Genomic DNA, 230,686 nt, shown 5'->3' on the forward strand with positions numbered 1-230,686 from the left:
TTATATGGACTTCCGAGAACTGTAAATAAGTGTATCTTGTCGAATTCTCTAAAGAATGAATCAATGGATCTCCCTGTTTTCAGGCAAGAAAAAAAGCCGTTCTCACGGCTTTCACGCTATTGCACCGGTCCCGACGAACCCGATGAGGACTGGCTTTTTCCCACAAATTCACTGGTCCAGTCGATCATGCCGTTCATCAGATACAAGATCAGATTAACGACATCTTTCTCCGTCAAAGACTGGTTCGTCTGCTCGGATACGTATTGGGACGTCTTTCTTTCGAGCTGCTCGACCATGTTTTTAATGACATAAAGATCGTCCGCCATTTCCGATACGGCGGCAGAGCTTCCGCTGCTGCCGGAATTCCCGTTTTGCTGTTGGGAAAAGCCTTGGGCTTGCTGATTTCCGCTGCCTGACGAAGAATCCTGCTGGCTTTGGCCGTCTTGGGACTGGTGCCTTTTACCGGAAGAAGCGCTGCGTCTGGAGGACTGGCTGCCTCCGGCTCCCCCCTGATCTTGATTCTGGTTTTGATTCTGGTCTTGCTGCTGACTTTGTTGCTGCCCGTCGTCCGTACTTTGGCCCGATTCCTGCTGGTCGCCGCCCGAACCGCCCGAGCTATCGCCGGAGTTTTGAGATCCGCCGTTCATAATCATTTTTTTTAATTGTTCAAATTCCACAAGAAGCATATCGTTCTGCTTGGACAGATCGTCCATCTGCTGCTTGAGTTCCTGGGTCTTGATCATGCTTGCTTGCCTCCATCCAGCTTAATCGCCTATTTGCCTTCGGATATCGTGCCGCATGCGATGCGGTTACCCGAATTTCCGGCCGGATCGGACTTCATATCATCCTGCTTTTCATGGATGACCAGCGATGTTCCTCCCTGCTTCAACAACGAATTCGGCTTGTCCTTCTCCAGAGTAAAAGCTTCCGATACCGTATCCAGCTTGGCTTCTCCGTTTGCCTCTGCTTTCAGATTCGGCAGGTCTCCCACGTGAGGACCCTGGGGATTTTCCGTCCCGTGCATTTTGGAGTTGGGGTTGAAATGTCCCCCTGCCGTCTTGAAATCCGGTCCGGCGCATACGCCGCTTTCATGAACATGGATGCCGTGTTCTCCCGGAGCAAGTTTCGTAGCCTGAACCTGGACGCGGACCCCTTTGTTTTCTTGGGTAAACTTTGCCGTTCCGACCACGCTCCCTTGCCCGTCCTTAAGCTCAATCTCGACTCCGGACGAGGACGACGGCGAAGTGGACGGTGCTGCGCCTGGCGAAGCGGAAGGCGCCGTTGCGGCGGTAGGTAATGCCTCCGGAGTAATGGTGGAGTTCGGGCCCGCGCTTTTGTTGTTGCCGCTGCCGCAGCCCGTGATCGCCACTACGGCGGCCGCAGAAAGCAGCAGGGACAGAATTGGTTTTCGCATTATGAAACCTCCTGGTCCGATAATTTAGGATATGCCAACATGTCGCTGCCTAAACGCGGCAGTTTCCTTTTTTCTTACCCGGATTGTCTCCCGGATCAAACTTTTCTGGTAAAAAATAGGAAATTCGTCCTTGCTGCGGAAGCCCGCCCGCTGTTTAGAGGCAGCACAAATAGGTCTCTCCGGTGCCGGCTGCTCAGGCGCAACCTCCGGAGGACCTATTGTAAGAAATAAAATAACGAAAGACGTGGAGTTATTTAAAAGCCATGGCGGCACGCACCGCTTTCTGCCACCCGCTGTACAGCTGTCCGCTGCGTTCCGTCGGCATGCCCGGTTCAAATGTGCCGCCGACCGACCACTGCGCGGCGATTTCGGCGCAATCTTTCCAGTACCCGACGGCCAGGCCCGCCAGATAAGCGGCTCCGAGCGCGGTCGTTTCATTGATAAGCGGCCTCTCGACCGGCACGCCCAGCATGTCGCTCTGAAACTGAAGCAGGAAGTCGTTGGACACGGCCCCGCCGTCCACGCGCAGCTTCTTCAGCTTCGTATGGGCGTCCGCCTCCATCGCCGCGAGCACATCCTTCGTCTGGTAGGCGAGCGCTTCCAGAGTCGCCCGGATAAAATGCTCCTTGGTCGTGCCGCGCGTCAGCCCGAAAACGGCTCCCTTCACGTCGCTGTCCCAGTAGGGAGTTCCCAGCCCCACAAAAGCAGGGACCACGTAAACGCCGTCCGTCGATTCTACGCGGGCCGCATACGTTTCGGTGTCTTTGGCTGACTTGATCATCCGCAGCCCGTCACGGAGCCACTGGATGGCCGAGCCGGCAACGAAGATGCTCCCTTCGAGGGCATATTGGACCTTGCCGTCCAATCCCCAGGCAATTGTTGTCAGCAGCCCGTGGCTGGATGTCACGGCTTGCTCTCCGGTATTCATCAGCATAAAGCAGCCCGTGCCGTATGTATTTTTAGCCATGCCTTTGTCAAAACAAGCCTGCCCGAACAAAGCCGCCTGCTGGTCTCCCGCGACGCCAGACACCGGCACTTTCGCGCCGAAGAAATGAGATTCGCTCGTATAGGCGTATACTTCGGATGAGGAGCGGACTTCGGGCAGCATGCCAGCCGGAATCGTCAGCAGCTCCAGCAATTCTTCGTCCCAGCGCAGCTCGTGGATGTTGAACATCAGAGTCCGCGATGCGTTGGTATAATCCGTTACGTGGGCTTCCCCGACCGTCAGCCGCCAGATGAGCCACGTATCGACGGTACCGAAAAGAAGCTCCCCGCGCTCCGCCTTCTCCCTGGCACCTTCCACATGATCGAGAATCCATTTTACCTTGGTTCCGGAAAAATAAGCGTCCAGCAGGAGTCCCGTTTTATCGCGGAACTTCTCCTCCAGTCCCAGCTGCTTAAGCTCGTCGCAAATTTGCTGGGTTTGTCTGGACTGCCAGACGATGGCATTATACACGGGCTCGCCCGTTCTTTTATCCCAGACGACGGCGGTTTCGCGTTGGTTGGTGATGCCGATGCCCGCCACCTGCTCCGGCTTTATTCCGGATTCAATTAAACAGGTGGCGACGACGGCCAGAACCGAAGCCCAAATTTCGTTGGCGTTATGCTCAACCCATCCCGGCTGCGGGAAATACTGGGGAAACTCCTGCTGGGCGGTATGGACGATTTGACCTTCGTGATTAAACAGAATCGCCCGGGAACTGGTGGTCCCCTGATCGATGGACATAATATAAGACGACATAAGTCCGCTCCTCCCTACCTGCTGTCTGAACAGCCTTTGTCGGCCCTGGGCCGTATCATTTCGCAAATCTGCAGAGACCTCTGGCCGAAGGCCGCAAAAAAAGAGATCCACGACAAACCAACCGGATTGCAAAATCCGATGCTTCGTATGAATCTCCATAGTCTCCGTCACAGTTATTAACTTTCTTGTAGCATAACGCGGAATAAAAACGCTGTCAACATCCGGTCAACGCCCGGATTTTTTTAAACGACCGTAACGAATCAGAAAAATCCGGGAAGGCTAAGCTCTCGTGCTCTGAAAAAATTCCACCCATTCGCCGTCCGGCCCGTGAAAAAAGAAATAACGCGATCCGTTCGGCAGCGTTGTAATTTCCGTATCGATCATCACGACAGCCGTCTTCCGGATCCGCTCCAATTCCGCTTCGATGTCGTCAACCGTAAAAGCCAGATGATGGACCCGGCCCTCTTCCGTTAAGGTTCCGCCGTATCCTTCGATCAACTCGACTTCCGTTTCGCCTTTGGCATCGAACCCAAGAAACGCCAGCTTCATCGCCCCATTGGTCACGGTATCTTTCAGTTTCAATCCTACGACGGATTCGTAAAACGAAATCGACTTTTCCATATCGGTAACCATTACACCTACATGCTCCAATTTTGTAACCGCCATCTTTTCTGCTCCTCTCGGTATGACAACCTTCTTTCTGTCCTTATTTTGGGACAAAACAAAGGCCGAAGCAAGTTTTCCTCCTGATTTTCTTTGTTATTTTTCCGCAACGCAAAAAAGCCGCTTCGTCTTCGAGCGGGATTCCTTCATGAGCTATTTAATTTTCCGGTTAAACGTCCGTGAACATTAAAAAAAGCGTTCGGTGCGCTTCAATCGCCACCGCCGCCTCCCCCGTCTCCGCCTCCGGAACAATCGCTGCCTCCTCCGCTTCCGCTGTCACAATCGGAACCGCCCCCCCAGAAGCTCCAGCCGGAATCCGTGTAACCGCTGCTTCCGGAATCGGAAGAATGATGCTTGTTTTTGCGCTTCTTCGGCGGATCATAAACGCTAGTGACCAATCTAAGGACAATAAAGACGATTACGGCGAACCAGACTACCATTATCATAATTTTTCACCCTTTCTCTTGTTCTTCCTTCTGTTTTCATTATAAAACAGCCTTCCGCTTATTGCAACAAAATTATCTGAATATTTAGACAATTAATTCAAAGCGGTTTAAATTAGCTCCGGAACGGTTAACTTAAAGAGACGAAACCGGTTCCCCGGTTTGTCACATCGAAGCGTACATTCACTTTATTTCGAAGGGAGTTTTCCTACATGGAAAAGCGATCGAACGAGGATGTCGGCATCTATAATGAAACTTCCAATACAGCGGGCGGCATCAATACCCCTCCGGACCGTGAGGACAAAGCCGCAACCGATCCCGTGAGCGATGTTGTCGAGGAGATTATGGACAACCTTTCCGGCGACCATCCGGCCGATCCTTCCTCTGAGAAACCCGCAGATAAGCGTTAATTGACCGAGCAGTCGAATGCCTTCCCATTTTGTTAAAAAGCCCTCCAAAACCGTTTCTCAAGCGGCTGGAGGGCTTTTTAGGATACGCCTATGAGGTTCAAATTAAAATAGCTTTCTTTTAAATACACAGATCACTTCTTTGGAAGATCCTTGATGCTGGCTTGTGTCAAAGCAGGAAATCAGTTCCCAGCCTTGGGCCCCCATTTCGTTCAAATCTTGATCAAACTCGTCAAGGTCCAATTTCCCGCCCACAAAAAAACCTTTTGTAAAAAATTTCAGCGTCTGATATTCCCAGCGTTCCATCCTCTGTCTTCCCTTCTCTTTATAAATCAGACCGCTTCTTGGCCGCCTATTTCTCTACCGCCAGTCTAAGCGATAAAAGAGCAAGCACGACGGTCAGCGGCGTCATAAACAGCTTTTCCGGACCCGAGATCGAGGCCAGATTGCCGGTCGGTTCAGAACCATGAACCAAGAGCATACCTGCATGTATGACCAGCAGGAGATTGCCTGCCAGCCGTGAAAACATTATCCTCCCCATTCCGGTGCCCCGCTTTCAAACTCTCGATTCTTGCAGGTCTTACAAGCTGTTTATCCTACGTTTAAAGGCGAAACCCCCTTATAAAGTAAGGATTTTTTCTTAAATGGCCTGAGCAGGGCTCAAACCTGCCCCATCCACCCTGGCAAGATGACAATTTAAACTTTCGCGGTCTTTCCCGAATGCTAAATAACCAGTCGTATCGCTGTTTTCAGCTTAAACCAGCTTGTCACAATAATCTATCCCTAACAATTGCTTCTTTTTGTATGTCAAAAGTATCGCAAAACTCTATGAAACGATAGTGGCTAGCGATTTACATTTCATATTGCCTGCTTTACATAATTTCAAGCCCTCGTTTATTCGTTGTTATACCTTGATGGCTGATCAACAATGACTACGACATAAAAAATGTTGGGAACTGTTGCACAATCCCTCTGCTCCTTACGTCAGCCATCTCAAGCGCCTGCGATTCGATTACATCGTTAAGCGCGACATTTTCCTCCTAGTTTTTCATTAGCCGTGGAGAAACTTCTTTGCCGAGAAGTCTTATTGGTCCCCGCCTTTTCAAACGGACCTTTCTATATACATATCTGATTTCAAGAAATGATGACTTTGCCTTCATACTCGCCCGCACTTATCCTCGCAAACAATCATAGGATATATCATCTCAAAAGAAAGGGTGATAGAATTGGCAAATCAAGATGTAAGACTCCAGCTTTTCTCCGGCAATAATTTTACAAATCGGCGGATTGTTCTTAGACGTGGAGGTGTAGCGATTCGGGATTTGGGAGCCTTTCGTTTTGATAACGTTCTTTCCAGTTTCCGTCTAAGAAATGTTTCAACCACGGATTCTGTGACATTGGTTTTGTTTTCACGCATTAATTTCCAAGGATCTTTTCGCGTGTTTCGAGGAAGTCAAAGTGTAGCAAATCTAGGAAACTTCAACTTCAATAATATAACGTCTTCCTTGATTTTAGTAGGGCGCAACCTTACTAATTCGCAAATTCAACAGATTCAAAGTACCGGTAACCCTCCTCGTGATATTTTGGTAATCAGACAATAACAGATCGATTTGAACTTTACTTTTAAAAACAAACCCAACATGTATTCCTAAATGCCGCCTAGACATTTTGGGTTTGATCTTGTTCTCTTTTCAAAATCCCTATAAACGGCGAAAAACCCTTACTGAGTAAGGGTTTTTCCTGTATAACCTGCGCCGGGCTCGAACCGACGACCCCCTTCACCAATTACATCTGCATTCGTTCCCCCAAACCAATTTCTAAACACTAGCTTGTTTATATAAATTTCTTTCACTGCCTTAGCTGCATGAAATGACCCTCCCATATATTTCTGGCCTGTCCAAAATTCCTTAAATTAGCTATACATGCCAAATTCTGTTTTATATAATAAAACCGGAGGTGATAATCATGTATAGTAATATGACTAATAATTTTTTGACCTATGATCGCCCGCAACATCGTACTGACAATGATCCGGATATTTATAATCGGTACAAAAACTTTTTAATGTTTGTTGGTTTTGATGCTGCTGAGGCAGATCTAGAGGTCGCATATTTTATGAATGCCGTCTTTGATACGTTGGACTGAGGAAACTCAGTCTGTCATCCCATGTTCCTCAATATTCAGAATGTCCGTCATTTAAAAAATCAGTCGATCCTCTTCCTGAACAGTTATCAAGGACAAGGTCCTGTTCCTCGATAGAGGTCCTAATGAGGAATTGAAGAAGCTCAACCGGTTTTTGGTTAGGATGTATCCTACGCGTTAATAGGTAAAATACACACATCAAACTTCGGGATCAGGATCTTTTATCCACAAATTGCTCTTTTCAAACTCCCCATAAAAGGCGAAAAACCCTTACAGAGTAAGGGTTTTTCTTGTATGACCTGAGCCGGGCTCGAACCGACGACCCCCACCCTGTCAAGATGGTGCTCTCCCAGCTGAGCTATCAAGTCGTGTTTGTAAAATCTTCAGTTGTCTTAGTGACAAGTAGTATAATACCAAGGATTATCGGCACTGTCAACACTTTTTTATAAAACATTTACAAAGTTGCTCCACCCTATCGCCGAATTAAAAAGGCCCCTGCCGGGGCCCGTATTTCTTACTCCGTCGGTACCACTCTGCTTTTCAAAAATTGCAGCGTATGTTCGATGGCCTGCTCCAGCTCCCCGGAAGTACCCGCAAACGGATGAACCGTATTGAACGAATGATTGGCGCCGGGAATTTGAATCCACTGGACTTTCGGCTGGTTCTCTACAAGTTTCTCGGAGCCTGCCCTCAGATTGGCATGGTCTTCCTCGCCCTGTATGAGCACAACCGGGAACACGGCTCCCCGCATCCGTTCCAGGATATTGAATTCCTCCTTGCGGGCCTCCAGATCGTCCAGGATGACCTTATCGAGCGGCATCTGCTGCTTAGTTCTCGCGTTAGCGATATAAGTGCGTCCTTCGCTGCGCAGCTGCTCCTTGCCGGCCTCGTCGAAAATATCCACCTGCGTGATTCCGTTCCAGCTGATAACTCCCGCAATCTCCGTAGGATGATCCAGCGCGTAGATCAGACTTACGCCCGCCCCGCGGCTGTGACCGAGCAAAAAGACCGGAAGTTTATTAACCGGGTTAGCGGAGCCCCTATGCTGATGTTCCTCGTTCGAAAGATTGATCCCCCTGCTGTGATGAGGATAAAATACAACGGGCTTCTGACGATCCGATTTCAGCAGCTTGTTTTTAAAGTCCCACTCGTCCGTGAGGACGGAGATCAGGGTCGACAAGTCGTCCAATTCACGGCTGTACGTGTTCTTCGCAAACTTCTCCAGTTCACTGAATGACTGTCCGTCTTCTCCCACTCCGTTATGTGTAAAATCAAACGTAATGACATCCACGTCCTGGGCCAGTTTCGCAGCCGCGTAAGGGAACATTCCCCAGTTCTTAAATCCCTTAAAGCCGTGCGAGACAATGAGAATGCCCCTCGCTATAGAAGACGCCGGATAAAAATCTCCGCGAATGACATTGCTCTGATCCATTACGATCTCAAACGGTATCGCCATAGTAACGCCTCCCCGTTTATTGGTTTTACTATACCCTTACCCGTTATACAGGCATTTCTTAACAGGAAAAAAATAACTACAAAAAACTCCCTAGTCTCATTCTGCGGTGTGCATAAGTGAAAGAAGGGAGTTTTCTGTTCATTTCGTCGTTGTTGCCAAGATGCCGAAGACCGGACTCGAACCGGTACGATAGTCACCTACCGCAGGATTTTAAGTCCTGTGCGTCTGCCAATTCCGCCACTCCGGCTTATAATGGGCCCTGAGGGACTCGAACCCCCGACCAATCGGTTATGAGCCGACCGCTCTAACCAACTGAGCTAAGGGCCCGGATATGTTATGTATGGCTAAAAACAGGCAAAAAAAATTTGATTAATTGCGGGGGCAGGATTTGAACCTGCGGCCTTCGGGTTATGAGCCCGACGAGCTACCGGGCTGCTCCACCCCGCGTCAGTAACAAGCAATGCCGTATAGCGACAAAAATAAATATACAATACAAAGTACGTTTAAGTCAACCCTTTTTTAATAAACCGAGTAACGGACACCGAAACGTCCTTTTCTGGATTTGAAAACTTCGACTTCGGACGGACATTCATAGCCGTAAATCCACCAGTCTTCCTCCATCCGCTTGGCAAGGACACCTGCTTGAAACTTACTATCGTACAGCTTTACCCAATATACCCACTGCATGGTCCTCACTCCGTTGATGATGTTATTGGCCTAGAAATAGCATATCCAAAAAGGCATTCGCTTATTTGTAGGCCAACCCCGTCAGCGAAATTTTTCATAAAAAAGCAGCGAAGTGCGCAATTTACACGTATTCGTTATCTTCATCGGAAACATTCCGTTCTATTTCGTCCCTGCTTTTATGGGCGATTCTCCCTGACGCGGCCGAGGCTATGGCGGCTACAAGATCGTCCAGAAAGGTATGCACGGCGCCCCCGGTCTTTGTATCCAGCCGTTTGATCAATCCGGTCTTTTCCTTGTCCAGGTAGCCGAATGTCGTGATGGCAATGCTGCCGTAGCCGAAAACGGAACCGATCGCAAGTGTTTCGTCACACCCGAATAAACTCTCATCCGTTTCCAGAATGGATTGAAGCGGTTCTGTGAGCTTTTTCTGCTCAGCCAGCATATCCAGCTCGGTTCCCACCAGAATCGCGTGCTGAAGCTCTCTTTTGCCCAATACGGCCTGAATGGACTGCATGCACGTATCCATCGATAAACCGGGATGATAGGGCGCCTGCATGGCGTACACGATCTCTGCGATGTCTTCGAGACTCGCTCCCCGGTCTGCCAGCCTTTGCATAACGACCTTTTTAATTTCCCGGCTGTGAACCTGTCGTTTCACGGTCTTCTCCCCTTAAACTTTCACGATATGTTCAGTATATGACTTCACATATTTTCGGGTGTAGGCGCCCGCGGACATGATTCGTCTTAAAATGAAATTGTGAGCGGGATACAAACACGGTATAATAAGAACTAGTCGACCATAATTTAGGGAGGGATTCCATTATGATGTACGGTATCGCCATTCTTCCATCCGCAGAGATTAAGGAATTTGCCAACAGCTATAGAAAAAGGTTCGATCCTTATTATAGGGTGATTTCGCCCCACCTTACGGTTCGTGAAAAAGAAGAATGGACCGAAGAGCAGCTTCAGGCTGCCGTCAGTCATTTGGAAGATCTGAGCGGGACCGTGTCTCCGTTCCAGCTTACGTTCAACCGATTCAGTTCTTATTTTCCGGTTAACAACGTCATCTATCTGGCACTGGAACAAGTGGAACCGGTCATCGATCTTCACGACAAGCTTTGTACGGGTCCTCTCGTGGATACAGAAAAGGCTTACAGCTATCATCCCCATCTGACCATCGGACAGAAACTGGGAGCCGATGAGCTGCATGACGTACTGGCCAGTGTAAAAAACACGCCGGTGGATTTTTCCTTCCAGGTGGACAGCATTCACCTGCTCGGAAAACAGGAAAACGGCGAATGGTCCGTAATCCGGTCATTCCCGCTCCAGGGGTAACGAACGCTTCATTAGAAAAGGCCTTCCGGGTTAACCGGAAGGCCTTTTTTAGGTTATGTGCGGCGGAAAGAGCCGCCATGACTCAAACGGCTCTGTCGAAGCAGTTGCCGAGCTTTCGACTACTGTTTAAACGTAGTCAGAAGACGCTTCGCCGTCTCGCCTTTATCATTGACGAAGGATTCATAGACTTTGACGGTGACAGGGAAATCCAACTGCATGGAATCCGCATTAAAATTAATGACATTCGAGCCTTTTTGCAGTCTATTTTCCCCTACAAACGGGCTTTTGACCGAATTGATAAGAGTACCGCCGTTATCATACATATCAAATTGCAGCTGGGAGAACGTACGGTCAAGAATTACGTCTTTCTCCTGTTCGATATCCAATAAAAGTTTTAGGCGGTAATTGTAGTTCTGCTGTTGGTTAAACATCGCCGAAATTTCCCAATTGTTCACTTTCACGGTCAAAGGATACAGCTTGAGCTCATCCTTCGACTCCGGCTGCGGTTGAAGTTTCACGCTGTAGGCGGTCAGAAGAGATTTATACGAAGCTCCGGCTTCCGCCGCACTTACCTTCGTCTCTTGCGCCTTCTTGTCTTCCGACTTATCGCCGGAAGCCTGTGCTCCTGCAGCAGCGGATGCTCCGTGAGTTTCATACAAGGCAAGCTTCAGTCCTTCTCCCGTCTCGGAAGCCGGAACAACGTAAGAATAAGTTACGACGTAGGACGCGTTAGGAAGCACGCGCAGAGTTGTCGTCCCCTGTCTGTTGCCGTTATAAGTGTAACCGTCACTGCTGACGAGATCAGTCGCAAAAGCGGGAACGTTAAGCGGCCCGCCGGATTTGTTCGTCAGCTTAAACTTGGCAATAGCGGTATTAAAACCGTCCTCGTCATTTTGCTGCATATGAAGCTCCACGAGGGAAACATCCATATTCGGGTGAACCAGCTCGTTGAGCGGATCCATCTTCATGGCGGTACCGAAAGCATAAACTCCCTGAACCGGCAGGGCATCGGCCTGCTTAGCCGGCAGCATGATATGAACGCGGCCTACATTGTACGTAACCGGCTTTTCCTGCGCGTCAATATATTTCTCCGCGGTGACCACATTCAGAGCTTCCAGCTCGGTATTCAGTTCCGTAGGAATGACAAAGTGAATATATTTCTTCTCGCCTGGCTCAAGAGCAAGCGAGGATTCAGCTCGGTTGCTGTCATACGTCTGCAGGCCGCTTTTGCCTTCCAGGGCGATATTCGGAAGGGTCTGGCGCTTGGAAGACGGATTCGTCACAAGCACCTGAACGACCGAGTTCGTTTTCGTGCCGACCGTATCGCGGCTGATATTCGTTGTTTTGAATTCCAGCGGCGTTTGCAAGGTAGGAATGGTGAAGGCTTCTCCCCATTTCTTCACGGAAGCGGAAGGAATTTCGGACGTTTCCGTTCCGTTCCATACAAGATCGCCCACAGGGACGCTGAGCTGGAGCGTTTCTTTTTTCGGATACACGTAAACATCGATGTCAACCCAGCGAAGCTCGCTGAGTTCTACGCCTTCTCCGCTGTCAACCGTCGCCAGGTAGCTGAGCTCAACCTGGGATTTGGGCTGAATGGAGCGGGGGCTTCCCAGACTTGCCTGCAAGCGGAATTCCACGCCGTCTTTCGTTTTCATGCGCACTTCGTACTCGGGTACGCGTACAACTTTCGAACTGGTGTTTTTCATGCGGACAACGGCCCCCAGACGAGTTCCGTCCGCAGTTTTTTCGTTTAAGACACTTTTCATCTCCACTTGCAGATCGTTCGTTAATTTATAAGCCATCGGCGCTGAAGCCGATGCTTGTGCGGGTGCTGGTTTTCCCGCTTCTGCCGCAAGTGCCGGAACGGCGCTTGCGAGCAGAGCGGCAGAAAGAAAGACGGACGATACGGTAGTTTTCCATTGGCTCTTCACGATATTCTCCTCCATGTGTACCTTTGTTAGTTAGCTGCGGCTGCTGTCGTAACTTTTTCTTTATCTTTCAACTGATGCTGACCGGAAATGACGATCTGCTCGTTTTCGCTTACGCCGGAAATCACTTCCTGCATCGTTTCCTTCAAACGGCCGAGCTGGATTTTACGTTTCTCGACGGTATCCCCGTTCAGGACGAAGACAAAAGATTCGCTGCCTTCCCGCACGATACTAAGCGTCGGAATAGCCGCCACCGTCTGCTCCGCCTCATCGGTCAGCTGAAGCTGAACTTTCTGTCCGGGCTTCAGCTTTTGGTCGGCGTTGGGAACTTCCAGCTCCAGTGTGTAAGCTTTCGTCTCTGAATCCAGCACATCCGAAATATACTTAATCGGCGCTTTGGTCAATTCCGTCGTGCCCGGCACATAGAAATTCAGCTCTTTCTTGTCGCGCACCAGACTAACGGCTTCTTCCGTCAAATCGGCTTTGATCAGAATCGGATTCAGCTGCTGGATGACTCCGGCTTTAAATCCTTGCCCGACCGTCATCCCCGCTTCAACCGGGAAGTCCGTTAGAACCCCGCTCACGGGTGCTTTTACTTCCGTATTTTCCAGATCGCGATCCGCTTTCTTGACAGACAAACCTGACGTTTCGATTGCTACTTGAGCAGCGGCTAGCGAATCTGTGTTGTCCAGCGTTTTGCGCTTCTGCTTCAGGGTGCTCAGATCAAGCTTGAGGCTGTTGAGCTTTGTTTCCTCCTGCTCCAGCTGAATCTTCGTTACGGTGCCTTCATCGTAATCGTTACGTATTTTATTAAAGTTCTTCTCGGCATCCCGGATTCCCTGCTCGGCCTTTACAATATTGTTATCGAGATCGGTCTTCGCGTTGGCCAGCTCTTCCTTAGCCTGCTTCAATTGGGCCTGGGCGCTCTTGATGCCGAGCTGTCCCTGTTCCTTCTGCAGCTGCAGATCGGAACGGTCAATCCGGAAAAGAAGCTCTCCTTTTTTGACCATGTCGCCTCTCTTTTTGTAGACCTGCTGGACGTCTCCTCCGGTTTTCGAAATAACTTCCAATTGAACGGAAGAGATGACATTGGCAACCTGCTCAAGCGGATCCGATATTTTTTCTTTCGTCACCTTGACGGTTTTTACGTTCTTAATCTGAGATTCCTGGCCCTGTGTAGTGTCCTGCGGACCAGCCAGCGGTTTGTTCGAACAGCCGACGGCCAAAGCCGTAGTAAGGGCGACAATGCCTACCAGTTTCGTGCTCTGCTTTACGATCGTAGCTAAAGGACGTTTCATCAGTTGTACTCTCCTCTTCTCTTTGCTTGACTCAGGATTTTGCCGCAGGGACCGTATCCACCTTATTTTTCTTTGATTTACGGTGGAACGCGTTCGAACTTCTGCGTTTAAAGGATTCAATCAATTCATAAATGATAGGTACGACAACTAGCGTAAGTACTGTAGAAGTGACAAGCCCGCCGATAACGACGACCGCCAATCCTTTGGAAATAATGGTCCCCTTGGACATACCGAGCGCAAGCGGCATAAGCGCAAACACAGTCGCTCCCGCGGTCATAATGATGGGACGAAGACGAGTCAACCCCGCGCTAATAAGGGATTCCCTGACCCCGACTCCCTGATCCCGCAGCTGCTGTACCCGGTCGATCAGAACGATCGCGTTCGTCACGACGATTCCGATCAGCATCAGGAATCCGATGAGAGAAGTAATATTGAGCGATTCTCCCGTAACCAGGAGGCCGAACAATCCGCCGATAACCGCCAGCGGCAGCGAGAACAGAATGGCAAAAGGAGCGCTGGCGTTCCCGAATGCGAGAACCATGACCAGATAGACGATAAAGATGGACGCGCCCATGGCAGCGAACATTTCCGAGAACCCGGAAGCGATATCGTCGGATACCCCTTTGACCTCACGGCTTACGCCGGAAGGAAGCTCCACCGCATTCAATGCTGCAGCCACCTTGCCGCTGACTCCGCCTTTATCCGCACTTTTGATCTTGGCCGTTACTTTCAGCGTTTGCGTCTGATTTTCACGGGTGATGGCTGTAGGTGCATCAATCTGCGTGATCTTGGCGATTTCATTCAGTTGAACCGTCTGACCCGTCGGTGTTTTCAGCAGGAACGTGCCGATTTTATTCACCGAATTTTTATACTGGGGATCAAGCTCCACTTTGGTCTCATAAGTAACGTTATCAAACTTCAAGTCACCGAGTTTGCTGACTCCGATCCAAGAGTTAACCATTTCAAGCACCTGGGCGGAGCTTAGTCCGTACAAACGCGCTTTGTTCTGGTCGACCGTGACTTCGACTTCCGTCTTGGAATCGCTAAGGCTGTCCTTGACTTCGTACAGATCGGGGAATTCTTTCATTTTCTCTTTAACCTGGGCGGCCGCCTGCTTCAGATACATCATGTCGTCGCCTTTCAGGGAATAAGAGAAATCCGTGCTGCTTCCGCCGGCGCCCGCGGCAATCAGTGAACCGTCGACCTCGGAGCCTTTGGGAAGTTCATATAAGATTTTCTCTTTGTAAGCTTTGAAGACCTGCTCGGCGTTGCTGTTTTCGTTCGCTTCGGTAAACATCATCGTCCGGTACGGCGATACATCGCTGCTGAATGCGTAGCCCACCATTGACTCATTGTATGTAAACTGCGGATTTCCCGAAGCGTCTTTCGCTTCCCTCATCATCTGCTCGAGCTGCTTGGACTTTTCATCCATCGTCTCGATCGATGTGTCGTTCGGCATCTTAATCTGGAAAATCATCTGCCGGGCCGACTGATCCTCCGGCATGTACGATACGGCAAGCTGCGGTATGATCAACACCAGCGAGGCAATGAAGAGAATTCCGGAGAACAAAAGTGTCTTGATCCGGTTGTTCAGGGACCACTCCAATGCTCTTTTGTAAACAAGCGCAAATTTGCCGACGTGATTCTCGTCGTGATTGCCGAGTTTTTTGCTTTTCAGCACCAGTAGTTTCGCCAGCATCGGAATGACGGTTAGCGCCACGAGAAGCGAGGATAGAAGCGCAACGACCAGCGTAAGGGCGAATGGACGGAACACTTCGCCGATAACTCCGCTTACGAATGCAATCGGACCGAATACGCCGACGGTTGTAATCGTCGAAGAGGTAATCGCCGAGGCTACTTGAGCGGTCGCCAGCTTGATGACGGATTCTCCGCGTTCCTGGGCTTTCTGAAGCTGGCTGTAAATATTTTCGATGACAACGATACTATCATCCACGACGCGTCCGACCGCAATAGCCATACCGCCGAGTGTCATGATATTGAGTGAAATATTAAGCGGCACCATCATCAAGAGCGTAATTAGAATGGATAATGGAATGGAGACCAAAACGATGAGGGTCATCCGAATATTTCTGAGGAAGAGCAAAATCATAACCGAGGCAAGCAGGGCGCCCATACCGCCTTCCTGCACCATGCCGTGGATCGACTTTTTGATTTCCACCGCCGAATTGTAAACCGATTTGAATTTCACGCCCGGCAGGGTTTTCTCCCAGTTTGCCATCAAAGCGTCGGCTTCGTCCGCGAAGTTTACCGCGTTGGCCGACTTCGTTTTGTACAGCTGCACGCCGATAGCCGGTTTGCCGTCCAGACGGGTGATAAACTGGGATTCGCTGATGGCTTCGATTTTGCCGAGATCCTTAAGCTGGAGCACACTGCCTTTCGGCGTTGTCAGCGTCAGGTTGTCAAGGCTGTAAATCGTGTCGATCTGGCCCGTCACCCGCACCATCTGGGTCGTGCCGTTGAATTCAACCGTTCCTGCAGGACTTGCCGACAAGGCGGCCCGGATGCTGTTCGAGACATCCGTCGGCGTCAATCCATAGCTGTTGATCGTGTTCTCATTAAGCTTAATGGAAAGAGTCGCTTCCTGGTTGCCGACGGAGTCGACATGGTCAATGCCTTTGATCGTGTTAAAGCCCGGTAGAATCGTGTCTTTGTAAATTTTATCGAGCTCCGCCTGGTTCATCCCGTCGTTGCCGTATACCGCCAAGTAATAAACCGGCTGGGATGAGAATCCTTCCGTCAGCACCTTAGGCTTCTCAGCCTGCTGCGGCAGCTTAACGTTCGAAACCAGCGCCTCCAGATCCTGCTTGGCATCCTTAGGCTTGATGTTCTGTTCGAGTTCGATCGTAATTTGCGAATAATTATCGCTCGACGTAGACGATATGTTTTTGATGCCGTCAAATCCCGCGACCGCTTTCTCCAGCGGCTTTGTAATCTGATCGAGCACATCTTTCGGCGGTGCCGTGTACTGGGTGGAAACGACCACGATCGGAAACGAAATATCCGGCATGCTTTCCACCTTCAGTTTAGTCGTGGCGAAAATGCCGCCCGCAAATACCAGCAGCATAATAATAAAAAGCGCCGCCACGTTTTTCATTGAAAAACTAGTCATTTTGTTCATCCACTCTACTCCTCCGCACCGATTGAACAATCTCTCTTGAAATTGGCAGCTATACCCATTCTTTCCCCATCATAAACGGTAAAGGTTAAAAAAATATAAACTGGCTTTATTTTTTTGCCATGATTTATTTCTCTCCTCTTTCTTCCCTTCACGCTGCCTCCTACCGTTTTGACGACAAAAAAGAGGTGTCCACTTCAACAATTACGGATAAATGTGAAAAAAGTTCCATCCGGAGATAGAACTTTTGCTGTAAAACCCTCTATTATCGATATACTTAGTCCGAATAAGTAAACCAGTCGATACTTTGCTTGGCCAGCAGCTTACGCTGTCCCTGGAATTCATGATACACGCTGAGATGGTACTTATCGAGGAACCGCTGTTTAAAAATCAGGTCTGCGTCCTGAAGCTGAATCGTGAAGTTTTCTTTCTTGCCGATTCTCAGTTCATTGTCGGTCACCTGCTCGGCCGATTTGCCGTCGTGCGGCTCCCAATTTTTCAGTTCATACGCTTTCTCGAACGATTTGTTCCCTTTATAATCTTCAAACACGAGAACAAGCTTATGGCCTTCCGGCGCCGTTTCGGTTAAGAGCTGCTTGCGGATGTCGTAATCGAATTTCAGCGTCAGCGTATCGTTGTTGATAGATGTATTGATCCGGCTCATGGAAACCGTGTACGGGAACAGTGCGATATCCTTCAGCTTGTCTTTGATATCCTTGTTCTCTTTGGGCAGCGCGAACGTTACGGGCCTTACGTAAGCATCGGTTTTTACGGTCTGCTGACCGTCTCCTTGCTTGCCTTCTCCGGTCTCCAGAACTACGGAATCACCGATCAGCAGACGGACATTCTCCATATCCGTGCCCTTCGGAAGAGCTGCCCACACATTCAGTCTCGCTTTGCCGCCAGGCGCAACCGTTTTCTTGATATCCGATACGGAAGCCGGGAATACGGTGCCGTCCTTCAACTGAAAATGGGCGACTAGACCGGTGACGGGCGCAAACCGTTTCTCCGCATTTTCTATCTCCAGTTCGGCCGAAACGATGCTTCCGCTCAAACCCTCGTAGGAATTGATCCCCGCAACCGTATACTGCGCTTTGCGGCCGATTTCTTCCCGGGCGTACTTCTCGCCTAGTCCCACAAACGGCAGCTGCTGCAGATCGGGCTTCGCGGTCAGCTCCAGCAGATCGTTCATCTGCGTGTCGCTTTCTTTTTCCTGGATAACCAGCTTGACTTCCTTAAACGCATACGTATACGGGATTTTACCGAGCGCTTCGACGGAAAGAGAGGCGCCCGGATCGATTCCGATCACTTTACCCGTGCGGACCAGCTTGGCCTCCACTTTCACGGCATTATCCAGCAGGAAGTAGGCCGTCATATCCGGTATCGGAAGCGACTGTTCCCCTTTGTTCGACAGCGTGACGTTGGCGGTCAAAATATCCTGGTCTTCCCACGGAAGACGGTAAATGCCTCCCAGCTTGGCCGTATAGAGACCCGACTTGTTCATAAACTGCGTTTCCTTGCCGGCCTCGCCGCCCGCAGGTTTACTGACGGCCGGAAGCTGGTAAGCGGCCAACAGCGTGTTGAACTTCAGCTCGGGATGAATCCGGGTGATGACAAGCTCCCAGCCCTTCTCTCCGGCTTTAAGCGGAATTGCCCCCGACAGCTGAACGGTTTTCGTTTCCTTCGGGCTGATTTTCAAATCCTTGGCGTTCTTCGCTTCCAGCGGATACAACAGCCCCTCCGGGGTACGAACCGAGAATTGGACTTCCGGCAGGGTTACCGCCGCGCCTCCGATGTTCTCCAATTGCAGGCTTATCGCGGGCAAGTAATATTTCTCGTTTTTTCCGTTTGTAAACTTCTCCGTCGAGGCGCGCAGTTCACTGCTTCCCACTTGGAAGTCGGCATTTTGTCCCGTCGGTGTCACACCCGTGTAAGTAGCCGGCACGGATACTTGTCCGAGAATGCGCTCGGAGTTCGGCTGGCTGAAATCCCACTTGATAAACTGCACTTGCAGATCCTGAAGTTTCTCGCCGCTGCCGACTTTGGCGTAGTAAGACACCTGACCCGAAGAGTGGGCTCCGATCTTGTTCACTTCTTTGTCCTGCGGCATCAAACGCACCGTGTATGTATGACCCGTTTTGCTTTTGAGCCGGACCCAGTAGTCCACAAGCGGTAAATCCGCAGCGCTTTTGTTATGGACGCCGACCGTGAATGTGACGATATTGCCGTTCTGATCCGGCAGAAGCTGGATGTTCTGAAGCTCGAACGAACCGGAACCGCCAGCCGCAACCGAGCCCAGAGCCGGTTGTCCGGAAGCTGCCGCTGCGGGGGTTGCCATAAGCACTCCCCCTGTGCTTAATGTTAGAATCAGCGCCAATGCGGTCGCACGGGCTGCCATTTTGTTACGCATATTTTTCCACCTCAACCATGATTTAAATACGGACGACAAGCCTGCTGCCAGAACCCGGATGAAAAGATTACCATCCTGTTTCCACTTAGTAAGACGATTGAATCCCCGGGAAGTTTCTTTTTAGACCAAAAAAATATTTTTCTTGCCTCCGTTCCGGCGGTTCCTTTCCTTATTGAAAGAGTTTGCAGGATTTTAAATGAAAATGGGGAAGTTATGAGGATAAGCTTTTTTAACCCATTGTCAAAAAAGGAGTCCTGTCACCATGAAAGCCAAAACCGAATCTTATGCATCCCAGCATAGAGAACGCCATCTTGAAGAACTGAAAGAGCTGCTCCGAATTCCCAGCATCAGTACATTGTCCGAGCACAGGGAAGACGTTCATCGCTGCGCGGAATGGCTGTCCGGTGCTTTGGCCCGTGCCGGTCTGGAAAATGTGGAGGTCATGCCGACCGCGGGACTTCCCATTGTGTACGGAGACTGGCTGCATGCGCCCGGCAAACCGACCATCCTGGTATACGGCCATTACGATGTCCAGCCTGCAGATCCCTTGAACGAATGGCATTCGGAACCGTTCGAACCCGTCATCCGGGACGGCAAAATCTATGCACGCGGAGCGACGGACGATAAAGCTCAGCTCTGGATCCACGTCAAAGCGGTTGAAACGTTCCTTGAGGCGGTCGGGAGCCTGCCGCTCAACATCAAGTTTATTCTCGAAGGCGAAGAAGAAATTACGAGCCCTTCCCTCGCCCCGTTCGTTAAAGAGCATGCGGAGAAGCTTAAAGCGGACGCTATCGTTATCTCCGATACGCCGATGCTGGAAAGAGGCAAACCCGCTCTGCTTTATGGACTTCGCGGAGTTGCCGGCGTCGAGATTGAAATGCTCGCGGCCAGAAACGATCTCCACTCCGGCTTGTACGGCGGCGGCGTGCCGAATGCCGTTCATGCGCTTGCAGGCCTGCTCGATTCCTTCCACGACGAAGAAGGCCGCGTCACGGTAGAGGGCTTTTACGACCGCGTTATCCATCTGACGGAGCAGGAGCGCAGCGAGCTGGCCCGGGTCTCGCAGGATGAGAGGAAGATCCGGGAGGATCTGGGGCTCTCCGAGCTCTACGGCGAGAAAGGCTATACGTTCACCGAACGTACGACGGCGCGGCCGACTTTGGAAGTAACGGGAATAAGCGGCGGTTTTGCCGGCGAAGGCATCAAACCGATCGTTCCGGCGCGCGCGTCCGCTAAAATTGCCTGCCGGCTCGTTGCGGATCAGCGCCCGGATGAAATATTCGAGCTGATCGAGCGTCATGTGGCGGCCCACACACCGGCCGGCTTGAAGGCTTCGGTCAAAAGAGTGCTGCAGGGCAACCCCTTCCTGACACCGGCCGATCATCCGGTTATGGTGGCCGCCTCGGCGGCGCTGGAAGAGGCCTACGGAGAGAAAACAGCCCTCACCCGGGGCGGCGGCTCTATTCCGATTGTGGACGTTTTCGAGCGCCTGCTTCATGCTCCCGTCGTCATGATGGGCTTCGGGCTTCCGGACGAAAATCTCCATGCTCCCAACGAGCATTTCGATCTGGACAACTTCGATAAGGGCCTGCAGGCCGTTTGCGGCTTCTGGGGGAAATTGGCAGACCAATAAAAAATGCAGCCTAACCCAGTTAACATGGATAAAATTAAGTCATCGCACCCGAAAACGGAGGAACAGGTATGCAGCAGGATACTTACAAGCTTAGAGATGCTCTACCGGCGGATCTTCCCGCTATTGTACACATTTACAATTCAACCATTCCGGGGAGAATGGTCACGGCAGACCTTGAACCGGTAACCGTCCAGAGCCGGGAAAACTGGTTCGCCGAGCACAATCCCGAAACCCGCCCGATCTGGGTGCTTGAAAAAGACGGCAAGGTTTGGGGATGGCTGAGCTTCCAGTCTTTTTACGGCCGTCCTGCCTATAACGGCACCGCCGAGGTAAGCATTTATCTCGATGATGAATGCCGCGGTCGCGGTCTGGGACGCTATCTTTTGGAGAAAGCCATCGCCGCCTGTCCGGAGCTGGGCATTAAAACCGTGCTCGGCTTTATTTTCGGGCACAACGCGCACAGCCTTGCTCTCTTCGACCGTTACGGCTTTGCCAAATGGGCGGAGCTTCCGCGGATCGCGGAGCTGGACGGAATCGAGCGGGATCTGATCATTATGGGCAAGCGCGTAGGCTGAGGTAGACAGCCGAGACCGGCGCGGTGCGGCATCGCATGACGCTGTTCAACCACGAACGGGCTAGCGCTTCCAGGTGGAATAGGCCGCAATCGTGCGGACCTGGTCGACCAAAACAAATAGACCTCCAACGCCGTGATAGGGCGGATGGAGGTCTATTTGTTTTGCGGCATACGGCGGGGCAGTCCCGGGTGCTGCTGGGTATTCTATCCCCTATCTCGTCAGCCCCGTGTTTGCGGGCCTCATTCGGGACTTGTCCCGCGGTTGCTCACTAACCGGGATTCAGCCGTTTCGGCCTCGTTTCGGGCCGCCTAACCGTTTTTAAACGCCGTAGGAAGCCGGGTCTTGACGCCAGGAACGGAGCAGCTCCAGATCGTCTTGGGCGATGGCCCCTTGTTCCACGGCTACTTCAAGCAGCTTGGAATAGTTGGTCAGCGTATCCAGCGGAATGCCGGCTTCGGCAAACGCCTGAATGCCTTTGTCCAGCTGATAGGAGAAAATGGCCAATACCCCCAGCGCCTGACCGCCGGCTTCGTTTACGGCCAATGCCGCTTTAAGGGAGCTTCCGCCCGTCGAAATCAGGTCTTCGATCACGATGACCTTCTGCCCGGCCGCCAGAGCGCCTTCAATCTGATTTTGCTTGCCGTGGCCCTTGGCTTTGTCCCTGACGTAAATCATCGGAAGCCCGAGCTTCTGCGCTACCCATGCCGCGTGCGGGATACCGGCCGTAGCCGTGCCTGCGACTACCTCGGCCTGCGGGTATTCCGAGCGGATTTTGGCCGCAAACGCTTCTGCGATAGCATCGCGGATTTCCGGGTGCGACATCGTCAGACGGTTATCGCAGTAGATCGGCGATTTGATCCCGGATGTCCAGGTAAAAGGCTCGTGCGGACGCAAAGCTACCGCTCCGATCTTAAGCAGGGAAGCCGCTATTTCACGTTCTGTCGATTGCGCTGTGTTCATATCCAATCACTCCGTTCCTGTAGTTAAGGTTTTGCGTTTATATCAATGAGAGACTAGCTTCGCTCCAGCGAATCCAAAATTTGTTCCAGCGCCTGGCGCGGATCCGGTGCGGCCGTTATCGGACGGCCGATTACCACATAATCGGTTCCGGCCGCGAAAGCTTCGGCAGGCGTCATGACGCGGCTCTGGTCGCCCAATGCCGCCCCGGCGGGCCGGATTCCCGGAGTCACCGTGATAAAATCGGCGCCGCACGCTTCCTTGACGGCGGACACTTCCAGCGGTGACGCGACGACACCCTGGAGTCCCGCCTGACGAGCCAGACGTGCGTAACGGACGACCGCATCCTCCACTCGGCCGGCAATACCGATTTCCTCGTTCAGCATCATTTGGCTGGTGCTCGTCAGCTGAGTAACCGCAATGACCTGCGGACGCTTCGCTGCGCCTCCGCCAAGGGCTTTGTCCACACCCTCCAGTGCACCTTCCATCATCTTGATGCCTCCGGCAGCATGGACGTTGAACATATCCACTCCAAGGCGCGTCACGCTTTCGGAGCCGCCTTTGACCGTGTTCGGAATATCGTGCATTTTCACATCCAGAAATACGTTGTAGCCTTCGTCCTTCAAGCGCGCTACAAAACGGGGCCCGGCCGCGTAAAACAGCTGCATCCCCACTTTTATGTAACACGGAATTCCCCGAAGTTCCTGAATGAGCGTGTCAGCTTTATCCGCCGACGCAAAGTCCAACGCAACCATGATCCGTCCGGCGGATTGTGCTCTTGCGGTTTCCATCCAGCATTCTCCTTTCAAATGGCCTGTTTCCATACATGCGTTCATAAGGAGGGGATGTTACGCTCCCGGCCTTTGCGGGCCGGTTATGCGCACATCCCCTGATTTGGTTTGAATCCGTCCGTTTACGCGTATACCGGCATAGAACGGGACGAGAAGTTGATCGCTTCGAGCATATGAAGCAGAGCACGGACGGTGTCGAGCGAGGTCATGCAGACGACGCCGTTTTCGACCGCTTCGCGGCGGATACGGAATCCGTCACGCTGAGGCGTTTTGCCCTTCGTCAATGTGTTGACGACAAAGTGCGCTTCCCCGCTGCGGATCAGATCCAGAATATTCGGCGAGCCTTCGCTCAGCTTGTTCACCGTGGTGACCGGAACGCCAGCGGCTTCGAGCACCTTAGCCGTGCCGCCTGTCGCGATGATTTTATAACCGAGCCGCTGGAATCCGCCGAAAATTTCCACGGCTTCTTCCTTGTCTTTGTCCGCTACGGTAGCGATGATAGCTCCAGCGGCCGGAATTTTCATTCCTGCGCCGATAAGACCCTTGTAAAGAGCTTTCGCAAAGTTGACGTCGCGTCCCATAACCTCGCCCGTCGATTTCATCTCCGGTCCGAGTGTCGTATCTACGCGGCGCAGTTTGGCGAAGGAGAACACCGGTACTTTGACCGATACGAAGCTATCTTCCGGCCAAAGGCCGCTCTGATAACCCATTTCGGTAAGTTTCTGGCCCATGATCACCCGTGTAGCCACATTGGCCATCGGAATGTTCGTCACTTTGCTCAGGAACGGAACCGTGCGCGAGGAGCGCGGATTTACTTCGATAACGTATACCTGCTCTTTGTGGATAACGAACTGGATGTTGACGAGGCCCACTACCTGCAGTTCCAAGCCGATTTTAGTCGTAATATCGATGATCTGTTTTTTGATGTCGTCCGAAAGCGACTGCGGCGGATAGACCGCGATAGAGTCGCCGGAGTGGACCCCTGCGCGCTCGACGTGCTCCATAATACCCGGAATGACTACCGTCTCTTTATCGCAGATCGCGTCGACTTCCACTTCTTTGCCGAGCATGTAGCGGTCGATCAGGACCGGGTGTTCCGGGTTGATTTTCACCGCGTACTCCATGTAGCTGAGAAGTTCTTCATCGGAGTAGACGATTTCCATAGCGCGCCCGCCGAGCACGTAGGAAGGACGGACAAGCACCGGGTAACCGAACTGCGCTGCCGTTCCGACCGCTTGGTCCACGGAAGTAACCGTGCCGCCCGGCGGCTGTGCGATATCGAGCTTGCGGAGCAGAGCTTCGAATTTTTTGCGGTCCTCGGCTTTGTCGATGCTTTCCAGGTCGCTGCCCAGAATGCGCACGCCCGCTTTGGAGAGCGGAGCAGCCAGATTGATTGCCGTCTGGCCTCCGAATTGGACGATGACACCGATCGGCTTCTCGCGTTCGATAACGTTCATAACATCTTCGAAGAAGAGCGGCTCGAAGTACAGACGATCCGACGTGTTAAAGTCGGTGGAAACCGTCTCCGGGTTATTGTTAATAATTACCGCTTCGTATCCGGCAGCCTGGATGGCCCATACCGCATGGACGGTGGAGTAATCGAATTCGATTCCCTGACCGATCCGGATAGGTCCGGAGCCAAGAACGACAACCTTTTGTTTCTCGGTTTCCAGTACTTCGTCTTCCATCTCATAGGTGGAGTAGTAGTACGGTGTAGTCGCTTCGAACTCTGCGGCGCAGGTGTCGACCATTTTATAGACAGGTTTAATGTTCTGGTTAAGACGGTACTCGCGGATTTCCGCTTCATGGACGAATGTGCTGCGGCCGGCGAGACTGCGGATTTCGGCAATGGCACGATCCGTAAAGCCCATCCGTTTGGCATCATGGAGCACTTCGTTATCAAACTCTTCCGAAGCGATTTCCTCTTCATACCGGATCATGCCGTCCAGCTTGTGGAGGAACCACCAGTCGATTTGGGTCAATTCCTGAAGCTGCTCGATGGTGTAGCCGCGGCGGAAAGCTTCGGCCAGCAGGAAGAGACGCTCGTCGTCAGGCTTCTGCAGGCGGAGTTCCAGAGTTTCTTGATCCAGCAGGTCGGTTTCCTTCAGGAACAGGCGGTGTACGCCGATTTCCAGGGAGCGGATCGCTTTGTGAATCGATTCTTCGAATGTACGGCCGATCGCCATCACTTCGCCCGTCGCTTTCATCTGCGTACCCAGCTTACGGTTGGCGTTGATGAATTTATCGAACGGCCACCGTGGGATTTTGGAGACGATGTAATCGAGCGTCGGCTCGAAGCAGGCGTACGTTTGGCCGGTAACCGGGTTAACGAGCTCATCCAGCGTGTAGCCGATTGCGATTTTGGCCGCCATCTTGGCGATCGGGTAACCGGTCGCTTTGGATGCAAGCGCCGAAGAGCGGCTTACGCGCGGATTTACTTCGATGACGTAATATTGGAAGCTGAACGGATCCAGAGCGAACTGGACGTTACAGCCGCCTTCGATATTCAGCGCGCGGATGATTTTCAGCGACGCCGAGCGAAGCATCTGGTACTCGCGGTCCGAAAGCGTCTGGCTCGGAGCTACGACGATGCTGTCGCCTGTGTGAACGCCGACCGGGTCGAAGTTTTCCATGTTGCAGACGACGATGCAGTTATCGTTGGCGTCGCGCATGACTTCGTACTCGACTTCTTTCATGCCCGCGATGCTTTTCTCGACGAGACACTGGGAAATCGGGCTGTAGCGGATACCCGATGCTACGGTTTCCACGAGTTCTTCCTCGCTGTGGCAGATCCCGCCTCCCGTACCGCCGAGCGTGTAAGCCGGACGCACGATAATCGGGTAGCCGATTTCGTTAGCGAAGTCAACGGCTTCCGGCACGGTCGTTACGATGGTGCTGTCCGGTACCGGCTGTTCCAGCTCGCGCATCAAATCGCGGAACAAGTCACGATCCTCGGCCTTCTCGATAGCCGTAAGCTGTGTGCCGAGCAGTTTCACGTTCTCCTGTTCCAGGACACCTGCACGTGCAAGCTCTACCGCCATGTTCAGTCCAGTCTGTCCCCCAAGTGTCGGAAGAAGTCCGTCCGGACGCTCCTGGCGGATGATCTGGGTAACGAAATCAAGCGTGATCGGCTCGATGTATACTTTGTCGGCCATGTTTGTATCGGTCATAATTGTTGCCGGATTGCTGTTGATCAGGACAACTTCAAAGCCTTCTTCTTTAAGAGCCTGGCACGCTTGTGTGCCGGCATAGTCAAACTCCGCAGCCTGGCCGATGACAATCGGTCCGGATCCAATCACCAGAATTTTTTTGAGCTTCTCATTTTTTGGCATAGTGAAGTTCTCCTTTCGACTTGTTGTCAGACTGCTCGGCTTTCCAGGCGGCAAGCATTTGCGCTTGACGCGGAGCCTGCGGGTTGTCGGTATGATGCGAGCGGATCATTGTCAGGAAATCGTCGAACAAGTAGCTCGAATCGAAAGGTCCCGGAGCCGCTTCGGGGTGATACTGGACCGAGAATGCCGGATACTGGTTATGTTTAAGTCCTTCGATCGTACGGTCGTTGTTGTTGATGTGAGTAACGATCAAGTCCGTACCGGCGATGGATTCTTCTTTAACGGTATAGCCGTGATTCTGGGAAGTAATGTAGCAGCGTCCGGAAATGAGATCTTTCACCGGATGGTTTCCGCCGCGATGGCCGAACTTCAGCTTCTCGGTGTCCGCCCCGCAAGCCAGGGCAAACAGTTGATGACCCAGGCAGATTCCGAAGACAGGCACTTGGCCCAAAAGCTGGCGGACGGTTTCAACCGCATGAGGAACATCTTTAGGGTCCCCAGGGCCGTTGGACAGCAGGACACCGTCCGGCGCAAGACGCATAATTTTCTCCGCTGTCGTGTCCTGAGGCACGACAACCACGTCACAGCCGCGCTTCGTCAGATCGCGGACGATTCCGCTTTTCGCTCCAAAGTCCACAAGGACAACACGCTCGCGGTTACCCGGCGCGCTGAATACATGCGGCGTCGATACCGTCGATACTTGCGTGGTCATAAGAGGAGTCGTCTGCAGCATTTCCTTCAATTCTTCAACCGAGCGGTCCGAAGTAGTCAGCAGACCTTTCATGACGCCGTGATGGCGAATTTTACGGGTCAGCATGCGCGTGTCGATATCGCTGATGCCGATAATGCCGTATTCTTTGAGCAGATTGCCCAAGGTGTACTGCGCGCGCCAGTTGCTTGGCGATTCTTCGTGCCGGCGTACGACGAACCCGTGGACAAACGGTCTCACGGACTCGAAATCATCCCGCGAAATACCGTAGTTGCCGATCAGCGGATAGGTCATCGTTACGATTTGTCCGCAGTAGGACGGGTCGGAAAGTACCTCCTGGTATCCCGTAATTCCCGTATTGAATACAACTTCGCCGACCGAATCCCCTTCGGCCCCGAACGATTTACCCGTAAAAAGCGTTCCATCTTCCAGCAGCAGTCTTGCCTTTGCCTTCATGCCCCTCAGCTCCTTCTCTATATGTTTCGTGTTGTCTATTCGTTTGTTTCCGTCCAGGCGATTGTGCCTCCGACCATCGTCAGCACCGGCCAGCCTTTCAGCTTCCAGCCCGTAAACGGTGTGTTGCGGCTCTTGGACAAAAATGCCGCGGGATCCACTTCTTTTTCGGTTTCCAGATCGACCAGTGTAAGATCCGCATCGCTTCCAACCTTCAGCCGTCCGGATTCCAGCCCGAACACTTCAGCCGGTTTGGAAGTCATCCGTTCGATCAGGAAGCCCAGCGACCATTTGCCCGTCGCGACAAACTTTGTATACAGGAGCGGGAAGGCCGTTTCAAAGCCTACGATTCCGAAAGGCGCAAGCTGCATGCCTTTGGCTTTCTCTTCCTCGCTGTGCGGTGCGTGATCGGTCACAATGATATCGATTGTGCCGTCCTCCAGCGCTTCGATTACCGCTTCCACGTCCCGCTTCGAACGCAGGGGCGGATTCATTTTCCAATTGGCATCCATGCCCGGAATATCTTCTTCGGAAAGGAGCAGGTGATGCGGGCAAACTTCGGACGTCACCTTCACGCCGATTTGCTTGCCCAGCCGGATCAATCGTACGGATTGCTCCGTGCTCACATGGCAGACGTGATAGTGCACGCCCGTCGCTTCCGCCAGCAGGATATCACGGCCTACATGGATCGCCTCCGACTCGTTCGGAATTCCTTTAAGCCCGTTCTTATCGGCGAACGTCCCTTCGGAAACCGGAGCCCCGGCTACCAGCGTCTCGTCTTCGCAGTGGGCGACGATCGGCATGCCGAGCTCGGCCGCCCGCTTCATCGCGTCTTTCATCATCTGGGCGCTTTGTACCCCGACTCCGTCATCCGTAAACGCCACGACTCCGGCGTCTTTCAAAGCTTCAAAATCGGTAAGTTCGCGGCCGAGCTGGTTGCGGCTGATGCATCCGTAAGGAAGGACTTTCACTCCGTTCCCTTCGTTTTCCGCTTTCCCCTGGATGAGCTTAACCGTTTCGACGGTATCGATAACCGGCTTCGTATTCGGCATGCAGGCGATCGTGGTGTAACCGCCCCGCGCTGCTGATCGCGTTCCGCTTGCTATCGTTTCTTTGTGCTCGAAACCCGGTTCGCGCAAATGCACGTGCATATCGATAAAGCCCGGAGAAACCAGCTTGCCTGCCGCTTCTATAACCTCATGTCCGGTTGTGTCCGGCTGCTCCTCCCCGTTTGTGATCGCCGCGATTTTGCCGTTTTCCACAAGCACATGCCCGGTCGTTTCCTTACCGGAGGCGTCCAGCATTTTTCCGTTTAAGATCCACATTCCCATGCCGTTTTCCTCTCCTCTATAGAAAAGCGGGTATTTGCTCTCGCAGTTTGCCGCTTCTGATTATATGTTCAACTTGTCCAAGCCGTTTTCGTTTGCCGGCTGATCTTACCGTTTCTTCATGGCCTGCTTTAGCTGAGTGTCCGTTCGATTACAGCCATGCGGATAGGTACGCCGTTATGAATCTGAGTGAAAATCTTGGAGCGGGCGTGTTCCACCAGCTCATCGTCAAGTTCCACGTTCCGGTTGACCGGAGCCGGATGCATGATGATCGCGTGTGCCGGCATCTGCTGCAGCCGGTTCATCGTAAGCCCGTACTGGCAGCGGTATTCTTCCGCCGAAGAAATCATGCCCTTCTCGTGCCGTTCCAGCTGGACCCGAAGCATCATGACCACGTCCGCCTGGAGCGCTTCTTCCATCGTTACGTATGGAGCGTAAGCGGACAGCTCGGGCGCCTGCATGTTCACCGGTGCGCAGAACTTGACGTTCGCTCCCATTTCACGGAGCGCCCACAGATTGGAGCGGGCCACGCGGCTGTGCAGAATGTCTCCGACGATGGAGACGGTAAGCCCCCGCAATTCGCCGAAGTGCCGGCGCATCGTGTACAGGTCGAGCAACGCCTGCGTCGGATGCTCGTTATTTCCGTCCCCGGCGTTGATCAGGGGGACGCTGATCTTCTCCGCGAGCTCGGCCAGCAGACCGACCGGCTTCAGCCGGATCACTCCCGCGTCGATTCCCATCGATTCGAGGGTCCGGACCGTGTCGTAAATCGACTCGCCTTTCTGTACGCTCGATTCCGCCGCGGAGAAATTCAGCACCTGAGCTCCCAGTCTTTTCTCCGCCATTTCAAAGGAAAAGCGGGTCCGCGTGCTGTTTTCAAAAAAAAGATTCGAAACAAAGGTCCCCTTCAACCGGTTCGTCACTTTATCCGGATGATTTTCCCAGAAATCGGCCCGGTCCAGAATCGCTTTAATTTCAGAAGCGCTGACTCCTTTCAGACCGATGAAATGGTTCGCTGTACGTGATTGGACGGCTCCCATCATTCGTTCCCCCTCTGCTGCTGTATAATGACCACTCGGTCGTGTTCGTCTACTTCTGTCAGGTGAACTTCGATTTTCTCCAGCTTCGATGTCGGCACGTTCTTGCCTACGTAATCGGGCCGGATGGGCAGTTCCCGGTGTCCCCGGTCTACGAGTACGGCCAGCTGGATCATCTCGGGCCTTCCCAGGTCAATCAGGGCGTCCAGCGCAGCCCGCACCGTGCGTCCCGTGAAGAGCACATCGTCGAAAAGGATGACTTTCTTGCTCTGAATATACAGGTTGTCTCCACCCGGCACCGTATCTACGGACCGTACTTTCACCCGGTCATCACGGTAGGAAGTAATATCGATCTCCCCGACCGGAACCGGAACACCTTCGATTTCCCGAATCCTCTCCGCCACCCTCTGTGCGAGGTAAATGCCCCGGGTACGGATTCCGATCAGCATACAGTTGCCGACCCCTTTGTTTTTCTCCAGTATTTCGTGGGCAATCCGGGTCAAAGCCCTTCTAACTGCCATTTCATCCAGCAGCACATGCATGTGTTCGCTCATGTCGACTGCCTCCTTCTGTCGGGTACGTGTTTCTCGAATTTCGGCCATAAAAAAACCTCCTTGCTCAGAAGGCAAGAAGGTTAGCGCATGTGCAGAAACAGACGGGTGCTTGGAACCGATGGAAGTTGCAGCTAATCGCCGCAATTCGCTCTCCCCCGGAGTCTGCTCCTGCTTAAACGTTGACCTTGCCAGCCTCTCTGGACTGATTTTAAAGGTACCCTATTCACTTGAAGCCCATTATCCCACTTTCGACAAAAGAAGTCAACCGTAAAAAAGCATGTTTTTATGCGTTTCTCCGCGTGTTTACCCCTGTTATTTTCGTGTTATCCTGCGTATCCTGTCGTTTTTTCGGACAATCTATCGCGTAAGCGCTTTTCATCTGCTATGATGATAAAGATAACGTACCCCAGGAGGAGTGGAAGTATGACACAGATGAATACTGAAGAAATTATCCAGTTTATTAAAACGAGCCAAAAGAAGACACCCGTGAAAGTATATGTAAAAGGAAACCTGGAAGCCGTTGATTTCGGAACCGACATCCAGTCCTTCATTTCCGGCAAAAGCGGTGTCCTGTTCGGCGAATGGACGGACATCCAGGCCATTATCGAATCCAATCAGCAGAACATAGAAGATTATGTGGTCGAGTCCGACCGTCGCAACTCCGCCATTCCTCTTCTTGACCTGAAAGGCATTAACGCGCGTATCGAGCCTGGCTCCATCATCCGCGACAAAGTCTCCATCGGCAACAACGCCGTCATTATGATGGGCGCGGTTATCAACATCGGCGCTTCCATCGGCGAAGGCACGATGATCGACATGAACGCCATCCTCGGCGGACGCGCTCAAATCGGCAACATGTGCCACATCGGTGCCGGAGCGGTTGTAGCCGGAGTGATCGAGCCTCCTTCCGCACAGCCTTGCGTAGTCGAAGACGATGTTCTTATCGGCGCAAATGCCGTTATTCTCGAAGGCGTGCGCATAGGTCAAGGTTCCGTTGTAGCCGCGGGTGCCGTCGTAGTGGAGGACGTTCCTGAATTTACGGTTGTGGCCGGTACGCCTGCCCGTGTCATCAAGAAGGTCGACGACAAAACGAAATCCAAAACGGAAATTCTGAAAGAGCTTCGCGAGCTGTAAGACCCCACAGGTATTACGTTCACGTTCCGCTTGTACATAAAAAGAACAACACCGGCACGCGCGCATCCTTCCTGAAGGCAGGCGGACTGCCGCTGCTGTTTGGGCCCAGCGCCTCCGGCGCCGGGCCCTTTTTCAATCCTGCGGACTTACATTTAAACGAAAGAAGGAGAGAACTATTGTGACCAGCCCGTTTATTGAACTGCGGCGCCAGCTTCACCGGATACCCGAGCCGGGATTCCAAGAATTTAAAACCCAGCGCATGCTCCTCGATTATTTGGAAACTCTTCCACAGGAACGGATGGAAATCCGTACGTGGCGTACCGGTATCCTGGTGTATCTCAAGGGCACAAATTCATCCAAACGATTCGGGTACCGGGCCGATATGGACGGCCTGCCGATCCCCGAAGAAACCGGCTATCCGTTTCAATCCGAACACCCCGGATATATGCATGCCTGCGGACATGATGTGCATATGTCCATCGGAGCCGGCCTTGTGACGCAGTTTGCTCACCGCCCCATGAAAGACGATCTCGTCGTCGTGTTCCAGCCCGCGGAAGAAGGTCCCGGAGGAGCGCTTCCCATGCTGGCATCCGCCGAGCTAAGCGACTGGATGCCGGAGCAGATGGTCGGCCTTCATATCGCGCCGGAATATCCGGTCGGTACCATCGCGGTCAAACCCGGCATCTTGTTCGCCAACACGTCCGAGCTGTTTATCGACCTTAAGGGCAAGGGAGGCCACGCGGCGTATCCGCACCTCTCCAACGACATGGTGGTCGCCGCTTCCCAGCTTGTCGGACAGCTTCACACAATTGTGTCTCGTAACATCAACCCTCTCGACTCGGCCGTTGTCACGATCGGCAAAATGAGTGCGGGCACCAAGCAGAACATCATCGCCGAGAACGCCCGGCTCGAAGGCACGATCCGCACTCTCTCCGCCGAATCCATGCAGCTTATTAAATCGAGAATCGAAGGAATCGTTCGCGGTATCGAATCTTCATTCGACTGTACCGCCTCCATTGATTGGGGCTCCAATTACCTTCAAGTGTATAACAACGAAGCGCTGACGCTGGAATTTATGGACTGGCTGCAAAAAACGGATACAGCCGCCGGGGTTGGCGTCTCTCACGGCTCCGTACCTGACAAAGCCGCAACCGGTACCGTCAGTGGGTTGGAGAATACTTCTGCAGTCGATGAGCAGGCACAAGCAGGCAGCCCTCCCTCCTGGTCGGAGCCGCAGGTCCCCGTCCGTTTGTATGAATGTACCGAGGCGATGACGGGAGAGGATTTCGGTTATTTTCTGGAGAAAATCCCGGGCTTTATGTTCTGGCTCGGTGCCGAAACGCCTTACGGCCTGCATCACGCCCGCATTGAACCCGATGAAAGAGCCATCGGTATAGCTATCCGAACGGTGGACAGCTACCTCCGCTGGAAATCCGGACAGTCTGTATAAAAAAAACCCCTTTATCTCCCCTCTGCCAGGCAGCGGGTCGGATAAAGGGGATTTTTTATAGGCAGCCGGTCGGGCATCAGCTCCGGTCGAGTTTGCGGATGAAGGCTTCCAGCCGGTCCAGTGCTCCGTCGAGCACCTCCTGCGAATACGCGTACGACAGCCGGATGTAACCTTCGCCCAGCGGTGAAAACGCATCGCCCGGAACGACGGCGACCCGCTGCTCCTCCAGCAGCCTGTAGGCGAACTCTTCCGAGCCGAGCCCGAACCGGGCGATCGACGGGAACAGGTAGAACGCGCCCTGCGGTTTGACGGCTTCCAGTCCCATCGCTTGGAGCCGGCCATACACATGCGCCAGCCTTTTCTCGTAAGCCTGGCGCATCGGAATAGCATCATCGCGGCCCGCGGTGAGCGCCGCGACAGCCGCATACTGCGAGATGGAGCTCGCGCAGGTGACATTGTACTGGTGCACCTTGACCATATGCCGCGTCAAGGCTTCTGGGGCAAACGTAAAGCCGATCCGCCAGCCGGTCATGGAATGGGATTTCGACAAGCCGTTGATCACGATCGTCTTCTCTCTCATGCCCGGCAGGGTGGCAATCGAAGCGTGTTCGGCTCCGTACACCAGCTCGCTGTAAATCTCGTCGGAAATGACATAGAGGTTCCGGCTTTCCAGAAGAGCTGCCAGCTCGGTCAGTTCCGCCTTGGTCATAATCTGACCCGTCGGGTTGCTCGGGTAGCCGAGAACGACGCAGCGGGTTTGTTCCGTCAAATGAGGCTCCAGAGCGGCTGCGGTCATCTTAAACTGATAAGGCCGCGTATCCACGTAAACGGGCACTCCGCCGCACAGCCGGATCAGCGGTTCGTAACCCGGATAAATCGGTCCCGGCAAAATAACCTCCGCCCCCGGCGTCAAAATGGTCCGTAGCGTAATATCGAGCGCCTCGCTCGCCCCCGTCGTCACGATGACTTCGCTGGCTCCGTCGTAGGACAGCCCGTATTTGGAGCCGACAAAGTCGGCCGCGGCCTTTCTAAGCTCCGGAAGTCCGGCATTGGGCGTATACACCGTCCTGCCTGCCTGGAGCGCTTTCTGTGCGGCCTCCACAATATGGGCGGGCGTCGGAAAATCCGGCTGTCCCATCGTTAAAGCCAGTGCATCCGGCATTGCCGCGACTTTATTCGCAATTTTACGGATACCGGAAATTTGAATCTCTTTTACCTGCGGATTAATGATTGGTTCCATACGGAATGCTTCCCCTCTCCAAAGGTTCGCTGAGTTTTAAAAAAGAGGGACCGGCTTCCGCCTGTCCCTGATTGTCCTTACAGATTGCGCAGACGGTGAAGAAGATCCGCCATATCTTCCGGAATCGGCGCCTCGAATTCGAGCCGTTCCCCTGTCCGCGGATGGGTAAAACCGAGAATCTGCGCGTGAAGCGCCTGACCGTCCATGGTCATCCCCTTGTTGCGGCCGTAGGACGGGTCTCCGACGAGCGGATGCCCGATGAACTTGAGATGAACCCGAATCTGATGAGTCCGGCCCGTTTCAAGCTTGAGCTCCACCAGCGTATACCCGTCAAAGCGCTCCAGTACGGCAAAATGCGTAACCGCGTGTTTGGAGTTTTTGTCCGTCACAGTGTACAGTTTGCGGTCGTAGCTGTCCCGGCCGATCGGAGCGTCGATCGTTCCGTGCTCGTGCTGCAAATTCCCGTGCACAAGCGCCACATATTTGCGTGTCACGCTATGCTCCTTGAGCTGCTCGGCCAGACTGGCATGAGCCTGATCGTTTTTGGCGATCATCAGCAGTCCGGAAGTGTCTTTGTCGATGCGGTGAACAATCCCGGGTCTCATAACCCCGTTGATCCCGGACAAGTCTTTGCAGTGATGCATCAGGGCATTCACCAGCGTGCCGCTGTAGTGACCGGGAGCCGGATGCACCACCAGTCCGCGCGGCTTGTTGATCACGATAACGTCCCCGTCTTCGTAAACGACATCCAGGGGGATGTTTTCCGCGGCGATATCCAGCGGTTCGGGATCCGGAATCGCAAGATCGATGACCTGCCCCTCGCCCAGCTTATAGTTGGGCTTTACGTTCCGGCCGTCCACCCGGGCATGGCCGTCTTTAATCCACTGCTGAATTTGCGTACGCGACACGCCGTCCAAAGCATCGGACAAAAGCTTGTCGATTCTCTCGCCGTTCTGCTCGGCCTCGACCTGCCAGCGCGTCGGTTCGCTTTCCGTTTCGTCCATTCCGTTTTGTTCCACCTCATAGTTGTTTTGTTCGCTCATGATGCCGTCCCTCTTTTTTCATTTTTCCAGCTGATAATCGAATCGATAAAAATCAAAATGACGCCGATGACGATAGCGGAGTCCGCCACATTAAAGATCGGATAAATGTAGTCGACCGCTTTGCCGAAAAAGGAAAACTGAAAATGCAGTTGAAGGAAATCGACAACCTCGCCGAAAAGCAGTCGGTCCAAAAAATTTCCTACCGCGCCTCCCAAAAGCAGAGCGAGCGCCAGCGACATCAGCTTCTGCCCGGCTTTACGGGTCCTGTTGAGATACAAAACGACTCCAACGACGATTATCAAGGTAGCCAGGATGAAAAACCAGCGCTGGTCCTGCAAAATTCCGAAAGCGGCGCCGCGGTTGCGGTGCGAAGTCAGCTGGAAAAACTCGCCGATCACCGGAATGGAGTCATGAAGCGGAATGTTTTTAACCACGAGCCATTTGGTCCCCTGATCAATCAAAAACACGATAAGTGCAAGTAAATAATAATACAAAACGGGATTCCTCCTCTGACGACGGCTTGTCGCGTGTCGCCCGTTAAACGTTTGGCTGCGGTGCTTTCATTTTCCACACTAAAAAAGGGAGTCTTCGTAAACCCTATTGCTGCAGGCCACCTTCCGAAGGGAGATGTACCCCCATGCATATACTGACTTCCAATCAAACGGATCAGCTCAGGCAGCAGCTTCTTATTGAAAAAAAAGAACTTAAAGAGCAGTTGGAGCTCGACGAACACTTCGGAATGTCCCAGGCCATGGGCGAAAACACCGGAGAGTTGTCCACGTACGACAATCATCCCGCCGATATAGGAACGGAAATGTTCGAGCGGGAAAAAGACATCGCTCTGCTGGAAAACGCCGAGCGTCATCTCGATCAGGTCAATCTCGCTCTGGAAAGGTTAGCTGCCGGCACCTACGGGATTTGCATCGAGTGCGGCAGAACGATTCCCTACGAGCGGTTAAGCGCCATTCCGACAACTCAGTACTGCCTGGAACATGTGCCGAACCGGCACGCATCCGACAGAAGACCGGTGGAAGAGGAATTTCTCGCCCCGCCTTTCGGACGGACCAGTCTGGACGAACGCTCGGATCAGAACCAGTTTGACGGCGAAGACGCCTGGCAGATCGTGGAAAGCTGGGGCAATTCCGACTCTCCCGCCATGGCGGAAGATCCGAACGTAGGCGATTATAATTCCATGTATGTCGAGGCAGACGAGCTTGACGGGTATGTGGAGCCCTTCGAAAGCTTTCTTGCCACCGATATTTACGGCAATCATGTATCCGTTGTTCGCAACAAAGCCTATCGCTCCTATATGGATAATCAAGAAGGAGATCCTCTTCTCGAGCCCGATTATACATCGGAAGAAACGCAGAGCTGATCAAGCGGCTCTGCGTTTTCCTTTGTAACGGAACGCCCGGTTAATAAAACCGGCGCCCTTCCAGCTGAAACTGGACATACTCCACGAGGTCCGCAATGTACGCGCCGATAATGGGCAGGTTCAAAGCGCCCAGAGCTTTCAGTGCATAGAGAATGGTACCCGCGAATACGGTAATGCCAAGACCGAGACCAACCCCTCTGGAAATTCCCGCTATGAGGTTCCCGAAAATCAGTTTGCGCGGCTTATTCATCAGCGCCACGTAATCGGCAATTTGCGTCCGTTCGATATTGGCCGCTATTTCGGTTACTTTCTCATGGATATGATGAATGAGCCGTTTTTCCTCATCGCTTGAAAGGGCGGCATTGGTTGGCAAATCCGGATGCTCAAGCTCCGCATGTTCCTCCGCAAGCCGGGCCTTAGAGGGTCTGTTCCGTTCGTTCCGTTCTTCTTCGTTCAGGTCATCCATGAAAATCGCTCCTGCAGATTTGGTATCCCCTATCTCCACACGGCGGCGAATTTCATTACCTGGGCTGCGTTATTCGAGGTGGGAAACAACTTCCGCACATCTGGCGCACAGAGTCGGGTGTTCTTTGTTCTGCCCAACTTCCGGTGTGACTATCCAGCAGCGTTCGCATTTCTCTCCTTCGGCAACGGATACCTGCACGCCAAGATCCTGAGCCCCGTAACTTCCTTCCGGTGCTTTCTCGGACGGATTATGCAGAGTCGCGGCGGAGACGATGAAGAGCGTATCGAGCTTGTCAAAACCGCTAAGCAGCTTGAAGCCCGCATCGCCCGGGTACAAATCAACCGCGGCGCTCAGGGAGTTGCCGATTGTTTTGTTCTTGCGCGCTTCTTCCAGCGCTTTAAGCACTTCGTCCCGGATATTCAGGAAGCCGTCCCACTTCTGCTCCAGCTCCTGGTTATACACATCCGTACGGACCTCCGGCAGTTCGGTGATCTGTACGCTGTCCAGCTCCACGCCCGGAATGTATTTCCACACTTCGTCGGCCGTATGCGGCAGAAGCGGTGCAATGAGCTTCGTGATAGCGAGCAGCGAATCATAAAGAACGGTTTGCGAAGCTTTGCGGGCGGAATCGTCCGCCGCGTCCGCGTACAGGCGGTCTTTGATGATATCCAGGTAGAATGAACTCATCTCCACGGCGCAGAAGTGATGAACCGCCTGATAGACCACGTGAAACTCATACGCGTCATAGGCTTTGATCACTTTTTCCGTCATCCGGTTGAGGCGGATAACCGCATACTGGTCCAGCTCGCTCATTTGGGCGAAATCCACACGATCCTTCACCGGATCGAAGTGGCTTAAATTGCCCAGCAGGAAGCGGAGCGTGTTGCGGATTTTGCGGTATACTTCCGTGATCTGGCTCAGAATGTTATCCGAAATCCGGACATCGGACTGATAATCCACCGAAGATACCCACAAACGTAATATGTCGGCGCCGAGCTTGTTGCACACTTGACTCGGATCGACGGTGTTGCCGAGCGACTTGGACATTTTGCGGCCTTCTCCGTCCAGAGTGAAGCCGTGGCTGAGAATTCCCTTGTACGGAGACTGGCCTTTTACCGCCACGCCCGTAATTAGGGAGGAGTTGTACCAGCCGCGGTACTGGTCGGAACCTTCCAGATACAAATCGGCCGGCCACTGAAGCTCGGGGCGCTTGGCCAGCACTCCCGCATGGGAGGAACCCGAATCGAACCACACGTCCATGATGTCCGTTTCTTTGCGGAACTCCCCATGGCCGCATTCCGGGCAGGAAAGGCCATCCGGCAGAAGCTCCTTCTCCGTCAGCGTGAACCACGCGTTAGAGCCTTCTTTTTCGAACAGCTTAGCCACATGCTCGATGGTCTCATCGTTTACGATCGGATGATTGCAGCTGCGGCAGTAGAAAATCGGAATCGGCACGCCCCATACGCGCTGACGGGAAATACACCAGTCTCCGCGGTCCGCGATCATGTTGTGAAGACGGATCTCCCCCCAATTAGGCGTCCATTTGATTTTTTTGATTTCTTCCAGCATTTCATCGCGGAATTTATCGATAGACGCAAACCACTGCTCCGTCGCCCGGTAAATAACCGGCTTTTTCGTACGCCAGTCATGCGCGTATTGGTGATTGATGGAGGAAGCGTGTAGTAGGTGTCCGCTGTTTTCCAGCCATTCCAGAATCGTTTTGTTTCCTTTTTCGTAGAAAACACCTTCCAGCCCCGGCGCTTCCGCCGTGAAATGTCCTTGATCGTCCACCGGACAAAGAACGCCGATCTTGTATTTTTGCCCGACGATAAAGTCGTCCTCTCCGTGGCCCGGAGCGGTATGAACACACCCCGTACCGGCCTCCAGCGTAACGTGCTCGCCCAGCATGACAAGCGACTCCCGGTCGTAGAACGGATGCTTGCAGGTCACGTTCTCCAGCTCGCTGCCTTTAACCGTGGACACGATGCTGTAGTCCGTCCAGCCGATTGCCTTCGCAGCCGATTCGAGAAGTCCTTCGGCCAGCACGTATTTCTTGCCGCTTACTTCTACGACAGCGTACGTAAAGTCCGGGTGAACGGAGATGCCCAGATTCGCCGGAAGCGTCCATGGGGTGGTCGTCCAAATGACGAAAGCCGCATCCTGCGGGAGCTTGCCTTTGCCGTCCGCTACATCGAAAGCGACATAAATGGACGGTGACGTTTTTTCTTTGTACTCGATCTCGGCTTCAGCCAGAGCGCTCTCCGATGAAGGAGACCAGTACACCGGCTTCAGACCTTTGTAGATGTACCCTTTTTTCACCATTTCACCGAAAAGACGGATTTGCTCGGCCTCATATTCCGGCTGCAGCGTGATGTACGGATGATCCCAGTCTCCGCGGATTCCGAGACGCTTGAACTGTTCCTTCTGCCGCTCTACCCACTGAAGCGCGTATTCTTCGCAATAGTTGCGAAATTCGGCAACGGACATCTTTTTGCGGTCCACTTTGCCGCTGTTGGCGATAGCCTGCTCGATCGGCAGTCCGTGCGTGTCCCAGCCGGGGACATAGGGCGCATCGTAGCCCTGCATCGTTTTGAAGCGGACGATGATATCTTTAAGAATCTTATTCAGCGCATGGCCGATATGAATGTCCCCGTTGGCGTACGGAGGTCCGTCGTGCAAAATGAACTTCTTCCGCCCTTTGCGGCTCTCCTGCACTTTCGCGTAAATGTCGTTTTCTTCCCAATGCGCCTGCATTTTAGGCTCCGCCTGTGGCAGATTACCTCTCATAGGAAAGTCCGTTTTCAGCAGCTGCAATGTTTTTCCGTAATCCAAATTGATTCACTCCCTAGTCTTGGTACGCTGATCCCTTCCGGGACAATTCCCTAGCTCTCTAAAATGCAAAAAAACTTCTCAATCCCAAAAGGGACGAGAAGTTAAGCTCGCGGTACCACCCTTGTTAGACCGTTCCGGCCCGCTGTCATCACCCGCACACAGAAATCCAGTTCCCGCATGAAAGAAATGACGACCGGTTGTCAGTCTCACTCGACGAATCGATAACGGAATTACCCGATGCTCCCTACTTCGCTTTTCAAGAGACGCTCCTGGGGGATTTTCGTCCGCTGCAGAGATTAGGCTCACACCCACCCTAACTCGCTGACACTGCTGTACGGACTACTTGGCCCAGTCATCGCTTTACGAAAGATTCAGTTACCCGAAGTATATCGAATCCGGGTCCGGTAGTCAATGAAGTCCCGCCGTGGAGACCGATTACTTCTCGAGTTCAAGCACCTTGTCGTGATCGAGCGTCTTCCAGCCTTCATCCTGAAGGAGCTCCAGTTGCGCTTCGAGCAGAGTACGGAAGCGTGTCCGGTAAATGCTCGCCTGCTTCTTAAGCTCTTCGGTTTCCACCGAAACTTTACGGGAACGCGTCAACGATTCGTTGATAATCCGGTCGGCGTTCTTTTCCGCTTCTTTAAGGACCAGCTGCGCTTCTTTCTTGGCGTTGTTCCTCACTTCGTCGGCGGCTTCCTGCGCGACAATAATCGTTTTGCTCAACGTTTCTTCAATATTGGAGAAGTGATCCAGCCGTTCCTGCAGCGCCAGAATTTGGTTTTGCAGCTCTTTGTTTTCACGGATAACGGCCTCGTAGTCTTTGATGACCTGATCCAGAAACTCGTTCACGTCATCTTCGTCATAGCCCCGGAAAGAGCGCGCAAATTCTTTGTTATGTATATCGAGTGGTGTTAAGGGCATGGTGCACCTCCTAGAATGTTAACCGGTGGAGAGTTTGTACGGTTCAGTTAAGAAATAGAATTTCGACAGAAAAGCGAAAAATCCTTTATTCCTCGCACTTAAAATAGGTTAAACGTATTTGCCCACTTTCATGCGGGTTCTGCCTTTCTTCGTTACTCCTTCTATTTCCAGGACACGAAAACGCCCAAAGCCCTGCAAAGAAACGACGTCGCCTTCCTGCAGGGGGACGCTCGGATTCTCTTCGGGCTTCCAGTTCACTTTGCATTTGCCGGCTCCGATCGGAAGGAGAACTTTGGCCCGGCTTAATCGGAATACATCGCTTACAATTCCGTCCAGACGGAGGGAAGCTACGGAAAGCGTCATCTCCTCCAGTTTAACGACGGACGGTCTCAGCTTAGCGATCGGCAAAATCTCGGTCGTCACATGGACGCGATGCACTTGGCTGAGATTCAAATGAAGATAATCGGCCGCTTCTTCCGCCACGACGAAATGGCAGCCCTGTCCGGATACGTTAATATCCCCTACCTTGTCCCTTTTCATGCCCAGCGCCAGAATCGCTCCCATATAATCGCCGTGACTAAGCGCCTGGAACTTGCTGTCGCCGGATTCTACGGACAGAACTCTCAGCCCCATATCTTCGCCGGAGAGATCCAGGTAATCCGGCCCGAGAATCGCTCTTTGGCGTTCGGCATCCGGGCATCCGCCATCCAATCTGCAGTTTACGTCGGGGCTGCGGTTAACCAGTGTACGAAGGATAAAAGCTTGCCGGGGATCGAGAAAGTCCGTCCGCTTTACCTTGTGATGGGCGGCGTTCTCCACCCACTCCTGGGCCCGGTCCACGAAAGCATGTTCATCGGGATGGAAATGCCCGTACCTATCTTTAGCCACTAGAACAACCTCAAAATGTAGCCGACCACAACTTTCAAGCCGGCGACGACGAGCCAGAATACGCCCATGGCAACGATCGGAGAAATATCAAGGGGGCCGATCGGCGGGATAAAGCGGCGGAATGCGCTCAGGTAAGGCTCAACGAGTTTCGCCAGCAGTTCGCCGATAAAGCTCTCACGTGCATTCGGAAACCAGGAAAGCAGCACGTAACCGAAAATCATATAAAAGTAAATTTGGGCCAATGTATCGATTAACCCGTAAATGTTCATGACCAACCGCTTTCACCTCAACCTTTTTATCCACTGCTAAGCTTCATGCAGAAAATCCGAGATCGATCCCTGAATTTCTACGGAATCCGGGGCGCACAGGAAAATATTCGGCCCGATCTTGGAGATCGATCCGTTCAGCGCATAAACGGTCCCGTTCAGGAAATCGAAAATTCTTACCGCTTGTTCGGGACGAACCCGCTGCAAATTCACGACAACGGTCCGGCGGGAACGCAGATGATCCGCGATTTCCTGGGAATCGTCGAAAGAATGAGGTTCGTGAAGCACAACGCGGCTGTTTTTCTGTGAATGAATGCTCACAATGTTATTTTTACTCTGTTTCGTACGTTGTTCCTGCACCGGGGTTTCAGGTTCTTCCGGAGTTTCTACAATTCTTTCCCGTTCTACGACCTCTTCTTCTTCCTGCAGTCCGATAAAATTCATAAATTTATTCATAACGCCCATCCGACGCTCCTCCTCTGTGGAAAAGATGGTATTGATTCAAGACTTTCCGACAAGTACGGTACCTAAACGCACCCAAGTTGCGCCTTCTTCGATCGCCACTTCAAAATCTCCCGACATTCCCATGGACAAATGCCGTACAGGTTCAGGCAGAATCTGCTCGGCGTTGAGCTCATCCCTAAGCTCGCACAGTTTCCTGAATACGGGCCGTGTCGCTTCCGCTTCGGCCTCCAGCGGGGCCATCGTCATCAAGCCGACGATCTGAAGATGGGGGTACTGATTCAAATTCTTCGCGAAGGATTTGAGCTCTTCCGGGGCCAGTCCATATTTGGATTCCTCACCGGATACGTTCACTTGTATAAAACATTTGACGGAAAGGTTCCGTTTGGCGGCCTCTTTCTCCAGTTCTTTGGCAAGAGAAGCACGATCCAGAGAATGGATATACGCGAATTTCCCTATAATGTCCTTTACCTTGTTCGTTTGCAAATGCCCGATAAAATGCCAGTCTCCCCGGTCTCCGAGTGCCTCCCATTTTTCTTTGGCATCCTGCCAGCGGTTCTCTCCCACCTGTGTTAACCCATGGTCAAGAGCTTCGCGCGTGGCTTCCAGAGATACATATTTCGTAACCGCGATCACGCTTATGTCTTCAGGGCTGCGGCCGGACCGCCGGCAAGCCGCCTCAATGCGGTGATGCACATCTTCAATACGCGCCTGCAAATTCATCAGCAGCGGTTCACTCCCTCCATGCTGTCTGTATGTTGTCGAGGCCGGATTAGTCGTTTCGGAGGCCAATCCAGGCTGCCATACGCCCGGTCGAACCCCCTTCTTTACGATGGGAAAAGAACAGATCGGTCGAACAGCTCGTACATAACTCTGTTACTTCTATATGCGACGACAAAATTCCTGCTTTCTCAAGAAATTGTCGGTTGCATTCCTGCAAATTTAACTGATATTTGCCTTCTTTACGAGGGATAACGACAGCTTCCGTCTGTTTTATGGAAATACCGGTATCCAAATGGCTCTCGTAAACGCGGCCCGCGACAAATTTATCCACTTCATAACAGCAGCCGCCTATGGAAGGGCCGATTACGGCATGCACGTCTTCCGGCCTGCTTCCGAAAGAGCGGGTCATCGAAGCAAGCGCAGCCGCACCGATATTCTGGACCGTACCTCTCCAGCCGGCGTGGGCGATTCCTACGACCCGGTTCACCGGATCGATCAAATAAAGCGGAACGCAGTCCGCGTACAGGGCGCAGAGCATGATCCCTTTTCCGGCGGTTATAAAAGCGTCCCTGTCCTGAATCGCATCGGCACGCGATATTCGTCCGCTTCCCATCTGTTCCTTTTCGATGACCGCTACCTCTTTGCCGTGCACCTGCTCGCCGAACGTGAGCGCTTCAAAAGGCACTCCGAGCGCCGCGGCAAGTCTCTTCCGGTTCTCGACAACATCCTCGTCCGCATCGTTTACGTGCAGGCCCAGATTAAGCGAATCGAAAGGAGCCGAACTTACTCCTCCGTGACGCGATGTAAATCCGGCCTGAACGAAAGGAAAACGTTCCTGAAGCCTTTCCAGCACAAAAAGCTCCGGCTCCCCGGAATTTGATTTTTTGTGTACAAACGGTTCCACTGCTTGTCCCCTCCGTATCCCCGGCCTACAGCGGCCTTTTCTGCTTGTTCAAGTTTACCATACCAGTCATAAGACGACAAAAATTGGCGCTCAGGCAGTTATGAATAGGGGCGCCTGCGTATTATAGCTGCTGCCTTACAACGAAGCGCCCGTCACATGGCTATCCTCATATCTACTTCTATTACCCGCGGGAGCTGCGGTTGTAATCAACGGAATCGCTCTCCTCGACGGCCCGGTACGTTTTGGCTTCATCCAGTTTGACCAGAACGACATCGGCTCCTATTTTGACGATATTTTTCCAGGGAATAATAAGATCCGTCCCTCCCCCAAACAAGCCGAAAAACTTGCTGCTGTTCGGAACGACAATGGAATCGATCCTGCCCTGGCGGAGCTCAAGCTCCAAATCGCTGATCTGGCCGAGTTTTTTGCCGTCCACAATATTGATAACGTCTTTCGTTTGAAAGTCGGATATTTTCATCTGCTTACCCCACGCTTTCAGGTTATTCGCCCGTTTGTTCTAGTATATGAGGGACCCGGCCAAAATGTCCTGCAAAACCAAGAAAAGAGCTTCACGACGCCTAACCGGAAAAGAAGGCATAACAAAAAGCCCGGAATCCGGGCTTTCGATAGATGTGCGTGCAAGTAAATCCGGCAGACGGAGAATCAATCAGCTTTTGACATGTTTCTGCATCTGGGTGATAGCCGATTTTTCCAGCCTTGAAACCTGCGCCTGAGAAATTCCGATTTCATCTGCGACTTCCATCTGGGTTTTGCCTTCGAAAAAGCGCATGGACAAAATCATTTTTTCACGGGAGCCTAGCTTTCTCATCGCTTCTCTCAAAGCGATTCCTTCAATCCAAGACATGTCTTTGTTGCGTTCATCGCTGATCTGATCCATCACATAGATCGGGTCCCCGCCATCGTGGTAAATCGGCTCAAACAGGGAGACGGGGTCCTGAATCGCGTCGAGCGCAAAAACGACATCTTCTTTGGGCACGTTCAGCACTTCGGAAATTTCGTAAATCGTGGGCTCGCGAGAGTTTTTGTTCGTTAAACTGTCGCGGACCTGAAGCGCTTTGTAAGCAATATCCCGCAATGAACGGGAGACACGGATCGGATTGTTATCCCGCAGGTATCTGCGTATTTCTCCGATGATCATCGGCACCGCATACGTTGAAAACTTCACGTTCTGGCCCAGATCGAAGTTATCGATCGCTTTCATCAAGCCGATGCAGCCCACTTGAAAAAGATCGTCGACGAACTCGCCGCGGTTGTTGAAACGCTGAATCACGCTGAGTACCAGTCTCAGGTTGCCATTGACCAGTTTCTCTCTTGCGGATCGGTCGTTCTTCGTCTGCAGATTGGTGAACAGTTCACGCATTTCCACATTCGTCAGAACAGGAAGTTTGGCGGTATCGACACCACATATTTCGACTTTATTTCGGGTCACGGTGATTTACCTCCCAAGGAGAAACATTACTGTTAATTATCTCCGTGACCCGTGTTTTTATGCGCCGAGAAGAGCGTGACTCCCCCCTTGACAAGTGCCCGGGTGCTTGCTCTCTCCTGCCGTTGTTGGCCCGTATTCGCTTTCAGTTTCCGATAATTTTTTAAAAAAAGGCAGATTCGTCTCCCGTTCGGAGGGATTACCCGGTCCCTTCTGAAATTCATACGGAAAAGTCATACTAAAAAGCCTACCACACAGGTGATAGGCTTTTGCTTAAACCATTTTATTAAACTCCTTGCGCAGTCGTTTGATGATCCTTTTTTCCAGCCGGGAAATATAGGACTGGGAGATGCCGAGCTGATCCGCAACGTCCTTCTGCGTCTTCTCTTCACCGTCCTGGAGACCGAAACGAAGCTCCATGATCGTTCGCTCCCGGTCCGTCAGCTTATCTAGCGCTTTATGCAGCAGCTTGCGGTCCACTTGTTCTTCGATGTTGCGGTAGATGGTATCGTTCTCGGTACCCAGCACATCGGACAGCAGCAGCTCGTTTCCGTCCCAATCGATATTCAGCGGTTCGTCGAACGACACTTCCGTCCGTATTTTGCTGTTGCGGCGGAGATACATCAGAATTTCATTCTCGATGCAGCGTGACGCATACGTCGCCAGCTTGATTTTCTTCTCGGGGTCAAACGTGTTAACCGCTTTAATAAGACCGATCGCTCCTATAGAGACCAGATCCTCGATGTTAATGCCCGTATTTTCAAATTTGCGGGCTATATAGACAACCAGCCGGAGGTTGCGTTCAATCAGCATGGCACGGATGGCCGCGTCCCCGGAGGGCAGTTTTCCAAGCAAATATTCTTCTTCTTCCCGCGTCAGCGGAGGAGGCAGTGCTTCGCTTCCTCCTATGTAATAAATTTCTTCACCTTTCAGTCCGAAAAAGATAAGAATCTTGTAATAAAAAATTAGCATCTGCAATTTCCATTTGACCCGCATAACCGCTTCCTCCCACTCATAACCTTTCTTTAGCCGGCAGCAACCAGCGTCGGATGAATAATGGCATGATATGCCCCGTCACCGGAGAGTTGACCTCCGTCCAATCCTACAAGCACTTTCGTCGTTTCCACTTGACCGCTGCTGTACGTGATAACCACCTTGTCGGGTTTAATCGCCAGCATGAACTGCGTATTCCGGTTTACTCCCCGGTAAGGCACCAGCCGCAGACGGTCCTGCCACACGAAGTCTTCTTCCGTACCTATCGCCGTGATGATTTGTTCCACCTCGGCTGCACGGATTCGTTTGAGCCACGATTCCGGCAGCATACTCGAGAGCTGCGAAGCCTCCATAACCATTACCGGGGTCCGTGTCAGCGGATCGTAGAGCTGATTGCCCGTATCGATCAAGCCTGTACACCGGAACTCCGCTCCGTCTACGATTACGCATACTTCCGCCAAGTGAACGGCCAGTTCTTCCTTCTTCTTTGCTCCCGCCATCACCAGTCTGTACAGCACCAGAGAACCGGCACCTATCACGATGACTGCCCAAGTCTCGATCCGGATATTGAACCTCGCCGCACCGGTCTGGCTGAACATAAGCCCGTTCATCACATCGCCCGATGTTTGAAACACATAGTTCAGGCCGAAAACGCCCCCCGCCGCTACAAAGTTCACTACATAGAAGGTGCCGGTGTTGCGCAAAAAACGCTGCAAACTGCCGTAGCCGAAAGCAAGCCATACCATACAGAGAGACATAGTGATCTTTGCCGCAAAAGTAAACAAGAACGACAAGGAAGGTACGAACATGAGCAGCACATAAGATCCGCCCAGCACAGAGGACATCACCAGCTTCCAAGGTTTGAAGGACAATCGTCGCGTCCGCGCGGTCACCAGTAAAACGGCGGCATCCATGACGACATTCACCAGGAAAATCAGATCCGCGTATACGACCAATTTTCCTCACCCCCAAGCGGATGAGATTAGTATATTAAAAGACGAATTCAAAGTCTGTCTAAACGTGCCGGAGGCCGCCAACTATTTTTGTCGCATAGTGGGGAAAAGAAAAAAGCCGTCACAACCGACCTTAGGTCAGTTGTGACGGCTTTTTCGGGAAAGCTCGGCTTGCCGCTCTCCACCTATGCCATTCCGTTAGCGGAATTATTTGTCGAGATTGTTACGTCCGCGGTTACGCAGGAACGTAGGTACTTCCAGATCTCCCGGTTGACCGCCGAACGGCCGCAGATTGTTCGCACGCTGCTGGGTTTCGGTAGGCGCCTCCTGCTGCTGCGGCTGTTGCTGCTGCATGCCGCCTTGACGGCGGTTCTGCGGTTGAGGAGGCTGCTGCTGTTGCGGCTTGTCCTGGAATCCGGTAGCGATAACGGTTACCATAATCTCTTCTTTATAATTCTCGTTAATGACAGCACCGAAAATCATGTTTACTTCAATATCAGAGGCCGAGGCAACAATGTCTGCGGCTTCATTTACTTCATACAGGCTAAGATTTGTACCGCCCGTAATATTCATTAATACCCCGCGTGCACCCTCGATGGAGGTTTCAAGCAGCGGGCTCATAATGGCTTTCTTGGCGGCTTCGGCGGCACGGTTCTCACCTGTCGCGATACCGATTCCCATAAGAGCCGAACCGCGCTCGGTCATAATGGTTTTCACATCGGCAAAGTCCAGGTTGATAAGACCCGGTACGGCAATCAGGTCGGAAATCCCCTGCACCCCTTGACGAAGGACGTTATCCGCTTCGCGGAACGCTTCCAGCATAGGCGTTTTCTTGTCTACGATCTCAAGGAGACGGTCGTTTGGAATAACGATAAGCGTATCCACTTTTTCTTTGAGTGCCGCGATGCCCTGTTCAGCCTGAGCGGCACGTTTGCGCCCTTCGAATGTGAACGGACGGGTAACGACACCCACCGTCAGCGCGCCGCACTCTTTCGCGATTTCCGCGATTACCGGGGCAGCGCCCGTACCGGTTCCGCCGCCCATACCTGCGGTTACGAAGACCATGTCCGCGCCCTTGAGGGTGTTCATAATTAAATCGCGTGATTCTTCAGCGGCTTTCTTCCCCACATCGGGGTTGGCGCCGGCTCCCAAGCCGCGCGTTAATTTATCACCAATTTGGAGTTTGTGCTCCGATTTGGCCTGATGAAGTGCCTGTGCATCCGTGTTGACCGTAATGAATTCGACACCCTGCACTCCATTCTCGATCATCCGGTTAACTGCATTACTGCCGCCGCCGCCCACACCGATGACTTTTATCTGGGCCAATTGTTCCACATCCAGATCAAATTCAAACATAGCAGTCAATGTCCCCCTAACTTAACTTTCCGTGAGCTGTACGCTCAAAATGGGTAACGTGCCTGTCGGCACGGTAATCGTAAGAGCTCGCACATAGCCCGAAACATGGTTTTAAAGCGTGTCTGTGCGCGCGCCCCTCCTGGTTGCAGACTGCAGAGCCAGTGACGGGACACTTGTATCCATAACCGGGAAAGATGCAATCAGAAACAGCAGAGCTTCTCCCGTTAGATAAATTCCTTAAGGAAATTTTTGACTTTATCGAACCAGCCAGGGCTCGCTTCAGTCTGGGGTGTTTTGACACTGGCAGGTTTGTTGGCCGTTTGCTTCTTGGGCGCCGTAACCGGGCGGTTACGCAAAAACTTGCAAACAAACTGGATGATCCCTACTCCGCTCGTGTAAGCCGGGTCGCGGACACCGATGTAATCGGGCACTGCGATACGTACGGGAGCAGCCAGCTCTTCCTGTGCAATGACAAGAGTCCCCGGCAGGGACACGGTACCTCCCGTGAGGACATAACCTCCGGCGGGATCACTGTATCCTAACCGGCTGGCTTCTGTGCGAATCAGATGGAAAATTTCCTGAACACGGGGTTCAATGATATTCGCCAAATCGACTTGGGAAAATTCCTTATCCACCTGACTGCCGATCCGGTTCACTTTAAACACCTGATCCGGCGCGGAATCTTGAATCGTCGCGCAGCCGTATTTAAGCTTGATTTTTTCCGCGATATCCATTTGGGTGCGGAGCCCGATTGATATGTCGTTGGTAATGAAATCGCCGCCGATAGGCAGCGTGGATGTTGCAACAAGATTGCCTTGATCGAAAACGGCAATCGTTGTCGAACCTGCTCCGATATCGACCAATACGGTTCCTATCGATTTCTCGTCCTTGGAAAGCGCAAGCTGTCCGGAGGCCAGCGACATCAAAATGAGTCCTGCCACCTTAAGTCCGGATTTCTCAACAACGCGAAGCAGGTTATGTATGCCTGTTTTGGCTCCGGTAATAATCGTGGATTCGACTTCAAGCCTGACCCCGATCATTCCTCTTGGTTCGTGTATGCCTTCCTGGCCGTCCACTAAGTATTGGTTTGGTACTACTCCGATAATTTCGCGCTCAGGAGGCAGCGCTATGACTCTAGCCGCTTGTATAACCCGTTCGATGTCTTCTTCGCCGATTTCGCGGTCTTCATTGGATACGGCCACAACACCGTGGCTGTCCTGAAGCGCGATGTGGTTTCCCGTAATCCCGACGTAAACATCAGAAATTTGTATGCCCACCATACGTTCGGCATGATCGATCGCGGATCGGATCGATTGAACGGTCTGGTCGATATCGACGATGGCACCTTTGCGGATGCCTTCCGAGTCGGCTGATCCTACCCCTATTATATTAATGGTTCCGTTTACGACTTCCCCAATAATAGCACGAACTTTGGATGTACCGATGTCTAAACTAACAATGATGTCATTGTTGCTCAAGCTTTGGCACCTCCTGTTAAATGAAATCAGGGCACAGCCCGTCGCTTTCTACTTATTCAACATGACGGCTGTTTTCCCTCTTTATTTCTACATTTTTTTTGTGAAGGCAGTAATTCCTCTTTTTTTGGTTCTAAACCGGTAAAAATAGAATACCATAAAATCAATTCTAACACTAATTTAATAGGCTGGATAGTAATATTTTCCTGAGAAAACCCTGAAAAATTCATGAATCAGACGCCTTCCGTTCCGGCGTTCGACCGTTCGAAAAACAGTATCTCCCTATCGATTCCTCCCTTGAAAGATTCATAGATTGCAGGGCACAATGTCGCCCGTTTCCAATCCCTTCCTTTAAATAAGGAAGCCTGTCAAACAGGGATTTCCTCCTAGTTAGGAGCAGGCGATCCCTTCGATGTACCTGAAGCGTCCGTGTTGCCGTCCTTGCCGCCCGTATCGGATTTGCGGGAGGTATCCTTTTTGGGCGTGGAAGTCGGTTTCACGCTGCCGTCCGACTTCGGAGTAGGGTCGGTTTTTTTGGTTGGGGCCGGCCCGCCCTTGCCTTTGTTTCCGGCGGAACTCGCATCCAGCGGCAAATGATCGTCTGTTTCCAGCAGCACCAGAACGCCGGAACTCACTTCACTTCCCTGCATGCTCGTGATATAAGCGGACAAATTCATAATTTTGTTCGGCAGATAACCGACTGTCGTCACGACTTCGAATTTGGTACGGGTGTACATCTTGATCTTGTCCTTGTAGGCTTCCGACGGGTCCGGGCGTATCTCCGAAATGTCCGATAAATACCCGGATGGAATGGCTGCCAAAGCTTTGCAAAGAGCGAGGCGGTTGGGATCATTCTCTGTCCAGCCGGTCAAAATGGGCTTGTCCACCGGCATGTCTTCTTTGACAACGGGAACGGTGGAACCGTCGGCAAGCACCGCCTGCTTCACGCCGTCCGCCCCGAACTGGAACGCAACGCGCGGATACTCGTGCACCACGATGCTGATTTGTCCCGGAAAATGCTTGGAAACTTCAACGGACTGAACCATACGGAGGGCAGCAACCCTCTCCCGTACGCTCTCCGACCGGGCCGCAAAAAAATGATCGCCCTTCTGGACGGCAGCGGCTTGTCCGATTTCTTCGGAAGAAAGCAGTTCGTTGCCTTCGATCTTGATTTCACTGATCCGGCTTAAAGACGAACGGAAAAAGAGAACGGCGAGAATCGTTACGAAAAACAGGAACAAGAGCGTTAGCAGCTTCCGGTTGGCGCGCGTCCTTCTCGGTTTTGGGTTCGGCAGCACCGGAACTTTATTCTCTTCTGGCAAGCCTGACACCCCCGCTTCCTTTTGCATAACCTTGTGAACGTATAAAACCCCTCTTATCCCCTCCTGTAAGCAGGAAGGGACTAGAGGCACTGCATTATTCACCGGTAACCGGCGCTTCATCCGGTACGGGAGCCTGCCGGCGAATGCGCGCACCCAGCCGGGTGAGCATTTCTTCGATCCGGTCGTACCCTCTGTCGACATGGTGGATTTGTTCCACGACGGTAGTGCCGTGTGCGGCCAGCCCCGCTATGATAAGCGCAGCGCCGGCACGGAGATCGGTAGCCTCGACCGTAGCCCCGTAGAGCCTCGGTACACCGCGTATAAACGCCGAATTGAAATCCACGCGAATGTCCGCTCCCATCCGGGTGAGTTCATCCACATGCTTGAATCGGCTCTCAAAAATGGTTTCTTTCATTATACTGATTCCGTCTGCTAGGGAAAGGAGCACCATAACTTGCGACTGCAAGTCTGTCGGAAAAGACGGATGAGGTGCAGTGACGATACGCTCGACCGCCCGCGGTCTTGTTGGAGCGTGCACATTTATTATATCATCGTGCACCGTAATTTGAACACCTGCGCGTCTCAGCACATGAACGGCGGCATTCAGATGCTGGGGACACACTCCTTCCAGCGTTACGCTGCCCTTCGTCGCGGCCGCCGCCACCATAAAAGTACCGGCAACGATACGGTCCGGAATGATCCGGTACGTGCAGGCATGTAAAGAGTTGACGCCACGTATAGTTATAGTATCGGTCCCCGCTCCTATTATGTCCGCTCCCATCTCGTTCAGGAAGTTTTGGAGGTCCTGGATTTCAGGCTCTCGTGCGGCGTTGGAGATGGTCGTGATCCCGTCGGCCAGAACGGCAGCCATCATGATGTTCTCGGTGGCCCCCACGCTCGGAAAATCAAGCGTGATATCGGCGCCCTTCAGATCCTCGGCGGTGCAAATAATCGTACTGCCGGTTTCCTCGATCGTAACCCCGAGCGCCTGCAGCCCTCTCAGATGCAGGTCGATCTTGCGTTCACCGATCGCACAGCCGCCGGGCTGATAGACCTGGACGGTGCCGAAGCGCGAAAGCAGCGGACCCATCAGAAAAATAGACGAACGCATCTGCTTCATCAATTCTTCCGGAACGTGCGTGCTGTTCAAACTGGTCGTGTCCAGCACAACCGTGTCCTCTTTGTGCTCGGCGCTGCACCCCAGGGAACGGAGTATGCCGAGCATGACTTCAATGTCGAGCAGCTTCGGGACATTGCGCAGCGTGTGGGTTCCAGACGCCATTATGCTGGCTGCAAGAATAGGAAGCGCCGCATTTTTGGCACCTTGGATCCGAACGGCTCCCGAGAGGGAAATGCCACCTTCGATTACCAACTTCTCCAATGTCTCACCTCCGAATTACCTCTCGCCCACCACCAGTACCTCGGGCTGCAGCTCCACACCGGATTTCTCCCGTACAGTCTTCTGCGCCAAAGCAATGAGGGCCAGAACATCCTCGGCCGATGCATTTCCGGTATTCACAATGAAATTGGCATGCAGCGGAGAAATCTCCGCACCGCCTACCCGCGTGCCTTTCAGGCCTGCCTCTTCGATCAGCTTGGCGGCATGATTGCCCGTCGGATTGCGGAACACGCTGCCTGCGACGGCGAGCTGCAGCGGCTGCGTTCTGAGCCGGCGGTCCTTGTATGCCGCCATCGCGCCCGCGATCTCCTTCCGGTCGCCCGGCTGTAGTTCGAAGACCGCTTCCGTTACGATGCCCGGCAGCGTATGCAGCACCGAATGCCGGTAAGCAAACTGCAGGTCGCTGTTCTGCATGGTGATCAATTCCCCTGTGTCCAGCAGCACTTCAGCCTGTTTAAGAATGCGTGACACATCAGAACCATGAGCCCCCGCGTTCATGTAAACGGCGCCTCCCACCGATCCCGGAATACCTCCGGCGAATTCGAGTCCCGTTAACCCTTCCTTGCCGGTCATGACGGATAATTTGATAAACGAGTAGGCTCCTCCCGCATAGACGGTGCTGCCGTCGAAACGCAGCGTTTCCAGAGCCCGGCTTAATTTGATCACAACGCCCCGGAACCCCTTATCCCCCACGAGCAGGTTGGAGCCGCGTCCGATTACAGTCCAGGGAACTTTGTGCTGCCCGAGCAGCCGGATCGTCTCAACCAGCTTCTGTTTATCCTGCGGAATAACGAGCAGATCGGCAGGACCGCCGATTTTCCAGGTTGTGTACGGTGCCAGCTTCTCGTTCTTCAGGACCTCACCCACCTGAGCCGCTTGCAAGTCTGAAATTAACTGGTGCATGGGAAAACCTCCTTCACAGAACTCAAGGTTGTAAAGCCCCTTACCCGGATTCTTCGGTTCCCGGTATACGTTACCGGCAAGAACGGGAGTCGGTTCGGGCGGCTTTGCCTTAGGTGTCTGCCACGGTTATAGTGTAGTTTATGTTAAATCGGATAGAGTGTGACAATGGCCCATCTGGTTCGCCGCAAAAGCTTGATCCTGCGGCCTTTTAGCGCCGCCGTTGTCCGGCGGATACAATCCGTTCCAGCTCCCCGACGACAAGTGCCGCGGAATCCCGCTGGCCCATCCTTGCCGACTGTTTCGCCATATGTTCCCAGCGGACGGAATCTTCCATGATTATGCCGATCTGATCGTAAAGGACCCTGCCGCTTAAATCTTTCTCAAGCAGCGTTACGGAGCCTCCCTCGTCGGAAAGAGAGCGGGCATTGTGTTCCTGATGATTGTTCGTCACGTTCGGAGACGGAATTAATATGGAAGGAATTCCAAGGGCGGTAATCTCCGCCATGGTGGATGCTCCGGCACGGTTCACGACAAGCTTGGACGCCGCCAAAACCTCCGGCATGTTATGAATATACGGAAGAACTTGAAGATTGGCCGGAACCGAACCCGCCGCCTCCTGAATCCGCTGCGCGGTCGATTCGAAATAAGGCTGACCCGTTCCGAATACAAATTGCACACCGGGCAGTTCATGGACGAGCGGAGCCAGTTCGACCATCGCGTCGTTAATGGCTTTGGCTCCCCGGCTCCCTCCCACAACGACAACGAGTCGGGCGTCGGGCGTTAATCCGAGCGAGGAGAACCCTCGGGCCGCGTCCGCATTCACCATGGAAGTCGCACGCGGATTGCCCGTGTAGACGACTCTTTTGGCCTGGGGGAAGATTCCTTCCGTCCCCCGGAAGCTGACGGCTACCGTCGACACGTAGCGGCTCAGAAAGCGGTTCGTAAGTCCCGCGATGGCATTCTGCTCATGCACGAGCGTAGGAATGCCCAGCTTGGCGGCCGCATAAAGTACCGGACCGCAAACGTATCCGCCCGTGCCTACCACCGCATCGGGCTTGAACTCCCTGAGCAGGCTTTTGGCACGGCCCACACCGCGCAGAAAGCGCAGCACGGTTTTGACATTGTCCAGGGAAGCCAGCTTGCGCCGGAACCCTGTAATTTCTACGGCCTCAAAAGGCATATCCAGCCCGGAACGCGCGACAATGTCACGCTCCAGGCCGGAGTTTGTGCCGATGTATAAAAATTTCGAATCAGGGTGGTCCTGCAGACATTGTTCCCCTATGGCCAAAGCCGGGTAAACATGACCGCCGGTTCCTCCCCCGCTGAATACGATACGCATTCGTTTCACCTCGAATAGCGGGATATGTTGAGCAGCACGCCGATCGACGTCAGCATCAGGGTGAGGGACGAGCCTCCGGCGCTTATAAGCGGAAGAGTGATCCCCGTAACCGGAAACATTCCAATCACGACGCCGATGTTGATAATCACCTGCACGGCGATCATTCCCACAATGCCGACGGCCACAAGGCTGCCGAACGTGTCGGGTGCTGTAATAGCGGTGCGCATTCCTCTCCACACGAGAATCGTGAACAGGATCAGGACGGCTGCACCGCCGATAAAACCGAGTTCCTCGGCGATGATCGAGAAGATAAAGTCCGTCTGGGGCTCGGGCAGATAGCTGTACTTCTGCCTGCTCATTCCAAGCCCCAGTCCGGCCAGTCCGCCCGGTCCGATCGCATATAGCGACTGGATAGACTGATAGCCCGCTCCCAGCGGATCCGACCACGGGTCCATAAAAGCCGTGATCCGCTGCAGCCGGTACGGGGCGGCAATAATCAGGCCGACGAATCCTGCGACGCCGGCCATGGCAAGATAGGATAAATGAAGAATACGGGCCCCTGCCGTATAGATCACCAGCAGGGAAGCACCGACCAGAACCGCCCCGGTTCCAAGATCCGGCTGAAGCATGATCAAGCCGAAGGCCAGTCCGACGAGCCCCAGAGGAGGCAGCAGCCCCTTCGTAAACAACGTGACCTGGGACTGCCTGTCGGACAAAAGCTTGGCCAGAAAAACAATCATGCCGATTTTCATAAATTCGGAAGGCTGAATCCCGAACGACCCGATACCGAGCCAGCTTCGGGCGCCGCCGCGAACCACGCCAATCCCCGGGATCAGAACCGCCAGCAGAAGGCCGAAACAAATGAGCAGGCCGACCTTCGCGTACTTTTTCCAGACCCAGTAATCGGTGTTCATCGTAAAAAACATGGCCACGATACCGAGCACCGCAAACAGCAGCTGTCTTTTCAAATAATAAAACCAGTCGCCAAATTCACGGAAGGCCAGAACTCCGCTGGCACTGTACACCATAATTATGCCAATCGTCAAAATGAGAAGAGTCGAAACCAGAATCCATACATCCGGAGCGGAACGCGCTTTAGCCATAGGGACACCTCTTACGAATAAGAATATCGGGTGCCTGTAGCCTGAGAACTACGCTGACTGACGCTGCCGCAATCCGGAAGCGGACGAAGGAGGCTTGACTACCCGTTCCTTACAGATTATGCACGGACTCCTTAAACATGCGTCCCCGTTCCTCATAAGAAGCAAACATATCCCAGCTGGCGCATGCCGGAGAGAGCAGAACGATGTCCCCTTCCCCTGCCAGCTTGCTCGCTGCCCGGACGGCCTCACCGATTGCTTCCGTGCTCTTAGCAGTATCGACCGTTTCAATAAGGGTCAATCCGGCTTCACGGGCAACCCGGCTTATTTTCTCTCTCGTTTCACCGAACGTTACGACGGCTTTCACGCGCGAAGCAAGCAGCGGAAGCATTTCTTTGTAGTCCGAACCGCGGTCCAAGCCGCCTGCGATCAGAATGACCTTCTGTTCGAACGATTCGACAGTCTTCGTCGTGGCGGCGGGGTTCGTTGCTTTCGAATCGTTGTAATAAGCCACACCGCCGAATTCCCCCACGAATTCGAGACGGTGTTCCACGCCGCGGAATGTCCGCAGGACGTCTGCGATCGCCTCGACCGGCACGCCTGCGATCAAGGCGATTGCGGATGCCGCAAGGGCGTTCTCGATGTTATGAGAACCGCGAATGCCCAGCTCTTTGGCAGGTAAAATAGGGTACGTACCGCCCTCTGCATCCCGGTAAGTCAGCACGCCGTCCCCCGAAAGGTAAACCCCTTTGTCCAGCTCACGCTGCCTGGAAAACAAAAGGACTTCCGAAGATACTTCACCGGCCAGCTTCGCGCATACCTCGTCATCGGCGTTCAGCACTGCAATGTCCCCCTGCTTCTGATTCGCAAACAGCTTGGCTTTCGAGGCCACATAGTCTTCCATGGAGCCGTGATAGTCCAGATGAGTTTCGTACACATTGAGCAGGCAGGCGATTTTCGGCCGAAACTCCCGCGTGCCTTTAAGCTGGAAGCTGCTCAGCTCTACGACCATCCAATCGGACGGCTTCGCTTCGGCAGCCGCCTCCGTCAAAGCACGGCCGATGTTGCCCGCTACGATCGGGTTCAGCTTGCCCCTCTCCAGCATCAGGCCGATCATCGTCGTCGTGGTGGTTTTGCCGTTACTGCCCGTAATCCCGATCATCGGTGCCGAACAGATATGGTAGGCCACTTCCACTTCCGTTACCACTTCAATTCCGTGTTCGGCAGCCTGAACGACCGGCGGCGCCCCGTAAGGGATGCCGGGATTTTTGACGATCAGAGCCGTGTCTTCTCCAACAAGTTCAGGCGGATGCCCCCCGCAGACAACAGAAATTCCCAAGGCTTCCAGTTCGTCGGCCTCGGGACTCGTTTCACGCGTTTTCCGGTCATTGACCGTTACGTCCGCTCCCATTTCATGAAAAAACTTAGCCGCCGCAACCCCGCTGCGGGCCAGGCCGAGTATGACCACTTTCTTACCCCGGTACTCACTCGGATGCTTCATTTGCTACAACACCTCATTCATGTATAGTCCCAGTGCCGCCAAAACAAGACCCGCTGCCCAGAAAGTGGTGACAACCCGCCACTCGGACCAGCCGACCAGTTCAAAGTGATGATGAATCGGGCTCATTCTAAAGACGCGTTTGCCTGTTGTTTTAAACGAAATAACCTGGATGACAACCGATAAGATCTCAATCAGAAAAACGCCGCCGATAACCGCAAGCAGGAGCTCCGCTTTGGTCATGATCGCCACCGCTACCAGACCCCCGCCGATTCCCAGCGAGCCGGTATCTCCCATGAATACTTTCGCCGGATGCGCATTGAACACAAGAAATCCGAGAACGCCTCCCACCATGGCCGCCGAAAAGATAGCCGCTTCCGGTTGAGTATTGTTCATCGCGATAATCGTAAAAGCGCCGAACGCGACCGCGCTCGTACCTGCAAGCAGCCCGTCAAGGCCGTCCGTAAAGTTGACCGCGTTGGATGCCCCGAGCATCAGGATCGTCATCAGCGGGAAATACAGCCAGCCGGTATCGAAGGAGACATCCAGCACGGGTACGAACAAAGTCGTGCTATGATTGGACGTAACAAGCAGCACGCAGACGACGGCGGATACGACCAGTTGGCCGATAAGCTTCTGCTTGGCTGTGAGGCCGAGAGAGCGCTTGAATACGATTTTGATATAATCATCGAGAAAACCGACGAGTCCGTATCCGAGCGACGCGATCAGCAAAATCCAAAGCTCGGTGTTGCTGTCGGCAAACCGGAGCGCCGCAATCGCGAGCGCGATCAGGATGATAATGCCGCCCATGGTCGGCGTTCCTTGTTTTTTCTGATGGCTTTGCGGGCCTTCCGTACGAATGGTCTGTCCGAACTTCAGTCTCCGAAGAAGCGGAATGAACAGAGGGCCCATGATAAGAGCGAGCAGAAATGCGACTCCCATCGTGAATAAGATCACTTTTAACTCCACGTTTGATATCCTCCTACAAGCTCTCCTGCCGGAAAGCTGCTCCGTGTTTCGATTCGGGTATAGAGACGGCAAGCGGGTTAAGCCTGCCGATTCAGCAGCTACCGTCCATGCCGGATGAGTTTGCTCTTATGCTTCTCTGACGGCGGCAGGCGCCGCCAGGTTGCGGCGCTAACGCCTATTTTGCCAAAAGCGCCTCCGCCACTTCCTCCAGCTTCATCCCCCGGGACCCTTTGATCAGAACGAGGTCCCCCGGGTTCAATGCGGCCTGGAGCGCTGCGGTTAATGCCGCTTTGTCTTCGAACCAGCGGGCGCGTTCCGGACCGAACGATTCCCCGGCGGCTTCCGCGATCTGTCTGCCGAGCGGCCCGTAGGCATATACACCCGTCAAAGCGTCCGGCGACAGAAGAGAGCCGATTTCCCGGTGATACCGGATTTCATCCTCGCCCAGCTCCAGCATGTCGGCAAGGAGCACATACTTGCGCGGATAGCCTTCCAACTGCTCGACGAGCCGGATGGAAGCTCTCATGGAGCTTGGCGAAGCGTTGTAAGCGTCATTGAGCACGGTCACTCCGCCGGGGGTCAGACGCTTCTCGATTCTCATGCCGGTCATCTGCATGCCGGCCAGTCCTCTGCGTATGTCTGCATCGGGAACTCCCAGGGCGGTGCCGACTGCGATAGCCGCCAAAGCGTTGTCGACATTGTGCTCGCCAAGAAGCGGGATGTAGTATTTCTGCGCATCCTTGTCGCTTTCCGAACCGCGCGGATTGATCGAGAAATGGGTGCCTTCCCCGTCCATTTGGATAAAAGTCGGGTACAAATCGTTCGTATGGCCGCGCCCGAAACGGATCTGGCTCAAACGGGCGGGCTGCCTCATTTCCGGAAGCACGAGCGGCAGAAGCGGCTCATCCCCGTGGAACACATAGGTGCCGCCGTCTTTCAGGCCGCTGAGAATTTCCGTCTTCGCGCGGGCAATCTCTTCGCGGGAGCCGAGCTGCAGCAGATGAGCGTCTCCAATCATCGTAATGACCGCGATATCCGGTTCGGCTATTTCGGAGAGCAGCTCGATTTCTCCGCGTCCGCTCATCCCCATTTCAACCACGGCGACTTCCGTGGTGTCGTCAAGCTGTAGAAGCGTAAGCGGAAGACCGATGTGATTGTTCAAGTTGCCTTTGGTTCTGTGTACGTTGTATACCGTACCGAGGACAGCCCCCATCATATCCTTCGTGGTCGTTTTCCCGTTGCTGCCGGTGATACCGACCACTTTAACGTTCAAGGTTTTCCGGTACTCGTGCGCAAGCTTCTGCAAGGCGGAAAGCGTATCGTCCACCAGAAGAAGCGGCAGGCCTTCGGGACGGCCTTCCTGCCGGCTTTCCAGCCACAAAGCGGCCGAAGCGCCTTTGGCGGCGGCATCCGGCGCAAATTCGTGCCCATTAAAGCGTTCTCCTACGAGAGGAACGAACAAGCTTCCGGTCGCGATCGTACGCGTATCCGTGGATACCGCATCAATCACGATTCCGTCGGCGCCGTTATCCCATCCCGGCGGCATCAGAAGCTTCGCGCCGGCCAGCTCGGCTATAGCCGTTAAAGGAAGCTTTTTCATGAATGTAACCTCCTTAATGCGGCACGGGCTATCAGCCTGTCATCGAAATCGTGCTTGACCCCGGCGATATCCTGATAGGTTTCATGTCCTTTTCCCGCTATCAATACTACATCCTGAGGGCCTGCCTCTTCAATAGCCTTTTGAATCGCTTCCGGTCTGTCGACAAGAAGCTTATAACGGCTCTCGTCGACGCCCGCTTCGACTAACCCGGGAACGATGTCGAGCAGGATCGCGCCGGGATCTTCCGTTCGCGGATTGTCCGAGGTCACGTACACATCGTCGCTCAATTCTCCCGTCACTTTCCCCATGAGAGGGCGCTTCGTCCGGTCGCGGTCTCCCCCGCATCCGAACACGCATTTGATCCGGCCCTGCGCGAATTCGCGTATCGAACCGAGCGCGTTCCGGAGGCCGTCCGGCGTATGGGCGTAATCCACCAGGACGAGAAATTCCTGGCCTTCATCGACAATCTCCATGCGGCCGTCCACGCCCGGCATGCTGCCGAGGCTTTCCCGGATTTGGGACAGAGAGAGCCCTTCGGCAAGGGATACGGAAATGGCTGCCAGCGCATTATAAACGTTAAACAAACCTACGAGCTTCATGCGCATCGGCTCCGTTCCCGCAAAGGAAACCACGTCGAATTCCGTTCCTTTGGCCGTAATGCGTATGTTGGACGCTTTGACGTCGCAATCCCGGTTAACTCCGTATGTAATGACTTCCGCCGCGGCCAATTTGGCCAGACGCTCCGCCGAAGGGTCATCCGCGTTTAAAACCGCATACTGTTTATCTCCGGCATCCCCTGTAAACTCGTTCCCCATGCGTGAAAACAGAAGTCCCTTGGCTGCCTCGTATTTATCCATCGTTTCGTGATAATCCAGATGATCCTGCGTCAGGTTTGTAAACACGCCTCCGCGGAAACGGACTCCTTTGACCCGGCCCAAATCAAGCGCATGGGAAGATACTTCCATGACACAATAGTCGGTTCCTTCGTCCGCCATAAGCCGGAAGGTTCGATGCAGATCGGATGCTTCCATCGTCGTACGTTCCATAGGAATAAACTCCGAACCGATCTTGGCGGAAATCGTTCCCATGAGCCCCGTCCGGAAGCCCTGGTCACGTAAAATATGTTCAACCAGAAAACTTGTCGTCGTTTTGCCGTTCGTCCCCGTAATCCCGATTACTTTCATCTTCCGGCTCGGGTATCCGTAAACACAGGCCGATAAAACCGACATCGCGTATCTGGCATCCTTTACGATCAACTGCGGAACATCAAGCTCCAGTTTCCGTTCCGTCACAAGCGCTGCCGCCCCGAGCTCTACCGCCTTCGGAGCGAAGTCGTGGCCGTCGGACACGAATCCGGGCACACAGACGAATAAATCACCGGGGCGTACTTGACGGGAATCGGTAGCGATGCCTGATATTTCTGTTGTCTCTTCACCTATGAGTTGACAAATTAAAAGCTGAGAAGCCAATTCCTTCAGCTCCATGTCAAATCGCCTCCCACCATTGGCACGTTTCATTTGCTATTCTATGTGTTCTTTCTATCAGTATGGACAAAAGCCTGACAAGAAAGAAGCGCCGAAACAATCAGCGCCCCTCTTTTTTGTCCATAGCGCCTTCCGGCGGATTAGATAAGTATACACGAATTGTTGAACCCCGGTCTACTCTCGTCCCCGGCTTCGGCGCCTGGCTGATCACCGTATTTCCCGTGCCGGACTTGGCAATCAGGAAGTCGGAGTTCAGATCTTCGTAGATATCCTGAACGGTGGCTCCCACCAGATCGGGCACTTCTACAATCGGCGTTTCGCCATATTTATATTTTTTGGTCAGCTGGTTTTTGTCCGGCTCCACTTTCATGTACCGGAGCGCATCCTGCATGATGTTCTTGACGAGCGGCGCTGCAATCAAGCCGCCGAACTGGATGCCCTGAGGATCGTCGACCGCGGCATAGACAACCACCTTGGGATTGTCAGCCGGAGCGAATCCGATAAAAGACACGATATGCTCGTTCGGCGAATAACGGCCGTTCACGACTTTCTGGGCGGTCCCTGTCTTGCCGCCGACCCGGTAGCCGTCAATAAACGCATTGCCGCCGGTTCCTTTCGCTACGACGCTTTCTAGCGCCTCACGGACTTGTTTCGACGTCGCTTTCGAGATTACGGTATCTACCAGCTCCGGTTTGACCGTTTCAATCACACGCCCCGTTTCGGGCTCTATCCATGATTTGGCGACATGCGGCTTGAATAACTTACCCCCGTTAATCGCCGCCGAAACGGCTGTGATCTGCTGAATCGGCGTAACGGACACACCCTGTCCGAAAGCTGTCGTCGCAAGCTCGACCGGTCCCACTTGCGAAGGTTTGAACATAATTCCGTTCTCTTCCCCGCCAAGGTCGATTCCGGTTTTTCTCCCGAAGCCGAAACGCTTGATATAGTCGAAAAGCGTCTCCTTGCCCAGGCGCTGTCCCAGTACGACAAAACCGGGGTTGCAGGAGTTTTCCACGACTTCCAGGAATGATTCGCTGCCGTGCCCGCCCCGTTTCCAGCAGCGCAGCCTCGCTCCGCCGACTTCGATAGCGCCCGGATCATGGAATCTTTCGTTTTTCAGATCGACTTTCTTCTCCTCCAGCGCGGCGGCCAGCGTAATGATCTTGAAAGTCGATCCGGGCTCGTACGTCATCCAGATCGGAAGATTCCGGTTGTATGTCTCGATCGGGTATTCCGCAAAATTTCCGGGCTCATAGGTCGGCCGGCTTCCCATCGCGAGAATTTCCCCATTGTTCGGATCCATCATGATGGCGATGGCATGCTTCGGCTGGTACTTCACCATAGCCTGGTCCAGTTCCCGCTCAAGCACCGCCTGCAAATGCTGGTCGATCGTCAGCTGCAGGTTCAGACCGTCTTTCGGCTCACTATACTGTTCGGTGGAACCCGGCATTTTGCGATTAGCAGCATCTGCCAAATAGGAGACATTGCCTTTGATGCCGGTAAGAAGCTTGTCATACTTGCTTTCCACACCCGTCAGACCCTGGTTGTACGTTCCCGTGAAACCGAGAATATGCGCCGCGAGGCTGCCGAACGGATAATAACGGCGGTTATCGCCAGCTACCACGATGCCGGGCAAGTTCAGCGCCTTGATCTCCTGCGCCTTCTCCAGCGTAATTTTCCGTCCGGCGGGCTTGATCTCGTTAATGCGCTCTCGCTTCGTAATCTGCTTGTAAATCGAATCGACGGGCGCCTGCAAAACTTCCGCAAGTTTGGCCGCCGTTGCATTCGGATCTTTAAGCTGGACCGGGATGGCCATTATGGACGGCGTGCTGATGTTATACGCCAGTTTCTCTCCGTTGCGGTCCCATATCTCGCCGCGGTTGGCCATAAAAGGAATCTCCCGCCGCCAGGAATCCTCCGCTTTGGCCGATAAACCGGGGCCGAGCCAAAGCTGCACATACGCCAGCCGGATAATCAGAGCGGCGAACAAGACCGTTCCCAAAATGAGTGCGGCGAACAACCGGCGCCGCACGGTAAAGCTGGACACTCGCATGGATACGCTCCCCTTCCAGACAAGTCATGACCGTTCTTCTCATGACTATTCCGAACAAGCAGGGGATAGAACAGGCACGTCCGACTTATTCGGACTTTTCCGGGACGGCCTGCTTCTCTTCCGGCGGTGTTACGATTTCTCCTCCCAAGGGCTGGAGCTGAAGCGTGAGCACGCGATCCGCGCCTTCGCCCTGCAAAGCCTGGGAGACCACGTAGCCTTCGCCGGTACTAACGGGGCGGATACCGAGCAGCGTGCATAGCTCGAGCGCGTCCCGCAGCGCCTTGCCCTTCATATCCGGTACCGCGATCTCCGCGGGAGCCTGCATGGCAAGGTACACCCGCTGGTAAGGACCGATCTCGGTGCCGGCTTTCGGGTACTGGGCTACAACCTTGGCCCCCTGGCCTACGGTTTCGATATCCACTCCGGCGCGTTCCGCCGCGGCTTTCGCCTGGGCTGCCGTCATATTGCCGAAATCCACCGCCTTCTGCGTGGACGTTTGAACCGGCGTGACCTGAGTCTGCTGGTTGCTGGACGGGATGCGCAGATAGCGGAGGGAATTCTGCATAATTTCTTTAAAAGCCGGAGCCGCCACATAGTGGCCGAGCAGGTAGTTATTTCCGAGCTCAGGCTCGTCGGCGATTATAATAAGAACGAACTGCGGATCTTCCACCGGCGCAAAACCGGCAAAAGAAATGACCCACTTGTTCGCGGCGTATCCTTTTTGTCCCGGTACGACTTTATTGGCGGTACCGGTTTTTCCGGCGATCCGGTAACCTTCGATGTAGGCGTCTTTGCCTGTTCCCTTAACTTGATCCGCTACTACCTGTTCCAGATATTCGCCGACTTTTTTGGCCGTAGCGGCGCTAACCGGTTGCCCTACGACTTTAGGTTCTATTTTTTGGATAGGCTGCTGGGTCTTCGGGTCAATAATTTCCTTCACCACATGAGGCCACATCAGCTTGCCGCCGTTTGCGATCGCTCCGTACGCGGCCGCTTCCTGAATAGCCGTTGCCGTCAGTGCTTGTCCATACGTAGCCGCCGCATAATCGACTTCATAGGCAAGATTTGTTTGGCCAGCTACTTCGCCGTATAAATCGATATTTGTTTTTTTACCAAAACCGAACCGGTCGATATAATCTTTCAGACGCTCGACACCGAGCATTTTATAACCCAAATTGACAAAAGCTACGTTACTGGATCTTTTCAGTCCCTCTAAATACGTAATAGGCCCCCATCCGATTCTGTTGTGATCATAAACCGGTTTTCGGCCGGGAACTTGTACGGAACCCGATTTAAAAGTAGCCCCGGGACTAAAAACCCCCTCCTCCACCGCAGCTGCCAGCGTAACCAGCTTAAAGGTGGAACCCGGCTCATACTGGGACTGGACATTATGGTTGGTCTGGTCCCCGCCCTTCCAAAATTCATTCGGGTTGTAAGTCGGGTAGCTGGCCATCCCCAAAATTTCCATCGTCTTCGGGTCGGCCGCAATCGCCATCAGGCCTTTCGGGTGCCACTGATCCATAACTTTGGAGAGGGCATTCTCCATATAATATTGGATATTTTTGTCGATCGTCAGCTTAACGTGATTCCCGTTAACGGGAGGCACATAAACGGATTTGCTTTGAACGAGCTCGACACCGTTCTTGTCGCTGTTGTAGCTGAGCGAGCCCGGCGTTCCTTTGAGCTGCTCGTCCAACTGCGCTTCGATGCCCATGCTCGCCTTGCCTTCACGGTTTGTATAGCCGAGAATATGCGCGGCCAAAGAATTGCCCGGGTAATAACGCTTCTTCCCGGTCGTAAGATAAATGCCCACATCGGCCTGCGTCCCGTATTTCTTTTTATCTTTGTCATTCAGTTTCTGCTGGAGCGTCTTGACGAGCTGCTGCACCTGATCGGCCTTTGCCTTGTCGATATTCTTGCCTTCGTTATTGACCTCGACATTGACGAGATAAGCGTCCTCGGGTTTCGGCTCTTTTTTCGCGTCTTTTTTGTTGTCTTTCTTATCGTCCCCGGCTGCATTCGTCGTACTTGATTGGGCAGCCGCAGGGTCTACCGCTCTTTTCTTCGTGGCCAAGCCTTTGATTTTATCGGACAGGTTAGGAGAATCCGAATTATCCTTTAAAATCTCCGTCAGACCGGCCGTAATATCGTCCGCGAGCCCTGTCTGGTAGATCACTTTCGGATTCAGCGAAACCGAGTAAGCCGGAACCTCTTCCGCCAGAATACGGCCTTCCCGGTCGAGAATCTCGCCTCTTTCGGCCGGAACGACCCGGTCGGTTTCCCATCTTTTCTCCGCTTCGTTAAGAAGTTTGCTGGCGCTGACTCCCTGGATCCATAAAATCCGGCCTAAGAAAACAATAAAAAGAAGGGTAAAAAACCCTCCAATTAGTAGTGAGCGCATTTTCATTTTCTTAATCATGTACGTCCCCACCTCAAATCGAAATTGCCTGCCCGCTAGCGACCCGCCGCGACGGAACTTTTCTTATCTATGGAGGCTTGTCCCGAACCAGGCGTCACCTGTCTGACCTGATCGTCACCGGCAGGCTTCAGCCCTTTTTCCTTTGCGATGGCTTCGAGTCTTTCCGGGTCTTTCAGCTTCTGAACTTCCTGCTGGTTGGCATCGTTCTCCGCTTTGAGCGTTGTAATGTTTGTCTTTGTCGTTTTAATCTCGCTGTTGATCTGGTAGATGGTTGTGTAGCGCCATACGATTCCGGTCGCAACGAGCACGCAGATTATAACCAGAAGCAAATACATGAGCTTCTCTCCGACAGGCAGCGGCTTGTTTTTGACAATCACTTTCTTCGTTTCCCGTACGGTCACGCGTTGGCTGGCTGCTGTCGACTTTTCGGCTAAATTTCCTTGGATATATCCGGGCATAAGTTCCTCCTGATTACAGCTTTTCTGCGATTCGTAATTTGGCTGATCTGGCTCTCGTATTGTGTTCGAGTTCAGCAGAACCTGCTGTAATCGGCTTCCGGTTCACAAGCTTCACCACACCGGTGTTTCCGCATACGCACATGGGGAAATCCGGAGGGCAAGTGCACCGTCCCACATAGCTGCTAAAAATTTGTTTGCATATACGATCCTCAAGCGAATGGAACGTAATGACGGAAATCCGCCCGCCGGGAGCCAAGCAGCGCACCGATTGATGCAGCGCGTCCTCGAAAGCCCCCAGCTCGTCGTTAACGGCAATCCGCAAAGCCTGAAAGCTTCTTTTGGCGGGATGCCCGCCTGTTCTCCGCGCGGCTGCGGGAATGCCTTCTTTAATGAGCTCGACCAATTGGCTCGTCGTTTCGATCGGGCCGCCCGCCCTGGCTCTTACGATAGCGCCTGCTATACGGCGGGAAAATTTCTCCTCCCCGTATACGAACAAGATACGGGCGATTTCGGCCTCCGGCCACTCATTGACGATGATCTTGGCGGTAAGCTCCATACTGCGGTCCATGCGCATATCCAATTCGGCTTCCTGGTGGTAGCTGAACCCTCGTTCCGCCTCATCGAGCTGAGGCGAGGAGACTCCAAGGTCAAACAAAATTCCGTTTACCAGCGGGGCCCCGTCACGGAATGCTCTCGGCTCATCCCGGAGCACTTCTTCAATCCGTCGAAAGTTCGTTTTGACAATTTTAACCCGGTCCCGATAGGGCGCGAGTATGTGTTCGGCGTTAGCAAGCGCCGCATCGTCCTGATCCAGGGCTATCAGAAGTCCTTCCGGACCCAGCCTGGAGGCGATTAAGGAACTGTGTCCCGCCCCTCCCAGCGTACAATCCACGTATACGCCGTCAGGTTGTATGTGTAGACCGTCAACTGCTTCTTCTTTTAAAACGGTGATGTGATGAAACAAACCCATTTCCCTCCCTAAGTAACTCGCAGAGCTTACTCGTGATGTTATAAGTCAAAATCGAAATCAACCAGCTTCTCGGCAATTTCGTTAAAAGACTGTTCCGACTGCTCAAAATAGCTTTCCCAAACCGACTTGCTCCAAATCTCGACTCGATTGGAAACGCCGAGCACAACGCAGTCTTTCTCGAGTTTGGCATGCTCCACCAGGTTGTTCGGAATATTGACCCTTCCCTGCTTGTCCAGCTCGCTTTCCGTGGCCCCGGAAAAGAAAAAACGCGTAAAAGCGCGCGCATCGGCTTTCATAAGCGGCAGTGCTTTCAGCTTCTGTTCCAGAACGCTCCATTCAGACTTAGGGTACACAAACAAACATTGGTCCAAACCGCGGGTGACGACAAAGGATACTCCGAGGGCTTCGCGAAACTTAGCCGGTATAATAAGCCGGCCCTTCTCGTCAATGTTATGCTGGTATTCCCCCATAAACATTGACCCTCACCCCTTTCGCCCCACTTTACACCACTTTTCTCCACTTCAGTATGTTTACTTCTTCATTTACACGTAAAATCCTTCTCATAAGCATAAATCGGACAAAATTAATTTTTCTCATTTTGTGGATAAGTCGGCTGAAAAAATAAAAAAGTCCGGCGCAGAGCACCAGACTGTGGATAATTTTATTGTTTCTCTTTTTCCGGATCTTGTTGTTCGTCTTGCGGCACCCGGGCCGTATTGTCCTCAAGCGGCTTTCCTTTTTCCGGTAAGGCCCCCGTCGGCTGAGGTTCGGAAGCTTGCGCCGGCTTCTGCTGTTCCGCTCGCCTCATTCTGCGTCTGCTTCGCGATCGGACCCCGAAATAAATCGGCAGTCCGATAACCAGAGCGATGACAGCGACAGGAATCATAGCCGTCACAAAGATGACAAGGCCTTTAAAAAGCATAACGATAAAGTCCACGCTTTTGGTAAATGTACTTCCAATCTGCTTGCCGAAAGGTATTCCGGTCCCTTTTAAAAGCGCCCCTTCCTTGGGTTGATACAGCTTCAGCTCTACAGTCGAATATTCTACGTTCTGATCCAGAAAACGCATCCGGCCTTTGATCCGTTCAATCTCTTCCTGGACTTTGCCAAGCTCCGCGGAAAAAGCGAGCAGCTCGTCGGACTTCGCCGCCTTCTCCATAAACGCCAGCAGCCTGGCCTCCACGACCTCCTTCGCTTTAAGCCGGGAAGTCAGGTCCACATATTCCTCCGTCACGTCCTGACCCGTTATGTTTCTTTGCCGGGTGGGGCTGATTTTCTCGATCCCGTCGAGAAGCGAAGAAAAACCTCCCGCGGCCACTTTGATCGTAAATGTGCCCCCTATTTCGGAAGACGTATTGTCTTCGGTGAACTGCAGGATATACGCACCGCTCGCTGCAACCAGTTCACGCAGAGCCTTTTGCGCTTTGGCGTAGTCCTCCACTTCGGCTACGAGATTCCCCTTGTAGATCACCTTGCGGTCAAACCCGTCTGCCGCTGCCGGAGTTGTTGACGGATTAACGGCGGCTGGTGCCGGGGAGGCATTATTCCCATCGACTTGCTTGGCCGCGCCTTCTTTCTTCATCAATTCCGTGTTCGCGGCAGTAGTTGCAGCGACTCCCGATTTCTGATCAGCCGTCGAAACCGACTTATCGGCAGAGCTGCACCCTGTCAAGGTTGCACATACAAGCAGCGCTACGATCAATCCCAGCCTTTCTTTTCTGAAGCTGTCCCGTTTGCCGTCCCCGCCCCTGTCCTGCTTTCTTCCCCTTACCGGATGATTGTGTTTCATAAGACCCCCTATGGTTATCCATATTTTTCTATTCATTCCTCTTGACGCATTCTTATCCGGTAAGTTGCAAATCAGGACGGGAAATTTTCCGCTCCATGCCCCCTCTGCAGCCACAAATACCCCAATAAAAAAACGCCTCCCGCTTCCGGTTATGCACCGGAAACAAGAAGCGTCTTATACTCATTCAATAGATTAATGCTCCTGCCAGCTTTGCAGATAAGCCTTCTGCTCATCGGAAAGCCGGTCGATGGAAATGCCGAGCGACTCGAGCTTGTAACGCGCCACCTGCTCATCAAGCTCATAAGGAACATTGACGACGGTTTTGCCGATCTCTTCGTAACGGTCGTTTACGTATTTGAGCGACAAAGCCTGAAGCGCGAAGGTCATATCCATAATTTCCGCCGGATGACCGTCTCCTGCCGCCAGGTTAACCAGACGTCCTTCCGCCAGGAGATAAATTTTGCGTCCGTCTTTCAGCTGGTATTCTTCGATGTTACGGCGCACCGTACGCACGGAAGAAGACTGAGCCGCCAGTTCCGGTTTGTTGACTTCCACATCGAAATGACCGGCGTTGGACAAAATCGCTCCGTCCTTCATCACTTCGAAGTGCTCGCCGCGGATCACATCGCGGTTGCCTGTTACCGTCACGAAATAGTCGCCGATTTTAGCCGCTTCGGACATCGGGAGAACGGTAAATCCGTCCATGTAAGCCTCAACCGCTTTAATCGCGTCGATCTCGGTTACGACGACTTGAGCGCCCAAACCTTTGGCACGCATCGCAACACCTTTGCCGCACCAGCCGTAGCCGACCACGACAACGGTTTTGCCGGCGACCACCAGGTTGGTCGTACGGTTGATTCCGTCGAATACGGATTGTCCGGTTCCGTAACGGTTGTCGAACAAGTACTTGCAGAACGCATCGTTTACGGCCACCATCGGAAACTCCAAACGGCCTTCCTTGTCAAGCGCCTTCAGGCGCAGAATGCCGGTCGTCGTTTCTTCCGCTCCGCCGCGCACGCCTGCCAGCAAGTCTCTGCGCTCCGAGTGAAGAATAGTGACCAGATCGCCGCCGTCGTCAATAATCAGATCCGGCTTCGTTTCGAGCGTTTTGATCATGAGCTCTTTGTATTCCTTCGGATCCGGATTATACTTGGCGAACACGGTGATGCCGTCTTCCGCCAAAGCCGCACAAACATCGTCCTGCGTCGATAGCGGGTTGCTTCCCGTAATGGTCACTTCCGCGCCGCCTGCTTGAACAACTTTGGCCAGATAGGCGGTTTTCGCTTCCAAATGAAGAGAAATGGCTACTTTAAGTCCACGGAACGGCTGTTCTTTCTCGAACTGCTCGCGGATGCGGTTTAATACCGGCATATGTGCTTTAACCCAATCGATTTTCAAATGCCCTTCGGGCGCCAGGGATTGATCCGCTACGATGCTGCGTTCTACTGCGTTCATACAACTATTCCTCCTCGATTGCTAAAATTCTCCTATATAGGCTGTCTAGTTAAATATAAACCAGGTAGTGGCCCCCGTCCATCGGCAAATCCGCCTCCAGCAGCTCACTGAGCCACTTATCCCCGTGCCGGTTCAAATAGGCGCATACATTGTATACCCGCTCTTGTGGTTTGCCCAGAGGCATCAGCGAAAGCTCGATGCGTTTCCACTGCGATAAGGCCGTGTCATGCCGGCGGGCAAGCGCCTGCTCCGCCTTGCGTTCCAGATAATCGATCTGGTGAAGAATTTTATCGAGGTTGGTGTGACCCAGCTCCGGCAGTCCGGCTTCGATAGCGGCAAGAGAGTCCACGAGAGGGGTGTATACCTCTTTCACGCGCCCGCGCGCTTCTTCGAACCGTTCCCGAACCGGAAAAGGGCTCTGAGCGCGGAGCCATGCCTCCCTGCGTTCGTCAATGCCCGCCGTCACGTCATCCATGGACAGGTCGTACCGGTCCATCCATTTCGTGACGGCATCCTCGACGAGCGTGAACTCCAGCCGCGGCAGGACAATCGGCATCGTCATGCCGTGCAGCGCGAACGCGTCCCGCGTCATCGCCCAGTAGGCCACCTCCGCGGGACCGAGCACGGTGCCCAGCACCGGAAGCAGGAACTCCTGCATAAGCGGGCGGGAAAGAACGCCGTTGCTGAGGCGTTCCGGTTCCCTCTCCGCAAGGGCCAGCAGGTCTTCCCTGCTGTAGGCGCGCAGGTCTTTCTTGTCGGCGAAGCCTTCTCCGCTGCGCTGCAGCAGGACCCGCTCGCCGCTTGGGTCAATGACGAACAGATGCGACTGTTCGTCCGCCACATCCACTTGAGGCGTATAGCCGAGCGCCTCAAGTTCCCGGCGGCCGCGCATCAGGGCGGCCGCGAGAAGCTCGTTAGCGCCGATGAGGCGCGTGAACATCGGCGCCTCCAGCTTGCGCAGAGCGGGATCGTCCGCATCGAGGAGGACAAGTCCGCTGTCGCCGAACAGCGCAGCCATCCAGCCGGCGAACGTGTCGCTGAGCGTGGCTAGGCCGCTCATGGACGAGCGCAGGCGGCTCAGCAGCTCCGTCTTATGCGGGCTGTCCGGCAGCGACTCATCCAGCTGGCGGAGCGCATCTTCCCACGTCTGTTCATCCGCCTGCCAGCGGCTGACGGATGTCCGCAGATTCCACGGACGGCGGATCGATAGTTTGTGTACGTCCAGTTCCGGACGCTGCACCTGGATGTGGTCGACCTCATCGAAGTCGTGATCCTCTCCGGCGATCCAGAATACCGGTACGACCGGCGTACCCAGCTCCGCCTGAGCTTGCCTCGCAGCGATAAGAACAGTAATCGCTTTGTAGATGACAAGCAGCGGCCCTCCGAACAAGCCGGCCTGCTGGCCTCCCACTACGGTAAGCGCATTCTCCTCGGCGAGACCGGCAGCCGCACTCAGCGCCGTCTCCCGGTTGCCGATACGGCGGTTATATTCAAGCAGCACCTCTGCCAGACGCTTCCGGTCCGCCCGGTTCGCTTCCGTTTGGCGGACAGCTTCGGCGCGGCGGTGCAAACTTCCTTTGTCCCATGGATTATAATCAAACAATGCCGACACACGGTCGAAATGATGGATGTAATCCTCGGTTAAAGGTTGGCTCTTCTTCCATTGATAAGCTTTCCACGGCATCTCTCTGCAGCCGCCTCCCCCGTAACCACTGTCGGATTTTTACTCTTAATTGATTGTACACGGCAATGACCTTGACGTCAAAATGGAAGTTGCTAATTTTTTTATATCAGGTACAAAAAAGGCTGTCCTTCTTCTCGGTCTGCAGACCTAGATCTCTTACCGCCTCAGGCTGCTGAGAGCTTCATTCGCGCGCCTCTTTCATCTTCTTCCAATATCTTCTATTATGAATAGAGAACGTACCGCTCGAAAAAAGAAAGGATCGATACCGATGAATGTGTTCCAAAACAGTATGTTTGTCAAACTGTTCACCGCCAGCTTTTTCTCGCAGCTCGGCACCATGATCGGAAATATGGCGTTTGCCTTCTTTCTGCTCGACCGCTTCAGCTCTCAGCCCTTCTATATGACGCTGGCGGAGATGATGTATTCCCTACCGACCTTGTTCGTGTTCTTTATCGTCGGGGTCGCGGCCGATCGGTTGAACCGGAGGTCCATTTGCTTATATTCCAATTATATCCGAATCGGACTGACCGTCCTTCTCTTCCTCTCGCTTTTTTTGGAAATTTTGCCGCTCACGTTCCTAATTCTGTTCCTTCGCAGCGCGGTCGCGAAATTTTTCGCCCCGGCCGAAATCGGCCTTGTGCAGGGCATCTTATCCAAGGAGCAGTATATGCAGGCTGCCGGTTTGAACCAGACGGTGTTCGGCTTGTTCATGCTTTTCGGAACGGCCCTCGGAGCTTTGGCGTATCACTGGATCGGAGTAGAAGGCGCCGTCATAATCGACGGATTGGGTTTTATCCTCTCGGCTCTCCTTATCCGTTCCTGCAGCTTTGAAGAGAAGGTAGAACAGCCTAACGGACCCGGAAAATGGCGGGATATGAGCGTTAAAACCGTTTGGGGAGATTTTGCCGAAGGCATGCGGTATATCTGGAGAAAGCCTCTTCTATTGTCCATGATTACCGGATTTATTCTTTTCGGTTTCGTTAACGGTGGCTTTGCCGTCCTTCCCTTGTTCACGCTGAAATATAAACTTGCAACCGGCGAGTATGAGAAATTCGCTTCGCTCTATTCCGTTTGCCTGGGCGTCGGGGTGCTGGCCGGCAGCGCTCTCGGGGCCATATTGGCCAAAAAAATAAAGCCGCACGTCATGATTATAGGCAGCGTCGTCTCCAGCGGACTTATGGTAATCGTAGGAAATTATATCAATGACGTCTGGCTGTTTATACTCGGCTTCCTCCTTATGGGAATTTTAATTGCACCTGCCAATATAGCGATCGGCGGCTGGATGCCGCAAATTGTGGACGGCAAAATGATGGGAAGGGTGAACGCGTGGATCGATCCGCTGATGATGGGTGCACAGTCTCTGGCTCTCGGCCTTATCGCCTTGTTCTACCCGAGGTTCGTTTCGCTGGACTGGATTTATATTGTACTGGGTCTTCTTATGCTGGTCGTGGCCGCCTTCTACACCATCATGCTTCCGAAGCAGGCTGCCGCAGAAGAGTCCCTTCCGAAAGAAGCCCAAGAAGAAGCTGTACGGGGGACTGCGTCCATATCGGGCTGAGGCGTCACGTTAACCATAGGCACGGGCAGTAGCACGACAAGAAACACCCGTCTTGCTAGCCATAGGCACGGCAGCAGCACGACAAAAACCGACCGTTTTGTTAACCATAGGCATGGCAGCAACAAAAAAAACCGCCCGTCTCGCATCTCCTGGACCGGAGTGTGGACAGGCGGTTCTATGATGAAACGATTAATAATTAGTACAAGTGGCAGGACACGAAATGCCCCGGCTCCACTTCTTTCATCGGAGGCATCGTTACCGCGCATTGATCCATCGCTTTAGGGCAGCGGGTCCGGAAAGGACAGCCGCTAGGCGGATTCAACGGGCTCGGAACCTCGCCTTTCAGGATAATGCGTTCACGCTTGCGCTCAATCTCCGGATCCGGAATCGGAATAGCGGAAAGCAGAGATTCGGTGTACGGGTGAAGCGGGTTCGCATAAAGCTCTTTGGAAGTGGTGATTTCCACCAGATTCCCTAGGTACATAACGCCGATGCGATCGGAGATGTGCTTCACCATCGCAAGGTCATGCGCGATGAACAGGTAAGTCAGACCCCGGTCTTTTTGCAGCTTCTTGAACAGGTTGACGACTTGTGCCTGTACGGACACGTCGAGTGCGGAAATCGGCTCGTCCGCAATAATGAACTGCGGTTCGATTGCGAGTGCGCGGGCAATCCCGATACGCTGACGCTGACCGCCGGAAAATTCATGCGGGAAGCGGCCGGCGTGCTCGGCGTTCAGGCCTACCGCATCCAGCAGTTCGACGACGCGTTCGCGGCGTTTGCTGCCGGAAGCGACCCCGTGGATGTCGAGACCTTCCGCAATGATGTTGCCGACCGTCATTCTCGGGTTAAGCGAGGCGTACGGATCCTGGAACACCATTTGCATGTTCCGGTGAAACTCGCGCATTTTACGGCCGCTCAGTTTATGAACGTTCTCGCCGTTAAAAATGACTTCGCCGTCTGTCGCCTCGTAGAGGCGGATGATGGTACGTCCTGCGGTGGATTTACCGCAGCCGGATTCACCGACCAGACCGAAAGTTTCGCCGCGTTTAATATCGATCGAGAAGTTATCGACCGCTTTCAGGATTTTGCCCTGGCCGAGGTCGAAGTGCTTCTTCATATTACGGATGGATAAGATCGTTTGATCAGACATGCTGCTTCCCTCCTACTTCAACGGGACGCTCGACTTTAGGCGCATCCGGATGGAGCAGCCAGCAGGCTGCGCTGTGCTCGGCCGATAGCAGTGTATGCTCCGGATCTTCCTCGACGCACACCTTCATCGCGTAAGGGCAGCGTGCCGCGAACGCGCAGCCTTTCGGCGGAGCGAACAAGTCCGGCGGCGTTCCCGGAATCGGGATCAGTTCTTCGTCCGCCCGCGTATCGAGACGGGGAACGGATTTCAGAAGTCCCCATGTGTAAGGATGTCTCGGATCGTAGAAAATCTCGTCTACGGTTCCTTTTTCCACGATTTTACCCGCGTACATTACGACCACGCGTTCAGCCATTTCAGCCACAACCCCGAGGTCATGCGTAATCAGAATGATGGAGGAGCCTGTTTTAATGGACAGTTCTCTCATCAGATCGATGATTTGGGCTTGTACGGTAACGTCGAGAGCCGTTGTAGGCTCATCCGCGATGAGCAGTTTCGGGTTGCAAGCCAGGGCGATGGCAATCATCACCCGCTGACGCATACCGCCCGAAAATTCGTGCGGGTACTGCTTGATACGGCCTTCCACGTTGGACAGACCGACGAGGCGAAGAAGTTCCATCGAACGCTGGCGCGCCTGCTCCTTGGTCATGCCCTGGTGCTTAATCAAGCTTTCGCTGATTTGTCTGCCCACGGTCATCGTCGGATTAAGCGATGTCATCGGATCCTGGAAAATCATACCCATCTCGGAACCGCGAACGGATTCCATTTGTCTATTGGAAAGCTTGGTGATATCCACCTTGCCTTTTTTACCGTCAAAAAGGATGGAACCTCCTTTGATAACGCCGGGAGGTGAAGGAATCAGACGCATGAGCGTTTGGGAGGTTACGGATTTACCGCAGCCGGATTCCCCTACGATTGCAAGCACTTCGCCTTTTCTAAGATCGAATGTGACACCGCGAACCGCCTGAACTTCACCTGCGTAGGTGTTAAAGGAGACCTTCAAATCCTTTACTTCCAAAATATTTTCTTTGGGCTTACTCAAGGTACTCCCTCCCTTTACTTACGCATCTTCGGATCGAGCGCGTCACGAAGACCGTCACCGAGCACGTTGAAGCTTAGCAGAATAAGACTGAATACAGCTGTCGGGAACAGCAGGCGGAACGGATAGTACCGCATGGAAGCCGCTCCGTCCGACAGAAGGGATCCGAGCGACGCGAGCGGCGGACGGATACCGATACCGATGAAGCCCAGGAAGGCTTCCGCGAATATCGCCGAAGGAACGACGAACGTGATTTGAACCACGATAATACCAAGCGCATTCGGAATCAGGTGGCGCATAATAATCCGGCCCGTGTTGGCGCCCAGCGTGCGGGAAGCCAGTACGTATTCCTGTTCCTTTAACTGAAGAACCTGTCCGCGGACAAGCCGCGCCATCGGTACCCAGCCCGTAATCGAATAAGCGATGATAATGGACGTAATACCCGGCTTAAGCACCATCATAAGCAGGATGGCGATCAGCAGGAACGGAATGGAATAGATAATTTCGATAAAACGCTGCATCACGGAATCGACTTTGCCGCCGTAGTAACCGGAAATACCGCCGTAGATAACGCCGACGATCAAGTCAATGACAGCTGCCACAATTCCGATAAACAGGGAGATACGAGTTCCCCACCATACGCGGGTCCACAAATCGCGGCCCAGATCGTCCGTACCGAACCAGTGCACGGAATTCGGCTTCGTGTTGGCGATGGACGGGTTCGTCGCACTATACTCAAAATGCGACAAGAATGGAGCTACGATCGATACGATCGTAAGAGTAATGAGTATAAACAAGCCGGCCATAGCCAGTCGATTTTTCTTAAGTCGACGCCAAGCATCCTTCCAGTAGGTCAGCGACGGGCGGACGATTTGCTCCTGTAAATGTTCGTCCTTAATCAAGGGCGCAAATTTACCGGATGCGTTTACAGTCGATTGTCCTGGATTTTGCATAGTTTACTTCCCGCCTTTCCCCAGACGAATTCTCGGGTCAATATAACCGTAGAGGATGTCGGTAATAAGAATTACGATAATTAGAATCGCAGAGTAGAAAATGGTCATACCGGAAATAACGGTATAGTCATTAGAGTAGATCGCATTAACCAATTGCTTACCTAATCCCGGAACGGAGAAAACCTGTTCCACAACAAGCGTACCGGTAATCAATCCCGCAAAAACCGGTCCGATAATGGTGACAACCGGCATGATGGCATTACGAATCGTGTGACGCCATACAACCGTGTGACTCGCCAAACCTTTTGCTTTCGCAGTTTTGATATAATCCTGATTCAATACATCCAGCATGGACGTACGCATCATTCTGGCCACGTTAGCAAGCGTACCGAACGAGAGCGCCAGGGTCGGTAAAACTTTGTAGGAAGGACCTTTCCACAATGCGGCTGGCAGCCAGCCCAGTTTGTTTCCGACGTAATAAGCAAGAAGCGGTCCGAGTACGAACGATGGAATGGACACGCCTACAACCGCGATAAAGATAGCCGTGCGGTCCTGCCATTTGTTATGGTTGAGCGCGGCGATAATACCGAGCAGCAAACCGAAAACAAGAGCGACACAAATGGAGTAAATGCCAAGTTCAAAAGACGGTTTGAAACCGGAACTGATCATGCTTGTTACATCACGAGCCGGAAATTGGAAGGATACCCCCAAATCACCTTGTATCACATGTTTCAGGTAAAGCAGGTACTGCTGCCATTGCGGCTTATCGAGCCCGTATTGTGCTAGCAGAATCTGATAGTTTTCTTTGGACATCTTCAGTACAGCTTCTCCGAACGGGTCGCCCGGAAGCAGCTTCATCAGAACGAAGGTGACCGTGATGACGAGCCAAAGTGTAATGATGGCGTAGAAAAGCCGCTGTAGGATATATCTAAACACATAGGGTCCTCCTTTTGGAAAAATGAAGCCGGAAGGGGACGTCCCGCGAGGTGCGTCCCCTTCTGACTTTAGCTGCTTATTAAGCTAGCTGCGGAATAAAGAATTACTTCTTCGCTTCCGTAATTGTTACCCCTTTAACATCCCACTCCATGCCGTAGTTCGGCAGTACAAGACCTTGTACCGTGTTGCGAACGAGGTAAGGAACTTTACGGGAGTAGACAGGCCCTACAGCCATATCTTCCATCAGGATTTTCTCTGCGTCTACTAGCAGCTGAGAACGTTTAGCAGGATCCGCTTCTTTGTCAGCGGCTTTGATTTTTTCGTCATAGGCAGGGTTGCTGTAATAAACGTTGTTGAACTCGCTGCCCGTTACCCACATGTCGAGGAAAGTCATCGGATCGTTGTAATCAGCGCCCCAAAGTGCGAGAACCATATCGTAGTCGCCTTTGTTTTGACGTTCTACACGGAGTTTGTGCGGAACAGGCTCGCCGACTGCTTTGTAACCGAGGTTTTTCTCCCACTCGCCCATCAGGAATTCGATGGATTTCTTACCGGAGCCCTGCTCGTCACCGAGGAGCTTCAGTTCAGGAAGTTTGTCGATGCCGAGTTCTTTCAGACCTGCTGCCAGATATTCTTTCGCTTTGGCCGGATCTGCTTTCGGAAGCGTGTCGCCGGCTGTTTTACGAAATTCGTTCTTGTTGCCGTCCTGCGTACCGTCGGCTACAAGACCTCTTGCCGCTGCAGTACCGTTGTTGGCCAGCGTCAGTACGTAAGCATCACGGTCGACTGCAAGCGTCAGTGCTTTACGGATGTTTTTGTTGGCCAGAACTTTATTCTTCTGGTTGAACATGAAGTACATCGAAGTCAATTCGTTCTTCACTTTGATGTTTTCTTTGTCCGTTTGAGATTTCGCTTTGAACTGGTCGCTGCTCAGGTTCGTTACGTCTGTTTCTTCGGTTTCATAGAGGTTCAAGGAGCTGTTGGAGTCCGTTACGATGTTAACCGTCAGTTTCTCCAGTTTTACGTTGGCAGCATCCCAGTAGCTCGGGTTTTTCTCGAATACGAGGTTTTGGTCGTGGTTCCATTGTTTCAGAACGAACGGACCGGCACCGATAATTTTGTCAGCGTCGCCGCCGTATTTTTCACCGTTTTTGGTAACCAGATCTTCACGTTGCGGGAAGAAAATCGGGAAAGCAAGGAGATCTTCGAAGAAGGTAACCGGCTTTTCCAGAGTAATTTCGAGTGTTTTCTCGTCAATCGCTTTAACGCCTAAAGCTTTTTTCTTAGCTTCAACTTCTTCAGGCTTTGCTTTAATGATGTCATTTCCGCCTTTAATCCAGGCAGTCATGAAGTTGTATTGCGCTTTAGTGCTCGGATCGAGAGTGCGTTGGAAGGAATAAACGAAATCGCTTGCTTTAACCGGCTGACCGTCGGCCCATTTCGCGTCACGGAGCTTAATGGTGTAAACGAGACCGTCTTTGGAAATTTCCGGTTTGGCAGCTGCAAGTCCAGGCTGCGGTTTGCCGTCTTTATCGAGACGGTAGAGGCCTTCATTCAGTGCGTTCAGCATTGTAAACGCTGCATTTGTAGTACCTTTGGAGCTGTCGAGAACCGGTGGCTCGGCATTGAAGTTAATGCGAAGTTCTTGCTTAGCGGCATTTGCTTTGTCTGTACCGCCGTTATCCCCCGTTGCTGCCTTGTCGTCACTGCCACAACCTGCTGCGATACTGCCGACCAGCGTCAGTGCAACCGCAGTGGAAACCCACTTTTTAGCTTTCATACGGTAATTATTCCTCCCTTTAAATAATAAATCTTATGGTTGAAGGTGTTTGACGGAAAATTTTGAATTTTCCAATGACACCGCTTCCCCTAAATGAGGCACTTCTCCAAACTAAAGCGATAATATCGAACTTTCGCCCTTACATGTTACATTTTATAACATAGTTTGTCAGGAAGTCCAGAATCTTTTTTTGAAAAAGAAACTTTCACTTGCAAAAATGTTAAAAAGCTGTAAAGGCCAAACTGTTACTAATTACCTATTATACAACCAAAGGTCAATAAAATCTACTTGTAATTTTCTACATAGGTACGAGTATTTGAGACTTCCGAGCCCCGTCTAACCTGCGCCACCAGTGCTTTACAGCGTTAATCCGGCAATTAGTTGAACTGCGGTCAATTCATTCCGGCAAAACGGAGACTGCTATCCGAGGACAGCCGTCCCCATGCGAACCACCATAAACATGACATACAGCAGAGAAAGTCCCATAAAACTGAGCCGCCATACGATACGCAGCGATTTCTTTAGTTCCAACTTCCCTTTCCTGTCGTTCTGGTATCCGCCTATCAGCCCGAAAACGATCAGAATGACCAGCAGGAGAAACCATAATCCGAACGAGCTGGAAAACAGCGAATTCCAAAGCGATGCGACGGAACCGAGCAGCAGGAAAGTCGTGAGATCCATAGTAATCCGGGTGGATTTTTTCTTTTCTTTGGTTACAATATATACGATTATCCAAATCAGTACAAAGGAAAGAAAAGGGAGCATAGCGAGTACCGCATATATGCTAGATATTCCGTCTATGAAAGAATCCAACCCCATCATCACCCACTTTGCTCCGCAGCTTTAATCAGCCGGTATACGGTTTCATGAGTGGGCATAGACATCCCGGCCCGCTCCGCTTTAACGAGCAGACCACCCGTGATCGCTTCGATTTCCGTCGTCCTGCCCGCCGCAATATCCTGCAGCATCGAAGACTGGTTTGCAGCCGTCTTCCGGCAAACTTGCAGGATTTCGTCCCATAGTGACTCTTCAACCGTTACGTGCTGTGTAAGCGCCAGCTCCCTTCCTTCTTCGAAGAGCTTCCTCATCAGCAGAAGTGAGTCGGAAGTCTCAGGCAGCTTCCCGTTAGGAATCCGGAGCAGAGCCGTCAGCGGGTTAATGACCGCATTGATTAGAAGCTTGCTCCATATATGGCGCTCTATACTCTTCGACACAGAAACGTCAAATCCTGCCTGCTTTAAACAATCTTGAACCGTTTTCAAATTTAGTTGCGGGGACTTTTCCGGAAACGGCTCCTTATCCCTGACATGAATATGTCCGATCCGTGTCCAGCCGCGGCCCGTATGCGCGACTTCCGAATGAGACAAGCGTCTCGCTCCCTCCGTGGTCACGGCCTGGATCATAAAGGGACGGGCTTTCTCGCTGTCCAGCTTCTCCCAGTGGCCGATTCCGTTCTGCAGTGAAACAACCCCCGTGCCTCTCTCCATGGAGGAAATCAGATAAGAGGCCAATTCTTCCGTAAAAGCCGTCTGTTTTACCGCCAGAAGAATGAGTCTTGCTCCGGATTCATCCGCGGAATTCAAACCGCTCACGGTCTCCGTAAAACCGAATGCGGGGACTTCCGCCGTTAATTCCGTCCAGCCCTCCACACGGATCCCTTTCTTGTTCACGGCTTCCGCCTGTTCCCTGCTTCTTGTAACGAGCTTCACCCGGCAGCCGGATGCCGCCAGTTTGGCCGCAAACAGCAACCCCAGCGAGCCGCCTCCCACGACTTCTACCAGCATGATCCCACTCCTTTATCTTATTTTGCATCTTGCCCCTTATTCCTTGCTTACATGATTCGCCATTTTTCAGCCATTCACCGCAAGAGCGGCGGAATCCTTCTTGACGCTTTAAAAAAATAAATCCCCCCGGTATATACCGGAAGGATTCCCTGGAAGATCTTTAATCTATTCTCTCTAAATTACCGTTTGCATCCATCTTGAACCTCGGCTTGCTCTCTTCCTCTTCTTCTACTAAAAAAGCCATTTTCCGGGCACGGTCCATAATTTGGATAAGTGCCTTATAATCATCGTTGACAACCCGGTAATCGGTTTCAACTTCATTGACCTGCTTGTTAAGCTGCTCGTTCTCTCTGCGGTATTGGGACAGCTCCTCTTCCTTGTCATGCAAAGAACGCTCCATCTGTTTAATATGACGCATCAAATCCTGATAAGTCTGCTTCCACTGCCGCAAAAACCGGATTACCGCATCGATGGAAAGCGCCTCTTCCGTTACTTCCCGGCCCGACGGGTCCAGAACGTCCAGAACGGCTAACGAGGTTCCCCCGGAAATAGTAGAAACGGCCGCATGCTTTTTCAGCTGCGCTCTTTTCTGCCGCTGGGATTTCGCAATAGAAATGGCGGCCTCGTATTTTTTGCGTACGAAGCTGTTCCACCGGAACCCGCATGCCGCGGCCGTGCGCCCGATACGCTCCCCCACTTCTTCAAACGCGGCCAGTTGGGTACTGCCTTCCCGGATATGGCGCAGCGTTACCTCCGCGAGCATCAAATCATCTTCGTCGCTCCAAGCATCCTGCCTGATTGCCGTCATGTTTTACAATCCTCCTAACCTAGTCTCCAAAATAGATCACGTCCTACCGCGCATTCGACTCCCATGCCCAATCGGCCGGACCGTTCATAAGCCGGGCAGGAGATTTATCCGTGAACGGCTCCGCTCGTAATATCTCTATGCCCCTGGCAGATTTCATAGAATCTATTTGATACTATTTGGTATTGCCAATTTTTATGACACTCATACCTAAAAAGAAGACCGGTTAAGAGGCAACCGCGGGAGCTTCACCCTGAATTGGCAATGCTTGTCACAACTTTTTAACAAAGGTGGACGATTGGATGTTTACACTACAGGGTATGCTGGGTATAATGAAGATTAGATTATTTCGCATCGTGGTAGGAGAGGGGGAAGTTTTCATGGATCGCATGTTCCGAGTTCTGGGTTTCTGGACTCTGGTGATCGCCCTGATGAGTCTGGCGGGAGAAATGTATCCCATGTCCATGCTGTTCTTTTTTCAAACCGTCGTATTCGTACTACTTGGCTATCTGAAGCTGTCGGAACGTACATACATCGTATTGTTCTGGGGCTATATGGTTATTTCGTTTACCGGATTCACTTACTGGTCCGTGTTCAAAATGCCGCTCTAATTACATACGGCGCTTGAGCAAAAAAGGTGATTCGCGATTGAACTCGCGGATCACCTTTTTTTCGTTGGACACGAAGACACTTTCGTCCACTCACCACTAAACCGCTCTTGTTCCTAAAAACAAGTTTGTGGGTGCGTACATTCCGCGCCATGCATAGAATCGGGCCCAATGTTTCCACTCACTTCAATCGCGGATTCAGTTTTCTTCACGCTGGAGCGTCAGCACCTTGAACAGCTCGCTCATCCCGTCGCTGATGAGCAGCTGCCGGATCGCCCGGTTCGCCTTCGCTTCCGGGCTGAACGGGTCCCGGCCGGCATGCTCCACGAGCCGGCCGAGGATGCCGCCGCGCACGAGGAACTCGCGCTGCGTCTCGTACCGGGCGACGGTCCATCCCGCCGCCCGGGCCGCGCTCATGCACGCCGTGAAATCGACGTGCGCGGTTATATCCTTGCGCCCCGCGGCGGCGTAAGGATTGTCATCGGCGATATGCCGCCGGTAGCACATCAGCGTCCCGTTCATCCGGTGGGGCGCATAGAGCTCTCCGGCGGTATCGCCGTAGTCCACCAGCAGCATCCGTCCGCTGCGGATGCGCCCCCCGGCGCGGGTGATCCACTCCCCCGCGCCAAGGTTCACTTCCGCCTGCTGCCCGTGGACCAGGCGGATACCTTCGCGGCCGAGATGCAGCGCGGCCGGGTGGTCTTCACCGAGCGGCAGCCACCGCTCGGTAAAGCCGATGCGGTCGTCCCATCCGACCGCACCGAGCTCGAGCCGGCCGTCCCGGCAGCGGACGCGGTGCACCGGCATCGCGTCCGCCAGCTCGTTGGCGACGGCGAACACTCCGCCGCCGGCCGGCTCGGCAAGCCACTCCGCCTCCGTCAGGAACCGGAGGCGGTCCGCATGCTCCCGCAGCGTCTCCCGCTGCAGGGCGCGGTGGTACGCGCTCGATTCGATCGACGTGATCGAAACGGACGCGTACCGCTCCGGGCTGCGGCTGCGCAGCGCGTCCAGCACGTGCCGGGCCAGCCGGCCCGTGCCTCCGCCGAATTCGACGAATTCGATGGGCCTGCCGGACGGACCGCTCTCGGCAAAAGCCAGCAGCTCGCCGGCGATGATCTCTCCCATAAAGCTCCCCAGATTGGAGCTCGTGTAAAAATCCCCGTCCCGTCCGATTTTGGTCTCTTCTCGGCGGTAGTACCCAAACTCCGGGTGATACAGACAAATCGTCATATAATCCCGAAAAGGAAGGGGCCCCTCTTCCTCTATTCTTTTCCTCAAAACCGTGACGATTTCCGGGTGGCCGGCATCCGCTTCGGTTTTTCCGGTTCCCGAAGGATTGCCCGTAGGGCCGCTAAATCCGCTCATTTTCTCGCCTCCAGGAAAATTGTAGGGATAAAGACAAATAGAACCTGAATAGATATAATAGAAAAGGTAGAAAAGGAAGGGGATTCCCAGCATGTTCAAAGCACTCATTTCACTTTCTATAGCCGCCGCTATTCCCGCCGTTCTCATATCCGGCTGTTCGGACCGCGAAGCAGCCAGAGCTGCCGTCAAAAGCGCCCTGCATAAGCAGACGGAGATGAACGCTTTCGCTTTCGAGGGCGGGGCCGATCTTCAACTGGACGGGCTTCCGGCAGGAGATTCGTCCACACTGCCCGGGATGCTGTTTTCTTTTCTCAAAGACAGCAAGCTGGAATGGAAAGGCGCCGCTTCCTTAAATCCGGTCCGGTGGGAAACCGATCTCAAGGCAGCATCACGAAGCGGTTCGGCCGAACTGGCGATTCCTCTTCTTTTCCAAGATAACAAATTGTTTTTCCATATGCCACTTCTTAACCCGGATAACGAATATTTCGTGACCCGGCTGGAGCTGCCAACGGATTCACCGGCTACCGCAGAGGATAAGACCGGCACGGCTCCAAAAGCCTCGGCTTCTCCCGCGCCGGAGCATTTTTCCCGGCTTTCTTCCGATTTGTCCAAGCTTCTGCAAGAAGGGGCCGGCGAAGCCTGGTTTGAGCGTGACGGGGAAGTCAAGCTGGCAGACGGTTCGGCGGCCCAATCTTATACGGCCTCCGTAACCCGAATGAGCGCCGGCGCCTGGAATAAGAAGCTTCAGGAGAAGCTCCCCCGTTTCCTTGAAGCGCTGAAATCAAACGGGCTGATTTCCGAGGCGCAGGCCGCCGAATTTGGGCGTTCGGCAAGCTCGTTTAAATTATCCGCCCCCGGAAAATGGACGGTGATTGTCGACAAGGAAGGATTTTTACGAAAGCTCGATATGGAATTTAAGTTTACCGGCTTCGGGGGGAATAAATCTTCCGCAGCTGCCCAGACCTTCTCTTTCCATCAGTCTTTCGATGCCGTTAACCAAGCACCCGAATTCCGGAAGCCGCTGCCCCGGCAAACCAAATCTATCGATGAAGTTCTCAAGCGTCTCGGCAGCGTCGGCAACTAATAAAGCACGCTGCTTACTTTCCGCCTGCGGGAGGTAAGTATTTTTTTGAACCCGTTCTCATACAATGGGATAATTTCGGAACTAAAGGGGTCACCACATGATTTGGAAAAAATTCTCCCTCACCTTCTGCACCCTTCTGCTCGGGACAAGCCTCCTCCTTCTTCCGGTTCATGCGGAAAATAGGACAGAAGCGGAAAAGAAAGAAACCGAAGCGCTTCTGCAGAAAGGGTTGACGGTCCATGAAATCGACCGTGAAATCGCACGCCTCGCAGAGCAAGATACGGAGCTTGGCGATCAGCTGACCGAAACAGAGAAAAAGATCGCCGCCCAGGAAATCGTCGTTAAAGAAGCGAAAAAAAGAGCGGGCAAGGTCATCCGCTCCTACTATGCCGGCGAGCGCGAATCGCTCTGGTCCGTCCTGCTGTCGGTCCGTTCCCTGCCGGATCTCCTCAAAACGTACGAGTATCTGGACATCATTCTCGATCATGATCACCGTTCGCTGACGACACATCAGGACGCCTACCGAGAGCTGGGCACCATGAAAACGAAATTGGCGAATCAGCGTTCCGATTTACAGAAAACCAAAGATAACTATATGAAGCAAAAGGAGCGGATTCTCGCTCTTCAGTCCGAGCTGAACCGGGAATTGGACGCAAGCGGAAGGAGCGAACTGATTCTCGCTTTAATCCAGGAACTCAACGGACGCTGGGAAAAGGAAGGAATGCCCTTGTTCCGTACTTATTTCCGGTCTCTGGCCGGTGTCATGGATTATTTCCCGGAGCTGCTGACACCCGGAGGCAAGGACAGTCATTTGACCCTGGAATCGGGCGGCGGCAAATTTCAGATGACCGACCATCAGCTTAATGCGTTCCTGCGCAGCAAAGACAGCAAGTTCGACGATCTTACGTTCCAGTTCAAGCCGGACGGTGTCATGGCCTTCGGCACCAAGGACGATATGGATGTCTCCATTAAAGGCACCTACGAAATGGAAAAAGACGGAGACCAGCCCGTCATCGCCTTCCGCGTGCAGGAATTGGTGTTCAACGGGTTTAAACTTCCCGATACAACGGGTAAGTCACTGGAAAAGGAATTTAATCTGCGCATATATCCGAAGAAGCTCTTCTCCTTCGTTTCCGTGGAACATATTACCCTGGAAGACGGACTTTTGGCCATTAAACTCGGGCTAAACTGGTAACCCATCCCATAGAGCCGGGCTCCGTCGCTTTTTAAAGCCATCGGTTTAATGTCCACAAACATGAAAAAGTGTGCGAGGAGAAGGGTCTTCTGCGGCTGAACGTAAATGCGGCGGATACGAAAGCGAGGAATGAACGATGCAGGTAAAGCCCGCACTTATTGTGGAATTCCGCCAAGACGGTTCGGCGGCAGACTTCGCTCCGTTTGTCCCGGAGCTTAAGGAGACTGTCGAACTGTTCGATCAGGATGAAGAAGTATTCGTTTTTAACCGCGAAGAGGAGCTGGGGCAGGCCCGGGAACTGGTCAGCCGGCACGGATATGAAGCCGAGCCGATGAACCTCGTGCTGCTTCCTCCCCATGCGGAACGGACGGGGTATTTTTCGGACTATGGCTTTGAAAGCAGCGCCGGCCACGTGTACGCGTACGAACCCGGTATCGCCGTATTCCGGCTTGAAACGGGCGCTGCACAAGATCCGGCTTCCCCTATGAAAACCGCATCCGGAGCGGAACCGGAGCTGGCGCGGCGGCAAATGGACGAATACGTGATTGCCCGGTTTCATGAAGCGGACGGTCTTCACTTCGTTATTGACCGCCAGCATAATGAACTTATAGACCGGACTGCCCGTGCTTACGGTTGTAGGGTGAATTTTATCATTGCTTAGAAAAAAGTGCCGGACCGGAACGCTCCAATCGGCACAACAAAAGCGGCGGGCTTTAAGCCCGCCGCTTTTGTTCGTACGCTACAGCAAATCGGCCGCCAGTTGGGCGAGGTGTGACCGCTCGCCTTTTTCCAGCGTGACGTGTCCGCTGATTTCTTCCTGCTTGAACCGCTCGACCGCATAGGTCAAACCGTTGCTTGCCGCATCCAGGTATGGATGATCGATTTGACCGGGATCTCCCAGCAGAACGATTTTACTGCCTTCGCCTACCCGGGATACGATCGTTTTCACTTCATGCTTCGAAAGATTCTGCGCTTCATCGATAATAATGAATTGTCCCGGTATCGAGCGTCCGCGGATATAAGTCAGGGCTTCTACCTGGATACTGCCGAGCCCGGCGAGTATTTTCTCGATGTCACCCGCCTTTTTCGTATCGAAGAGAAATTCCAGGTTGTCGTAAATCGGCTGCATCCAGGGCCGGAGCTTCTCGTCCTTCTCTCCCGGCAGGTAACCGATATCTTTCCCCATCGGAACAACCGGACGCGCGATCGTCAATTTTTTGTATTTACGCTCGTCTTCCACTTTAAGCAGTCCCGCTGCCAGCGTCAGCAAGGTTTTGCCGGTGCCGGCCTTGCCCGAAAGAGTGACGAAGGAAACGTCGTCGTTCAGAAGCAGTTCCAGTGCCATCCGCTGCTGAGCGTTGCGTGCGGCTATTCCCCATACCGGCTCGTTGGACAAGAAGAGCGGTTCCAGCTTTTTGCCGTCGGATGACGTTTTGAGCAGCGCCGATTTCGAAGTGCCCAGCACATCCCGGAGAATAACGAATTCGTGCGGGTTCAGCCGGTAGCCCAGATTAAGCGCGGGCACGCTCAGAAACCGGAACGAGTAAAACTCGTCGATCACGGACGGATGGACATGAAGTGTCGTGCAGCCCGCGTACATTTCATGATCGGACACAACGCGGTCGCTCAAGTAATCCTGTGCGGTCAGACCGAGCACATCCGCCTTGATACGGACCAGCATATCTTTGCTGACCAGGATGACGGGCCGCGGCTCGGATTTCGTCTGTTCCTCCGTCCGGTAGTTAAGCGCCACCGCTATAATCCGGTTATCGTTCGTCACCTCGGCGAAGACTTCCTGCATTTTATTGAAGCTCTTGTGATTAAGCTCCACCTTCAGGCTGCCTCCGCTGTCGAGCGTAATTCCGTCATGCAGCCGTCCCCGTTCCCGCATCGCATCCAGCAATCTGGAGACCATCCGGGCATTGCGTCCGATTTCATCGGCATTGCGCTTCTTGGAATCGATCTCTTCCAACACGACGGCCGGAATGATGACCTCGTTATCTTCAAAGGAAAACATGGCGTTCGGATCCTGCAGCAGTACGTTGGTATCGAGCACGAAAATTTTTTTCATTCCCGAAATTCCCTCCCGAATCTGTAATGTTTACGGGGATACCACGATACGGCCCCGGGGGAAAAGCTACAGGTTTACTCCCATTCCGCGGATCGATTCCGGGCGGCGTCCGATTTCTTTTCAACTTTCCTCCGCATCCCCGATTCCGCATAAAACGGCATTTTCAGACAAAGCGCCAAAGTGACAAAAAGCCCGGGCACAAGAGTGCCTAGGCTTTTTTCATCGCTTCAAATACTTGTCCGTCCAGCTTGTCGGCTGCACGTTTGTCATAGGTTTTCTCGAATTCCGGGTCTACGGAAATACGGGCACCGTAAAACATCGCGTCGCGAACGGCACGGATATTCAGATCATAGCAGGCCAGCTTGAAGGGCACCCCTTCAAGAACTTCGGCCGCCGGCGCGGCTTCCGCGTAAATAGCGTGTACAGTCCCCGCGGCGATCATCGTAACGGTAGCCGACGGGTTTTTCTCCAAGTTTGAAATCAGACGGGAACGCTTGTCAACAGCAAAGCGTATTCTCCCCGGGTCCGGTGCAAATACCCACGAGATGGCATTGGCCGTAGGGGCTCCCGTTTCCGAGTCGATCGTATGCAGCAGGACAAGCTTTTCCTTTTGAAATTCCGCAATCAATTGTTCCGAGAGAGCTGTAATTTCTTCCGCCATGCCTGCAGCGCCTCCTGCATCATTTTAAATAAGTGCTGTTAGCGAACCAAGGCCCGCCTGATTTCAGTATATCATATGGAAAAAGCTTCACGCTATGTACAGTTGCGGTCAGGCACGGATTCACACTCCTTTAGCGACAGATACAACCATTGTATTCGTCTTCACAAGGAAGATATGTCACCCTTGTCTATCCAGGCGTGAAAAAGAGCGCTAGTTATTCGTTGTATTTGGGGTTGGAACCGATATCGGCAAGCAGGCGCTCGGCGTGCTCACGGTCGTAAAAGACGGAATGCTTCTCTCCCTGCCGCACATAGTCGATCCGAAGACGGTTCTCATCCGCCTCCGTCTTTTCAAATTCGCTTACACCATGATCTTCCCGCAAAATCTCTTCGAAGAAGTCGACCGTTTTCCCGGCCGCCTCGTCAAGAGGTCTTGCATCGGCCACAATGCGGATCTGCAGCCAGTTGAACAAAGCGTCCTGAAGCGTCATAGATCTCGGCCCCCCGGTTTACAATCAAATTTTGATCCACGTGTGCTTACTGTCCCGTTTGTCCGGAATCTTTCTTCTTGCGCCGTCCCTCGACAAAATAACGGATGCGCAGAATCAGCATGAGTAAAATCGCTACGGCGAGCGAAGGGACAATCGGAATCTGCGGTCCGAGCACCTGGAAAAACGTAAGCATAAACGAACCCAGCGCAAGCAGGATGTAAACGATCAGCGCTTTCAGAACCGGCAGTCGGCGTGTACGGAAAACCTTGTTATACACGAAGGACATCATGAGGAAAATAATGAGGCACGTCAGCCAAAAATTCTCGGCGAACCATTGGTACATTACGCTGCAACCCCCTTTGTATAGTTAAAAAAGAAGGGAAATAAGGCGAAGGAACACAAATTCCCGCTTATTTCCCTTCGTGGGTGAAAAGATGGATTCAGTTGGCTTACGCGTTGGTGTCAGCGGTTTTGCGGTGCTTCTCCGCGCGTTCACGCTCGTTCTTGTTCAAAATCTTCTTGCGAAGACGAATCGATTTCGGAGTAATTTCGCAATACTCGTCGTCGTTCAAATATTCGAGGGCCTGCTCCAGAGAGTAGATTCTCGGAACTTTCAGCTTAACGGTATCGTCTTTCCCTGCGGAACGGATGTTGTTAAGCTGCTTTTCTTTACAGATGTTGACAACGATATCGTTATCGCGCGTATGCTCGCCAACGATCATGCCTTCATACACTTCAGTAGCCGGAGTTACGAAGAGCGTACCGCGGTCTTCGATCGACATCAGGCCGTAAGTGGTGGCTACACCGTTCTCCATGGAAACCAGAACGCCTTCGTGACGGCCGCCGACACCGGCGCCGGCATAAGGGCCGTAGCTGTCGAAAGCATGGTTCATGATGCCGTAACCGCGTGTCAGCGTCAGGAAGTTCGTCCGGTAACCGATCAGTCCGCGGGCCGGGATCAGGAATTCCAGACGGACGTTGCCGTTGCCGTGGTTCACCATGTTCACCATTTCGGCTTTGCGCGTTCCGAGGCTTTCCATAACGGCGCCCATGCTGTCTTCCGGTACGTCGATAAGAAGACGCTCGATCGGCTCCATTTTCTGGCCGTCGATTTGACGGATAATGACTTCCGGCTTGGAAACTTGAAGCTCGAAGCCTTCCCGGCGCATATTCTCGATAAGAATACCGAGGTGAAGCTCGCCGCGTCCCGATACGATAAACATATCCGGGCTGTCGGTTTCTTCCACGCGCAGGGAAACGTCCGTTTCCAGCTCGTTGAACAGACGCTCGCGAAGCTTGCGGGATGTCACCCATTTGCCTTCACGGCCTGCAAAAGGACTGTTATTGACGATGAACGTCATTTGCAGAGTAGGCTCGTCGATTTTCAGAACCGGCAGTGCTTCCGGATTGGTCGGATCGGCAATCGTCTCGCCGATGTTGATGTCTTTGATACCGGAGATTGCGATAATGTCACCGGCGCCGGCCTGCTCGATTTCCACACGCTTCAAGCCTTGGAAACCGAACAGCTTCTCGATGCGTGCCTGCTTCATGCCGCCTTCGCGGGTCATAACGGCCACGGGCTGTCCTTGCTTGATGATCCCGCGGTTCACGCGGCCAATCCCGATTCTTCCGAGATATTCGTTGAAGTCCATGAGGGTAACGAGGAATTGAAGAGGCTCGTCCACGCTTTCAGTCGGATGCGGGATATGGCTGACGATCGTTTCGTAAAGAGCCAGCATGTTCTCGCCTTGAGAGTCCGACTCCAGGCTGGACGTACCCTGCAGGGCGGATGCGTAAACGACCGGGAACTCCAGTTGATCGTCATTGGCGCCGAGTTCGATGAACAGATCCAGCACTTCATCGATGACTTCGAGCGGACGAGCGTTCGGACGGTCGATTTTGTTAACGACAACAACCGGAGTCAGGTTCTGCTCGAGTGCTTTGCGAAGAACGAACTTCGTCTGAGGCATCGTTCCTTCAAAAGCATCGACGACCAGAAGAACACCGTCAACCATTTTCATAATCCGTTCCACTTCTCCGCCGAAATCGGCGTGTCCGGGAGTATCCATGATGTTAATCAGGTGGTCTTTATAGTTAATGGCCGTATTTTTGGCAAGAATGGTGATGCCGCGTTCCCGTTCCAAATCGCCGGAATCCATGGCGCGTTCCTGAACGGCTTCGTTCTCGCGGAATGTACCGGACTGCTGGAGCAGCTTATCAACTAGCGTGGTTTTACCGTGGTCAACGTGGGCAATGATCGCGATGTTGCGGATTTTCTCTCTGGGAAACATAAAGGTAGGTCCTCTCTCCTTGGGCGCTGCGCGCTTTTATTGAATGGGCAAAGCCGTGATGCTTGGCAAAAACGTTGTGGTACCGTATGTGACGCGGAAGGCCGTAAGCCTAAAGCCTCGGCCGTTCCGGGGAACATGCCTGTCTGTGACAGCTTTGACAGTTTTGTAAACCGACCGGGCAGTCTGTTTGGACGGCTGCGAGAACCGTAAGCGGCCGATCGGGCACTGTTTCAAAATAAGCGCCGGATGCATTCCGACGCTACAACGTTCCGATTATACGCGATAGAACTTCTAAAAGCAAGATTTTTCGGAAGCAAAAAGGGATTTTCCTTCAGGTTTCCGCTCTTTTCGCGTTACCAGATTCTTTTGCCCGATAGGATCAGCACCGCGCCGGCCGCCAGCAGGAGCACGATAAACAGGTAAATGCTCACGGTAAACACCAGGTTGAAGAGCAGCAGCACCACGGATACGAGCGCAAGCCCGATAGCAATCATCCTCAGCCCGTTATCCCGGCCTTTTTCGAAATAAACGAGTTCGTAGAGACCGACCGCGATCCCGAAAATGAACCCCGGCCACAGAATGGACATGAGCCCCCAACCGAACAGGCTGCACAAGAAAAAGAGAATGCCGTACGTAACGAGAACGCCGCCCGGAAAAACCGCCGCGGATGGCAATGTCCGGTTGAAGACGAGGGCGTGCAGCACGAGTCCGGGCAGCACGAGCAGCACAAGCGGCCACAGAAGCGCCCCGATGAACGTGAAAAAGCCGATTTTTCCGAGCAGCAGAACTAACGCCACCCCGATAAGAATGATTCCCATAGATAACGGTTTGTTCGACATCTGCGATCCCCCTTTAGTCGGACGACACCTTGACGGATAGCGGATTTGCGGATTGCCGGAATCGCGGCGGCGAGGCTTTCCGCATCGCCATCTCCGTATCCGGGAAATCCGGCAGCCCGCCCCTTCGCGTCCGGCGGCATTTCCGTCCGGTATCGACACGCTTTTTATTTCCAGTTTATCGCAAACGGGAAATGCTGGCTAGGGCCAATCCTCGGGCGGGAAATGCGGATAAGCTATTCTTTTATCGATTCAAAAGAAGCGTCGTAGAGCCGGAACATCGTTTTGTAGCCGGACTCGTCGATTTTGACGCCGACGTCGAGTCTGCCCTTGATTTTAAGGGGACCTGACGTGTAGCGCAGCTTCGTCTCCTTCGGTACGAATACGATCATGATCTTGTTCCAGTAAGTCTCGTCGCCGTTGTCAAAAGGGCATTCCGCTCCGGGGGCCGGAATGAGCAGGAACCAGTGCTTGTCGAAGGATAGGACTTCGCCCATAAACCCTCGGATCTCCACGCTTTTGCCGTTGAGATCCCAGAATTTATTCGACGGCGTCGCCTGCTTCTCGTCGTCGAAGAACTCCGTCCACTTCAGCACGGGGGACGATGATTTGGCCGGGGCCGCCGTTGGCTTCGCGGCGGCCGGAGCCTTGTCCGCAGTGCCGGTCCCTGCGGACGCGTTCTTTTGCGGCGGCGCGCTTGCCGCAGGAGCGGTTCCGGGGGCCGTGCCGCCGGAAGGGGCCGCGGACGGCTGCACGGAGCCGCCCGGGGCTGCCGCGCCCGGCGCAGGGCTCTGCCGCGGGGCCGTGCCGGGCGACGCGGACGGGGCGGGCGCTCCGCCCGCATCGCCGGCAGCCGGCGGCAGTCCGCCGGGGACGCCCCCGCCGCTCGGCGCGGGCGTTCCCTCCGGCGCGGCGCTTCCCGCGGGAGCCGTCACCGCGGCCGGGGATGCGGCGTCGGCATCCGCGGGCGTCTGCGCGGCCGACGCGGAGCCGAACGACTGCGCGGCAGGCTTCGGCGCCTCTTCTTTGCCGCAGGCGGATATCAGGAGCGCGGCGGCGAGAATCGTCAAAACCGTGCGGGTATAGTTCATTATGGATCTCCTCCTACATAAGTGAATGGGATTGCTGTCCGGTCTTTCGGGCAGCGCGGCTGCGCGGCTGCGTTTATGCTTGCTGCCGGCTCAGGAACGGAACAGATACAAGGGGTCTACCCGGTAAACCTGCCAGGCCGGGATCGCCGACGCGCCTATGCCGAGCAGGACGGCTCCTCCCGCCAGTAGCAGCTCGCCGGGTGCAAGCGACCAAGGATCGATCTGGATCCCGGCGAAATCGAACAGCAGGGAGCTTCCGGCAGCTCCGGCACTATGACCGAGCAGAAGCCCGACAAGCAGCCCCCCCACGGTCAGAAAAACGCCTTCGCCGACAAGCGCCGTCCACACATAGCGTCCCGGCTTGCCGATCAGGCGCAGCAGGGCGACATCTTTGCGGCGTTCACTTGCCGCCGCCAGCAAAGACAGCAGCAGGGTCAGAGCGGCCAGAAGGACGCAAAGGTACGTCACGATCTGCACGACCTGAGTGCCTTTATCCACCACATTGACGACATCCGCTACGGCCTTGCCGGTATACATGGCCTGAAGACCCGTCATCGCGTCGTATTTGTTTTTGAGCGCCTGGGCGCCAAGAAGCGATTTCGGCTTCACCATAAGCGCCGTCACTTCGCGATCATGCTGCGCCGCTTCTCCATGGACCGCCCAGGCGTAGTCCAGTGTCGTGAATACGGCACGGTCGTCGGGAGAATGCAGGGGCGGCAGGATGCCGACGACTTTGTACGAGAAAGCTTCATGTCCGTCGTGTGCGTCATGTTCGCCTTGCTCGCCCTCGTGGCTCGAATCCGCATGCTCCCCGCTTTCTTCCTCATGATGCTCCTCCTCAGATTCTCCCGCCGCTTCGGCGGCATGGACGAGGCCGTGCCCGCCCTTGAACGTATCCCCCACATTCAGGCCGAGCGTACGGGCGGCATGCGAGCCGATAACCGCTTCGCCGAGTCCGCCGTACAAGCTTCCTGACGCGAGCTGTTTATCCCCGTACCGGACGGCGAAATATCGGGCGTCTATGCCGACTATGGGATATCCGTTCAAATTATCGCCCGTCGTAATGGCGAAAACTTCCTCCGCCTCGGCTTCTTTCTTCACCTGCTCGTACATGGCGTTCGGTATATTCCCGGTCGGCGCCCCGATGTGATAATAAGTGCTCATCGCGAGCTGGGTCTTGCTCCCCTCCGCTCCCATCGTAATCTCGAAAGGACCGTATCCTTTCTCGGCGCCTTTTTCCACACCTTCGTTCCACATCAGCACAAAGAGCAGTAAAGCGGCCGTCAAAGCGACCGAAAGCATCGTTAAGACCGATAACGTCTTACGGTGAAGCGCATTGCGCCAAATAACCTGAAAAACACTCATCCCAGCTTTTCTCCTTTCCAGCCGGGAGTCCGCGTCGGCTCAGCCGTATCTCCCGGCAAAACAGGACCCCGCCCCGGCCCGCCTGCCGGACGGCTCGCTTCCTTCGGCGCGTACCACTCGTTAAGCTCTCCGATGTGCGTTCTTGTCCGAAACCCCGCAGCCAGTTCAAGATCATGGGTCACGACCAGCAGCGTCGCGTTCTCGGACGCGGTGAGCTCGAGGAGCAGCTGCATCACGTTCTCGGCCGTTTCCCGGTCCAGGCTCCCCGTAGGCTCATCGGCCAGCACGATTTTCGGACGGCGGATCAGGGCCCGGATCATCGCCACCCTCTGCTGCTGTCCACGGGACAACTGGCCGGGCAGATGATTCATCCGGTCGGCCAGCCCGACGCGTTCGAACCATGCCGCTGCGAGTTCCCGCTTCTCCGATTTAGGCATGTTCACCGGCAGTGCCAGCTCCGCGTTCTGTCTGGCCGTCAGCGAGGCCATGAGGTGGAAATCCTGAAAGATGATGCCGACCTTCTCGGAACGAAACCGGTCTCGCTGGGCTTGGGATTGAGAATGAAGAGGCACATCGTCGACGGTTATCTCCCCTTCGTCCGGGGCGAGTACGCCGCAGAGCAGATGGAGCAGCGTACTTTTGCCGCTTCCGCTGGGACCGGTTAAAGCAAGCTGCTCGCCTTCCCCGACCTCCCATTCCGGAACGGATAAAATAGGGAGCTTCCCTTCGCCGGGCAGCCGGAACGATTTTTTTACACCTGTAAGCTTAATCATACGTGTCAGCCTCCAATGAAAACGGACAGGAGCCGCATGCCCCTGTCCGTCGGATGTTGCCGGTTATGCTCTCGTCCGGCCGATTATTTCAGCTTGATCCGCTCGGAGAGCGCGTCCCACGTCAAGTTTTTGCCCGTAAGCTTGTTGAATGCTTCCAGCGGGAGATAGAGGACGTTGTTGTCGATGTTCGCTTTAAAGCCGCTTGGCTGGCCGTTCAAGGCCGCTGCCTGCGTATCGATATTTACGGAAAGATTGCTGCCGCCCGCGCTCAGAACGACTTCGCGCGCATCCCCGTTCCATTTCACTTCGGCACCCAGCGTTTCAGCCAGCGCTCTCGCCGGATAAAGGACAGCACCTTCGCGGGTCACTTTGAATTTCGGGTAGGCATATTCGCTTTGCAGCTTGTCTGTCGCCGCTTTCAAGTCGATACCCGCCACGGAAGCCACGGCACGCGCGATGTCGGTGTTGTCGATCTGTCCTTTTACCTTCTCCGCGATCGGTCCGTAAGCCCATACGCCTACATCGACGGCGGAATGACCGTGTCCGGACCAGCCCACGAGGTAGCGCTTGGACATTACGGCGTTAAACGCGCCTTCCTGCTTGTACGAAGAGCCGTCTCCGGCGAGAATGAATTTCGCTTCGTCGTCTGTCAGATCCGTATGGCCGGTATATTTGGCTACGAGCGCTTTTACGTCCTCAACGGTTTTGGCGTTTTTGAGTTCTCCGCCGATCAGTTCCGACGATTTTTGCTGGTCGTCCCAAGCGTCCACGTTGATCTCGTAAATGTTGTCGCGGGAAAGCGACAGGCCGCCTGTTTCGTGATCCGCCGTAACGACTACGGACGTGTTGCCGTCTTTTTTCGCAAATTCCATGGCGACTTTAACGGCTGCGTCGAAATCGAGCATTTCCTGCACGACGGACGGCAGATCGTTCGCATGTCCCGCATGGTCGATACGGCCGCCTTCCACCATCATCGTAAACCCTTTCGGATTGGCGGAAAGAATGTCGATCGCTTTGCTGGTCATTTCCGCGAGATTAGGCACGGTATTCGTACGGTCGAGCACATAATCCACGTGGGAGCTTCCGAACAGGCCGAGCGCTTTTCCGGTTTTACCGTCCAGCGATGCCAGCCCCTGCTTGTCGTACACGACTTTGTAGCCTTCCTTTTCGAAGTCCGGAATGATCGTTTTGTCCGTCCGTTTGCCCTTCTCGTCCTTGCTCAGGAAAAACTGCTTGCCGCCGCCGAAAAGCACGTCCACATCCCCGTCGTTCAAATATTGGGACGCGATAGCACTCTCGTTGTCGCGGTTGCGCACGTGTGAGGCGTATACGGCCGGTGTAGCGTGAGTAATACGAGCTGTAGTGACGAGTCCCGTCGCTTTGCCCGCCAGCTCGGAAGCTTCGATCACGGAAGCAAACGGCTTGGACACGTCTTCGTTCGAAACGCTGATCGCCGCGTTGTATGTTTTATTGCCCGTTGCGAAAGCCGTTCCGGCCGAAGCGGAATCGGTCACTTCACCGGAAACGATTGTGCCGCCGTCTTCTCCCCGGTCCGCATAGGTAGTGGCTTGTCCGACGTAGTAAGAGTCGAGCTCCAGATGTTCCTTGCCCAGCTTATGTTTGGAGAACGTACGTCCGGCCGACACCTGGGCCGGTCCCATTCCGTCGCCGATCAGCACGATCACGTTCTTGGATACCGCCTTCTGTTCTTTCTCGGCAGCCGGTGTACCTGCGGCCAGTGCGCCGCTCGCCAGCGTGAATGGAAGAAGTGCGATTGCCGTTCCGGCAATCATCGAACGATGAATGATCTTTTTCAAAAGAATCCCCTCCGACTTTAAGTTCCCAACAAGTCTCATCGTACGGCTTTACTATTTCCGACAGTTAAAAGAAAGCGCGCAAGTTTGTTAAATTAAGGGGGTTCTATTAAGCCGATGTAAAAAGGGGATACTACCGGTAACCAGAAGGACAGGAGAACGGAGATGGCTACGAACCGGAAAATCAGGAAAAAACCGCTCTGGACCCGCGACTTTGCGGTGACCTCCCTTTCGAACCTGCTTTTATTTTTCAGTTTTCAGCTGCTCATTCCGACCATTCCGCTTTATGCGGCCGGTATCGGCGGCGGACAGACCCAGATCGGGCTGGCCATGGGTACCTTCACCATTGCCTCTCTGCTGACGCGCCCGTTCGCAGGCAAAGCGCTGGATACCATCGGCAGAAGGCATGTGCTCTCCGCGGGGCTCGCCTTGTGCGGGCTGGCCGTGCTCGGCTATTCGGCAGCCGCCGTTGTCGCCATGCTGCTCGCCCTCCGTTTTATTCACGGGATCGGCTGGGGAATTTCCACCACCTCGCTCGGGACGGTGATTTCGGATATTATCCCTTCCGAGCGCCGGGGCGAAGGTATGGGCATATACGGCTTGTCCAATACGCTGGCGATGGCCCTGGCCCCCTTGACAGGCTTATGGATTGCCGCGGCGTACGGCTTTCACCCGTTGTTCATTTTCTCCACCGTTCTCGCTTTCTCGTCTTTGCTGCTCTCCCTGCTGATCAGTTCGGGGCGTAAAAAACCATCCGCTTCCGGACCCTTTTCATGGCGCGGATTCAGAAAAGGACTGATCGAGCCGGGGGCGCTGCTTCCGTCCCTTCTGCTCTTTTTTACGGCCGTCTGCTACGGCGGAATCGTCACTTTCCTCACCTTGTTCGGTAAAGAAGCCGGTATCGGCAACGTCGGCTGGTTCTTCGTCTGCAATGCGGTCATGCTGCTGATCACCCGTCCGCTGACGGGACTGGTCTATGACCGCAAAGGGCCGGCGTGGGTGCTGTTTCCGGGCGCCTTCTTTACCGGCGCGGGTTTGTGGCTGCTCTCCTACGCCCATTCCGCGTCGTCGCTGGCCGCAGCCGCGGCCGTATTCGGTGCGGGATTCGGTTCCGTGCAGCCTGCCCTGCTGGCGTGGACGATCGACCGGACAGAGCCGTCCAGAAGGGGAGCGGCCAACGGCACCTTCTACTCCGCCAACGATCTGGGCATCGGGACCGGCTCGATGCTGCTCGGCGCTGTCGCTTCCCTCGTCGGCAGCTACGGGGCCGCCTACCGCTGGTCCGTCCTTCTCATCGTGCTGCTGATCGTCATTTACAGCGTCTATCTGCTGCAAACACGGCGCAAAAGCACGCAGCTTAAGGCGGCTTAGCCAGGCACCCGGTAAACCGGCCCACGCCGTGCATAGCAAAACACCCGGCAGTCCAAGCGCGGACTCCCGGCGCAAGGTGCAACATCGCATGCCGGCCGTCAACCACATGCAGCACATCCGCTGCAATGACGCTGCATTAGATGCAGGTTTGCCAAATTACTCGAACCCAAATAAAAACCGCCGTTACTCCCGGAGTAACGGCGGTTTTTGCTGCGAGCGGCGGGTTAAACGGCACAACCGGCCCGGGATTGACGATGCAGCCGACGGCGGCTGTAAATCGAACAGTCAAAGGCAATTCAAACCGGTCATGCACTAGTTGACGAGTCGAACGCTTTGCTAGTTAAAAACGGCTTCGCCCGCAGCTTATTTGTTTCGGGCTGAGATAATTTCCTCCGCACGGCGTGAACGGTGTTCTTCCGTAATGGCCGGGCACGTGTAGCAATAGGTGCCCGTCAGCTTTTCAAACAGACAGCAGCGGTATTTCATCCGCACCTTCTTGCTTTCGTTATAAACGTCCGGCACAAACTTGAAAGGAAGGTCCAGCGGGTGCCGGTCCCGGATTCCCGAACATTCGAACCAGGTAGGGTCCGAGTCTCCGACGACATATTCATAATCTTCCCGGAGAAGAAGTTTAAGCTCCTCCGTGGCAGCCGTATCCATCCAATTTTGATAGCTTCTTTGCAGCGTTAATGCGGCGTATGACCACTGGGAATGCTTATCTATGCCAGTCAGCTCCCGGAGCCTCTGAAACACGGGCTTCATATAAGATTCGAACAAGAGGCCAACCAGTTGCGTCCGCCTCTCCTCCCGCGAAAGTCCCGGACCCAGGATGGTTTGGGGGCTTCCCTGCAGCTGCAGGTAGAACGATTCTTGATCGTATTGGATAGACGTTGAGGCCCGATCCAGCGGCAAAGCGAGATTATGGTGCGACATGGCATGAAGAAAAGCGGCCGGTATCAGGCTCAGGTAGCTCGATAGGGTCGCGCCGATTGCGCGGAGGTGGTCCGTTTTATACACGTCCTTGTAATGACCGATCATTTCCTGCAATCCCTCCTGCAAAAAATCGCTTCCGCCGGTCGTGTTTTCAAGGAGCCTCTCCCCACCGAGAATGACACGAAACTGCTTGGCATAAAACGCCCGGAATTGCGCCGGTTCTTCCGCCCATGCGTGATTCTTTTCCGTCTGCACATCTCTCACCGCCTATAAAAAATCAGCCTGCCGGTCGGCAGAATCCTGTTTACAACGACTTCATATTAATGAGAACCATTATCAGTAATGAACAGTTTACCATATCTTACACAGCATGAAAAGACCGGCCCCCGAAGGGCCGGCCGTTTGAATGTACCTTAGCATTGACATGGGAACAACTGGACTTAGCCACGTCAGAACGCGGTTTTTCTTTTCGGCGGAAACAGCCATTTTTTCACCAGACCGATGGCAACGACCAGAACGGCCCCCAGCCACGGAACCGGCCAATGCGGCCAGTCTCCGAGAAGCCAGCCGCTCAGCTTCGCATCGCTGAGAAGCATCTCTCCGGCGGTAAAGCCCAGAACGGCTGCTCCCATATAAATGAGTACCGGCATTTTCTCCAGCAGCTCCACGACGACGGCGCTTCCCCAAATGATGACGGGAATGCTCAGTCCGATCCCCAGAATCAGTATGGTGAGGTTATTGCCGGCAGCGGCGGCAATCGCCAGAACGTTGTCCAGACTCATGACAAAATCGGCCGCGATGATCGTCCATACCGCCTTCGACAGCGTGCCGGCCTGCTGGACGGTTGAATGGGCGTTATTGTCCAGCAGCAGCTTCACTGCTATCCAGAGCAGAAATACCGAACCTGCCGCCTGGATAAAGGGGATTTTCAGGACGCCCACGGCGATAATGGTCAAAATCAGCCGCAGGGCGATCGCGCCGAACGCTCCCCACCATACGGCCTGTCTGCGCTGCACGGCAGGCAGATTTTTGCTTGCCATCGCGATAACGACGGCGTTGTCTCCGCTGAGTACGATGTTGATCAGCATGATTTGCAGAAACAGTCCAAGCTGTTCGAGCACACCGCTTCTCCCCTTCCGCTTCCGGCTCCACTCGTACGGTCAAAGCCGCCTAAAGCCTAAAGCTGCCCGCAGCCAGCCGCCGCCTCACTCTGCCGGTCCGGCTAACGCCTTCTCATCATCCGACCGTTGAGGAAGGTATCAGAAGTAGGCGTCCTCCTCCGTCTGATCCTCGGGAGTCACGACGATGGTTTCCGCCTCCTGCGCAGCCCGCAAGATCCATTCATCAAGCTGCGGAAGGCCTCTTTCGATCGCCTCGATGACCCGGAGGTTCGGGTTTGTGCTCGGCGACGGCGGCAGGAACAGCGTGCAGCAGTCTTCGTAAGGCTGAATCGATAACGTATACGTATCGATCCGCTCGGCCATACGGATGATATCCTTCTTGTCCGTCGCTATCAAAGGCTGCAGGACAGGAAGCGATACGGCCCGGCCGATCGCGTTCAAGCTCGGCAGCGTCTGGCTCGCCACCTGCCCGAGACTTTCTCCCGTCACCAGCGCCAGCGCCTTCTCCCGCTCCGCAATCGTCTCCGCGATGCGGTACATGGCGCGGCGGAGAATGGTGACGAGCAGATTGTCCTTGTACGCGGCATAAATCGACGTTTGCACCTCGGTGAAAGACACGAGGTGCAGCTTGATGCTTCCGCCGCTGTACGCGGACAGCTTGCGGGCCAGCTCGATCACCTTCTCCTTGGCCCGCTCGCTCGTGTACGGGAAGCTGTGGAAATGCACAGCTTCCAGCTCGAGCCCCCGGCGCATCGCCTGCCAGCCCGCCACCGGGCTGTCGATCCCGCCGGAGAGCAGGAGCACGGCTTTGCCGTTCGTGCCGAGCGGGTAACCGCCCGCTCCCTCGAAGGTCTCCACGAACAGCAGCGCCCCTTTCTCCCGAAGCTCCACCCGCAGGGTCGTTTCGGGGCTGCGCACATCTACGCTGAGCTCCGGACAAGCCCGGAGCACGGCGCCGCCGACGATCCGGTTCATTTCCGGTGTATCGAACGGAAAGCTTTTATCCACGCGCTTGACTTCCACTTTAAACGTCTGCGGACGCTTCACGACTTGCTTCATAAGCGCGACCGCCACCGCCTGAATCGCTTCGCTGTCGGATGGAGCCGTATACACGGGACTGTATGTCTCAATACCGAACACTTTCGAGACGGCTTTGCCTACATCTTCGGCGGACGCACCGGAGAGCCGGATATACACCCGGCCGTACTCGGTGACCAGCTTGACCTGCGTAAAGGGAGCAAGAACGCCCCGGAGCTGGCTGACGACCTTTTTTTCAAACCGCGAGCGGTTTTTGCCCTTCAGCATCATTTCTCCGAAACGGACGAGCAGCAGATCGGGCTTCAAAGGAGACATCATGTTCAGCGTCCCCCTTTCGTCCGCACGGACACTGGCACGAGTTCGGCGATTACGCCGCGGAGCGCTTCCACGAACCGGCGGGCATCCGCTTCCGTATGCTCTTCGGTCCAGCTCACCCGCAGGCCGCTTGAAGCATGCGCCCGGTCCAGCCCCATGGAGAGCAGCACTTTGCTCGGCTCCGGCTCTCCCGAAGAACAAGCCGACTTCGTTGATATATATATGCCGCGCTGCTCCAAAGCATGTACGACAACTTCGGAATTCATGCCCGGGTAAGTAAAATGAACGATATGAGGCGCCATATCTTCCTCATCGCGGGAGCCTGTCAGAGCCAGCTCGGGAAGCCCGAGAATGCCTTCGACCGCAAGGGTGCGGAAAGCCCGCTTACGCCGGATGTCTTCTTCCAGTTTGTCGGTCGCGATCCGCAGCGCCTTAGCCATCCCGACGATCAGCGGCACGTTCTCGGTGCCGGAACGCAGCCCCTGCTCCTGGCCTCCGCCGGCAAGCTGGGCCTGGAGGTCGATGCCTGTCCGCTTATAGAGGAAACCCGCTCCTTTGGGGCCTTTGAACTTGTGAGCGGACGCACTCATCAGGTCGATGCACAGCTCATCGGGAGAAAGAGGCAGCTTGCCTACTCCCTGTACGGCGTCCACATGAAACAGGACGGTCTGCTTCTCGCACAGCCACCGGCCGATCTCCCCGATCGGCTGGATCCGCCCCATCTCGTTGTTCACATGCATGACGCTGACGAGAATGGTGTCCCCCGTGACGGCGGCCTTCACATCCTCCACGCGGACTTGACCCGTTTCGTCTACGGGAAGAATCGTCACGTCAAAGCCTTCCGCCTGCAATTGCCGGAAAGCCTCCGTCACGGAAGCGTGTTCGACAGCCGTTGTGATCAGATGACGGCCCCGGCTGCGATACCGGTAAGCCGCTCCTTTGATGGCCAGATTGCTGCTCTCCGTACCGCCCGACGTAAAAATGATTTCTTCCGGCCGGGCCTTGAGAACGGAAGCAATCACATCACGGCTCTTTTTAACCAGTTTCTCGGCGTCCAGGCCGAATTTATGAATCGAAGACGGGTTGCCGAAATGCTGGAGCATCACGTCCGCAACCGTCTGTGCCACTTCCTTGTAAGGCTGGGTTGTCGCCGCGTTATCCAAATAAAGCATCTATCTCTGTCCTTTCTAATTGAAAAAAAATCGCGTTAAGGGTATTGTACCTGCCACTTGCATATTCCTCATTAAATCGCAAAACCACCCCGAACACAAGCCGCCTTTATCTCCAAAGTAAGCCGGTTGCCTTTTCCAAGATCGCTTCCATACCATGCCGGACTTTCTGAAAAACGAAAGAAGCGGCCTCTCCAGCCGGAGAAACCGCTTCTTTCAACGTTATTTAGGCTTAAGTGAATTCCCGGTCGTACCGTTCCTTGGCATTCATAACCTTTTTCACATACTGCTGGGTTTCATTCGGCAGCAGATGCATTTTCTCTAGTAAATCGGAATCGCTTTTGATGCCCAGCTTGTTGACCCGTCCGGGTCCCGCGTTATACGCCGCCAGAGCGACGCCGACATTTCCGTCGAAACGCTTAAGCTGGTAGGACAAGTACTGCGCTCCGCCCTGGATATTCTGCTGCGGATCGAAGGCATTCGTGACGCCGAGTCCGTTTGCCGTGCCGTCCATCAACTGCATGAGCCCCTTGGCCCCCGCTCTCGAAACCGTATTCGGGTTAAAGGAAGACTCCTGGCGGATCACCGCTTTGATCAAGGCGGGATCTACGCCCGTACGCTCACTGGCCTGCACGATGTATGCGTCGTAAGCCGCTTCGCGCGCGGAAGCGGGCAGGGAGGCTTGTACGGCTCCGGCGGCCGTTTCATAAGAACGGAGTGCTTTTGCCTGCCGCTGCACGCTTAAGCCCGTACCCGCTGCTGCGGGAACCGCCCCGGCAGAGCCTGTCCACGCGCCCTGCAGCGCCTCCAGCGGCAGAATGCCGAGCGCACCCTCCCCGGCCGGCTCGGCGGACAGGCCGCTTTGCTCCATGAGAAGCGTGTTGAGAAGCGAGCTGAATTCCTCGCCGGATTCGGAGGCACCCGACACTGCTCCGCCGCCGGAAAACAGCGTCGATTTGTTCAGCATCTCCAGTTTTAAAAGCTCTTTCATTAATCGCGGATCAATAGACGCCATTTTCTCATCCCCGTTTGTAAGCCCATAAGCAAATTATAACCCTTATATCGGCACAAATCGTCCCGTTTTGAACCCTTTTTGCCAAATTTGCCGAAAATCCGGCTCCGTAACCGAAATTAACCGCTCAAGCCACGTCTCTTTTCCGGAAAACCAGGACCGTAACGGCCAGAAGAACGACCAGATACAGCACATAGATCGTCAGTGAGAATCCGAAGGTCATTCCGGGGAAAGGAGGCGGCGTGCCCTGATTGACAAGAGGATCGGGATCATAAAACTTCCAGTTCGTATTGTTGAAAATAAGGTACCGTGCCCAGTTGTACTGCAGGGCGGCAAAAGCCGAGCCCGCCAGATTCATAACGATGGCCACTGTAATCGCCAGCGCACTGCTGCGGAACACCGTCGCGATAAAGAAAGCGAGCGTGAACATGAAAAGCATGTCGGGCAGCGAATACCAGTACGAGCTGGACAGCACGATTAAATGCTCGTTAGGCAGCTCGGCCGTCCCGAATAATGCGGCCCCTACCGCTACGGAACTTAGGAAAAGAACCGCGTAGGCGATGAGAACCATAATGACGCAGGCCGTGTACTTCGACAGCAGGACGGCCGTCCGGCTGGCCGGGCGGATAAGCAGCTGCTTGATCGTTCCGTCCTTGTATTCTTCCGTTACCGTCTGCGCCCCAAGTACGAGGGCAAACAAGGTAACAAACAGTGAGCAGACCATAAAAACGGTGCCGGCAAAGCTGATGTAATTGTGGCCTTCCGAATAGCCGGTAATCCACAGTTTAATGGGAAGACCGACAAACAGACTGAGCAGCAGCAGAAAAATGTAGAAAATCCAAGTCGATTTTTTGCTTGTGATTTTCATGATTTCGTTTTGTACGAGCGAAAGGAATTTCATCGGCTGTCCTCTCCTTTCGTCAGCTGGAGGAAGGTATCTTCAAGCGTCGGCTTGCGGATGGCCACCTGATACACGTCTATCCCCTGCCCGACGAGCCGGGCCACGATCTCCGGAATCGCCGATTTGGACAAATTGGCGGTATACAGCCCGTTTTCGCGCCTCAACAGCCCATATTCCCCGGCCGTATGCTCTCCCGCCTCGATCCCCTTCAGTTCGAATTCGACCAGCACCAGCTCGTCCTCCGCGGTCGCAGCGCCGCGAACGATGCGTTCGCCGACAAGCCGGCCTTCCTGGATGATCAACGCGCGGTCGCAGATCAGCTCGACCTCCGCCAGAAGGTGGGAGGAGATGAGGATCGCAATCGATTCCGTCTTGGCCAAATTGCGTAAATAATCGCGGAGCTCCCGTATGCCGGCCGGATCGAGACCGTTGGTCGGTTCATCCAAAATCAGCACCGTCGGCCGGTGAAGAAGTGCCTGGGCGATTCCCAGCCTCTGCCGCATACCGAGCGAGTACGTTTTGACTTTATCGTGAATCGCATTGGTCAGCCCGACCAGTTCTACGATTTCCTCCATCCGTCCCGCCGGAATCGGCTGAGCCGCCATCCGGGCAAAATGGATCAGATTTTTATGGCCTGACATATACGGGTACAGCTCGGGGTTCTCGACAATGGCGCCCACATGGGCAATCGCCTCGGAACGCTGCGTCCTTACGGGATATCCCGCAATCCGGATTTCGCCCGCGCTCATCGACATCAAGCCGACCATCATGCGGATCGTCGTCGTTTTACCGGAGCCGTTCGGTCCCAGAAAACCGCAAATCTCCCCTCTCCGGACGGAAAAGGACAAGTCCTTGATAATCGGTTTTCCGCCTATCGTTTTCGATACGCCTACCAGTTCCATAGCTTGTTCGGTTTCCATTCGATCCTCCAATCTTATCCAGTACTAACATGTCTGAGCAAATTATAACGGTTTGACGGGGTTTCGTCTAATTTCGTCTGTCCCGTCCCTTCCATGACGATATAAAAAAAGGGCCCGGAGGCCCTTTTCCGCCGTTCGCTAGATCACAAACGGGACAAAAAACAAGTTGGAAAAAAAACTGATCAGTCCGATCGCCATCGCCCAGCTTCCGGCTTTTCTGCTCCCATCCGCAAACGCCATGTACCCGAGAATCGCCCCTAGGGGTCCAAGCACAAACGGCAGCAGGAAAAACGAAAGAACGGACGACACGAGCGCCATAACACCGAGCGTCCGGGCGCTTACCCACGAATCCGAGTCGGCTTCTTCCCGGCTTCGGGCGCCTGCGTCTTCCACATTGCGTCCCCCAAGCCCCGGGGCCAGCTCACCCGCATATTCCTCACGGTCCGAGCGCCCGGCGCGCTCCTTCCCCGCGGAAGAATTCGCTTCGGCCGAGTCAAGTTTTTGAGAATGTTCCCGCGTGCGCTCCCGCTTCTTACGGTTCTTGTGGTGAGTCATACGTGAAGACCTCCTCTTGCTGTTGTGCTGAGGATTCGGGTGCGCGTGTTACTTCTTCTCTTTGAATGTGTGACAGCACGTATTGGCACGGTCCGCAGCCTGATCCTTATGACGCGTATCAAATTCTTCACCGGCAAATTCGGAAGACAGGTCGGCATTCGCATGCTCGTCCACTTCGATCATGATGATATCCGCGCGGCAGTTGTTGCCCTGTCCCCAATAGGCACAGTTCGAAACGGCGCATTTGACTTCTGGCATATTGATCACCCCCAAGCATAGGGTCTCACGATGGCTGCGCGGATATCCGCGGGGAGCCCTGTCACAACCTGACAGCCGGACTTGAACGCAAGCAGGACCGCAAATAAAAAAGCCCCCGCGTGCGGAGGCTTCAGTTCTCTTATTTTAAACCCGTTCGCCCTGCATGCGGCGCTGGGTAATGTAGTCATTTTCATAGTAAGACAGTTCTTCGCGGAGCTCTTCGAAAATTTTGGATAATTCGATCGTCAGATCGCGTACTTCACGATTCGGTTTTTTGCGGAAACGAATGGCATCCTGTCCGGTATACGCGTAGCGGCCGTCTTCGGAGTAGCACTCGTTCTTCGGGTAAAAGAAAGGGCTGATACAGTTGTGGTACATTTCATACAGCACTTTTTCGGTAAAATCCACATTAAAGGTCGGTCTGCGCAAGCTGACTCCAAGCTTCTCGTAAGCTACCTCGCAGAACACAAGCAGGTGACGAGTATCCTGCAAATAGCCGCGGTAAAACTCTTCCATTTCGGGATCGGACTCTGCATTTAACTGCGGAAGAGAGTAGGTGTTCAGAAACGACTCGATGCGGTCCGCCGCTTCCTTCAGTTTCTTTCTCGTTGTCTCGCACGTTTTCTTAACATTATCCATTGCCATTACGGTTATGACCTCCTCTAGTTAACAGAGCGGGAACTCGCACCCGGCTCAGCCCATCCATATAGTATCACACTTTCTCTGGAAAAGGTACCCGATTCTTGAGGGGAAATGTCGGGCTTCGGTATAAAAAAAGCGCCCCTTTCCCACCCTACTTTTATGTAGTCCAGACGAAGGAAAGGAGGCCTCCGACCCATGCGACGCCCTACTGCCGCCTTAGGCGGCATGATCCTCGGCAGCCTGCTTGTCGTAACGAGCGCCTGCCAGACGAAACCCGAAGCCCGTCACGTACAGCCGGAAGCCGAGCTGAAATATAAACAAGCCGTTGTGGAGCAGGATGTCGCCTTGACCGACCAATTGTGCCGGAACCAGTGCCTGCTCCATGTTAACCAGATGTACGCTTCCCTGAACCAAGCCGATCCCAAGAAGATCAAGGAAACGCTGCGGGAGATGCAGAACAAGCACGGCCACATCATTATGCTGGACTGGATTCCCGCGAAGTCTGATCCGGGTGCTGTACCGGGCAAATCGCCTTCTTCTGTTATATCCGGCAGTTCCGCCAAGTCCGGTCCGGGTGCATCCGGCAGCTCCGGTACTACCCGTGCTCCTGAGACTCCCGGCGCAGCAGCTTCGTCCGGTTCGGGCCCTTCCGGTTCCTCTTCTTCCGGCGAAATCGTCTCCGGCAAACTGTCCAGAGAACTCGCCAAGAGCGCCCGGCCTTATCTTGAAGAGGCAAAAAAAGCGGCCGCACAAGGAACCGCTTATCAGTCGCCTAATTTCACGGTAGCGGATAAACCCTACTTTGTAATGAACGTGCCCGCTCCCGACAAGAAAAGTTCGGTCGTCGCCGTTGTACGCCAGCATATTTTGCAGGAGGTTTCCAATCATCAGCGTAAAAATCTCCGCCTGCAGTCTTTCCATTCCGATAAAAACAGCTGGAAAATCGAGAGTGTAGATACCGACACACTCCGCAGCAAGCGCGTTACCAGTCCCGACGATCATGAAGGCACCAGCCATTACGAGCGCCACGATGTCGTCGTCCAGTTTAACCGTGCCCTGCGGGAAGCCGAGCTTTCCCGTATCCGTACCGAGATCGGCGCTACCAAAGTCAAGCTCATCGGCAATACGTATATTATTACCGCCCGGAGCCTTGAAGCCCGGCAGCTGATGGATTATTTCCGCAAACGTCAGGATGTGCGTTTTGTGGAGCCGCACTATATTTACGAAACGAATGACTTGTCGCGGGGCACCAAACCGTTAAGCTGGTTTTTTGACTGGTGGCCCGGCGGCAGGAGCGGCAATACCGGGAGGGAACATACCGGAACCGGCGAGCAGGCGGCCGAGCAGCCTGACGTCATTCCCAACGACGCCCTTTTCAATAAGTATCAGTGGAACCTTCCGATCACGAATACGCTAAAGGGCTGGAACTTCAACAAGGGCACTCAGGATGTCAAGGTTGCGATCGTGGATACGGGAGCCGATGTCAATCATGAGGACTTGAAAGGTCAACTCATCGAAGGCTACAACGTCCTCGATCCGACCGCGCAGCCGATGGATGATGTCGGACACGGCACCCACGTAGCCGGAATTATCGGCGCGCAGGTTAATAACGGATTGGGAGTAGCCGGTATGACCTGGTATAACAAAATTATGCCGGTCAAGGCTCTGGACAGCAGCGGAGTTGGCAGCACGTATGCCGTTGCCCAGGGAATCATCTGGGCCACCGACCACGGTGCCAAGGTAATTAACCTTAGTCTGGGCAACTACGCCAGCTCGGATTTCCTGCACGATGCCATCAAATACGCTTACGACCGCGACGTGGTCCTAATCGCCGCCAGCGGCAACGACAACACGGAACGGCCGGGCTATCCCGCGGCCTATCCTGAAGTGTTTGCGGTCGCCGCCACGGATTCGAGCAACGAGCGGGCCTCTTTCTCGAACTACGGAGATTATATCGACGTCGCCGCTCCGGGCGTCAGCATCGCCAGCACCTACCCGCAGAACCAGTATGCGGCACTCTCCGGCACTTCCATGGCCTGTCCGCATGTCACGGCTCTCGCAGCCCTGCTCCGTTCGGCGAATCCGTCCCTCAAAAATACCGAGGTGATGGAACTGATGCGTCAGACGGCTGTGGATATCGGGGACAAAGGCCGCGACACATCCTTCGGGTTCGGCCTGATCAACGTCGACAAAGCGGTTGAGGCCGCTCTTGGCCGGGGTCCCGTGCAGGCCGGCCTTCCGGGGACGGCACCGGCGCCTGCAGCCCCGTAACTATACTGGCCTGACCTGGGCAGTTAATCCGGAGGCTGCGGCATCAAACCCTCACTAGCCCCTGGACCACGGGTTCAAGCCGAGGCGAAGACAAGCAACTCAGGATAAATAAACGGCCCGCATATCCGCCGGATTGCCCCGACTGTACCTGCGGCTTCACAACTGGCGTCCCGGCCCGGGTACACCCAACCAGGGATGCAAACAACCAGCTCAGGGATAAAAAACGGTCCGTCACATAGCCGGGATTGCCCCGACTGCACCCGCAAGCTTTGTAATTGGCGTCTGGACCCGGGTACATTCAAGTCAAGGCCGCGGACAAACGGCCCGGTAATCAAATAAACTCCGCCGTACTTTAAAAGGACGGCGGAGTTGCAAAAATAGCCCCCGGCGCACAACTCAAAAACCGCCTCGTTATCCGAAGATAACGGGCGGTTTTTCGATGTCGTAAGGATGGAAAGCTTGCCGTAAGCCGGGTTCTGTACTTCCGGTGGTGCTGCGGGCTACGATACCCTCCCACCATTGAAGTGACAATCATCTATCTAGGCCATACATTGCTATACAGCTCAAGCGACCAACCCGGACGCGCCTCGGGCTAAGGCTGTCTGTCAGGCAAAGCCTGCAGACCGCGTCCCATTAGGTCTTGCTCCAAGTGGGGTTTACCAGGGGTAAAGTCACCAGTACCCCTCGTGGTCTCTTACACCACGGTTCCACCCTTGCCTGTGCGTCAGAGACGCCATCGGCGGTCCATTTCTGTGGCACTATCCTTCAGCTCGCGCTGACTGGACGTTATCCAGCACCCTGCCCTATGGAGCCCGGACTTTCCTCTCGCGATGCAAGCATCACCAGCGATTGTCTGTCAAACTTTCCGAGAACATTTGCTAGTATACAGGTTATCGGCGCCGAATTCAACAACGAATGACTGGGAATGCAGCCAATTCACGTTTTTTAGACGAATTGGAACGGTTCCGTACTCGGTTCCGATGCGGCCGCGACCGTTTCGTATTTCTTTTCCGCGAGCGCGCGGTTCATGTAATCCGCCACCGCGCGCTTCATGATTTTCTCGACGTTGTGCCCCACGTCGATCAGGCACATGCCCGCGGCCAGCGCGTCGTGCGCGGTGTGGTAGTCGATGTCCCCGGTCACGAGGACATCGGCTCCCGCAAACATCGCGCCGCGCACATACCGGCCGCCGGAGCCTCCCAGCACCGCCGCCTTGCGGACGGTGCGGTCCAGATCGCCGACGACGCGCACCGTCGGCACGTCGAAGGCCTCCTTCGCGGCCGCGACAAGCTCGCGCAGCGTAAGGGGCTCCGGCAGCTTGCCGGCGCGTCCAAGGCCGAACGTACGGCCTTTGAGATCCATCGGGTAGAGGTCGTAAGCGACCTCTTCGTACGGATGCGCCTTCAGCAGCGCCTGCACCACCGCCCGCTGAATGCTCGCGGGCACAATCGTCTCCACGCGCACCTCATCCGCGCGCTCCAGCTTGCCCTGCTCGCCCAGGAAGGGCTTCGTGCCCTCACGGGGCATAAACGTCCCTGTGCCGGGAATGTTGAACGAGCAGTGGCTGTAATCGCCGATCCAGCCCGCTCCGGCCTGGAACAGCGCCTGCAGCACCTTCTCGTGATGGCTTTCCGGCACAAAGACGACCAGCTTGCTGAGCTTCTCCGTATGAACCTCGTCCAGAGGCACCAGGTCCTTCAAGCCGAGAGCTTCGGCCATCAGGTCGTTGATGCCTCCCTCCGCTACATCCAGATTCGTATGCGCGATGTAGACCGCGATATCGTTCTTGATGAGCTTCTCGTACAGCCTACCGGCCGGTGTATCCGTCTGCAGGTGGGCCAAGGGTCTGAAAATGATCGCATGATGCGCGATAATCAGATCCGCGCCCGTCCGGACCGCTTCCTCCACAACCTCGTCGGTCACGTCCAGCGCCACGAGGATCTTTTTGATTTCCTTCTGCAGCGTGCCGAGCTGCAGGCCGATTTTATCGTCAGGCACCGCGTAGTGCTTGGGCGCCAGCTTTTCGAACAATTGAATTACGGTTTGTCCTTTCGCAAACATTCCAGAACCTCCTTGATGCGCGAGATTTCCGTCTCCAGCGCGGCCCGTTTCTCTTCCGCGTTTCCGGAAACCGAACGGTCGAGCTGTCTGCGGATCATAGCCAGTTTATCGAGTTCGTATTCCCACTTCGCAAACCAGACCGCCGGGGGATTTTGAATCAGGTAAGGCCCCATCTGCAAGAGCCTGTCTCCGGACAGCGTGAGTCCGCCGACAAGGCGGTCCGCATATAACGCGGCATCCCCCTCATCCTCCGGTTTCATCCGGACGGCCGCCAAAATTTCATAAATCTTGCCGTCCTCCTCCAGAATGGTCTCGCCGGCCAGGTGCCAGCCGTGACTGCGCAGCCACCAGCGCACAATATCCTCGCCTACGTTCGGCTGCAGAATCAGCGTGGATACACCCGCAAGCTTGTCTTCGCCCGCATCGAGAATGGACGCAATCAAAGCTCCGCCCATCCCGGCGATTGTCACCGCATCAACCTCGCCCGGCCGCAGCACGGAGAGTCCGTCCCCGAGACGGACCTCGATCCGCCCGCTCAGGTTGGCGTCGCGTACCTGCCGCTGCGCCGCTTCCGCCGGACCGCGGTTCACTTCGCCCGCGACCGCAGACGGAACAGTGCCCTGCTGCACCAGATAAGTCGGCAGCAGGGCATGATCGGATCCGATATCCGCAAGTTTTGCCCCTTGAGGGACTTTTTTCGCAATTTCCAGTAAACGTTGAGACAATTTCACCATATTTTAAGCAACCCATTCCGTCCAATTTTTACGATAGGCAAACAGCGCGATTCCCGCCGCCGCCACTTTGCCGGCAAGCGAAAGCTGGAGAAGCTGCTGCGCCGAGGTGCCCCAAGCCAGTCCGAACAGCTCGGGCGCGATCCAAACGGTCGCTCCCGCAAGCAGCAGAACCAGTCCGGGTTTCTTCCAGCGGTGTTGAATCAGCCAGCCGATCCACATGAGGATGAAAGAAAGCGGAAGCCAGGCAAGCTGCAGCTTGTACCAGGTGGCGGGATCCAAACGCTGGCTTAATACGAACCCGTACGTAACAAGCAGCGCCAGCCATCCGCAGTATTGAAGCAGAGGCGTCCGCCCGAGAAGCCCGACAAGCAGCCAGATAAGGCCGCAAAGGGCTACGAAAGACCCCAAATACAACTGCGCGGTCAAGCCGTTTCCATAAAGAATCCATACTCCGAAACCGATCAGGGAGGCCGAAGCGATGCCCGTCGAAAGCTGGGCCCTGAAAGGCTGTTCTTCTTTTTGCCGGAAGCCGATTATATACCAAGATACAACAAATACGGCGGAAACGCCAATTTGCAAAGAAATTCCAAAAGAGTTAAAATTAAGTAGAGTCAACGATAAAACAATGATGATTACAACGGCTGCAACCCAGAATTTCCAGTGGCTTCCCCGGATGGATTTGGTCGATATCCCCAAAACCCTTCTGGAATGGTCCGCACCCGTTTCCATGTACAAATTGAGCAGAAAGTCGCAGTACTGTGCGGGCAGAAGCTTAGATCTCCGCCAGTGTTCGATTTCTTTAATAATAGCCGTTCGTTTCTCGTCATCCATTAGCTTCACCTTCCCAACAACTTTATCGGTTCGCCGCCTTCCGAATTTGAGAAGGAAATCCGATGATCCTGCATTTGCGGTTTCAAGCTTCAGAACGTACCTGCACGACCTTTTGCTTTTCTTCCAGGCATTGCTTGGCAAAATCGGTCACTCTGCTCCGGTAGCCGTCCTTGTCCGTCATAAAAGCAAGCCCGTGTCCCGCACGGGGCACCATGAACAGATCTTTGCCCGCGGGAGCCGCCTTGTATAAGCCGTGCACCATAAAAAAAGGAACGAATGTATCCGCTTCTCCATGAATGAACAAGATCGGCTTTTCCGTACGCTTTACCTGCCTCAGCGCCGAAGCTTCCCCGAAGAAATAGCCCGCTTTTATTTTGCAGATCAGGCTGGTAAGGGGAATAAGCGGAAACGCGGGCAGCTTGAACATTCTCTTGAGCTGGTAGCTCAGAATGTCTTTGACGGACGTGTAGGAGCAATCCGCGATGATTCCTTTCACCTGCTCCGGCAGCCTTTCGCCGCTTGCCATCAGTACTGTAGCGCCGCCCATGGATACGCCGTGGAGAAGAATCCGGGCGTCTTCGCCGCTCCGCTTCAGAATATACCGGGTCCAGTTGACGTAATCCAATCGGTCCGTCCATCCGAAGCCGATATACTCCCCTTCGCTCTGCCCGTGCCCCCGGTTGTCCGGCATCAGCACGTTATAGCCGAGCTCGTGGTGAATTTGAGCGAAGCTGGCCATGTCCCTGCCCTGCCCGGAATATCCGTGCGCCAGCAGCGCCGTTACGTCCGTAGGCCGCTCGGCCTCCAGATACCAGCCGTTTAGACGAAGGCCGTCGGCCGATTGAATGGACACTTGCTCCAGCGTCTGGCGGGCAAGCCAGCTATCCGCCGTAGCCGGTGACGGGTCTACCGCGATTTCTTCCAAGTGATCCGCAAGATCCGGGCTGTTCTGGAGAAATTCCTTGCTGCTGCGGCGTATTCCAAGCCCGAACATATAGAAGGCTACGGCTGTCAAAGCCACAGCAAGAACCGCAAGTATGCACAAACTGATCAACAGGGCCTTTGACATTTCAACGTTCCTCCTTCTATTTGAAAAAAAGAAACCCGCCGGAGGCGGGCATTCGGATTCTATTCAAGGAAATCTTTTAAACGTTTGCTGCGGCTAGGGTGCCTCAGCTTGCGAAGCGCTTTAGCCTCGATCTGACGAATCCGTTCACGGGTAACCCCGAAAACTTTGCCCACTTCTTCCAGAGTCCGGGTACGCCCGTCATCCAGACCGAAGCGAAGACGAAGCACGTTTTCTTCACGCTCGGTCAGCGTATCAAGAACATCTTCAAGCTGTTCTTTGAGAAGCTCGTAAGCCGCCGCATCCGCCGGTGCCAGCGCTTCCTGATCTTCAATAAAGTCGCCCAGATGGGAATCGTCCTCTTCACCGATCGGAGTTTCCAGGGATACCGGCTCCTGCGCGATCTTCATGATTTCGCGGACTTTATCCGTGCTCAGTTCCATTTCCTTCGCGATTTCTTCCGGCGTCGGTTCACGCCCCAGTTCCTGCAGCAGTTGGCGGGATACCCGGATCAGCTTGTTGATGGTTTCCACCATGTGAACCGGAATCCGGATCGTTCTCGCCTGATCGGCAATGGCGCGTGTAATGGCTTGACGAATCCACCAGGTGGCATACGTACTGAACTTATACCCTTTGGTGTGGTCGAACTTCTCCACCGCTTTGATCAGACCCATGTTTCCTTCCTGGATCAGATCCAGGAACAGCATGCCGCGTCCGACATAGCGTTTGGCGATGCTGACGACGAGACGGAGGTTCGCTTCGGCCAGACGGCGCTTCGCTTCCTCATCGCCCTGCTCGATTCTTTTCGCCAGATCCACTTCATTCTCTGCCGATAGAAGCGGAACACGGCCGATCTCTTTCAGATACATCCGCACCGGGTCATTGATTTTAATGCCTGGCGGGAGAGTCAGATCATCTTCAAAGCTGAATTCATCGTTCTCCCGATCGCCCTCCGGACGTGCTCTTCCTTCGTCCTCATCGGACTCGTTCCCCACATCAATTCCCATTTCGGACAATTGTTCGAAAAACTCGTCAATCTGTTCCGGATCTTGATCATAAGGAGCCAGCCGTTCTGTGATGTCTTTATAAGTGAGCGAGGAACGCTTCTTGCCTAACTCGATAAGCTGCTCCTTTACCTGCTCCAGGGTCAACTCGGTTTCGATCTCAGTATGTTGATCGTTCGCCATAATCCAACTCCCTCCTCCCTAGATTATCCGGAACCTGCGTTACGAAAATTTAAGTTGTTTCTCTAGGGCAATAATTTCGCTAAGAATTTGTGCAGCCCGCAAAGGATCCCCTGAGCGCTCCGCACGGATCATTTCTTCTTTTTTTCTGGATATTTCCTGCTGCTTCGGATATTTTTTGATTTCTTTGATGTAATCGTCGATGACGACTTCGTTTACACCGTGGTGGGCACCCATCATCGCGATGGAACTCGCCAGATTTTCCAGCTTGTCGTCCTGAATCATCGCCATGTAACGGCTCACGCTCGGTGTGGAGTTTTGGGAGTAAAAAGCATATAAATAAGCCGCCAGAACGGCATGAGCATCCACGTTAAATTCGTCGCCTAACCGTTCTTCCACATAGGCGCTAACATCCCGATCGTGCATCATGACGGCTAGAAGCTGCCGTTCCGCGTTATGATAAGCCGGATAAAGCGGCGCTTTTGGCGTTTCTTTCCTATTATGCCTACCATTATTCCACGGAACGTCGATATTATCCCTGACTGTCCGGTTTTTTTCCGATTTCATCCGGAGGTTGGCCAAATCTTGTTTGAGCGACTCGTAAGAGGTCTCAAACTCACCGGCGAGCTGTTTTAAATAATGCTCCCGTTCGATCCAACTCAAGTCCGCAATCAACTTCAAGGCCGTTTGCTGGTAGCGTATCCGATCGCCTTCCTCCTGCAAACGGAAATGCCGGCGAATGTAGTGCAGCCTGTATTTGATCGAGGGTACGGCGTAATCAATGATTTCCCGTACAAATCTCTCGGAGCCGTATGCAGTAATATATTCATCCGGATCTTTGGCATCCGGAAGCATGGCCACTTTCACTTCGCAGCCTGCCTGTTCAAGCAGGGGGATTGCCTTATAAGCCGCATTCTGTCCGGCCGAATCTCCGTCGTAACAGATCACGACCCGTCCGGCGTTGCGCCGGATCAGTTCCGCATGCTCGGGGGTCAGCGCGGTACCCATCGTACCTACACCGTTTCTCACCCCGGCTTCCCAAGCTTTTACCACATCCATATAGCCTTCAAACAATACCATCGTATTCGTTTTCCGGATTTGCGGACGTGCCTGGTGAAAATTATACAGCACACGGCTTTTGTTGAAGAGCATCGTTTCAGGACTGTTCAAGTACTTAGGCTGCACATCCCCGAGCGCCCGGCCGCCGAAGGCAATGACTTTGCCCTGCGCGTCCCAGATCGGGAAAATCACTCTGTCCCTGAACTTGTCGATATAACCGTCTCCCTCGGAACGGGCCGAAACAAGCCCTCCCCGTTCCATCAGCGGAAGATCGTAGCCCGCCTTCTGAAGCTGCTGTACAAGCGTATCCCACATGGCGGGAGCATATCCGATCTGAAAAGCGTCGATCAATTTATCCGACATCTGCCGGTTGCGCACATAATCGAGTGCGTTCTTGCCTTGATCGGTATTCATTAGAATATAACAGTACAGTTTGGCCGCTTTCTCATTGGCCTCCAGCATTTTGGACCGGTCCTTCTGCTGCGGGTTGTCCGCGGACAATGACTCTTCCCACGTAACAGGAATATCCGCTTCCTCCGCCAGGTGCCGGACGGCTTCAGTAAACGTGTAGCCTTCGATTTCCCGGAGAAACTGAAACATGTTGCCCCCCGCTCCGCAGCCGAAGCAGTGGTAAATCTGTTTCTCGGGCGTAACCGTAAACGAAGGCGATTTTTCCGAGTGAAACGGACAAAGCCCCTTCAGGTAGTGGCCCTGTTTGGTCAAATGGACGTATTTTCCTATCACATCGGCAATGTCATGACGCTGCAGAACAGCTTCGATCACTTCATCCGGAATGCGTCCGTAACCCATTTCCCCCACCTTCAATCCTTATAAAAAGCTTCTTGTGCGGTAAACAACTATACGTATTCGCTAAACAGGCCTATTCTCCTGCAAACGAAGTAAAACTTTTGTCAAACCTTGTAGAAAAAATTCCCGGTCCTCATCCGTAAAAGGCTTCGGTCCTTTGGAATGCTTGCCTCCACGGCGCAGCTTGCCTTGTGTATGACGCCGGTCAAGAAGAAAATCAATGGTCCGGTCGGTATATTCCTGCCCGCGGTTCGAGAGGCATACCGCCCCTTTGCCCAAACCGATAGCGGCCAGACCGAAATCCTGGGTAACCAGGATATCTCCGCGCCGGATATGATTGGCGATAAACAAATCGACGGACTGGTCCGAACGGTCGACTTGGATCACCTCGATCCCTTCCTGCTCCTTCAGCCGGTGGTCGAACGAAGCCACCATAAGCACGTGAACCGAATACTGCGCGGCCGCCCGGATGATCTCAGGCTTAACCGGGCAAGCGTCCGCATCCACAACAATTTGAAAGGATGAATGTTGAATGGATAAAGCCCCCGATACCTGCTAATAGTCCTGCTGTACTAGTATATACGCTCATCGCGCGAAAAATCCTGCATTTTTAGGATAAATGAGGGTGACGCCGAATATGTTCGAGGACCAGGCTGGCCGTTTCTTCGACGGCTCGGTTGGATACGTCGATGACGTGGCATCCGATCCGGGAAAGCACGGTTCCCGCAAACTCCAGCTCTTGTTTAATACGTTCCGTTTTGGCATAAGTTGCATTGGACGCGAGTCCGAGAGTGCGCAGCCGTTCCCGGCGGATAGCGTTGAGCTTATCCGGGTCGATGAGCAGGCCGATCACCTTGCTTTTAGGCACTTTGAAAAGTACATCGGGCGGCTGCATTTCCGGAACGAGGGGAACGTTGGCAACTTTGTATTTTTTGTGCGCCAGGTACATGGAAAGCGGAGTTTTCGACGTACGGGATACGCCGACGAGGACGATATCCGCCTTGACGATCCCGCTGAAATCGCGGCCGTCGTCGTATTTGACGGCAAACTCGATCGCCTCCATTTTTTTGAAATAATCCTCGTCCAAGGGATGGTTGCCTCCCGGCAGATGGCGGGCTTTGCGGTTAAACGCTTTTTCGAACGTCTGAATGAGCGGTCCCAGCAGATCGACGTAAGCGAATCCCGCTTGTTCCGCTTTCTGGGTCAAATAATCGCGAAGCTCTGGAATGACCAGTGTAAACGCGATTATCCCCTGCTGCCGGGCAACTTTGGCCAGAAGACGGTCGATTTCCTCCGTATCGTGCACGAAAGGAACCCGCTCTATCAAGATCGGAGCGGGGTAAAATTGCAGCGCGACGGCATTGACGACCGATTCTCCCGTCTCTCCGATCGCATCCGATACCACGTAAACGATAACCGGATTGTTTGAAGGATTCATAAATGTTGTTCCTCCCTGTACCTATTCGGGAATACCTAAGCGGAAACGAAGACAAAAGGACCGTGGTAGCTTCGAAAATCAAAGCGGCCGCACGTACGACCCTAAGGTCCCGGCGGTTATCACCACGGCAACAATGTAGTACTCTGTTCTTCCAGTTATCCGTACCAGTTACTGCTTCCAATCACTTACTATAAGGAACCCGCTTACATTTGTCAAACCCGCTGGCTTATATATCGTACTTGTCCATTTGGTCCAAAAAGCTTCGGGCTTTCCAGCGGACATCCACGTGGGCGTCCATATACAGCCTCATGCTGTGTTTCAGCTGGGATTTGGTAGAGGGCTTTACGTTAACATTGCCGATCCGGCTAAGATCCACCTGCTGCAAAAGCCGCATAAGCTTCAGCGTACTTTCCGTCACGGCCGCGGCATAAGGATCGAGATGCTTGCAGCGGCTGCACATAGCGCCTCCTGCAGCAGCGCTGAAAGCGGAAAGTTCCTCCGTGCGGCCGCACGACGCGCATTTATCTAGAACCGGCGTATACCCGGCGGCCGCAAGCATCTTAAGCTCGAAAACATGCGCGACGATCTGCATATCCTTCTCCTGCTCGATGGCCATGAGTCCCGCTTCCAATTGATCGAACAAGAAGAAACTGCGATCCTCCTCTCCCAGCATCCGGTCAACCATTTCAACCAGGTAAGAGGCGTACGCAGATTTATAAAGATCTTCTCTCAATTTGTGATGGGGTTCTATGATCTCCCCATGATTAAGCGTTCCAAGCTTCCCCTGTCTATAAAAAACATAATCCCCGTACGTGAATAGCTGAGTGACGGCGCCGAGCCGGCTTTTCACCTTCTTCACTCCGCGCGCGATCACCCCTACTTTGCCAAGTTCACGGGTATAAATCGTAATGATTTTGTTTCCTTCCCCGTAATCGACGCTACGGAGAACAATCCCTTGCACCCGGTGCAGCATCTCTCATGCGCTTCCTTTCCGGAAACGCCGGATCAGTCTCCAGGCGTTCTCAGGCTTCGATCGAATACACGGCTTCCTGCTCTTGCTGCATCAGCTCTTCTCCTGCAAGTTCGGGATCAGACGCCAAATCTTTGTACAGCAGGTAAGCGTCCACTTCCCCCGTCGACCAAAAATACTCCCAGGTAAAATCTCTCACTTTGGATCATCCTCTCCGTAAGATGTTCGTGTTGATGATTACCCTTAGGATGTACCCGTTGAAGCAGACTATGTCCGGCAATTAATGGAACGCGAGGAAAGCCTTGCGGTTATTCGTTTCGGAAGCCCAGGTCCCGCAGCACGCGTTCCTGATTGCGCCAGTCTTTTTTGACTTTTACCCACAACTCGAGAAACGTTTTGGAGCCGAGCAGCGCTTCGATATCATGTCTCGCCTGCTTGCCGATTTCTTTCAGCAGCGAGCCTTGCTTGCCGATAATAATGCCTTTCTGCGAATCGCGCTCTACGTAAATGACGGCTGAAATATGAACCACACCGTTTTTTTCGACCTTCATATCCTCAATCGCTACCGCGATGGAGTGGGGAATTTCTTCCCTTGTCATATGGAGGATCTTCTCGCGAACAAGCTCCGCGCAAACGAACTGCTCGGGATGGTCCGTGATTTGATCCGCTGGATAGTACTGCGGGCCTTCCGGCAAATATTTAACGACCTGTTCCAGCATCGTGTTTACGTTGTTGCCGAGCAGAGCCGAGACCGGAACGATTTCCGCGAATTCATACAAATCTTTATAGGTCGTAATGATCGGCAGCAATTGTTCCGGATGCACCTGATCGATTTTGTTCAGAACGAGAATGACCGGCGTTTTAACGTTTTTCAGCTGTTCGATGATATAACGGTCTCCGCCGCCGATTCCTTCCGAAACGTCGGCAAGAAACAGAATGGCATCGACTTCGCCTAAAGTGCTGTGAGCCACTTTCATCATATAATCGCCCAGCTTGGAAGACGGTTTATGAATCCCCGGCGTGTCCAGGAACACGATCTGGGAATTGTCGGTCGTATATACGCCGTGAATTTTGTTGCGCGTAGTCTGCGGCTTATCGGACATAATCGCGATCTTCTGACCGATTACCTGGTTCATCAGGGTGGATTTCCCTACGTTCGGCCGTCCGATAATGGAAACGAATCCGGATTTGAATTTTTCTTTGTTCATGCTGTAATTAGTTCCTCCTAGGACTGCAAATCTTTCGACGTAAACGCCCCGGGCAGAAGTTCACCCGTAGTCGTTACGGTATAGTCTCCGTTCAAGTTACCTAAAATAACGGGCATGTCCGGTCCGCAGAGTTCGATTAAAACCTGCCGGCATACCCCGCACGGTGAAATCGGATCTTCCGTATCGCCTATAACCGCGATAGATTGGAAGGAGCCCGGTTTGTGCCCGTCCGCGACGGCTCGGAAAACCGCTGTGCGTTCGGCGCAGTTCGTCGGGCCGTAAGCCGCATTTTCGATATTGCAGCCGTGATGGACGTGGCCGTCTTTATCCAGCAGGGCGGCTCCCACCCCGAAGTTCGAGTAAGGGATGTACGCTTTCAGGCGTGCCTGCCGCGCATGTTCCAGCAGTTCTTCCGGTTTCACAACGCATCTTTCCTTTCCCTTAAACCAACAAAATGTATACATATAGGCCGGCCGGTCAGGTATCTACCCCCAGCCTCTCCACAACCAGGCAAGAAGGGTGACGGCTACCCCGATAACGGAACCGAGCAGCAGGGACGGCAGCGCCCGGTGCTTCCGCTCGGCCAAAACCATCAAGGCAAGCGCGGCAAGCGTACCGGAGAGCAGCGTCACGATCGTCTGGCCGGCGATCACGGCAATCAAAGTCGCGAGCGCCGCCAGAACCGCCGAAAGCAGGCTGGGCCGGACCAGCTTCCCGCGGTCGCTGAACCTTGTCTCGATTACGATCGTGACAAGAGCGACGAGCGCGATAAGCGTCCATACCATGCCCGGCATGTTCGCGGCGGCTACCTCCTGGGCCCTGCGGAGCATCCGGTCCGCAGGACCGTAGAAGACCACCATGCCGACGACGACCGCGAACAGGGCAGCCACGAGAACGGCCCCGGCCGCCGTGTCCTTCGCAATCTTCGCCAGCGGGTGCAGATCGGGCATCGCCAGATCCACTGCCTTTTCCACCGCCGTGTTAATGAGTTCGGTCATGATGACAAGAACGACTGCCAGCAGCAGGAAAAGTACGTCCCAGTGCGGCAGTCCCAAAATAACGGCAGCCAAAAATACAAGAAAGGCAACAACGAAATGAAATTTCATGTTGCGCTGAGTATCAAAAGCGTATTTTATTCCTTCGTAAGCGAAGCGGAAGCCCCGCAGAAAACGCTGAAAGGAACTCAACGGGTAAGCCCCGCTTTCTGCAGGATCTGTTCCTGCTTGGCGAACATTTCCCGTTCCGCCTCCTCGTTGTCGTGATCGTATCCGATCAGATGCAGAAATCCGTGAACGAATAAAAATCCGAGCTCCCGCTCTACGGAATGGCCGTATTCTTCGGCCTGCGCAGCGGCCCGGGGAACCGAAATGACGATGTCGCCGAGCGGCTCCTCAAAGCCTTCTTCCCCGTCCTCGTCAGCGTCGGTATCGCCTTCTGCCGAATCTTCATCCGGCTCTTCCTCGCCATAGAGAATAGCGGGTTCGTCCTCCCCCTGCTCCAGCATCGCAAAAGACAGGACGTCTGTCGGACGGTCGATGTTCCGGTACGTACGATTCAGCTCATGAATCGTCTCGTCGTCTACAAACGTCAGGGCGACTTCCCCGTCCTCGACGCCTTCCTCTTCTCCTGCAAGCTTCAGCAGCTCTTCCAGCTTCTCGGCGAATTTAGGGGAGATCGGCAGAATGTCCTGCTCATCGTTCCAGGCTAAAATCAGGGCCACGTTTAATTCCTCCTAGATGTATCGGTCAAATGATTATTTCGCTTTGGCGGGAAGCTCGGTCGGATATTCGATCCGGGAGTGAAAAATGCCCAGCAGAGATTCGTTCAGCGTCTTCGCGATGGTGTCCAGTTCTTTCAGCGTCAGATCGCAATCGTTAAACTGGCCGTCATCCAGACGGGATTTGATGATTTTGCGGACCATCGTATCGATTTGCTCGATGGTCGGATTGCGAAGAGAACGAACCGCCGCCTCCACGCAATCGGCGATTCCGACTACGGCGGTTTCCTTGCACTGCGCTTTGGGCCCCTCGTAACGGAAATCTTCCTCGCGCACTTCACGGCCCTCTTCCTCGGCCAGCTTCCTTGCTTTGTGATAAAAGAACGTGAGCAGCGTCGTTCCGTGGTGCTGCTCCGCGATATCGCGAATCGGCTTCGGAATGTTGTATTCCTTAAGCATCTCCACCCCGTCACGGGCGTGGGCGGTAATAATGCTTTTGCTCAGCGCGGGATCGATACGGTCGTGCGGATTTTCGATATTCGTCTGATTCTCGATAAAATAGCTCGGCCGCTTCGTTTTGCCGATGTCATGGTAGTAAGAACCGACCCGGCACAGCAGACCGTCCGCTCCGATAGATTCGGCCGCCGATTCCGCCAGATTGCCGACCATAATGCTGTGGTGGTACGTGCCGGGTGTCTCCGTCAGCAGCTTGCGCAGCAGCGGATGATTCGGGTTCGAAAGCTCCACGAGCTTGAGCGGGGATAAGATTCCGAATGCCGTTTCGAAAAAGGGCAGGAGCCCGATTACAAACACGGCGGTAAGAATTCCGCTGGCGGCCGAAAAAGACAGCGAGTACAGCAGATCCTGGCGCGTCACGTTATCGAGAAGCATCAGCGAAACGATCGTAATCATCCCGATAAACGAGATGAGAATTCCCGCTTTCAGAATGGAGGAGCGCTGGCTGGCCTTTTGAATAACGAAGACCGAAGCGAAACACGTAACGAGTGTAACCAGCCCGTACCGGTAATCGAAAAGCTGAGTCCCGTGCATGTTGAAAATGATGCTGGACATAATGCTGAACAGGACACTGGCGATAAAAGCGAGCTGCGGGTTCAGCAGGATCGTAATCAGCATGCTCCCGATAGCCGCCGGAGCCAAATATCCGATGAACGGATATTCCGGATTTTGCCCAAGGGCCACCACTTTCATGCCGATCATGTTAATGGCGAAAATAAGAACGAACATCAGAAGCTGCGAGTTGTTCGTCCGTATCGGCAGTGTACTCTGCCGAACGAACAGATAGATCATCATAACGAACAACAGGACCAGCAGCATGAGGCCGACGTGAGGCCAATAGTTCGCTTTCTCCTTAAGCAGCTCTGCCGATTTCAAGCGTTTATAAATTTCATCGGTAATGACTTCGCCCTCGTTGACGATAATGTCCCCCTGATTGATATAAACGGGTTTGACGTTCTCGCGGACCTCGCCTCTCGCATCGTCCGTCGCTTTCTGATCCAGAAATTTATTCGGGGTGATGACGACTCTGGCAATTTCCTGAACCAGTTCGCGCAGCGTATTTTTGGACAAGTCGGACGAATTGACAAGCTCGGCTACTTTCGCTCGGGCCGTCTGGGCATCCGAAATCTGATCGCTCATCAGCTTGGAAACAATTTCCCGGGTAATGGGCGCCATCGCCGCTACATCTTCCTTGGTTAAACGGGGAAATTTGTAGTAAATTTCTTCCGGAATCCGATATTTCTGGTCACTGACTTTGGAATTGATTTCATCGATAAACGCTTCGTTGCCGAAATTATTTTCGCCGATCGTCCGGATCGCCATTCTCTCCGTATCCGAAATAATCGCCGGAATAACGGTCCGGTAGACGCTTACCTTATCCTCGAACTTTACGTCGGGATCCGCATTGATTTGCAAAATCCGGTCGTAGATCGCATCGATCATCGCTTCGTTCCGAAGATTCGCGATTTTATAGACAGGCTGCAGTTTCTTGGCCGCATCTTCCTTCGCTTTCTCGGTCGCCACCGAGTTTTCGATCTGGAAAGGGGCGTAAATGTTCTTTTCGGCAACCGCACCCAGTTTGATATCGAACGTCTGTGGAATAAGCCTGGAAAACAACGCCACATAGAAAATGAGCATAAGTGCGAAAAGCAGAAGCAAGCGAACCGGAAAACTTGTTTTCCAGCCGCTTAGCTTCGTATTGGCTTGCCTATCTTGTACGGCAATTTCTTTTTTCATGATGGAAGGTCATCCCTCTCTTGCCTCTTCGTTCCCCGTAACTCAGCCCGATATTAGCGAGTCCTCATTATAAGCGACGATGATTCTTTGAACTAAGGAATGACGGACGACATCCTGCTCCGCAAATGTGATGAATCCGATTTCTTCAATGCCGTTCAGAATGCGCTGCGCCTCGATCAGGCCCGAAGTTTTGCCGCGGGGAAGGTCGATCTGCGTCACGTCACCCGTTACAACCATTTTGGAACCGAATCCTAGACGGGTCAGAAACATTTTCATTTGTTCCGGGGTCGTATTCTGCGCTTCATCCAAAATGATGAAGGAATCGTCGAGCGTACGGCCGCGCATATAAGCGAGCGGCGCAATCTCGATAAGCCCCCGCTCCAGCGATTTCACGACCTGCTCGGGGCCCAGAACATCGTTAAGAGCATCATACAACGGACGTAAATAGGGGTCAACCTTTTCCTGGAGGTCTCCCGGCAGGAAGCCAAGGCTTTCTCCCGCTTCAACCGCGGGCCGGGTCAGCACGATCCGCTTGACCTTGCCTTCCTTCAATGCCGTAACGGCAAGAACAACCGCCAAGTACGTTTTTCCCGTACCTGCCGGTCCGATTCCAAACACGATGTCTTTCTTCTTTATGGTGGAGACGTACTGTTTTTGTCCGATCGTTTTGACGCGAATGGGCTTTCCTTTGTGGGTGGTCGTAATCTCCCCTTTGAAAAGCTCCAGCAGTTGATCCGCTTTCATTTCCTTGGCAAGCTCGACGGCATACAGCACATCGCGTTCCGAAAGCGGATACTGGTTGCGGACCAGCTCCAGCAGTACCTCGAATAAATGTTCCAGCTTGCGGACTTCCTCCGCATCCCCCTGAATCGTAAGCTCCGCGTCCCGGGTAAAAATGCGCGCGTTCGTTTCCTGCTCGATCAGATGCAGAAAGCGGTCCTGCGGACCGAATACGGCCTGTGCTACCGAAGTATCTGCAAGTGCTACTTTAATGGTCTTAGCGTTTTCTCCCAAAAGGCCTCATTCTCCTTGCTGTACGATAGGTTGCTCTTCCATGATAAATTCTTCCACTTCAAAATGCACTTCCATATAAACTTTACCATTCTCTGATTTTTCATGCAAAATTTTTTCGGTCACGATGCGCGCATCTTTCCCCGCTTCGCTCATAAGATCGGCCCGGGCCCGCTCCAGACCTAGGGCTTTCGCTTCGGCCGTGTCGAGTTTCCGCTCGACCGTTTCGGAGGCCATCAGCTTCTCGCTGAGCCAGCTCACCGGCAGCTTAAAAGAACGCCATTGGAGCGTTTTCTGTTCCGGAATCGTCTGATAGTGCTCGAATGGAAGCTTTCCGTAGCCGCTGACCTGGATTCCTTTGGAGCCGAACACGACATAATTCCGCGTCTTCGAATCGCCGGTATAGGTCTCGTACGTCTGGATCATCGGCACCTCGATTTTGGAGATGTACCAGACCATGCCTTTCACATATCCGTCCGCTATGACAATTTTCTGATTCGCCTCATCGCCGAGCGTACCGGAAATAAGCACATCCCCTTTGCGGACGTAGGCATTGGGCTGGACGAGAGGACGGCCTCTTTTCGCCTGGATTTCCGTCACAACGGCGTGTTTGGACGCCACGAGATTGCGCGGGCTGACGAGCGGCTTTTCTTCCGGCTTGTCCGCTTCGACGATTTTGATCGTCACCTGGGTTCCCTTAATCTCCACCCCGACCCACGACGTGCCGGGCAGATGGGTTTGCAGCCCGAACGAAAGCTTCTCGGAGTCGCCCATCCGGTATTTCCATTGATGAAGATACAATCCTTCTTTGCGGGCCGCATCCAGAATAGTCTGGGTCCCGATCTTTACGTTGCCTTCCACCTTGATCGACCATACGAAAGAAGACAGAATGAACAGGGAAGCGATGAAAACAACGCCGCCGGCCAGAAAGGTTTTACGCTTGGCCACTTTCCGGACAGCAAAAGGCAGCCCATCGCGCTTTAAGGGGTGCATCCGACAGCCTGTCTCTTTCAAAAGCGGCCGGAGACGCAGCGCATCCCGGCAAGGCAGGCAGAGCTCGACCAGCCTGTCTCCCGACACCCGTATGTCCCATAACGAAAATCCTTTGGATAGTGCACGGTTGATAAACTCCGCCGCTCTCTCGCCCTTCACTTCGATCTTCACATACCCCTGTATCCACTTTAACACCGCCGATTGCATGCCGAAACTCCCCTTTCCGGACCCGTTATGGCATATATCTGATATCCGCGATAATTCCTTCGATAAGCACTTCTTCCGTTAAAATGGCGCGGATCACCAATTCCTTCCCGCTTACCTCAAGCTTCCCCCGTGTAAGCTGCAAACGCAGCATCTCGCTGGAAAAGTGCAGAACGCCACAGTGATTCTCCACGTAAAGCTGGACGTTGCCGATCATCGTGATCCGAGGAATATCTTGTACGACATCCTGCGGAAGGTCGAGCATATTAGCAGTCATTTGCTTCCACTTTTGCGTGAGCCGGCGCATTCTCTCTCGTCCCTCCCAGCCTTTGCCCTATGCTTTCAGCACGCAGGCGAAATTCAGACGCTTCTTGTTCAGACTCTGCTTTTTCCAATCTATGCGAGCCGAACGCGGTTTATGAGCGAAGTTTCGTTCCTATCAAGCGGAGCCGCGGAGTGGAGCTCTCGGTGCATATCCGGACTAAATAAAGGGATGCGGTACGCCATGCCTGGAATTACTTCGGAAGTGCAGAAACGATAGGGGAACATTCGCACGCGCAAGAGGCCCCCAAATGCCCCTGGAAGACGCCAATCGTTCCGCCGAGTATAATATTGGAAAAGACCGTAGAATGCCTCTGGAGGCGATCTACGGTCTTTGTGGCACACGGCTTGCTCGGGCACTACGGCTTGCTCGGGCATACGGCCTGCTCGGGCATACGGCCTGCTCGGGCATACGGCCTGCTCGGGCATACGGCCTGCTCGGGCACAAAAAAAAGCCGTTCCAACCGGTATTACCGGCGGAACGGCTTTTTAGCCCGTGGCGGGCCGAGTATTTCGGCCCAGATAACTCCCTGCACCGCCTGACGCGGGTGCAGGTCGACACCGGCGGCGGAGCCGCTGCTGCCGGCAGCCTCTTCGCGCACGGCGTGCGCTTCACGCTTGCGCGGCTTCTCCGCCGGCGCGGCATAGCCCCCGCGGGCATCGCTGGCGGCAAAGCCGCCGCTGCGCCCGCGACCGGCCGCTGCAGGCTCGGCCGCGGTCCAATCGTCCGCCGCATCTTCGGCGGACAAATCACCGCGCCGCGTTTGCGGCGGCGCGCTCATGCGCCGGTCCGGTTCCCGGCCGGTTCCGGACGCAGTCCGGGTAGATGCTGCCGGACGGCGCGGAACGCCCTGCCCGCTGAAATCCGGCATCCGGTTCGGGTTGCCGGTGGTTTTGCGCTTGCCCTTGCCCGACAACATGGAAACCAGAAAAATACCGATCATTATAACGAAAAAGAAATTGTTCGCAATCAGTTCGATCAGACGCTCCATGACCACGCCCCCTTTCCCGGACAAGCCTCACTAAAAGATGCCCGGGTTAACTTCGTTGAAGCAAAGAATAATGAGGCTGCGGATTCCTTCCGAAACCGGAGGGAACCGACACCACTGCCGGGTAGTCGCCCGGAGATGTTACCTTCGTTTTATTCCTTGCTTTCTTTGCCTTCTTCGGACATTTTGCCGATGGAACTGCGCATATGCGTATCGGCATCGATATTTTTATAATTCATGTAGTCCATCACGCCGAGCTTTCCGTTACGCATAGCATCCGCCATTGCCTGAGGCACCTCGGATTCGGCCTCGACGACTTTCGCTCTCATTTCCACGACGCGGGCTTTCATTTCCTGCTCCTGGGCAACGGCCATGGCACGGCGTTCTTCCGCTTTGGCCTGCGCGATCCGCTTGTCGGCTTCGGCCTGCTCGGTTTGAAGGTGAGCGCCGATGTTTTTGCCTACGTCGACATCCGCGATATCAATAGATAGGATTTCAAAAGCGGTGCCCGCATCCAGACCTTTACCGAGTACGGTCCGGGAAATCATATCCGGATTTTCGAGAACGTCCTTATGCGAGCCGCTGGAACCTACTGTCGTAACGATCCCCTCGCCGACACGGGCGATGATCGTTTCTTCGCCGGCACCCCCGACGAGGCGGTCGATATTAGCCCGAACCGTTACCCGGGCGATAACTTTCACTTCGATCCCGTCTTTGGCAACCGCGGAAACGGTCGGCGTCTCGATGACACGCGGGTTTACGCTCATTTGAACGGCCTGGAGCACGTCACGGCCGGCCAGATCAATGGCAGCCGCCCGCTCGAACGGCAGCTGGATATCTGCACGGTGTGCCGCGATCAGGGCGTTGACAACCCGGTCTACGTTACCGCCGGCCAAGTAGTGACTTTCCAGCTGATTAATGTTCAGCCCCAGTCCGGCTTTTATCGCTTTAATGAGCGGATTCACGATCCGGCTCGGAATAACACGCCGCAGCCTCATCGCCACTAAAGTAAGAATACTGATACGGACGCCCGATGCCAGTGCGGAAATCCAGAGCATAACCGGAACGAACGTGAAAAATACCATTAACAAAATCAAAACCACAGCGGCAATCAACAGATAAAAATAAGATTCCATTCGTCAAAAAACCTCCCTTTACGTAATTAAATGGCGCCCTGCCGGCTGTACCTTATTTTTCTGCGCCGGCTTCTTCTTCATGCACCACGACTCTGCTTCCCTCCACGAGAACGACCTTGACCAAGCGTCCGGCAGGAATAAATCCGCCTTCCGTTACCACATCCACCCGGTCTTCTCCGAATTGGGCCGTACCGGACGGACGAAGCGGCGTAAGCGAAGTTCCCGTCTGCCCCATAAGATGCAGCTTGAACGAGCTGGACACAAAGCCTTTTTCGGTAGTCAGCTCCTCCTTGAGGATAAAACGGTTCCATACTCCTCTCGCGGGAAACTTCTTGACCGCGATAAAAAGAAGAACAGCCGCCGCAACAAAAGCGATGACGAGCAAAAGCGCCGCCGTCTGCGGGTTATCGGCCGCCAGAATCACACCGCTGAACAAGGAGATGCTCCCGGCGATTCCGAGTATGCCGAAGCTTGGAATGATCAGTTCAAGCAGCAGAAGCAGCACGCCTAAAACAAACAGTCCGATATCTCCGGACCCCGCTCCCCCGACAAGATAATTGCCGAGAAAATACAGCCCGAAGCCGATAACCCCGACCGATCCGAGAAGACCGAACGTCCAGAAAAGCAGCTCAAGCCCGATTCCGACAATCCCGATCAGAAGCAGAATCGCGGCAACGGCCGGATGTGTAAGGAAACCGCCGAGCGCACTCGTAAAGCCCTGCTGCGCCGCGGTTCCGGCGGATGCCGCCGCCAGACCGGGCAGGCAGCCGATTGATCCGAGGACCGCGGCACAGCCCAGCAATGTTCTCCGTAAGCTGATCATGGCTTCTCCTCCTAACCCTCTAACTGTCTTATAGTGCTTTTTACGTAACAGGACGAAAAACGTTTCACCAAATGTTCAAAAATTGGCGCCGGGCTCCGCGGATAAGCCGGAATACCTCTTAAGCTAGTTTGCGCAGCGGCTTCCGTTTTATCGTTTTCCGGTTGGTTATGAAAAAAGGCCGGAAGCATCGCTGCTTCCGACCCCGTCGGTTTATTACAGGTTTTGTTGCACCAGTTGGTTAACTAATTTCCCGTCAGCCCGTCCTTTTACTTTCGGCATGAGGGCCGACATTACTTTTCCCATATCCGCTTTGGAGGAAGCGCCAACTTCTTGGATGGTCTGCTTTACAATTGCGCTTACTTCTTCCTCTGTTAACTGCTGCGGCAGGTACTTCATTAGAATGTCGATCTCAGCGTGCAGGCTGTCGGCCAAATCGTCCCGGCCGGCATTTTTAAATTCTTGGAGGGAATCTTTGCGTTGTTTGACTTCGCGATTCAGAACATCAAGCACTTCATTGTCATCTAAGGCTCGGCGTTGGTCTATCTCGATATTCTTGATAGATGCTTTTACCATACGGATTACGGAGAGTGTAAACTTGTCTTGACTCTTCATCGCTTGCTTCATATCATCGTTCAAACGTTCGCTTAAGCTCATGAACTTGGGTTGCCTCCTAGAACTTTCTCTTACGAGCAGCCTCAGATTTCTTTTTGCGCTTAACGCTCGGCTTCTCGTAGTGCTTGCGCTTTTTAATCTCCGCCAATACGCCATCCTTAGCAATGGAACGCTTAAAGCGGCGAAGTGCAGCATCTATGGTTTCATTCTTGCGAACTCGAGTTTCTGACACCAGTTTTCCCTCCCTCCGAACAGACCGTCCAATCAAAGCGGTTCATCAAACTTCATTATAGGGGAAAACGATTCTAGGTGTCAACCTAAAAGCTTTACTCCTATGACAATAAATTCTATGAATTATCTTTCAGCTACTAGATGACCCAAATTCGTGCCGCCGAGCAGGTGGTAATGAATGTGGAAAACCACTTGTCCGCTGTCGGGTCCGCAGTTGTTAATGAGCCGGTAGCCGCTCTCTTCGATACCGAAATCCCGGGCGATTTGCTGCGCGGCCTTGTGAACCGAACCGATCAGCGCCCAGTCTTCTTCTCCGGCGTCTTTCATCGAGGCGATATGCTTCTTCGGAATGATCAGGATATGAACCGGGGCCGCCGGCTGGATATCGTGAAAAGCCAGCACATGCTCGTCTTCGTATACCTGCTTGGAAGGAATTTGCCCGTCCCTGATTTTGCAGAATAAGCAATCCACTGTTTGTCTCCTCCTTTATCGAATCGTACATGCTCATGTGACATGTTTGTATGTATATTTTTATCATACTGAATAACGGGTCAAAAAGAAATTAAAAAGTGAGCGCCGTGCCAGAAAAATGAAAGAAACCGCCGGAAGACGGATTTCTCTCCCAATGGCGGTTATCGGTTGTTGTGTCAATAGTACGGAAGCAGCGAAAGAGCCGTAAGAGCCGCCAGAGGAAAGATCCCCCGGTAAAAGCGGCGGCGCGGATAATAGGGATACCCGCCGTACGGAAAATATCCGTAGTAAGGATAGCCATAATAGGGGTATCCCCAGCCGAACGCCCGCGTCTCGCTTTCGCCGCCGGCTCTTCCGTCCACGGGAATCGCCAAGTATACATACTCATCGTCTACACTCTCGATAATGCCGTCATGCACCGTACCGTCGTTCAGCTGAATAAGAACGTACCGGTATTTATGCTGCTGACACAAGTTTTTCGCTTCGTGTTTCTGCATCAACAAACACCTCCTGCCTTCAACATATGCACGGCTGGGCGAAAGGCCACTGGTTCGCGCATTTTAGTTGAAAAGGAGGCGAAGCCGCGTATCCGTAGCCGCACTGCGCCCGGATACGCGGCTTCTATGGATTGGAGGGCTTGCGCCTCATCTCCTTGTGGATCTTCTTCCACTTGTCCTTCTCCGCCGTCTGGAGCGCCTTGCTCTCCTTGCGGGCCAGGAAGGCAAGCTCCTTCTGGAGCTTGACGTAGCTGTCATAACGCGCCCGATCCAGCGTCCCGTCTTCTATGGCGCTTCTCACGGCGCAGCCCGGCTCGCTGCTGTGGCGGCAGTCCGGGAAGCGGCAGGAAGCCGCCAGCGTCTCGACATCGTCGAACGACTGGCTGAGGCCGCTGTCCGCCTCCCACAGCTGGAGCTCCCGCATGCCGGGCGTATCGATCAGCACGCCTCCGCCGGGAAGCAGGAGCAGCTCGCGGTGGGACGTCGTATGGCGGCCCCGGGCGTCGTCCTCGCGGATCGCGCCGGTGTCCATCGCCTCGCGGCCCAGCAGCGCGTTGATGAGCGTGGACTTCCCCGCTCCCGAGGACCCGGCGACTGCGGCCGTCCGGCCGGTGCCGAGGTAAGCGGCGCGGAGGCCCTCCACCCCTTCTCCGAGCAGGGAGCTGACGGCATGGACGGGCACGCCCGGCGCTATGGCCTCCGTCTCGGCAACCCGGAGGGCCACTTCCTCGGGCGAGGCGCACAGGTCCGCCTTGCTGAGGATGATGACGGGAGAGGCGCCGCTCTCCCATGCCATGACGAGGTAGCGCTCCAGCCGGCGGAGGTTATAATCCGCATTGAGCGCGCTAACGAGGAAGATGACATCGACGTTCGCGGCGACAATCTGCTCTTCGGTCACGTTGCCCGCCGCTTTGCGGACGAACATGCTTTTTCTCGGCAGGACACCGTGAATGGTAGCGCGGCCCTCGTCCTCGCGGACGCTTAAGGCGACCCAGTCGCCCACCGCGGGGTAATCTCCCCGGCTGCGCGCCTGGTAACGCATACTGCCCGACACCTCGGCGAGCACCTCGCCGGAACCGGTTTTGACCCGGTACATTCTCTTATGTTCAAGCGCGACGCGGCCTGCCGTGAGACCTTCTGCCGACATATCCGTCAAAGCTTGCCGGAGCTCGTCGTTCCAGCCTAATTCAGTTAAATTCAATCCGTGAACACACCCTTCATCCTATCTGCTTCTCAGTCTAGCAGGAAACGGCCGGAATTAACCGGGAAACAATCATTCATAGCTGTTTTTTACATCCGTTATCCGGTATCCGGTATTAGGCTGAAGTCAAAGCGGCAATCCAGACTGCTGGCTGTGCATGACCCTTCTCACCTGCGTCGGGAATGGCAAAAAGACCCGGCCTAATTTTGCCGGATCTTGTGCTGGACCTGCATACTTGCTCCGTCCCGTGTAATGCCTGTGGAGTCAATGCAGGAAATGATGTAAAGGCCGCACTTCCGCGGACGGGCCGCAGCAACGGCACTCTTGCGCCCCGCGCTTTACGCCGGGAGCCCGCAGCCGCGCCGAAGATTAGCGAAAAGCATCCGGCTCAAGTTTGCCGCGGATGGCTGCCCTTGTGCGGGGACGCGCCACGCCGGATATGCTCCCGTTCCCCGCAGAGGGGGACGGGTTAATCCGCCTTACGGCAGCCCGCTCACAGAGCGACACGGATAGGAGGCCGTACGACTGCCTGTTTAGAGGACCTTCTCCTCGTCCGGCATACGCGGGAGTTCGACCGTTACGGTCGTTCCCTGGCCAAGCTCGCTCGTAACCTGCAGCATTCCTCCGTGCAGCTGGGCGATTTCCTGGCAGATCGACAGACCCAGGCCGCTGCCCGGTTGACGGTTGTCGGCCTTATAAAACTTCTCCGTCACGTACTTCACCGCTTCCGGAGAAATGCCTTCCCCCTCATCTTCCACGATCAGCTGCACAAGGCTGCCTTCCACGCGGGTCATGATGCGGATGACCCCGTTTTCCTGCGTAAATTTCATCGCATTGTCAAGCAAGTTGATCAATACCTGCTTGAGCCGGTTCTGGTCCCCGAAAACATAGAGACTGTTCTCCGCGAGGGAAATTTGCAGCTCCATCCTGCGTCTCCGGCAATTACCCGCAAACTGCTGGTAAATGTCTTTCACGAGGCGGTTGACGTCCACCGGTTCACGGTGCATTTTCATATTGCCGGACTGGAGCTTGGAGAAATCGAGGAGATCTTCAACCAGCCCGATCAGACGATCCGTTTCTTTCGAAATGACGGAAAGACCCGTGAGCGTTTCTTCCTTTTCGTTAAGGTCTCCAGAAACCAGCGTCTCGCTCCAGCCTTTAATCGACGTTAACGGCGTGCGCAGCTCGTGAGAGATCGAGGAGATAAACTCGTTCTTCAGGCGGTCGTTGCGGAGAATTTCATCCGCCATGTAATTGAGCGTATCCGCCAGATGTCCGACCTCGTCGTCGTGCCGTTTGACGGCCTTGTTCTGGAAATCCCCCTGGGCCATGCTTTGGGCCACATCCGTGACCTCACGGATCGGCCTTACGATCCGGTTTGCCAGAAGCAGACTGACCGCAAGCGAAACGAGAATGACGGCCACCCCGATGCCGATGATGATCCAGGCCGTCCGCATGACCATCCGGTCGACCTGCTCGATCGAAGTCGTGTAGCGCAGGACGCCGACGACCCGGTCCCCGTTCTTAAGGGGATACGAGAGCGCCATGATCCTCTCTTTGGTGTCGGTATTCAAACCGATCCACTTGCCCGGCTCTCCGAGCAAAGCGGACTGTACGTCGGACGTATCGATTTTCCGCTTGGAGGTAAATCCGTACGAATCCCGGATCAAATTGCCTTCAAGGTCCACCACCTCGACCCGGCTGATCTCGTCCTTCGCAAGCTCTTTTAAAATGTTGCGGGCCCGCTCCTGGAGAGGAGAAAGCGAATTGTAGCGGTTGTTGTAGTCGACTGTGAATTTGGCGCGTTCGCTTAAGGCCTGAAGGGCGCTTCCGTAATAGTATTGATAGATGGTTCCCAGAAACAAGCCTCCGAGAAGCAGCACAATAAATACGATGATCAGCAAAAAATTCCAGACTACTTTACTCCTTATGCTGCTCAAGGGCGGATTCCTTCTTCCAGAGGTACCCATAACCCCAAACGGTTTCGATATGTGCAGGGTGCGACGGATCTACCTCGATTTTTTGGCGTATACGGCGGATGTTGACGTCCACGATTTTTAAATCGCCGACAAAGTGTTTGCCCCATACGGCATCCAGAATTTCATCCCGGGAAATTCCCTGGTCGGGCTGTTCCATGAACAGCTTCAGAATGGCAAACTCGGTCGGCGTAATATCGATTTCGGTCCGTCCCTTAAACAGTTTCCGCTCCTTCAATTGCAGCGTAAAGATGCCGGAGCTCAGGCTCTGTTTGGCCGATTCCTGCTCGGGAATTTCCAGCCTCCGGTACAGGGCTTTAATTCTCGCGATGAGCTCCACCGGGCTGAACGGCTTCGTCACGTAATCGTCCGCCCCGATCTCCAGACCTTCGGCTTTGTCCGTATCCTGCGATTTCGCGGTCAACATGATGATGCCCATCTTCGGATACATTTTCCGCAGCTGCGCGCACACGTCGAATCCCGATAATTGAGTCGGGAGCATAACGTCCAGAATGGCGATGTGAAAAGGGCCTTCATCCTTTACAAGCTGGAGCGCTTCCTCGCCCGTCGCCGCCTCCGTAACATCAATATCGTTGCGTTTAAGATTAATCCGGATAAACCCTCGGATCGATTCTTCATCTTCCAAAATCAGTACTCTCATTCCGGTCTCCCTCCCCTTCTCTAATAATAGACCGGCTTCAGCCGCTCCTGTATATCTTTCAAACCGAGTTTCATCTGGTTATACTCCTGCAGCGATTTAACGGACAGGTTCGTCGGCTTTTCCGGCAAAAACGCTACGGTTTTGCGCCCGTACGACGTATCGAGCTCCACGAAATCGATTTCCTTCTTCTGCAGCTCGTTCTTCATGTTCTCCCACTGCTCCGTCGGGTAATACCGGATGGTCAGCAGCTCCGCTTTTTCCTTGCGGTTTGCGCTTAAATAATAAAAAGTCGTGTACCCGTCGGCACGATCGCTTTTGGATCGTTCCAGCGTAATTTTGCCTCTCCACGATTCGGGAAAATCAAACCGGTACGTGACGTTGTTGTCGTAGTAATTTTCGTGCACCCATTTGAGCCCGTTCGCGCCGTCCCACTGATACCACTGGTGGATCCAGGGCATATCGCTTGGATTGCTGTTCTCGATAAACGGGGGGATTTTGAGCAGCTCGATCTCCATAATGCCGTCCCCGTTGACGTCCTGCGATCTTCCTTTGTATTCCTTGAAGGTTTGAACGTTCCCCTGTTCGTCCTTGGCACTGAAAACGTCTTTCAGTTTGCCGTTGTTCCAGACCAAGAGAGAGGTATACGACGTATTGGCACCAAGCCCCGCGTCCACGAAGATCCCGTTCTGCGAGTCGGTCGCTTTGCCGATCACGACCTGGTAATAGCCGTTGACGCCGCCGTCCATGGGCAGCTTCTGCATCAGCTTCTTCTCCCCGTTCTTGAACGAGTATAACGAAGCGGAAGCATCCAGCTTGTCGCGGTCGAGAAGCAGAGCGGCCACTTCAGGCACTCCGTCGCCGGTCAGATCGCCGATCGCGATCTCGGTGTACGGAATTTTCTCCATCTGGCTCACCACTGAGCCTTTCATAGAATAAACGAACAATTCTTTGTTGACATTGACAGCCTCTCCGGCACTCCAGCCCACGAGCATTTCCGGAGCCCCGTCACCTGTAACGTCTACGAAATCGACGCGGTCGATTTCCCTGCCCAGCTCATGGATATCGGTGACCTTCCGCCATTCTTCGTTCACTTGTTCGAGGATCACGGCCCCCAGTTCAAACTCGTTCTTCTGCAGCCTGTAAAAGGCTACGGCTTCCTTCTGGTTGTCCCCGTTAAGATCCACCTGATAAATCGGGCCGGCCGCCGAGTTGTCGGGCAGCTTGAGCGGCGTGTTGAGCACCGCGCCCGGAGGCAGATAGTGGGTCACCGCCTCTTTGAGCTGATACAGGCTTGAGCTCATGGCCGGAGCCTTCAGCAAAGCGGCGGGAGAAGAAGATATGAGCTGGCAGCCGCTGAGCAGCAGCATGGAGAGTCCGGCCGTCAGCAGGCCCGCTGCGGATCGCGGTATCCATTTGATTCTTCTCTTCATGACATTCCCCTTTTCTAGTGCTGGTTCCATTATAGCAAAAGATGTCCCGGAAGCAGGACCTGAAAATTCTGCATGGAGTGAACGAAAAAACCGTCCGATGCCGGCAAATACGGCATGGACGGCTCGCTTCCGCCGGTTCGGCAGCCTTCTGCAAAGCCGGTACCGGGGCACTTCATTATTTCGCAGCCAATAATTCCGGCACGGTAACAAACTGATAGCCCTGAGCCTGCAGATACTCGCAAATTCTGCGGGTGGCCTCCACGGTATTGCTCAAATCCCCGCCTTTGCCTCCGAAGCTGTGCTGCAGGATAATGCTGCCGGGATGAATATGCTGTTTCACATTGTTCATAATCTGATCCGGCGTATTTCCGGCCCAGTCTTTCGTGTCGATCGACCAGCCGATGATGAGCTGCCCCTGCTGGGCCGCTACCGCTTTGACGTTATCGTTGACGGCGCCGTATGGGGCACGGAACAGATACGTTCCCTTGCCGAGCGCTTTCTTCAGCGCATTGTCCGTGCTCGTCATCTGTTCACGGGCCTGCTCGGGCGTCAGCTTGGGCAGCTGCGCGTGGCTCCAGGTATGGTTGCCGACCGCGTGGCCCTCGTCCACGATCCGCTTCACCATATCGGGATATTTATCGACCTGGCGCCCGACCAGGAAGAACGTCGCTTTGGCGTTGTACTTGCTCAGCACTTCCAAAACCTGCGGCGTCCAGTGCAGGTCCGGACCGTCGTCGAACGTCAGCGCTACGAGTTTATTTTTGGTCGAAACCGAATAAATCGGCGAAGCCATGTTTGCCGATCCGCCCCCCTGGGGAGCTTGCGTCGTCTGCGGAGTCGGCGTAGGATCCGGTTTGGCCGTCGGAACCGGCGTAGGATCGGGCTTGCGCGTCGGCTCCGGTGTCGAACTAGGATGGGCGCTCTTGTCCGGCGTATTCTCCGGCTCCTTCACGGTCGGGACCGGCGTCGGGCTTGGCGTGGCAGCCGTCTCTTCCTTGGAGGAGCCCGCCGCCGTTTCCTTGGTCAACAATGCATGGCTGACATTGTATGCGATAAACAACCCCAACGCTATCATAAGGATATAGCGCAGTCTGAACACTTTTCTTTTTTTCATAATTCCTTCCATCTCCCATTTGTTTCCTCGGCTGATTTCTATGAACCTAGCAGCCTGTCTATGACTTCCAGCACATAAGAACGTCAGACGCGGCAAGGCGTCTTCTCCTGTATTCCCCGGGTCCGTTCCCTTCAACGTGTTACCTTATCCTAAGTGTACTCCAACTTTCGACACAAGTAGTTACGAAACCATTACATTTGAACAAAGGAGGCATCACGAGGCCGTTACATTTGTAAAAAAATGTACAAGCATGACGAAAAAAGCTTCCGGCGCATAGGCCGAAAGCTTAAATATAGAGGAAGTTTTATTTCCTGTAAAGACCAATTTTTAGCGAGACTGGCAGGTTGGCTGCGAAACGTTTCGGCTCCGCGCACGCTCAATAAGCCGATGCGCTCTCGCGATTTCTTCTTCGGTCGGTGTGCAGGCGTCTTTGAGCGGATATTCCCGGTGAAGAAGATCCCATTTATAGGTTCCAAGCCGGTGATAAGGAAGAATCTCGAATTTTTCGACGGTCGGCAGACTGCTTAGAAAAGAACCGAGCCGCTCCAGCTCGTCTTCCGTATCCGTCATTCCGGGAACGAGCACCCGCCGGATCCACATCGGCCTGCCGTGATCGGATAGCCAGCGCGCCGTGCGCAGGATCTTGTCATTGGGCTGGCTCGTCAGCGCGATATGCTTGTCGCGGTCCATCATTTTCAGATCGAGCAGCACCAGGTCCGTTTCTTCAAAAAGCTCGCGGACATGCTCGTGGCCCACTTCGCAAAAACCGGAAGAATCGAGCGCCGTGTTCACGCCGAAGCGTTCCTTGCACGCTTTGAAAAGCTCCGCGACAAACGCCGCCTGCAGCGTCGGCTCTCCTCCCGTTACGGTGATTCCCCCGCCCGACTTCCGGTAGTACGGAAGATAGGGTTCCATCTCGGCGAGGACTTCATCGACGGTCACCGTCCGTCCTCCGCAGGTGTCCCACGTATCGGGATTGTGGCAGTAGCCGCACTGCAGGGCGCATCCCTGCATAAAGAGAACAAACCGGATACCGGGGCCGTCTACCGTGCCGAACGTTTCGATGGAATGAATTCTGCCTTTCATGACTAACACGTCCTTTGCTTCGGCGTGCCCCGGTCCTTCGTTACATGGCGCCGTGGAACGTCCGGTTAATAACGTCGAGCTGCTGCTCGCGGGTAAGTTTGATAAAGTTGACCGCATAGCCCGAAACCCGGATGGTGAGCTGCGGATACTGCTCGGGATGCTCCATCGCGTCCAGAAGCTGCTGCCGGTCGAATACGTTCACGTTGAGATGGTGCGCCCCGCTTCCGAAGTATCCGTCCAGCATGTGGGCGAGATTGTCCTTGCGAGTCTGCGGCTCTTTGCCGAGCGCTTTGGGCACGATCGAGAACGTGTTCGAGATGCCGTCCAAGCTGTGCTCGTAAGGCAGTTTGGCGACGGAGCCGAGCGAGGCCAGCGCGCCTTTGCGGTCGCGGCCGTGCATCGGATTCGCGCCCGGCGCGAACGGTTCGCCCGCTTTGCGCCCGTCCGGCGTGGAGCCGGTTTTTTTGCCGTAGACAACGTTGGACGTAATGGTCAGGACCGACTGGGTCGGAACCGCATCCCGGTAAGGTTTGTGCTTGCGGATCATACCCATGAACGCTTCGACGAGAGAAACGGCGATGGAATCGACACGGTCGTCGTTGTTGCCGTACATCGGATAGTCGCCTTCAATTTCGAAATCGGTGGCGATTCCTTTCTCGTTGCGGACCGGGCGCACTTTGGCGTATTTGATCGCGCTCAGCGAATCGGCAACTACGGACAATCCCGCGATGCCGCAGGCCATGGTACGGACGATTTCCCGGTCGTGCAGGGCCATTTCGATCCGCTCGTAACAGTATTTGTCATGCATATAGTGAATCACGTTCAATGTGTTCATATACAGCTTCGCCAGCCATTCCATGACACCCTTGAATTTATGCATGACCTCGTCGTAATCGAGCACATCGGACGTAACCGGCACGCTTTCGGGGCCGATCTGGATCCCGAGCTTTTCGTCCACGCCGCCGTTAATGGCATACAGGAGAGCTTTGGCCAGATTGGCCCGCGCTCCGAAGAACTGCATCTGCTTGCCGATCTTCATGGCGGATACGCAGCAGGCGATTCCGTAATCGTCTCCGTAGAAAGGACGCATCAGGTCGTCGTTCTCGTACTGGATGGAGCTCGTTTCGATCGAAACTTTGGCGCAGTACTTCTTGAACGCCTCAGGCAGCTGCTCGGACCAGAGCACCGTCAGGTTGGGCTCGGGAGCGGGCCCGAGGTTATACAGTGTGTGAAGAAACCGCATGGAGTTCTTCGTTACGCGGGTCCGGCCCGACAGGGACATGCCGCCGATGGATTCGGTCACCCAGGTGGGGTCGCCGCTGAACAGCTCGTTATAATCCGGCGTACGCAGGAATTTGACAATCCGCAGCTTCATGACGAAATGGTCGACCAGCTCCTGCGCCTGCGTTTCGGTCAAGGTTCCTTCGCGGAGGTCTCTTTCGATATAAATATCGAGGAAAGAGGACACCCGTCCCAGACTCATGGCCGCGCCGTTCTGTTCCTTGATCGCTGCCAGGTAGGCGAAGTACAGCCACTGGAACGCTTCGCGGGCGTCGGTGGCCGGCCCCGTGATGTCAAAGCCGTGATCGGCCGCCATTTTCTTCAACTCGCCGAGCGCCCGGATCTGCTCGGACAGCTCCTCGCGGGCACGGATGACATCCTCCGTGATCGCATCCACTTCAAGAAGAAGGAGATCCTTCTTCTTGTCAGCCACGAGGGAGTCGATGCCGTACAGCGCCACTCTGCGGTAATCGCCGATGATCCGTCCGCGCCCGTAGGCGTCCGGCAATCCCGTGATGATGCCGGCTTTTCTGGCAGCCCGCATGTCGCTGGTGTAGGCGTCGAACACGCCCTGGTTATGGGTCTTGCGGATGTCCGTGAACAGCCGGACCATGTCCTCCGGCAGCTTGAAGCCGTAAGCTTCGCAAGCGTCCTCCATCATCCGGATGCCGCCGAACGGCTGCACGGAGCGTTTGAACGGCTCATCCGTCTGGAGCCCGACTACCCGCTCCTTGTCTTTATCGAGATAGCCCGGTGCGTGGGAAACGATCGTGGACACGGTGTTCACGTCCACATCAAGCACGCCTCCCTGCTCTCTTTCGCGCCGGGTCAAGTCCTTAACGACTTCCCACAGCGCCTTCGTATCTTCCGTCGGAGGGGCAAGAAAAGCCTCGTCTCCCTCATAAGGCGTCAGGTTAAGCTCGATAAAGTCACGGACATCGATCCCGTGCTGCCACTTTCCTTTGCGGAACCCGCGGTATACTCCCTCTTCAGCAGACTTCATGCGCGTCTCGCGCTCTTCGATAGCCATTTTTGTTCCCTCCTTGGAATGAAGGACGGGCCGCGGAGCGGCCGCCCGGCAAAGCTGATTTCGTTTCAGCGCAAACTTTACGGCACGCGCCCGTCAGGACCGCTGTCTCTGTGTCCGTTTCACCGCACCGGCTGGTGCGGCGCTGCTCCTGCCTGTTCAGGCAGCAGATAAATCTTGGCCCGTTTGCTCAGATTCTGCCGTAGAAAGCGTCCCGGTACACTTCGGCCAGCTCGCTGACGAGCGGCATTTTCGGATTCGCGGTCGTACACTGGTCTTCGAACGCTTTGTCCGCCAAGTAATCGACGCGGCTCTCGAAGTCGTCGGCGTCGAAGCCGAGTTCCTTGAACGAAGCGGGAATGCCCAGCTTCTTGTTCAGCTCGCGGATGGCGTCGACAAGGCTCTTCACGCCTTCTTCCGTGGTTGCGGCCGGAAGCCCCAGGAACCGGGCGATCTCGGCGTAGCGCTCGTCGGCGCAGTAGTGCGAGTATTTCGGGAACGACGCGTATTTCGACGGCTTCGACGCGTTATACCGGATGACATACGGCATCAGGATCGCGTTGGTCCTTCCGTGAGCCGTTCCGTACTGTCCGCCCCACTTGTGCGCCAGGCTGTGATTGATGCCCAGGAAGGCGTTCGCAAACGCCATGCCGGCGATCGTGGACGCGTTGTGCATTTTCTCCCTCGCCAGCTTGTCGCCCGTCGCATGGGACTGCTCCAGGTTGCGGAACACGAGCTTGATGGCCTGCAGGCAGAGGCCGTCCGTATAGTCGTTGGCCATGACGGAGACGTAAGCTTCAATCGCGTGGGTCAGCACGTCCATGCCGGTATCGGCCACGGCGGTTTTCGGAAGCGAGTATACGAATTCGGGATCCACGATGGCCACATCCGGCGTCAGCTCGTAATCGGCGAGCGGATATTTCGTGTGGCCGTTCTTTTTATCCGTGATGACGGCGAACGAAGTCACTTCCGAACCGGTTCCCGAAGTCGTCGGGATGGCAACGAACTTCGCTTTCTTGCCGAGCTTCGGATACTTGAACGTCCGCTTGCGGATGTCCATGAACTTCTGCTTCAGCGAATGGAACGTGACGTCGGGATACTCGTAGAACAGCCACATCGCTTTCGCCGCATCCATCGGCGATCCTCCGCCGAGCGCCACAATGCAGTCCGGCTGGAAGGCGTTCATCACGGCCGTGCCGCGTTCCACGGTATCGACCGAAGGATCCGGCTCGACATCGCTGAAAACCTCGATGGCTACCGGCATCCTGCGCTGGCGCAAATAATGTTCCACGCGTTCCACATAGCCGAGTTTCACCATCATCGGGTCGGTCACGATCAAAACACGGGTGATGTCCGGCATTTTCGCCAGGTACTGGGTGGCGTTTCTCTCGAAATAAATTTTCTCGGGTACTTTAAACCACTGCATATTCACCGTCCGGTGTGCGACTTTTTTGACGTTGATCAAATTGACCGCCGTCACGTTCGAAGAAGTGGAGTTGCGTCCGTACGAGCCGCAGCCGAGCGTAAGCGACGGGATATTCGCGTTGTAGATATCCCCGATCGCCCCGTGGGTCGAAGGCGCGTTAACGATAATGCGGCAGGTCGGCAGCTCTTTGGCAAAAGCGGCAATCACTCCGTCATCGTCGGAATGGATGACCGAGGTGTGGCCGAGTCCGCCGAATGCCGCAATCTCCGCGGCCCGGGCGATGCCCGCTTGAGCGCTCGGGGCCGTGTAGCAGGCCAGCACGGGACTCAGCTTCTCGGCGGACAGCGGGTAGGCCGGACCGACGCCGTCCAGCTCGGCGATCAGGATTTTCGTCCCGGCGGGAACCTCGAACCCGGCCATTTCGGCGATACGTACCGCCGGCTGGCCCACAATCGCCGCATTCACGGCGCATCCGGCGTTCATGCCGAACTGGGACAGCTTCTTCGTTTCCTTGGCGCTCAAGAAATGGCAGCCCTGCGCCTTCAGCATCGCCTTGGCCTCCGCCGCGATCGCTTCGTCCAGGATAACGGCCTGCTCGGACGCGCAGATCATGCCGTTGTCAAACGTCTTCGAGAGGATCAGATCCGTGACCGCCTGGCGCAGGTCAGCGGTTCTCTCGATGAAGCACGGCACGTTGCCCGGGCCGACGCCGAGAGCGGGTTTGCCGGCGCTGTAGGCGGATTTGACCATGCCGGAGCCGCCGGTAGCCAGAATCAGCGCCACTCCCTCGTGGTGCATTAGCTCGTGCGTCGCTTCCATGGAAGGCTTCTCCACCCATTGGATGCAATCTTTCGGCGCTCCGTGGCTTACCGCCGCTTCGTAAAGAACGCGGGCCGCTTCGGAGCTGCATTTCTGCGCGGACGGATGGAAAGCGAAAATAATCGGGTTCCGCGTCTTTATCGCGATCAGCGCCTTAAACATCGTCGTCGAGGTCGGATTCGTTACCGGGGTGACGCCGGCGATAATTCCGATCGGCTCGGCGATGGACGTAAGGCCGGTCGTCGGATCGTCGTCGATCACGCCGACCGTTTTGTCGTACTTCACGGAATTATGAATATACTCCGTCGCGAACAAGTTCTTGATGATCTTGTCTTCATACACGCCGCGCCCCGTTTCTTCCACCGCTAGCTTGGCGAGAACCATATGCCGGTCCACGCCGGCCAGCGCCATTTCCTGTACGATGCGATCGACCTGGGACTGATCCAAACCTTCAAATGCGGCCTGCGCTTTCTTCGCGTTCTGCACCAGCCGGTCTACCTGTTCTTTGGCCGCCGCAGCTGCGGGTTTTACGGTCTCATTTTCCTGTACAGCCATCTCTCCGCCTCCTCTGTTCTTTCTACACCTTCATTATAGGAGTTTGTGAATTTTTTCACTATGACATTTCTCACAGACAAAACAGCGTCTCCGCTTTATGGTGAAGACAGGAAACACGCGCGAGCTTTACCATCATCCGCAGGACCCGACAGGAGGAAATGACGATGAGCACAATAACCGTGGAACGTCTGCCGTATGCATCCATGGACCCCGGCAGCCAGTTGTCCGACGCCCTATATTATCTGAAGCAGCAGCATGAATTTCTTGAGGCCGATCTGCTGGAGCTGCAAATGCTCGCACGCGGAATCGGAGCCGCCGGAAGCCGGGATTCGCTCAAAAAAGATTTAAATCAGCTGAAGGTACGCGCCGAACGGTTCTTGAAGTTTTTCCAGCAGTATCAGCAGGATGAACAGGAAACGCTTTTCCCTATCGTTGATTTGTATACAGGCGACAAAATGGGCCCTACCGCCGTTATGAAGCAGGAATACAACATGGCCGTCCACAATCTGCGCCTGTTTTTCCAGGCATTCAAAGAAGACAGCCAGACTCTCGACCCCCTATGCGCGAAACGTTCGGTATCCCACGTGCTCCAGTCGTGCTTCATTCTTCTTGAGCATATGCGCAAAGAAAAAGAATGGGTATTCCCCCTCGCCGAGCAGATGCTGACCGATATCGAGCAGTTTTATTCGTAGAAAATCGCTTTCCCCGATTAAAAGAAACCGGAGACGCCGCATGCGGGCGGAACTCCGGTTTTTGCGTCCTTTTGCCTGGAGCGGTAATAAGTTTGCGTTGGATATGGACGGCCGTCGTAATCGACATTATGCGTAAAATGTGATTTTTGTCATATATGATCTACGTCATATCCGGTATACTGGAAGCAGAAGTCAAAGAGGAGGGAAGCCATCATGAACACCGGCACAAATCCCGTTTACTATACGAATCCCCGCAACACCGCTGCCTTCAAGACGGAAAACTTGCAGAAGCTGACGGATATTATGCATGAGCAGAAGCTCCAACCCGGCGCCTACTTGTTTTGGGAAGGCGATACGGCTGACAAGCTTTATTTTATAAAAAACGGCCGGGTACGCGCTACGAAGTCTACGGACGAAGGCAAGGATCTCGTGCTTTACTTATACCAGCAGGGCGATCTGATCGGCATGATCGATCCCTACGACGACACGAAGCATTGGTACAGCGCGGAAGTGCTGGAAGAAACCCTGATCGGCGTGGCGCACAAGAAAGACGTGGAAATGCTGATTTGGCAGAGCGGCGAATTCGCCCTGGAATTTATGCGCTGGATGGGGCTCAGCCACCGGATGACGCAGACGAAATACCGCGATATGATGCTGTACGGCAAACCCGGGGCCCTGTGCTCCACCATCATCCGCTTGTCGAACACGTACGGTCGGCCCGAAGCGGACGGGACGATCCGCATTACGAAGAAGCTCACCCACTCGGAGCTGTCGGATATGATCGGCTCCACCCGCGAAAGCGTGAACCGCATGTTCAGCGACCTGCGCAAAGCTCAGGCGCTTGAAATGGATAACGGCTATATCGTCATTCGCGACCTGAATTATTTGAGGGGCATTTGCCACTGCGAAAACTGCCCCGTAGAAGTGTGCCGGATGTAATCCGGTACACTTTTTTATTTGCGCCGGGCTCGGCGGCTCCCCGTATAGTACAGCGCTGAATTCTCCAGGCGCCGATTCCCGTTAATGTGTTCCGGCACAGCATGGCGCAGACGTCTGGCGGCAGCGCCCGACCCCCGTCCGGGATTACGGCGCCCCATCACCGGCTGCGGGCCGTAAAAAAGCTCCCTGATTGAAATCAGGGAGCTTTCTTCGCTTGCGGGACTATGCCTGCGCCCAGCGTATGTTTACAGCCGTCCGGCCGCCCGTTTCACAGGCGAGATGAAGGAATACAGCAGCCCGACAAACACGGCCCCGCCGACAATGTTCCCCAGCGTCACCGGAATCATGTTATGGAACCAGCCGGCCAGTGTTACCGTTTCGGGATGCGGGAGGACCAGGGCCAGTCCCAGCACGGTCATGTTCGCCACGCTGTGCTCATACCCCGAAGCGATAAAGCCGTACAGCATCCAGAAGATAAGAATCAGCTTCGCCGTGTCCTCCTTGGCTCTCATGGACGTCCAGATCGCCAGACAGACGAACCAGTTACAAAGGATCCCCCGGAAAAACAGCTGCGTGGTGTCCATGTTCATTTTTTTGGCGGCGATGGTCATTAACAAATGATCCGGCTTAATATTGGCGAACACCCCCGCACCGACGACCAGCAGAACAAGGACCATGGCCCCCGTCAGGTTCCCCAGGTAGCACCAGAACCAGTTGACGAGCGTATCCTTCCAGGTGACTTTGCGCGAAAGCGTTCCGATGGTGAAATACATGTTGTTCCCCGTAAAAAGCTCCGAGCCGGCAAAAATGACCAGCGTGAGCGCGACTCCGAAAGAAAGCCCCATGACCGTCGTCGTTACGGGCGATTTTGCGGCGAATAGCGGCGCTCCTACGGAAAAGATAAGGACGATGCCGAGTCCTACGTAAGCACCGGCCAGACCGGCCGCCGTCAGGTAGCGGATAAGGCTGTCGGAGAGAAAATTCTTTTTCTGCAGGGCCGCGGCAGCCATTTTTTCCACGGTTTCAGTAAACATTATGCGTCATCTCCTCGCGGGTTGAAAACGGGTTGAGCCGGACAACGAATGTTCCGGATAAGCCTCTTGTGCGGACAAACCGGCGGAGCGAGGGCCTGAAAGGGCTAGGTTAGCCCGATCCAGACATGCTCCCCGTCGAGCTTCACCGGATAAGTTTTCACCTGTCCCGTATCCGGCGCCTGCACTTTACCGTCCAGCAGGCTGATTTTCCAGTCATACAGAGGGTCGTACAGCAGGTCCCCCGATACCATCCCTTCGCAGAGAGGACCTCCTTTACGGTGAGGGCTCCGGTTCTGAAGCGCGAAGAGTCGGCCATCCGTCAAGTGAAACACGGCGATTTCTTCTTCTCCCACAAAAACGGTCTTTCCGAGCCGGGCCGGAAAATCTCCTTGCCGTCCGATGCAAACGTAGGTTTCCGATTTTTCCTGAAGCTGTCGGTTCATCGATTGTTCCTCCTTTTGGGAGCTGCTTGGCAGCCCCTGTCTGTCAGATACGCTTTATTCTGTCGGCGGCCCTACCGGCACGTTGACGCCTTCATACAGTTCTTGACGGAGCTGGCGGTCGCCGATCACTTTTTGCCAAGGATCGTGCGCACGGGTCAGGGCTATCTCCATGCGGTTTACAAGCTCCCGCCGGTTCGCTTCATCCGTAATGGCTTGTGTCTGGATGTACTCCAGGCCCAGCCGCTCGACCCAATCCGATGTTCTTTCCAGGTAATTGGCGGTTTCCCGGTAAAACTGGATCAGCGACGAGGTAATCTCCAGAAGTTCCTCATCCGTCTTCACCTTCACCGCCAGATCGGCAAGCCGCGGTTTAATGCCCCCGTTACCGCCGATGTAAATCTCCCAGCCGCCGTCATTGCCGACAATTCCGACATCCTTGGTGCACGATTCCGCACAGTTGCGCGGACAGCCGTTCACGGCCATTTTAAACTTGGCGGGCATGTCGATCCTTTCGAATTTCTTCTCCAGCAGTTGTCCCATGCCCATCGAATCCTGGGTGCCGAACCGGCAGAAAGTCGAACCCACGCACGTTTTGACCGTGCGCAGCGCTTTGGCATACGCGTAGCCCGAAGGCATACCGAGTTCTTCCCAGACTTTCGGCAAATCTTCCTTGCGCACGCCCATGAGGTCGATCCGCTGGCCGCCGGTCATTTTGACGGCACGGACGTTATATTTCACCGCCACATCGCCGATCCGCTTCAGCTCTTCCGCCGAGCTTACGCCGCCGTACATCCGCGGTACAACCGTATATGTGCCATCCTTGTTGATGTTCGCATGCAGGCGCTCGTTGACGAATCTCGATTCTTTCTCGTCCACATACGTTTCCGGCCACAGCATCGTCAAGTAGTAGTTGAGCGCAGGCCGGCACTTCGAGCAGCCCTCGGCGTTGCTCCAATTCAGCGCTGTCATGGTCTCGCGGGTCGTCGTCAACTTCCGCTCGCGCATGGCAGCAACGATTTCGTCCCGGCCGAGCTGCGTGCAGCCGCAGATGCCATGAGCCGCTGTGCCCGCTTCGTAGCTGTCGCCCAGCACGCCTGCCAGGATTTGCTCGACTAGCGGCTTGCAGCCTCCGCACGAGCGGCAGGCTCCGGTGCAGGCCTTCACTTCGTCGACCGTTTTGAGCCCTTGCGCGCGGACTGCCTCCACGATGGTTCCTTTCGTCACCCCGTTGCAGCCGCATACGATATCCTCATCGGCCAGAAGCTCCGCCCCGCCGCCGCTTTCTTCTCCCGCAGGAATTCCCATCAGAGCGGCGTGCACGTCTTCGGTCATTTCGCGGCCGCTTCGTATCCACTGCTGAAGCTGAGTCGCCTGGCTGACATCGCCGAACAGTACGCCGCCTACGATCCGGCTGCCGCGGACAAGCACCTTTTTATACACGCCTCTCCAATCATCCTGCATTTTGACGATCGTAAGATCCGGACGATCCAGAAACTCACCGGCCGAGAATACGTCCACACCCGATATTTTCAGTTTGGTGGCCAGCACCGTTCCCTCGTAAGGAGCCGTTTCCGCCCTGCACAAATGCTTGGCGAGCACGCTGCCCTGTTCAAAAAGCGGAGCGACAAGCCCGTAGCACACGCCGCGGTGCTCGCAGCATTCGCCGACGGCATAAACGTCCTGAGCCGAAGTCCGCATGAAATCGTCCACGACGATTCCGCGGTTGACCTCCAAGCCTCCGGCCGCGGCCAAAGCGCTGTTCGGCTTTATTCCCGCCGCCATAACGACAAAGTCCGTTTCCAGCACGGTTCCGTCCGTAAACGCCAGCCCTTCGACGCGCACGCCACCGGTGAGTTCCTTCGTCTGTTTTCCCATCGCGAAACGAAGTCCCTGACGTTCCAGCTCCGTCCGCAGCATGCCCGAAGCCGCCGGGTCCAGCTGGCGTTCCATCAGATCGTCCATCAGATGAACGACCGTCACTTCCATGCCCAGCTTCGAAAGGCCCTTGGCCGCTTCGAGACCGAGGAGACCGCCGCCGATGACGGCCGCCTTTTTATAAGTCCGGGCCGCTTCCGTCATCGCTTCGCAATCGGCAATGTCCCGGAAACCGACGACTCCCTCCTTATCCGCGCCTGGAACCGGCAGAATGAAGGGCTTTGAGCCCGTCGCCAAAATCAGGATGTCATAAGGAAGGACATCCCCGCGGTCCGTCGTGACCGTTTTGGCCGTCGTATCCAGCGCGGTCGCCGTCGTCCCCGTCAGAAGCTCAATGCCGTTTTCACGGTACCAGTTCCAATCGTTCAGGACGATTTCTTCCGTCGTTTTGCTTCCCTCAAGCACATAAGAGAGCTGAATCCGGTTGTAGTTCGGATGAGGCTCGCTTCCCACAATCGTTATATCAAACAAGCCGGTGTTGATTTTCAAAATTTGCTCGATCACACCCACTCCTGCCATTCCGTTCCCGATAAGTACCAGTTTTCTGCGATTCATAGTCTAACGCCCCCTGCCTTGATCGATCTTTGAAAAGATTCACTTGTGAAATTAAGCACATACTTAGTATAAACCTCTTCCGTGCCGGTCAGATGTGAGAAAAATCACAGGACGGGAAGCAGATGTGAACATCGCTTGAAAGAAACGTGAATAGACAATGCCGCTGCACAAAAAAAAGCACATTCGCTCCGGTAAACCGGGAATGTGCTTTTTTGATCGGATTCCATGGACAAGCCGCGATACCGTTGTCGTTATTTGAAAACCCGCCGTTACCGCGAGCCTGAAAACGCAGGCAGGGCACTGCGGAGCCGCCGTCCGCCGTATACGGGTCCGCCGGCCTTACAACAGCTCGAGCCTTACCCGGCTGCCGCGTCCGGACGGTTCGGCCGGCTCGACGATCAGCTTGCGCGGCAGACGGGCCCTTAGCTCCGGCACGTGCGAGATAACGCCGACCGCAAGCCGGTCCATGTGGAGCTTCTCAAGGGAGGTGACCACCATATCCAGCAGATCCTGGTCGAGAGTACCGAACCCTTCGTCCAGGAAGAAAAATTCCAGGGGCACCTCGCCTTTGAGCTGGATCTGCGCCGACAAAGCGAGCGCGAGCGCAAGCGACGTCAGGAACGTTTCGCCGCCGGACAGCGTGCCGACCGGGCGCTTCACCCCGCCGGAGCCGTCGTCGCGGATCACGAAGCCGCCGCCGGAGTCCACCTCGATCGCGTAGCGCTGCCGGGTGAGCTGCCCGAGCCGCTGCGAAGCGGCCCGGCTCACCTGCATCAGCTGCTCCTCCGCGAGGAACTCGACGAAGGCGTTCGCTTTCAGCACGGACTGCAGCTTCGCCAGCCGCCCGTGCAAAGTCTGCTGCGCGCTGCGCCGCTCTTCCAGCCGGCGCCACTGCTCGTGCTTCGCCTGCAGCTCCTCGCAGTCGCGTTCCGCCTTGGCGCGGACCGCAAGCGCGGCCTCGTCGCGCTCCTGGGCTTCGCGCAGCCCGAGCAGCATGCCGGACCAGTCTTCTTCGCTGACTGTCCGTCCGGCAAGCTGCTCCCGCAGCTGCGCGAGCCTGGAGCGGAGCGTCTGCTCGCGCTCGCGGTGTCGCCGCGCCTCCGCGCTCCACTCGGCGCGCTGCGCTTCGGCGACGTACGCGCCCCGCACGGCTTCGGCGTCCGCGAAGGAGGACGCCTTCAGCGCGCGTTCGAGCCGCTCCCGCGCTTCGGCGAGCTGCCCGGCGGCGGAAGCGGCGGCCTGTTCGGCGGCGCTGAGCGCCTGGGCCGCCTCCTGCTGCTCGCGGCGGGCCTGCTCGTGCGCGAGCCGGGTCTGCCCCGCGCGGCCGCGCAGCGCGTCGAGCTCGGCCTGAGCCGCCGCGATCTGGCGCGGTACCGGCTCGTCGCCGACGCGGTCGTGCAACTGCTGCGCCTTCTCCGCGGCGAGCTGGGACAGCCCCTGCAGCTTGGTCGCGAGCTGCAGGGCGGTTTTGTCGAGCTCCGCCGCCTCGGTGCGGAGCTGCTCGATCTTCGCGAGCACCCCGTCGATGAACGGGATGCTCTTCTCGATGCGGCCGCGCAGCTCTTCCGCCTGGCGCTCCTGCTCGTTCAGCCGCTTCAGGCGTTCCTCTACAGCGTCCAGCTCCAGGCCCTTGGCGCCGAACCGCTGCTGCCAGGCTTCTTCCCGGCCGCGGACGCTTTGCTCCAGAGCCTGCGCTTTGGCTTCGTCCGCCTGAAGGGCCGCGCGCTGCGAACGAAGCTCCGCCTCGGCGGCTTGCATGCCGGCTTCAAGCGGCTTCAGCCGTTTCAAGAGGGCTTGGAAGCCGGCTTCGAGTCCTGCCGCCAAACGGCCTACACGCCCGGCCTCCGCTTCCAGCCGCTTGAAAGCGGCCAACCGCTGCAGAGCCTCCTCGGCGGAGATTCCGGCTTTTCCCGGCCGCATACCGCCGGTGGCACCGCTCTCTGCCGCCGCCGTGCCCGCTGTGACAGCCGCTTCGATTGCGGCGCCGTCTTGGCCGCTCCGGTCCGCGGAACCTGCCAGGTACGCTTCCGGCGGAAGCTCCAGATCCGCTTGAACCGCCGCAGCCGCTTCCGCCAGCATGAGGGCCGCCTCCGCGGCCGCATGGCCGGTCACGTCCGCGGAAACGGTCCGGACCTCTGCGTCAGGCTCGTTTGCGGCGATCTGCGGATCATCCGTTCCGGCGCGTTCGTGCTCAAGCGCCCGCTTGGCAAGAGTATCGAGGCCGAAAACGTGGCGCTCCGCCTCCAGTCCGGCTTCCCGGATGGCGCGGAGGAGTGTTTCGCACTCCTCTACGCCAGGGGAAGCTTCTTCCGCCCCATGGTCTTCTTCACGATAAGGAGCCGGATGCTCCACAGCCCCGCATACGGGACAGGGCTGTCCTTCGTGCAGCTCGTGAGCCAGCTTCCCGGCCAGATTCCGCAGCTCGCGCTCGCGGTCTTCCCGTTTGCGGACCCCAAGCAGCGCGCCCGCCGCTTCTTCCTGCTCCGCCAGCCGTTTACGCAGCTGCTGGGCTTCCGTCCGGCCGGTGCCGAGTTCGCCGAGCCAACGGGCAAAGTCCTCCGTCCACGCGGTCAATTCCCCGGCACGGGCCGCAAGCTCGCGCTCTCCGGCCTCCACCGTCCGGCGTCTTCCGCCGGTCTCCTGCCGGATCTCCTGGAGCTGGCGCGTCTGCATATCCAACTCCCTTTTGGCGTCCCACGCTTCCTGGAGAAGGCTGCGCTGCTCGTAGCCGACCTCTACGCTTTTCAGTGCTTCTTTCAGCTCCGCCTGCTTGCCAAGCGCCTTTTCCTTCGTTTCCTGTTCCTTGCGGAACGCCTCTTTCACCGCGGAAAGCTGCGAAAGCAGCTTTTCTTCGCTTGCTTTGAGCCCATCGCACTGCTTGTGCAGGTCGGCAAGCTGACGCTCCTGCTCCAGGGCCTGGTTCAAATGCTCCAGCCGGATCAGCAGCGGCTCCTCGCGTCCGGCCAGCTCCTGCCGGGCTTGCTCGGACGCCTGCAAAGCCGTATGCAATTTGACTTCGCCCTCGCGGGAACGGTCCCTTGCCTGAGCGATCCGTCCCCGGTGCTCCGCCTCCGTCTTCGCCGAAGCTTCCGCGTGCTCGACGTAAGGACGCAGCTTTTCCGCTTCCTCCGCACGCTTCAGGCTCTCTTCCCGCTGACGGATTCCCGGCTCTTCTTCCTCGGTTTTGCGAAGCTCCAGCTCTGTTTGCCGCTCATCCTTTTGTACATTTAAAATCTGCTTCATCTCTTCGTAGCGGACAGACGCCTGCTGAAAAAGCTTACGCTGGACGGCGGCATACTCAGCCGCTTCTTTCAGCCTTTCGCCGGCCTGGGCCAGCGCTTCTTCGGACGCGTCTCCCAGCCCCTGCTGTTCGGCGGCGATCTGTTTAAGCAGGCCGTCGGCTTCTTTGAGCCGTCCGCTTACGCGCGCGCTGAGATGATCGCCATAGGCTTCGAGATGGAACAGCCGCTGAAGCATCTGCCGCCGGTCTTTGCCTGTCAGCGAAAGAAATTCGGCGAATTTTCCTTGAGGGAGCACCACGGCGCGGGTAAAATCCTGCATGGACAAACCGAGCACCTGGTGGACCCGGTTGGTTACGTCCGTGGATTTATCGGCCAATACGACCGGTTCCTCCCCGCTCAGGCGGACAAAACGGCTTACGGTATTCGTAACCGAGACGTCCGAGCCTCTCTTGAACTGACGGTCCACCCGGTACCGGATGGCGCCAGTCGGATGGCTGAGTTCGAAAGTGAACGAGACCGCCAGCGTATTTTCGGCATGGTTCATAATCCCCTGCGTACCGCCGGAAGCCCGTTCGACTTTGCCGTAGAGCGCCAGCGTCAGGGCGTCCAGAATGGACGACTTTCCGCTTCCCGTCGGACCGAATATACCGAACACGCCGGCATCGCACAATTGCGTAAAATCAATTTCCTGTGTTTCCCGGTAGCTTTGCAGACCGGACATTTGCAGCCGTATCGGACGCATACGTTTCGCCTCCCTTTATTCGGCCTGCTCCGGGCCGTCCGAATGATCCTGCAGCAGCTCCATAAAGAGCTGCACGAGCTCGGGCTCGGGCTTGGCACCGCCCGTCTGCCGCTCGTAGAAACGGCGGAACAGCTCGTCCACCGGCAGACCCGAGCTCGACAGGGCGGCGGCTTCTTCCTCGGCCGGCTGCTGCTGCGGATAGACCGGTTTGATATGGATAAACCCGCTGCGCGCCTTGCGCAGGGTTTGAATGTCGTGCAGCGACATTGCCTCCGCGATGTGGATTTCCAGGTCGATCCACGCGTTCGCGTCCCGCCCTTCGTCCAGCCAGCGGTGCACCTCCGCCAGCCCTTCCTTCGCTTTCCAGTTCACCAGCGGGCGGCCGGAGGTCAAATAAATTTCTTCAATCGAGGCCGGCTCTCCCGGTTTGACGTCGAGAACCGTCAGCGACTTGGCTTGGCCCGCTTCGGAAAAGCTGTAGGCAAGCGGGGAACCGCAGTAGCGGATGGGGCTCCGCGCTTTAAGCGTCTGCGGACGATGCAGGTGGCCGAGCGCCACATACTGCGCGCCGACATCGAGTGCCGATGTATCGACCGTGTACGCTCCGCCGACCTGAATCGGACGCTCCGATTCGCTTTCTTTTCCCCCGAGCACGTAAATGTGGCTCATGATCAGGTTCACGGTGTCGGGACGAAAGCCCGCCGTTTGAGCTCTAACCAGCTCGCCTACCCGCTCGGAGTATGCTTTCCTGAGCACTTCTTCACCGGCGTCGTCGCTGAGCAGTTCGCCCAGTCTCGACTCGGACGGATACGGCAGCGCAAACAGCTTGGCCGTTTCGCCGGTTCTCGGAATCCCGATCTCCATCAGGCCCGCTTTCGGCAGCCCGATCAGAGAGATTCCCTGCGCCCTGGCAATCGGGGAAGACGCCCCCAGACGGTCCGGATGATCGTGGTTGCCCGAAATAACGACAACCTCCCTGCGGCCGTCCTCGGCCAGCCTGGACAGAGCGTCGTAAAAAAGCTGCTCCGCAGCGGCAGGCGGATTAACGGTGTCATACACGTCTCCCGCCAGCAGCACCAGATCGATATTCCCTTCCCTGACAATACGGACAAGCTCGTCCACAAAAGCAACCTGTTCCTCAAACCGGCTCCGCCCTTCCAGGGTTCTCCCCAAGTGCCAGTCACCGGTGTGCAGTATGCGCATACCTATCCCCCAAATCTGATTGTATCTGTAAAGTCGGCCGGTGCACCTCCATCAGGCGGATCGTCCGGCCTCTTCCTTTTAAATTTCCACCACGTGCCCGCCGTCAAAGAAAAACAGGTACGTTCCCGCAAGCTTGCGCTTCCAGATTTTTTCCACTGCCTGTCCGTACAAGCCCAACTGGAGCCGGTATCTTTCCCGGAGCGCTTCGAGGCCGACGCCTTTGACACGGTCCGTCTTGTAATCGAGCATAATCAGATTGCCGTCCGATTCGAACAGGCAGTCGATCACACCCTGCACAAGCACCGTCTCCTGGCGGGTCGACGCATCCGCATTCGGATAGACACGACCGGCGGGAAGCCCCAAGCTGAAAGGCACTTCGCGCCATACCCGGGTCGAGGCGGCAAGTTTTATACCGATATCCGTCCGGAAAAAACCCGCAAGGATTTCCGCATCCACCGCTCTTGCTTGAGCGGGTGTAAGCAGTTCCTTGTCGATCATTTCCCTCATGACAGCTTCCACGGCCTCCGGCGTCACTTCCTTCAGCGGGATATGCTGCATGACGGCATGAAAAACGGTTCCCCGCTCCGCAGAGGTCAATTTCTTCTCCTCCATAAAACGGGGGCGCCTCAGAAGCGACGTTCTTGCCGAGGAACCGGCCGAAGGGGTACCGGGTACGGCAGCACCGGACGAAACTTCCCCGCCCGCTTCACCGGACGGCTCAATCGGCTCGTGCGCTGCTTGCGTGCCTTGTGCCGCTTGCGGCTCCTGTGTGTCCCCTGCGTCTTGTGTGACATGCAACCCTTCCGGGTCCTGTATGTTTTCTGCCTCTTGCGTGTCTTCTGCGTCTTGTGTGTCCTGCGTCTCGGCCGCTTGCTGCTCCCGCCACTCTTCCGGCCGCAAGGACGCGGGACTGTCCATAAAGGTCGCCAGATGAAAAACGGAATTGCCTCCGGCACGGGTCCCTTCCGTGCCGTCCGGGGAGGACACACCGGATGAACGTTCCCCGGCCAGCCGGGACGCTTCCGCCGCCCCCGCCATTTTCAGCAGCCGGGTCGGCAAAATGAGCCCGCTCCCCGGGCTGGGCAGCAACTCGGCCGACGGAATTTCTTCGTGATCGGAAGCCGTACTGCGGTCTGCCTGCCTCTTCAGCTCGGAAACGGACGTTTTGGAAAAATAAGCGGTCGCCTGGGCAAACGGATACGTCCACGACAGCGATTTCGCAAGCGCAACGTCCCATTCCCCGGTAAAAGTCGGCACCTTGTTCAAGTGCTTCAGCGCCTCCAGCCGGTCCGCCTGAATCGTGACGGATTCGTCGGCTTTCCCCATGGCCGCCAGCTCCTCGGGCGCAATCACTTCAAAGCTCCACTTGGAGCCGTCTGCCGCCAGCGCCGACGGACTGTGTTCCTTAAGCCCGGCTTTCTCTCTCCACAAAGTCGCATCCCGGTGCCGCATGAGAGCCGGTCCCAGCCAATCCATGTAGCTTCGCGCACGCGCCACTTCATCGTCCGGAAGCGCCCAGCCGTTCTTCTCCAGATGCCTGCCCCAGCCCTGGAGCTGCTTGTCCAGCGAGCGCACCGTGCCGAGCAGGAATAACTTCTCCCGTGCCCGGGTGAGCGCCACATATAGGACGCGCAGCTCCTCGGCAAGCGTCTCGATGCGCATCCGGCGCCGGATCGCAAGCTGCGGAAGGGTCGGATAACCGACCCGCAGCTTCGTATCCACAAAGCGCGGACCGAAGCCCAGTTCCTTATGGATCAGGAACGGGTCGAGCAGATCGCGCTGATTGAACAATTTGCCGAGTCCGGCTACGAAAACGACCGGGAACTCGAGTCCTTTACTCTTGTGGATGGACATGATCCGCACGACATCCTCCTGCTCGCCCAGCGCCCGGGCGGTCCCGAGATCGCCTCCGGTGTCCTTCATCCGCTCGATAAAGCGGAGGAAGCGGAACAGCCCCCGCAGGGAGGTGTTCTCGTACTGCCTCGCCCGGTCGTAGAGCGCCCGGAGATTCGCCTGGCGCTGCTGCCCTCCGGGCATCGCTCCCACGAAGTCGAAGTAGCCGGTGTCCCCGTACACCTTCCAGATGAGACGGGCGAGCGCCCCCTGCCGGGCTTCGCTCCGCCACTCTTCCAGGCGCCGCAAGAAGTCCGTGATTTTGCTGCGGAGTTCCTCGTCCGGCTTCCACTCGCCTGCATCCTGCAAGCCGCTCCCGCCCTCCGCGCTCCCTGGGGGACGGCTTCCTTGGGCGTAAGCCCGGACCGCCTCGTAGAATGGGATATTTTTGCCGGAAATGCGCAAGGAAGCCAGTTCATCCGCCGTCAGGCCGACAATCGGAGAACGGAGAACGCCCGCGAGCGGAACGTCCTGATACGGGTTATCAATCACTTTCAGTAGCGAGAGCATGACTTCGACTTCCGTCGCCGTAAAATACCCTGTATTCAAATCGGCATAAGCCGGTATACCAAGCTGTCTTAATTCTTCAATGAAGATCGGCGACCACTGCTGGGTAGCGCGCAGCAGAACGACCATATCCCGGTACGTGGCGGGCCTCATGGAGCCGGACCGTTTATCGTACACGAGGTAGGGCTGCCCTTCCTGCGGATTCAGCATGGCCTGTATCTTGCGGGCGATCGCCCGGGCTTCCATCTGGGCGGTTTCCAGCTCCTGGCCTTCCAGGATGCCGCTCAGCTCGCCCTCCTGCTCCTCAGCTGAAATCTCCCCGGCCGTTTCCTCCGCATCGGACTCTTCCCCGGCGGACGCCTGCGTGGCTGCCGCACGGTCGATAAGCAGCATTTCGACGGACAGATTCTGGCCTTCGGCCGCAGGATAAGAAGCGCCGTTCACCAGCTCCGCCCGCACGTCGTACGCAATGTCCCCGACGCCCTCATTCATGATCTGCCGGAAAATAAAGTTGACGGCATCGACTACCTCCGCCCGGCTCCTGAAGTTCCGGGCCAGGTCAATCCGTCTTCCCGGACCGCTGCCGTCCCCGGTGAAGCTTTTGTACTTCTCCAGAAAAAGTCCCGGCTCCGCCAGACGGAAGCGGTAAATGCTCTGCTTCACGTCGCCGACCATAAAGCGGTTGCCCGGGTACGGCTCGGCAATCAGCTCGACGATCGCTTCCTGGACGCGGTTCGTGTCCTGGTATTCGTCAAGCAGCACCTCCGCGAACTGCTCCCTGTATTCGAGCGCCGCCCGCGAAGGAACCAGACGATCCGGCGCAGACTCTTCCGCACGCAGAATGCGCAGGCAGAAATGCTCCAGATCGGCGAAATCGACCAGTCCTTTGGCAGCCTTGGCCTTGCTGTAACGCCCTCCGAAGTCGATGACGAGATCGACCAGCGCGTGAATGACGGGCGCCATTTCCCGCGTTTCCTCCAGAAACTGCTCCGGCGGCCGTCCGAACAGCTCCTCCTGGAGGGAGGTGATGCGTTCCTTGACCCGGCTGCGCAGCTGTTTCACCTGTTCCTGGAGCTGCGGGTCCACTTCGTCTTTCTTGCACGGTTTCAGCTTGCCGAAAGACACCGACTGAAACGCGCTGAACAGGATCTCCCACGGGTAGTTCCCGGCTATGTCCGCCAGTCCTTCGACCATGGTCAGATCATCCTGCACGGCTGTCGCGTAAGGAAGCGGGCCGCCCGGCTGACCGGTAATTTCGAGAGCCTGCTTCAAGAGCTCGGCGGTCCCCTGAAGCTCCAAACGGACATCGTCGGTGAGGCCCTTGAGCCAGAACTCCGCTGGCGCCCCTTCCTCTTCGTTTCCGTTCTGTTCAGCGTTATCCGCATTCTCCGCCTCAAGCGCGCTTTCGGCACCTTCGATACTTTCCGAAGAAGCCGCCGGAGGTATCGCAGCTTCCGGCACCAGCTCCTGCGTCAGGCTGCCCTCAGACTCCAACCCCGCCGAAGTTTCTGCCGGTTCTGCCGCTATCCGTTCGGTTGTCCCGCCCGAATCGGCCGGACTCGTCCGTCCCGCTGACGGATGCTGCGCAGATTCCGCCGTATTCGCCAAAGCGGCTTCCTCCGCAGTTCCGGCCGCAGCCGCTTCCGCATAGCCTTCGCTGACTTCCGCCAGGGCGGCCGTCCGCTCGTCTTCACCGGAAGGATCGCTCCCGGTGATCAGTTCATAGTTCTTCGGCCCGAACATGTGCGCCATCTCCCGCAGCCAATGTTCCGGCCAGGGGTGACTCCGCGACTCGTCGTACAGCTTCTGGATCAGCAGATGAAGGGGAACGTCGCTGCGCTCGCCGCCGAACGTATCGACCAGCCGCCAGAACGGACTGTCTTCTCCGCTTTCCCCGTAGTACTGCTCCATCATTTCTTCCAGCTGGTCGTGCCGCATCAGCTCCGCTTCCGTTTCGTTGGCGATGCGGAACCCGGGGTCCAGCCGAATCAGGCTGTAGTGCCTGCGGATGACCTCCAGACAGAAGGAATGGAGGGTCGTCACGGAGGCCCGGCCCATCAGGGCCAGCTGCCGCTTCAAGTGCTGCGAGTCCGGATTTGCCGTCAGCTCTTTTTCCAGAGCCTCTCGTATCCTCTGCTTCATTTCGGCTGCGGCTGCCTTCGTAAAGGTCGCGACCAGCAGACGGTCCACATCCAGGGGAGAAGCCTCGTCGGAAATGCGGCGGATAATCCGTTCGACCAGTACGGCCGTTTTCCCCGAACCGGCCGCTGCGGCCACAAGCATGTTTTGCCCCCGCAGGGCGATGGCGTCCCACTGCTCATCCGTCCACGTGGTTCCCGGAGGCTTCGTTCTCGGTGTCGTTGTCATCGGTCTTGCTCCTCCTTTCCGCTTTCCGTCTCTTTCCTGGTGAGCTCGGCCCAGACGCGGTCGCGTCCGATTTTGGCCAGATGTTTGGGCTCGTTGCCGTCCAGCGCCGGATCAAACTGGCACACCGCCTTGTAAGAGCAGTGCTGGCAGGCCGTTTTATTGCCCGTGCGGTACGGGGTGATATCCACCCGTCCCTCCGTAATCTCCGTGCCGATATCGCGAATCCGGTCCCGCACATAACCGCGCAGGGTATCCCACTGCTCTTCCGAAGCCACGGAGGACGACTTATAAAAGCCCCCGTCCTTGGACAGGGCTGCCGGTACCAGTTGGGAGTGACCCGCTGCGCCCGCAAGGTCGCTGTCCATCATTTTCACAACCTCCGGATCGGCCATAAGGAGCCCTTTCATCTTGTACCGTTTGCGCAGTTCTTTCTCTACATCCTGAACGGTCATCCCGTTCGTAAACTGCAGCAGGGGATTGTGCACATGAAAATACAGTACCCCTGCCGGTGTGGCGCTCATGCCGAGCCACTGGGGCGCATGAGTTAAGATTACATCCAGATACGTGAGCATCTGAAGGGACAGACCGTAATAGACGCTGGACAAATCCAGCGCAGTGGGGCTTGACTTGTAATCGATCACACGCAGCAGCAGACCGCTGTCCCCCTGCGCCTGGTCCACTCTGTCGATCCGTCCGATAATTTCCATCGTGCATCCGTTGTCGAGCTGGAAAGTGAGGGAAGGCAGCATGCCGCCCGGCCCGAAATCGATTTCCAGCCCCACCGGTGAAAACCGGCTGCGCTTCGCATGTTCACCCAGCATGACGGCCGCTTTGCCCACAACCTGCTTCAGCTTGTGGGAAATATACCGGTACCGCTTGGAACTCAGGAGAATTTCGCCCTGCAGCCGTGGCGCAAGGCGGTCGACAACGTCGGATGTCCGGCGGTAGGTTTCTTCCGTGCTCAGGCTCGCCCAATCGACCTTGTCCTCCTGCAAACCTCGCACGAACAAGTTGAGCGCACCGTGGAACAGCTGCCCGATATCCGGAGCTTCCAGACGGAACACCCGGCGCTCTTTGAGTTTTAAGCCGTGCGTCAGGAAGTGGGCGAACGGGCAGGCTACATAGCGCTCCATCCGGGATACGCTCGCACGGAGATGACGCCCGTACAGAAGACGGCTCGTTTCCCGTGGCAGCTTGTCTTCCCGGTTGGCATACAGCAGCCCCTGAACGAGGCGGTTCATGCTGCCTTTCCACTCCGGCTCTCCCGCAAAATAGTTGTAGGTGCCCCACCACAAATCGCCGATGGCCGCCCCTTTCATCCACTGCTTCAACTGGACACCGAGGTAAGACATCGCCCGCGAGGGATTTTGCATATAGGAAAGCTGCTCCTCTGCGGACATAAGCGGCGAAGGCTCGCCCAACCACTGGACTTCCCGCAGCTCGGGAAACAATCCCTTCACCTGCCGGATCAGTTCCGAGGGAAGCAGCGATTTGCCTTCTTCATCGGCAAGCGGATAGGACAAGGACAGCCGCACGCTTGGTACGGCCAGCGAAGAATAAATCAGGAAGGATTCGTCCAGCAGCCGCCGGCGGTTTCCGTCCGCCATCGGCAGTCCGGTCTGCAGCAGCAGCTCACGCTCCGCCTCTGCCAGCACACCGTCCTCCGTCGGCGACGCCGGAATGACCCCGTCGCTGACGCCGAGTATGAACGCGTAGCGGATTTTCATGGAGCGGGTGCGGTCCATGCTGCCGACCAGCACTTGGTCAAGAGCCGGAGGAACCAGCCCGAGCTTGATGCTCTCCAGCCCGGTTTCCAGCAGTTCGCCGTACAGCTCGGCCGATATTTCTTCCTCGCCCATCAGCTCGACCAGTTGATCGAGCAGATCCATCAGGCTGCCCCAGATCTGGCTGTGCTCCCGGGCTTTCTCCGGCCTGCCGTTTGCGGCCGCCTCGGCATGCCACTGCTCCAGCCGTTCCGGCGCATGCACGTCTTCAAGCAGCTCGTATAGCGCCTGCGTTCTCGACTGGACCGTTTTGGCCCGCTTGAGACTTTTCTGGAAACGCAGCAGAGGCTCCGCCACCCATTCCCGGGTCTGCTGAATTTCCTGCAGATACAACACCTCCGCCTCATTCGCCGCCGTCTCTTCGTCTTCCAGCGAGGCCCGGCTGCGGTGAGTCCACGGCCTGCCGTCGGTCCACCGGTTCCCTTGGATTCCGTAGGAAAGCACGTAATTTTCGAGGCGGTCCATCGCAGCCCGCTGCTCCGTCAGCGTCTTTGCCGCGTCAATGGCATCCCCGTTCCAAGGCAGGAGCAGGTCCGTTTTTGCGCAGCGGAATACCGCATCGTACCCCCAGTTATGCAAAACCGTTTCCAGAGCCGAACGGATAAACTCCGCAAGCGGATGATGCAGCACCGTTCTTTTCTGGTCAAAAAAGTGCGGAATCCCGTAATCGGTAAACGCGGTCTCCAGCAGATCCTCGTAGTCCGCCATGTTGCGGACCATCACGGCCATATCCCGCCAGCGGACTCCCTGCTCGCGGGCCAGCCTCGTCATTTCCCGGGCTACGCCTTCGGCTTCGGCCCTGCGGTTGACGGCGGCGTAAAGCGAAAGATGCTCCCGTTCTCCGGGCCCGGCCGGAAGATACGGGCTGGCGTACCGGCCGATGCGCTGCTCGAACGAGCTCTCCAGATGGGCGAGCATGGGACTGCCAGCAAACCGGGGCGACAGGACAGGCTGAACGGCGACGGTTTCAGCCGGTCCGACGCCCACGGCATCCACCAGTTCCTGGAGCTGCAACATCGTCCGTGCCGTCGGGTGGAACAGATCCAGCTCGTCCGGAATCTCTCCGGCGTAATAAGGCCGGTTCACGCAGAGCGACACCGTGGTCCGGGCTCCATGCTCAAAAAGCCCCTTCACCACCATCAGCTCTTGGGGCGTAAAACCGTGGAACCCGTCGATCCAAATCTGCGCGTCTCGAACAAGCGAAGACTGTCCCAGCTCCTCGGCCAGCTTGGCCAGCGTTCCTTCCCCGTCGAGATACCGGAGCGAAATTTCGTGTTCGAAAGCCCCGTAAATCAATTGGAGATCCCGCATTTTGTCCCGCAAAAGCTGCTTCTTACTGCCGAGAAAATCGTCGTATCTGTCCACATGCTCGCGGAGACTTTCTCCCGTCACGCAGTAGCGCCGCCACTCCGCGAACAGCTCATTGAGCCGGTCGACGAAGCCCGTCTGCTCGTACACCGACCGGTAAAAGCGCAGATCGCCCTTCCGCTTATGTAAAAGCTTGTGAAGCAGCAGCTTTTTTCCGACATCGTCAATCGGCTGGCGGGCCGTTCCGCCTCTCTCCTGCATCACCCTCCAGGCCAGACGGCGGAAGCTGAGCACCTGCGCGCGTATCGTTCCTCCCACGTCCGGGTGATCCACAAGCGCCAGCTCCGTCTGAAAGGTCGCCTGCTCGGGAACGATCAGAATCAACGGCGGCCCCTCCGGCCGCTGCTTTAAGTTCTCTATGATTTCATCCATGCAGAGTTTGCTTTTGCCGCTCCCTGCACGGCCAGTTATAAAACGTACGGGCATTCCGGGTACGCCCCTTTCGCCTTGTTACTTGTCCCCATGGGGAATCTATGTTCTCTATCGCTCTATTGTACCATAAGTTCCGAGAGGGGTGGCAAGCGGCGGACATGGGACTATTTTCATTTCAAACGACGGCGGCGCTGTTCCCTTCGTTGACATCGGGATCGTTCGTAATGCTGTTGGGATTATTGGTCAAACTTCCGAAACTGTCGCCAGGAGAGAACGAGCTGCTTCCTCCATTCATCTTGTTGTTGCTGGACAGCAAAATATAGGCGGTATTCCCGATTTGAACATTGGAGCTGTTAGAAACGTTGTTGATTTTGATGCTCCCGACAATTGAATTCAACATCCGAACCCCCTCCAAACCAGATGACCGTGTACTATTGTATGTGCCCCCCCGCCCAAGTGTCACTTGCCTGCTTCATTTCCTTACGGGGACGGCAGCACTGCGGTGGGGAAGAGCTTTTTGCGCACAAAAAAAAGGCGGCCCGGGGACCGCCTTTCTTATCGTTTTTGCCCGGAGCGACCAGCACACGCGGCACGTCTCCGAACGGAGCGCTTCCGCCTACTCTTCCTCTTCCGGCTCTGCCTCGTAGCGGCAGACGAATCTTTCCGTACCGGGGTATTTCTCCCCCAGCGAACTTACCGTAAATCCGATACTGCGGTAAAAGTCGACGGCGTCCTCTTCCGTCTCCGCCACGATTTGCCGGGGCTTTTTCAGCTGGATCAGCTCCAGGATCTGTCCCCGGCCGTAGCCGGCTCCCCTGCACTCCGGATGCACGGCCAAGTGGTGGATCGTCAGAGTCCCTTCCGCATCCGCCGAAAAGCCTACCAGCCCGATAAGGTCTCCTTCCGATTCGTATCCGTACAGCTCGCGCTCCGATGCCGGTCCGTAGAACTCCACCGCTTCTTCCACGGATTCAGGATCCGGAAACACGGCATAGCCCAGCAGTTCCCTGACCTTTTGCTGATCTGTGTGCGATTTTATGTTTTTGAGCATGCAAATCCCTCCATTTGTATCCGTAAAATAAGGATCGGTTCGTGTGTTGTTTGCGTTGTGTATTTAAAGCGCGCATTTGTTCACCGTCCGGCTGTGATCCGCAGTCCCACTTACAAGCATGCCTGTCCATGCGTCAAGTATACGTACCCCGGCTATCCGGCTTACAGCCCTTCGATCCGGCAGCCAATTCCTTCAAGCAGCCTGACGTCAGCCTGTCCCGTTTATCCGATGTAAGGCAGCAGATAAATCACTAGCGTCACCGTAAACATGCTGAGCACAGTGGACATAAACACGGCCTGCGAAGAAAACTCCGGTTCGTTGTCGTACTCGACCGCCAGCAGGACACTGCTGAGGGAGGTCGGAACGGCGCAGGACAAGACAAGCGCTTGCGCCATTGCGCCATGAAGTCCCAGCAGGTATACGACGCCCAGGCCGATCAGCGGGCCCATGCACAGCCGGAGGAAATTCGACCAGAGCACATCGGAAAACTGAAATTTCCACTTCATGCTGCCGAGCTGGACTCCCAGGGTAAGAAGGGCCGTCGCCATAAAACCGTCGGCGATATAATGAAGCGGAATACTAAGCGGCTGCGGCACCGGAATCTGGTAATGACGCAAAAGAAAGGCAAGTGGGATCATGTAAATCGTCGGCAGATAAGCGGCCGTTTTCAGAATATCTTTCCAGCTGCTCTTGTGCGCGTTTACGTTATAAACACCGAGCGTATTGGGCAGCAGATTCTGCATCATCATCACGATCATTTGCACGGACAAGGTGAATGCATCCCCGACAAATACCATCTGATTGAGCGGAATCGCATAATTGGCGCTGTTGTAAAAAATAATGCTGTTGCGCATGGCTCCTTTCATTCCGCCCTTGTACTTCCGGATACGCACGAATAATTCGGTCATCACGGTAATCGCCGTGAAAAACAGCAGGAAGAACAAAAGCACCTGACCGAGAATCGCCACGGATAGTTCCGATTCGTACAGCTTGACGAAAACCAGCGCAGGAGCAAATACGTAAAAATTCAATTTCGACAAAGTCTTGATATCCAGGTGGAATGCCCGGAACATCGCCACGCCGATCAGAATCATAACCGCCAGCGGCACGATATTGTTGAGAAAGATATGTATAAAATACGTCATGCTTTCATCACTTCTCGTCAGTTAGTCGGGAAAGATATATAAGACAAATAAACCCACATATGGTATCCTATTCCTGATTAATCGATAGCGATTTCCCTTATAAGCAAGAAAGGAGGTTAACGAATGAAAAAAATCGTCGTCCTGATCTTTGCCGCTTTTTTTGCTTTTTCCGCAAACGCATCGGCTGCCTATACCGCCGTGTCCCACGATCTGTACGTCAGCCAGGCCGGGCCGCACAAAGCGAGCATTGGGTTGTGGAGTGCATCGGACGAGGTCGTCCAGGTAACGCTTTATTCCAAAAGCCCGAACGGACAGCTAAACCCCGTCTATTCCAAAAGCGTAGCTATCGGTCCGGCAGTTTCAAGCCCGGTCGAACTGTCCGTCGGTTACTTATCCCCGGGAAAGTACATCATCCAGGGAGAATTTCAAGGCAGCTACGGCAGCCTGGGCCCCATCGGTCTTCATCCGTCTTTTTAAAGGAGCACCCGAAAACGCAGCAACCACTGATCGTTTCTTCAGTGGTTGTTCTTTGTTTTCGCTGTTTTTTAATCGGCCTTCAGCGCTCTTCCTTTTTCATCGAGGAAAAATTTCGCCTTCCGGACGGTATCTTCTTTAACCATAACTATTCTTCTGACGGAGGGATCCGATTTATCGACTCTGGTTTCCCAGCCTTCTGTATTCAGCAGCTCCAAAATCTCGTCCAGGCTCATGGATTTATATCCGTAAAAGCCGCTTAGTCCGGCCCATTCTTTCAAAAGGATCTTCACCCGGTAATCCAGCTTGTCCAGCGACTCGTCGCCTGCGTTCTTTCTTTTTACCATCTTCATTAACTCCCTTGTGTGTGCAAATTAAAATCCGTCAATCATGTTCCGACTCTTCACTTTACCACGATCTCGACCCGCGTTCCATCGGGAAGTTTATCTAGCTGATTGCCGATCCAAGATCCCGCCCCCCGGTTGTCCGCAGGTTTGATATAAGCGATATCCGCTCCCTTGCCGCCTTCCGCACACATCGCCATCGGCCATTCGTCACGGTCGTAATTTTTTTTGGTCGCGACTCCGGCCAGCGACTGCCTGCGGTTCTCTTCGGCTCCCTTCCGGTCGATCGTGCAGACGGGCGAAGCTCCTTTTGCAACCGCGTCTTTGATGTGCTTGGCGGTTTCGGGATACTTGTCGCTCGGGAAATAGATCGTCTGGTCGACAGAAGTGCTCTTGCCCGCCCCGCCGTCGAACAGACCGGTGTTTTTAGCGACGACAGAGACGAGTACAATCAGCAGAAAAAGAAAAATCGAGGCCGTTTTCTTGTTCTTTTTTCGTTTCTTGTTCATGGTGTCCATCCGCATTCTATGTAGTGGCTATCCTTGCCATTGTATCATACAAACGCGCTGTCCGGACGCAAAAAAACCGCCGCAGGGCTTCGCCCCGCGCGGTTTATTCCGTCAGCCTCCGCTTATCAGCGGTTGGCTTCGCGGATTCTTTTGAGCTGATTGACGTGGGCCGTCTCGTGAATGGCGATAAAATGCGCCCACTGGGTGGCGTTCATTTCAAAACCCGACGGATGCGGGAACAGAAGATCGTTGGTGTTCCGTTCGGCCAGCTTCGGAATGAGCGCCTTCGTCGCCGCGCGGACTTCATCCAGCTTTTGCAGCGCTTCATCGCAAGACAGGGTGCCTGTCGGCTTGGCCGGGTCCGGCGCCTCGATCTTTTTGCCGATAATGCCGCTGGCTTGAAGAATGCCCATCACGTCCGTCACCTTCTCGTCCAGCGGCTCGGAAGGTCCGGCCGGCGTTTGGCCCACAACCTGCTTAAGCTGATACAGAATCATTCCTTCCAGCTTCGCCAGATGCTCCACTACTTCGGTCACGTTCCAGCCGTCCGGCTTCTCGCGGAGCTGCTTTTCGTCCGGGCCGAACGAGTCCAGCACTTCCGTCAGCTGACGGCGCACATTATCCATATAAGGCACGATATCTTTAAACGTTACCAAACTTATCCCCTCCGGGTCTCGTGTTGTCTGCTTGTCTGGTTGCTTTCCCTTCTATTGTACCACGCCGGATGTCGGAATAAAAAAAGCCGGAGACCGCTGTCAGCGGCTCCGTACTTCAAAGATGGCAAACTTCAAATAATTTCCTTCGTCGACCCCGAGCAGACGCGGATGGTCTTTGCCCGCCGCGCGGAATTCGACCAGCCGGAGGATCTTGCCGGCATCGACGGCGGCGGCGTGCACGGTCTCCAGGAACAGCTCCGGCGCCATGTGGTACGAACAGGAAGCCGTCACCAGATAGCCGCCTTCGTTGACCAGCTTCATCCCGTGCAGGTTAATGTCCTTGTAGCCCCGGCAGGCGCCCTCGACAGCGCTGCGCGTCTTGGCGAACGCCGGGGGATCGAGAATGACAACGTCCCACGTCCGTCCTTCCCCGACCGGTTTGGAGGTATCGACCTTCGCGCCTTGTCCGGCCAGCGCTCTCTGGCGCCGTTCCTCGACTCCCTTCACCTGCTTGCGCAGATAATCGAAAGCGTCGGCCACGACGAACTCGACCCGGTCTTCAAACCCGTTCAGCTTGACGTTCGTACGGGCGCTCTCCACCGCATGCTCGGAAATGTCCAGGCAGGTGACTTTCTTCGCCCCGTATTTGCACGCATGCAGCGTAAAGCTGCCGGTATGCGAGAAGCACTCGAGCACCGTGGCGCCGTCCCAGTAAGGGAACGTGACGACTTTGCCGTTCGCGTTAACCGGCAGCCGCTGCATTTGTCCTTCGTGCTCCACCTCGCGGACAGCAATGCCGCTTTCGGCTCCCCAGCCCTTCATAAGCGGCTCGGTTGCCGCGCGGTTTTCCCGCTGGTCGAAGAAATAGCCCGTCTTCTGTCCCTGCTCGATATCGACCTCGATATGAAGACCGTTCTCGAGAATGCGGACATAACGCGGACACTCCCCGTAAAGCGGACCCGTGGTCTGCGTCAGACCTTCCAGCTCTCTCACCGGCACGTCGCTGCGCTCGTAAATGCCCTGCGGTGCGAATACTTCGACCAAAGCCGCCGTGATCGCTTCCCGGCATACATCCATGCCGAGCGTCAAAATCTGCACGACGAGTACGTCCGCAAATTTATCGACGGTAAGCCCCGGCAGGAAATCCGCTTCCCCGTATACGAGCCGGTAAGAATCCGAATCGTGCAAAAACCGCGCCCGGTGTCTCGCGCAGCGTTCGAAACGCTCGACAAAAAACTCCTTCGTCATCGCTTCAAGCGGTTTATAGCTGACGACCCGGCCGGTAATCTGGGACTTCGGATTGTAGTAGGCCGACGCGAGCGGCTGCCCGGCATGGGTCCGCACTTCCACGATCTGTCCGGGAACCGGCTCTCCCTCCACGCGTTCGATTTCGCTTGCGAAGATCCAAGGATGACCCTGTTCAAGCCGTTTTTTTCTTTTTTTCTGTAAGACAATTGCTGCCATTGTAAGGCTCCTTCCTCCTGCCAAAACCCCCGTCCTTCGCGGACGGGAAGCACTTCAATTCGATTGCGGCGGGCAGGGGTGCTTGTCATGCCCGCCGCCGTCCGCTCATATACTTCTAAGACAACCCGTTCTCCACGGAATAACGATCAAAGGAGCAGGACCTATGTGGCTATCGCTGGCTCTCCCCCTACTCGCGGGGCTGTCTGTCTTCTTATTCGGGATGAAAATGATGGAGCTCGCCTTAAACCAGCTGGCCGGTCCCCATATATACCGGTTTCTCGAAACCGCCACCCGGACGCCGGCCCACGGCCTCGTCACCGGAACCGCGCTTACGGCGCTGCTTCAAAGCAGCAGCGCCGTCACAGTCATCTCGATCGGCCTGGTCAACGCCGGCGTGCTGACCTTCCCGAGAACGCTCGGTATCATTCTCGGCACGAACATCGGCACGTGCCTGACCACCGAGCTGATCGGGCTGAACCTCGGCGCAGCCGCGCTGCCGCTGCTGCTGGTGTCCAGCGCCGTGTGGCTCGCCAGCTGGCTGCCGGACCCGGCCCTGGGCCGAGCCGGCGCGGGCGCGGCGACCGGCGGCAGAAACAGGCCCGGCGGCTCCGTTTCCGGCGAAGCAAAGACGGGCCCGGCCGGTACTCCGGCGCAGGCTCAGCGAAGCGGCGGCAACGCTGGGAAACGGCCCGCCGGCTCGGCGCAAGCGGGCGGCCTCGCAGCCAGTTTCCGCCCGGCGCCGGAACGCGCTCGTTCGCCGGTGCGCACGCAGGCGGCCGGGCCCTCCCCCGCGCATGAGGTCGTCCGCCCGGCTCCTGCGCAGGTCGGCGCCCAAGACCCCGCTCAGGAGCCGCCCGCCGCGAGCGGCTGGCTGCACGCCGTCCGCTATGCGGCGCTGGCCGCGGCCGGCTTCGCTCTGGTGCTGATCGGCATCCGGATCATGCAGAGCATCGGTCCGGCACTCCAGCACCTAGGCCTGTTCGCCTGGTTTATCGACCAGGCCAAAGTCAGCCTGCTGTGGGGCGTCGTCGCCGGCGCGGCCATTGCCGCCCTGATCCACAGCTCCAGCGCGGTTATCGTGATGGCCATGGGTTTTGCCGCAGGCGGCGTCATATCGCCGGAGCTCGGTATCGCGGTCACGCTTGGCTCCAACATCGGAACGTGCGTAACCGCCTGGCTCGCCAGCATCGGCGGCACGCGCGCAGGCACGTTCGTAGCGTGGTCGCATATTTTGCTCAACGTAGGGGGCACGGTACTCTTCTTCCCGCTGATCGGCCTGCTTCATGAGGTCTCCACTTGGATGACCGCCGATCCGTCGGCGCAAATCGCCCGCGCCCAGACGCTTTTTAACGTAGCCAGTTCGCTGATTGCGCTGCCGTTCTGCTATCTCCCCTTCAGTAGGAAGAAGAACCTGCAGCCCCGGACATAAGGGCGACGCCGGAGCTTGTGCCCAGACGCTCCGCCCCGGCTTCTATCATGCTGCGGGCCATTTCCAGATCGCGGACACCGCCGGAAGCCTTGACACGGACGGCTGCGGATACGGATTGCCGCATAAGGCGCACGTGCTCTACAGTCGCTCCTCCGGGTCCGAATCCGGTTGAGGTTTTCACAAAGGCGGCCCCTGCTTCTTCGGCAAGACGGCAGGCAAGTACAATCTGATCGTCGCCCATAAATCCCGTCTCCAGAATCACCTTAACGATCGCCCGGCCTTTCACGGCATCCACGACTTGCCGGATATCGTCGCGCACCGTTTCGGCGTTTCCTTCCAGCAGGCTGCCCACCGCCAGAACCATATCAATCTCTTCGGCCCCGTACTCCGCCGCTTTTGCCGCTTCGAAAGCTTTGACCTCCGGCAGAGACGCCCCGAGAGGAAAACCGACAACCGCGCATACTTTCACTGCGGTGCCTTGAAGCTCCTCTCTGCACAGCGGCACCCATCCGCTATTCACGCACACGCTGTAGAAGCCCAACTCCTTCGCTTCCCCGCAAAGCTTACGGATGGCGCCGCTCTGCGCTTCCGGTTTTAAGAGCGTATGATCGATATAAGACGCGAGGTCGCTAACCGCCGTCATACGAGCCTCACCTCGTACCCGAGCTTTTGCAAAGCCGCAAGCACAACCCCGTCGTTGTTATCGTATCCCGATTCCGCCTGCTTCTTCCAAGCGGTTTCCGGACTCATCCATTCCACTCCGCTGATTTCTTCTATCTGAGCCTGCAGATCGCCGCCGACCGCTTCCACCAGGTAATAGTGCACTTCCTTCTCCACGGTACCGTGCTCCGGATGCTCGTAACGGTAAGCGATAACGTCAAGCGGTTCCACGATCCGGCCCGTAATGCCGGTTTCCTCCGCGATTTCCCGCAGCGCCGTCTCCTCTATCGTTTCGCCCGGCTCCATCTTTCCTTTGGGCAGCGTCATTTTCCCGAAACGGTCCTGAATCAGCTGTACCTCCGTGCGTTCCTCCTGCTTGCGGAACACAACGCCGCCTCCTGAAATCTCCTTCATCGGAACCATCCTTTCCAGCCTCCGGCCTGTGCCGGGGTCATTCTTTACATTCTAACGAATTTACAGGGAGACAAGCAACGGTGCAATACGCGCACGGCTTCTTTTTTTTGAGAGCCGGCCTTGATCAAGCGAATGCATCTAATTTTAGGAGCTTTCTTTAGAGAAGAAACTTCCAAAATTATGTTTATAAAATCTTAATATGGAATTTATTGCTTAAAAAACGTTTATGTTGTGTAATTATACTTGGGTATCTTTCCCAAATTGCATTTACAGGAGGTAACTTATGTTAGGAAAAAAATCAATGATCGCAGTCACGTGTACGGGCCTCATGTTCTCTTCCCTGATGATAGCCAACTCCGCATCCGCAACCGAGACCTGCGGGGGATATTTGTCCAATATGACGGATCCCCTCGCAATCAGAATGGAAAACGGAGAGAAAGTAATCTGGGACAATGTAGACCCTATCCTGATTCAAAAACGGGACAAGTACGTCAGCTTGCTGAAGCAGAAAAACTGGACGATTACCTTCAACTCGGCTTACCGTCCGTACCAGTATCAGCGGCATTTGTATGAAATCGTGCAGAATGCTTCCAAATCGTCCTGCGTGGCGGCGGAAAAAGCGGCCCACGGACTCGGCACGGAAGTAGCGAAGCCCAGCAATACCGCTCCGCACACTCGCGGTATCGCGTTTGACGCTACCGTAAGAGATTCGGCGGGCAACGCCCTGAACGGCAGAACGTTCGTCAACAGCCAGCTGAGAGACGTGGCGGCGCAGGCCGGCCTCAGCTTCCCGCTTCCGACGACCGACGGCGTTCACCATATCGTTGCCGGCGGCTCCACCACACCGGATGACGGCGTACTGAGGCTTGGAGATCAGGGGCCGGAAGTAACGGAGCTGCAGCAGCAGCTTAACAAAGTCGGCTACACGGTCTCCACGGACGGCATCTTCGGCAGCGGCACGGACACCGCAGTGAAGCAGTTCCAATCCGCGCACGGCCTGACTTCTGACGGAATCGTAGGCGTGGCGACCAATGCCAAGCTGGACGCGCTCTCCACCACGACGACCGTGCTCCGCTCGGGCAGCTCCGGTGACGAAGTGAAAGTTCTTCAGCGCCTGCTGACCAAAAAAGGCTACACGGTAACAGCCGACGGAATTTTCGGCAGCGGTACGGAGACGGCCGTGAAGAAGTTCCAGACGGCTAACTCGCTTACTTCGGACGGAATCGTCGGTTCCGCCACATGGTCTAAATTAAGACAGTAATTTTGGGACTCAAATATTTCATGCCTATTTATAAAAGAACCCGCTCACTATACCGTGAGCGGGTTTTGCTTTTGCGCCTTGCCTTTTTCGTGTTTATTGTTCGCGGCTTGTTTCAGGATTGCTTCACATCGCTGCTTTGCGTTCACGCTCCCCGCTGTTAAGGTTTGCCCGCCTTCGGATTTTCAGCGGGTTTCCTTGGCAAGATTTCTTCCAATCCCCGAATGAAACCCTCATATCCGCGCACAAAAAAACCGCGATAAACGCGGTTTCTTGATTGCAAAGGATACTCTCTCGGCATTCTCATGGGCCAAACGGACTCCGTCCTTCAGAACATTTCCCCGTCTCAGCCAAGCTCCTGCCGGTTCAGTAACCGACAGCCGTTCCTGCGCCGACCGGAGAAGGCGAAGGAACGGGGCTCGGCCGGGAAGCGCTCACGCCGGTCCCCGCTGTGCCTCCCTCCTCCTTCTTGGCCTGAGGCTTCGGAGTCGGCTTCGCGGAGGCCGAAGGCGTCGCCTCTCCGGAAGGCGGTTTGACTCCCGGCGAAGGCTGCGGGGAAGCTTCTCCGGAAGGCTTCCCCGTGGCTTCCGGCGGCTCTTTGCCCCCGACGGGAGGCTTCACGCTTCCCGTGCCGTCCTTGGGAGGCGGACTGCCGGTACCCGCCGGGGTCTCTTTTCCCCCGGGAGCGGCGTTTGCCCCATCCGCCGGCGTTTGGGACGGCGACGGGGTCGCGGTTGCTTCCCCGCCCGAAGAATCCGCCGTCCGCGTGCGGTTTACGCTTTTACGCTCTCTGGAATCGACGGAGGCGTAGGCTTTGCCGTTCTCTCCGTTGATCCGCTGGATTTTTCCTCCCGCAAGGCGGTAGCCTCGGGGAGCTTTGAAGGCGGTGACCGGCTGCCCCTTGAGCGCCTGGCTCATGATTTTCTGGAAAATGGCGGCCGGAAGCTTGTCTCCGCCTGTCGTCAGGTAGTGCTCGCGGTTCGTCACCGGATAACCGACCCATACGGCCGTCACCAGCTCCGGCGTATAACCGACGAACCACGCATCTTTGGAGCCGTCGATAACGCCCCCGGATGAAGTGCGGAATTCGGCTACATCGGGAAGCTGAGTCGTTCCCGTTTTGCCCGCCACATCGCGGTTAAGCCTTGCGTTGCGGCCCGAACCTTCCGTAATGACCTTCTGGAGCATCTCCGACATCGTATAGGCCGTATTGGCATCAATTACGCGCTCCGTGTTCGTTTTCTGCTCCAGAATGACGTTGCCGCCGCGGTCCTTCACCTGCGTGACCGCATAAGCGTGAGCCAGGCTGCCGCCATTGGCAAACATCGTGTACGCCTGCGCCATGACGAGCGGAGAAGTCCCGTATTTCATGCCGCCCAGGGCAAGCCCGTAAACCCGGTCATCGTCTTCCAGAGGAAGACCGGCCTTGCGCCCGAAAGCCAGCGCCTTCTCGACGCCCACTTCCTTCATTAGCGCCACGGCGGGCACATTATAGGATTGAGCCAGCGCTTCCTCCATCGTCACCCAGCCGTGGAACCTGTGGCCGTAATTGTTTGGCTTGTAGCCGACGGCGAATTCCGTTTCCGTGTCGTTGATCAGATCCTGGGGCTTGAATCCGGCCAGCAGTGCCGGCGTATACACGACCAAAGGTTTGATCGTCGAGCCAGGCTGGCGCTGAAGCTGCGTCGCGTAATTAAACGCCCGGAACTCCTTCGTTTCGCTGCGGGAGCCGACCAGCCCTTTTACCGCACCGGTCTTCGCATCCAGGACAACGACCGAGCTCTGCAGCCCGCCTTTATCGCCGGGAAAATTTTTCTTGTCCCGGTAGACAGCTTCGGCCGTATCCTGAACTTTCGGATCCAGATTCGTGTAAATTTCCAGACCCGACGATAAAATTTCCTGCTCGGACATTTTCGTTTTATCCAGCGTTTCCTGAATAACATAATCCACATAAGTGGGGTATTTGTTGCTTGCCGAAAGGGAGGTATTCTCCGTCAGCTTAATGGGTTCATTCTGGGCAAGGTCCCGTTCTTCTGCCGTAATCTTCCCCTGCGACGCCATCATGCTGAGCACGAGATCCCGGCGCTCTTTGGCTTTGTCGGGATTGTTAAGCGGCGAATACGCATTCGGCGACTTCGGCAGTCCCGCAAGCAGCGCCGCTTCCGCCAGCGTAAGCTCGGAAGTGTTTTTCCCGAAATAGATCTGCGAAGCCCGCTCGATTCCCCAGGCGCCCCGGCCGTAATAAATATAATTGAGGTAAAGCTCCAGAATTTGCTCTTTGCCGTAATTGTTTTCGATCTTAAGGGCGGCGACCGCTTCATTGATTTTGCGCTGAAGCGTCTGCTCCGAGCTGAACAGCTTCACTTTGGCGAGCTGCTGGGTAATCGTACTCCCGCCCTGCACAACCTCCCCATTTCTCACATTTGTAAACAACGCGCGGCTGAGCCCCTTGTAATCAATCCCGTCATGCTCGTAAAACCGGGAATCTTCCACCGCAACAATCGCATTCGTAAGTTGCTTCGGAAACGCCGAATACGGAACATATTCCATTCTGGAATTGGTCAGTTCCGTGATCAGTTCCTTGTTCGCATCGTAAATCCGCAGCGGCATCGGCGGCTCCTGCGCCAGCTTCGAAAGATCCGTCTGCCGGTACATTTCGATTCCCGTCTTTGCTGCCCAAGCTCCTGCACCAAGTACACAGACTAACGCTCCCAGAACGACAAAACCGGCGATTTTACGCGCTTTTCTCTTCTTTTTCGGTGTCGTTCCGCCTTTTTTCCCGGGCTTATCCGTCTGCTCGGTGTCGGTCATGCGTCCCCCTCCATCCAGCTGTGTGTGTAACATTCCTGCTACCTATTACCCCCGGAAAAACAAGTTTTAAACACACGGCGCGTTTTTGCCCATGAAAAAAAGGGACCTCCGCCCCTGCAGGCGGCCGATCCGCAGCTTCTTTTCTCTCTATTTTCCTTATCCGATAAAAAGGTGTGCAGCCGCTCTCCGGAACCTTATAAAGCCAAAACGCTTTGACACTTTTACGCTCCGCCTGCCGCTTATTTGCCTGCCGTAACCTGTTTCAGCGCCTGTTCGATGAAGGAATTATCCACCACCGCGGTCACGTCGATCTTCTGCTTGATCGCGTCCTGCGAGAGCATAAAATCCGCAGTCGACTGCTGCGCCTCCACAAATTCCGGCGTTATGACCGCGTTCAGCGCTTCAAGGTTGCTCAGCACTTTCCGCACGATTTCGGGATCCAGCTTTTTAGCCTTGGATAAAATACCGACCGCTTCCTCCTGATGCTCCGTCAGCCACAGCCTGGCTTCCTCGTACGTTTTCAGGAAAAGCACCGTCAAATCCGGATGATCCCGGGTAAACTCGCTGCGCGCCACGATAAAGCCCGGCCCGAGAAGATCGAGCTGCTTGCCGTCAGCCAGGACCGATGCGCCTCCCGACGCGATCTCGCTCGTTATAAACGGCTCCCAGACCGCCCAGGCATCCACGGCCCCGGTCTGAAATGCGGGCCTGGCCTCGTCCGGCTGAAGCTGGACGATTTTAATGTCCTCGGGCTTTAAACCGGCTTGGACGATCGCTCTGTACAAGAAAATCCAGCCGCTGCTGCCCTTGGCAACGGCAATTTTTTTGCCTTTCAGGTCCTGCACCGTTTTGAGCGGGCTGCCTTTCGGAACGAGAATCGCGTTCCCTTTCTTCCCGTCGCCGCTTACGGCGATTTCTTTAAATTCCACCTTGCCTGCCTGGGCGGCAATGACAGGCCCGTTCCCGACGATTCCGAAATCGAGCCGTCCGGCCGTAATGGACTCGAAATGGGGAGGGCCGCTCTGAAACTCCTGCCACTTGACCTCCGCCCCCGCTTCCGCGAATGCTTCCTCGAACCATTTCTTCTCCCGGGCGATCAGCAGCGGTCCCAGGCTCTGCTGGATTCCGATGCCCACCGTCACTTTGCCTTTCCCGCTTTTTCCGGCCGGGGCCGCACCTTCCGTTAAGGCTTGCTCCCCCTTGCCTATACAGCCCGACAGCAGAAGAATCATCAGGAGCGCAAAAGGTAAGGCCCGCCGATACGCACCCTTTCCGACATCCGCCGCCGGAGCCGTTTTGCCTGCAGCTCTCATCCTTTCTCCCCTTTCACTTGAGTTTTAAAGAATTCTAGCGGTCTCTCCGGGACCTAGGCCTCGATCTTCTCCTTATGACCGGAAAAAGCAATCACCCCGGCCGCTCCGCGCTCCGCCAGCTTTCTCTTGAAAACCGGCAGCAGCAAATCTCCCGTAATCCGGGCTTCTTCCAGATTCGGATACCCCGAAAGAATAAACGAAGAAATGCCGATATCCGTAAATTCCAGCAAACGGTCCGCCACCCGCTCGGCACTGCCCACGAACGTCATGGCCCCTCCGCCGCGCACAATGGAAATGCCCGCCCACAAATTCGGACCGATCACATACCCGTTCGCCCGGGAACCTTCCCGCAGGGAGTTCTGGCGCTGCTGGTTCGTCGCATCCGTTTCCTTAAACCGGTGGCTGGACCATTCGATCGCGCTGTCGTCCACTTTGGAAATAATCTCCCACGCGTCTTTCCAGGCTTCTTCCTCCGTCTCCCGCACGACCACCTGCGCCCTCAGCCCGTAGCGGAGCTCGCGCTCTTTCCCGGTGGACGCCTTCACTTCAGCCCGGATTCGCTCTACTTCCCCGATCTGGTCCCGTATCCAGGAGAGAGGCTCCGCCCACATCAGGTACACGTCCGAGGTTTCGACGGCCGTTCGCTTCCCCGCTTCGGAGCTTCCTCCGAAATAAAGGGGCGGATAAGGCTTTTGCACGGGCAGAGGCAGCCCCGCTCCACCTTCGAGCCGGTAGTACTTCTCGCTGAATTCCACCTTCTCCGCATCGCCGTACTTGTACCCGCTTCCGGCGAGAAAATTCCCTTCACTGTCGTTTGAACGCGTCCACACACTGCGGACGATATGCAGAAATTCGCGGGTGCGCACGTACCGCTCGTCATGATCGCCGGCGAGCGGATCTCCCGTTGCCGCCAAGTCGGACGGAGACCCTCCCGTTACGACGTTGATCAGCGTTCGGCCGCCGGAGAGGACGTCGAGCGTGGCGGCCATTCTCGCGGCAAGAACAGGCGCGATCAGCCCCGGCCTCATCGCCACAAGAGGCTTGAGCGTCTTCGTATGCGAGGCGACGATGGAGCCGACAATCCAGGCATCCAGGCAGGACCCGCCTGTGGGAATGAGGGCGAACGTAAAGCCCGCTTCCTCCGCTGCTTGCGCCACTTGAATCATATAATCGGCGGATGATTCTCTTTCCGGCTCGACTCCGATATATTTGCCGTCTCCCGTAGTTGGAATAAACCAGCCGAATTCCACTTCCGGAATTGCGTTTCCCATGTTCCACCGCTCCTTCGATGTTTATTTACATTCACATATTTGACTTAACACATGTATTTAGTCGGATTATGATCACTATAAAGTCGTCTCTCATTCACGCCCCCTTCCCGCGGCCCGCGAGCTTCACTCCTTTCGGCTACGCAAAAAAGCCGGAAACAATAAGCTCTCGCTTATGTCTCCGGCTGTCCGGTAGATGGAAATCAATGGAATTGTACCCCATCTTAACACCGTGCCTAGGGTCTGTCAACCCGCTAAAAACGTTTCTTAGACAATCGCTTTGATCCGATTCGCGGACGCGGAATGCTCTTCTTCCGCCACACGGATCAGCTTGCCTGTGGATTCGTTCACGCCGGCTTCCTCAACTTCCACCGTACATACCCGGCCGATCATCTCTTCCGGCGCCTCGAATACCATCTGCATATAGTTGTCGCTGTAACCCATCAGCAGACCGCTGTCTTCGGCGGCACCTTTGTAGGCACGCTCCGGAATAACTTCCAGTTGTTTGCCTACATATTGCTTGGCGTACTCCAGCTGCATTTTCTCCGACAAGTCGATCAGTTCGTGAACGCGTGCGTTCTTGATCTCTTCGTCGATTTGATCCAGCATCCGCGCGGCGGGCGTTCCCGTCCGTTTGGAATACGGGAATACGTGCATTTCGGCGAACTTCATCTGTTCCATAAAGGCATAGCCTTCGCGGAACATTTCGTCCGTTTCGCCAGGGAAACCGACGATGATGTCCGTCGTAATGGCCGCACCGGGGAGCGCTTTATGGATCAGCTCGATTTTACGGCCGTATTCGGCGGTCGTATATTTGCGGCGCATCCGTGCCAGAACCTGGTCGTTGCCGGCCTGGAGCGGAATGTGCAGATGACGGCACATTTTATCGGAGGTGCCCAGCACTTCCAGCACTTCGTCCGTAATCTGGCTCGCTTCGATCGAGGAGATCCGGATCCGGTTCAAACCGTCTACCTTGTCCAGGTCCCACAGCAGGCGGGCCAAGCTGTAATTCTCCATATCTTCGCCGTAGCCGCCGGTGTGAATGCCCGTCAGCACGATTTCTTTGTAACCCGCGTCAACGAGCATGTGCGCCTGCTTGACTACGCTCTCCGGCTCCCGGCTGCGCATAAGGCCGCGCGACCACGGAATGATGCAGAAGGTGCAGAAATTGTTGCAGCCTTCCTGGATTTTCAGAAACGCACGGGTGCGGTCGGCAAAATCCGGCACGTCCAGTTCCTCGAACTGGCGCGTTTTCATGATGTTGCGCACGGCGTTGATCGGTTGGCGCTCCTGCTGGAACTGTTTCACCAGGGAAATGATTTTGTCGCGGTCCTGCGTTCCGATCACGAGATCGACGCCCGGAATCGCCATGATTTCGGCAGGCGAAGTCTGCGCGTAGCAGCCCGTAACGGCCACGATGGCCTCCGGATTGCGCCGCACGGCACGGCGGATCATCTGGCGGCTTTTTTTGTCGCCGGTATTCGTAACGGTACACGTATTGATCACGTAAACGTCCGCCGTCTGTTCAAAATCGACCTGTTCATACCCTTCGCCTTTGAACATCTGCCAGATCGCTTCGGTGTCGTAAAAATTAACTTTGCACCCCAAGGTGTGAAATGCCACAGTTGACATGATGTTTATCCTCCCATCTCTCCGGATTCGTATAGGATGCACGCAAGCCCGACCATAGCGGCCGTCTCCGTGCGTAAAATTCTCCGTCCGAGCGACACGGACACGCAGCCCGCAGCCTCGGCCTCGCGGATCTCCTGCTCGGAGAATCCGCCTTCGGGGCCTATAAGAAGCAGCAGCCTGGACGGTTTACCGTCCGCTCCGCTGGCCGAACCGGTTCCCGCTGCTTCTCGCGAAGCTCCGCTTTCGTCCGCCTGGCCGTCCCGTGTCCCGAAATAACGGCGGATCGCCGTTCCGATGCCGAATCCGTCTTCTTTCTCGTAACAGATCCAGGCTCCATCCGCGGCTTCGGATACCAGCTTCAAAAGAGCTTTCCACGAAAGCACGGGCTCGATGGCCGGAATCCGGTTCCGGTGCGCCTGCTCCGCCGCTTCCTTGGCTATTTTATTCCAGCGCTCGGTGCGCTTGGCTTCTTTCTTCGCATCGTACTGGACGACGGTCCGTTCGGACACGAACGGCAGAAAACGCGCGGCGCCGATTTCGGTCCCCTTCTGGATGACCGTCTCCATCTTGTCGCCCTTCGGCAGACTTTGCGCGATCCATACCTCGACGGCAGGCTCCGCGCTCATTTCCAGCGTCTCGACGATTTTCGCTTCGACGCGGTTTTTGTCGACCGCCGTAATTTCGACGATCGCTTCACGGCTGATGCCGTCGCTGCAGATGCAGCGGTCGCCCTCTTCGGCACGCATGACACGCGCGAGATGATGGGCATCGTCGTCTGTAATCACGACGGAATCCGCGCCGAAATTTCCGGCTGGAATGAAATATCTTTGCATCGCGGCCACTCTTTCTTTGTCGAAAATGCTAAAAATCGCGTACATTTCATCTTACAATGTTCTCGCTTCAAAAGCTACCACTGGCACAAATTTTCATAGTGCCGTTCCGTGTCGGCCCGACTTCACCGCTGTGGCGTATAAGGCCTTTTCCGTCCGCCGGGAATGCCCGGGGCGCCTTTTATCCGATCAGTCTGAAAAACTGGTCGATGGGCAGCCGCTGGCCGAAAAGCGAACCGATCCAATCGTTAAACGCATAAATAATATCGTACTGCAGCGAAAAAATCGGCCCCAGCGTGACCCGGTACAAAGGCGGGATAAACGCGACCAGCAGCAGGACAAGCATTCCCCACTGCTCATACTGCCTAAGCTTTTCGCGCCCGGCGACGGGGAGCACATCCTCCAGAATCCGGTATCCGTCGAGTGGAGGAACCGGGAGCAGGTTCAGGATGAACAGCAGCACGTTCATTTTCACGAACAGGATCATAAAAATCAGCACGGCCTTCTGCACGCCCGCGGACCAGCCCACGATTCCCGTGTAGTTCAGCAGCACATAAAACACGATAATGCCTAGGAAGCCGAGCACCAAATTGCTGAAAGGCCCGGCGAAGCTGACGATGACGCCCATGAGGCGGGGCTTTTTGAAATTCGAGCGCCGGACGGGAACGGGCTTCGCCCAGCCGAACCCGGCGATGACGAACAGCAGCGTCCCCAGCACATCGAGATGAACGCGGGGATTCAGCGTCACCCGCCCCTCTTTGTAAGCGGTAGGGTCCCCGAATTTGTAAGCCGAGTAGGCGTGCGCGAACTCATGCACCGTAAAGGCGATGATGAGCACGAGCAGCGTGAACGGAAGCATCTGTAAAATGGCGTTGAAATCCCCCATGTCGCCCGCCTACCGTTTCCGCGCGATCAGCACGACCCATTCTCCGTCGCGGCGCACGTCCTCGACTTCGAAGCCGGCTGCGAGGAGACCGTTTTCCACATCTTTCTGCTTGCTTAGAATAACGCCGGAAACGACATAATAGCCGCCTGGCGCCAGCACTTTGTACACATCGTCAAGGAAGAGCAGAATGATTTCCGCCAAAATGTTCGCGACGACCACCTGAACGGGGAGTTTCACGCCGAGATCCGCGCCCCCGCCCGCTTCGCTTTCTTTGAAAACGCCCAGGAGATCGCTCAGCTTCACGTGAATCTTGTTCTCCAAGCCGTTGAGCTTGGAGTTCTCGCTTGCGCTCGAAACCGCAACCGGATCAAGATCGACGGCGAGAACATGGCGGGCACCGAGTTTGGCCGCAGCGATCGACAGGATGCCGGAGCCCGTGCCCACGTCGATCACATCTTCGCCGCCCTTGATGACCTCTTCGAGAGTCTTGAGGCACAGCGACGTGGTGGCATGGGTTCCCGTACCGAAGGCCATTCCCGGATCGAGCTCCAGAATAATTTCACCTTCCGATGCCGTATATTCTTCCCATGTCGGTTTGATCGTTAAACGTTCGGTAATGCGGACGGGTTTGAAGTACTGCTTCCAGGCGTTCGCCCAGTCTTCGTCGTCCACCTCGCGCAGCTCGTAAGACGGATTCCCCGTATCGATACCGAATTCGGTCAGACCTTCGACCGACTGCTTGAGCGTACTCATAATGGGATCCAGCTCGGTTCCTTCCACGAAGTACCCTTTGATAACGGCACGGCCTTCCGGAATATCGTTAAAAGGAAGCTCGTACCACTGTCCGAGCGAAGTATCCCGCTTCTTATTCAAAGTGCCGGATTCTTCGATGGAAACCCCTCCGGCTTCAAATTCATGGAGAAAATTGGAGATCATTTCGACGGCTTGTTCCGTCGTGTTTACCGTAATTTCATGCCAACGCATCGCGACTTGTTCCCCCTTGCGGACCTTTGCTTGCTTATCCGCTCACATATCTTGTTATTGTACTATACTTTACAAGCCCGGTAAAACCTGCTGCATTGGCCGCGATAACGGCTTATGCGGGACATGCAAGAAAGCCCTCACTCCTCCGCTTTGAAACGCGAGGAGTGAGGGCTTTTACAGGTCGCTGCCGGTGCGGGCTCCGTCCGTTGGCAAGCCGCCGGCTGTTCGACAGTGCGATTTCATCGGCGGCACGCCGGATGGTCATGCACGCGCTTAAGCCGGATGCCGGGCTCTACAGCGCGTCCGGGGGCTTGCAGCACCCGGCATGCGGCAGCACGTCGCGCTCTGCGGACGCGGACGGCACGCTTGCTTCACAGCCGCCCCGCTGCGCGGCGGGCTTTGCCGCCATACGCGCCGTGTACCGGCCACGGCGGACAGCCGCTATGCGGGGCAGCAGTTCCGGCGTTCCGGCCCGGTTGCCCGACCGGCCGGCCGTCAGATCTCGCCCCCGCATTCCCTGATCACACGCATGGCCTGATGATGCGTGCTCTCGTCCACCACGACCGTCAGCAGAATATCGCGGCCGGTCGGCATCCCCGATCCGCCGTCGCTCATTCCGCTGGCGGTAGGGTCCGCCGCCGCGAGAATTCCGGCATCGGGCGAATACCACTCGGCACTCTGCGTCAAGTTGCCGAGGCTGGCGAAATCCCCGTTCAGCGGATTCATCTGCTGCTGAACGTCTTCTCCCTGAAAGCGGTCGAACCGGGCGATCTGCATATCGATCACCCGTAGCGCTTTCAGCTTGGCTGCCGCTCCCTCGGCTTCCTCGGGGGAGCGGAAAGTCGCGAGTATGCTCTTCTCGCTCATGGACCCTGCCGCTCCTGACGGCTGTCCGCGGCACTCGCGCGCTGCAGAGCTTCCAGATCTTCCGCGTCGGCTTCTTCCGAGCTGAACTCCACATCCTCGTTTTTGCCGATCGGAATCAGCTGTGAAATCTGCTCGGAGATTTCTTCCTGCTCGTTCCGGTTTTCGCTCATCGTTTTATGCCTCCTTAATGCAAGCTAAAAATTAGCATGCTTTACAGGAGCTCTTTTTATGCAGCCGGGGGCGTGCTCCGCCAGTCCTGCTTATCCCGCGAGGCTCCCGGCGGAGTCCTTGGCGTCCCAGGATGGTGGTGTTGCACAAGCCGTTCGTCCGCTTGCACCCAAATCCGTCCGGACACATCCGACCGCGGATATAAGCGAGTGCTTTTTACCGGCAGCAAAGACAGCGGGCAAAACTTGCGGCCACAACCCGCTGCAGCAGCCATTGAGCCTATCGAATTTATCCGCCAGATCCCATTAACTGCCGGAATCGTCCATTTGGATTCCTTTTACGTCTCTTTTCGCGACCGCGACCAGATAAGTCAAATAAACGATCCCGACCGCCGTCCAGATCAATCCCAGCGTCATCGAATGGCCGTCCAGATGTGTCCAGATGTAGGCCACAAACCCGGCTCCGATCAGTGGGGCGACCAGATAGCGCATATAATCGCCGAAGCTTCTCTGCTTCCTTTTGAAAATATAATGGATGATGACCGAAAGGTTCACAAACGTGAACGCAATAAGCGCCCCGAAGTTAATAAACGAGGTAGCCGTAACGAGATCAAGCTTTAATGCGATCAGCGAAATGCAGCCGATAAACAGGACGTTGTAGACCGGCGTGCCCGATTTGGGATGAACATACCCGAAAATCTTTCTCGGCAGATAGTTGTCGCGGCCCATGGCGTACAAAAGGCGGGTAACGCTCGTCAGCGAAACGAGGCCGGAGGCCAGTGTGGACGAAAGCGCCGCGGCCAGGAACACGAGCTGAAACACCTTGCCCCCGATAAACAGGGCGATTTCCGGCGAAGCCCCCTCCGGGTCTTCGAATACGGAAACGTCCGGGAACAGCGACTGGGTAAAGTACGAAGCCGTCATAAACAAGATCCCGCCGATCATCGCAACGAGAATGATGGCCCGCGGCGTGTTCTTTTCCGGGTCCACAGTCTCTTCGGTCAAAGTCGATACCGCGTCGAACCCGAGGAAAGCGAAGCACAGGATCGAGGCGCCCACGAGCAGGGCCGGGATAGACATATCCGGGGCGTAGAAAGGCTGGGCGGTGAACACCTCTCCGACTCCTTGCCCATTCAGGAGGCCTTTTACGGCCAGTGCGGCGAACAGGACCACGACGACGATCTGGAAAAGCACGAGGAACGTGTTGACCGAAGCCGTTATTTTCACCTTCAGCAGGTTCAGCGCCGTAATAAAAAGGACGAAACCGACGATCCAGATCCAGGCCGGAATTTCCGGGAAAACCGCGGACAAATAAATGCCCGTCAGCAGGGCGTTAATCATGGGCAGGAACAAGTAGTCCAGCAGCGCCGCCCAACCGACCAGGAAGCCCGCATACGGATGAATCGTATTGCGTGCATATGCGTAAGCGGAGCCCGCCGTCGGGTACACTTTCACCATTTTGCCGTAGCTCGACGCCGTGAAAAGGATCGCCAGCAGAGTCAGCGCATAAGCGGCCGGGACGTGGCCTCCCGTTTCTTCCGACACGATTCCGTACGTGTCGAACACGGCCATAGGAGCCATATATCCGAGGCCGATGACCACGATATGCCAAAGCTTCAGCGTCCGCTGCAATTCCATGTTGGGTTTCAAGTAAGATCCTCCTTTTGCGTTGAAAATGGCCGTCCGCGCTCCTGTGCCGGAGCGTCCCCGTTAGGGCACAACGAATTATTATACAGGAAATCGCATGATGTTCCAGCCCGAAATTTCAACCATTCGCAAAAAGAAAAAAGCACCTTTCCTCCAGGGGAAAGGTGCTTGCTTTGCAGGCATGCGCCGTGCAGTTGTATGCCCGGGAATCAGTCTCCGCGGAACGCCTTGCGCATCCGGTCGAAGAAGGACTCCTCGTGCTCTTTCGTATCTTCTCCGCTCACTTTCGCGAACTCGCGGAGCAGATCCTTTTGCTCGTCGGTCATGCTTTTCGGCGTGACAATCACGACTCGCACGTGCTGGTCGCCCTGTCCGTAGCCGCGAAGCTTCGGAACGCCTTTGCCGCGAAGACGGAAATACGTTCCCGTGTCCGTGCCTGCAGGAATCTTGAGCTTCACTTTCTCCGTCAGCGTCGGCACTTCCACTTCCGCGCCGAGCGCCGCCTGAACGAAGGTCAGCGGCATATCCAGATAAATGTCGTCGTCCCTGCGTTCGAAATATTCGTGCGCCTTCACGTGGATAACGACGTAAAGATCGCCCGCCGGGCCTCCGCGCGTACCGCTTTCGCCCTCTCCGCTGACGCGCAGCTGAGCGCCGTCGTCTACGCCGGCCGGAATTTTGATGTGTATCTTGCGCTGTTTCTTGACCTTGCCGGAGCCGCCGCATTCTCCGCACTTGTGACGGATAATTTTGCCCTGGCCGTTACAGGTCGAGCAAGGACGGCGGTTCACGATACGGCCGAACGGCGTATTCTGAACCACTTCCTGCTGGCCCGAACCTTGACAGGTCGTACAAGTCTCCGGGTGTGTACCCGGTTTGGCGCCCGTACCCGAACACTTGTCGCAGTTTTCCGTACGCGGAATTTGCAGATCAAGCTCCTTGCCGAATACCGCTTCCTTGAATTCGATCTGCAGGTTATACTGCAGATCGCTGCCGCGCTGAGGCGCGTTCGGATTGCGCCGGCCGCCGCCTCCGCCTCCGAAGAACATGTCGAAAATGTCCCCGAATCCTCCGAAATCGGCGCCGCCCATGCCTCCGCCGCCCATTCCCTGATTCGGATCGACATGGCCGAAACGGTCATACGTCGAACGCTTCTGATCGTCGCTCAATACGTCGTACGCTTCTTTGGCCTCTTTGAACTTCGTTTCGGCATCGTCTGCCTTATTCACGTCCGGATGATACTGGCGCGCCAGCTTCCGGTACGCTTTTTTGACATCCTCCGCGGACGCGTCCTTGCCGACGCCCAGCACTTCGTAATAGTCCCGTTTACTCATCGCTCCACCCCCGCTGCTTTAACGGCAATCCCAACCGGATGGTCTTGTCGAAACATAGGGAAAGTCAAAGCCGTTTTCGGACGGCTTTGACTTCTCTTTGTGTCTGACAGTTCCCGGTGTGAAATTCCCTTTATTTCTTGTCTTTGTCCTCGTCAACTACTTCGTAATCCGCATCGACTACGTTGTCTTTCTTGCCGGCTTCGGACGCTTCGCCAGCCGCGTCGCCTGCTCCCTGCTGCTGGGCAGCCTGCTCATACAGCTTCACGGAAAGCTGCTGAACCACTTCGGTCAGCTCTTCCGTAGCCGCTTTGATTGCAGCCAGGTCGTTGCCTTCGAGCGCCTGCTTCACTTTTTCCTTCGCTGCGTTCGCTTTGTCGATCTCGGCCTGGTCAACTTTGTCGCCCAGTTCCTTGATCGTTTTGTCCGTGCTGTAAACAAGCTGGTCAGCCTGGTTGCGGACTTCAACGAGTTCTTTGCGGTTGCGGTCTTCTTCGGCGTGCGCCTCCGCATCCTTCATCATTTTATCGATTTCTTCATCGCTCAGGCCGCTGGAAGAAGTGATCGTGATCTTCTGGCTTTTGCCCGTACCCTTATCGAGAGCGGACACGTTAACGATCCCGTTCGCATCGATATCGAAGGTAACTTCGACTTGCGGAATACCGCGCGGAGCCGGAGGAATGTCTCCCAGCATGAAGCGTCCGAGTGTTTTGTTATCGTTAGCCATCGCGCGTTCGCCTTGCAGAACGTGGATTTCCACGCTTGTCTGGTTGTCCGCGTAAGTGGTGTACACTTGCGATTTGCTGGTAGGAATCGTAGTGTTGCGGTCGATCATTTTGGTGAATACACCGCCGGCCGTTTCGATACCGAGGGACAGCGGAGTTACGTCCAGAAGAACCACGTCTTTAACGTCGCCGGTCAGAACGCCTGCTTGGACGGCAGCGCCCAGGGCAACAACTTCATCCGGGTTAACGCCTTTGTGGGGATCTTTACCGATCAGCTTTTTAATTTCTTCGACAACAGCCGGAATACGAGTCGATCCGCCGACCAGTACGACTTTGTCGATTTGGCTTGGGGACAAGCCTGCATCGCTCAGAGCCTGGCGAGTCGGGCCGAGTGTTCTTTCAACCAGCTGCGCGGAAAGCTCTTCGAACTTGGCACGGGTCAGGTTAAGCTCCAAGTGCTGAGGCACTCCGTCGACAACGGTAATGAACGGCAGGGAAACGGTCGTTGTCAGGACGCTGGAAAGTTCTTTCTTGGCTTTCTCGGCCGCATCTTTCAAACGCTGTACAGCCGCTTTGTCCTTGCTCAGGTCGATGCCGTGCTCTTTCTTGAATTCAGCCGTCAGGTGATCGATGATCACTTGGTCGAAGTCGTCGCCGCCCAGCTTGTTGTCGCCGCTTGTCGCTTTAACTTCGAAGAAGCCGTCGCCGAGTTCAAGGATAGATACGTCAAACGTACCGCCGCCAAGGTCATACACGAGGATCGTCTGATCTTCGGATTTCTCCAGGCCGTAAGCAAGTGCAGCCGCGGTAGGCTCGTTGACGATACGCAGCACTTCGAGACCGGCGATTTTACCGGCGTCTTTAGTCGCCTGACGCTGGCTGTCGTTGAAGTAAGCCGGAACGGTGATAACCGCTTGCGTTACCGGAGAGCCCAGGTAAGCTTCGGCGTCGGCTTTCAGCTTTTGCAGAATGATCGCGGAAATCTCTTGCGGCGTGTAGTCTTTACCGTCAATAGATTCCTTGTGGTTCGTACCGATGTGACGCTTGATGGAGATGATCGTACGGTCCGGGTTCGTGATGGACTGGCGTTTTGCCGTCTCGCCCACAACACGCTCCCCGTCTTTCTTGAAGCCCACTACGGACGGAGTGGTGCGGTTTCCTTCGGCGTTAGGGATAACGACGGCTTCGCCGCCTTCCATTACGGCTACGCAGGAGTTGGTGGTTCCTAAGTCAATACCGATTACTTTGCTCATAATAATCTATTTCCTCCTTATTAGGGGTGCGTATATATGAATTCGCCGGGCCCAAAGCCCTTCCGGCTTACATGCTGACTTTAACCATCGAAGGACGGATTACTCTATCCTTCAGCATGTAGCCCTTCTGGACTTCTTCCACAACGATGCCTTCTTCATGCTCATCCGATTCCACCTGCATGATCGCCTGGTGAAATTCCGGGTTAAAGGGTTGGCCTACCGCTTCGATCGGCGTCAGACCCTCCTGGGTCATGAGCTGTTCGAGCTGTCTGTATACCATTTCGATCCCTTTGGTGAGAGCTTCGAAATCCTGCGTCTCGCGGCTGGAAACCAGCGCACGGTCGAAATTATCGATGACCGGCAGCATTTGTTCGATCAGCTTAAGAGAAGCGTATTTCGCAAACTCTTCTTTCTCCTGGCGTGTGCGGCGGCGGAAATTGTCGAAATCGGCCTGAGCGCGCAGCAAACGCTGCTGGCTTTCCTCGGCCGCTTTACGAAGCTCATCCAGCTCCGCGTTCGGGCCGGTGGCCGCGCCTTCCGCATCAGGAGCCGCTGCTTCGGCAGCTTCTGCTTGTTCCGCGTTATATGTAGCTTCTTCAGCTTCCGCGGCGTTCGTATCCGGGTTGATGTTCTTTGTTTCTTCGGTACTCACTTGTCGTGTTCACCTCCTTGAAAGAGTGGACGGGCCGGCGACTGCCGGCCACGTTTCAGTTTGCCCCAGCTAATCCCGCTTAAACTTCATGTAAAATCTCATTGTAAACCTCTCTCGCTATTTGTACCACCGTGACAGAAGAACTTCCATATTGGCGGACAAGTGCTCGAGAAGCCGGATCACTTTGGCATATTCCATCCGCGTAGGTCCGAGTATCCCGATCGTTCCAAGCGGCTGATCGTCATACGAATAGGTCGCCGTAATCAGGCTGCAATCGTTCATGGCGGCCAGACTGTTCTCCGAACCGATCTTAATCTGGAGTCCTGTAGGCGATGAAGTCACCAATTTGAATAAAACCGGAGTTTGCTCCAGCAGATCCAAAATATTTTTAACTTTATCCACATCTTTAAATTCCGGCTGTGTCAGCATATTGGTCGTGCCGCCCAGGAAAATGCGGTCTTTCTCGTCATTCTCAAGCACGCTTTCGACCATGTTCAGAAGCTCGTGGTAGCCTACGGCGTACTTATTCAGCTCGCCGGCCACTTCCGTATAGAGCTTCGACTTAAACTGCAGCAGCGGCACTCCTTGAAGGCGTGCGTTCAGCAAATTGACGACCTTCTCGATTTCGTTCATCGGCAATCCCGGGGGGATCGCAACGGTTTTATTCTCGACATGCCCCGTATTCGTCACGATAATCGCAACGGCGGTCTTGTCGTTAAGCGGAATAATCTGCAGATGCTTCAGCGTATTGGTAAAAACCTCGGGGCCGAGTACAATCGATGTGTAGTTGGTCAAGCCCGACAGCATATTCGCCGTATGCTGGATGACCTCTTCCATCTCCTGGACCTTCTCCGCGAAGAACAGCTTGACTGTCTCCAGCTCGTGAGCGTCCAGCGTACCGTGCCGCACCAGGTGATCCACATAATAACGGTACCCTTTATGAGAAGGAATACGGCCTGCTGACGTATGCGGCTGCTCCAGAAAGCCCAATTCTTCGAGATCCGACATTTCGTTGCGGATCGTGGCCGGACTGAAACCGACATCGCCCCGTTTGGAAATGCTTCTGGAACCGATCGGCTCCGCGGAACGAATATAATCATCTACAATGGCATTCAAAATCATCCGCTGACGCTCCGTCAACATACTAACTCCTCCTTTACATATAGGTAACCGCCGCATGAATGCGCCGCTCGTGCACAATCCGCTTCGTTAGCACTCAACCTTAACGAGTGCTAATTCCTATTACAAAAATAACAGACCTTTCGGCCTGTTGTCAAGTTCAATCCAACTCCCGGAGTACCGCAATCTCGTCGCAGCAGTACTGTTTTTTGCAGTGGATGCAGTCGGTCCACACTTTTTCCGGAAAGATATGTTTCGGCACGATTCTAAAGCCGTTTTTCTGAAAAAATTTTACTTCGTACGTGAGGGCCATCACCTTCGTAATGCTTAGGCGGCGCGCCTCATCCAGCAGGAAATCCACCAGTCTGGTTCCGACGCCCTGGCCTTTGTAATCCTCGGAAACGCCCAACGAGCGGATTTCCACCAGATTCTCACCCAGTCTCGTGAGCGACCCGCAGCCGATCAGCGCGCCTTCGTCCACCGCCACAACAAAGGTATCCAAATGCTGCCGGACCATCTCGCGGTCCCGGGGGAGCATAATCCCCTGTCGTGCATAACCTTGTATAATATGTACAAGTTCTTCTATATCGTCTTCCGCTGCTCTGCGGCAAGCCACTGTCATCTCGCATCCCACCATTCGCCTGCTGAAAATATATGAAAAAACCGGAGAAAATCAAAAAAGCCAGTTGTGCGATCTTTACACGCAACATGTATATTGAATAAATATACATCAGCATGCATAATCGCACAAGTGGCTTTTTGTAATATTTCGAGCGGATTTTAAAGCGTAAATGGCGAGCGTACTCCTGCCTATGCCCGGCCCTTACATGCCGCTAGTCGAGGAAGGCGGCAAACACGTCGTTGCCGAACAAAATTCCTTGTTCCGACAAACGGATCTTATTTCCGGCACGTTCCAGCAGCCCGCGTTTGATCAGACTGTCCAGAATCCCGCCGAATTTCTCCTCTACCGGAACACCGAATTGAGCGGTAAAATCGTCTCCGCTGATTCCTTCCAGCAGACGCAGGCCGACCATCATGAAGTCTTCCATCGCTTCCTGCTGCGTGACGGGGAATCTTTCCAGGTGCGGGAGGCCTTCCTTCGTCCGGTCAATATAAGGCTGGACGCCTTTGACATTGACATGGCGGTGACCTTCGGCGTAGCCGTGAGCCCCCGCGCCAAGGCCATAGTAAGGCTGATTGCGCCAGTAGGTCGTGTTATGCCGGCTTTCGTAACCGGGACGCGCGAAATTGCTGATTTCGTACTGTCCGTAGCCCGCTTCTTTCAGACGGCGCATAATGAGCAGGTACATGTCCAGTTCATCGTCCTCGCTCGGAAGCGGAAGCTGGTTTTTGTGATACATCGTGTGGAACAAGGTGTTCTCTTCCACCTTTAAGCTGTAAATCGAATAATGCTTGAGATCAAGGGCAAGCGCTTCGTTCAGCGTCTTCTCCATAATCTCCGGCGTCTGGTTGGGCAGCCCGAACATCAGGTCGATCGACATGTTGTCGAAGCCCACTTTCGCCGCATTTTCCAGGCTCCGGTAAACGTCGTCCGTATTATGAATGCGGCCGATCGTCTCCAGCAGGCCATTGTCGAACGACTGGACGCCGAACGAAATGCGGTTGACGCCGCCTTCTTTCATCGCCGCCAGTTTTTCGAGATCCGTCGTCCCGGGGTTGGCTTCCATCGAAAATTCCAGATTCTCGTGCTGATCCGGGAAATATGTTTTCACCAGTTTCAGAAAATGCGCCATCTGATCCGGCAGCAGAACCGTCGGCGTGCCTCCTCCCACGAAGATCGTCGCGATTTTTCCGGGCGGCTGCGCCTGCACCGTACGTTCCATCTCTCGCTCGAGAGCATCCAGATAGTCCATGACGGGCTGGCCTTTAAGGACATAGGAATTGAAATCGCAGTAGAAGCATTTGTTCGTGCAAAAAGGAATATGGATATAAACCGCCTCGGGGGCGGTATAACGTGTGTTCATTGCGGGTAGTTCCTTTCCGGAAAGGGTCGGGCCTCACGGCCGTTCCTTCATTGTACTATGAAAAGCGGAAAAGATCGAAGGCAATAAAAATAGGAGCTCGGCGGCTCCTATTTTCGGTCATACATGGTGATTAGTTGTCGTCGATACGGAGTACCGCCATGAAAGCTTCCTGCGGCACTTCCACGCTGCCGACCTGCTTCATCCGCTTCTTGCCTTCCTTCTGCTTCTCCAGCAGTTTCCGTTTCCGCGAGATGTCGCCGCCGTAACATTTGGCCAGAACGTTCTTCCGCATCGCCTTGACGGTTTCGCGCGAAATGATTTTCTGTCCGATTGCGGCTTGAATCGGCACTTCGAACATTTGCCGCGGGATAAGCTCTTTGAGCTTTTCGCAAATAATGCGGCCCCGGTTGTAGGCACCGTCCCGGTGAACGATGAAAGACAAGGCATCCACCTGCTCGCCGTTCAGCATAATGTCCATTTTGACCAGGTTGGATTTCTTGTACCCGGAAATTTCATAATCGAACGAGGCGTAACCCTTCGTCCGCGATTTCAGAAGATCGAAGAAGTCATACACGATTTCCGCAAGCGGAATGTCGTAAGACAGCGTTACCCGGTTCGTATCCAGGTACTCCATGTTGATGAACTCGCCGCGCTTGCCTTGGCACAGTTCCATGATCGCGCCGACAAAGTCGTTCGGCACGATAACCGACGCCTTCACGTAAGGCTCCTCAACGAATTCGATCCGCTGCGGATCCGGATAGTTCGACGGGTTGTCGATTTCCATGATCTCGTCGTTCGTCATCGTGATGCGGTAAACAACGCTTGGCGCCGTCGTAATAAGCGGAATGTTAAATTCGCGCTCGATGCGTTCCTGGATGATCTCCATATGGAGAAGGCCCAGGAATCCGCAGCGGAAACCGAAGCCGAGCGCGGAGGACGTCTCCGGCTCGTAAGTGAGTGACGCGTCGTTAAGCTCCAGCTTCTCGAGCGCTTCGCGCAGATCGTTGTAATCCGATGTTTCGATCGGGTACAGCCCGCAGAATACCATCGGATTGATTTTGCGGTAGCCGGGCAGCGGTTCCACCGCCGGTTTAACGGCGTTCGTGACCGTATCCCCGACGCGGGTATCGCCGACGTTCTTGATCCCGGCCACGATAAAGCCGACATCGCCGACGTTCAGCTCGTCTACGATAGACATACGCGGCTTGAAGGCGCCGACTTCGATCACGTCGAAGACTTTGCCTGTCGCCATGAACTTGATTTTCGTGCCGGCCTTGATAGCGCCGTCCACGACACGCACGTACACGATAACGCCTTTGTACGGGTCGTAGTGGGAATCGAAGATGAGCGCTTTGAGCGGCTCGTCCGGATCGCCCTGAGGTGCGGGTACCTTCTGGCACACCTGTTCCAGAATTTCCTTGATGCCGATACCGGCTTTGGCCGATGCCAGAACCGCTTCGCTCGCATCCAGTCCGATCACGTCTTCCACTTCCTGCTTGACGCGTTCCGGATCGGCACTCGGCAGGTCGATCTTGTTGATGACCGGGAGAATCTCCAGATTGTTGTCCAGGGCCAGATATACGTTGGCCAGCGTCTGGGCTTCAATCCCCTGGGCCGCGTCCACAACGAGCAGCGCGCCTTCGCAGGCCGCCATACTCCGCGAAACTTCATACGTAAAGTCGACGTGTCCGGGAGTGTCGATCAGGTTCAGGATATATTCCTGACCGTCATCGGCCTTGTAGTTCAGGCGTACCGCCTGAAGCTTGATGGTGATACCGCGTTCCCGCTCAAGGTCCATCTGGTCGAGCACCTGCTCCTGCATTTCACGGGACGAAAGAGCCCCTGTGAATTCAAGGATGCGGTCCGCGAGCGTAGATTTACCGTGATCAATATGTGCGATAATCGAAAAGTTTCGAATTTGCTTTTGTCTTTGCCGAATGTCAGTCATGCCTAACCCCCACACAGTTACATACAGTACCTTTTATTATATCAGTCCGGCGGGGCTGCGGCAATGCTAAACCGTTATGGGGTGTTTTGCCTTATTTGACGACCCACTCGAACATTGAAACCACGCCGTCCATCCCGCTTTGAGCGGTGATTTGCAGCAAATCTCCCAGCTTGTTGCCGAGGTGGTTTACCGATCCCGCCTCTAGCGGATCTCCCGTCCCGAGCGGACGGGGCGTCGGCTTCGGCTTCGGCTTCGGCGGCGACGGCGTTACCGCAGGCCGGTCGGTGCCTTCCGCCGTCCGGGCGGAGCCGGTGTTGCCGGCCGCCGCATCCGGGCCTGACGCCGGGCTCGGCGCAGCAGCCCCCTGTCCCGGTGCCCCGCTTGGAGCCGCAGGCTGCTGCCCGCCGCTCCTGCCGCCTCCCGTCCGGATGGACGTCTCCTCCGGCAGGGTACCGGGAGCAGCGGGACTTCTCCCGCTTGTTTGCGCCGTCCCCCCGGAGCCGCCTGCCGGACCCTCGATACGGTTCATGCCGCGCGAGGCCAGGTCTACTCCGAACATTGTGCAGAAGCAAAGGATAATTCCGTATACGAACAGCTTCCAGTACCAGCGCGGCATGATGATCCCTCCGGTTCGTTATTTGAATTTTTGCTTGATTTGATGTCCGTCCGCTGCGCTTCCAGCCTTACCGGTACGCGGTTTACGACTTTTGGCCTTCCGCAGGCGCCGTTACTTTCTCCGCATCCAGAATCACTTCCGACACCGCTTTTGCCAGCAGATCCACCGTCCGGTAGCATTCCTCCAAAGAGTTGTAAGGGCCGCCCACTTCAATCAGCACGCTGTTCGGCGAGAAGTTCTGATTGTAGACGCCGTTTACTTCGTGGCCTGTCTTCGCGTGAATGCCTTTGGAAACGCCGGGCGCCTTCGCTTCCAGCGCATCGTGGATTTTCCCAGCGAAAGCTTCGTTTTCTTTCCACTTGGGATTGTCCCCTCCCAGGATAAAGTACACCTGAGCATAATCTTTGCCGTTCAGCGTAACCGTCGTGCGTTTGCGCTCCTGGGAATCGCGGTGGATGTCGAAGAAAAACTTCAGGTCCGGGTGTGCGTTCGCGGCGGTTTCCAGCGTCTGGAGTGAATATTTATAGGAGTAGGCATATTTGAAATCTTTAACCATATTCGGGTATATGGCATCGGAATGGACAGCCCCAACCCCTTCTTTTTCCAATGCTTCCGCCAGTTTCTTGCCGATCATCGTCACGTTCGTTTTGGCGTCGTAGGCTTTATCCGGATCGGTAACGCCTTTGAGCTCGGGGAGGAACGATTCGTTGCTGTGAGACTGATAAATGAAGGCGATGTTCCGGCCCGGTCCTTTGGGCTTCTGGTCCGCCGGTGCCTGGCTTGGCGCGGGAGCAGGGACGGGGGTTGTTTCCGGAGCTTTGCCGCCGGTTGTCCCGTTTACCGCTCCTTCCGCGGGTGTGTATTCGACCGGACCGCTTGCATCGCCGTCTTTGCCCGCTCGCAGCACCGTGCTCTTGTCCGCTTTCAGGCCGGGCACCTCCTGGGCAATGAGGCTTTTCGGATCGCCGGGGTTCACATCGGTCAAAAACCGGACGGCGAAGCTCATCATATTTTGCTGGGAAAACGTGAACTTTCGGTAATCCTTCCTCAAATGAGGGACTTCCAAACCCAGCATGTCGATAAAAAATTGGTTGGAAATCGAAGCGGCCAGCCCCTTCATGGATGAAACCGGAGATGTGGACAGCCTCGATTGCAGAATGCTTCCGACTCCGAGCAGAATAAACAGGCAGAGAGTAAACAAACTGAGCGATATCGTTGTCTTTCCGATGGCTCCGGCGCTCTGGAACGTTTGGCGGATTTTGCTAAAATTGAAGGTGACGGCATTCCTTTTCATGGGGGTTCCTCCTAGCGAATGGGCTTGAACATGTCCGGATTTAGGCGCCTCGCGCCTCGCGGCGGCGAATCTATCTACTCCCAATCTATGAACTTCGCCCTTTCGCTAGAACTCTCTCTCCGAAAATAAATCCGCCGGCCGCACGCGCAAAAAAACCGGTTCCCTGAGGAACCGGCCTGCAGCCTCGCTGTGCTCTTCGTTTGTTAATGCGTATAGGCGGCCACGTTAGCCGAATCTACCGCCTCATGGAGAGCCGCATTCAGCCCCGAAGCGATGATATTCGCGATATCTTCGATAAATTCGTCAATTTCCTTCGGGGTGACGAGAAGATCGTGCCCGAGCGGATTCAGCACCTCGCGGACAAGCGACAACCGCTCCTGTTCCGGAAGATCGTCCAGCATACCGAGAATCTCATGCGTGTTGGACGTCTGAGTGCGGAAATGGTGCTGCATCATGTCGATGCACGAATTTACAATCGTGGATGCGTACACGACCGTCGGCACACCGATTGCGATAACCGGCACGCCCAGTGTCTCCAGGGTCAGGCCGCGGCGTTTGTTGCCGATACCCGAACCGGGATTGATGCCCGTATCGGCGATCTGAATCGTCGTATTCACCCTCTCCAGCGCGCGCGAAGCAAGAGCATCCACGGCGATCACGAGATCCGGTCTCGACTTCTCGACAATACCCTCGACGATTTCGCTGCTCTCAATGCCTGTCGTGCCCAGTACGCCCGGAGCCACCGCGCTGACGGGACGGTAGCCGGGACTCACCTGGCCCGGCATCAATTCGAAATAGTGCCGTGTCACGAGGATATTTTCGACCACAAGCGGACCGAGCGCATCGGGCGTCACATTCCAGTTGCCGAGTCCGACGATGAGCACCTTGGAATCTTTGCCGATTCCCGCTTTCTGCAAATACTGCTCGAACACCTGGGCGAACTTTGTAGCTACGCGGTCCTGGAGCTGCGTATCTTTTTTTCTCAAATCAGGCACTTCGATCGTCATATATTGCCCCGGCATCTTGCCGATGGCCTGTGCCCCTTCATCGTTCAACACCCGAATCTGAGTAATGCGCATGCCGTTATCTTCCCATATATCCGAGACCACTCCCGGTATTTCGGGGCTTTTCCTTGCTTCGGACGCCAGTTCTCTCGCCTCGAGCGCAAGATCGGTCCGGACCGTATACGCGCTAAGATCCGCCATTAAGATCTCCTCCTGTCCATTCTGCATGACCCTAGTTTGCGGACACCGACCCTAATTTATACCGATGAACGTTCTTGGAAAGCGGGTACGGAAAGCTTCCCGTCAGCTATTGATTTTTAAAATTCAGCGTGGTAGAATACTTAGAGTTGTCAACAATCATGGAAAACGTTCGATTGTGTACCTGAAGTAGGAGGTGAATGTCAATGCCAAACATCAAATCCGCGATCAAAAGAGTGAAAGTAAGTGAAAAACGTCGCCTGCGCAATGCTTCCGAGAAGTCCGCTCTTCGTACAGCTGTTAAAGCTTTCGAAACAACGGTTGCCAGCAATAACGTAGATTCCGCTAAAGAAGCTCTGATCAACGCTACCAAAAAATTGGACAAAGCAGCTTCTAAAGGATTAATCCATAAAAATGCAGCTAGCCGCAAGAAGTCCCGTTTAGCGAAGAAGCTCAACGCCGTTTCTGCACAAGGCTAATAAGCAGGACCTACACATAGGTGATAAGAAAGACCGGAGCCCCAGGCTCCGGTCTTTTTTTGTACACATATCGAGGCTGGCCGTCCGCAAAGGATCGGCGTAATACTTCGCTGGTCAGCCGTGAAAGGATCGGCCTCGCCTTGCCGGTCCGGCCGTACAAAAGGAACGGCCGGAACGACCGGACCGGGGGCAGCGGCTCCCAGATTTAGCCCCCGCCGGGCAGAAAGCCCGTCCAAGTCCCTTCTTCGAGCGGGAAGCTCCGCTTCAGGCCGGTTTCCCGGCAGGGCTTTAAGCCGCCAGGCCGAGAAGAAAAAGCTCAAGGCCGAGCACTTTGTCGATGCCGCCGCTCTTCATTTTAAAATCGAGATCGGCCAACTGCGACACGATCCGGCTCAGCTTTTCGATATCGTAAGCCCGGGCTTGTCCCTCCGCCACCTTGACGGCATAAGGATGCAGGCCGAGCTGCCCTGCGATTTGCTGGTGCGAATAGCTCTGCTTGGAGAGCTCCTTCACCTGAAGCATGATCCGGAATTGGCGGGCCATCAGCATGACGATCTTAATCGGCTCTTCTTTCTGCTTAAGGAGCTCCTCCAGAAGCGCGAACGCCCGATCCAGCCGCAGCTGGACAACCTGTTCGATCAGAATGAACACATTCTGCTCCGTGCTGCGAACCACGAGAGAATCGATCAGCTCGGGGGTCGCTGTCCCTCCACGCCCGACGTTGAGGGATATCTTCTCTATCTCCGCGGCCAGCGACTGAAGATGCCCGCCTGTGTACAGGACGAGCTGGTCCACGACTCCGTCCGCAAGCTCGAAAGATTCCCGCTTCGCCTGCCGGCGTACCCAGGCTTGCAGCTCTTCGGCCGTCAGCGGAAGGCAGGGCACGAACGCATTTTTTTCTTTGAGCTGCTTCACCAGCTTTTTCCTCTCGTCGAGCTTGTCCGCGGAAACCGTAAAGACAAGGATGGTAAAATCGACGGGAGCCGCTAAATACTCGGTTAAACGGTCCAGGTGGTGATCGATTTTCCCGCTGTCCCTGCTGCCTGTGAGAAACTGGGCATTCCCGGCTATAATCAATTTACGGGGCACCATAAAAGGCAGCGTCTCGGCGTCTGCAATGACGTTCTGCACCGGCACCTCATTCAAATCGTATTTGCTTACCGCAAAATCCAGATGTTCGGGTTCGATCATTTTATCGGTAAGTTTACGGATAAACTGCTCGATCAAATAAGACTCGCTTCCGTAGCTGACATAAACCGGAGCGTATCGTTCGTCCTCTATGCTTTTTAAGGCTTGTTTGTAATCCATTCGTTCGTTCCCCTCTGTATACATCCCTGCTCCCATCTTACCAATGACAAAGGGATTACGTCAAAACGGAATCCCACCGTCTTGCCGTAATCCCTTTGCCCGAGCAGAAAGAGAATACGCTGCCACCGCACGTTACCCATGCGAACAGCATCTATTTAAACACCGGAGAAGAGCTCTAGAAACTCTTGACCGAGTGACAGTAAACCCGCGTTTTCTCCTGTCGTTCTCCTCAGCTTTGCGATGCGATAACTTCTTTTTTACCGATTGTTAATACAGCATACGCGCTACCCCGCCAAATGTGCGTGTCAGACACAAAAAGAAGCATGCCTTATTTGGCACGCTCCTGCTTCGTTTTCAAGGAGACGACATACTCCTGCTTCGTGCTGCCGCTGTTTACTTCGTAGACGAATTCGTCGTTGCCGTTCCAGCCGACAAGCCGCAGCGTATCGGTTTCTTTCCACTGCTTGGCGGATACGTAAACGGAACTGCCGTCCGTTTTGACGATCGTAAGCTTGCGCTCTTCGATCTTCGCGTTCAGCTTACCGTCGGGAGACGTTCCTCCGGTGCCTTCGGCAGTGAACGTGTCGCGGGTATCTTTCTTGTCCGGATCGGTCGTGGCGATCTTACCGCCCGTCTGTCCGTCTCCCGATTCCGAAGTACCGCCAGTCGTATCGCCCGAGCCTGCGGATATTCCGCGGTCCGTAGGGGGATTACCGGTACCGCCGGAGCCTTTGCCTTCGTTCGAAGAAGCATCGGGCTGTTTATCCGGCTGCGGAGTAGAAGCCGTTCCTGGTTGTTCCTTGTGAGAACTTGGCTCTTTCGGAGACTCCGAATCCGATTTCTGCTGTCCTGCACCGCTTCCCTTGCCTGTATCTCCGGTCGATGCGGAACGGTCCGTCTGATTCCCTTCGCCGTTTGAATCCGTCTGCGACTTGCCGGCGCTTTTGGAATCTCCCGGTGACTGGGGCGCAGGCGGCTCTGTCGGCGTGCCGCCGCCTTGCTTGCCTGACCCGCTCGCATCCGCTACGGGTGTCGGCTGCACCGATTTTGCCACCGTATCTGCGTTTTCCGTCTTCGCTCCGGTCAAAGCCGAAAACATGCCTGCCGGACCCGATTGAGCCGGACGTTCCATGTTAAACGCGAAAAATCCGAGTACAAAGCCGGCGGCCACAACGCCGCTGACTGTTTTCCAGGAAACATGCGCAGCGATGCGGCGCGTCCAAGGAAGCTGTTCCGGGGAACGCGGGGAACGGCCGACTGCGCGAGACAGACCTGCAGCTTCTTCGCGATGGTTGGATTTTTCTCCATCCAGCCGCTCAAGCTGCGGAAGAATCGAATCGACAATACTGAATGGCGGCATGATTTTCGGAAGGTTTTCCAATTCCTCGGAAAGCATGCGCAGCCGCTGCAGCATGGTGCTGCATTCCGAACATTGCTGAACATGCTGGTTGAGACGCTGCCGCTCCAGATCGTTCAAATCTCCGTCGAGATCTCTCTGCATCAGCTCTTTCACCTCTTTGCAATTCATCCCCGAACACCTCCTTTCTGATATTCATGAAGTAACCCTTGAAGCTGCTGTCTCGCCCGAAAAAGATAGGATTTAACCGTGTTCAGCGGAAGCCCCAGGCAATCCGCAATCTCGTGATAGGAGAAATCCTGCAAATACCGCAAAACAACGACCGATCGGTGGTGCTCGGGCAGTTTCTCGATAGCCTCTTGAATATCCTGCGCCAAGTAACCGATCATCACTTCGTCCTCAACGTCCTTGGGGGTGGTGAACGTAAGTTCGTGTTCTTCAATGGATACGGTCGGCTTCGTCTTGCGGAATTTGTCGATGCAGATATTGGTCACAATGCGCTGAACCCATGTTTTAAAGAGAGCTTTCTCTTCGTAAGATTGGATTTTCGTATAAATACGAATAAGCGCTTCTTGTGAGGCATCGAGGGCATCCTGCTCATTACCCAGCAGGTAATAAGCCGTGCGGTAGACATGGGTTTCAATTTGTCTTAATAAGGTAACTAGCGCTTCCCGGTCACCCGATTGTGCCGCTTTTACCATTTCGGGCGCTACCACAAGAATCCCCCTCTCTTGCAACTATACAGACGCATCTATGTTCACGAATGTTGCAACTTATCATCAAATTTAGGACTTTCATTCTATAAGAATAGCAAAAAAATTTCCGCAGGTACACTTTTGCCGGAGATAATTAACAAAACGGGGAAAGTACGCGTAATAAGCGAACAATTCCCAACTCCCGGATGAATCTTCCGCATCAAAAAACTCCGTCCCTTAACAATAGCACAAGATTGTTGCTAAAATGTTTCTTCCGGCTGAAAATAACCTTAAATCGGCTCCCGTCCGCAAAAAAAATTCCAATGCCCGCGAATCCGGGGGCATGTGGTGTTCCATTCGTACCGCGGAAAGCTCTCTGCGCGCAGTGCGGCAACGCATAACGGCTTTTCAGCCATACGCTAAGGGTGACGGCCAGATCCCCGTCATGCAAAGTATCATGTGCACCCTGCATGTGGTTAACCATCGCATGCGACGCCAAGCATCCGCGTGGAGCCTCGCACAGTACGGAAAATCCCAAACGCACACGGCAGTGCGCCTCATCTCCTGTTTCCGGCAGGAGGATTAACTTTCCCGCGGAACCAAAGGCTTGCCGGACAATACCGAACGGACATATATCTTCCCGTTTTTTACTAGCAGTTGGATCTCGCCCAGTAAATCCGTCCGGAGTACCCGGATATCATTTCTTTCCAGTCTTGCGACAACGTCCGGCGAAGGATGCCTGTACATATTTTTAACCCCTGCGGAAATAAGCGCGTTCCGGGGCTTCCAGTAGCCGAGCCAGTCGCTGCCGGTTGACGTTTTGCTGCCGTGGTGGGCCACTTTGAGAACATCGATCCCCGGGGTCGGCGGGATATCGTTTTCCGTGCCGTCCGGTTCTTTCGTGCCGCTGTCAGACTGCGGAGGTTTCGTTCCGTACGTTTCTTTCACGGATTTCCGCGACTGCAAAAGTTCCATGACGCGGCGCTCCGCTTTTACATCCATATCCCCGGTAAAAAGCCATCTTGTCCCTTCCATTTCCAGCAGAAAAACGACGGAAACACCGTTTTGCTCGTTTTCCAGAACAATGGAGTCTCCGGTGGAACCGGTAATATCCTGTGCAGCCGCCTGTACAGGGTCGGCTCCGGCTTTTCCTCCGGTCTGCTGACCGGGAAGTACATTCTCCCCGTGTCCGGGCGAGTCATGGGACGAATCCGTCCCCTCCCGAAGCTGCCCGTTTTCCAGCAGCGGGGCAAGAAAGTCGAGCCGTGTCCGGTTGTCCATCCGGAGTGTTTTCCCATAAGCGGCGGAAATAAGCGGGATTTTCTTATCGACAACGGTACGGAACAGCTTCTCTACTTGCGGACCGGACTTGTAGGTGCCGTTGAAAATGAACGTCTCCACCGGAATATCCTCCAGGACAGCCTGGAGTCCCCCGCTGTGGTCGGCATCTTCATGGGTCAGGATAACGGCATCGAGTTTGTGGACACCTCTTTTTTTCAGAAGGGGAACCAGCGTTTTCCTGCCTACCTCGTATGGGTCCCTGCGCAGCTTCCATTCCTCTCCGGGCTTGCGGAAAGACACGGTCCCTCCTCCGTCTACCAGGATATATTTATGCGCTGGAGTCCGTATGAGAATACTGTCTCCCTGTCCCACGTCGATCATATCCACATAAGCCTCCGAGCTCCAGCGGTCCGGCGTATAGCCGTAGTAAAGGAGACCAAGCCAGCAAAAACCAAGCGCGATTACAGCGGTAGGAGATTTACCGTGCCGGTTGAACATCCTTTGCCCGAGAGCCGGTACATCCAGCCGCGGCCTGTCCTCCCCTTCTTGAACACGGCGGCTCCGCACCAGACGTTCGAGGAGCGCGCAAATGCCGGCAAGAAGAAGGTAGTAAGCCGCTATCCAAATAATCGAAGGGGACGGCCAGATCGTACGGAATCCCTCCCACTGATCCAGCCACTCTACAATGCGGAAAACAACCCCCGTCCCGATTTCGGTTACCCAGGCCCCCAAACGGCCCAGCGGAACATACAACAGTCCAAGAAATGTCGCAATTAAACCCGCCGGGAAAATGAGCAGGCTGAAGACCGGCACGAGCGCCGCGTTAGCCAGCCAGGAAAGCAGCGAGAATTGATTGAAATAATAGATGGAGACGGGAAACGAAACAAGCTGGGACACAAGGGTAATGGCAGCGGTATTGCGGAGTACGCCGTTCTTAAAGGGCAAAAGAGCGGTAACGCGGGGAACGCCGACAATCAATCCGAGCGTCACCAGAAAAGAAAGCTGAAAGCTGACGTCCAGCAAATAATAGGGGTTCCATAGGAGAAGCCCCAGCCCGACTAGACAGGCAATTTGCAAAATATCTTTGATCCGGTTTTTACGGACGGCCAGCAGGCCGATCATCGTCATAAGACCCGCCCGGACAATGGACGGGGAAGCTCCCGTCAGGAGGATATACAGAGGCAGCAGAAAGACGGCAACCAGCAGATACGTTTCTTTGGGCAGCCCGAGCCTTTTCAGCATCCAGATCAGAACGCCCAGAAAAACGGCCACATTCAGCCCGGAAATCGCTAAAATATGAGTCAGCCCGAGATTGGAAAATTGGCCGTAGCGGTCGGGGTCCATATCATCGGTTAATCCGATGAGCATGCCTTTCATGAAGCCCGCCTGCCCGGGCGTGAAAATCCGGTCGATGCGGCTTCCCAGATAGCCGCGGAGGGCATCCGTCGTCCGCAGGAGGCGGTCGGCCGCCTGCCGCGGACTCGTGAAAACGGCGGATAAGGACGCCGGCGGACCGTGCTGCACCTGCTGGGCGCCCTTAACGACCAGCAGCCAGTGTTTGCCCTGCTGGCGCAAATAGCGGCGGTAGTCGAATCCGCCGAAATTCCGCGCGGCAGCGGGCTCCTGCAGCTCGCCCCGCATGGCGAGCCGGTCTCCCCGCCGCCAGGATGCGGCGGCGGTCTGCTCCGCCGGACTCAGCAGGCGCAGGGACACCTGCACCCGCTCCTCCGGCGGAGCCCCTGCGGCAGCGACCGTACCGCTGCCGCTCTCCCCGAGCTGCGAGACGCGCAGCTCGAAGGAGGCTCTGTCGCCGTCGACGGCGACAGGAGAGGCCAGCGTGCCCGCCACGCTCACCTGGCTGCCGTGGGAGGCAGCCGCGGCTGCGGCGGGCAGAGCGGTGCTGTTACGCCGGTCCGTATCGGCGTAATAGCAGCAGGCTGCGGCAGCGACGAGCACCGCAGCGATCCACCGGCGCTTCGGCAGACGAAGCGCCATGACACCCGCGGCCGCGGCGGCGAAAGCTGCGCCGCTCCAGACGGTCATCCACGGTTTGGAGGTGTAGATGGCCGCCGCATAGCCGATAACCCACAAAACCGACAAACCTACTAGGTCATTACGGTTTAAACGCATTCTCATATCCTCCTTGTATTTTGTTGTCAGACATACTCGTTCGGACTAAATACGAAAAACGTGTTGTGTCCGTCGATTGGACCAGCTGCCGACTTCGCCGGTTGCGGAAACTCCGGACAGCCGCCGGAAAAGACAGACAATCGAGGGACTCCCCCCTCTATCCTTGGCCATTAAAAACCGCCTCAACGGAGAAAAGGCAATTTCTCCACGCACAACCGTGTGACCGCTTCTTGATGTCCGCACAACCTTACACACCGCGCGCAGCTCCCAGTGCGCGGTGTGGCGTTGCATGCCGCTAGTCACCCACATGCCGCCGGACAACAAGAAGAACCTCCGCTGCTCTTCTGGAGCAGCGGAGGTTCTTCCTCACGCTATTTGTGGTCCGTTCAGTGAAACGGCTTGCCGGGATTCTATCCAGCAGACAACGAGCCGTTCGCCGAACTCATTCAGTTGACAATCCGGTGGTCCGTTCCCTCGGGCGACTCGTATCCCTGTATTTGGCGGAAAGCGATTCCCCTCGCAGCCATCAAGGCATTCACCTTGTCGCTGTCCTTGGGATAAGGCCGGTGAAATACGATCTCGCGCACCCCGCTGTTGGCCAGCATATTCGAGCACGTCCAGCACGGCTGGTCCGTCACGTAGACGCTGGAGCCCTCGCGGTCTTCGCGGTCGGTGAACAAAAGCAGGTTCTGCTCCGCATGAATCGTGCGGATACAGCGCTGCTTGCGGATCATTTCTTCCTTACCTTCTACAACGTGCAGCTCATACTCCTCGACAAGCATGCATCCTTCTTCGGAGCAGTCGGGGACTCCCATCGGGGCTCCGTTGTACGCTGTGCCGAGAAGCTTTTTGCCCTGCACGAGTACCGCCCCGACATGCCGGCGGCTGCATTGCGAGCGCGTTGAAGCCATGTATGCGATATCCATGAAGTAAGTATCCCAGTCTTTGCGCCCCGTCATGGCAGCACCTACTGCTGGCTGGCCTGGATGGCCTGCTCCAGGTCATGCAAAATATCGTCGATCGCTTCCGTACCGATGGACAGACGGATCATGCCCGGCGTTACCCCCGCACTCAGCTGTTCTTCCTCGCTTAGCTGCTGATGGGTCGTGCTTGCCGGATGAATGATCAGAGATTTGGAATCGCCCACGTTGGCAAGATGAGAGAACAGCTTAACCTGTTCGATCACTTTGCGGCCGGCTTCCAAGCCGCCTTTAATGCCGAAGGTAAGGATCGCACCCTGGCCCTTAGGCAAATATTTTTGCGCCAGTTTGTACGAGCTGTGGCTCTCCAGACCGGCGTAGCTGACCCAATCGACCGCTTCATGGGCTTCAAGAAAACGCGCCACCGCAAGCGCATTCGAACTGTGGCGTTCCATGCGGAGGTGGAGCGTCTCCAGGCCCTGTAGAAGCAGGAAGGAGTTAAACGGTGAAATGGAGGCTCCCATATCGCGGAGAAGCTGGACGCGCGCCTTGATGATGTAGGCGATCGGTCCTACCGCGTCGGCGTAAACGACGCCATGGTAGCTCGGGTCCGGTTCCGTCAGCCCCGGGAACTTGCCGCTGGCTTTCCAGTCGAACTTGCCTCCGTCTACGATCACGCCGCCGATGGAAGTGCCGTGTCCGCCGATAAACTTCGTCGCGGAATGTACGACAATGTCGGCACCGTGCTCAATGGGGCGAAGCAGGTAAGGCGTCGGAAACGTATTGTCAACGATCAGCGGTAGGCCGTTCTCATGCGCAATGGCGGCAACGGCTTCCACATCGAGCAGGTCTCCGCGCGGATTGCCCACCGTTTCGGCATACAAGGCTTTAGTTTTGTCCGTAATCGCTTTGCGGAAATTTTCCGGATCCGAAGGATCGACGAATTTCACCTGGATTCCGAGTTTCGCCAGCGTGGTCGAGAACAAATTATAGGTTCCCCCGTACAAGCTGGACGCGGATACGATCTCATCGCCGGCTCCTGCGATGTTGAGGATCGAGTATGTAATGGCTGCCTGACCGGATGCGGTCGCGAGAGCTCCCGCTCCCCCTTCAAGCGCGGCTATCCGCTGCTCGAAAACATCGCTCGTCGGATTCATGATGCGGGTATAAATGTTGCCGAATTCCTTCAGAGCGAACAGATCGGCGGCATGATCCGCGTCACGGAACCCGTAAGAGGTCGTCTGATAAATAGGCACCGCTCGGGAAAATGTAGTCGGATCGATTTGCTGGCCGGCGTGGACGGCCAAAGTTTCTAAAGAATAAGGACGTTGTTCGGACATGGTTCTTTCCTCCTTTATCGCGTTGATTGGGCCTATTTTCTCATATTTCCTCGTAAAATGAAAGAAAGTTTAGTAGATTTTCTCAATTCCGACATTTACGGTTTTCTTTTTGTCCTGCATGCTCCGCTTCCAAACTCCCGTCAGGGGCTAATTTGCAGGTAAGGCTTCATCTTCGCGAGCATTTTTTCGCCGATTCCCTTTACATCCAGCAGTTGTTCGGCACGTTTGAACTTACCGTGCTGTTGCCGGTAAGCAAGGATCGCTTTCCCTTTGCTTTCACCGATTCCGGGGAGTTCCATCAATTGCTGCAGACCGGCTGTATTAATATCGATTTTGGGGCCGGACGGGCTTTTCTTGTCTCCTGCAGACCCGTTTGGACCGCCTCCCGCACTTGTTTCCGGAGCCGGTCCATTCCCTCCGCCAACTGCCCCCCGCTGATCCGCCTGCGCAGGTTTGTCATCGGCAGCCGCCTCTTTCCGAGCTGAAGCCGGCGCCTGCTCCAGGCCGCCTACAGTAGCGCCTACCGAGGATTCTCCCGTCCCCGCTTGCTTACTCCCGGCGTCAGTTCCTTCCTTCGCCTCTGCCTTCGAAGGCGGCGGCGATGGCTTCTCCGAAGGCGATACCGGCTTGGTTCCTTCTATCGTTTGCGCCATGGAAGCGTTCAACGCCGTAAAACCTTGCGGTACGGTGCCTCGCGGGCTGACCAGGAGCCAAATTCCCAATCCTGCCGCGATTACGGCAGCAGAGCCCGCAAAAATGCCCCGGCTTTTCCAACTCTGAAAATTCCAGTTCAACATGAAACACTCCTCTGATTTTTTTGAATAAACTTTTTTACATCACAGGAAACCGGCATAATTGTGTGAAAATGTTCATACCGTTAAGAAAACGTTCCTGATTTTTGGGTCCTTGCGTAAAGATGTTAAACTTGTCGGCGCCCGCTTCTGTTATGGGTCGGGTGTAATGAATCCGTTCCGGTATACGGCACCGGTCCTATTGCCGGAAGGAGACCTGTCCGACTATTTCATGAGGAGGGTTGTCGATGAAAGCGGGATTTATCGGTACAGGCAGCATGGGAAGTATTCTGATCGAAGCGCTCATCCATTCGGGAGCGCTCAATCCTGAGCAAATCTGCGCCGCAAACCGCACTCCCGGCAAAGTACATCGGTTGGCGGAAACCTACGCCGGACTAACCGCCGCCTCCAGCAATGCGGAAGCCGCAGCGGGCCGTGATGTCGTTTTTTTATGCGTGAAGCCCCTTGATTATAAGAGAGTCATTGACGAAATCCGGCTGGTTCTGGAGCCGGCCCAAATCGTCGTATCCATTACGAGCCCGGTCCTGCTCAAGCATCTGGAAGACCAGCTTCCCTGCAAAGTGACGAAGATTATACCGAGCATCACCAACTACGTTCTCAGCGGATCTACCCTGTGTATTCACGGGGAGCGTATGTATCCCGAGGATAAGGAATGGATTGAAAATCTTCTGACTCATATTTCCACACCTGTCAGAGTCTCCGAAGCATATACCCGGATCAGTTCCGATTTATCGAGCTGCGCGCCGGCGTTCCTGGCCTTTTTTCTCCAAAAGTATATCGAAGCCGCAGTGGCGGAGACGGGAATATCTCCCGAAGAAGCAACCATACTCGCTTCGGAAATGACGCTAGGCACAGGCAAGCTCTTGACGACGGGCGGTTTCGATCCGGTCTCGCTTCAAAAAAGGGTACGGGTTCCGGGAGGTATAACGGCGGAGGGATTGCGGTTGATGGAGCAGGATCTGGACGGGATGTTTAACCGGTTAATCGGGATCACGCATGCGAAATACGAAGAAGATCTGGAAAAAGTGGAAGTGGTATTTACGACAAAAAAACAATAACAAGTGGAAGAAAGTGGTAAAATAAAGAGGGGACGCACAGTAGGATTTTCGGATAGTCAGATAGAAAAGTTTGTAGAAAAAGGGAGCTTTAGCGGATCGGGGTTAATGGACTGATGCGGAATGGTTGTAGAGAACAACAGGTGAGTAAGCACGAACTATAATCGGTTTTCCGGGGCCGTTCGACGGCGGAGACCGCTTTTCTGAAAAAAGAAAGGCGGCTCCGCCGTTTCGGGCTGTCCGGAGAGCACCCGGCAGATCCAATTTCCCGCAAGGAGAGCGGACCTGCCGGGTATCCCTATATACCAGGGTGTTTATCCGACTACAATGTTGACGAGCTTGCCTTTCACGGCAATGATTTTGCGGACGGTTTTGCCGGCGCTCAGCTCTTTTACTTTATCCAGGCCAAGCGCAAGCTCCTGCATGCCCGCCTCGTCAAGATCTTTGGCGACTTTTACGCGATCGGCGATTTTGCCGTTCACTTGAACGACAATCTCCACCTCGTCGTCCACCGTCCAGGCCTCTTCGTAAACCGGCCACGCTTCATACGTGATGGAGCCGGTTCCGCCGAGCTTTTGCCACAGTTCTTCGGCAATATGCGGAGCGAGCGGAGAAAGCAATTGGACAAAATGCTTCACGGCTGTTTTCGGGAGAGCTTCTGTCTTATAAGCTTCATTGACAAAAATCATCAACTGGCTGATAGCGGTATTGAAACGGAGAGCTTCGAAATCTTCCGTTATTTTCTTCACCGTACGGTGCCACGTGCGTTTGAACGTGTCTCCGCCGGCATTCTCGTCGTCGGAAATTTTACTGCTCAATGCTCCGTTCTCGTCCACGAACAGACGCCATACGCGGTTAAGGAAGCGGTAAGAGCCTTCCACGCCGTTGGTGTTCCAAGGCTTCGTCGCTTCAAGCGGCCCCATGAACATTTCGTACATGCGCAGGGTATCGGCACCGAATTCATTGACGATATCGTCGGGATTCACCACATTACCGCGGGATTTGGACATTTTCTCCATGTTCTCGCCGAGAATCATCCCTTGGTTGACGAGCTTGTGGAACGGCTCTTTCGTTTCGACCACTCCGAGATCGTAAAGCACTTTGTGCCAGAAGCGCGCATAGAGCAGATGAAGAACCGCGTGCTCCGCTCCGCCGATATAGAGATCGACCGGCAGCCATTCCTTCTGCTTCTCGGGAGAGCAGATTTCATCGTTATTGCGGGGATCGATAAAGCGCAGGTAATACCAGCAGCTTCCCGCCCATTGCGGCATCGTATTCGTCTCGCGGCGGGCTTTCATGCCCGTTTCGGGATCGACCGTGTTTACCCAGTCTTCCACATTGGCAAGCGGAGATTCGCCGGTTCCGGAAGGCTTGATGTGCTCGACCTGCGGAAGCAGAAGCGGAAGCTGGTCTTCCGGCACGGTTTTCATCGTTCCGTCTTCGAGATGGAGGATCGGAATCGGTTCGCCCCAGTAGCGCTGACGGCTGAACAGCCAGTCGCGCAGGCGGTACGTTACTTTCCCCTTGCCCTTGCCGTTCTCTTCCAGCCAGGCGATCATGGACGCGATAGCCTCTTCCTTGCCCATTCCGTCGATAAAGCCCGAATTCACATGCGGCCCTTCTCCGTCATAAGCGGCTTCCTGCACGCTGCCGCCCTGTACGACTTCGATGATCGGCAGGTCGTACTGCTTGGCGAACTCCCAGTCCCGTTCGTCGTGTCCCGGTACAGCCATGATGGCGCCTGTACCGTAACCGGCCAGCACGTAGTCCGCGATCCAGATCGGCAGCTTGGCGCCGTTCACGGGGTTAACGGCATAAGCGCCGGTAAATACGCCGGACTTTTCCTTGGCCAGGTCCGTACGCTCCAGGTCGCTTTTGCGTGCGGCTTTCTCCTGGTACGCTTTCACGTCGGCATTCTGCCCGGACGCCGTAATTTTGGCAACCAGCTCATGCTCCGGCGCCAGAACACAGTAGGTCGCTCCGAAAAGCGTATCCGGACGGGTCGTAAAGACCGTCAGGCTGTCTCCTTCATGTCCGTCGATAGCGAAAGTTACTTCCGCTCCTTTGGATTTGCCGATCCAGTTGCGCTGCATATCCTTGATGCTTTCGGACCAGTCCAGCTCCTCGAGATCTTCCAGAAGGCGTTCGGCATACTCGGTAATCCGCAGCACCCATTGGCGCATAGGCTTCCGGATGACGGGATGGTTTCCGCGTTCGCTTTTGCCGTCGATCACTTCCTCGTTGGCCAAAACGGTTCCGAGCGCGGGACACCAGTTCACGGGAACTTCGTCCACGTAAGCGAGGCCCTTTTTGTACAGTTGGATAAAAATCCATTGGGTCCACTTGTAATACTCGGGATCCGTCGTGGAAATTTCACGCTCCCAATCGTACGAGAAACCCAGCGATTTGATCTGGCGGCGGAAATTTTCGATATTCTGCTTCGTAAACTCGCGCGGATCGTTGCCCGTGTCGAGCGCGTACTGCTCGGCCGGCAGACCGAAGGCGTCCCAGCCCATCGGATGGAGCACGTTAAAGCCGCGCATGCGCTTAAAGCGGGAAACGATATCGGTAGCCGTATACCCTTCAGGATGGCCTACGTGGAGACCTGCGCCGGACGGATACGGGAACATATCCAGTGCGTAAAATTTCGGTTTACCCGCTTCGTCCGATGTCCGGAAGGTCTGGTTATCGTCCCAGTATTTCTGCCATTTAGGCTCGATTACCTGAGGGTTGTAGCCCTGCTGTTCTTTTTCATGTGCCATGTGTGTAGGTCCTCCTGACGTTATCATCGCAACCAAAAAACCTCCCGTCTCTAGCTCTTACGGCTAGGGACGAGAGGTTATATATTCCCCGTGGTACCACCCTAGTTAACAAGCGGCATGCTTTGCCGGTTGTTCACTCAAGTCCCTTAACGCGGGCTAGACGGTCCGGTTACTGGGCAGTACATCTTCGCTTCCGTCCGGCTTCCTGCCGGATGACAGGCACAGCTGCAAGGAAACGGCCGTACTGCGGTTCGCCTTCCGGCTCGGAGGTGAGTTCGCCTTCATCATGTACCGGCTTCCACCGACCGCCGGTTCTCTGGATACATGCGTGCAAAGGGATGATCCTCGTCATAGCTGGTGCGATTACACAAATTTGTAATGATTATAGGCAATTTTGAAGCTCTTTGTCAAGTAAACCGCTGTTTTTAGACCAGAGGCTTGCGGGCCGCATAAAAAAGTCTGCGTGAATCCGGCGAAGGCTCCGTTTCCCAGTCGAAATCGGCGGAAATCCGGATGTCCGCGAACCCCGCCGCCTCCAGTCTTTCCTTCATCCAGCGAGGGTCATACGCACGCTGTCTGTGAGTCTCTTCGATGCGCCGGAAAAGCGGTTCCCCGCCGCGTGCGGACGAAGCGTCCTCACGGACGAAAATCGTGAGCGCGTGCTCGATTTCCGTGCGTTCCTCGTCGAGCTCGCAGGTCCACAGGTACGCCACATCCTCTTCGTCGAAGACAAAAGGCTGCAGGGAAGCGTACTCCTCGAACTGGGCCGGGCTGTGGACATCGAACAGCAGGACGCCGCCGCCTCTCAGCCCCCGGTACGCCTGCTCCAGAGCTTCAATTATCTCCTCTTCCTCGAGGAGATAATTGAAGCAGTCGCAGAAGGAGATGACAGTGTCCGCCTGCTCGGGCAGCTCCCAGTCGCGCATGTCCTGCTGCAGCCAAAGGATGTCCGGCTTCGCTCCGCTCGCGGCCTCTTCTTCGGCTTTGTGCCGGGCGACGGCCAGCATATCGTCGGACAAGTCGATTCCGACGACTTTGCAGCCGAGCTTCGCGAGCGGCACGGCAATGTTACCCGTGCCGCAGCCGAGATCGACAACGGTTTCCGGACGGAGGCCGTAAGCCTCCCAAGCCTGCCGGGCATAGGAAATCCACGCCTCGTACGGCATGTCTTCCATCAGCCGGTCGTACGTATAAGCAAAATCACGGTACGACATGTCAGTTCTCCTCTTGCTTGAGATACGTCCAGTTTTCCTCCTGGTAAACCAGGCCTTCCTTCATTAGCTTGCCGAGCGCACGTTTGAAGGCGGACTTGCTGATGCCGAATTTGGATTTGATCAAATCCGCCTCAGTCTGGTCCGAATAAGGCATGGCGCCTCCCGGACGTTCGCGCAGAACTGCCAGAACCTTCTCGGCGTCTTCATCCCGTCCTTTTTCCTTCGGCTGCCGCATCGACAAATTCACGCGTCCGTCTTCACGGATATACGTAACGCGAACGTTGACTTCCTCGCCGACTCTGAGCAGGCGGGAGCGCTCCGTAGAGGGAATGAGTCCGATGACGCCGAAGCCGACGACTCCGCCGTCGCAGACGACGAACGTTCCCATTTGCAGCGGTTTGTACACGCGCGCGTCCAGCCACTGGTTTCTCCACGCCTGCGGGGCCGGAAAACATTTTTCTGCGAGAACGTCTTCTCCCGCAAGCCGGGCAACCAGTCTTCCCTGGCGGTCGTGGTCCATCGTCACGAAGACTTTGTCCCCCACTTGAGGGCGAAGTTCGTCAAGCTCCGGCATTTCCTTGAACGGCAGAAGAAGATTCCGCCCGATTCCCATTTCCAGAAAGGCCCCGAAGCGCGGATGAAGATCCACAACCTCAAGCAGAGCCAGCTCTCCCAGAAGCAGCATCGGCCGGTTCATCGTGGCGGCCATGCGGTCTTCCGAATCATAATAAATGAAAACTTCGGCCTGCTGGCCGGCTTTCAGTTTCCGGTTACTTTCCGCGTACGGGAGCAGTACTTCCCGTTCTCCGTCGGTTACGAAATAACCGTACGGCGATACTTCTCTCGTTACGTCAAGCGTTACGAGAGTTCCCGCTTCCAGACTCATACGCGTTCCACAACCCTTGCGTCCGACCAGAGACGCTCGATATTGTAATATTCCCGGTCGTCCCTGTGGAACACGTGGACAACGACATCCCCCAGATCCACAAGTATCCAGCGTGCGGTATTGTAGCCTTCAATACCACGTACGGTGACGCCGTGCTCGTCCGCTTTTTTGCGGATTTCCGTAGCGATGGCCTGCACCTGCGTCTCCGAGTTCCCGTTGCAAATCACGAAATAATCGGCCACCAGGGAAATTTCCTGAAGGTCCAGAGCCACCACGTTAATGGCTTTCTTGTCTTCCGCCGCATCCACAACCAGACGCATCAATTGTTCCGGATTTACTTTCATCCCATCATCCTCCTTCTTGCTGGACGGTTTTTGAAACCGATCACCAGCATGTACACTCTCTATTAAATTCCGTTCGGTATCATTTTGTTCGTGAATTCCGTTAATCAATCAAATGCCAAATGAACTTGTCACCCAGTATTACACGTCTAATTCGAGGATTAAACGGTTGCGCGTCAGCACGGTGAGCGGGTAAATGCGTCTGCCCTTCTGGAGAAGGAACGAAAGCGTAGAGTCAAAACCGGCCAGCAGAGCCCGTTCCAGACTCGTCTCCGCAAGCTCGCGGATCTTATCCACGCCGGGAAAATCCCTTCCGGGCTCCATATAATCGGCCAGACAGACGACTTTCTCCAGAACGGACATGTTCTCCCTGCCGGAAGTATGGTAACGGATCGCATTCAGCACATCTTCGTCCTTCACGCCGAACCGGGCAGAAGCGATCCAAGCCCCGGCATGAGCATGCCACATCTCTTTGTCGAAGGACAAGACGTCCGTCTGAAACCCGCTTTCGCGAATCGCATCGGCCTGCTTCTCTACGGGCCAGTATTTGCACACATCGTGCAAAATCGCGGCCGTGTCCGCTTTCTCCTCATCCGCGCCGAAACGCCGGGCCAGGATAACGGCCGTTTCCATGACACCGAGAGTATGCCTCCACCTTTTTTCGGGCATTTCCTCTTTTACAGTCTTCATCATCTCTTCACGATTCATACAAGCCCATCCCTTCGATATAATCGTGTACAGAAGCCGTGACGAGATAGCGGACGGAACGGCCTTCCCGCCTCCGGGTACGGATATCCGTGGAGGAAATGTCCAGAAGCGGCATCGGAGCCAGGCGGACACCCTGCCGGATGAAAGCCGGCAGCGCATCCGGTCGAAGCTCGAAGCCGGGCCTTTGAAGACCGATGAAGCCGATCATCTTCATGATCTCTCCGATTTCACGCCATTTAGGAAGATACTCGACCATATCGGCTCCGATAATGTAGTGAAATTCGTGCTCCGGGTACCGGGCTTTCAGCTCCCGGATCGTATCGACAGAGTACGAAACCCCGCCTTTCCGGAGTTCATGATCGAACGGACGGAAAGCGGGATTGTCCGACACGGCGCGGCATACCATCTCCCAGCGCTGCTCGGCCGAAGCCTTGGGGGCATTCGGTTTATGCGGCGGGACATTGGCGGGCATAAACCACACCTCGTCCAGCCCGCAGGCGGTCCGGGCGCATTCTCCCGCAACCAGGTGGCCCGTATGCACCGGATCGAAGGTCCCGCCCATGATTCCTATCCGCATGTAGCCACCTCCTCCCGCGTCCGCCGTTATTTTCCGCCAGTCCGGTGCCGTAAGCCGCAGCTGTACGTAAACCTCATAAAAGCCGGCGGCCGGTCCGGTATTTTTACCGATTCAGCATCCGTCCCGTTTTAGGACTTCGGCAGCTCGATCTGTTTGTTATCGCGCGACTCTTTATAAAGGACGATCGTACGTCCGATGACCTGAACCAGCTCGGCGCCTGCGCCTTCCGCCAGTTCTCTGGCAACTTCCTTGCAGTCCGCCTCATAGTTATTGAGTACCGAGATTTTCATCAATTCCCGAACCTCGATCGCTTCCACGATATGCTGGATCAAATGCTCGTTCACTCCGCCTTTGCCTACTTGAAAGACCGGGGTCAAATGGTGCGCCAGTGAGCGCAAATGTCTTTTTTGTTTTCCTGTTAGCATAACTTCTGATTCCCTCAATTCCCGATAAATGATTGCTCTACGGCCTGCCGCATCGCCGCTGCAGGCGCAGGGACGCCGGTCCAGTATTCGAACGCGTAGGCCCCCTGATAAATAAACATGCCGAGTCCGCCGTGAGTAACGGCGCCTCTCGCTTTAGCTTCTTTCAAAAAACGGGTTTCCAGCGGGTTGTAAACGAGATCGCTGACAATCGTACCTTCCCGGAGCCGGTGACCGTCCAGATCCAAAGGCAACTCTTCGATATTCGGGTACATGCCCGACGAAGTCGAGTTGATGATCAGATCCGCATCGCTGATAATGTTTCCTAATTCGTGAAGCCCCATGCCGATAGCGCTTGTTTCGGCGCGGACGGTTGAAGCGAGTTCCTGAGCTTTCTCCGCCGTCCGGTTGGCGATGGCGATAAACGAAGGCCCTTCCTTCGCCAAGGCATATGAAATCCCCCGGGCCGCTCCGCCCGCTCCGATCAGCAGCACTTTTTTGCCGCGGAGATCCATGCCCGTTTCTTCTTTAAGCGAACGGACATACCCGATCCCGTCCGTGTTGTAGCCGATCAGTTTACCGCTGCGGTTAACGACGGTGTTCACGGCGCCAAGGGCCTGCGCATCGGCGTCGATCTCATCGAGATACTTCATCACGTTGACTTTATGCGGAATCGTCACGTTGACTCCGCCGAAACCGAGCGCGCGGATACCGGCGACAGCCTCCTCCAGCTGCCCCGGCAGCACGTGAAATGCGCCATAAGCCCCGTTAATCCCCGCTTCGCCGAAGGCCCGGTTCATCATAATCGGAGAGCGGGAGTGCCGCACCGGATCCCCGAATACTCCGTACAGAATCGTACTGCTGTCCAAAGACGGCTTGTTCCCCATGGTCGGTCTCTCCCCCGTGCATTCTTTATGTGCCGAACCTGCCTGCCAAAACGCAAACGCCTGGCGTACCAGGACCTGTCCGGTTTAAATAAGCGAATCGCGCTGGACGATCTTAACGCCTTTCGGTACATGAACGGCCAGCTCCGCGCCCGCTTCGCTGTTAATTTTGATCCAGCCGAGGCCGGAGATCAGCACATCGAGTTTTTTGCCTTTCGAAATGTGAATCGTCTGTTTGACGAGCGGCGGAAGTTCTTCCAAATCTTTCGCCACAGGCGGAACGAGCAAAGTCCCTTTGTGGTTCGCGTACAGCTCGTCCGCTTTTTCCAATTTGGTGCGATGGATGGGAACGGCTCCCGAAGAGTAGATCGTAAAGGACTGGCGCTCGCCGCGGACAAAATCAAACCGCGCCAACGACCCGAAAAACAGCGTTTGTCCTTCGTTCAATTGATACACCATGGGCTTAAGCGGCTTGCCCGGCATCAGCTTGCCCAGGTCTTTCTTGGAGACAAGCTCCGTCAGCCGGTGCTTGTACACGATTCCCGGCGTATCGATAATAAAATGTCCGTCATCGAGCGGAATCTCGACCATATCGAGCGTCGTGCCCGGATATTGGGAGGTGGTCAGCTCCGAATCCAGATCGCTGTAATCGGAAATAAGCCGGTTGATGAGCGTGGACTTGCCCACGTTGGTCGCTCCGACGACGTAGACATCTTTGCCGTTACGGTGTTCGTCTACGGCTTGAAGAACCCGGTCGAATCCGATGTTCTTCTTGGCGCTGCAAAGGACGACCTCCACCACCTTCAGGCCTTGTTCCTTGGCCTGCTTGCGGACCCAGTTCACGATCCGGTTCCAGTTCGTCACTTTCGGGAGCAGGTCGATTTTGTTGACGACCAGTATGATCGGATTGCCTCCGACGAAACGGGCCAGACCGCTGATCAAACTGCCTTCGAAGTCGAAAATATCGACGATATTGATGACGAGCGCTTCTTTGTGCCCCACGTGCCCGAGCAGCTTCAGAAAATCGTCCTGGTTGAGCGTTACGCTCGACGCTTCATTATAGTTCTTGATGCGGAAACACCGCTGGCAAATAACCGGTTCTTTCTCGAGAGCCTGCGCGGGGATGTACCCGAGCGCATGAGGATCTTCGAGCTGAAGCTTGACACCGCAGCCTCCGCAATGGATAACTTCTTCTTGGGTCATGAATCCTCCTTAAAATGAACGGCGGGAGCTTCCGTTAAGCTTTGTTCTCCCGCAAGCAAAGTGAAGCTTTCCCGTGAAGGAAAGCTTTATTTATTCTTCGAGATGTAATTGTTGGCCAGCTTCTCGATGCGCCGGTTGATTCGTGTAAAGAAACCTTCATCATGGATGGAGATAGGCGCAACAAGAATGGTATATAAACCGAGCCGGTTCCCTCCCAGCACGTCTGTCAGCATCTGATCACCGATTACAACCGTCTGCTCTGCAGTTGTATCCATCAGTGCCAATGCTTTGCGAAAGGCCGTGTTCGTCGGTTTGCGCGCGGCATGAATGAACGGGATAGACAGCGGCAGGGCAAAAGCGGATACCCTTGTTTCCTGGTTGTTCGATACGATGACGACCTTGAAACCGAGCTGCTTCACATGCCCGAGCCAATTCACGAGCTCCGGTGTCGCATCGGCCACCTTGGCACCGACAAGCGTGTTGTCGAGGTCCGTGATGATTCCGCGGATTCCGCTCTGCCAAAGCTCCTCCAGATTGATATCGTAAATCGTCTGCACGAATTGTTTCGGCACCAGTTTTTTAAACAACAGCGTCACCCCAACCTCTTTCGAATCTATAGGAACTATACCATACATGTCCAATTCCTTGCAAAAAGAAAAAGGAAGCGTTTCAGGCCGTGCCCGGACGGGGAAATCCCCGTATTCTCAGCATTCCCTTGCGGCCGCCCGTTCCATTCACCCGCCGTAGCTTGTCCGTGATTCTCTTTGAAGAAAAAAAAGAAAGGCCGTCTTCCGGTTAACGGAAAACGGCCTCTGGCTTACGCTATGAATCCGGCCCGCCTTGGCGTGCCGGTCTTATTTCATCTGCTCGCGCAGTCTTTTCACATGGCCCTGAACGGCCTCCAGATCCTGCTCGGTTACGGATGACCGGCTATACTTGGCTTTCTCGAACATATCGAGAACCGGCGAAAGTTCTCCCGACAGCCAGTAGCTTTGGGTCATCCAGCGGGAAGCGGCCTCCCGGAACGTTTCATGCTCGAACCGTTCGTACCCTTTGCGTCTGCCGTACCGCAGAAGCCGGTTGACCTCCTGGATAACCCCCTGCGCGTAATTGGCCGCTTTGGGGTCCCGTCCAAACGGCGGCAGCAGGTTCTTGCCGCCGCTCAGCCGGATGGCCGACACGACGGCAGCCGTGAGCAAAACCAGACCGCTGAGCGTATACAGCACGTAACGGACCCAGGGGGCCGCGCCGGATTGGGCCTGGGCCGTCTTCGCCTCGGCCGGTGCCGGAGTCGGCATTTCGGTGGCCGCCGATGTTGCGGGCGCATACGACTGCGGGAGCGAAAATCCTGCGGTCGGCTCGAACGGCAGCCAGCCGTAGCCCTCGAAATAAACCTCGACCCAGGAGTGGGCATCGGAATTGCGGACGGTGTAGGTGCCCTCGGCGTCCGGATCGGACATGCCGCCTGTCAGATTTCCGATACCGGCCGGGCGGCTGTTATCGGAAGAACCCGATGCGTAGCCTTTGACCCAGCGGGCGGGAATGCCGAGCGACCGGGTCATCACAACCATCGCCGACGAATAGTAGTCGCAGTAGCCTTCCTGGATTTCGAACAGGAAGCGGTCGACGAAATCTTTGCTTTTCCCCTTGGATACGTCAGGGGTGTTCGTATACGGATACTTACTCGACAAGTAAAGCTCCAGCTCATGCACTTTCTCGTAGGCGGACGGCGCTTCCTTCGTCACTTCTCTGGCAAGCTCCGCCACCCTCTCGGGCATCCGGTCGGGAAGCTGGAGATAATCGTTCCATTCGGACCGGTTCAGCTTGCTCATATCGACTTTCTTGAGGCCGCTTAAATCGAGCAGCGGGATGTTGGATACGAGTTCGTACTGCTTCGGATAGTTCGATTTCGCGTTAAACCGGAGCTCCGCCTGGCGCGCGGACCAGCGGAGGGACCCGAGCTGCTCCGGATCGGAGCGGACTGTCTCGGACCCGGCCTGCTGAATATCGACCTTCGACATCGGGTAAGCCCCGAACAGCACCGGGTACACTTCGTTGTTGCGCATTTTGACCGTCTGCTTCACTTCTTCCGTCTTCAGCTTGGACGTGTCGATGCCCGAATCCGCGGGAAGCTTGCCGCTGGAGTCTACCGAGCTCTGGCGGGCCCGCCTGTCCGCGGGACTTGCCTCCCAGCCGCTGCCGGTGTACAAAGCCCGGGTTTCCCCGCGGTAATACGTGCGGCTTGTCGTGTCAACGGTGAAGACCGGCGTGTAATCGTACTGGAACTGCCCGCCAAGCTGCGTGTCGTTGCGGCTGTAGCCCGACGATTTCAGCAGCGGATCGTTCGGGTCCTGTACCATCGTCCGGCCGGAATCGTCGCTGCTCGGCAGGAACGTCACCGTCTCGCCGTTGTACTGCCGCCAGGCCGTATACGGATCGGTGAGAACCGGATCGACCGCGGGTACGAGCGCCCCCAAAGTGAGCGTGAGGGCGATAATCAGCACGACCGGCACGATCAGAGGACCGGGATTGTCCGAAAGCCGTTTCCAGCTTTCCGGCGCTTTGTTCTTGAGCTGGGACAAATGGCGCACGACCAGCATGCACAATCCGCTAAAAATGACCGCCGCAACCTGCGGCCATAACTGCAAGGTGCTGAACGAATCGCGAACGCCGAAAAACAAAATGGCCAAAATGACTATAAAAGAAATCCACAGTTTGGACCGGGACGCCCACATGGCCATCAGAAACACCCACCAGGCGGCCAGACCGAACCATAAATAGGGGAATAATTGCGAAACGTTGGCTTGAAACCATTCCATCGGTCCGTCCATCTGGGACATGGGGACAAACCGGTATTGAAGCACAACCGCGTGAACGACCAGAACCAGGACGATCTGCAGAAGCTCCCTGACCAGATGGTGGATCCGCGGGATGAAGAATGTCGCGCAGACCGTAATCAGGGTCCAGTTTACGGCTTTCAAGGTTTCGGGCAGCCATAATCCGTCCTCGTGGGAAATCCATCCGGTGAACTGGAAAAGAAACAGCAGGACGAAGAGGGCCATCCACTTCTTCGTTCCGTCTTCGCCGGCCATAAACCGGAAAACGTTCCAGATGCTACGCATAGATCTTCGTCCCTCCTCCCAGCACAGCCGGCAGCTCTGTCAGCGCATGCACGCCGTAGCCCATAAAGCCGAGGCTGTGCAAGCGGCGGACCCACACGTCCGTGGAGCCTCCCTTGGCGCCGCAGACGCACAGATGACAGGCGAGCATGCGCTGCTTGTCGGTCCAGTGGAGCAGCGACAGGAGATCGGAGTTTTTCGCCGGCGTGATATACACGATCAGCGCTCCCGGCGAGAACATGCCGTCCGCGTTGTTGACCACCTGCTGCAGCGGGCGGAAGCCGTCCGGCTCCACTTCCACCAGGTGATCCATCAGGACGTCCTCATGCCGGGCACCCGTCTTGGGCACGGCCATCAGGGATTCGCGGCCGGAGGAAACGAGCCCCACCGCGATGTTCCTCTGTGTGCCGAAATGCAGCAGGGAAGCGGCGATGGAAACCGCCAGTTCGAATTCGGCGGGACTGCCGTAATTCTGCTTGCTCCGGTCGAGCACGAGTACCATCTTCGGGAGGGTTTCCCGCTCGAATTCCTTCGACTTCCACGTTCCCGTACGCGCCGTGGCGTTCCAATGAACCCGGGAAAGCCTGTCCCCGTGAATGTATTCCCTCACCCCGTTGATCTGCGTCGTTTCCCTCTGTATACGGGCGGTTACGGAATGATGCCTCGCCCCGCGCGGGGACTGGGAGAACTGCGCCCAATGGCGGATCTCGATCATTTGGGGCATCACGACAAAGCCGTACGGCAGATGAACGCTCCCTTTGTGCTCGTAGAGCCCGAAGACATCTTCCGTCGCAAACTCCGCACGCTCCAGGGAGTAATGGCCCCGCCGCAGGGGCGGCGTTTTGTAAACGAACTCTCCCTTGCGCATCCAGTTAAGGACCACGGAGCCCTTCATCACGGTCCGCTCCCCGCTGCTTCGCACCAGTTCGTCTTCGATGAGAAGGTAAGGGATAGGCCAGACGCCCGGAACCTGGATTTTAAGCTTGATCAGTAGGGACTGCCCCGCCTGGACCTTACCGGTTCCGTCCGCCGCCGATATTTCACGCACCGCCTGCGTCTGGCGGATGCCGCTCCATTTTCCGAGAACCAGATAAGCGGAGAGGAGGCATACGACGGCAAACAGCGTGGAAGCGAGCTTACCGCCCTGAAACAGCAGGAACATCAGGCTGGCAAAAAACAGGGAGGATAAAATCAGGGTCGCCTGTCTTCCCTTCTGAGCGGCGGTAGGTTTGAAAAGCTTCATTTCGCCTTCTCCAGCCTGACGGGCACTTTCGTATGCGCCAGTATCGAAGCGAAGACGGAACGGGAGGTTTCTCCTTCCATCCGGGCTTCCGAAGAAAGAATAATCCGGTGGCCCAGTACATAAGGGGCCAAATATTTCACATCGTCCGGCAGGACATAGTCGCGGCCGTTCAAGTAGGCGTAAGCTTTCGAAGCCTGAACGAGCGCCAGCGTAGCGCGCGGGCTGGCTCCCAGTTCAACCGCTGGATGCTCCCGGGTGCCGCGTGTAATGTCCACCAGATACTTCGCGATGCCATCGTCAAGATAAACCGACCGCACCTCTTCCTGCATGCCGAGAATCTGCTCCGTATCGACAACCTCGTGAAGCTGATCCATCGGGTGCTCCTTGCTTTGCGACGCGATCATCTGAAGCTCCGTCGCGCTGTCGGGGTACCCCAGGCTGAATTTGATCATAAACCGGTCAAGCTGGGCTTCCGGGAGCAGATAAGTGCCTTCGAAATCGATAGGGTTCTGGGTCGCAAGAAGCATGAACGGACGCGGTAACGGGTACATCTCGCCGTCTACCGTCACGTGATGCTCTTCCATCGCTTCCAGCAAAGCCGACTGGGTTTTGGTGGTGGCGCGGTTGATTTCATCGACAAGCAGGATGTTGGCCATAACGGGACCGGGGCGGAAAAAGAAAGCTTCATTCTTCGGATGATAGATCGAAACGCCGGTAATATCCGTCGGCAGCAGGTCCGGATTGCACTGAATCCGGCGGAATTGGCCTTGTATGGAGCGGGCGAGGGATTTGACGAGAACCGTCTTCCCCGTTCCGGGCACATCTTCGAGAAGTACGTGACCGCCGGCAAGAAGTGCGGTTAACAGCAGCATGATTTCTTCGCTTTTGCCTAATATACATGAATCCAAATTGGATCTGATTCTGGAAATCTCACTCATATGAGGTTGGGACACAGCAGCCATTCGGTACGAATCCTCCTTCGGATAAAAAGGGTTTGAAGTCCTATTTTTTATATTACAGGAAAGTAGAAAGCGAGTACAACAAAACCCCTTCTAAATTTATTAAAAAACCGACAGTTGGTGGAAAAAGAGCTAAAAGGAGCAAACGCGGGCGAGTTTTATTACGGGAGGATGACAGTACGGTGACGGATGAATACGAATGAATGACAGAGGAATGACGGAGGAATGACAAATCGAAAACAACGAAAAAACACCCCGTTTCCCGAGAAAACGGAGTGTCGATCTGCGGCTAGGTTTCAGCCTTTGGGACGGACGAACAAAGCGGCGAGGAACGAAAAGATGATGGCCGCCGAAATACCGGCGCTCGTAACCTTGAATATCCCCGTCACGATGCCGATCCAGCCGCTTGTCTGGATTTCGCTGATGGCGCCGTGGACCAGCGCGTTGCCGAAGCTGGTAATCGGCACGCTGGCGCCGGCGCCCGCAAAACGGACGAGGGGCTCGTACAGCCCGAAGCCGTCCAGAATCGCTCCGGCCACAACGAGCGCCGTCATCGTATGAGCCGGGGTCAGTTTGCCCAGGTCCAGCAGCAGCTGACCGATGACGCAGATGGCTCCGCCGACGAGAAATGCCCATAAAAACTGCATGATTAGAGTCCCTCCTGTCTTTCGATCGCGACGGCATGCGCAATGCAGGGAATGGATTCACCCTGCTGATACGACAGCGGAGACAGCAGGGCGCCGGTGGCGACGACGAGCAGACGGCGAATTTCGCCCTGCTCCATTCTTTTGAGCAGATGGCCGTAAGTGACGACGGCCGAGCAGCCGCAGCCGCTGCCTCCGGCTTGCACGCCCTGCTTTTGGATGTCGTAGATCATCAGGCCGCAATCGCTGAACGTGGTGCTGTTCATGGCGATTCTCTGCTCCTTCAGCAGCTCGTTTACGATCTGAAAACCTACGGTGGCGAGATCGCCCGTTACGATAAGATCGTAATAGTCGGGGGACCGCTTCATGTCACGGAAATGAGCGGTGATCGTATCGGCTGCGGCCGGCGCCATGGCTGCGCCCATGTTGAACGGGTCCGTAATGCCCATGTCGATCACCTTGCCGATCGTGGCGGATGTAACGACGGGGCCCGTGCCTTTCGCGGCCACGACGGAAGCCCCGGCGCCGGTTACCGTATACTGGGCCGTGGGAGGCTTCTGGGAGCCGTACTCCGTCGGATAACGGAACTGCTTCTCTACAGTGCAGTTATGGCTGCACGTACCGCTCAGGATGTAGTCTCCTCCTCCCGACGCGACGATCAGAGAGGACACGGCCAGGCTTTCCATCGAGGTGGAGCAAGCGCCGAAAACCCCCAGGTAAGGAATGGCCAGCGTCCGGGCGGCAAAGCTGCTGGAAATGATCTGATTCATGAGGTCGCCGCCGACATAGAACTGTATCTGATCCTTCTGCAGACCCGATTTCTTAATCGCGAGGTTAGCCGCGTCTTCCATAAGGGCCTTCTCCGCCTTTTCCCAGCTCTTCTGTTTAAGCGTATTATCCTGATGAATCAGATCGAAATCGTTGGCGAGGGGCCCTTTGCCCTCATCCGGCCCGACAACCGTGGCGGTGGAGATCAGGACGGGAGGCTTCCGGAATTCCCAGGATTGCCCTTTGCGAATAATCAATGTGCACCGCCTCCGAAAATCAAAATGAAGATGCCGACGAAGAAGGCCGCCACGACGCCGAACACGATGACGGAACCGGCCAGCTTGAACATGTTGCTGGCGGTGCCGAGAATAAGCCCCTCACTGCGGTGCTCAATGGCGGCCGAGCACATCGAGTTGGCGAAGCCCGTTACAGGCACAGCCGTTCCCGCCCCGGCCCACTGGGCGATTTTGTCGTACACGCCGAGGGAGGTCAGGATGACTGAAAGGAGGATCAGGACCGCCACCGTGGGATTCGAAGCGGCTTCCTTGCTGAAGCCGAACACTTTTTCAAACAGCATCATGAGGGCCTGACCGATAATGCATATAAAACCGCCCACAATGAAGGCGCGGATACAGTTGGCGACGACCGGCCTTTTCGGTTCGTTTTTTTTCGCTATAGCCTGGTACTGCTGCTGGGTTAATGTCGCGTTTTTCTTTTTCTGATTGGCCATTTGCCCATCCTCCTCTTCTTATTCCGTTCCGTTTGTACTTTTCCCGCCGCCGGAGAGCTGCTTGAGCACACCCCGCAGGGCCGATGCCGTCTGTTCGTACTTGATCCGGGCGTTGAGATCGGTAGCGGAATTCGCAAATGAATCGAGATCCGCCGTGCATTGGCGGAGTGTGGAGATCAGCTCCACCTGGGGTTTCTCGGGACTGATTCCTCTTGAATCGTCGTACAAATCGACGTACAGCTTATTTTGATCGCCTATCTGAGCGAGAAAAACATTATCCGCGGTCGCGTTTATTTTAGCCAATTGTTTATTTAGCCATTCCCTTGTAAGCGAGGAGGCCGCCAGCTCTTCATCATCGACTACCCCGTCCACGATGACCGTGTGAGGAAGCTTGTCCGGGCCTATTTTCAAGCCCAGATCGCCGGGCGTAAGCGGCTGCTTCTCTTTTTTGAGCAGGACACTGAGGTCACCGCTTGCCTCCAGCATGGCGAATTCGACGTCCGCCACCTGAAAAACACTCTTCGTGCGAAGCTGCTCCATCAGTTCGTCTGCGGTGTACCGCTCCCGTTTCAGCTCATTTTCCAGCACGCGTCCGTTACGGATAACGACCGTTCCTTTTCCTTCAAAAAAATGGCGGAGCCATTTACTTTTCAGCGTCGTAATCTCCAGAAAAAACGGAACGACAAACCACACCCCTATGGCCGCGATGCCGTGCAGATAGTGAGCTTCGATGTCGGTTGACAGAAAACCGGCGAGTTCTCCCAGCGTAATACCCGTTACGTATTCGAATAAAGAAAGCTGGGAGATCTGTTTTTTTCCCAAAAAACGGGTGATGGCAAAAAGAATGGCGACCGCACCGAGCGACCGCAGCATAATGACTCCAATACCTTCCACGGCTTAGCCTCCTCTCTTAACCAGAGCAGTTGATTGCGTGACTCTCCTTAGCATGTCCGTGTGGGGAACAGGTATGAAAGGAAGGCATTGGAAAACAAAAAACGGCTTCCGCACCGAAGCCGTTTTCCGTTGTGCCCGTTATCAGAAAAGGTACAAGATCGCCACAAGCAGTAAAAACAAGACGAGTACAATCAGCATGTTCAGGTTCACAGCCGTTTCTCCTTCAAGCGGGAATTCGAACAAAGAATATTCAGGAATACCCCAGTATATGCGTCTAATGCGGTAAATGATTGTTCGTAAGGTGTCGGCCGATGCGCCTATTTTATAGAAAAGGAAACTTTGCCCCTGCACAAACACACAAACACACATAAGATAAAAGGCGAATATCCAATAATTAAAAGGAGGAGGCTCCTCTTGTCTTTTCCCAGCGACAGTCAATTTTTTCCGGTGACTTTAAACGGGGTTCCCGTAGGAGATCCGGTTTCGGATGTGAGTCCGGCCAGCACGGATATTGTCGGGAATGCCCAGTTCCCCGCCGCTTACGTATCTTACGACACGGTCTATGTGTATTTCCGTCTGAGGCTGAACGGAGACCCCCGGGCCAAAACCGGGTTCGATAATTTTGCCTGGGGAGTTCTTTTTAATACCGACGGCAATCCGGCAACCTACGAATGGGTTCTCGCCGTCAACGGCCAGAATGCGAGCCTCGATCTCATCGAAAACAAAATAAAAGTGCCGAACACGTTCAACGATCCCGCCGAAGGCATTGACGGAAAAGGGACTCCGAGCTATACGCGTCCGATTATCAACTTCGATCTGGCCCGGGTTAAACCGACAGGGGACGGGTCCCGTTTCGGCGGGAACGAAAATTATTTCCTCGATTTTTTCATTCCGGCTTCCGTCCTGTTCGGAACGCTCGGGATCACTAATCAGACGCCTCTCCAATTTATTTTTTTCAGTTCAGCGAATAACAATAACTTCAACAAAGATTTCCTGATTCCGGAAGGCAGCACGTTCACCTCGGGCTTCAGCGATCCCGTTGCGGCTCAAGGGTTTAACGCGCAGGCCAGACTCGTCCTGACCAAAACCTTGACCTCTTCGCCGGGAGCGGCCGTCCTGACCGGACAGGTGGCATCGTATACGGGGACCCTTTCGATATCGAACCAGGGAGAAAGCCAGGCCAATGGCGTGCTGGTCACCGATGTGTTCGGGCTCGACAGCGTTTCCTCCCTGTCCGTCTCCGGCGTTACCCAGGGCCTCTCAACCGTTAACCTGCTGGCCCGCTCAATCAGCTGGAACGCCGGGAATCTTGCGCCCGGGCAAACCGTCATCCTTACCTTCACCGTACAGGGAGCTTTCCTGACTGCCGGAGAAGGCAGGCGCATCCTGAATACGGCCACCGGAGCCGGATTCGACAGTCTGACCGGACAGGGGATTACAGCCGGCCCCGCAACGGCCTCTATTGCCGTCGTAACGGCGGGAGGCGTCACCGGAACCGTATACAATGGGATGACCGGTCTTCCTCTTCCCGGTGCCGCCGTGCAGCTTACAAACGCCCAAAACCAGGTGCTGACCACCCAAACCAGCGGAACCGAAGGAGCGTACGGGTTCTCCAATCTGGCACCGGGAACTTACAATCTCACGGCTTCTTTTGCCGGTTTCGTTACCCAGACCGTACCTGTAACGGTAAACGAGGGTACCGTCACTCCGCTGGACATCACCCTGCGGCCGCAGCCCGCTTCTCTCAGCGGCACAGTCGCCGATCAGGTGGGAAACGTTCTTCCCGGAGCCGTCGTCCGCGTCAAATCCCCGTTCGGCGCCATCATCGCCGAAACGGCCGCTAACGCGGCGGGACAATACCAGCTCTCGGTTCCCGCCGGAACGTATACCGTAATCGCGACTGCGGACGGCTTCCAGTCCGAAGTCCGTACCCTGCAGCTTCAGCCGGCACAAAGCGTGTCCGCCTCGTTTAATCTCGCGGCTCTGCCGGGTACCGTGAGCGGCGTGATCACCGTCTCCGGCACGGGGACTCCACTTGCAGGCGCTCTCGTAGAAGCGCTGAACGAACGGGGGCAGCAGATCGCTACCGCCGTCAGCGCCGCGGCCGGTTCGTACGCGATAAACAGTCTCGCGCCGGGCAATTACCGTATCCGCGCCAGCGAAGCCGGATTCACGACGGAAATAGCCGGTGCGGCGGTTCGTGCGGGACAGACGACAACCGTCAATATCGGCTTAAATCCCGCTCCGGGGACGCTTACCGGCCAGGTAACGGACGCCTCCTCGGGTCAGCCGCTGGGCGGCGCCGTCGTCCGTGTCGTCACGGTTGAAGGAATAACCGCGGCAACCGCGATAACCGATGCCGGCGGAACTTATGTCATCAATAGTCTGCAGCCGGTCCATTATACGGTCACGTTCAGCGAAACGGCGTATGCCAGCCAGACGACAGGTATATCGATTGCGTCCGGCTCGCAAAGCGTGCTGAATATCGCGCTGAACCAGTTAGCGGGCTCCATTTCCGGTCTCGTGACGGACCTGAACGGGAATCCTCTGGAAAATGCGGTGGTACGCATTTTTATGAACAGTTTTGTCGTCGCGACGCTGAATGCCGACCAGAACGGACGGTTCGACATCCACGGTCTTGCTCCCGGCTCTTACATGGTCCGTGCCGAAACAACGGGTTACCAGCGCCAGCTGATCGGTGCCTTTATTGAGCCTGGAGAAATGGTCGAAGTCGATTTCGCCCTGGCTCCTCAGCCCGGCGCTTTAACGGGAACCGTTACGGCGGGGACGGCACCG

At 55.1% G+C, this 230,686-nt stretch carries 204 protein-coding genes, 4 tRNA genes, 1 other RNA gene and 1 other annotated feature (1 of these 210 cut by a window edge); of the genes, 23 read left to right on the plus strand and 186 right to left on the minus strand.

The features are described 5' to 3' along the window. Positions 1-116: 116 nt before the first annotated feature. From AC58P5_RS06510 to AC58P5_RS06530, 5 genes are all read right to left on the minus strand, one after another. Positions 117-743 (minus strand): hypothetical protein, encoded by a 627-nt coding sequence (locus AC58P5_RS06510; RefSeq protein ID WP_497385289.1) that lies wholly within the window; start codon positions 741-743, stop codon positions 117-119. A 29-nt stretch (positions 744-772) separates the two neighbouring features. Continuing rightward, positions 773-1,414 carry a superoxide dismutase family protein gene (locus AC58P5_RS06515; protein ID WP_497385290.1) on the minus strand — a complete coding sequence of 214 codons (642 nt, stop codon included), beginning with the start codon at positions 1,412-1,414 and terminating at the stop codon, positions 773-775. Positions 1,415-1,664: 250 nt separating this feature from the next. Continuing rightward, the gene (glpK, locus tag AC58P5_RS06520; RefSeq protein ID WP_497385291.1) at positions 1,665-3,155 is read right to left on the minus strand and encodes a glycerol kinase GlpK; all 1,491 of its coding nucleotides are present in this window, start codon (positions 3,153-3,155) and stop codon (positions 1,665-1,667) included. 279 nt (positions 3,156-3,434) lie between these two features. After that, positions 3,435-3,821 (minus strand): VOC family protein, encoded by a 387-nt coding sequence (locus tag AC58P5_RS06525; RefSeq protein WP_497385292.1) that lies wholly within the window; start codon positions 3,819-3,821, stop codon positions 3,435-3,437. Between the two features lie 206 nt (positions 3,822-4,027). Further along, positions 4,028-4,264, minus strand: a complete 237-nt coding sequence (locus AC58P5_RS06530) for a hypothetical protein (RefSeq protein WP_497385294.1) — start codon at positions 4,262-4,264, stop codon at positions 4,028-4,030. 209 nt (positions 4,265-4,473) lie between these two features. Between AC58P5_RS06530 and AC58P5_RS06535 the strand changes: the two genes are divergently transcribed. Further along, the gene (locus tag AC58P5_RS06535) at positions 4,474-4,671 is read left to right on the plus strand and encodes a hypothetical protein (RefSeq protein ID WP_497385295.1); all 198 of its coding nucleotides are present in this window, start codon (positions 4,474-4,476) and stop codon (positions 4,669-4,671) included. Between the two features lie 102 nt (positions 4,672-4,773). Here the strand turns inward: AC58P5_RS06535 and AC58P5_RS06540 are convergent, their stop codons facing one another. Further along, the gene (locus AC58P5_RS06540; protein ID WP_042232542.1) at positions 4,774-4,974 is read right to left on the minus strand and encodes a DUF4177 domain-containing protein; all 201 of its coding nucleotides are present in this window, start codon (positions 4,972-4,974) and stop codon (positions 4,774-4,776) included. 46 nt (positions 4,975-5,020) lie between these two features. Continuing rightward, complete coding sequence (locus tag AC58P5_RS06545) at positions 5,021-5,209, minus strand: hypothetical protein (protein WP_497385296.1); 189 nt, start codon at positions 5,207-5,209, stop codon at positions 5,021-5,023. Between the two features lie 1,424 nt (positions 5,210-6,633). On the opposite strand from AC58P5_RS06545, the gene AC58P5_RS06550 reads away from it, so the two are divergent. After that, positions 6,634-6,813 carry a hypothetical protein gene (locus tag AC58P5_RS06550; protein WP_497385297.1) on the plus strand — a complete coding sequence of 60 codons (180 nt, stop codon included), beginning with the start codon at positions 6,634-6,636 and terminating at the stop codon, positions 6,811-6,813. Between the two features lie 28 nt (positions 6,814-6,841). Here the strand turns inward: AC58P5_RS06550 and AC58P5_RS06555 are convergent, their stop codons facing one another. The 8 genes from AC58P5_RS06555 to AC58P5_RS06590 form a co-directional block, all read right to left on the minus strand. Then, complete coding sequence (locus tag AC58P5_RS06555) at positions 6,842-7,009, minus strand: DNA methyltransferase (RefSeq protein ID WP_497386039.1); 168 nt, start codon at positions 7,007-7,009, stop codon at positions 6,842-6,844. A gap of 96 nt (positions 7,010-7,105) precedes the next feature. Then, positions 7,106-7,178 (minus strand) — tRNA-Val (locus tag AC58P5_RS06560). A gap of 146 nt (positions 7,179-7,324) precedes the next feature. Continuing rightward, positions 7,325-8,266, minus strand: a complete 942-nt coding sequence (locus AC58P5_RS06565; protein ID WP_497385298.1) for an alpha/beta hydrolase — start codon at positions 8,264-8,266, stop codon at positions 7,325-7,327. Between the two features lie 161 nt (positions 8,267-8,427). Next, positions 8,428-8,513 (minus strand) — tRNA-Leu (locus AC58P5_RS06570). Between the two features lie 6 nt (positions 8,514-8,519). Next, positions 8,520-8,593 (minus strand) — tRNA-Ile (locus AC58P5_RS06575). Between the two features lie 46 nt (positions 8,594-8,639). Next, positions 8,640-8,713, minus strand: a tRNA-Met gene (locus AC58P5_RS06580). Positions 8,714-8,785: 72 nt separating this feature from the next. Continuing rightward, positions 8,786-8,953 carry a hypothetical protein gene (locus tag AC58P5_RS06585; RefSeq protein WP_497385299.1) on the minus strand — a complete coding sequence of 56 codons (168 nt, stop codon included), beginning with the start codon at positions 8,951-8,953 and terminating at the stop codon, positions 8,786-8,788. 121 nt (positions 8,954-9,074) lie between these two features. Beyond that, positions 9,075-9,611, minus strand: coding sequence for a phosphatidylglycerophosphatase A family protein (locus AC58P5_RS06590; protein ID WP_497385300.1), 537 nt, complete (start codon positions 9,609-9,611; stop codon positions 9,075-9,077). Between the two features lie 164 nt (positions 9,612-9,775). On the opposite strand from AC58P5_RS06590, the gene AC58P5_RS06595 reads away from it, so the two are divergent. Further along, entirely contained in the window at positions 9,776-10,288 is a 513-nt protein-coding gene (locus AC58P5_RS06595) for a 2'-5' RNA ligase family protein (protein ID WP_497385302.1), read from the plus strand. Between the two features lie 119 nt (positions 10,289-10,407). Here AC58P5_RS06595 and AC58P5_RS06600 read toward each other — a convergent pair whose 3' ends face one another. The 5 genes from AC58P5_RS06600 to AC58P5_RS06620 form a co-directional block, all read right to left on the minus strand. Continuing rightward, the gene (locus tag AC58P5_RS06600; protein WP_497385304.1) at positions 10,408-12,222 is read right to left on the minus strand and encodes a hypothetical protein; all 1,815 of its coding nucleotides are present in this window, start codon (positions 12,220-12,222) and stop codon (positions 10,408-10,410) included. Between the two features lie 26 nt (positions 12,223-12,248). Then, entirely contained in the window at positions 12,249-13,517 is a 1,269-nt protein-coding gene (locus AC58P5_RS06605; protein ID WP_497385305.1) for an efflux RND transporter periplasmic adaptor subunit, read from the minus strand. A gap of 31 nt (positions 13,518-13,548) precedes the next feature. Then, positions 13,549-16,656, minus strand: a complete 3,108-nt coding sequence (locus AC58P5_RS06610; RefSeq protein WP_497385306.1) for an efflux RND transporter permease subunit — start codon at positions 16,654-16,656, stop codon at positions 13,549-13,551. A gap of 5 nt (positions 16,657-16,661) precedes the next feature. Continuing rightward, positions 16,662-16,808, minus strand: a complete 147-nt coding sequence (locus AC58P5_RS06615) for a hypothetical protein (protein WP_497385307.1) — start codon at positions 16,806-16,808, stop codon at positions 16,662-16,664. A 122-nt stretch (positions 16,809-16,930) separates the two neighbouring features. Beyond that, a complete protein-coding gene (locus AC58P5_RS06620; protein ID WP_497385308.1) occupies positions 16,931-19,063 on the minus strand; it encodes a hypothetical protein in 2,133 nt (710 codons plus the stop codon). Positions 19,064-19,325: 262 nt separating this feature from the next. On the opposite strand from AC58P5_RS06620, the gene AC58P5_RS06625 reads away from it, so the two are divergent. Together AC58P5_RS06625 and AC58P5_RS06630 are read left to right on the plus strand one after the other, a co-directional pair. After that, positions 19,326-20,696, plus strand: a complete 1,371-nt coding sequence (locus AC58P5_RS06625; RefSeq protein ID WP_497385309.1) for a dipeptidase — start codon at positions 19,326-19,328, stop codon at positions 20,694-20,696. 68 nt (positions 20,697-20,764) lie between these two features. Then, positions 20,765-21,271 carry a GNAT family N-acetyltransferase gene (locus AC58P5_RS06630; RefSeq protein ID WP_497385311.1) on the plus strand — a complete coding sequence of 169 codons (507 nt, stop codon included), beginning with the start codon at positions 20,765-20,767 and terminating at the stop codon, positions 21,269-21,271. Positions 21,272-21,589: 318 nt separating this feature from the next. Here AC58P5_RS06630 and pyrE read toward each other — a convergent pair whose 3' ends face one another. The 7 genes from pyrE to pyrR form a co-directional block, all read right to left on the minus strand. Continuing rightward, entirely contained in the window at positions 21,590-22,231 is a 642-nt protein-coding gene (gene pyrE / locus AC58P5_RS06635) for an orotate phosphoribosyltransferase (protein WP_497385313.1), read from the minus strand. A gap of 53 nt (positions 22,232-22,284) precedes the next feature. Then, positions 22,285-23,019 (minus strand): orotidine-5'-phosphate decarboxylase, encoded by a 735-nt coding sequence (gene pyrF / locus AC58P5_RS06640; RefSeq protein WP_497385314.1) that lies wholly within the window; start codon positions 23,017-23,019, stop codon positions 22,285-22,287. 122 nt (positions 23,020-23,141) lie between these two features. Then, positions 23,142-26,351 (minus strand): carbamoyl-phosphate synthase large subunit, encoded by a 3,210-nt coding sequence (carB, locus tag AC58P5_RS06645; protein WP_497385316.1) that lies wholly within the window; start codon positions 26,349-26,351, stop codon positions 23,142-23,144. Next, complete coding sequence (carA, locus tag AC58P5_RS06650; RefSeq protein ID WP_497385317.1) at positions 26,338-27,516, minus strand: glutamine-hydrolyzing carbamoyl-phosphate synthase small subunit; 1,179 nt, start codon at positions 27,514-27,516, stop codon at positions 26,338-26,340. Before carA ends, carB begins: the two co-directional genes overlap by 14 nt. A 35-nt stretch (positions 27,517-27,551) precedes the next feature. Then, positions 27,552-28,844 carry a dihydroorotase gene (gene pyrC / locus AC58P5_RS06655; RefSeq protein ID WP_497385318.1) on the minus strand — a complete coding sequence of 431 codons (1,293 nt, stop codon included), beginning with the start codon at positions 28,842-28,844 and terminating at the stop codon, positions 27,552-27,554. Positions 28,845-28,972: 128 nt separating this feature from the next. Next, positions 28,973-29,884 (minus strand): aspartate carbamoyltransferase catalytic subunit, encoded by a 912-nt coding sequence (locus AC58P5_RS06660; RefSeq protein WP_497385319.1) that lies wholly within the window; start codon positions 29,882-29,884, stop codon positions 28,973-28,975. Then, positions 29,881-30,432: a bifunctional pyr operon transcriptional regulator/uracil phosphoribosyltransferase PyrR gene (pyrR, locus tag AC58P5_RS06665; RefSeq protein ID WP_497385320.1), complete on the minus strand. Its 552-nt coding sequence runs from the start codon at positions 30,430-30,432 to the stop codon at positions 29,881-29,883. The genes AC58P5_RS06660 and pyrR overlap by 4 nt, the downstream gene beginning before the upstream one ends. Before the next feature lie 423 nt (positions 30,433-30,855). Between pyrR and dapD the strand changes: the two genes are divergently transcribed. Together dapD and AC58P5_RS06675 are read left to right on the plus strand one after the other, a co-directional pair. After that, the gene (gene dapD / locus AC58P5_RS06670) at positions 30,856-31,566 is read left to right on the plus strand and encodes a 2,3,4,5-tetrahydropyridine-2,6-dicarboxylate N-acetyltransferase (RefSeq protein ID WP_497385321.1); all 711 of its coding nucleotides are present in this window, start codon (positions 30,856-30,858) and stop codon (positions 31,564-31,566) included. A 178-nt stretch (positions 31,567-31,744) separates the two neighbouring features. After that, positions 31,745-33,016, plus strand: coding sequence for an N-acetyldiaminopimelate deacetylase (locus AC58P5_RS06675; protein WP_497385322.1), 1,272 nt, complete (start codon positions 31,745-31,747; stop codon positions 33,014-33,016). Positions 33,017-33,092: 76 nt separating this feature from the next. Here the strand turns inward: AC58P5_RS06675 and AC58P5_RS06680 are convergent, their stop codons facing one another. From AC58P5_RS06680 to lspA, 3 genes are all read right to left on the minus strand, one after another. Beyond that, complete coding sequence (locus AC58P5_RS06680) at positions 33,093-34,256, minus strand: aminotransferase A (RefSeq protein ID WP_497385323.1); 1,164 nt, start codon at positions 34,254-34,256, stop codon at positions 33,093-33,095. 77 nt (positions 34,257-34,333) lie between these two features. Continuing rightward, positions 34,334-35,299, minus strand: a complete 966-nt coding sequence (locus AC58P5_RS06685) for an RluA family pseudouridine synthase (protein ID WP_497385325.1) — start codon at positions 35,297-35,299, stop codon at positions 34,334-34,336. Further along, positions 35,296-35,793: a signal peptidase II gene (gene lspA, locus AC58P5_RS06690; protein WP_009671789.1), complete on the minus strand. Its 498-nt coding sequence runs from the start codon at positions 35,791-35,793 to the stop codon at positions 35,296-35,298. The genes AC58P5_RS06685 and lspA overlap by 4 nt, the downstream gene beginning before the upstream one ends. A gap of 143 nt (positions 35,794-35,936) precedes the next feature. On the opposite strand from lspA, the gene AC58P5_RS06695 reads away from it, so the two are divergent. Beyond that, positions 35,937-36,674, plus strand: coding sequence for a TraR/DksA C4-type zinc finger protein (locus tag AC58P5_RS06695; RefSeq protein ID WP_497385326.1), 738 nt, complete (start codon positions 35,937-35,939; stop codon positions 36,672-36,674). 40 nt (positions 36,675-36,714) lie between these two features. Here AC58P5_RS06695 and AC58P5_RS06700 read toward each other — a convergent pair whose 3' ends face one another. The 32 genes from AC58P5_RS06700 to bshC form a co-directional block, all read right to left on the minus strand. Next, entirely contained in the window at positions 36,715-37,140 is a 426-nt protein-coding gene (locus AC58P5_RS06700) for a DUF5665 domain-containing protein (RefSeq protein WP_497385327.1), read from the minus strand. Between the two features lie 69 nt (positions 37,141-37,209). Further along, positions 37,210-39,972, minus strand: a complete 2,763-nt coding sequence (gene ileS, locus AC58P5_RS06705; RefSeq protein ID WP_497385328.1) for an isoleucine--tRNA ligase — start codon at positions 39,970-39,972, stop codon at positions 37,210-37,212. Between the two features lie 86 nt (positions 39,973-40,058). Then, positions 40,059-40,337 (minus strand) — a binding site (T-box leader). A 70-nt stretch (positions 40,338-40,407) separates the two neighbouring features. Next, positions 40,408-40,893, minus strand: coding sequence for a DivIVA domain-containing protein (locus tag AC58P5_RS06710; RefSeq protein WP_497385329.1), 486 nt, complete (start codon positions 40,891-40,893; stop codon positions 40,408-40,410). A gap of 108 nt (positions 40,894-41,001) precedes the next feature. Beyond that, a complete protein-coding gene (locus tag AC58P5_RS06715; protein ID WP_497385331.1) occupies positions 41,002-41,781 on the minus strand; it encodes a YlmH family RNA-binding protein in 780 nt (259 codons plus the stop codon). Beyond that, positions 41,781-42,056, minus strand: coding sequence for a YggT family protein (locus tag AC58P5_RS06720; protein WP_497385333.1), 276 nt, complete (start codon positions 42,054-42,056; stop codon positions 41,781-41,783). The genes AC58P5_RS06715 and AC58P5_RS06720 overlap by 1 nt, the downstream gene beginning before the upstream one ends. A gap of 30 nt (positions 42,057-42,086) precedes the next feature. Next, positions 42,087-42,512, minus strand: a complete 426-nt coding sequence (locus tag AC58P5_RS06725) for a cell division protein SepF (protein ID WP_009671786.1) — start codon at positions 42,510-42,512, stop codon at positions 42,087-42,089. 36 nt (positions 42,513-42,548) lie between these two features. Continuing rightward, on the minus strand, positions 42,549-43,232 hold the full coding sequence (locus AC58P5_RS06730; RefSeq protein WP_497385334.1) for a YggS family pyridoxal phosphate-dependent enzyme: 684 nt from the start codon (positions 43,230-43,232) through the stop codon (positions 42,549-42,551). A gap of 49 nt (positions 43,233-43,281) precedes the next feature. Continuing rightward, positions 43,282-44,136: a peptidoglycan editing factor PgeF gene (pgeF, locus tag AC58P5_RS06735; protein ID WP_497385335.1), complete on the minus strand. Its 855-nt coding sequence runs from the start codon at positions 44,134-44,136 to the stop codon at positions 43,282-43,284. Between the two features lie 181 nt (positions 44,137-44,317). Then, the gene (locus AC58P5_RS06740; protein WP_103993626.1) at positions 44,318-44,614 is read right to left on the minus strand and encodes a YlmC/YmxH family sporulation protein; all 297 of its coding nucleotides are present in this window, start codon (positions 44,612-44,614) and stop codon (positions 44,318-44,320) included. Positions 44,615-44,803: 189 nt separating this feature from the next. Then, positions 44,804-45,586 carry an RNA polymerase sporulation sigma factor SigG gene (sigG, locus tag AC58P5_RS06745; RefSeq protein WP_009671832.1) on the minus strand — a complete coding sequence of 261 codons (783 nt, stop codon included), beginning with the start codon at positions 45,584-45,586 and terminating at the stop codon, positions 44,804-44,806. A 270-nt stretch (positions 45,587-45,856) separates the two neighbouring features. Further along, positions 45,857-46,579, minus strand: a complete 723-nt coding sequence (sigE, locus tag AC58P5_RS06750; RefSeq protein ID WP_217557866.1) for an RNA polymerase sporulation sigma factor SigE — start codon at positions 46,577-46,579, stop codon at positions 45,857-45,859. A gap of 29 nt (positions 46,580-46,608) precedes the next feature. After that, positions 46,609-47,532 (minus strand): sigma-E processing peptidase SpoIIGA, encoded by a 924-nt coding sequence (gene spoIIGA / locus AC58P5_RS06755; protein ID WP_497385337.1) that lies wholly within the window; start codon positions 47,530-47,532, stop codon positions 46,609-46,611. A 204-nt stretch (positions 47,533-47,736) separates the two neighbouring features. Then, positions 47,737-48,885, minus strand: a complete 1,149-nt coding sequence (gene ftsZ, locus AC58P5_RS06760; RefSeq protein ID WP_497385339.1) for a cell division protein FtsZ — start codon at positions 48,883-48,885, stop codon at positions 47,737-47,739. 224 nt (positions 48,886-49,109) lie between these two features. Continuing rightward, positions 49,110-50,363, minus strand: coding sequence for a cell division protein FtsA (gene ftsA, locus AC58P5_RS06765; RefSeq protein WP_497385340.1), 1,254 nt, complete (start codon positions 50,361-50,363; stop codon positions 49,110-49,112). A 56-nt stretch (positions 50,364-50,419) separates the two neighbouring features. Then, complete coding sequence (locus AC58P5_RS06770) at positions 50,420-50,590, minus strand: hypothetical protein (RefSeq protein WP_497385341.1); 171 nt, start codon at positions 50,588-50,590, stop codon at positions 50,420-50,422. Positions 50,591-50,746: 156 nt separating this feature from the next. Then, positions 50,747-51,691: a cell division protein FtsQ/DivIB gene (locus AC58P5_RS06775; protein ID WP_497385342.1), complete on the minus strand. Its 945-nt coding sequence runs from the start codon at positions 51,689-51,691 to the stop codon at positions 50,747-50,749. A gap of 85 nt (positions 51,692-51,776) precedes the next feature. Next, a complete protein-coding gene (gene murA, locus AC58P5_RS06780) occupies positions 51,777-53,063 on the minus strand; it encodes a UDP-N-acetylglucosamine 1-carboxyvinyltransferase (protein ID WP_497385343.1) in 1,287 nt (428 codons plus the stop codon). A gap of 15 nt (positions 53,064-53,078) precedes the next feature. Then, a complete protein-coding gene (murB, locus tag AC58P5_RS06785) occupies positions 53,079-53,984 on the minus strand; it encodes a UDP-N-acetylmuramate dehydrogenase (RefSeq protein ID WP_497385344.1) in 906 nt (301 codons plus the stop codon). A 208-nt stretch (positions 53,985-54,192) separates the two neighbouring features. Beyond that, positions 54,193-55,323 (minus strand): undecaprenyldiphospho-muramoylpentapeptide beta-N-acetylglucosaminyltransferase, encoded by a 1,131-nt coding sequence (murG, locus tag AC58P5_RS06790; RefSeq protein WP_497385345.1) that lies wholly within the window; start codon positions 55,321-55,323, stop codon positions 54,193-54,195. Between the two features lie 5 nt (positions 55,324-55,328). Continuing rightward, complete coding sequence (gene spoVE / locus AC58P5_RS06795) at positions 55,329-56,426, minus strand: stage V sporulation protein E (RefSeq protein WP_497385347.1); 1,098 nt, start codon at positions 56,424-56,426, stop codon at positions 55,329-55,331. A gap of 109 nt (positions 56,427-56,535) precedes the next feature. Next, complete coding sequence (murD, locus tag AC58P5_RS06800) at positions 56,536-57,924, minus strand: UDP-N-acetylmuramoyl-L-alanine--D-glutamate ligase (RefSeq protein WP_497385348.1); 1,389 nt, start codon at positions 57,922-57,924, stop codon at positions 56,536-56,538. Positions 57,925-57,927: 3 nt separating this feature from the next. Then, the gene (gene mraY, locus AC58P5_RS06805) at positions 57,928-58,890 is read right to left on the minus strand and encodes a phospho-N-acetylmuramoyl-pentapeptide-transferase (RefSeq protein WP_497385350.1); all 963 of its coding nucleotides are present in this window, start codon (positions 58,888-58,890) and stop codon (positions 57,928-57,930) included. Positions 58,891-59,065: 175 nt separating this feature from the next. Continuing rightward, on the minus strand, positions 59,066-60,490 hold the full coding sequence (locus tag AC58P5_RS06810) for a UDP-N-acetylmuramoyl-tripeptide--D-alanyl-D-alanine ligase (protein WP_497385351.1): 1,425 nt from the start codon (positions 60,488-60,490) through the stop codon (positions 59,066-59,068). Beyond that, positions 60,487-61,974: a UDP-N-acetylmuramoyl-L-alanyl-D-glutamate--2,6-diaminopimelate ligase gene (locus tag AC58P5_RS06815; RefSeq protein WP_497385352.1), complete on the minus strand. Its 1,488-nt coding sequence runs from the start codon at positions 61,972-61,974 to the stop codon at positions 60,487-60,489. The genes AC58P5_RS06810 and AC58P5_RS06815 overlap by 4 nt, the downstream gene beginning before the upstream one ends. 100 nt (positions 61,975-62,074) lie before the next feature. Further along, the gene (locus AC58P5_RS06820) at positions 62,075-64,027 is read right to left on the minus strand and encodes a stage V sporulation protein D (RefSeq protein WP_497385353.1); all 1,953 of its coding nucleotides are present in this window, start codon (positions 64,025-64,027) and stop codon (positions 62,075-62,077) included. 85 nt (positions 64,028-64,112) lie between these two features. Further along, entirely contained in the window at positions 64,113-66,446 is a 2,334-nt protein-coding gene (locus AC58P5_RS06825; RefSeq protein ID WP_497385354.1) for a penicillin-binding transpeptidase domain-containing protein, read from the minus strand. Between the two features lie 35 nt (positions 66,447-66,481). Continuing rightward, positions 66,482-66,904 (minus strand): cell division protein FtsL, encoded by a 423-nt coding sequence (gene ftsL / locus AC58P5_RS06830; RefSeq protein ID WP_497385355.1) that lies wholly within the window; start codon positions 66,902-66,904, stop codon positions 66,482-66,484. Positions 66,905-66,917: 13 nt separating this feature from the next. After that, positions 66,918-67,868, minus strand: a complete 951-nt coding sequence (gene rsmH / locus AC58P5_RS06835) for a 16S rRNA (cytosine(1402)-N(4))-methyltransferase RsmH (RefSeq protein ID WP_497385356.1) — start codon at positions 67,866-67,868, stop codon at positions 66,918-66,920. A gap of 44 nt (positions 67,869-67,912) precedes the next feature. Next, positions 67,913-68,350: a division/cell wall cluster transcriptional repressor MraZ gene (mraZ, locus tag AC58P5_RS06840; protein ID WP_009671842.1), complete on the minus strand. Its 438-nt coding sequence runs from the start codon at positions 68,348-68,350 to the stop codon at positions 67,913-67,915. A gap of 185 nt (positions 68,351-68,535) precedes the next feature. Further along, a complete protein-coding gene (locus tag AC58P5_RS06845) occupies positions 68,536-69,663 on the minus strand; it encodes a DUF4349 domain-containing protein (RefSeq protein WP_497385357.1) in 1,128 nt (375 codons plus the stop codon). Positions 69,664-69,855: 192 nt separating this feature from the next. Beyond that, positions 69,856-71,118, minus strand: coding sequence for an adenosylhomocysteinase (locus tag AC58P5_RS06850; RefSeq protein ID WP_042232442.1), 1,263 nt, complete (start codon positions 71,116-71,118; stop codon positions 69,856-69,858). A gap of 49 nt (positions 71,119-71,167) precedes the next feature. Beyond that, positions 71,168-72,802: a bacillithiol biosynthesis cysteine-adding enzyme BshC gene (bshC, locus tag AC58P5_RS06855; protein WP_497385358.1), complete on the minus strand. Its 1,635-nt coding sequence runs from the start codon at positions 72,800-72,802 to the stop codon at positions 71,168-71,170. Positions 72,803-73,070: 268 nt separating this feature from the next. Between bshC and AC58P5_RS06860 the strand changes: the two genes are divergently transcribed. Beyond that, the gene (locus AC58P5_RS06860) at positions 73,071-74,360 is read left to right on the plus strand and encodes an MFS transporter (protein WP_497385359.1); all 1,290 of its coding nucleotides are present in this window, start codon (positions 73,071-73,073) and stop codon (positions 74,358-74,360) included. A 196-nt stretch (positions 74,361-74,556) separates the two neighbouring features. Here the strand turns inward: AC58P5_RS06860 and AC58P5_RS06865 are convergent, their stop codons facing one another. The 8 genes from AC58P5_RS06865 to AC58P5_RS06900 form a co-directional block, all read right to left on the minus strand. Beyond that, entirely contained in the window at positions 74,557-75,513 is a 957-nt protein-coding gene (locus tag AC58P5_RS06865) for an ABC transporter ATP-binding protein (protein WP_497385360.1), read from the minus strand. Continuing rightward, entirely contained in the window at positions 75,506-76,552 is a 1,047-nt protein-coding gene (locus AC58P5_RS06870; protein ID WP_497385361.1) for an ABC transporter ATP-binding protein, read from the minus strand. The genes AC58P5_RS06865 and AC58P5_RS06870 overlap by 8 nt, the downstream gene beginning before the upstream one ends. A gap of 14 nt (positions 76,553-76,566) precedes the next feature. Further along, a complete protein-coding gene (locus AC58P5_RS06875) occupies positions 76,567-77,502 on the minus strand; it encodes an ABC transporter permease (RefSeq protein WP_497385363.1) in 936 nt (311 codons plus the stop codon). Between the two features lie 3 nt (positions 77,503-77,505). Next, positions 77,506-78,438 (minus strand): ABC transporter permease, encoded by a 933-nt coding sequence (locus AC58P5_RS06880; protein ID WP_103993601.1) that lies wholly within the window; start codon positions 78,436-78,438, stop codon positions 77,506-77,508. Positions 78,439-78,541: 103 nt separating this feature from the next. Then, the gene (locus AC58P5_RS06885) at positions 78,542-80,218 is read right to left on the minus strand and encodes a peptide ABC transporter substrate-binding protein (RefSeq protein WP_497385364.1); all 1,677 of its coding nucleotides are present in this window, start codon (positions 80,216-80,218) and stop codon (positions 78,542-78,544) included. A 420-nt stretch (positions 80,219-80,638) separates the two neighbouring features. After that, entirely contained in the window at positions 80,639-81,040 is a 402-nt protein-coding gene (locus tag AC58P5_RS06890) for a DUF3397 domain-containing protein (RefSeq protein WP_497385366.1), read from the minus strand. Then, a complete protein-coding gene (locus AC58P5_RS06895; RefSeq protein ID WP_497385367.1) occupies positions 81,040-82,002 on the minus strand; it encodes a ketopantoate reductase family protein in 963 nt (320 codons plus the stop codon). The genes AC58P5_RS06890 and AC58P5_RS06895 overlap by 1 nt, the downstream gene beginning before the upstream one ends. 160 nt (positions 82,003-82,162) lie before the next feature. Continuing rightward, entirely contained in the window at positions 82,163-82,810 is a 648-nt protein-coding gene (locus tag AC58P5_RS06900) for an RsfA family transcriptional regulator (RefSeq protein ID WP_497385368.1), read from the minus strand. 377 nt (positions 82,811-83,187) lie between these two features. On the opposite strand from AC58P5_RS06900, the gene AC58P5_RS06905 reads away from it, so the two are divergent. Next, positions 83,188-83,418 carry a DUF2626 domain-containing protein gene (locus AC58P5_RS06905; protein WP_009671348.1) on the plus strand — a complete coding sequence of 77 codons (231 nt, stop codon included), beginning with the start codon at positions 83,188-83,190 and terminating at the stop codon, positions 83,416-83,418. A gap of 195 nt (positions 83,419-83,613) precedes the next feature. Here AC58P5_RS06905 and AC58P5_RS06910 read toward each other — a convergent pair whose 3' ends face one another. After that, complete coding sequence (locus AC58P5_RS06910) at positions 83,614-84,780, minus strand: class I SAM-dependent methyltransferase (protein WP_497385369.1); 1,167 nt, start codon at positions 84,778-84,780, stop codon at positions 83,614-83,616. Positions 84,781-84,871: 91 nt separating this feature from the next. Here AC58P5_RS06910 and AC58P5_RS06915 point away from each other — a divergent pair, with 91 nt between their 5' ends. From AC58P5_RS06915 to AC58P5_RS06925, 3 genes are all read left to right on the plus strand, one after another. Next, entirely contained in the window at positions 84,872-85,864 is a 993-nt protein-coding gene (locus AC58P5_RS06915) for a hypothetical protein (RefSeq protein WP_497385370.1), read from the plus strand. Between the two features lie 97 nt (positions 85,865-85,961). Beyond that, a complete protein-coding gene (locus AC58P5_RS06920) occupies positions 85,962-87,059 on the plus strand; it encodes a coiled-coil domain-containing protein (protein ID WP_497385371.1) in 1,098 nt (365 codons plus the stop codon). 136 nt (positions 87,060-87,195) lie between these two features. Further along, on the plus strand, positions 87,196-87,720 hold the full coding sequence (locus tag AC58P5_RS06925) for a hypothetical protein (RefSeq protein ID WP_497385372.1): 525 nt from the start codon (positions 87,196-87,198) through the stop codon (positions 87,718-87,720). Between the two features lie 78 nt (positions 87,721-87,798). On the opposite strand, the gene AC58P5_RS06930 is transcribed toward AC58P5_RS06925, so the two are convergent. The 10 genes from AC58P5_RS06930 to AC58P5_RS06975 all read right to left on the minus strand — a co-directional run bounded on the left by AC58P5_RS06930 (position 87,799) and on the right by AC58P5_RS06975 (position 98,454). Continuing rightward, positions 87,799-89,130, minus strand: a complete 1,332-nt coding sequence (locus tag AC58P5_RS06930; RefSeq protein WP_497385374.1) for a PhoH family protein — start codon at positions 89,128-89,130, stop codon at positions 87,799-87,801. A 208-nt stretch (positions 89,131-89,338) separates the two neighbouring features. Further along, on the minus strand, positions 89,339-89,791 hold the full coding sequence (locus AC58P5_RS06935; protein ID WP_497385375.1) for a pyridoxamine 5'-phosphate oxidase family protein: 453 nt from the start codon (positions 89,789-89,791) through the stop codon (positions 89,339-89,341). A 214-nt stretch (positions 89,792-90,005) separates the two neighbouring features. Further along, entirely contained in the window at positions 90,006-90,281 is a 276-nt protein-coding gene (locus tag AC58P5_RS06940) for a hypothetical protein (RefSeq protein ID WP_497385377.1), read from the minus strand. A 46-nt stretch (positions 90,282-90,327) separates the two neighbouring features. Then, the gene (locus AC58P5_RS06945; RefSeq protein WP_497385379.1) at positions 90,328-90,624 is read right to left on the minus strand and encodes a YlaH-like family protein; all 297 of its coding nucleotides are present in this window, start codon (positions 90,622-90,624) and stop codon (positions 90,328-90,330) included. Between the two features lie 106 nt (positions 90,625-90,730). Then, the gene (gene typA, locus AC58P5_RS06950; RefSeq protein WP_497385381.1) at positions 90,731-92,572 is read right to left on the minus strand and encodes a translational GTPase TypA; all 1,842 of its coding nucleotides are present in this window, start codon (positions 92,570-92,572) and stop codon (positions 90,731-90,733) included. Positions 92,573-92,925: 353 nt separating this feature from the next. Then, complete coding sequence (locus tag AC58P5_RS06955; protein ID WP_497385383.1) at positions 92,926-93,411, minus strand: hypothetical protein; 486 nt, start codon at positions 93,409-93,411, stop codon at positions 92,926-92,928. A 233-nt stretch (positions 93,412-93,644) separates the two neighbouring features. Further along, entirely contained in the window at positions 93,645-94,499 is an 855-nt protein-coding gene (locus AC58P5_RS06960; RefSeq protein WP_497385384.1) for a hypothetical protein, read from the minus strand. A 90-nt stretch (positions 94,500-94,589) separates the two neighbouring features. Next, positions 94,590-95,864 (minus strand): FtsX-like permease family protein, encoded by a 1,275-nt coding sequence (locus AC58P5_RS06965; protein WP_497385386.1) that lies wholly within the window; start codon positions 95,862-95,864, stop codon positions 94,590-94,592. Beyond that, positions 95,861-96,637, minus strand: coding sequence for an ABC transporter ATP-binding protein (locus AC58P5_RS06970; protein WP_497385387.1), 777 nt, complete (start codon positions 96,635-96,637; stop codon positions 95,861-95,863). Before AC58P5_RS06970 ends, AC58P5_RS06965 begins: the two co-directional genes overlap by 4 nt. An 83-nt stretch (positions 96,638-96,720) precedes the next feature. Continuing rightward, complete coding sequence (locus AC58P5_RS06975; protein ID WP_497385388.1) at positions 96,721-98,454, minus strand: alkaline phosphatase; 1,734 nt, start codon at positions 98,452-98,454, stop codon at positions 96,721-96,723. Positions 98,455-98,616: 162 nt separating this feature from the next. On the opposite strand from AC58P5_RS06975, the gene AC58P5_RS06980 reads away from it, so the two are divergent. Beyond that, on the plus strand, positions 98,617-99,822 hold the full coding sequence (locus tag AC58P5_RS06980; protein ID WP_497385389.1) for an MFS transporter: 1,206 nt from the start codon (positions 98,617-98,619) through the stop codon (positions 99,820-99,822). 363 nt (positions 99,823-100,185) lie between these two features. Here AC58P5_RS06980 and AC58P5_RS06985 read toward each other — a convergent pair whose 3' ends face one another. From AC58P5_RS06985 to AC58P5_RS07030, 10 genes are all read right to left on the minus strand, one after another. Continuing rightward, a complete protein-coding gene (locus tag AC58P5_RS06985; RefSeq protein WP_497385390.1) occupies positions 100,186-101,010 on the minus strand; it encodes an IucA/IucC family C-terminal-domain containing protein in 825 nt (274 codons plus the stop codon). A 194-nt stretch (positions 101,011-101,204) separates the two neighbouring features. Beyond that, complete coding sequence (locus AC58P5_RS06990; protein WP_497385392.1) at positions 101,205-101,876, minus strand: TerC family protein; 672 nt, start codon at positions 101,874-101,876, stop codon at positions 101,205-101,207. A 138-nt stretch (positions 101,877-102,014) separates the two neighbouring features. Next, entirely contained in the window at positions 102,015-103,232 is a 1,218-nt protein-coding gene (gene thiI / locus AC58P5_RS06995) for a tRNA uracil 4-sulfurtransferase ThiI (protein ID WP_497385393.1), read from the minus strand. Between the two features lie 2 nt (positions 103,233-103,234). Continuing rightward, a complete protein-coding gene (locus AC58P5_RS07000; RefSeq protein WP_497385394.1) occupies positions 103,235-104,401 on the minus strand; it encodes a cysteine desulfurase family protein in 1,167 nt (388 codons plus the stop codon). 229 nt (positions 104,402-104,630) lie between these two features. Then, positions 104,631-105,413, minus strand: a complete 783-nt coding sequence (locus AC58P5_RS07005) for a lytic transglycosylase domain-containing protein (protein WP_497385395.1) — start codon at positions 105,411-105,413, stop codon at positions 104,631-104,633. A gap of 124 nt (positions 105,414-105,537) precedes the next feature. After that, on the minus strand, positions 105,538-106,311 hold the full coding sequence (locus AC58P5_RS07010) for an ABC transporter permease (RefSeq protein ID WP_497385396.1): 774 nt from the start codon (positions 106,309-106,311) through the stop codon (positions 105,538-105,540). Continuing rightward, a complete protein-coding gene (locus AC58P5_RS07015; RefSeq protein ID WP_497385397.1) occupies positions 106,308-107,231 on the minus strand; it encodes an ABC transporter ATP-binding protein in 924 nt (307 codons plus the stop codon). The genes AC58P5_RS07010 and AC58P5_RS07015 overlap by 4 nt, the downstream gene beginning before the upstream one ends. 138 nt (positions 107,232-107,369) lie before the next feature. Further along, positions 107,370-107,786, minus strand: coding sequence for a hypothetical protein (locus AC58P5_RS07020; protein ID WP_497385398.1), 417 nt, complete (start codon positions 107,784-107,786; stop codon positions 107,370-107,372). 48 nt (positions 107,787-107,834) lie between these two features. Next, positions 107,835-108,044, minus strand: coding sequence for a DUF1540 domain-containing protein (locus AC58P5_RS07025; RefSeq protein ID WP_016423477.1), 210 nt, complete (start codon positions 108,042-108,044; stop codon positions 107,835-107,837). A gap of 144 nt (positions 108,045-108,188) precedes the next feature. Beyond that, entirely contained in the window at positions 108,189-108,689 is a 501-nt protein-coding gene (locus tag AC58P5_RS07030) for a YpuI family protein (protein ID WP_497385399.1), read from the minus strand. Between the two features lie 192 nt (positions 108,690-108,881). Between AC58P5_RS07030 and AC58P5_RS07035 the strand changes: the two genes are divergently transcribed. Further along, a complete protein-coding gene (locus tag AC58P5_RS07035) occupies positions 108,882-110,957 on the plus strand; it encodes a S8 family peptidase (protein WP_497385401.1) in 2,076 nt (691 codons plus the stop codon). A gap of 450 nt (positions 110,958-111,407) precedes the next feature. Here AC58P5_RS07035 and rnpB read toward each other — a convergent pair. The 34 genes from rnpB to adhE form a co-directional block, all read right to left on the minus strand. Beyond that, positions 111,408-111,822, minus strand: an RNA gene (rnpB, locus tag AC58P5_RS07040) — RNase P RNA component class A. An 80-nt stretch (positions 111,823-111,902) separates the two neighbouring features. Then, entirely contained in the window at positions 111,903-113,018 is a 1,116-nt protein-coding gene (locus AC58P5_RS07045; protein WP_497385402.1) for a Nif3-like dinuclear metal center hexameric protein, read from the minus strand. Next, entirely contained in the window at positions 112,994-113,752 is a 759-nt protein-coding gene (locus tag AC58P5_RS07050; RefSeq protein ID WP_497385403.1) for a tRNA (adenine(22)-N(1))-methyltransferase, read from the minus strand. Before AC58P5_RS07050 ends, AC58P5_RS07045 begins: the two co-directional genes overlap by 25 nt. A 3-nt stretch (positions 113,753-113,755) precedes the next feature. Then, a complete protein-coding gene (locus tag AC58P5_RS07055) occupies positions 113,756-114,583 on the minus strand; it encodes a hypothetical protein (RefSeq protein WP_497385404.1) in 828 nt (275 codons plus the stop codon). An 82-nt stretch (positions 114,584-114,665) separates the two neighbouring features. Then, positions 114,666-115,652: an alpha/beta hydrolase gene (locus AC58P5_RS07060; protein ID WP_497385406.1), complete on the minus strand. Its 987-nt coding sequence runs from the start codon at positions 115,650-115,652 to the stop codon at positions 114,666-114,668. Positions 115,653-115,711: 59 nt separating this feature from the next. Continuing rightward, positions 115,712-116,836 carry an RNA polymerase sigma factor RpoD gene (gene rpoD / locus AC58P5_RS07065; RefSeq protein ID WP_497385407.1) on the minus strand — a complete coding sequence of 375 codons (1,125 nt, stop codon included), beginning with the start codon at positions 116,834-116,836 and terminating at the stop codon, positions 115,712-115,714. A gap of 39 nt (positions 116,837-116,875) precedes the next feature. After that, positions 116,876-118,702 (minus strand): DNA primase, encoded by a 1,827-nt coding sequence (gene dnaG / locus AC58P5_RS07070; RefSeq protein ID WP_497385408.1) that lies wholly within the window; start codon positions 118,700-118,702, stop codon positions 116,876-116,878. Positions 118,703-118,762: 60 nt separating this feature from the next. Then, positions 118,763-119,206 (minus strand): YaiI/YqxD family protein, encoded by a 444-nt coding sequence (locus tag AC58P5_RS07075; RefSeq protein WP_497385410.1) that lies wholly within the window; start codon positions 119,204-119,206, stop codon positions 118,763-118,765. A gap of 103 nt (positions 119,207-119,309) precedes the next feature. After that, positions 119,310-120,137, minus strand: a complete 828-nt coding sequence (locus AC58P5_RS07080) for a pyruvate, water dikinase regulatory protein (RefSeq protein ID WP_497385411.1) — start codon at positions 120,135-120,137, stop codon at positions 119,310-119,312. Between the two features lie 226 nt (positions 120,138-120,363). Then, positions 120,364-121,110 carry a DNA repair protein RecO gene (recO, locus tag AC58P5_RS07085; RefSeq protein ID WP_497385412.1) on the minus strand — a complete coding sequence of 249 codons (747 nt, stop codon included), beginning with the start codon at positions 121,108-121,110 and terminating at the stop codon, positions 120,364-120,366. Positions 121,111-121,159: 49 nt separating this feature from the next. After that, the gene (locus tag AC58P5_RS07090) at positions 121,160-121,306 is read right to left on the minus strand and encodes a YqzL family protein (RefSeq protein WP_497385413.1); all 147 of its coding nucleotides are present in this window, start codon (positions 121,304-121,306) and stop codon (positions 121,160-121,162) included. 109 nt (positions 121,307-121,415) lie between these two features. Continuing rightward, positions 121,416-122,315 (minus strand): GTPase Era, encoded by a 900-nt coding sequence (gene era, locus AC58P5_RS07095; RefSeq protein ID WP_009671648.1) that lies wholly within the window; start codon positions 122,313-122,315, stop codon positions 121,416-121,418. Between the two features lie 17 nt (positions 122,316-122,332). Then, entirely contained in the window at positions 122,333-122,737 is a 405-nt protein-coding gene (locus AC58P5_RS07100; RefSeq protein WP_497385414.1) for a cytidine deaminase, read from the minus strand. Positions 122,738-122,800: 63 nt separating this feature from the next. Continuing rightward, positions 122,801-123,502, minus strand: coding sequence for a diacylglycerol kinase family protein (locus AC58P5_RS07105; RefSeq protein WP_497385415.1), 702 nt, complete (start codon positions 123,500-123,502; stop codon positions 122,801-122,803). Beyond that, a complete protein-coding gene (gene ybeY, locus AC58P5_RS07110; protein WP_497385416.1) occupies positions 123,499-124,035 on the minus strand; it encodes an rRNA maturation RNase YbeY in 537 nt (178 codons plus the stop codon). Before ybeY ends, AC58P5_RS07105 begins: the two co-directional genes overlap by 4 nt. A gap of 33 nt (positions 124,036-124,068) precedes the next feature. After that, the gene (locus tag AC58P5_RS07115) at positions 124,069-126,285 is read right to left on the minus strand and encodes an HD family phosphohydrolase (protein WP_497385417.1); all 2,217 of its coding nucleotides are present in this window, start codon (positions 126,283-126,285) and stop codon (positions 124,069-124,071) included. A 42-nt stretch (positions 126,286-126,327) separates the two neighbouring features. Then, positions 126,328-127,299, minus strand: coding sequence for a PhoH family protein (locus AC58P5_RS07120; RefSeq protein WP_497385418.1), 972 nt, complete (start codon positions 127,297-127,299; stop codon positions 126,328-126,330). Positions 127,300-127,305: 6 nt separating this feature from the next. Next, positions 127,306-128,496: a sporulation protein YqfD gene (gene yqfD / locus AC58P5_RS07125; RefSeq protein ID WP_497385420.1), complete on the minus strand. Its 1,191-nt coding sequence runs from the start codon at positions 128,494-128,496 to the stop codon at positions 127,306-127,308. 25 nt (positions 128,497-128,521) lie between these two features. After that, the gene (gene yqfC / locus AC58P5_RS07130) at positions 128,522-128,800 is read right to left on the minus strand and encodes a sporulation protein YqfC (protein ID WP_042230050.1); all 279 of its coding nucleotides are present in this window, start codon (positions 128,798-128,800) and stop codon (positions 128,522-128,524) included. Between the two features lie 484 nt (positions 128,801-129,284). Then, the gene (locus AC58P5_RS07135) at positions 129,285-129,806 is read right to left on the minus strand and encodes a YqfB family membrane protein (RefSeq protein WP_497385422.1); all 522 of its coding nucleotides are present in this window, start codon (positions 129,804-129,806) and stop codon (positions 129,285-129,287) included. A gap of 149 nt (positions 129,807-129,955) precedes the next feature. Next, the gene (gene floA, locus AC58P5_RS07140) at positions 129,956-130,939 is read right to left on the minus strand and encodes a flotillin-like protein FloA (RefSeq protein ID WP_497385424.1); all 984 of its coding nucleotides are present in this window, start codon (positions 130,937-130,939) and stop codon (positions 129,956-129,958) included. 52 nt (positions 130,940-130,991) lie between these two features. Further along, positions 130,992-131,762, minus strand: coding sequence for an NfeD family protein (locus tag AC58P5_RS07145; protein WP_497385425.1), 771 nt, complete (start codon positions 131,760-131,762; stop codon positions 130,992-130,994). A gap of 213 nt (positions 131,763-131,975) precedes the next feature. Next, on the minus strand, positions 131,976-132,416 hold the full coding sequence (locus tag AC58P5_RS07150; RefSeq protein WP_103993557.1) for a GatB/YqeY domain-containing protein: 441 nt from the start codon (positions 132,414-132,416) through the stop codon (positions 131,976-131,978). Positions 132,417-132,432: 16 nt separating this feature from the next. Further along, positions 132,433-132,606: a 30S ribosomal protein S21 gene (gene rpsU / locus AC58P5_RS07155; protein ID WP_024094532.1), complete on the minus strand. Its 174-nt coding sequence runs from the start codon at positions 132,604-132,606 to the stop codon at positions 132,433-132,435. 122 nt (positions 132,607-132,728) lie between these two features. Continuing rightward, the gene (locus AC58P5_RS07160) at positions 132,729-133,076 is read right to left on the minus strand and encodes a histidine triad nucleotide-binding protein (protein ID WP_497385427.1); all 348 of its coding nucleotides are present in this window, start codon (positions 133,074-133,076) and stop codon (positions 132,729-132,731) included. A 176-nt stretch (positions 133,077-133,252) separates the two neighbouring features. After that, positions 133,253-133,573, minus strand: a complete 321-nt coding sequence (locus AC58P5_RS07165) for a hypothetical protein (RefSeq protein ID WP_497385428.1) — start codon at positions 133,571-133,573, stop codon at positions 133,253-133,255. 124 nt (positions 133,574-133,697) lie between these two features. Then, on the minus strand, positions 133,698-134,774 hold the full coding sequence (gene rsgA, locus AC58P5_RS07170; RefSeq protein WP_497385430.1) for a ribosome small subunit-dependent GTPase A: 1,077 nt from the start codon (positions 134,772-134,774) through the stop codon (positions 133,698-133,700). A 533-nt stretch (positions 134,775-135,307) separates the two neighbouring features. Continuing rightward, positions 135,308-136,714 carry a HAMP domain-containing sensor histidine kinase gene (locus AC58P5_RS07175; RefSeq protein WP_497385431.1) on the minus strand — a complete coding sequence of 469 codons (1,407 nt, stop codon included), beginning with the start codon at positions 136,712-136,714 and terminating at the stop codon, positions 135,308-135,310. Further along, on the minus strand, positions 136,695-137,411 hold the full coding sequence (locus AC58P5_RS07180; RefSeq protein WP_009675036.1) for a response regulator transcription factor: 717 nt from the start codon (positions 137,409-137,411) through the stop codon (positions 136,695-136,697). The genes AC58P5_RS07175 and AC58P5_RS07180 overlap by 20 nt, the downstream gene beginning before the upstream one ends. Positions 137,412-137,431: 20 nt before the next feature. Continuing rightward, entirely contained in the window at positions 137,432-138,841 is a 1,410-nt protein-coding gene (locus AC58P5_RS07185) for a hypothetical protein (protein WP_497385433.1), read from the minus strand. A gap of 175 nt (positions 138,842-139,016) precedes the next feature. Further along, positions 139,017-139,955, minus strand: coding sequence for a polysaccharide deacetylase family protein (locus AC58P5_RS07190; RefSeq protein WP_497385434.1), 939 nt, complete (start codon positions 139,953-139,955; stop codon positions 139,017-139,019). Positions 139,956-140,282: 327 nt separating this feature from the next. After that, positions 140,283-141,041, minus strand: a complete 759-nt coding sequence (gene pflA, locus AC58P5_RS07195) for a pyruvate formate-lyase-activating protein (protein WP_497385435.1) — start codon at positions 141,039-141,041, stop codon at positions 140,283-140,285. A 40-nt stretch (positions 141,042-141,081) separates the two neighbouring features. Then, positions 141,082-143,352 carry a formate C-acetyltransferase gene (gene pflB / locus AC58P5_RS07200; protein WP_497385436.1) on the minus strand — a complete coding sequence of 757 codons (2,271 nt, stop codon included), beginning with the start codon at positions 143,350-143,352 and terminating at the stop codon, positions 141,082-141,084. 187 nt (positions 143,353-143,539) lie between these two features. Further along, a complete protein-coding gene (gene adhE, locus AC58P5_RS07205) occupies positions 143,540-146,149 on the minus strand; it encodes a bifunctional acetaldehyde-CoA/alcohol dehydrogenase (RefSeq protein ID WP_497385437.1) in 2,610 nt (869 codons plus the stop codon). A gap of 164 nt (positions 146,150-146,313) precedes the next feature. Here adhE and AC58P5_RS07210 point away from each other — a divergent pair, with 164 nt between their 5' ends. Next, on the plus strand, positions 146,314-146,841 hold the full coding sequence (locus AC58P5_RS07210; protein ID WP_497385438.1) for a hemerythrin domain-containing protein: 528 nt from the start codon (positions 146,314-146,316) through the stop codon (positions 146,839-146,841). Positions 146,842-147,054: 213 nt separating this feature from the next. Continuing rightward, complete coding sequence (locus AC58P5_RS07215; protein WP_497385439.1) at positions 147,055-147,780, plus strand: Crp/Fnr family transcriptional regulator; 726 nt, start codon at positions 147,055-147,057, stop codon at positions 147,778-147,780. Positions 147,781-148,025: 245 nt separating this feature from the next. Here AC58P5_RS07215 and AC58P5_RS07220 read toward each other — a convergent pair whose 3' ends face one another. From AC58P5_RS07220 to AC58P5_RS07265, 10 genes are all read right to left on the minus strand, one after another. Beyond that, the gene (locus AC58P5_RS07220; RefSeq protein ID WP_497385440.1) at positions 148,026-148,814 is read right to left on the minus strand and encodes a formate/nitrite transporter family protein; all 789 of its coding nucleotides are present in this window, start codon (positions 148,812-148,814) and stop codon (positions 148,026-148,028) included. 104 nt (positions 148,815-148,918) lie between these two features. Beyond that, a complete protein-coding gene (nirD, locus tag AC58P5_RS07225; RefSeq protein WP_497385441.1) occupies positions 148,919-149,257 on the minus strand; it encodes a nitrite reductase small subunit NirD in 339 nt (112 codons plus the stop codon). Positions 149,258-149,311: 54 nt separating this feature from the next. Continuing rightward, on the minus strand, positions 149,312-151,747 hold the full coding sequence (gene nirB / locus AC58P5_RS07230; RefSeq protein WP_497385442.1) for a nitrite reductase large subunit NirB: 2,436 nt from the start codon (positions 151,745-151,747) through the stop codon (positions 149,312-149,314). A 339-nt stretch (positions 151,748-152,086) separates the two neighbouring features. Beyond that, positions 152,087-155,731, minus strand: coding sequence for an AAA family ATPase (locus tag AC58P5_RS07235; RefSeq protein ID WP_497385443.1), 3,645 nt, complete (start codon positions 155,729-155,731; stop codon positions 152,087-152,089). 15 nt (positions 155,732-155,746) lie between these two features. Then, on the minus strand, positions 155,747-156,934 hold the full coding sequence (locus AC58P5_RS07240) for an exonuclease SbcCD subunit D (protein WP_497385445.1): 1,188 nt from the start codon (positions 156,932-156,934) through the stop codon (positions 155,747-155,749). 78 nt (positions 156,935-157,012) lie between these two features. Further along, entirely contained in the window at positions 157,013-161,701 is a 4,689-nt protein-coding gene (gene addA / locus AC58P5_RS07245; protein WP_497385447.1) for a helicase-exonuclease AddAB subunit AddA, read from the minus strand. Beyond that, positions 161,698-165,279 carry a helicase-exonuclease AddAB subunit AddB gene (gene addB, locus AC58P5_RS07250; RefSeq protein ID WP_497385448.1) on the minus strand — a complete coding sequence of 1,194 codons (3,582 nt, stop codon included), beginning with the start codon at positions 165,277-165,279 and terminating at the stop codon, positions 161,698-161,700. The genes addA and addB overlap by 4 nt, the downstream gene beginning before the upstream one ends. A gap of 121 nt (positions 165,280-165,400) precedes the next feature. Next, the gene (locus tag AC58P5_RS07255; RefSeq protein ID WP_497385449.1) at positions 165,401-165,625 is read right to left on the minus strand and encodes a spore germination protein; all 225 of its coding nucleotides are present in this window, start codon (positions 165,623-165,625) and stop codon (positions 165,401-165,403) included. 216 nt (positions 165,626-165,841) lie between these two features. Continuing rightward, a complete protein-coding gene (locus AC58P5_RS07260) occupies positions 165,842-166,276 on the minus strand; it encodes a GNAT family N-acetyltransferase (protein ID WP_497385450.1) in 435 nt (144 codons plus the stop codon). Between the two features lie 221 nt (positions 166,277-166,497). Next, on the minus strand, positions 166,498-167,421 hold the full coding sequence (locus tag AC58P5_RS07265; protein ID WP_497385451.1) for an AEC family transporter: 924 nt from the start codon (positions 167,419-167,421) through the stop codon (positions 166,498-166,500). Positions 167,422-167,544: 123 nt separating this feature from the next. On the opposite strand from AC58P5_RS07265, the gene AC58P5_RS07270 reads away from it, so the two are divergent. Continuing rightward, a complete protein-coding gene (locus AC58P5_RS07270) occupies positions 167,545-167,898 on the plus strand; it encodes a hypothetical protein (protein ID WP_497385452.1) in 354 nt (117 codons plus the stop codon). Between the two features lie 68 nt (positions 167,899-167,966). Here AC58P5_RS07270 and AC58P5_RS07275 read toward each other — a convergent pair whose 3' ends face one another. The 4 genes from AC58P5_RS07275 to AC58P5_RS07290 form a co-directional block, all read right to left on the minus strand. Continuing rightward, the gene (locus AC58P5_RS07275) at positions 167,967-168,242 is read right to left on the minus strand and encodes a hypothetical protein (RefSeq protein WP_497385453.1); all 276 of its coding nucleotides are present in this window, start codon (positions 168,240-168,242) and stop codon (positions 167,967-167,969) included. A 56-nt stretch (positions 168,243-168,298) separates the two neighbouring features. Then, positions 168,299-168,748, minus strand: coding sequence for a NucA/NucB deoxyribonuclease domain-containing protein (locus AC58P5_RS07280; RefSeq protein WP_497385455.1), 450 nt, complete (start codon positions 168,746-168,748; stop codon positions 168,299-168,301). Positions 168,749-168,873: 125 nt separating this feature from the next. Further along, on the minus strand, positions 168,874-169,404 hold the full coding sequence (locus AC58P5_RS07285; RefSeq protein ID WP_497385456.1) for a DinB family protein: 531 nt from the start codon (positions 169,402-169,404) through the stop codon (positions 168,874-168,876). 99 nt (positions 169,405-169,503) lie between these two features. After that, entirely contained in the window at positions 169,504-170,868 is a 1,365-nt protein-coding gene (locus AC58P5_RS07290) for a class I SAM-dependent rRNA methyltransferase (RefSeq protein ID WP_497385457.1), read from the minus strand. Between the two features lie 163 nt (positions 170,869-171,031). Between AC58P5_RS07290 and AC58P5_RS07295 the strand changes: the two genes are divergently transcribed. Then, positions 171,032-172,297: a Na/Pi cotransporter family protein gene (locus AC58P5_RS07295; protein WP_497385458.1), complete on the plus strand. Its 1,266-nt coding sequence runs from the start codon at positions 171,032-171,034 to the stop codon at positions 172,295-172,297. Here AC58P5_RS07295 and deoC read toward each other — a convergent pair. Both deoC and AC58P5_RS07305 read right to left on the minus strand, forming a co-directional pair. Continuing rightward, positions 172,263-172,940, minus strand: a complete 678-nt coding sequence (gene deoC / locus AC58P5_RS07300; RefSeq protein WP_497385459.1) for a deoxyribose-phosphate aldolase — start codon at positions 172,938-172,940, stop codon at positions 172,263-172,265. The genes AC58P5_RS07295 and deoC overlap by 35 nt on opposite strands. Then, entirely contained in the window at positions 172,937-173,380 is a 444-nt protein-coding gene (locus tag AC58P5_RS07305; RefSeq protein WP_497385461.1) for an NUDIX hydrolase, read from the minus strand. The genes deoC and AC58P5_RS07305 overlap by 4 nt, the downstream gene beginning before the upstream one ends. 274 nt (positions 173,381-173,654) lie before the next feature. On the opposite strand from AC58P5_RS07305, the gene AC58P5_RS07310 reads away from it, so the two are divergent. Next, positions 173,655-174,632: a peptidoglycan-binding protein gene (locus AC58P5_RS07310; RefSeq protein ID WP_497385462.1), complete on the plus strand. Its 978-nt coding sequence runs from the start codon at positions 173,655-173,657 to the stop codon at positions 174,630-174,632. Positions 174,633-174,995: 363 nt separating this feature from the next. Here the strand turns inward: AC58P5_RS07310 and AC58P5_RS07315 are convergent, their stop codons facing one another. From AC58P5_RS07315 to gpr, 20 genes are all read right to left on the minus strand, one after another. Further along, positions 174,996-177,440 carry a transglycosylase domain-containing protein gene (locus tag AC58P5_RS07315; RefSeq protein WP_497385464.1) on the minus strand — a complete coding sequence of 815 codons (2,445 nt, stop codon included), beginning with the start codon at positions 177,438-177,440 and terminating at the stop codon, positions 174,996-174,998. Positions 177,441-177,679: 239 nt separating this feature from the next. Continuing rightward, positions 177,680-178,753 (minus strand): aliphatic sulfonate ABC transporter substrate-binding protein, encoded by a 1,074-nt coding sequence (locus AC58P5_RS07320; RefSeq protein ID WP_497385466.1) that lies wholly within the window; start codon positions 178,751-178,753, stop codon positions 177,680-177,682. 53 nt (positions 178,754-178,806) lie between these two features. Further along, on the minus strand, positions 178,807-180,024 hold the full coding sequence (locus tag AC58P5_RS07325; RefSeq protein WP_497385468.1) for an LLM class flavin-dependent oxidoreductase: 1,218 nt from the start codon (positions 180,022-180,024) through the stop codon (positions 178,807-178,809). A gap of 264 nt (positions 180,025-180,288) precedes the next feature. Next, the gene (gene mtaB, locus AC58P5_RS07330) at positions 180,289-181,653 is read right to left on the minus strand and encodes a tRNA (N(6)-L-threonylcarbamoyladenosine(37)-C(2))-methylthiotransferase MtaB (protein ID WP_497385469.1); all 1,365 of its coding nucleotides are present in this window, start codon (positions 181,651-181,653) and stop codon (positions 180,289-180,291) included. Positions 181,654-181,658: 5 nt separating this feature from the next. Then, positions 181,659-182,486, minus strand: a complete 828-nt coding sequence (locus AC58P5_RS07335; protein WP_497385470.1) for a 16S rRNA (uracil(1498)-N(3))-methyltransferase — start codon at positions 182,484-182,486, stop codon at positions 181,659-181,661. A 178-nt stretch (positions 182,487-182,664) separates the two neighbouring features. Further along, positions 182,665-183,369 (minus strand): site-2 protease family protein, encoded by a 705-nt coding sequence (locus AC58P5_RS07340; protein WP_497385471.1) that lies wholly within the window; start codon positions 183,367-183,369, stop codon positions 182,665-182,667. Between the two features lie 9 nt (positions 183,370-183,378). Further along, positions 183,379-184,353 carry a 50S ribosomal protein L11 methyltransferase gene (gene prmA, locus AC58P5_RS07345; RefSeq protein WP_497385472.1) on the minus strand — a complete coding sequence of 325 codons (975 nt, stop codon included), beginning with the start codon at positions 184,351-184,353 and terminating at the stop codon, positions 183,379-183,381. A 495-nt stretch (positions 184,354-184,848) separates the two neighbouring features. Then, entirely contained in the window at positions 184,849-185,220 is a 372-nt protein-coding gene (locus tag AC58P5_RS07350; RefSeq protein WP_497385473.1) for a hypothetical protein, read from the minus strand. After that, a complete protein-coding gene (locus AC58P5_RS07355) occupies positions 185,217-185,390 on the minus strand; it encodes a YfhD family protein (RefSeq protein WP_497385474.1) in 174 nt (57 codons plus the stop codon). The genes AC58P5_RS07350 and AC58P5_RS07355 overlap by 4 nt, the downstream gene beginning before the upstream one ends. Before the next feature lie 303 nt (positions 185,391-185,693). Next, positions 185,694-187,037: an APC family permease gene (locus AC58P5_RS07360; RefSeq protein WP_497385475.1), complete on the minus strand. Its 1,344-nt coding sequence runs from the start codon at positions 187,035-187,037 to the stop codon at positions 185,694-185,696. Positions 187,038-187,243: 206 nt separating this feature from the next. Then, positions 187,244-188,368 (minus strand): molecular chaperone DnaJ, encoded by a 1,125-nt coding sequence (dnaJ, locus tag AC58P5_RS07365; protein WP_497385476.1) that lies wholly within the window; start codon positions 188,366-188,368, stop codon positions 187,244-187,246. 130 nt (positions 188,369-188,498) lie between these two features. Beyond that, the gene (dnaK, locus tag AC58P5_RS07370) at positions 188,499-190,343 is read right to left on the minus strand and encodes a molecular chaperone DnaK (protein ID WP_497385477.1); all 1,845 of its coding nucleotides are present in this window, start codon (positions 190,341-190,343) and stop codon (positions 188,499-188,501) included. A gap of 67 nt (positions 190,344-190,410) precedes the next feature. Next, positions 190,411-190,995, minus strand: a complete 585-nt coding sequence (grpE, locus tag AC58P5_RS07375) for a nucleotide exchange factor GrpE (protein WP_497385478.1) — start codon at positions 190,993-190,995, stop codon at positions 190,411-190,413. A 117-nt stretch (positions 190,996-191,112) separates the two neighbouring features. Next, a complete protein-coding gene (gene hrcA / locus AC58P5_RS07380; protein WP_009675428.1) occupies positions 191,113-192,138 on the minus strand; it encodes a heat-inducible transcriptional repressor HrcA in 1,026 nt (341 codons plus the stop codon). Positions 192,139-192,274: 136 nt separating this feature from the next. After that, positions 192,275-192,736: an N-acetyltransferase gene (locus tag AC58P5_RS07385; protein ID WP_497385479.1), complete on the minus strand. Its 462-nt coding sequence runs from the start codon at positions 192,734-192,736 to the stop codon at positions 192,275-192,277. A gap of 211 nt (positions 192,737-192,947) precedes the next feature. Next, the gene (gene hemW, locus AC58P5_RS07390; protein WP_497385480.1) at positions 192,948-194,099 is read right to left on the minus strand and encodes a radical SAM family heme chaperone HemW; all 1,152 of its coding nucleotides are present in this window, start codon (positions 194,097-194,099) and stop codon (positions 192,948-192,950) included. Between the two features lie 130 nt (positions 194,100-194,229). Then, complete coding sequence (gene lepA / locus AC58P5_RS07395; protein WP_497385481.1) at positions 194,230-196,047, minus strand: translation elongation factor 4; 1,818 nt, start codon at positions 196,045-196,047, stop codon at positions 194,230-194,232. Positions 196,048-196,138: 91 nt separating this feature from the next. After that, entirely contained in the window at positions 196,139-196,663 is a 525-nt protein-coding gene (locus tag AC58P5_RS07400) for a hypothetical protein (RefSeq protein WP_497385482.1), read from the minus strand. Positions 196,664-196,745: 82 nt separating this feature from the next. Then, positions 196,746-197,957, minus strand: a complete 1,212-nt coding sequence (spoIIP, locus tag AC58P5_RS07405) for a stage II sporulation protein P (protein WP_497385483.1) — start codon at positions 197,955-197,957, stop codon at positions 196,746-196,748. 203 nt (positions 197,958-198,160) lie between these two features. Continuing rightward, entirely contained in the window at positions 198,161-199,162 is a 1,002-nt protein-coding gene (gpr, locus tag AC58P5_RS07410; protein WP_497385485.1) for a GPR endopeptidase, read from the minus strand. A 203-nt stretch (positions 199,163-199,365) separates the two neighbouring features. On the opposite strand from gpr, the gene rpsT reads away from it, so the two are divergent. Then, on the plus strand, positions 199,366-199,638 hold the full coding sequence (gene rpsT, locus AC58P5_RS07415) for a 30S ribosomal protein S20 (protein ID WP_497385486.1): 273 nt from the start codon (positions 199,366-199,368) through the stop codon (positions 199,636-199,638). 288 nt (positions 199,639-199,926) lie between these two features. Here rpsT and holA read toward each other — a convergent pair whose 3' ends face one another. The 7 genes from holA to AC58P5_RS07450 all read right to left on the minus strand — a co-directional run bounded on the left by holA (position 199,927) and on the right by AC58P5_RS07450 (position 209,466). Beyond that, a complete protein-coding gene (holA, locus tag AC58P5_RS07420; RefSeq protein WP_497385487.1) occupies positions 199,927-200,946 on the minus strand; it encodes a DNA polymerase III subunit delta in 1,020 nt (339 codons plus the stop codon). A gap of 328 nt (positions 200,947-201,274) precedes the next feature. After that, positions 201,275-202,474 (minus strand): anti-sigma factor family protein, encoded by a 1,200-nt coding sequence (locus AC58P5_RS07425; protein ID WP_497385488.1) that lies wholly within the window; start codon positions 202,472-202,474, stop codon positions 201,275-201,277. Continuing rightward, the gene (locus AC58P5_RS07430) at positions 202,471-203,004 is read right to left on the minus strand and encodes an RNA polymerase sigma factor (protein WP_254634720.1); all 534 of its coding nucleotides are present in this window, start codon (positions 203,002-203,004) and stop codon (positions 202,471-202,473) included. Before AC58P5_RS07430 ends, AC58P5_RS07425 begins: the two co-directional genes overlap by 4 nt. A gap of 576 nt (positions 203,005-203,580) precedes the next feature. Continuing rightward, on the minus strand, positions 203,581-206,409 hold the full coding sequence (locus tag AC58P5_RS07435; RefSeq protein WP_497385489.1) for a DNA internalization-related competence protein ComEC/Rec2: 2,829 nt from the start codon (positions 206,407-206,409) through the stop codon (positions 203,581-203,583). Positions 206,410-206,855: 446 nt separating this feature from the next. Further along, complete coding sequence (locus AC58P5_RS07440; protein ID WP_497385490.1) at positions 206,856-207,368, minus strand: deoxycytidylate deaminase; 513 nt, start codon at positions 207,366-207,368, stop codon at positions 206,856-206,858. Positions 207,369-207,376: 8 nt separating this feature from the next. Beyond that, positions 207,377-208,669, minus strand: a complete 1,293-nt coding sequence (locus tag AC58P5_RS07445; protein ID WP_497385491.1) for a homocysteine synthase — start codon at positions 208,667-208,669, stop codon at positions 207,377-207,379. A gap of 140 nt (positions 208,670-208,809) precedes the next feature. Next, entirely contained in the window at positions 208,810-209,466 is a 657-nt protein-coding gene (locus tag AC58P5_RS07450; RefSeq protein WP_497385492.1) for a ComEA family DNA-binding protein, read from the minus strand. A 242-nt stretch (positions 209,467-209,708) separates the two neighbouring features. On the opposite strand from AC58P5_RS07450, the gene comER reads away from it, so the two are divergent. Continuing rightward, positions 209,709-210,539: a late competence protein ComER gene (gene comER / locus AC58P5_RS07455; protein ID WP_497385493.1), complete on the plus strand. Its 831-nt coding sequence runs from the start codon at positions 209,709-209,711 to the stop codon at positions 210,537-210,539. Positions 210,540-210,850: 311 nt separating this feature from the next. Here comER and leuS read toward each other — a convergent pair whose 3' ends face one another. The 18 genes from leuS to AC58P5_RS07545 all read right to left on the minus strand — a co-directional run bounded on the left by leuS (position 210,851) and on the right by AC58P5_RS07545 (position 227,890). After that, positions 210,851-213,298, minus strand: a complete 2,448-nt coding sequence (gene leuS, locus AC58P5_RS07460) for a leucine--tRNA ligase (protein ID WP_497385495.1) — start codon at positions 213,296-213,298, stop codon at positions 210,851-210,853. 156 nt (positions 213,299-213,454) lie between these two features. Further along, a complete protein-coding gene (locus AC58P5_RS07465; RefSeq protein WP_405082383.1) occupies positions 213,455-213,586 on the minus strand; it encodes a hypothetical protein in 132 nt (43 codons plus the stop codon). Positions 213,587-213,723: 137 nt separating this feature from the next. Next, positions 213,724-214,512 carry a class I SAM-dependent DNA methyltransferase gene (locus AC58P5_RS07470; protein ID WP_497385496.1) on the minus strand — a complete coding sequence of 263 codons (789 nt, stop codon included), beginning with the start codon at positions 214,510-214,512 and terminating at the stop codon, positions 213,724-213,726. 1 nt (position 214,513) lies between these two features. Then, complete coding sequence (locus tag AC58P5_RS07475; RefSeq protein WP_497385498.1) at positions 214,514-215,398, minus strand: CvfB family protein; 885 nt, start codon at positions 215,396-215,398, stop codon at positions 214,514-214,516. Further along, on the minus strand, positions 215,395-215,742 hold the full coding sequence (rsfS, locus tag AC58P5_RS07480; RefSeq protein ID WP_103993497.1) for a ribosome silencing factor: 348 nt from the start codon (positions 215,740-215,742) through the stop codon (positions 215,395-215,397). The genes AC58P5_RS07475 and rsfS overlap by 4 nt, the downstream gene beginning before the upstream one ends. Positions 215,743-215,880: 138 nt before the next feature. Beyond that, the gene (gene yqeK, locus AC58P5_RS07485) at positions 215,881-216,447 is read right to left on the minus strand and encodes a bis(5'-nucleosyl)-tetraphosphatase (symmetrical) YqeK (RefSeq protein ID WP_497385499.1); all 567 of its coding nucleotides are present in this window, start codon (positions 216,445-216,447) and stop codon (positions 215,881-215,883) included. Then, positions 216,437-217,024 (minus strand): nicotinate-nucleotide adenylyltransferase, encoded by a 588-nt coding sequence (nadD, locus tag AC58P5_RS07490; protein WP_497385501.1) that lies wholly within the window; start codon positions 217,022-217,024, stop codon positions 216,437-216,439. Before nadD ends, yqeK begins: the two co-directional genes overlap by 11 nt. Before the next feature lie 128 nt (positions 217,025-217,152). Continuing rightward, positions 217,153-217,449: a ribosome assembly RNA-binding protein YhbY gene (gene yhbY / locus AC58P5_RS07495; RefSeq protein ID WP_016423489.1), complete on the minus strand. Its 297-nt coding sequence runs from the start codon at positions 217,447-217,449 to the stop codon at positions 217,153-217,155. A 14-nt stretch (positions 217,450-217,463) separates the two neighbouring features. Further along, positions 217,464-218,333, minus strand: coding sequence for a shikimate dehydrogenase (gene aroE, locus AC58P5_RS07500; protein WP_497385502.1), 870 nt, complete (start codon positions 218,331-218,333; stop codon positions 217,464-217,466). An 84-nt stretch (positions 218,334-218,417) separates the two neighbouring features. Continuing rightward, positions 218,418-219,533 (minus strand): ribosome biogenesis GTPase YqeH, encoded by a 1,116-nt coding sequence (yqeH, locus tag AC58P5_RS07505; RefSeq protein ID WP_497385504.1) that lies wholly within the window; start codon positions 219,531-219,533, stop codon positions 218,418-218,420. A gap of 86 nt (positions 219,534-219,619) precedes the next feature. Then, positions 219,620-220,120 (minus strand): YqeG family HAD IIIA-type phosphatase, encoded by a 501-nt coding sequence (locus AC58P5_RS07510; protein ID WP_103994247.1) that lies wholly within the window; start codon positions 220,118-220,120, stop codon positions 219,620-219,622. A 267-nt stretch (positions 220,121-220,387) separates the two neighbouring features. After that, entirely contained in the window at positions 220,388-222,655 is a 2,268-nt protein-coding gene (locus AC58P5_RS07515) for a DUF4129 domain-containing transglutaminase family protein (RefSeq protein ID WP_497385506.1), read from the minus strand. Next, complete coding sequence (locus AC58P5_RS07520) at positions 222,648-223,895, minus strand: DUF58 domain-containing protein (protein WP_497385507.1); 1,248 nt, start codon at positions 223,893-223,895, stop codon at positions 222,648-222,650. Before AC58P5_RS07520 ends, AC58P5_RS07515 begins: the two co-directional genes overlap by 8 nt. Next, the gene (locus tag AC58P5_RS07525; protein ID WP_497385508.1) at positions 223,892-224,857 is read right to left on the minus strand and encodes an AAA family ATPase; all 966 of its coding nucleotides are present in this window, start codon (positions 224,855-224,857) and stop codon (positions 223,892-223,894) included. Before AC58P5_RS07525 ends, AC58P5_RS07520 begins: the two co-directional genes overlap by 4 nt. A 293-nt stretch (positions 224,858-225,150) precedes the next feature. After that, a complete protein-coding gene (gene spoVAE, locus AC58P5_RS07530; RefSeq protein WP_497385509.1) occupies positions 225,151-225,501 on the minus strand; it encodes a stage V sporulation protein AE in 351 nt (116 codons plus the stop codon). Between the two features lie 2 nt (positions 225,502-225,503). Then, positions 225,504-226,520, minus strand: coding sequence for a stage V sporulation protein AD (gene spoVAD, locus AC58P5_RS07535; RefSeq protein ID WP_497386040.1), 1,017 nt, complete (start codon positions 226,518-226,520; stop codon positions 225,504-225,506). Continuing rightward, on the minus strand, positions 226,520-226,996 hold the full coding sequence (gene spoVAC, locus AC58P5_RS07540; RefSeq protein WP_103993486.1) for a stage V sporulation protein AC: 477 nt from the start codon (positions 226,994-226,996) through the stop codon (positions 226,520-226,522). The genes spoVAD and spoVAC overlap by 1 nt, the downstream gene beginning before the upstream one ends. Positions 226,997-227,014: 18 nt before the next feature. Next, positions 227,015-227,890, minus strand: coding sequence for a DUF421 domain-containing protein (locus AC58P5_RS07545; RefSeq protein WP_497385511.1), 876 nt, complete (start codon positions 227,888-227,890; stop codon positions 227,015-227,017). Between the two features lie 414 nt (positions 227,891-228,304). Between AC58P5_RS07545 and AC58P5_RS07550 the strand changes: the two genes are divergently transcribed. Continuing rightward, a protein-coding gene (locus AC58P5_RS07550) for a carboxypeptidase regulatory-like domain-containing protein (protein WP_497385513.1) crosses the window boundary here: on the plus strand, positions 228,305-230,686 show its 5' end (the start). Its footprint extends 3,330 nt past the window's final position; 2,382 of the gene's 5,712 nt are visible here — the first part of the coding sequence; it begins with the start codon at positions 228,305-228,307; the stop codon falls past the right edge of the window.

Source organism: Paenibacillus sp. JT31N7 (assembly GCF_059692095.1).

Excerpts from the sequence above, each read along its gene's own strand:
- AC58P5_RS07215 (WP_497385439.1), top strand. The coding sequence starts at position 147,055 with ATGAACACCGGCACAAATCCCGTTTACTATACGAATCCCCGCAACACC.
- pyrR (WP_497385320.1), bottom strand. The coding sequence starts at position 30,432 with ATGAGCGAACACATGCATGTGCTGCTGGATGAAATGGCAGTTAGAAGG.
- comER (WP_497385493.1), top strand. The coding sequence starts at position 209,709 with ATGAAAGCGGGATTTATCGGTACAGGCAGCATGGGAAGTATTCTGATC.
- AC58P5_RS07050 (WP_497385403.1), bottom strand. The coding sequence starts at position 113,752 with ATGGTGAAATTGTCTCAACGTTTACTGGAAATTGCGAAAAAAGTCCCT.
- AC58P5_RS06585 (WP_497385299.1), bottom strand. The coding sequence starts at position 8,953 with ATGCAGTGGGTATATTGGGTAAAGCTGTACGATAGTAAGTTTCAAGCA.
- AC58P5_RS06610 (WP_497385306.1), bottom strand. The coding sequence starts at position 16,656 with ATGAACAAAATGACTAGTTTTTCAATGAAAAACGTGGCGGCGCTTTTT.
- AC58P5_RS06605 (WP_497385305.1), bottom strand. The coding sequence starts at position 13,517 with ATGAAACGTCCTTTAGCTACGATCGTAAAGCAGAGCACGAAACTGGTA.
- nadD (WP_497385501.1), bottom strand. The coding sequence starts at position 217,024 with ATGCGGATAGGAATCATGGGCGGGACCTTCGATCCGGTGCATACGGGC.
- AC58P5_RS06965 (WP_497385386.1), bottom strand. The coding sequence starts at position 95,864 with ATGAGTGTTTTTCAGGTTATTTGGCGCAATGCGCTTCACCGTAAGACG.
- yqeH (WP_497385504.1), bottom strand. The coding sequence starts at position 219,533 with ATGACCCAAGAAGAAGTTATCCATTGCGGAGGCTGCGGTGTCAAGCTT.
- AC58P5_RS06925 (WP_497385372.1), top strand. The coding sequence starts at position 87,196 with ATGCAGGTAAAGCCCGCACTTATTGTGGAATTCCGCCAAGACGGTTCG.
- AC58P5_RS06970 (WP_497385387.1), bottom strand. The coding sequence starts at position 96,637 with ATGATTAAGCTTACAGGTGTAAAAAAATCGTTCCGGCTGCCCGGCGAA.
- AC58P5_RS07185 (WP_497385433.1), bottom strand. The coding sequence starts at position 138,841 with ATGAAGAGAAGAATCAAATGGATACCGCGATCCGCAGCGGGCCTGCTG.
- AC58P5_RS07265 (WP_497385451.1), bottom strand. The coding sequence starts at position 167,421 with ATGACGTATTTTATACATATCTTTCTCAACAATATCGTGCCGCTGGCG.
- spoVAC (WP_103993486.1), bottom strand. The coding sequence starts at position 226,996 with ATGGCCAATCAGAAAAAGAAAAACGCGACATTAACCCAGCAGCAGTAC.
- yqeK (WP_497385499.1), bottom strand. The coding sequence starts at position 216,447 with ATGAATCGTGAAGAGATGATGAAGACTGTAAAAGAGGAAATGCCCGAA.
- AC58P5_RS06725 (WP_009671786.1), bottom strand. The coding sequence starts at position 42,512 with ATGGGCGTTATGAATAAATTTATGAATTTTATCGGACTGCAGGAAGAA.
- typA (WP_497385381.1), bottom strand. The coding sequence starts at position 92,572 with ATGTTTCCCAGAGAGAAAATCCGCAACATCGCGATCATTGCCCACGTT.
- AC58P5_RS07470 (WP_497385496.1), bottom strand. The coding sequence starts at position 214,512 with ATGTCGTACCGTGATTTTGCTTATACGTACGACCGGCTGATGGAAGAC.
- AC58P5_RS07260 (WP_497385450.1), bottom strand. The coding sequence starts at position 166,276 with ATGCTCAAAAACATAAAATCGCACACAGATCAGCAAAAGGTCAGGGAA.
- sigE (WP_217557866.1), bottom strand. The coding sequence starts at position 46,579 with ATGCGGGTCAAATGGAAATTGCAGATGCTAATTTTTTATTACAAGATT.
- AC58P5_RS06555 (WP_497386039.1), bottom strand. The coding sequence starts at position 7,009 with ATGTGTGTATTTTACCTATTAACGCGTAGGATACATCCTAACCAAAAA.
- AC58P5_RS07295 (WP_497385458.1), top strand. The coding sequence starts at position 171,032 with ATGTGGCTATCGCTGGCTCTCCCCCTACTCGCGGGGCTGTCTGTCTTC.
- AC58P5_RS06865 (WP_497385360.1), bottom strand. The coding sequence starts at position 75,513 with ATGTCTGATCAAACGATCTTATCCATCCGTAATATGAAGAAGCACTTC.
- AC58P5_RS07010 (WP_497385396.1), bottom strand. The coding sequence starts at position 106,311 with ATGAAATTCCTTTCGCTCGTACAAAACGAAATCATGAAAATCACAAGC.
- pflB (WP_497385436.1), bottom strand. The coding sequence starts at position 143,352 with ATGGCTATCGAAGAGCGCGAGACGCGCATGAAGTCTGCTGAAGAGGGA.
- AC58P5_RS06535 (WP_497385295.1), top strand. The coding sequence starts at position 4,474 with ATGGAAAAGCGATCGAACGAGGATGTCGGCATCTATAATGAAACTTCC.
- AC58P5_RS07015 (WP_497385397.1), bottom strand. The coding sequence starts at position 107,231 with ATGGAAACCGAACAAGCTATGGAACTGGTAGGCGTATCGAAAACGATA.
- AC58P5_RS06530 (WP_497385294.1), bottom strand. The coding sequence starts at position 4,264 with ATGATAATGGTAGTCTGGTTCGCCGTAATCGTCTTTATTGTCCTTAGA.
- leuS (WP_497385495.1), bottom strand. The coding sequence starts at position 213,298 with ATGGCACATGAAAAAGAACAGCAGGGCTACAACCCTCAGGTAATCGAG.
- hrcA (WP_009675428.1), bottom strand. The coding sequence starts at position 192,138 with ATGTTGACGGAGCGTCAGCGGATGATTTTGAATGCCATTGTAGATGAT.
- AC58P5_RS07275 (WP_497385453.1), bottom strand. The coding sequence starts at position 168,242 with ATGGTAAAAAGAAAGAACGCAGGCGACGAGTCGCTGGACAAGCTGGAT.
- AC58P5_RS06525 (WP_497385292.1), bottom strand. The coding sequence starts at position 3,821 with ATGGCGGTTACAAAATTGGAGCATGTAGGTGTAATGGTTACCGATATG.
- pyrC (WP_497385318.1), bottom strand. The coding sequence starts at position 28,844 with ATGGGAATGTGGATCTTAAACGGAAAAATGCTGGACGCCTCCGGTAAG.
- AC58P5_RS07055 (WP_497385404.1), bottom strand. The coding sequence starts at position 114,583 with ATGGATGACGAGAAACGAACGGCTATTATTAAAGAAATCGAACACTGG.
- AC58P5_RS06810 (WP_497385351.1), bottom strand. The coding sequence starts at position 60,490 with ATGAAAAAGCTTCCTTTAACGGCTATAGCCGAGCTGGCCGGCGCGAAG.
- AC58P5_RS06630 (WP_497385311.1), top strand. The coding sequence starts at position 20,765 with ATGCAGCAGGATACTTACAAGCTTAGAGATGCTCTACCGGCGGATCTT.
- dnaK (WP_497385477.1), bottom strand. The coding sequence starts at position 190,343 with ATGAGCAAAGTAATCGGTATTGACTTAGGAACCACCAACTCCTGCGTA.
- yqfD (WP_497385420.1), bottom strand. The coding sequence starts at position 128,496 with ATGCAATCGGCGGTGTTAAAGTGGATACAGGGGTATGTGAAGATCGAA.
- AC58P5_RS07180 (WP_009675036.1), bottom strand. The coding sequence starts at position 137,411 with ATGAGAGTACTGATTTTGGAAGATGAAGAATCGATCCGAGGGTTTATC.
- AC58P5_RS06700 (WP_497385327.1), bottom strand. The coding sequence starts at position 37,140 with ATGGATGACCTGAACGAAGAAGAACGGAACGAACGGAACAGACCCTCT.
- AC58P5_RS06895 (WP_497385367.1), bottom strand. The coding sequence starts at position 82,002 with ATGCTGGTAGAAGTCGTGGGAGGCGGCTCGCTGGGGTTGCTGTTTGCG.
- AC58P5_RS07475 (WP_497385498.1), bottom strand. The coding sequence starts at position 215,398 with ATGAGTCTGGAAGCGGGAACTCTCGTAACGCTTGACGTAACGAGAGAA.
- AC58P5_RS07515 (WP_497385506.1), bottom strand. The coding sequence starts at position 222,655 with ATGCGTAGCATCTGGAACGTTTTCCGGTTTATGGCCGGCGAAGACGGA.
- AC58P5_RS06625 (WP_497385309.1), top strand. The coding sequence starts at position 19,326 with ATGAAAGCCAAAACCGAATCTTATGCATCCCAGCATAGAGAACGCCAT.
- AC58P5_RS07425 (WP_497385488.1), bottom strand. The coding sequence starts at position 202,474 with ATGAATTGCAAAGAGGTGAAAGAGCTGATGCAGAGAGATCTCGACGGA.
- AC58P5_RS07445 (WP_497385491.1), bottom strand. The coding sequence starts at position 208,669 with ATGTCCGAACAACGTCCTTATTCTTTAGAAACTTTGGCCGTCCACGCC.
- carB (WP_497385316.1), bottom strand. The coding sequence starts at position 26,351 with ATGCCAAAAAATGAGAAGCTCAAAAAAATTCTGGTGATTGGATCCGGA.
- bshC (WP_497385358.1), bottom strand. The coding sequence starts at position 72,802 with ATGCCGTGGAAAGCTTATCAATGGAAGAAGAGCCAACCTTTAACCGAG.
- AC58P5_RS07135 (WP_497385422.1), bottom strand. The coding sequence starts at position 129,806 with ATGGAGCGTCTGATCGAACTGATTGCGAACAATTTCTTTTTCGTTATA.
- AC58P5_RS07210 (WP_497385438.1), top strand. The coding sequence starts at position 146,314 with ATGAGCACAATAACCGTGGAACGTCTGCCGTATGCATCCATGGACCCC.
- AC58P5_RS06960 (WP_497385384.1), bottom strand. The coding sequence starts at position 94,499 with ATGAACTATACCCGCACGGTTTTGACGATTCTCGCCGCCGCGCTCCTG.
- AC58P5_RS06620 (WP_497385308.1), bottom strand. The coding sequence starts at position 19,063 with ATGCGTAACAAAATGGCAGCCCGTGCGACCGCATTGGCGCTGATTCTA.
- AC58P5_RS07385 (WP_497385479.1), bottom strand. The coding sequence starts at position 192,736 with ATGACAGTGGCTTGCCGCAGAGCAGCGGAAGACGATATAGAAGAACTT.
- AC58P5_RS06825 (WP_497385354.1), bottom strand. The coding sequence starts at position 66,446 with ATGATTAAGAAAATGAAAATGCGCTCACTACTAATTGGAGGGTTTTTT.
- AC58P5_RS06815 (WP_497385352.1), bottom strand. The coding sequence starts at position 61,974 with ATGGAGCTGAAGGAATTGGCTTCTCAGCTTTTAATTTGTCAACTCATA.
- AC58P5_RS06680 (WP_497385323.1), bottom strand. The coding sequence starts at position 34,256 with ATGGAACCAATCATTAATCCGCAGGTAAAAGAGATTCAAATTTCCGGT.
- yhbY (WP_016423489.1), bottom strand. The coding sequence starts at position 217,449 with ATGCTAACAGGAAAACAAAAAAGACATTTGCGCTCACTGGCGCACCAT.
- AC58P5_RS07030 (WP_497385399.1), bottom strand. The coding sequence starts at position 108,689 with ATGGCAATGGATAATGTTAAGAAAACGTGCGAGACAACGAGAAAGAAA.
- murD (WP_497385348.1), bottom strand. The coding sequence starts at position 57,924 with ATGAAGCATCCGAGTGAGTACCGGGGTAAGAAAGTGGTCATACTCGGC.
- AC58P5_RS07320 (WP_497385466.1), bottom strand. The coding sequence starts at position 178,753 with ATGAGAGCTGCAGGCAAAACGGCTCCGGCGGCGGATGTCGGAAAGGGT.
- AC58P5_RS06955 (WP_497385383.1), bottom strand. The coding sequence starts at position 93,411 with ATGTCGAACAAACCGTTATCTATGGGAATCATTCTTATCGGGGTGGCG.
- AC58P5_RS07005 (WP_497385395.1), bottom strand. The coding sequence starts at position 105,413 with ATGGCGTCTATTGATCCGCGATTAATGAAAGAGCTTTTAAAACTGGAG.
- AC58P5_RS07220 (WP_497385440.1), bottom strand. The coding sequence starts at position 148,814 with ATGTTTACTGAAACCGTGGAAAAAATGGCTGCCGCGGCCCTGCAGAAA.
- AC58P5_RS07305 (WP_497385461.1), bottom strand. The coding sequence starts at position 173,380 with ATGGTTCCGATGAAGGAGATTTCAGGAGGCGGCGTTGTGTTCCGCAAG.
- AC58P5_RS07000 (WP_497385394.1), bottom strand. The coding sequence starts at position 104,401 with ATGCTTTATTTGGATAACGCGGCGACAACCCAGCCTTACAAGGAAGTG.
- glpK (WP_497385291.1), bottom strand. The coding sequence starts at position 3,155 with ATGTCGTCTTATATTATGTCCATCGATCAGGGGACCACCAGTTCCCGG.
- AC58P5_RS06910 (WP_497385369.1), bottom strand. The coding sequence starts at position 84,780 with ATGAGCGGATTTAGCGGCCCTACGGGCAATCCTTCGGGAACCGGAAAA.
- AC58P5_RS07150 (WP_103993557.1), bottom strand. The coding sequence starts at position 132,416 with ATGAGCTTAAGCGAACGTTTGAACGATGATATGAAGCAAGCGATGAAG.
- AC58P5_RS07115 (WP_497385417.1), bottom strand. The coding sequence starts at position 126,285 with ATGAAAAAAGAAATTGCCGTACAAGATAGGCAAGCCAATACGAAGCTA.
- recO (WP_497385412.1), bottom strand. The coding sequence starts at position 121,110 with ATGCTGCACCGGGTGCAAGGGATTGTTCTCCGTAGCGTCGATTACGGG.
- AC58P5_RS06695 (WP_497385326.1), top strand. The coding sequence starts at position 35,937 with ATGCATATACTGACTTCCAATCAAACGGATCAGCTCAGGCAGCAGCTT.
- AC58P5_RS06935 (WP_497385375.1), bottom strand. The coding sequence starts at position 89,791 with ATGGCGGAAGAAATTACAGCTCTCTCGGAACAATTGATTGCGGAATTT.
- adhE (WP_497385437.1), bottom strand. The coding sequence starts at position 146,149 with ATGGCTGTACAGGAAAATGAGACCGTAAAACCCGCAGCTGCGGCGGCC.
- AC58P5_RS07340 (WP_497385471.1), bottom strand. The coding sequence starts at position 183,369 with ATGGGGGATTTCAACGCCATTTTACAGATGCTTCCGTTCACGCTGCTC.
- dnaJ (WP_497385476.1), bottom strand. The coding sequence starts at position 188,368 with ATGAGTAAACGGGACTATTACGAAGTGCTGGGCGTCGGCAAGGACGCG.
- AC58P5_RS07440 (WP_497385490.1), bottom strand. The coding sequence starts at position 207,368 with ATGACGGGGCGCAAAGACTGGGATACTTACTTCATGGATATCGCATAC.
- AC58P5_RS07350 (WP_497385473.1), bottom strand. The coding sequence starts at position 185,220 with ATGAGCGAGAAGAGCATACTCGCGACTTTCCGCTCCCCCGAGGAAGCC.
- mraZ (WP_009671842.1), bottom strand. The coding sequence starts at position 68,350 with ATGTTTATGGGGGAATACCAGCATAACATTGACGAGAAGGGCCGGCTT.
- AC58P5_RS06900 (WP_497385368.1), bottom strand. The coding sequence starts at position 82,810 with ATGACGGCAATCAGGCAGGATGCTTGGAGCGACGAAGATGATTTGATG.
- AC58P5_RS06660 (WP_497385319.1), bottom strand. The coding sequence starts at position 29,884 with ATGATGGGAGCCGTCCAATCACGTACAGCGAACCATTTCATCGGTCTG.
- AC58P5_RS06770 (WP_497385341.1), bottom strand. The coding sequence starts at position 50,590 with ATGAATTTTTCAGGGTTTTCTCAGGAAAATATTACTATCCAGCCTATT.
- dnaG (WP_497385408.1), bottom strand. The coding sequence starts at position 118,702 with ATGGGTTACGGACGCATTCCGGATGAAGTGATCGAAGCTGTTCTGCAG.
- AC58P5_RS07240 (WP_497385445.1), bottom strand. The coding sequence starts at position 156,934 with ATGCGCATACTGCACACCGGTGACTGGCACTTGGGGAGAACCCTGGAA.
- AC58P5_RS07355 (WP_497385474.1), bottom strand. The coding sequence starts at position 185,390 with ATGAGCGAAAACCGGAACGAGCAGGAAGAAATCTCCGAGCAGATTTCA.
- AC58P5_RS07280 (WP_497385455.1), bottom strand. The coding sequence starts at position 168,748 with ATGAACAAGAAACGAAAAAAGAACAAGAAAACGGCCTCGATTTTTCTT.
- pyrF (WP_497385314.1), bottom strand. The coding sequence starts at position 23,019 with ATGGAAACCGCAAGAGCACAATCCGCCGGACGGATCATGGTTGCGTTG.
- AC58P5_RS06980 (WP_497385389.1), top strand. The coding sequence starts at position 98,617 with ATGGCTACGAACCGGAAAATCAGGAAAAAACCGCTCTGGACCCGCGAC.
- AC58P5_RS07145 (WP_497385425.1), bottom strand. The coding sequence starts at position 131,762 with ATGATCAGCTTACGGAGAACATTGCTGGGCTGTGCCGCGGTCCTCGGA.
- AC58P5_RS07435 (WP_497385489.1), bottom strand. The coding sequence starts at position 206,409 with ATGCGTTTAAACCGTAATGACCTAGTAGGTTTGTCGGTTTTGTGGGTT.
- AC58P5_RS06850 (WP_042232442.1), bottom strand. The coding sequence starts at position 71,118 with ATGAACGCAGTAGAACGCAGCATCGTAGCGGATCAATCCCTGGCGCCC.
- AC58P5_RS07190 (WP_497385434.1), bottom strand. The coding sequence starts at position 139,955 with ATGAAAAAAAGAAAAGTGTTCAGACTGCGCTATATCCTTATGATAGCG.
- AC58P5_RS06820 (WP_497385353.1), bottom strand. The coding sequence starts at position 64,027 with ATGCGAGTGTCCAGCTTTACCGTGCGGCGCCGGTTGTTCGCCGCACTC.
- carA (WP_497385317.1), bottom strand. The coding sequence starts at position 27,516 with ATGAAGGCAAAGGCAAGACTGCTGCTGGAAGATGGAACGCTTTTTACG.
- dapD (WP_497385321.1), top strand. The coding sequence starts at position 30,856 with ATGACACAGATGAATACTGAAGAAATTATCCAGTTTATTAAAACGAGC.
- AC58P5_RS06685 (WP_497385325.1), bottom strand. The coding sequence starts at position 35,299 with ATGAGCGAACAAAACAACTATGAGGTGGAACAAAACGGAATGGACGAA.
- AC58P5_RS06740 (WP_103993626.1), bottom strand. The coding sequence starts at position 44,614 with ATGAAAATATCCGACTTTCAAACGAAAGACGTTATCAATATTGTGGAC.
- AC58P5_RS07235 (WP_497385443.1), bottom strand. The coding sequence starts at position 155,731 with ATGCGTCCGATACGGCTGCAAATGTCCGGTCTGCAAAGCTACCGGGAA.
- AC58P5_RS06730 (WP_497385334.1), bottom strand. The coding sequence starts at position 43,232 with ATGAATTTGCAGGCGCGTATTGAAGATGTGCATCACCGCATTGAGGCG.
- AC58P5_RS06710 (WP_497385329.1), bottom strand. The coding sequence starts at position 40,893 with ATGCCCTTAACACCACTCGATATACATAACAAAGAATTTGCGCGCTCT.
- AC58P5_RS07520 (WP_497385507.1), bottom strand. The coding sequence starts at position 223,895 with ATGAAGCTTTTCAAACCTACCGCCGCTCAGAAGGGAAGACAGGCGACC.
- ftsZ (WP_497385339.1), bottom strand. The coding sequence starts at position 48,885 with ATGTTTGAATTTGATCTGGATGTGGAACAATTGGCCCAGATAAAAGTC.
- AC58P5_RS06930 (WP_497385374.1), bottom strand. The coding sequence starts at position 89,130 with ATGAAAAAAATTTTCGTGCTCGATACCAACGTACTGCTGCAGGATCCG.
- murB (WP_497385344.1), bottom strand. The coding sequence starts at position 53,984 with ATGCACCAGTTAATTTCAGACTTGCAAGCGGCTCAGGTGGGTGAGGTC.
- AC58P5_RS06920 (WP_497385371.1), top strand. The coding sequence starts at position 85,962 with ATGATTTGGAAAAAATTCTCCCTCACCTTCTGCACCCTTCTGCTCGGG.
- pyrE (WP_497385313.1), bottom strand. The coding sequence starts at position 22,231 with ATGAACACAGCGCAATCGACAGAACGTGAAATAGCGGCTTCCCTGCTT.
- AC58P5_RS07255 (WP_497385449.1), bottom strand. The coding sequence starts at position 165,625 with ATGTTGAATTCAATTGTCGGGAGCATCAAAATCAACAACGTTTCTAAC.
- rsfS (WP_103993497.1), bottom strand. The coding sequence starts at position 215,742 with ATGAAAGTAAATCCGGAACAATTGATGCGTCTGGTTGTGGATGCGGCG.
- AC58P5_RS07060 (WP_497385406.1), bottom strand. The coding sequence starts at position 115,652 with ATGTCAAAGGCCCTGTTGATCAGTTTGTGCATACTTGCGGTTCTTGCT.
- AC58P5_RS07315 (WP_497385464.1), bottom strand. The coding sequence starts at position 177,440 with ATGACCGACACCGAGCAGACGGATAAGCCCGGGAAAAAAGGCGGAACG.
- era (WP_009671648.1), bottom strand. The coding sequence starts at position 122,315 with ATGAACAAAGAAAAATTCAAATCCGGATTCGTTTCCATTATCGGACGG.
- AC58P5_RS06885 (WP_497385364.1), bottom strand. The coding sequence starts at position 80,218 with ATGAAAGCTAAAAAGTGGGTTTCCACTGCGGTTGCACTGACGCTGGTC.
- rpsT (WP_497385486.1), top strand. The coding sequence starts at position 199,366 with ATGCCAAACATCAAATCCGCGATCAAAAGAGTGAAAGTAAGTGAAAAA.
- AC58P5_RS06860 (WP_497385359.1), top strand. The coding sequence starts at position 73,071 with ATGAATGTGTTCCAAAACAGTATGTTTGTCAAACTGTTCACCGCCAGC.
- AC58P5_RS07525 (WP_497385508.1), bottom strand. The coding sequence starts at position 224,857 with ATGGCTGCTGTGTCCCAACCTCATATGAGTGAGATTTCCAGAATCAGA.
- AC58P5_RS06510 (WP_497385289.1), bottom strand. The coding sequence starts at position 743 with ATGATCAAGACCCAGGAACTCAAGCAGCAGATGGACGATCTGTCCAAG.
- prmA (WP_497385472.1), bottom strand. The coding sequence starts at position 184,353 with ATGCGTTGGCATGAAATTACGGTAAACACGACGGAACAAGCCGTCGAA.
- nirD (WP_497385441.1), bottom strand. The coding sequence starts at position 149,257 with ATGAACCGACAGCTTCAGGAAAAATCGGAAACCTACGTTTGCATCGGA.
- AC58P5_RS07325 (WP_497385468.1), bottom strand. The coding sequence starts at position 180,024 with ATGGGAAACGCAATTCCGGAAGTGGAATTCGGCTGGTTTATTCCAACT.
- addB (WP_497385448.1), bottom strand. The coding sequence starts at position 165,279 with ATGCCCGTACGTTTTATAACTGGCCGTGCAGGGAGCGGCAAAAGCAAA.
- deoC (WP_497385459.1), bottom strand. The coding sequence starts at position 172,940 with ATGACGGCGGTTAGCGACCTCGCGTCTTATATCGATCATACGCTCTTA.
- AC58P5_RS06545 (WP_497385296.1), bottom strand. The coding sequence starts at position 5,209 with ATGGGGAGGATAATGTTTTCACGGCTGGCAGGCAATCTCCTGCTGGTC.
- mtaB (WP_497385469.1), bottom strand. The coding sequence starts at position 181,653 with ATGTCAACTGTGGCATTTCACACCTTGGGGTGCAAAGTTAATTTTTAC.
- AC58P5_RS06515 (WP_497385290.1), bottom strand. The coding sequence starts at position 1,414 with ATGCGAAAACCAATTCTGTCCCTGCTGCTTTCTGCGGCCGCCGTAGTG.
- AC58P5_RS06940 (WP_497385377.1), bottom strand. The coding sequence starts at position 90,281 with ATGACGCTTCAGGACGCTTTGTTCAACTGGCTGCAGATCCGCATTGTG.
- AC58P5_RS06540 (WP_042232542.1), bottom strand. The coding sequence starts at position 4,974 with ATGGAACGCTGGGAATATCAGACGCTGAAATTTTTTACAAAAGGTTTT.
- AC58P5_RS07400 (WP_497385482.1), bottom strand. The coding sequence starts at position 196,663 with ATGCCGCGCTGGTACTGGAAGCTGTTCGTATACGGAATTATCCTTTGC.
- hemW (WP_497385480.1), bottom strand. The coding sequence starts at position 194,099 with ATGAACACACGTTATACCGCCCCCGAGGCGGTTTATATCCATATTCCT.
- nirB (WP_497385442.1), bottom strand. The coding sequence starts at position 151,747 with ATGAATCGCAGAAAACTGGTACTTATCGGGAACGGAATGGCAGGAGTG.
- spoVAE (WP_497385509.1), bottom strand. The coding sequence starts at position 225,501 with ATGCAGTTTTTATGGGCATTTCTCGTCGGCGGAGCCATCTGCGTCATC.
- AC58P5_RS06565 (WP_497385298.1), bottom strand. The coding sequence starts at position 8,266 with ATGGCGATACCGTTTGAGATCGTAATGGATCAGAGCAATGTCATTCGC.
- AC58P5_RS07430 (WP_254634720.1), bottom strand. The coding sequence starts at position 203,004 with ATGGTAAAAGCGGCACAATCGGGTGACCGGGAAGCGCTAGTTACCTTA.
- aroE (WP_497385502.1), bottom strand. The coding sequence starts at position 218,333 with ATGGGGAACAAGCCGTCTTTGGACAGCAGTACGATTCTGTACGGAGTA.
- AC58P5_RS07270 (WP_497385452.1), top strand. The coding sequence starts at position 167,545 with ATGAAAAAAATCGTCGTCCTGATCTTTGCCGCTTTTTTTGCTTTTTCC.
- rpoD (WP_497385407.1), bottom strand. The coding sequence starts at position 116,836 with ATGGCGAACGATCAACATACTGAGATCGAAACCGAGTTGACCCTGGAG.
- murG (WP_497385345.1), bottom strand. The coding sequence starts at position 55,323 with ATGCGTATCGTATTCAGCGGGGGAGGAACCGGCGGTCATGTTTACCCG.
- AC58P5_RS07465 (WP_405082383.1), bottom strand. The coding sequence starts at position 213,586 with ATGATGAAGGCGAACTCACCTCCGAGCCGGAAGGCGAACCGCAGTACG.
- AC58P5_RS07025 (WP_016423477.1), bottom strand. The coding sequence starts at position 108,044 with ATGCCAGAAGTCAAATGCGCCGTTTCGAACTGTGCCTATTGGGGACAG.
- AC58P5_RS06845 (WP_497385357.1), bottom strand. The coding sequence starts at position 69,663 with ATGAAACACAATCATCCGGTAAGGGGAAGAAAGCAGGACAGGGGCGGG.
- spoVE (WP_497385347.1), bottom strand. The coding sequence starts at position 56,426 with ATGGCTAAAGCGCGTTCCGCTCCGGATGTATGGATTCTGGTTTCGACT.
- AC58P5_RS07165 (WP_497385428.1), bottom strand. The coding sequence starts at position 133,573 with ATGCAGAAACACGAAGCGAAAAACTTGTGTCAGCAGCATAAATACCGG.
- AC58P5_RS07310 (WP_497385462.1), top strand. The coding sequence starts at position 173,655 with ATGTTAGGAAAAAAATCAATGATCGCAGTCACGTGTACGGGCCTCATG.
- AC58P5_RS06550 (WP_497385297.1), top strand. The coding sequence starts at position 6,634 with ATGTATAGTAATATGACTAATAATTTTTTGACCTATGATCGCCCGCAA.
- gpr (WP_497385485.1), bottom strand. The coding sequence starts at position 199,162 with ATGGCGGATCTTAGCGCGTATACGGTCCGGACCGATCTTGCGCTCGAG.
- AC58P5_RS06595 (WP_497385302.1), top strand. The coding sequence starts at position 9,776 with ATGATGTACGGTATCGCCATTCTTCCATCCGCAGAGATTAAGGAATTT.
- floA (WP_497385424.1), bottom strand. The coding sequence starts at position 130,939 with ATGGAATCTTATTTTTATCTGTTGATTGCCGCTGTGGTTTTGATTTTG.
- AC58P5_RS07045 (WP_497385402.1), bottom strand. The coding sequence starts at position 113,018 with ATGTTTGCGAAAGGACAAACCGTAATTCAATTGTTCGAAAAGCTGGCG.
- thiI (WP_497385393.1), bottom strand. The coding sequence starts at position 103,232 with ATGATGTCTCCTTTGAAGCCCGATCTGCTGCTCGTCCGTTTCGGAGAA.
- AC58P5_RS07450 (WP_497385492.1), bottom strand. The coding sequence starts at position 209,466 with ATGTTGAACTGGAATTTTCAGAGTTGGAAAAGCCGGGGCATTTTTGCG.
- pflA (WP_497385435.1), bottom strand. The coding sequence starts at position 141,041 with ATGAAAGGCAGAATTCATTCCATCGAAACGTTCGGCACGGTAGACGGC.
- lepA (WP_497385481.1), bottom strand. The coding sequence starts at position 196,047 with ATGACTGACATTCGGCAAAGACAAAAGCAAATTCGAAACTTTTCGATT.
- AC58P5_RS07080 (WP_497385411.1), bottom strand. The coding sequence starts at position 120,137 with ATGAATCCTTCAAACAATCCGGTTATCGTTTACGTGGTATCGGATGCG.
- AC58P5_RS06915 (WP_497385370.1), top strand. The coding sequence starts at position 84,872 with ATGTTCAAAGCACTCATTTCACTTTCTATAGCCGCCGCTATTCCCGCC.
- AC58P5_RS07020 (WP_497385398.1), bottom strand. The coding sequence starts at position 107,786 with ATGACTCACCACAAGAACCGTAAGAAGCGGGAGCGCACGCGGGAACAT.
- AC58P5_RS06875 (WP_497385363.1), bottom strand. The coding sequence starts at position 77,502 with ATGCAAAATCCAGGACAATCGACTGTAAACGCATCCGGTAAATTTGCG.
- holA (WP_497385487.1), bottom strand. The coding sequence starts at position 200,946 with ATGGATTACAAACAAGCCTTAAAAAGCATAGAGGACGAACGATACGCT.
- ftsL (WP_497385355.1), bottom strand. The coding sequence starts at position 66,904 with ATGCCCGGATATATCCAAGGAAATTTAGCCGAAAAGTCGACAGCAGCC.
- AC58P5_RS07335 (WP_497385470.1), bottom strand. The coding sequence starts at position 182,486 with ATGCAAAGATATTTCATTCCAGCCGGAAATTTCGGCGCGGATTCCGTC.
- yqfC (WP_042230050.1), bottom strand. The coding sequence starts at position 128,800 with ATGCGCCGGCTCACGCAAAAGTGGAAGCAAATGACTGCTAATATGCTC.
- AC58P5_RS06890 (WP_497385366.1), bottom strand. The coding sequence starts at position 81,040 with ATGATGGGGTTGGATTCTTTCATAGACGGAATATCTAGCATATATGCG.
- AC58P5_RS07035 (WP_497385401.1), top strand. The coding sequence starts at position 108,882 with ATGCGACGCCCTACTGCCGCCTTAGGCGGCATGATCCTCGGCAGCCTG.
- addA (WP_497385447.1), bottom strand. The coding sequence starts at position 161,701 with ATGACAACGACACCGAGAACGAAGCCTCCGGGAACCACGTGGACGGAT.
- AC58P5_RS06945 (WP_497385379.1), bottom strand. The coding sequence starts at position 90,624 with ATGTACCAATGGTTCGCCGAGAATTTTTGGCTGACGTGCCTCATTATT.
- spoIIP (WP_497385483.1), bottom strand. The coding sequence starts at position 197,957 with ATGAAAAGGAATGCCGTCACCTTCAATTTTAGCAAAATCCGCCAAACG.
- AC58P5_RS06905 (WP_009671348.1), top strand. The coding sequence starts at position 83,188 with ATGGATCGCATGTTCCGAGTTCTGGGTTTCTGGACTCTGGTGATCGCC.
- AC58P5_RS07290 (WP_497385457.1), bottom strand. The coding sequence starts at position 170,868 with ATGGCAGCAATTGTCTTACAGAAAAAAAGAAAAAAACGGCTTGAACAG.